Raw genomic sequence first — 230,081 nt, forward strand, 5'->3', positions numbered from 1 at the left:
ACGAGTGGCCGCTGCCGACCACTCTGATCCGTTCACCTGCGCCCGCCACGTCCAGGACCGCCTCGGCTATGTCCTCGACGGTGGTAGGGCGCAGGATGGCGGTGGCGACGCTGTGTTGGTTGCCCGCCCAGTTGGACCAGGCGGTGGCGGTACCGGCCATCGGCGCTCCTCGACATGAATGTGAACTGCCTTCATATCAGGAACGTTGTGCCTGGTAAATACCGCAATCGAGGTCCGCTCGTTGTACCGGTAGTCACGGTCTCGTGACATGTGGATATGTTCTTCCGTCGAAGGGGGGTGGCGTCGAGTGTCCACACCAGCCGCCACGACCGGGCCGCTGCGCCGCGTTCCGGTGCAGGGTCGAAGTGTCGCGCGCGTCCAACGGATGTTGGACGCCTGTGCCGAACTCGTCGACGAGGTGGGGTACGAGGGGTTGACCACCACGTTGCTCGCCGAGCGGGCCGAGGTGGCGATCGGGTCGGTCTACCAGTTCTTCCCGGACAAGCGGGCGATCGTGCAGGCGTTGACCCTGCGCACCATGGAGTCCTACCTCCAGCGCCTCGACGAACGGTTCGCCTCCGACGACCTGACCCACTGGTGGGACGGCGTCGACGCGGGCATCGACGAGTACATCTCGATGCACCGCACCGTCCCGGGGTTCCGCACCCTGCACTTCGGCGACGTCGTCGACCTGCACCTGCTCGACGAGCAGCGGGACAACAACGGCGTGATCGCCGACCAGTTGGCCCGGGTGCTCACCGAACGGTTCGGCATGGTCGACGAGCCGCGCCTGCGGTTCTGCCTGGAGATCGCCGTCGAGGCCGCGGACGCCCTGATCAAGCTGGCGTTCCGCCGTAAGCAGGAGGGCGACGAGCGGGTCCTGGCCGAGGCCAAGGCGCTCATCCGCGAATACCTGCACCGGCACGTCGAGGCCCCCACCCCGCCCGTCGCCCAGCCCTGACCGCCCCCGCCCGCCGCGAACCGGGGAACGGCCCGGCGTCGGGCGAGGGGCGCGCGACGGTCAGAGGAAGGCGTGGCCCTCCCCCCGGTAGGTGGGCACCGTGTCGACGACCGTGTCGCCGTCGACCAGGTGCAGCTCGTTGACCCGCTCGCAGAGTTCACCCGCCTTGGCGTGCCGGAACCACACCCGGTCGCCGATCCGCAGCGCGGCTGCGGCGGCACCGGTCAGCGGGGTCTGTACCTCGCCCGCGCCCTCGCTGCCGACCAGCGCCAGCCCGGCCGGCAGCCACGGCCGGGGCAGCCGGCTCGTGGCGGCGGGGCCGGAGGCGATCCAGCCCCCGCCCAGCACGGTGGCGATCTCCGGCGTCGGCCGGCGGACCACCGTGCAGGCGAAGAACGCCGCCGGGGTCGGCCGCCAGGCCCGGTAGGCGTCGAACAGCGTGGGCCCGTACAGCCCCGATCCGGCGGTGACCTCGGTGACCGCGGGGTCGGCGCTGGTGGCGGCCACGCTGCCGGTGCCGCCGCCGTTGACGAACTCCAGGTCGGCGTGTTCCCGGACGGCGGCGACCGCCGCACCCCGGCGGGCCAGCAGCTCCCGGTACGAGCCGCGCTGGGCGATCCGGATCGCGGCGCTGAGCGCGGCCTGTCCGGGCGGGGCGTCCCCGAGGCCGGCGATCTGTGCCTCGTACGACATCAGGCCGACCAGCCGGAAGCCGGGTCGGCGGGCGACGGCGGCGGCCAGCGCGCCGGCCGCCCGGGCGCTGTGCACCGGCGAGCGGCGTACTCCGACGTGCACCCGCCCGCGCAGCGGTCGCCAGGAGGCGTCCAGGTCGAGGCAGACCCGCAGCTCGGGGCGGCTGCCCGGTGGGCACACCCCGTCGATCAGGTCCAGTTGCTCGGTGCTGTCGATCATGAGGGTGACCGCCGCGACGAGCTGCGGGTCGGCGGCCAGTTCGGTGAGCGCCCCCCGGTCGGCGCTCGGGTACGCCACCAGCGCGTCGTCGGTGACACCGGAGCGGACCAGCCAGTTCGCCTCGGGAACGGTGAACGCCATCACACCGGACCAGCCGGGTTGCCGCAGCGCCCGGGTGAGCAGGTCGCGGGCCCGGATCGACTTGCTGGCGGCGCGGACCGGTTTGCCCGCGCTGCGGGCGGCCAGCGCGGCGGCGTTGGCGTCGTAGGCGGTGAGGTCCACCACGGCGTAGGGCGGGTCGAGGTGGGCGGTCGCCTTGTCGAGGCGTTCGCGCAGGGTGTCGCTGTCGATGGCCACGAATGCACGCTAACTGTCCGGACGGCAATGCGAAATACCCTCACGTCCTACCGGGCTGCGGTCGGTGGCGTTCGCGGCCTAGGCTCGGCGAGCAGGAGAATGTCGCCGGTGGGGAGGCCCCCACCGGGTCTAGAGTGTTCCACCGGGACTGCCCAGCGTTGGGCCGGCACGTGGAGGTACGGCCATCGAAAGCCAGCAGCACGGCGAGTCGTCCGGCGCGTCGTCATCCGGCCCACCGCCCGGTGGCACCGCCCCGACCGACCGGTCCGGGGCGGCGGCGATCCGTTCCGTGCTGCGCATCAGGCCGTTCCGGCGGCTCTGGATCGTCCTCGGCGCGGCCTCCTTCGGCGACTGGCTCGGCCTGCTCGCCACCTCGGTCTTCGCCGCCGCGCAGGTCTCCGGCAGCACCGCCCAGGGTGCCGTGTTCGGTGGCGTGATCGCGATCCGGCTGCTCCCGGCGCTGGTGCTCGGGCCGGTGGCCGGCGTGCTCGCCGACCGGTTCGACAGGCGCTGGACGATGGTCATCTGCGACCTGCTGCGGTTCGTGCTCTTCGCCTCGATCCCGCTGGTCGCGCTGCTCGGCGTCCGGGGCGGCGTGGTGGTCACCTGGGCGGCGATCGCCACCTTCCTCATCGAGTCGATCACCCTGCTCTGGATTCCGGCCAAGGAGGCCGCGGTCCCCAACCTCATCCCGCGCGCCCGGCTGGAGACGGCCAACCAGCTCACCCTGATCACCACGTACGGCCTGACCCCGGTCGCCGCCGCGATCGGCCTGGCGGTGCTGGACCGCAGCGTGCGGGGGATCACCGGCGGGGAGATGCCCGGCTGGGCCGAGCCGGCCCAGCTCGCCCTCTGGTTCAACGCCTTCTCCCGGCTGGCCACCGCGCTGGTGGTGGCCTTCGGCATCAAGGAGATCAGCCAGGCCCAGGCCCGGGAGCGGGGTGAGCGCGCCGAGCAGGGCATGTTCAGCCAGTTCACCGAGGGCTGGAAGTTCATCGGCCAGACCCCGCTGGTCCGGGGCCTGGTGCTGGGGATCTTCGGCGCGTTCGCCGGCGGCGGCATCGTGATCGGCACCGCCAAGTTCTTCGCCGCCTCGCTGGGTGCCGGCGACGCCGCCTTCTACATGCTGTTCGGCGCGATCTTCATCGGGCTGGCGGTCGGCATCGGGCTCGGCCCGATGATCGTGCGGGACATGTCCCGCCGCCGCTGGTTCGGCATGAGCATCGTGCTGGCCAGCGCGTCCGTGCTGGTGCTGGCCTTCGCCATCCACCTGTCGATGGCCATCCTCGGTGCGATCATGGTCGGCGCGGGCGCCGGCATGGCCTTCCTCGCCGGCACCACGCTGCTCGGCGGCGAGGTCGCCGACGAGGTACGCGGCCGGGTCTTCGCCGTGGTGCAGATCGGCACCCGGCTGGTGCTGATCCTGGCCATCGCGCTGAGCAGCCTGCTGGTCGGGGTCGGCGGCTCACGCCAGCTGACCATCGCCGACCTCGGCATCTCGGTCTCGTCCACCCGACTGCTGCTGCTCGCCGCCGGCCTGGCCGGCATCTTCGCCGGGATCAGCGCGTTCGGCCAGATGGACGACAAGAAGGGCGTGCCGGTCCTGGCCGACCTGTGGGGTTCGATGCGCGGCCGGCCACTGATGCCGGCCGAGCCGTTCGTCTCCAACGGGCTCTTCGTGGTCTTCGAGGGCGGCGAGGGGGCCGGCAAGTCCACCCAGCTGGAAACGCTCGCCACCCGCCTGCGTGAGCAGGGCCGCGACGTGGTGGTGACCCGCGAGCCGGGGGCCACGGCCGTGGGTGAGCGGATCCGGGCCCTGGTGCTGGAGGACTCCGGCGCGGACGCCCCGTCCCCGCGCGCCGAGGCGCTGCTGTACGCCGCCGACCGGGCCCACCACGTCGCCACCGTGGTCCGGCCCGCCCTGATCCGGGGCGCGGTGGTGATCAGCGACCGGTACGTCGACTCGTCCCTGGCCTACCAGGGCGCCGGTCGTACGCTGCCGGTCGACGAGGTCTCCTGGCTCTCCTCGTGGGCCACCGGCGGGCTCAAGCCCGACCTGGTGGTGCTGCTCGACGTCGATCCGCGCACCGGCCTGTCCCGGGCGGCGGCCCGCAACCGGGGGACCGACCGGCTGGAGGCGGAGTCGGTCGCCTTCCACGAGCGGGTCCGTTACGCCTTCCTCGACCTCGCGGCCAACGACCCGAAGCGTTACCTGGTGCTCGACGGGGCCCGCCCGGTCGACGAGATCGCCCGCCTGGTCGCCCGCCGGGTGCAGGAGCTGCTGGTGGACCCGGCCGGCATCGTGCACCCCCGCCCGGCGCACGGGCCGGACACCTCGGTGCAGCCCGAGTTATCCGACTCTGAGCTGGTGGGGATGGAGCACCGCACCTGATGTCGGACGTCTTCGCCGACCTGGTCGGTCAGGCCGACGCGGTCGACACCCTGCGCCGGGCCGCCGCGTCGGCCGCCGCCGTGCTGCGCACCGCCCACCTGCCCACCCCCACCGGTGACCCGGACGACGACCTGGCCGCCCTGGCCGAGGCCGACGAGGGGGCCACCGCCGGGGGGACCCCCCCGCCCGTCGACCCGGCGGCCGGGATGACCCACGCCTGGATCTTCACCGGCCCGCCCGGCTCGGGACGCTCGGTGGCCGCCCGCGCCTTCGCCGCCGCCCTCCAGTGCGTGCACGGCACCGGCTGCGGCAGCTGCCCCGGCTGCCACACCACGCTCACCGGCACCCACGCCGACGTCCGGCTGGTGGCCCCCGAAGGGCTCTCCATCGGCGTCGGCGAGATGCGCGCCCTGGTGCTGCGGGCGGCGAGCACCCCGTCCGGCGGACGCTGGCAGGTGGTGATCATCGAGGACGCCGACCGGCTCACCGAGGCGGCCGGCAACGCGTTGCTCAAGGCGGTCGAGGAGCCACCGCCCCGCACGGTCTTCCTGCTCTGCGCCCCGTCCACCCACCCGGAGGACGTCTCGGTGACGATCCGGTCGCGCTGTCGGGTCGTACCGCTGCGGCAGCCCTCGGCGGCGGCGGTCGCCGAGGTGCTGGTCCGGCGGGACGGCGTCACGCCCGACGTGGCGCAGTGGGCCGCCGCTGCCGCGCAGGGGCACGTGGGGCGGGCCCGACGGTTGGCCCGCGATCCCGAGGCACGCCAGCGCCGGGACGCGGTGCTGGCGGTGCCGCGCCGGCTGACCGGGGTGGGCACCGCGCTCGACGCGGCGTCGGCGCTGATCGAGGCGGCCGAGGCGGAGGCGGCGGCTTCGGTGGCGGAATCCGACGCGGCCGAGCGGGCCGCGTTGCAGACCGCGCTGGGCGCGGGCGGCACCGGCCGGGGCGCGGCGGGCGCGACCCGTGGCTCCGCCGGCCAGCTCAAGGACCTGGAGAAGCGGCAGAAGTCCCGGGCCACCCGGGCCCAGCGGGACGCCCTGGACCGGGCCCTGGTGGACCTGGCCGGTTTCTACCGGGACGCGCTCACCTCGGCGCTGCGCGCGCCGGTCGCCCCGGTGCACACCGACACCGCGACGTTGGCCGAGGCGGGCGGGCAGAAATGGGCCCCCGAGGGCTCGCTGCGCCGGTTGGAGGCGGTGCTGGAGTGCCGGGCGGCGATCGAGGCGAACGTGAAACCCCGCATCGCCGTGGAGGCGATGATGCTCTCCCTCTGGCGCGGCTGACCCCCGTTTCCGCCCATCGACACGTGTTGACGGGGTGCGGTACGGTCCCGGTGGGCCGCAGTGATCGTGGTGGCACGCAGGGTGAGGTCTACCTGGGGGGAGATCGGATGCCGCGCGGCGAGATCGACGAGGCGTGGATCGAGGAGGCGGTGCGGCGGTACCGCCGGATCGAGTCCCTCCAGGCCGAGTTCGACCGGGCGGTCGACACCGTCGAGGTGACCGTCCGCTCGCCCGACGGGCTGGTCGAGGTGGTGGTGACCGCCGGGGGCCGGATCACCGACGTGCGTTTCCTCGGGCCGCTGCACACCCGCCACCCCCGGGACGTGGCCGGTTCGGTGCAGGCCGCCGTGACGGCCGCCGCCGACGCCGCCCAGTGGGCCCGGGAGAAGCTGCACAACGAGACCTTCACCGCCTACCGCCCGCTCGCGGGGGCCTGAGGTGGACGCCCTGCGCGCCCTCGCCGCCCGCCTCGACGAGGCCAGCGCCACCCTCGCCGCGCTCTCCCGCACGGTCACGGTGAGTGACCCGCCGCATCCGGCGTTCGGTGCGCACGCCGCCGGTCGCCCCGGTGAGGTCGGACGGGCCCTGCACCGGCAGTGGACCGCCGCCACCGACGGCCGGGCCCGCGAGGCGGGTGCCGCCGCCGCCCGGTTGGCCGCCGCCGCGTCGGCCGTGCGCAGCGCCGCCGACCGCTACGCCACCGCCGACGACGCCGCCCGCCGCCGGCTGGGCGGGGAGGCGTGATGGACCCGCTGGACCGCCTCGCCGAGCCGGGCCTCGACCTGCTCGCCCGGGTCGACACGCTGCTCGCCGCCGGGGCCCCCGAGGGGCACCCCGTCTGGCCGTTGCTGCGCCGGATGCAGCTGCTGCCGGGTGAGGCCCTGCGCGCCTTCCTCGACCTGCACCCCGCGCCACTGGCGACCGCCGGCCACGCCGTGCGCCGGCTCATCCGGGGGTACGACGACGCGTGCGCCGCCCTCACCGACCCGGGGATCTGGTCCGGCCCGGCCGGGTCGTCCTACGACGAGGCCCGTACCGCCCTGCTGCGCCACCTGGACGAGGGGCCGGAGAGCCTGGTGGGCCGGTTGGAGTCCACCGCCGGTTACGCCGACGCGTTGGCCGACTGGGTGGAGGGCAGCCGGTTGGCGGTGGCCCGGGTGCTGGCCGAGGTGCTCGGCTCGACCGAGGCGGTCCGGGTCCGGGCGGCGACCGCCTCCGGTGCCGGGCCCGCCGTCGGGTCCGGGGCGGCGGCCGAGATCGCCACCCGGGTGCTCGCGGTGCTCGGGGTGGCCTACGACGGGGCGGAGACGCTGCTGCGCCAGTGGTCACCCAGCCTGGCCGAGTCGACCTGGCGGTCGACCGGCGGTCCGTCGTACCACGGCGGCCCGCTGCGGATCGGCTGACCGTGACCGGGTCGACTCCCTGGCGGGATGCCCGCCCGCCGCACCCGACCGGGTCCCGCCGATCCGTCGTAGGCTGATGTCATGGGCATGCTCTGCGCGGTCAGCTTCAACCGGTACGGGCGGCTCTACTACCTCGACCCGGGGGAGTTCCGTCCGCAGGTCGGTGACCGGGTGCTCGTCCCCACCGACGACGGCCCCGAGGTGGCGGAGTGCGTCTGGGCGGCGCAGTGGGTCACCGAGGAGACCGACGGTTTCCCGAAGCTGGCCGGGCTGGCCGGTGATGACGACCTGCGCCGTGACGAGTTGCTGCGGCGGCGTAAGGCCGAGGCGAAGGTGGCGGCGAAGCGGCTGATCCGGGAGCACGGCCTGCCGATGAAGGTGGTCGCGGTGGACCACGTCCTCGCCGCCACCGAGGGCACCGGGGACCGGACGACGGTCTACTTCACCGCCCCGCACCGGGTGGACTTCCGCTCCCTGGTCCGGGACCTGGGTGCGACCCTGCACTGCCGGGTGGAGCTGCGGCAGCTCTCGGCCCGTGACTCCGCCCGGGTGCAGGGTGGCATCGGCTCCTGCGGCCGGGACCTGTGCTGCGCCACCTTCCTCAACGACTTCGAGCCGGTGACCATCCGGATGGCCAAGGACCAGGACCTCCCGTTGAACCCGTTGCGGATCTCCGGGGCCTGTGGCCGGCTGATGTGCTGCCTCAAGTACGAGCACCCGCTCTATGCCAAGTTCACCGAGTCCGCCCCGGCGGTCGGCAGCCGGGTCACCACACCCGAGGGGGAGGGCCGGGTGGTCGGCCACAGCGTCCCCCGGGACGCGGTGACCGTCCGGCTGGACGCCGACGGCTCGCGCTCCATGTGTTCCCGTGCCGACGTCTGCGGGTCCCGCAGCGCCTACGAGAGCCGTGACCTGTCCGGCCCGGAGGCGGCGACGCGCTGATCGACGTGACCCGGTTGGCGGAGTCGGTCGTCTGCCGCCGGCACCTCAGGCGCGGTCGTGCAGGGTGACCTGGTAGCCGTCGGGGTCGGCGAAGGTGAATGTCCGGCCGAAGGGGCCGTCGACCGGTGCGGAGACGATGGTGTGCCCGTCGGTGACGAGCGCGTCGTGGATGGCCTGCACGTCCGTGGCGTGTAGCCAGATCGCGGCACCGATGCCGGGCTGGGCGACGGAGTCGAGATCGGTGCCGGTGACGACGTCACGCAGGGCGAACGCGATCGGCCTGGTCGCGAAGACGACGGCGTGCGGGGGCCCGGCCGGCGAGCGGACGAGGCCGAGGTAGCGCTCGTAGAACGCCTGGGAGGCGGCGAGGTCGCGGGCCTGGAGCGAGATGAAGTCGGGGCCGGTGACGGGCATGGTGGTTCTCCTTCTTTCATGTCAGGTTCCTGACACGACTCAACCTATGTCAGAATCCTGACATGAGTCAAGGTGATGCCGGCATCGACCTGAACACGTCCCTGGGCTACCTGCTGAAGGAGGCGTCGAGCGCCCTGCGGGTCGCCATGGAGGAGGTGCTGCGGCCCCTCGGGATGGGCGTGACGCACTACGCCTGCCTCGAACTGCTGGCGCAGCGACCGGGACTGTCGAACTCCGAACTCGCGCGGGGCGCATTCGTGACCCGGCAGACGATGAACGTCCTGCTCCAGAACCTGGAACGGGAGGGCTACGTGACCAGGCCCGCCGAGGCCCCCGTGGGCAAGGCGCTGCCCGCGCGGCTCACGCCGAGCGGTCGACGCAGCCTGGACCAGGCGACCGCCGCCGTCCGCTCGGTCGAGGTCAGAATGCTCTCCGGCATGACCGAGGCCGAACGCTCAGCCGCCTTCCACGCCCTGAAGAGCATGATCCTCTCCCTCGCCTCCCCACCCACCCCACCTCCACCCCCCGCTGATCGGGGTTGATCAAGAGGTTTACGTCAGTTTGATCGCGCCTGGTGACGCAAACCTCTTGATCAACATCGACGGGCGGGCGGGCGGAGGGCGGGGGTGGGTGGGGTCAGGTGAGGGTTATCGGGGGTTCGGCCAGGTGGGGGGTCAGTGGGGTGCGGGGGGTCAGCCAGGAGGCGGTGGGGGACTGGTCGGGGTTGAGCTGCCAGTCGTGGCAGACCCGGTCGACGGCGATCGGATAGACGGTCAGCGTGCCGTCCGGGTCGATGCGCATCCGCAGGAACGACTTCGAGTCCTCGATGCCCTGCCCGGCGAAGAGTTCGTTGACGTTGACCCCGAAGGTGCCCGCCACCAGCAGGTATGCGGCCACCACCTGGGTGGCGGCCAGCCCGATCACCGGGCCGTAGACCACGGCGGCGGCGACTGCCGGCAGCGGCCACGGCCAGTGGTAGAACGGCAGGTGCAGCCAGACCCAGGTGCCGGCGACCGCGAGCGCCACGTGCGCCAGCCCGTGACCGATGCCGAGCAGCCAGTGCCGGACGTGCCGTTTCCCGCTGGCGCTGGGCGGCTGGGCGAAGAACGCCGCACTGAGCAGCGTCACCCCCAACATGATCACCAACGGGACGCTGAACAGCCGCTGCTCGGTGCCGGTCCGGTTGGCCGCGACCCCGGCCATGGCGAGCATCAGCAGCGTGTGCAGGGTGCCGAGCAGGGTCCCGAAACCCGGGTTGCGCCGGGGCAGCCGGTGGAAGATCCCCCAGCCGTAGCGGCGGGAGCGGGCCGCGTCGGGGAACCGGGCCACCAGGTCGTACGCGCGGGTGCGGCTGGCCCGGCGGGACAGGGTGTCCTTCGGGGGCACCTCGATCCGCTCGGGCAGGGTGTGCGTCGGATACAGGTACGCGCCGCCCCCGCCGCAGGTGATCAACTGTCGTTCCGGGCCGGCGTACCGGGCGTAGTGGTGCAGGTCGCCGGAGACCAGCAGCCGCACGTGCGCGCCGGTGGGCGCGATGATCGTCCGGACGAAGTAGTCGATCGAGTCGTACGCGGTGGGATGGTCGACGGACTTCACCCAGGTCGGTGCCGGCACCGCCAGGATCACCCGGGAGTCGGGGCCGAGCCGGCGGGCCACCTCGTCGAAGTACGACAGCTGCGGGTCGTCCAGGTAGGACCCCGACTGGTCGTCCAGGCCGAGCAGCCACCACCCGGCCGGTAGTTCCACCGCGAAGTACGACCGGGACTGGCCGGTGCCCCAGCCGCCGAAGTTGCGGTCCCGGGAGCGGACGAACAGCCGCAGGAACGCGGTCAGCCCGTCGTACCAGTCATGATTGCCGGGCACCGCGAACAGCGTCGGCCGCTGCGGCGGGGCCACCGGCAGCGCCGCCTGGTACGGCCCCTTGCACCGGTCCTCGTACGCCTCGTAGGCCGCCGACGGGTAGACCTGGTCGCCCCCCATCACCAGGGTCTGCGCCCGGGGCAGCCGGTGCCCGTCGACCGTCAGCTCCGGCTGGGCCAGCAGGTACGCCACCGAGTAGGTGGCGTCGAAGCCGTCGCCCAGGTCGGCCACGTAGTCCAGCCACAGCCCACCGTCCGGGCCGACCTGCGCGCCGATCCGCGCGTCGAGCGCGTTCTGCAACTCCCGTTTGTCGAGGTACGCCCCGAAGAGCATCGCCAGCAGGGTACGGATGCCGGTGCTGATCAACAGGAACGGCGCGAGCCAGGGGACCGGCTTACGGGGAGTGAAACCCAGCTCCACCGGATCAATGCCCCGTGGCCTGCGGACGGCCCGCTCACCGGGAGCGTGCTCGGCGTCCGGAGCGACGGTCGGGTGCGGTGCGGCGCGGTCCGCCGGGGCGTCGACGGGGCCGGGACCGGCCGAAGCGCGGTCGTCGACGCTCTGTCCACCGCCGTCGGGGGTGGTGGGGCCGCCGGAAGTGGCGTGGCCGTCGGGGGTGGCGGGGCCGTCGGGGGTGGCGGGGCCGTCGGGGGTGACGTGGTCGTCGCTCACCGGAGCAGCCTAGTCGTCCCGCACGACACCGATGTCCCATGATGTCCGGGTCACCCGACGCCGGAACCCTCTCGGTTCCGTCGGGGACCGTACCGTATACTCGATGATCGTTGCCGCCTTAGCTCAGTCGGCTAGAGCGACGCACTCGTAATGCGTAGGTCGACGGTTCGATTCCGTCAGGCGGCTCAGAGTGATGCCCTGACCGGCGGGTTCGCTGGTCAGGGCTTCATTTTCATCGATGGGGTTTGAATCGCCCCCCGAAAACCCTGCCGACGATCAGGTTCCGCTCACCTGCCAGCGGAGGTGCAGGGTCTACTTAGCCCGGCGCCTCCCGCGATCTTGAGGCGTAGGGCCAGTTGTCTCCGGACCTGTCGCCGCCGCCCAAGCGAAAAGGGGGCGCCGAATCCGATGACAGCCTCATCCCTCTCACCCTCGGCGAGGTCCGCCGTCGGCTGGCACACCTGATCACCACCACCGGAGCCTTCGACCACATCCATCGATGGTCACGATGGCGACGACGACACCAGCACTGCGCCAAAACAGCCCACTACCAGCGAATACACCGACTCCACCAGGTGTGGCTGGAGTACTGAGGCGAACGACAGGCCACTCGTTAGGTACGGTGCCTCCTTGTCGATCAGGGTGGCGACGGTCTTGCGGAAGGTGTGCGGGGTGACCCGTTCGAGGCCGGCGTCGGCGCGGGCTTGACGCCACTGGCGGCGCACATTTTGCGGTGACAGCCAGGTGTCGTTCCGGGATGGGCCTTGTCCGGCAGGTCGAGCTGTACCTCGTGGGAGAGGGGTGGGTCGATGTCGAAGAAGCCGAACACGACGGCGGGCAGGGTGTACTCCAGGTCTGCTGTCCGCCTGGAGTAGGCCGTTGTCGGCGAGTGCGGCCAGGTAGTCACGAGAGGGCGGCAGCTTTGAGCTCTGCAGCTTCAGCGGCCCGAACTCGTCGACGCAGAGCACCCTGCCGTCGGCGGGTGGGTGGTCGTAGAGGTCCAGGATTCGGCGCATCTTCGACGTGATGTCGGGGCCTGTGGCCCTCCACGTCTTCATGGCCTGCCACGAGATTGCGCGTTCGTGCAGGCTGCCAATCTCAGAGCTTTATGCCGTTTACCTCCATCTTATCCGTTTTGCCTGGATACTCTGCGAGCGAGGTGTTTCGGGCGTTTGTCACCCGGCAGGACGCGAGCTGACAGCTTGTGCGCGCTGCCTCCTGCCGGGGACGGGATCTTGATTGGCGGGGAGATTTCAGTGTCGGTGATTCGCTTGGCTCGCGCGTGTCGCGTACGCCGTCGTCGTACGGCCTTGGTGATGGCGGGGGCGGTTGCAGCCACGACGATGATGGTCGGGCTCGTCGATTCGCCGGCCTGGGCCCAGACCACGGTCCCGCTCGGCACCGCCGAGACCTACGGGGTGTTGGCCGGTCAGGCGGTCACCGACGTCCCGCCCCCGGTCGGTCCTTCGACCATCAACGGGGACCTGGGGGTCTGGCCGGGCACGTCGGTCACCGGCGCTCCCGTGGTCAACGGCGCGATCCACGTCGGTGACACCCAGGCGATGCAGGCCCAGTCCGATCTGACCACCGCGTACAACTTCGCGGCGGCGGAGCCCACGACCAGTATCGTGAGCGCCGACCTCGGCGGCCAGACCCTGGTCCCCGGGGTGTACACGTCACCCGCCACCATGTCGCTGACCGGCACCGTCACCCTCGACGGGCAGAACGATCCCGACTCGGTGTTCATCTTCCAGGCGGGATCGTCTTTGATCACCGCCGTCGACAGTCGGGTCAGCCTGATCAACGGCGCCCAGCCGTGCAACGTGTTCTGGCAGGTCAGCAGTTCGGCGACGCTGAACACCCGGACCGTCTTCGTCGGGACCATCCTGGCGTTGCAGTCGGCGACGCTGGGTGAGGGAGCAACCGTCGCCGGGCGGGTCCTGGCCCGCAACGGGGCCGTCACCCTGATCCACAACACAATCACGCGGCCGTTCTGTGCCACTGCCGTCGCGCCGCCGACCATCGCGAAGGCGTTCGATGACGCGATCATCCCGGCGGGCGGGACGACGGCATTGAGCTTCACCCTGACCAACCCCAACACGAACACCACGCTGACCGGCGTCACCTTCACCGACGCGCTTCCCGCCGGCTTGGTGGTCGCCACCCCCAACGGCCTGACCGGCTCCTGCGGTGGTGGCACGATCGCGGCGACCGCCGGTGGCGGCAGCATCAGCCTGACCGGCGCGACCCTGCCAGCCGGTGGGAGCTGCACCTTCTCGGTGAATGTCACCGGCACCACCAGCGGCACGAAGGTCAACACCAGCGGCCCGGTGGACTCGACGGAAAGCGGCCCGGGTGCCCCCGCCTCGGCGACCGTCGTGGTCGGTGCCGCTGCCGTCGCGCCGCCGACCATCGCGAAGGCGTTCGATGACGCGATCATCCCGGCGGGCGGGACGACGGCATTGAGCTTCACCCTGACCAACCCCAACGTGGGTACGGCGTTGACCGGCGTCACCTTCACCGACGCGCTTCCCGCCGGCTTGGTGGTCGCCACCCCCAACGGCCTGACCGGCTCCTGCGGTGGTGGCACGATCGCGGCGACCGCCGGTGGCGGCAGCATCAGCCTGACCGGCGCGACCCTGCCAGCCGGTGGGAGCTGCACCTTCTCGGTGAACGTCACCGCCACCACCAGCGGCACGAAGGTCAACACCAGCGGCCCAGTGAACTCGAACGAGAGCGGCCCGGGAACCCCCGCCGCAGCGAGCATCACGGTCAGGGTGGCCGCCGCACCGACGTTCACCAAAGCCTTCGAGGATCCCACCATCCCGCTCGACGGGACGACGACGGTGAGCTTCACCCTGACCAACCCCAACACGAACACCACGCTGACCGGTGTCAGCTTCGTCGACAACCTCCCTGCGGGGCTGGTGGTGGCCACGCCCAACGGCGCGCAGACCACCTGCGCCTCCGGCACGATCGTGGCGACTGCCGGTAGCAGCAGCATCAGCCTGTTCGGCGCCACCATGCCAGCCGGCTCGACCTGCACCGTGTCGGTGAACGTCACAGGTACGACCACTGGGACCAAGGTCAACACGACGCTCCCCGTCACCTCGGTCCAGAGCGGCCCGGGTGCCCCTGCCTCGGCAAGCGTCGCGGTCGGCCCAGCCGTCATCGCGGCGCCGACGATCTCGAAGGCGTTCGGTGACGCGACCATCCCGGCGGGCGGGACGACGGCGCTGAGCTTCACCCTGACCAACCCCAACACGAACACCACGCTGACCGGCGTCACCTTCACCGATGCACTTCCCGCCGGCTTGGTGGTCGCCACCCCCAACGGCCTGACCGGCTCCTGCGGTGGTGGCACGATCGCGGCGACCGCCGGTGGCGGCAGCATCAGCCTGACCGGCGCGACCCTGCCAGCCGGTGGGAGCTGCACCTTCTCGGTGAACGTCACCGCCACCACCAGCGGCACGAAGGTCAACACCAGCGGCCCAGTGAACTCGAACGAGAGCGGCCCGGGTGCCCCCGCCTCGGCGAACCTCATCGTCGGGGCTTTCGCCGCACCGACGATCACCAAGGCCTTCCGGGATGCCACGATCGCCCTCCACGGGACGACGACGCTCAGTTTCACTCTCGGCAACCCCAACGGGAATGTGCCGCTGACCGGTGTCGGCTTCGTCGACAACCTCCCTGCGGGGCTGGTGGTCGCCACTCCCGCCGCAGCGCAGTCCACCTGCGCTTCCGGCACGGTCACCGCAGCTCCCGGCGGCAGCAGCATCAGCCTGGCCGGGGCGACCCTGTCGCCCGGCGGGACCTGCACGGTGTCGGTGAACGTCACCGGCAAGACCACCGGTAAGAAGGTCAACACCACGGCCGCCACCTCGGTCGAGAGCGGCCCGGGTGCTCCTGCATCGGCAAGCCTCACGGTCCGTAAGGGCATCCTGCCCGTCACCGGAAGCGACAGCGCGAGCTACGCTACCGTCGCACTGGCCATGATCGGCCTCGGTGCGGTGCTGATCGGGATGAGCTACCGGGCTGCCCGGCGTAGGCGCCACGCAGCCTAGGCGCGGGTCCGAGTCACGAGTGCATCATGTCCGTGATCAGAGGCGAGCCTCATCGACCCGACGTACCGGTGCCACGCCCTGTGCCTGGGCAAGGTCGTCCAGGCTCTCGGCTCGGCAGTGTCGATTCTTCGCAGGCGGGCGACTCTCGCCACCGGCGCCGTCCGACCCGACCCGACCCGGTCCGGGTGGGCGCGGGCGGGCTCCGGCCACGGGTCCGTGCCGGGGCGTACGGGTCGCCGAGAAAATTCTGAGAAAGAGCTGTGGGGGCGGCAACCTGCGGGCGGTGGATCGCATGTACCCGGATGTAAGCAACGATCGCCACGATCCATAGGGGCCCGAATATGTCCGCACGTCGTCTGCTGCTGCCCGCTGTCACCGTTCTGTTTGCCCTGACCGCCTGCGGCGCCACCGAGGAATCCGGTCCCGGCTCGACGGCGTCCGCTCCGGCGAGCGGCACCCCGAGTCCGACGTCCACGGTGAACATCACGACGGCCGGGGATGTCAAGAGTGCCGACTGTCCCTCCGCGAGCACCTTGCAGAAGTTGGTCGAGCTGCCGGCGGGGATGACCTTCGGCAAGGTCGAGTGTGTGAAGGACTGGGCGGGGGCCGCGCCGCAGGGTCCGAAGGCGGGTGACGGTGTCTACCTGTTCCACTACACCGCTGGTACGGGCTGGAAGTACTACGGCGAGGGCAGCGGTTACGACTGCAAGGACCTGGGTCTGACCGTGCCGGCCCCGTTCTGCATCTCGGATTCGGCGCCCGCGACGAAGAAGCCGACGACGAAGCCGGCGGCGACGAAGCCGGTGACCACGAGTCCCTCGTGTCCTTCGGTGAACATGCTGGAATCCCTGGTCGAGCTGCCGAAGGGGATGACCTTCGGCAAGGTCGAGTGTGTGAAGGACTGGGCGGGGGCCGCGCCGCAGGGTCCGAAGGCCGGTGACGGCGTCTACCTGTTCCACCACACGGCTGGTACGGGCTGGAAGTACTACGGCGAGGGCAGCGGTTACGACTGCAAGGACCTGGGTCTGACCGTGCCGGCCCCGTTCTGCATCTCCGACTGACCAGAGTGGTCGCGGTTGCGCGCTGTGGCGCACACTGGCTACGGTGTGCGCCACAGTCAGCCGGTCGCATCGCCGCCGCGCCCTGACAATCTGTGCGGCACCAGGGGGCACGAGCGGGGCATGGCGGAGTCGATCGACGACCAGTTCCGGGAGTTCGTGCAGACCCGCTCGCCGGCGTTGCTGCGGACGGCGTTCCTGCTGACCGGTGACCGTCACCTCGCCGAGGATCTGGTGCAGGACGCCCTGGCCCGTACGCATCGGGGCCGGCGGCGGCTGGGCGATCCGGGGCACTTCGAGGCGTACACCCGCACTGCGATGTACCACCAGCAGGTGAGCTGGTGGCGGCGACGCAGGGTGGCCGAGTCCCTGCCCGGGGAGTTGGCCGACGTGGCGCAGCCCGGCAGCGACCACACCCACCGGACCGATCTCAAGCTGGCCCTGCACCAGGCTCTCGCCCAGCTCACCCAGCGGCAGCGCGCGGTGCTGGTGATCCGGTTCTTCGAGGACCGCAGCGAGGCCGAGGCCGCGCATCTGTTGCAGTGCTCGGTCGGCACGATCAAGAGTCAGACCAGTAAGGCACTGGCCCGGATGCGGCAGATCGCGCCCGAACTGCTCTCGACCGTGTTGGAGGAGGCCTGATGACCGACGACCTCGGGCCGCTGCGTCAGGCCATGTCTGATCTGAGCGAGTACGGCGGCAGCGCCGACCTGTACGAGCGGACCCTGCGCCGGTCGCGGCAGACGCAGCGGCGGGCGACCATCGCCACCGGCGTCGCCGCCGCAACGGTGGTGTTCGCCATCGGCGGTACGGTCGCCTTCGTCGCCGGTCACCGGCCCGACGCGTCGACACCCGCCGCCGCCCCCAGTGGTGCCGGACCCGGGCAACCCGACTGTCCGTCGGTCGAAACCCTCGGCAGCCTGGTCGAGCTGCCACCGGACTGGTCCTTCGCATCCCCGCAGGTGCAGTGCGTGCAGACCTGGGCGACGGCCGACGTGAAGCGCCCGTCCGGCGGCAACATCCGCTACCTGTTCCACTACACGGCCGAGGTGGGCTGGCGGTACCAGGACCAGGGTGCCGGGTGGGACTGCAAGAAGCTCGGCCTCACCCAGCCGGCCCCGTTCTGCACCTCCTGACCGCAGACCCCCGGGGAACGCCCGGCCGGGCCAGGGCGGGCGAACGGCTGCCCGGTCAGCGGGCACCGTGGCGTCTGCGCAGGGCGTGGTAGGCGACCGCGAGGGCGGTGCCGAGGACGACGATGACGACCTCGTGCCCGGGGTGGAGGTTCTTCGACAGGCTGGGGGCGCGGTCCGGGCCGATCGCCCAGAGCGCCAGACCCGCGCCGTAGGCCGCGCCGAGTGCGACGGCCCACCACCGTAGCGGGCGGAGGGCGTCGCGGCGCAGCACGGTGACCAGCGCGATCGCCACCGGGACGACGGCCACCATGGCGAACTGGACGGCGACGAGGACGGCGACCGCCCAGGCGCTGATGACGAGGGGTCGTGAGCGGGGCAGGGCACCCGGGTTCGCGAGCGCAGGCGGGGCATGGGACATGGTGGTTCCTTCCGGTGCGAGGGGTCGGGTGACGGGACGGCGTCCGGTGGGCGGGCTCAGGGGCGGGTCCGCCCGGCTTCCGCCTTCTCGGCGGCGGTCCTGAGGTCGGCCAGCCACGCCTGCAGCCCGTACCCGAGGTAGGTGGTGGAGGTTGCCACGTCGGCCTCGACCTGGGCGCCGGTCCAGGTCTCCTCGGTGCGGACGAGGACGCCGCCGGGGACCTCGGTGAAGGTCCAGACGTGGACGCCGTTGTCGATGTGGAGTCCGTCGCCGGTCCCCGGGCCGGCCCAGCGAATGCACCGGTAGGGCGTCAGCTGCGTGACGGTCGAGGTGATGGTCAGCATCGTCGCCGGGGTCATCGGGGTTTCCGGGACCGGCGTGGTCCAGCGGAACGCCGACCCCGCGCGCAGGTCGCCGTCGTCGAGGCGGGCGACGGTGGTGACCGGGGCCTGCCAGGAGGGCCAGTTCTCGACGTCGGTCTGGAGGTGCCAGACGGTGTGCAGCGACGCGTCGATCAGCATCTCGGCGCGGTACCGGATGCGGGCCGTCGGGTCGACGCCCTGCCCGTCGCAGGCGATCACCGGCTGGTTCGTGGTCGATGCCATCTGACTCCACCTCTCTCATTTTCACGACGTCGTGTCGCATGAGTTAGACCCTATAACTTCAGGGAACTTCGGTCAATAGCGGAAGTGATAGCCTGTAACTGTCGTGATGGTAGGTGTGCGAACGGGGGGTCCATGGGTGCCGACGTGACCGGTCCGCGCGAGCGGTACCGCGCCCAGGTGCGGGCGGAGATCAAACAACGGGCCTGGGAGCAGCTCGCCACGACCGGGGTGTCGGCGCTGTCCCTCAAGGCGATCGCCGAGCAACTGGGGATGAGCGGCCCGGCCCTCTACCGGTACTTCGCCAGTCGGGACGAGCTGATCACCGCCCTGATCCGCGACGCGTACCGCAGCCTCGCCGACGCGCTCCGGACCGCCGCCGACGCCGGTGCCGACGTCGCCGGACTGGCGCACACCGTGCGGGCCTGGGCCCTGGACGATCCGCAGCGCTACCTGCTGATCTGGGGTACGCCCGTGCCCGGCTACCACGCTCCCGACGACACCACCGCCATCTCGGCCGAGATCATGGCGACGGTCGTCGACGCCTACCGCAGACGCGACGTCCAGCCCTCCGGACGGCGGATCGAGGCCCACCTCGACGACCATCGCGGCTGGGCCGGGGACCCGACCGTGCCGGCTGCCGCGCTGCGGCAGGCGCTGGCCTTCTGGACCCGGGTGCACGGCGTCCTGTCCCTGGAACTCGCCGGCCACTTCGCCGACATGGGATTCGACCCCGCGCTGCTGTTCGACGACGAGATCGACGACCTCCTCGGCCGCTGACCGCCGCCCCGACCGCTGACGCCGCCCGCCTGCCCCGACCGCCGACGCCGGCCGCCCCTGCCGGCCGCCGACGCGGACGCCCACGGGGGCGTCCGCGCCGGTGCAGGGCTGCGCTCCGGCCACCGCGCGTCGGCACGGGTCGGTGCCCGTGGCCCGGCACGACTAATGTGAGCAGTCAGCCACCGTACGCTTACGAGGACGGGACCCCTCGATGAGATGTGCCTTCTGTGGCCGGTGGTGGCCGCTACCCTGGGCGTGCGGCCGGTGCCGGCGTGACCGTCGCCGGATGCGCCGCGACTACCTGCGCCGCGCCGCCCCGCAGGACGCGCTGCGCGACCTGACCCGCACCGACCCGGACCACTGACCGGACCGCAGCCCCACCCACCACGCAGCCCGGTCGTCGCGTGTCGGTGGGGAAGGGCCGGGGGAGACGGCCGGTGGGAGAGGGGCAGGTCCCGGCGTGGCTATCCTGGGCCCGTGCTGCCCCTGCCGCCCGGCGACTTCCGGGCCTACCTGTTCGACTGCGACGGCACCATCGTCGACTCCATGCCGGTGCACCACCTGGCCTGGCGGGCCGCGCTCGACGAGTGGGGCTGCGACCTGCCCGAGGACCTCTTCTACGCCTGGGGCGGCCGGCCGGTGGCCGACATCGTCGTCGACCTCAACGCGCGGCACGGGCTGGCCATGCCGGTCGACGTGGTGGCGCGTCGCCGGGAGGACGCCTATCAGACCTTCCTGCCGCAGCTCACCGCCGTGCCCGGGGTGCTGGCGCACATCGAGCGGGCACACCGGCGGGTGCCGTTCGCGGTGGTCTCCGGCAGCACCCGGGAATCGGTGACCGCCTCGCTGTCCGCGCTCGACCTGCTCGACCGGTTCGACGTGCTGGTCTGCGCGGAGGACTACGCGCGGGCCAAGCCGGACCCGGAGTGCTATCTGCTGGCGGCCCGGCTGCTCGACGTACCGCCGGAGCAGTGTCTGGTGTTCGAGGACACCGACCTGGGGGTCGCGGCGGCGACGGCGGCGGGCATGGCCTCGGTCCGCGTCCCGCCGCCCTGGCAACGCTGAACCCGGTCGGGCCGGCGGCCCCGACCACCGCCGGCCCGGGACCCGGCGGTCAACCCCGGTAGAGCTTCTCCGCGTACGCCGGGCCGTAGTAGCGCTCCAGATCGGCCAGGCTCTCGGTCGGCGTCTCGACCTCCTTGACCAGCCGGGCGCGGGACGGCAGCGTGTCCGGCTGCCAGGTCTCCGGCTGCCACAGCTCGGAGCGGAGGAACGCCTTCGCGCAGTGGTAGAAGATCTGCTCGACGGCCACCTCGACGGCGAGCACCGGCCGGTGCCCCTGGACCAGCATGTCGTCGAAGTAGGGCGCGTCGCGCACCAGCTTCGCCCGGCCGTTGATCCGCAGGGTGTCCGTCCGACCCGGGATCAGGAAGATCAGCCCGACGTGCGGGTTGTCGAGGATGTTGCGGTAGCCGTCGGCCCGCCGGTTGCCCGGCCGCTCCGGGACGGCGATCGTCCGGTCGTCGAGCACCAGCGCGAAGCCGGGCGGGTCGCCCTTGGGGGAGACGTCGCAGCTGCCGTCCGCGCCGGCGGTGGCGACCAGGCAGAACGGCGAGGCGGCCAACCACTGCCGGTCCCGTTCGTGCAGCACGGTGCGTTCCTTGGCCGCCGCCCGGGGCATCGGTGCCCCCAGCAGCGCGCGTAGCTCCTCGTGTGAGGTGATCTCCACCGTCACGTCCGCCTCCCCCGTCCGTTGATCTCGGTGGCGGGCGGTGGCACACCGGCCGCCGTACGCAGCCTATGCGGGCGTGGCGAGCCGGTTTGTCCCCGACCGGCGCACCCTGCCCCCGGACGAAGCAGTGGAGGGCCCGCGATGGAGAGCCGACTGAAGGTGCTCGGGCACCCGGTGCATCCGATGCTGGTGATGTTCCCGGTCGCGTTGCTGGTCACCGGCACCCTCTTCGACGTCGTGGACACGGTCGGCGGCCCCGACTTCCTCGCCGAGGTGGCGTACTGGAACATCACCGTCGGCCTGGTCGGTGGTCTGCTGGCCGCGGTGGCCGGCGCGTTCGACCTGCTGGCCATCCCGGCCGGCACCCGGGCGAAGCGGGTGGCGCTCACCCACGCGGCGGCGAACGTCGCGGTGATCCTGCTCTTCGCCGCCGTCTGGGCGGTCCGGTTGAACGCCGACTCCCGGGCGGCCGGTGGCGCGTTGATCGCCATCGAGGTGGTCGGCCTGGCCATCCTCGGCGTCAGCGCCTGGCTCGGCGGGGAACTGGTCGACCGGTTGGGGGTGGGCGTCGACCCCGACGCCGGCCTGGACGCCCCCAGCTCGCTGCGGCCCGTCCCGGCCAGCCGACCGGTGGGAGAGGTGCGATGACGGAGCAGCCGGGCCGGGGCAGCCGCCAGCAGGGCGGGGAGCAGCCGGGCCGGGGCAGCCGTCAGCAGGGCGGGGACCTGACGGGCGAACTCCAGGCGCTGCGCGCCGAGCTGAGCCGGCTGGCCGGCGGCCGGGGTGTGTCGCCCGACGTCGAGCTGACCGAGGTCGCCGACGGCTGGCAGGTCACCGTGCGGCTGCCCGGGGTGGCCCCGGAGGAGGTCGCCGTCGAGCTGGACGACCGGGAACTCTGCGTCCGGGCCCGGTCGGAGGCCGAGGTCAACGCCGACCAGGGCATCCCCGGTGGGGTCGAGACCCGCAGCTTCGAACACCGGGTCGACCTGCCGTCGCGGGTCGACCCCGACGCCATCGACGCGGTGATGGACCACGGCCTGCTCCGGGTCCACCTGCCCCGGGCGGCGCGGCCCACGCCGCGCACCATCACCGTCGGCCGCGCCGGCTACCCGCCCGGCCCCACCCGCACCGGTACGCCCACCGGCGTGGACCCGGCGGCGGACCGGGAACTGCACCACCCGGACACCGCCGTCGACCCGCTCGACCGGCCGTAGGGGCCCCGGTGGACAGCCCGGCACTGGGTGGCCCGTTGGGCGAGCGGGTGCCCGACGTGGCCCGGATCGCCGTGCTGCGCGCCAACGCGCTCGGCGACCTCATCTTCCTGCTGCCCGCCCTGGAGTCGCTGCGGGCGGCGTACCCGACGGCGGAGATCGTGCTGTTCGGTGCGCCGTGGCACGCGACGCTGTGGCGCGACCGGCCCGGCCCGGTCGACCGGGTGCTGGTCGTCCCACCGGCTCCCGGCATCCGCGAGCCCGGCCCCGACGAGCCGCCCGGGTCGCTCGACGACTTCCTGGCCGACGCGGCCCGGGAGGGCTACGACCTGGCGTTGCAGGTGCACGGTGGCGGAGCCAACTCGAATCCGGTCATGAGCCGGTTGGGGGCCCGGGTCACCGCCGGGTTGCGCGCCGAGGACGCCCCACCGCTGGACCGCTGGCTGCGCTACGTCTACTACCAGCCCGAGGTGACCCGCTACCTGGAGGTGGTGGCCCTGGTCGGGGCGGGTGCGGTCACCGTCGTACCGACGCTGGCGGTGACCGACGCGGACCGGGCGCAGGCGCGGGCGGTGCTTGGCGAGCCGGACCGGCCCCGGGTGGCGCTGCACCCCGGGGCGAGCGACACCCGGCGGCGCTGGCCCGCGCGGCGGTTCGCCGAGGTGGCCCGGACCCTGCACGACGACGGGTACGAGGTGCTGGTCACCGGCACCCCTGCCGAGCGGGCGGTGGTGGACGAGGTGGTCGCGGCGGCCGGGGTGCCGGTCCGTCCCCAGGTTGGCACGCTCAGCCTCGGCGGGCTGGCCGCCGCGTACGCGGGCTGCGCGTTGGTGGTCTCCAACGACACCGGCCCGCTGCACCTGGCCGGTGCGGTGGGCACCCCGACGGTGGGTGTCTACTGGGTCGGCAACATGATCAACGGGGCGACCCCGCTGCGCGGCCGGCACCGCCCGATCGCCGCCTGGACGACGCGCTGCCCGGTCTGCGGGGTCGACTGCACCCCGGGCATCTATCCGCACCGGCCCGGCGACGGCAACTGCCCGCACCGGGACTCGTTCGTCGCCGACGTGCCGGTGGTCGAGGTGCTCGAAGCCGCCGCCGACCTGCTCCACCCCGGGCCGGGCGCGGTGACCGCCCCCTGACCGCCCGCACCCCTGACCGCCCGCACCCCGGACCGCCCGCGCCCCTGACCGCCCGCACCCCGGACCGCCCGCGCCCCTGACCGCCCGCGCCCCTGACCGCCCTCACCGCGACCGGCGGCCGGGGTCGAGTTGGCCGGTGCCCCCCGGGCTGGTTGTGCGGCGTCGGGCCGGGTCAGGCCGGTTGGGTGGTGTCGGCGCGGGCCGGACGCGTGGTGGTCTGCCGTGTGGTGTCGGCGGCGACCACCTCCCACGCCTCGACGGCACGTTCGGTGACGGTGGTCGGTGACTCCAGGTGGTAGGCGCCGCTGGGCAGCACACCTGCGCCGCCGTACCGGGCCAGCACCGCGAGCTGGGCGGCGACGTCCTCGCCCTGGTGGTTCGCCGGAACCCGCCGCCAGAACTCGAAGCCGCCCGAGTCGACAAGCGCCGCCCGGTCGTAGAGCACGCAACCGCCGATCCAGGAGATCTTGTACGCCCGCCACGCCCCCGGCGGCAGGCCCACCTCCTGCTGGACGTGCAGCAGGTTCGCGGCCGGGTGGATGGCGGCCCGCTGCCACTGCGGGGTGTCGGGGCGGACCAGTTCCGGCACCACCGGCCCGTCCCACTCCTCGTAGTGCCCGTGCGTCTCGGGGCGGACGTCGTCGGCGTACGACAGGCCGTGCACCGCGTTGCCGACGAACCCGCAGCCCAGTTCCCCGATCGCGGTGACCAGCCGACCGAGGGTGCCCGGTTCGAGCCAGACGTCGTCGTCGAGGCAGAGCACGTACCGGGCCACCGACCGGTCCAGCAGGTACGCCCGGTGTTCGGCCAGCCCGCGCCGGGGCAGTCGCCGGGTCAGCAGCACCGGGTGCTCCCGGTGGCGCAACGCCCGGACCATGGTGGCCGCCGCCGGATGCGCGTACGCCGGGTCGTCGTCGGACTGGTCGCTGACCACCACCCCGAAGTCGGGGACCTCGACCTGGGCGGCCAGCCCGGCCAGGGTGACCGCCAGTTCGGCCGGGCGGTTGCGGGTGGGGATCAGCACGTCGAGCCGACGGGGTCGGCGGAACTCCCCGGGCGTGCCGAGGTCGAGCGGTCGGTTCACGGGGTCCTGCCCAGGCTCTGCGCGGTCGGGGTCGGGGTCGGGTGGGTCGGGGTCGGGGTCGGGTGGGGCGTCGGCTCCGGGCCGGGTGCCGCCGACGGGTCGACGGCGGGTCGTACCGCCCCGGCACGACCGTCGGCGGCGGCCCGGCCGGCGGTGTGGGTGGCCCGGCCGGCGGTGGTCCGGGTGGCCTGGTCGGCGGCGCCCTCGGCGGCCTGGGCGCGGATCCGGTCGATGATCGCCGAGGTGGACCGGTCCGGCACGTAGCCGAGGGTGCGTACCTGACCGCCGAGCCGGCGGACCAGCGACGCCTCCGGGACCATCTCCGGTGGGTAGTCGCCGCCCTTGACGTACACGTCGGGGCGGACCGCCTCGATCAGGCCGACCGGCGAGTCCTCCTGGAAGACCACCACGTGGTCCACGCAGGACAACGCGGCGAGCAGGGTGATCCGGTCCTCGACCGGGTTGACCGGCCGGTCGGCACCCTTGAGCCGGCGGACGCTGGAGTCGGAGTTGACCGCGACCACCAGCAGGTCCCCCAGGGCCCGCGCCTGTTCCAGGTAGCGCACGTGACCGGGGTGCAGCACGTCGAAGCAGCCGTTGGTGAAGACCACCGACCGGCCGGCCCGCCGGTGGTCGGCGACGATCGCGTCCAGCTCGCCGGTGCCGACCAGCGTCGGATGGGCGGTGCCGTCGGGTGCGCCACCGAGCGCGTCGAGCAGGTCCTCCCAACGGCACACACAGGTGCCGGTGTCGGAGACGGTGATGGTGGCGGCGAGCTGGGCCAACTGGGCGGCGGTCGGCAGCGACGCCTCGGCGGCCAGCGCGAGGGTCATCGCCGCCAGGTAGGCGTCCCCCGCGCCGACGGCGTGACTGGCCGGGACGGGCGTGCTGTGGCTGCGCCGGTGTGCGCCGTCCGCGCCGCCGACGATGGCACCCTCGGTGTCCAGGGTCACCGCGACGACGTCCGCGCCGGTGTGCGCGCGCAGCTCGGCCAGCCGCGCCTGCGCCAGTTCGGCCCGGTCGACGCCCTCCCCGACGGTGGCGTTGACGGTCACCCCGGCCCCGGTCACGCTCAACCCGTCGCCGGTCATCGCGACCCGCCCCTCACCGGGGGTCGGTTCGCCGGTCGGGCCGGCCGGTGCCCGGCCGACCCCACCCGGGGCGGTGCCCACGACCAGCTCCGACGGCCCGTCCGTCGGATCGCTCGGCGGGTGGTCCAGGTGCAGGCCGGTGCCGCCGGTACGGGTCGGGGTGGGCGGTGCGCCGAAGCCGGCGGCGGCGCGGGCCAACAGCCGGGTCGCCTCGGCGAAGCTGGGGGTGACCACCGTCGGGTTCAGCCCCCGCCAGTCGGCCAGGTCGTGGGCGTCCAGGGCGACGGTGGCGTACCGGTGCCGGTGGGCGAACAGCCAGGCGCGCACCGGGGCGGGCAGCGCGCCGAGACCGTAGTCGCAGACCACCAGGGTGGGCGCGGCCCCGCCGGCCACCGCCCGCAGCTCCTCGGTGGCGCAGCTCAGGGCGGTGAGCAGCCGGGCGACACCGTCGTCGTCGAGCGGTTCGTCGGGCTCGCCGGAGTCCTCCCGGAGCAGGATCTGGTTGCCGGCCAGCATCCGGCGTTTCACCGGCGTCGGCCGGTGCGGTTCGCCGACCGTACGGTCCCAGACGCCGGCCCGGTCCAGGCAGTCGTGCAGTTCGTCGCCGGCCACGTCCGCCCCGACCGGGGCGACCAGCAGCGCCCTTCCGCCGAGCGTGGCGACGTTGACCGCGGTGTTCGCGGCCCCACCTGCGGCGGTGATGCGTCGACGCAGGGTGAGGATCGGCGCGGGCGCCTCCCGGCACAGCCGCTCCGACTCGGCGAAGCGCCACTCGTCGAGCATGGCGTCGCCGACGACGAGGACGGCCCGGTCCCGCCAGCTCTCCACCACGGTGGCGAGCCGGCGCTGTTCCGCTGCTGCTCCTGCCATGCCCACCGGGGTCCCCCGCGCCGACCAGGCCAAACCCTCTGCCATGCCCGGCGACCAGGGTCACGTTTCGGGCCCTACGCCCCGGGAACCGACCAGAGGTATCCGGAGAGGGGAAAACCGACATGGCAGCCACGACATTGCAGGGCAAGCGGATCGCGTTCCTCGCCACCGACGGCGTGGAGGAGGTCGAGTACGTCCAGCCGCGTGAGGCGGTGGAGAAGGCGGGCGCGACCGCCGAGCTGGTATCGCTCAAGCCCGGCACCATCCAGGCCTTCAACCATCTGGACCAGGGCAAGACGTACGACGTGGCGGTGACGGCGGCCGACGCGGACGCCGACGGCTACGACGCGCTGGTGCTGCCCGGCGGGGTGGCCAACCCGGACTTCCTGCGTACCGACCCGGACGCGGTCCGGTTCGTGCAGGCGTTCTTCGCGGCCGGCAAGCCGGTCGGGGTGATCTGCCACGGCCCGTGGACCCTGGTCGAGGCGGGTGTGGTGGCCGGTCGTCGGATCACCAGCTGGCCGAGCCTGCGTACCGACCTGACCAACGCCGGTGCGACCTGGGTGGACGAGCAGGTGGTGACCGACGGCAACCTGGTCAGCAGCCGAAACCCCGACGACCTCCCGGCGTTCTGCGCCGCGCTCGTCGACCGGTTCGCCGCCTGAGGCGTACCCCCGAGGGGCAGGTGGGTCCCCGGTGGCCCGCGTGCCCGCCTGGGGCGTACCCCCGACGGGCAGGCGGGTCCCCGGTGGCCCGCGTGCCCGTCGGTGCCGGGCGGGCCCGCGGGCAGGTTTCCTCCGGTGGGTAGGCATGTTCGCGGGGGAGCGGGAAAGAAGGCGGGATGACCGCCCAGACCCACGGCAGCCCGGTGCTCCAGGCCCGCCAGCTGCGCCTGTTGATGTTCGGCCTGATGACCGGCATGCTGCTGGCCGCGCTGGACCAGACCATCGTCGGTACGGCGTTGCCCACCATCGTCGGCGAGCTGGGCGGGATCGACCACTACTCGTGGGTGGTCACCGCTTACCTGCTCGCCTCGACCGCCTCCACCCCGCTCTACGGCAAGATGGCCGACCTGTACGGCCGCCGCCCGGTCTTCCTCTTCTCGATCGGCACGTTCCTGCTCGGCTCGCTGCTGGCCGGCCTGTCGCAGGACATGACCCAGCTGATCGTCACCCGGGGCGTGCAGGGCATCGGCGCGGGTGGCCTGATGACGTTGGCGTTCACCATCATCTCGGACGTGGTGTCGCCCCGGGAACGGGGCCGCTACCAGGGGTTGTTCGGCGCGGTCTTCGGCGTCTCCTCGGTGGCCGGGCCGCTGGTCGGCGGCTACTTCGCCGAGACCAACTGGCGGTGGATCTTCTATCTGAACGTGCCGTTGGCGCTGTTGGCGATCGTGGTCTGCTACCACGTGCTGCGGTTGATCCCGTTCGAGCGGCGGGAGCACACCGTCGACTGGTTGGGCGCGGCGCTGCTGGTCGCCGGGGTGAGCGCGTTGCTGCTGGCGCTGAGCTGGGGCGGCAACTCGTACGCCTGGGGTTCGCCGACGATCATCGGGCTGTTCGTGGCGGGTGCGGTGCTCGGGGTGGCGTTCGTGCTCCAGGAGGCCCGGGTCACCGAACCGATCCTGCCGCTGGGGCTGTTCCGCTCGGCGACGTTCGCGCTGGCCAACTCGGCGGGCTTCGTGCTCGGTCTGGTGATGTTCGGATCGATCATCTTCATCCCGCTCTACCTGCAGATCGTCAAGGGCGCCTCGCCCACCCGCAGCGGCCTGCTGATGCTGCCGATGATGGCCGGCATCATCGTCACCTCGATCGTCACCGGCCGGGCGATGAGCCGGATCGGCCGGTACAAGTGGTTCCCGGTGGCCGGTTCGGTGGTGCTGGTCGCCGGGATGCTGCTGTTCACCCGGCTCCAGGTGGACAGCTCGCTCTGGGCGGCGTTCGGCTACATGGTGGTGATCGGCGTCGGGCTGGGCCTGTGCATGCAGTCGCTGATCCTCGGCGTACAAAACGCCGTGGACGTGCGGAACCTCGGCGCGGCGACCTCCTCGGCGACGTTCTTCCGGTCGCTGGGCGGTTCGTTCGGGGTGGCCATCCTGGGCGCGGTGCTCTCCACCCGGCTCGCCAGCGGGCTCGCCGACCGGCTGCCCGGCGCGATCGCCCAACTCCCCGCCGACCAGCAGACGGCGGTCGCGGCCAGCGGCGGCACCAGCATCTCGATCAACGACCCGGCGACCATCCTGGCCCTGCCCGGCCCGGTCCGGGCGGCCATCCAGGCGTCCTTCGTCGAGTCGCTGCACCTGGTGTTCCTGACCACCGGCCTGATCGCCCTGGTGGCCGTGCTGGTCACCCTGGCCCTGCCGAACGACCAGCTCCGGGGTGCCGGCCCGCAGGGCGCCACCGGCGGCGTCGACCCCCTCGGCGGCAAGGCCCCCGCCCCCGGCGGCAAGCCCCTGACCAAGGAGTCCAAGGACGAAGCCGCCGCCGACCTCAACGCCAAATCCCAAACCATGCTCTAACCCCGCCCCACCCCATCCCGCGCCCCGCCCACCCCCCGCCCCGCCCACCCCCCGCCCACCCCGCCCCCGCCCCGGTGATCAAGAAGTTTGCGTCAGAAATCGCGCGGATGTTGACGTAAACCTCTTGATCACCGGGGCGGGAATGGGGGTGAAGTGGGCTAAGCGGGTGCAGGTGGAGAGGCTGCTCTCGGCGAGGGCGGGGCGGGGGCCGGGAGGGTGAGGGTGGGGGGCTATTTGAGGATGAGGCGGTTGGTTTGGTCGAAGACGGTCAGGTCGGCGAGGGTTTCCGGGACCGAGAGGGAGAGCGGGGCGGGGAACTCGTGCGGGTGCAGGAAGGCGGCGTCGGTGGTCTCGTCGGTGACGCGGGTGAGTTCGCCGTCCCAGTCGTCGACCCGGAACGCGGTGGTGAAGATCTGGTAGGTGTGGCCGTACATGTTGGTGTGGGTGCGGTCGGGGCCGGTGTAGAGGGCGAAGGCGCTGACCCGCAGGGCGCGCAGGCCGGTCTCCTCGCGGACTTCGCGGACCGCGCAGTCGGCGATCGACTCGCCGAGTTCCATCGCGCCCGCCGGCAGCGCCCACTGGCCGTTGTCCGAGCGGCGGATCAGCAGCACCCGGCCGGCGTTGTCGCGTACCACGGCCCGCGCGCCGACGAACATCAGCGTCCGATCGCCGGCCAGGGCGCGTAGCTGTCCCACGTACGAGTCGGCCCAGGAGATACTCACCCGGACAATCTACGCACCATCCGGGGAGGGGTTCGGCGTTCCGGGGGTTCCCAAGGTGTGACCGGCGACACTAGCTTGTCACCCATGCGTAGCACGATGATGGACGCCCCGCTCCAGGTCGCCCGGATCCTCGAACACGGTGCGACGGTGCACGGCACGGCCGAGGTGGTCACCTGGACGGGTGCCGAGCCGCGCCGGATGTCGTACGCCGAGGTGGGTCGCGCGGCGGCCCGGCTGGCCCACGCGCTGCGCGACGAGTGCGGGGTGACCGGCGACGAACGGGTCGCCACCTTCATGTGGAACAACAACGAGCACCTGGTGGCGTACTTCGCGGTGCCGAGCATGGGGGCGGTGCTGCACACGCTCAACCTGCGGCTCTTTCCCGACCAGGTCGCCTACATCGCCAACCACGCGCAGGACCGGGTGGTGCTCGTCGACTCGACGCTGATCCCGCTGCTGGCCCGGGTGCTCGGCGAGTTGACCACGGTGCGGCACGTGGTGGTGGTCGGCGGGGGCGATCCCGGGCCGTTGCGGGCGGTCGCCGGGGACCGGGTCACCTTCCACCGGTGGGACGACCTGCTGGCCGGCCGGCCCGAGCACTTCGACTGGCCGGAGGTGGACGAGCGGGACGCCGCCGCGCTCTGTTACACCTCCGGCACCACCGGCAATCCCAAGGGCGTCGCCTACTCGCACCGGTCGATCTATCTGCACTCGTTGCAGGTGTGCCTGCCGGAGGGGTTCGGGCTGGGTCCGGGGGACCGGGAGTTGGCCATCGTGCCGATGTTCCACGCGATGTCGTGGGGGTTGCCGTACGCGGCGTTCCTCTCCGGCGCGTCGCTGGTCATGCCGGACCGCTTCCTCCAGGCCGCGCCGATCGCCGAGATGATCGCCGCCGAGCGGCCCACCCTGGCCGGCGCGGTGCCGACCATCTGGAACGACCTGCTGGCCCACCTGGACGCCCACGACGTGGACACCTCGTCGCTCAAGGAGGTGATCGTCGGCGGTTCGGCGTGCCCGCCGGCGTTGATGCACGCGTTCGCCGAGCGGCACGGCATCGACGTGATCCACGCCTGGGGGATGACCGAGATGTCCCCGCTGGGGTCGGTGTCCCGGGCCCCGGCCGGGGCGACCGGGGACGACGCCTGGCAGTACCGCTACACGCAGGGCCGGATTCCGGCCGGGGTGGCGGCCCGGATCGTCGACCCGCTGGGTGAGCCGTTGCCCGCCGACGGGACGTCCGTGGGGGAGTTGGAGGTGCGCGGCCCGTGGGTGACCGCGCGGTACGTCGGCGAGGACGCCCCCGACCCGGAGAAGTTCCACGACGGCTGGCTGCGTACGGGGGATGTCGGGATGCTCTCGCCGGACGGGTTCCTCACCCTCACCGACCGGGCGAAGGACGTGATCAAGTCGGGTGGGGAGTGGATCTCCTCGGTGGAGTTGGAGAATGCCCTGATGGCCCACCCGGACGTGCAGGAGGCCTGTGTGGTGGGGGTGCCGGACCAGCGGTGGGGTGAGCGTCCACTGGCCACGGTGGTGGTGCGGGAGGGCGCGTCGACCGGTGTGGAGCAGCTCCGTGCGTTTCTCGCCGGCTCGGTGGCACACTGGCAGGTGCCGGAACGTTGGGCGGTCATCGACGCGGTGCCCAAGACTAGTGTCGGCAAGTTCGACAAGAAGGTGGTGCGTGCGCGGTACGCCGACGGCGACCTGGAGGTGCGGGAGCTGGCGGGGCCGTAACACTTTTCGGCGACTCGTCGCCGATGGGGTAGGGACGTCACTCCTGAAACATCCCTCCCCAGGGGCGGCCCCGGCGTTCGCACCGCGCCGGGGCCGCCCTTCCTCGCGGGCGACCCGCTATGTCATTGTTGCGAAACTTCCTCGCGTCTGTCCGGGTTATTGCGAACTGTCCTCGGAACTACTGCCCGGCGGTGTCGATCAGCACCTTCCCCACCACCGCGTCCTCCACCGCCTGGTGTGCGTCGGCGGCCTGCGCCAACGGAAAACGGTGCAGCGGCAGGCCGGCCGCCTCACCCACCCGCACCGCCCCCTGGGCGACGGCCGCCGCCACGTCGGTGACCGCGTGCGCCTTGGCCGCCTTCGGGGCCGTGTAGACCAGCACGAACTGCCAGCGGGCGTTGGGCGCCATCAGCGGCCGGATCGGCAGGGTCAGCTCACCCCCACCGTCGTCGGCGTAGACGCAGACCACCCCGCCGGTACGCAGCAGCTGCACGTCGACGGCGGCGTTGCGGGCGGCCGAGACCTCGACGATCGTGTGCACCCCGTCGGGGGCGATCTTGCGGACCTCCTCGACCACGTCCTGCTCCCGGTAGTTGACCACGAAGGAGGCTCCGGCCGCCGCCGCCAACTGCGCCTTCTCCGGGCTGCTCACCGTCGCGACGACGCAGGCGTCGGCCCAGCGGGCCAACTGGATCGCCGCGTTGCCGACCGCACCCGCCCCACCCTGCACCAGCACCACGTGGTCGCTGAGTGCCCCGGCGTGCAGGGTGTCCGGCACGTACTCCCCGACGGTCAGGCAGCGGTGCGCGGTGAGGAACGGGATGCCCAGGCAGGCGCCCAGGTCGAACGAGGCGTCCCCGAGCGGCACCACCTGCCGGACCGGCACCACCGTGTATTCGGCGGCGGTGCCCCAGGGTCGCTGCCAGGCGGCCTCCCAGAGCCACACCCGTTCACCGGTGAGGGCCCGGTCGACCCCCGCGCCGACCGCCTCCACCACCCCCGCGCCGTCCTGCCCCGGGGTCTGCCAGCCGACCGGCAACGGCTGCTGCCGCCGGCTCTTCCAGTCGGTCGGGTTCACCCCGGCCACCGCCACCCGGACCAGCACCTCTCCCGGGCCCGGTTCGGGCACCGGCCGGTCGACCAACCGGAGCACCGACGGGTCACCGGTGCGCTCGTACACGATCGTCTGCATCGCCGTCTCCTCAGGCCGCCGGTTTGAGCACCACCTTCGAGTAGCCCGCCTCGCGACGGTCGAAACGTTGGTACGCGTCCGGTGCCGCGTCCAGCGGCAACTCCTTGCTCACCACGAAGCTCGGGGTGGCCCGCCCCGCCATGATCAGGTTCCGCAGGTACTCGTTGTAGGTCTTGACGTTGGCCTGCCCGGTGCCCATCCGCAGGCCCTTCTCGAAGAGCTTGCCCATCTTGAACAGCAGCTCGCCCTTGCCGGAGTGCTCGTCCGGCGCACCCGGGTCGTTGGCCAGATAAAGCCCGACCACGCCGATCGCGCCGGTCGCCCGGACCACCTCGACCAGGCTGTTCAGCACCGATGCCGGCTGCTCCGTGCCACCCTCGCCGGTGGCCTGGTAGCCGACCGCGTCCACCCCGTGGTCGGTGCCCACCCCGTCGGTCCGGTCGAGGATCTGCGCCACCGGGTCCCCGGCCGAGAAGTCGATCGGGGTCGCCCCGATCGACTCGGCCAGCCGCAGCCGGTCCGGCACCCGGTCCACCAGGAACACCTCGGCGGCACCCATCAGGACCGCCGAGTACGCGGCCATCAGCCCGACCGGCCCGCCACCCATCACGGTGATCCGCTCGCCGGGCCGCAGCCCGGTCATCGCCACCCCGTGGTAGCCGGTGGGGAAGATGTCGGCGAGCATCGCGTAGTCGTTCTCGTGCTCGGTGCCGGGTGGCAGCTTCAGACAGTTGAAGTCGGCGAACGGCACCCGCAGGTACTCCGCCTGACCACCCCGGTACGGCCCCATCGCCACATAGCCGTACGCGCCACCGGCGAAGCCGGGGTTGACGGTGAGGCAGAAGCCGGTCTTCTGTTCCCGGCAGTTGCGGCAGAACCCGCACCCCACGTTGAACGGCATCGACACCCGGTCGCCGACCTTGATCCCGCGTACCCCGGTGCCGGCCTCGACCACCGTGCCCATGTTCTCGTGGCCGAAGACGATGCCCGGTTCGGCGAGCGTGCGCCCCTCGTACATGTGCAGGTCCGAACCGCAGATCGCGGTCGTGGTGATCTGCACGACCACGTCGTCGGGGTGCTCGATGCGCGGGTCCTCGACCTCGTTGACGGCCACCTCGTGCGGCCCCTGGTAAACCACAGCTCTCATGGTCCCGACGCTAAGCGGACCGGCCGGGTCGCGGGGGCGGTTCAGCCGAGCTGGTCAACCACCTCGGGGGTGAGATCGTGCACCGAGGAGAGCACCACGGCGGCCAGCTCCGCCGCGTCCGGGTCCAGCGGGTACGACCCGTGCGGCACCGCGATCACCCGCATCCCGGCGGCGGCGGCCGAGCGGACCCCGTTGGAGGAGTCCTCCACGGCGGCGCACCGGGCCGGGTCGACCCCGAGCTGTTCGGCGACGGCGAGATAGACGTCGGGTGCGGGCTTGCCCCGGGCGGTCCGCTCGGTCGACAGGGTCACCCGGAACTCGGCGGTGAGGTCCGCGGCGGTCAGCGCCGCGGCGATCAGCCGGGTCGGCGAGGAACTGGCCAACCCCAGCGGCCACCGCGCGGCCAGCCGGCGCACCACCAGGTCGGCGTCGTCGATCAGCGGTACGCGCACCGCGTACCGCCGGGCCATCTCCTCGACCACGTCCACGGCGACCTGCTCGGCGCTGCGGTCGACGCCCAGCTCACCGCTGAGGTATTCGGCCCACTCGCCGGTGCTCATCCCCATCAGCCGCCGCTGGGTGTCGGGCTGCCAGGTGCCGCCCCGCGCCGCCACGTACGCCCGGCGCACCTCCTCCCAGACCGGCTCCGAGTCCACGATCACGCCGTCCAGGTCGAACACCACCGCATCCACCGTCACCCCGCCATCCTCCCCGACCCCGCCCGCCGGTCTCGTGGTGGCCCCTGGTGGGGTCAGCCCTGCTCGTCCTCGTCCGCTGGCGGCTTGGGGCGGCGGTAGTCCCTGATGTACGCCTCGACTTCTGACCGCAGCCACACAGAGCCGCCTTGCAGCGTCTGGAACGGGCGCGGGAACTTCGGGTGAGCGGTGATCTGGCGCAGCCGGGAGCGGCCCACGCCGAGCATGGTCAACATCTCTGCTGGGCCGACGAGCGGCCCTGGCACCTCTGGCTCACCCATGCGTTTGCTCAACTTTGATCATCCTCGTCCGATGGCGGCCTGGGGCGGCGGTGTTCCCTGATCCATTCCTCGACATCCTCGGTCAGCCACACCTTCATGCCTCGCAGCTCCCGGTAGGGCCTCGGGAAGGTGGGCCGGTTCGCGATCTGCTGAACCGCGACCGGGAGACACCCAGGCGTTGGGCGATTTCGTAGGGCCCCATCAGGTCGCCCGGCCCTCGGTCCATGTCCCGAACGTATGCCCTGATGGGTTCAGTCCTCGTCGGCGGGGCTGGGGCGGTTCGTGGCGATCCAGGCCCGCACGGCCTTGCCATCCCAGACGCGGCCCATCTTCAAGGTGACGAAGGGGTCGGGGAATCCCTTGCGGCCCACGATGATCGTGGCGCGCTGCTTGCTGATCCCGCCGAGCAGGTCGCGGATCTCATCCAACCCGAGCAACTCCACAGCCTGACGCTATGGTCTGGCGGACTTGCATAAGGCGGTAGCGGGAAAGGCAATGCCCTTGGGGGTTGCCCTCGTACAACATCGTGTGATGTGGTGGACCGATGACAAGCCACGGACCTGTTCTGCCTGTCTGGACATGCGCCGGGTGTGAATCGCCCTGGCCATGTCCCACCCGCCGCCGGGAGTTGATCGCGGAGTACGACCGCGCTCCGGTGTTCCTCGCCGTCTACATGAGCGCGCATCTGGTGTCCGCCATGCAGGACATGGGCTGGGCTCCGGCCGGCGCTCTCCACCGCAGATTCCTCGGTTGGCTGCCCAGGCCCAACCGGTCGGCCGGCCGACTCGTGATCAACCAGAGGCCCTGGCCGGGCGGTGGGTCGTGACCGAGCAGGTGGGGGACCTGCGATGACCACACTCCGAGCGGGTGACCTGATCGAGGTGACCCAGGCCGCCAGCGTGCAGTTCGGCAAGCCCATCCGGTGCCGGGTCATCCGGGTGCTGGACTGGATCACCTACGACGGCTGGTGCTGGCTCGACGTCTACCAACTGGACGACAAGGGCGACGCGGTGGCCCGACGGTCGATCTTCGTACAGCCGGCGGGGCTGGTCGTCCACCGCCGGACCGCCCCCGTGCCGGTCGGGCGACAGCGGCGGTCCGGATCGAAGGTGAGGCCCTGAACGGGCGGGCGGGTCACCGGTAGGCGGTGGCCTGGGTGGCGTAGAGGGCGGCGTACAACCCGTCGAGGCGGATCAACTCGTCGTGGGTGCCCATCTCGCGTACCCCGCCGTCGCCGATCACGATGATCAGGTCGGCGCTGCGGACGGTGGAGAGCCGGTGCGACACGAACACCGTCACCCCGCCGCTGTCGGCGGCGACCCGGGCCGCGCCGTCGGTGAACCGGGCGAACAGCCGGTGCTCGGCCTCGGCGTCCAACGCCGACGCCGGCTCGTCCAGCACCATCAGCAGCGGGGCGTCGCGCATCATCGCCCGGCCCAGCGCGAGCTGCTGCCACTGCCCGCCGGAGGCGTCCACCCCACCGTCGGCGTGACTACGACCCAGCCGGGTGTCCAACCCGTAGGGCAGCCGGTCGACGACGCCGCTGTGCGCGCGGGCCAGGCCGGTGCGTACCGCGTCGTCGTCGGTGGCCCGGGGCAGGTCGCCGATGCCCACGGCCAGCCGGGCGGTCAGCTCCGGGCGGGCGTAGTCCTGGAACGCGGCCGTGGTCCGCTCCCGCCAGGCGGCGAGGTCGATGTGGCGCAGGTCGACGCCGTCGATCAGGATCGCCCCCCGGTCGGGCTCGTAGAACCGGTTGAGCAGCTTGACCAGCGTGGTCTTGCCCGCGCCGTTCTCGCCGACGATCGCCACCGTGCTGCCGGCGGGCAGCAGCAGGTCCACGTCGCGCAGCACCGGCCCGTCCGCGCCGGGATAGCCGAAGGTGACCCCGCGCAGGCGGATGCCCTCCAGCAGCCGCTCGGGCGGGCGCAGCGGGGTGACCGGCGCACCGGGCGGCGGGACCGGCTGCGGCACCAGCTCCCGCACCTCGTCGAGCCGGCGCAGCGACCGGCCGCTGCGCACCAGCTGCTGCGTGATCGTCACCGCACCGGCCACCTGCTGGTTGAGCTGCGAGGCGAGCAGGATGGCCAGCACCACGTCGCCGACGTCCGCGTGGCCCCGGATCGCGTCGCCGACGACCAGGACCAGCGCGGCGACGTAGCCGAGGCCGAACACGGCCTGCCCGGCCGCACGCCACCACCCGGCGGTCAGCTCGCCCCGCCAGATCCGGGCGGTGGCCCGCTGCCAGTGCTCGGCGTAACGCTGTTGCAGGTGCTCGACCAGGCCCAGCAGCCGCAGCTCCTTGGCCGAGGCCGCGTCGGTGGTCAGCTCGAACAGGTGCCGGGCCTGCCGGGTGTCGACGATGCTCTCCTCGCGGGCCCGGTCGGCGGCGGCCTGCGCCCACCGGCCCGCCAGCACCGGCAGGGCGGCCAGCAGCGGCAACGCCACCAGCGCCGGGTGGACCAGGGTGAGCAGCACGGTGGTCAGCAACAGGCTGACCGCCAGCGAACCGCCGGTCAGCAGCGCCTGCAACCCCTCGCCGATGCGCTGCAACTCGTCCTGGGCCAGGGCCATCCGGTCGGCGCTGTCGGGCCGCTCGTGGTGGTCGAGGTACGGCGTGCCGTTGCTGATCTCGACGAGCTGCTCGTCGGTGCTGAGCACGTTGAGTTCGGACACCTCGAAGTACGCGATGTGCGCGAAGTGGGCGCAGGTCAGCGCCGCGATCGCCGCCACCGCGACGGCCAGGCCCGACCAGGCGGCCGTCCCGGCGTCACCCGCCGCCGCCGCGTTGGTGAGGTGTTTCAGCGCCACCGCCGCCGCCGGGACCGCGACCGCGTTGCCCGCCATCAGCGCCAACGCCACGGTCATCTTGCGGCGGTCCTGCCGCCACGACAACCGCATCAACCCGCTGATCGACCTCATCATCGGCTCACCTCACCACCTCGGTCTGCGGGCCGCTGTCGGCGTCGTCGGCGTCGTCGGCGAAACGTTCCGCCTGGAGGGTGAACATGGCGGCGTACCGGCCACCCGCCGCCATCAGCTCGTCGTGGCTGCCCTGCTCGACGACCTTGCCCTGGTCGAGCAGGACGATCCGGTCGGCCAACCGGACGCTGGACAGCCGGTGCGAGATGAGGATCGTCGTCCGGCCCCGGGTCAGCTCGGCGAACCGGGCGAAGAACTCGGCTTCGGCGCGGACGTCCAACGCCGCCGTGGGCTCGTCGAGCACGAGCACGGTGCTGCCGTGGTAGAGCGCGAACAGGGCACGTGCGATGGCGATCCGCTGCCACTGCCCGCCGGACAGGTCCAGACCACCCTCGTAGGCCCGCGACAACACCGTGTCCAGGCCGTTCGGCAACGCGTCGAGGGTGTCGAGCAGCCCCGCCGCCTGCGCCGCGCGGCGTACCCCGGCCCGGTCGTCGAGGTGCTCGACGGCACCGAAGCCGATGTTGGCGGCGGCGGAGAGCTCGTAGCGCACGAAGTCCTGGAACACCACGGCGATCCGACGTTGCCAGTCCCGCGCCGGCAGGTCGGCGATGTCGGCGCCGTCGGCGCGCACCGTGCCGGCGTCGGGCGAATACAGCCGGGCCAGGAGCTTCACCAGGGTGGTCTTGCCCGCCCCGTTCGCCCCCACCAGGGCGGTGCACTGCCCGGCGGGGATGTGCAGATCCAGGTCGTCGAGCACCGGCCGGGCCGCACCGGGGTAGCCGAAACGTACCCCGGTGAAGTCGATCGCCGGGGCGGTGGTGGCGGGCGGCCCGGCCCGGCCGGTGTCGGGTGGCTCGGCATAGCGGGCCATGGCCCGCTCGAACGCCGTGACGGCGGTCTCGGCGTTCATGCCGTACTGGGTCTGGGTGTCGGAGTCGGGATAGAACTCGCCCAGCCGGATCAGCGCCATCACCGCCTGCAACACCAACGCCAGCCCGGCCAGGTCGACCGCCCCGTCGGCGGCGCGTACCCCGGCCAGCGCCAGCACGGCGGCCACGCCGACCAACCCGACGGCCGTGTAGAGCAGGTAGGGCCGCAGGTAGATGCGCCGCCGCTCGGCCCACACCGGGGCCAGGACCCGACGGTAGACCTGCCGGTAGCGCTCCGTCAGCCAACCGGTCAGGCCGAAGACACGCAGCTCCTTCGCGGCGGCCGGACCCATCGCCAGCCCACGCAGGTAACGGCTCTCCCGGCGCAGCGCCGCCACGTCACGGATGACCCGGGCGTAGCGGCGCAACCCACCCCGCTGGCCGTGCCGGAACAACAGCACCACCACCAGCATCGCCAGCGCCGCCCACGGGCCCAGCACCACCGCGACCACCACCGTGAACCCGACGACCTGGGTGTACGGCCCGACCAGCGCGATCAGCCCGGCGTACGCCGCGCCGGGGGTGCGGAACGCGAACCGCAGCTCGTGCCCGGCCTCACCCAACTCGTCCAGGACCGCCGGGTCCTCCAGCGGGGTGATCTCCCGGGTCGACAGCGACGCGGCGATGAGCCGCCGGTACATGTGCCCGTCGACCCGTCGACCGAGCTGCTCGGCGACGGCCTTCTGCGCCGCCTCGGCCAGTTGCAGCGCGATCAACGCCGCCCCGGCCGCGGCCAGCGGCCACCACACCTCGGCCTGCGCGGTGGTGCCGGCCAGCACCGGGCCGATCCGCCCCACGGTGACGCTGACGGCGATCGCGAACACGACCGGCAGCACCCCCCGGGACACGCTGAGCGCGAGCGCGACGGCACTCCAGCCGGGCCCGGCGGCGGGGAACTGCCGGGCGATGCGCAGCCGGGCCGCTGCGGCCTCGCGCCACTGCTGACCGGTGCCGGTGGTGGAGGTGGTCATCGGGTCAGCCGAAGACCTTGTCCCGCAGCACCGCGGGCAGCTCCAGCTCCTGGGCGCAGCCGCGCACCGAGAGCTGGTAGGAATCGACCACCTCGGGGCTGTCCGCCACGGCCAGCTCCGCCTCGGTGAGGGCCGTGACCTGACGCTCCCGGAAGCGGTACTCGTCGGCGTTGCCGTGCAGGCCGGGCACGACGTACGGCTCCGGCTCGACCGGATTGTGGATTTTGGACTGGTCGGAGTTGAGGTCACCGGCGGCACCCCAACCGGTGAGCATCTCCGGCCGGTACAGGTGACCGATGTCGAGGCGGGTGAACAACCGCGACACCGTCTCCTGCGGGAACCGGCTGCACTCGTACGGGAAGTGCGTCACCGCCAACCCCTCCGCCGCCGCGTACCGGCGCATCCGCGCGTAGTTGAGGGTGCTCAGCACGAAGTTCTGCACCACCCGCTCCCGGCCGATCTTGCCGACCCACTTGGCCATCCACGAGTCGAGCGACGCCCGGGGCTGACGGTCCAGCACCAGCAGGCGCAGCCGGTCGACCGGCCACCCCGCCTCGATCAGGCAACGCGCCGGGTTGAACAACGCCTCGAACGGCACGTACGGCCCGGCCATCTCCTTGGCGAACAGCACCGGCTCACCGTCGGGCAGCTTCCACGGCGAACCCTCACCACCGGTGAGCGCGAACCGGCCGATGGTCTTGACCGGCTGGTAGTAGGCCGCCGCCTGGGCCATGCCGAACAGGTTCGTCACCGCCGTCGAACCCACCCGGCAGCGCCCCCAGCCGAGCACCAGCAGCGGGAAGTCGGCCGGGCTGCGGCCGGCGAACCCGTCCCGGAGGGTACGCACGATCTGGGCGGTGACCTCGTCGATGGTGGTGGTGACGACCTGGTAGCGACCGTCGGGCGGCAGCGGGGTGCCGGTGAGCGCGTCGTCGTCGGCGGCGGCCAACCGGTGCAGCAGCGGGTACGGGTCGGTCATCGAGGCTCCTTGCGGTGGGGTGGGGCGGTTCAACCGAGGTCCAGCAGCGCGGCGACGTCCCGGACCGGCACCGGTCGCAGCACCGCCTCGCACAGCAACGTCTCGATGCCCCGCAGCGCCCGCAGGCAGGTGGCTGCGGGCACGCGCCGGGTGTCGGCGAGCAGGTGCAGCGCGCAGCCCCCGGCGAGGTGGGGCATGGCGAGGAAGAAGGTCATGTCGTGCCGGGCGACGGCGGTGAGCTGCCGCACCGTGGTGTGCGCGGCCAGTTCCTCAAGCGCCGCACGGTCGGGCGTACCCGTCGGCGGGTCGAAGTCCCGGCCCATCCGGGAGTCGTTGAAGTACACCGACAGGTCGGCCTGGGCGCACTCGGCCGCGATCAGGTCGTCCAACGCCTCCGGCGGGTAGGTGGCGTGGAAGTAGGACTCGGTCGAGTCGCGGTAGCAGCGCCGTACCGCGTCCTCGACGTCGCCGTCGCCGACGTCGAAGACCAGCAACGCGTTCTGGGCGATGCCGGTGGCGAGCTGCCGCTGACGGGGGGTGTTCCGGTTGCCCGCGATGAGCTTCACCACGGCCCGGTCCCGGCCGGTCAGCGCCGCCTGGACCAGCAGCGCGGCGGTCAGCACCACCGTGGACGACGACGCGCCGGTCCGCTCGGCCAGGGTGGCGGCGGCAGCGGCCACGGCGGTCGACTCCATCCGCCAGGTGACGACCGGCAGCGCACCCCCGTCGTGTTCCGGCCCGTCGAAGATCCGGTGCGGCACCGCAGGCAACCGGGCCCGCCAGTACGCCAGTGACTGGCGGGCCCGGCGCTGCCCGGCGGGCGAAGCCTCGTAGCCGGCCTGGTCCAACGGCTGCCAGCCCGGTGCGGGCAGGGCACGTTCCCCGTCGACCAGGGTGCGCAGCTCGGCCAGCAGCAACTCCAGCGACCAGCCGTCCAGCGACACGTGCGACGCGGCCACGGCGACGGCCTCGACCAGCCCGTCGACCCGCAGCAGCGCCCACCGCACCGGCCACTCCCGGTCCAGTTGGAACGCGGTGCCGGCCAGCTCGGCGGCGGCGTCGTCGGCGGCCTGCGGCAGCGCGTCGGCGGTGGTGTCCCGCACCAGGGGCGGGTACGTCCCGTCGGCGCGCAGGTGCTGGCGGGGGCCGTCACCGTCGTCGGTCATCAGGGTCCGCAGCACCTGGTGCCGCAGCACCAGCTCCGACCAGGCCGCGGTCACCCGCTCGGCCGGGGCCGGGGCGGTAAACCGCAGCACCCGCCTGATGTTGAAGTCCTTGCTGGCCTCCCCGAACCACTGCATGGGCCGGTACATCGCCACCTGACCCCAGGTCAGCGGTGCGGAGGCGGTGGGCGCTCCGGCGAACCGCGCCTGGATCGCCGCGTCCGGGGCGACCGGCTGCCCGACCCCGGTCGGGGCCGCCTGATCCGCCGGCTCCACGGCCACGACCGTCGGGGTCGTCCCGACCGTCGGGGTGCCGGGGCCGTCCAACGCGGCGGCCAGGGCGCGCACCGTACGGCGGTCGAACAGGTCGGCGATACCCACCGGCAGGCCCAGCTCCTCGTCGAGCCGGGTGACCACCTCGACGACCTGCATGGAGTCGCCGCCCAGCTCGAAGAAGTCGTCGTCGACCCCCAGCCGGTCCACCCGCAGCACCCCGGCGATCACCGCCGCCACCGCCGTCTGCAACTTTCCGGACGGCGCGACGTACGTGGTGCTCAGTGCGGGTCGTACCGTCGCGGTGGTGGGCAGCAGACGGGTGTCGACCTTGCCGTTCGGGGTGAGCGGGTACTGCGTGACGTAGCGGAACCGGCTCGGGACGGACGCCTCCGGCAGCAACCCGGCGGCGTGGGCGCGCAACTGCGCCTCGGTGGGTCGTGGCTCCGCCTCGGACCGCAGGTAGGCGACCAGGTGCAGGTCGTGGCCGTCGGGTTCGGCGATCACCACCGCCTCGGCGACACCGGGGCACCGGCGCAGCGCGTCCTCGACCGCCGGCGGCTCGACCCGCTGGCCACGGATCTTCACCTGCCGGTCGGCGCGGCCGAGCACGTCCAACACCCCGTCGGGACCCAACCGGCCGAGGTCACCGGTGCGCAGCAGCCGGGCACCGCCGCCCGCCGGGTGGGGGATCCACCGTTGGGCGGTCAGCACCGGCTGACCGTGGTAGCCACGGCCGATGACGGCCCCGCCGAGGCAGATCTCGCCGGTCCCGCCGGGTGGCACGGGCCGACCCTGTTCGTCGAGGATGTGCACCTCGGCGTTGGGGATGGGCGCACCGACCGGCAGTCGTCGGCCGACCGTACGGTCCGTGCCGATCCAGTACCAGGTGGCGCCGACGGTCTCGCTCATGCCGTAGTGGTTGCCGAAGCCCGACTTCGGGCTGTTGCTGATCCACCTGTCGAACTCGGGGGTCAGGTACAGCGGCTCACTGCCGATCATGACCTGACGGGCGACGTCGTCGACGCCACCGAGGGCGGTCATCGCCCGTACGTGCGACGGGGTGAGTTTCAGGAACCCGCACGGTGCGACACCGGTCAACGCGATCAGGTCGTCGAAGGCGACCGGCTCCGGGGCGACCTCCAGCTCCCAGCCCGCGACGAGGGCGGTGAACAGGGTCATCACCGACCCGACGAAGTACAGCGGGGCGTGCAGCACCGCCCGCTCCTGCGGCTGGAACGCGAACTCCTCGGCGCACCAGCGCACATAGTTGACCAGCTGGCGGTGGGTGCCGAGGACACCCTTGGGGGCGCCGCTGGTGCCGGAGGTGTACATGATGAACGCCAGGTTCTCCACCCGGCAGCCACCGTCACCGTCGTCGCCGCCGGGCGCGTCGGGCAACGCCGACACGTCGAGCACGGCCGCCGGGTAGCCGGCGGGCACCAGGCCCCGGTGCCCCGGCCCGGTCAGCAGCACCGGGTCACCCGCGTCCGCCAGGATCCGGGTCCGCCGGTCCGCCGGGTCGTGAACGGACAGCGGCAGGTACGCCGACCCGGCGGCCAGCACCCCGAGGATCGCCACCACCGCGTCCACCGAGCGGGGCAGCAGCACCGCGACCGGCGTCTCCGGACCCGCACCGTGGGCCCGCAGCACCCGGGCGGTGTGCCGGACCCGGGCCAGCAGGTCACCCGCGGTGACCTCGACCCCCGCGAAGCGCACCGCGACCCGCCCCGGGTCGGCCGCGAGCGCCTCGTCGACGAGCACGTGCAACGGGACCTGGTCGATCGGACGGCGCGGCCCGGTGGCGACCGACCGCGCGGTGTCCACCGTGGCCGGACCCCGCCGCCCGTCGGGGGAGGAGAACCCATCGGCGGTACGCAGCGACGCGGGCCGCAGGTCGGTCCAGTGCTCGGCGACGTACGCCAGGCACGCCTCGGTCGACGCGGTGAAGACCGTCGTCCAACCGTCGGGCACGGGCCGGTCCGTCGGCCACAGGGAATGCTGGTCCTCGTCGTTGACGACGACGTGGTGCGGGTGGACGCTCACGCGCGCCCGCCGACCGTCTGGGTGCTCGCGACCAGCCGCTCCACCGGCTCATGCCAGGTGTGCTTCGCGTACCAGTCGGCGTCGAACGAGGCGATCGTCGGGGTCCAACCGCCGTGGGCCTCGGCGTCGCCGGCGATCTCCCGCCAGAACACGTCGACCAGGGCGGAGTACCGGGAGGCGGTCCGCAGTTCGTCCAGGGTGAACGGTGGCCCGTCCATGCGTACCAGCCGGATGTCGAACGCGCCCCGGTACTGTCGACCGGCGACGGTGAGCGGCTGCTTCCACATCGCCGCGCCGGGGGCGCGCAGGGTGTAGCGGACGCGGGCGGTGCTGTGACCACCGTGGCGCAGGTCGCCCCACTCACCGATGTCGGGCACCAGCGGCGGGAAGAAGTAGTGCCGTTGCCGGGGCACCTCGACCCGGTCGAAGTTGCCGGGCACGAAGTGCCAACGGTTGTACATCATCCGCTGGGCGACCTGCCACAGGATGTCGGTGACGGCGTCGCCGGGCAGGTCGGCGGCCATCTGCGGGCTGGGCAGCACGCAGCAGAAGAAGTCCGGCTTCTTCAGGCCGGCCACCTCCTCGCCGTACTGCCCGGCCGGCCCGCTCAGCCGGGACAGGTCCCGGATGCCGCTGGACATGCCGTAGTCGGCGTGGGCGTCGACGACCGCGCCCAGCACGATGCCCTCCAGGATCCGGGTCAGCTCGTGCCGGTCACCACCGCGGTGGGCGGTACGCAGCGCGGCGGCGGTGGCGTCCCGTACCCAGGTGGGGGCGTCCCCGTCGTCGACCTGCTCGGTCAGGAGGCCGCTGAGGGTACGAAGCGTCTGCGGCAGCTCGTCCTGACGGCGCTGGTCCTGCGCCCACGGCAGCAGGTACTCGTCCTTGGCGTAGGTCAGCCCGTTGACCCGCCGGTAGCGCATGTGGTCGCCGCCGTCGACGAGTTCCACCAGGTCACCGGCGAGGACGGCCAGCTCGGTCAGGGTCGCCGTGCTCACCTGCCCGGTGACCGGCTCGCCGAGCGCCCGCAGGTACGTCGCACAGCGGGTGGTGAGCACCCGCCGCAGGCTGACCGCGCTGAGCTGGCGGCCGTTGAACTCCTCGAACCGCACCGCCCGGCCGGTACGGAACAGCAACTGGATCGCCGACACGAACAGCCGCTCCTCCGGGCTCCAGTCGGCCGGGGCGCGGTCCCGCAGCGCGGGCAGGACGCCGTCGCGGATCAGGGTGCTGGAACCGGAGTCGGAGCGGGAGAACACCCGACGCTGCACGTAGATCAGCACCGTCTCGACGCGTTCGACCCAGTCGATGACCTCTTCGAGCCGTTGCGGCAGGCTGCCGTCGGCGTGCCAGGTGTGCAGCAGCTGGTCCAGCTCGTGGCGCTGGTGCTCCTCCTCGGCCTCGGCCGCCAGGCACTCCTCGTCGAGCATCTCGGTCATCCAGTCGGGCAGCGCGATCTCGGCCACGACCTCCTCGGTCGGCAGGTCACCCCGGGCCGGTTCGTGCACGGTCAGCTTGCCGAGCGTCGAGTGGGACAGCACGAACCGGGCGGGCGACACGTCGTCGCCGGGTGGGGTCAGGCGCAGCTGCTGCCGGCCGAGCAGGTGCCGGACGAATGCCTGCTCACGCAGGGTCAGCCCGTCGAAGGCGGACCGGAAGGGAACCTTGCCCGCCATGGTGAGCAGGCGGAGAACCGCCGTCTGGGCGCTTCCACCGAACAGTTCGGCGGGGTCTCGCACGTCGCGCAGTTCCTGGGTCCACTGGTCGGTCTTCGTACGTCGCACGTTCCTACCTTTCGCGACCGGGCAGGCTGCGGCGCACAGGGGCCGGCCCGCACGACGGTCGTCGTTGCGGTGGTCGATGGGGCTGGCGGCGACCGGCAGCCGACCTGGAGAGTGGGGGCCCGTGGCGGTGCCACGGGGACTAGGGGACGGCTCTCCACCTCGACGTGGGAGCGCTCCCGACGTCGCGGTCATCCTGAGGTTAATAGGTGTGTCAATATCGTGCCGGGCGGAGCGGGAGGGGTCGCGACCAGCCCGGACCGGCGTGGTCGACCGCGACCGCCCGGGCAGCCGGGCCGGCGCGGTCAGGGGTGCAGAGCGGGGCGCGGTCAGGGGTGCCGGGCCGGCGCGGTCAGGGGTGCAGAGCGGGCAGCCCGATGGGGCTGTCCGTCGGGATGACCGTGTGACAGGCGCGGGCGACGGGGACGAGCAACTCCCGCAGCCGCCCGGTGCCGTCCGGCCCGAGGGCCTGCCAGGGTCGGGCGGCGGCGACGTCCGTGGCGTCCTCCACGGCCTGGAAGCCGGCCCGCCCCTCCTCGGTGGTCTCGCCGTCGCCGGTCAGCCAACCCCGGTCGACCAGCCGGCCCCGGGCCTGCACCCACTGCTGCGGCGTCCAACCCCGGCCGAGCAGGTGCTCCGCCGGCATGCCCCCGGCCACCCGGAAGGCCAACGTCTCGACCGGGTCGAGACCGGCGGCGACCAGGGCGGCCACGTGCCCGTCGCCCCGGTGCTCCCGCAGCGTGGTGGCGGCCTGCCAGAGCCGGGCCAGCGGATAGTCGCCCCGGGGCAGGGCGGCGTTGGCCGCACCGAGCACCCGGCCGGCGGTGTCCGCCCCGACGGCCGCCGCCTCCAGCAGCTCCGCCGCCTCGGCCAGGTGCGCCTCGGGCAGCTCGTAGGTGAGTTCGGCCAGCGCCTGCACGGCACCGGTGAGCCGGGCGCGCAACGCCTCCTCGGGGGAGGCCAGCTGCCACACCGCCGGCAGCGCACGGCTCACCATGGGCGGGGCGAAGGTGAAGAAAGCGGCGATGACCGGGGCGGCGTCGACCGGGCCCAGCGGGGCGGCCCGGCCGGCGAAGTAGCCCCGCCAGTAACCGCGCAGCCCGATCGCCTCGTGGGCGGCGCGGGCCCGGGGATGGAAGTAGGTGATCGCGTGCAGGGGTTCGACGTGCGTCCACATCACCCGGGCGGTCCGCCCGGGAACGTCCAGCGCCGGCACGCGCACCTCCGGGTCGGTGGGGGTCACCGTGGCGCGGGCCGGCCGCCCACGGTGACCCCGAACCTACTGCCGGTAGGTGTCGGGCCGGAAGACCCCTGTGGTCTACTGCACCGCCAGCACGTCGACGATGAACCGCAGCGGGCCGGAGGGCGCACCCGGGCGCTGCGGCTTGTCGCCGTACGCCAGGTCGGCGGGAATGTCGAGCTGCACCCGGCTGCCCACGGTCTGGCCCTGCATGCCCTGGTCCCAGCCCGGGATGACGTTGCCCTGGCCGAGGCCGAAGGTGAACGGCTCGGACCGCTTCCAGGAGGCGTCGAACTCCTCACCGGTCTTGTACGACACACCCACGTAGTTCACGGTGATCTGCTGGCCGGCCTGCGCGGCCGGGCCGGTGCCCCGGATCAACGGGGTCGCCTTCAGCCCGGTCAGCTCACCCTCGCCCTTGGTGGCCTGCGGCTTAGTGCAGAGCGCCTGGTCGGCACCCTCGGGCAGCTTGGGGAAGTCACCCGCGCAGCCGACGGGAGCGGCAGCCGGCTTCGGGTCCTCCTTCTCGCCGTTGCGCACCACCACGAACACCCCGACGATCACCGCGATGACGGCGACGCCGGCCACGGCACCCAACCACGCCTGCCGGCGCTTGCGCGCCTCGGCGGCCTTCTGCGCCGCCAACTGGGCGGCGAGCCGCCGCTGTGCCTTCGTCTCCGAGCCCTGGCCCTGGCCCGCCGAACGGTTCTCCGTACGCTCGCTCACGTCCTCGACTCCCTGCTGATGTGGGTGGCCGGCCCGGCGACCCGGTGCCGTGGCCAGCGCACACGGTACCCGGGTCGATGCCGTGGGTGGGCCGTCGCCTGCCCGCCGTGTCCCCGAACGGGCCAGGGCCTCCGGTTTCCTCCCTCTCTTCGCGGGTGCCGGACGCCGGGCGGCGGTAGGTTCTCGACCATGGCGATCCTCACCGACGACGACCGGGCTCTGCTCTCCGAGCCGCAACTCGCCCACGTGGCGACCATCGAGGCGGACGGCACGCCGCACGTCACCCCGGTCTGGGTGGACGTCGACGGCGAGCACATCCTGTTCAACACCGCCCTGGGGCGGCAGAAATACCACAACATCGCCCGGAACCCCGTGGTCGCGATCTCGGTGGTCGACCGGGCCGACGACTTCCGCACCCTCTGGGTGAGGGGCACCGCCGAGTTCGTCACCGAGGGCGCCGACGCGCACATCGACCGGCTGGCCAAGAAGTACCTCGGGCAGGACACCTACCCGTTCCGGCGGCCGGGCGAGGAGCGGGTGATCGTCCGGATCACCCCCACCCAGAAGCTCGGCATGGGCTGACCGCCGGGGGTGGACCCCGGCGGACGGTCCGCCGTCGCGCCGGGGCAACGCCGGACCTGCCCCGACGGCGTCGGAACCCGCCCGGTCAGGCGCTCCTGCGCGGGGCGGCCTTCTTCTCGGCGGCCTGCTTCGCGGGGGCCCTGGTGGTCTTCTTCTCGGCGGTCTTCTTCGCGGCGGCCTTGGTGGTCTTCTTCTCGGCGGTTCTCTTCGCCGGTTCCGCTTTCTGCGCCGGGGCCTTCCGGGCCGGGGTCTTCTTCGCCGGTTCCGCCTTCGCCCCCTGGGTCTTCGCCGCCTTCGCCGTCGGGGTCTTCGCCGGCTGGGCCTTCGACGCCCGCTTGGCCGACCGGGCCGACGAGATCGGCGTCGGCTCGCCCGCCCCGCCGGACGGCGTCTCGCCCCGGGCGACCCGGGCCCGCTCGACGGACGCCTTCAACGCCGCCATCAGGTCCACCGCGGCGGCCGGCGCGGCCTCCTCCTCCGCCGGCTGGACCACCTCACGGCCCTCCACCTTGGCGTCGATGACCTCCTGCAACGCCGCCCGGTAGTCGTCGGTGAAGGCGTCCGGCTGGAACTCCCCGGCCATCGAGTCGATCAGCGAGGCGGCCATCGCCAGCTCCGGCGGGCGGACCTTCAGGTCCTCGTCGAGGAAACCGAAGTCGGGGGTACGCACCTCGTCGGGCCAGAGCATCGTGTTGAGCAGCAGCACCCCGTCGCGGACCCGCAGGGTGGCCAACTGTTCCCGCTGGCGCAGCGCCACCTTGACGATCGCCACCCGCTCCGAGTCGGCCAGCGCGTCCCGCAGCAGCACGTACGGCTTGGTGGCGGTCCCCTCGGGCTCCAGGAAGTACGCCTTGTTGTAGAGGATCGGGTCGACCTGCTCGGCGGGGACGAACTCCAGCACGTCGATCGCCCGGGAACTGGTCAACGGCAGGTCGGCGAAGTCGGCGTCGGTCAGGATCACCAGCTCGCCGCCGCCCAGGTCGTACCCCTTGGCGATGTCGTCGTAGCTGACCTCCTCGCCGCAGACCGAGCAGGTGCGCTTGTAGCGGATCCGGCCGCCGTCGTCGCGGTGCACCTGGTGGAACCGGATGTCCTTCTCCTCGGTGGCCGAGTAGAGCTTCACCCCGATCGAGACCAGCCCGAACGACACCGCTCCTTTCCAGATCGCCCGCATCCCCTGCTCCTCTCCCCGATCTGACCAGGATCGCAAACGATCGAAGCCGCCGCACGCGCTTCCGTGCGCAACTACAGTCGGACAGGTGCCCGGCCCGCCGTTGAAGCCGATGCTCGCGACGACCGGGCCGCTCCCGGTGGGTGCCGGCTGGGCGTACGAGTTCAAGTGGGACGGGGTACGCGCGCTCGCCGACCTGGTCGGCGGCCACCCGCACCTGTACGCCCGCTCCGGTGTGGAGATCACCGCCGCGTACCCGGAGCTGGTGACCCTGGCCGAGCAGGTCGACGACGCGCTGCTCGACGGTGAGGTGGTCCTCTTCGACCCGGCCGGGCAGCCCTCGTTCACCGCCCTCGCCGAGCGGATGCACGTGCGGGACCGGGCGAAGGCGGCCCGGCTGGCGGCCACCATCCCGGTCACCTACATGATCTTCGACGTGTTGCGGTTGCGGGGCGAGGACCTCACCGGGTGGCCGTACCACGAACGGCGGGCGGCGCTCGACGGCCTGGGGCTGGGGGCGGCCCGGTGGGCGGTGCCACCCTGCTTCACCGACGGTGCCGCCACCTACCAGGCGGCCGGGGAACACGGCCTGGAGGGGGTGCTGGCCAAGCGGGCCGACTCGGTCTACCGGCCCGGGGTGCGCTCGCCGGACTGGGTCAAGGTCAAACTGGAGGTGACCGGCGACTTCGTGGTCGGCGGCTGGCGGCCCGGCGCGCGGAAGATCGGCGGGCTGCTGGTCGGGGTGCCCGGCCCGGACGGGCGGCTCACCTACCGGGGGCGGGTCGGCGGTGGGATCGGTGCGGCCCTGGAACGGGAACTGCTGCGCGAACTCGAACCGCTGCGCGCCGACGGGTCGCCGTTCGGCGGGGACGTGCCGCGCGAGGATGCCCGGGGGGCGATCTGGGTAACCCCCCTCATCGTGGTGGAGGTCAAGTACGGCCAGCGCACCCCGGACGGGCGGCTGCGGTTCCCCCGGGTGCTGCGGCTGCGCCCCGACAAGCCGCCCGGGGAGGTGGAGGATGCCTGAGCGGGTGAAGGTCGAGGTCGACGGCCGGGCGTTGGACCTGTCCAACCTGGACAAGGTGCTCTTTCCGGAGGCCGGCTTCACCAAGGGCGAGGTGATCGACTACTACACCCGGATCGCCCCGGTGCTGCTGCCGCACCTGGCCGACCGGGCGCTGACCAGGATCCGCTTCCCCAACGGCGTCACCGGTGGCTCGTTCTTCGAGAAGAACGCCCCCGCCGCCACCCCCACCTGGGTACGCACCGAGACGCTGCCCGTGCCCGGGTCGAGCAAAGGCCGGGAGACCATCGACTACGTGGTCGCCGACGACCTGCCCACCCTGGTCTGGCTGGCCAATCTCGCCGCCCTCGAACTGCACACCCCGCAGTGGCGGATCGGCACCCACCCGGACCTGATGGTCGTCGACCTCGACCCCGGCCCACCGGCGGGGCTGTCGCAGTGCTGCCGGGTGGCCGTCCTGCTGCGCGACCGGCTCGCCCTCGACGGGGTGACGGCCTACCCGAAGACCTCCGGCAAGAAGGGCATGCAGCTCTGCTGCCCGATCAGCGCCACCCAGGACGCCGATGTCGTCTCCGACTACGCGAAACGGATCGCCCAGGAGTTGGAGCAGGCACACCCGAAACTGGTCGTGTCGCGGATGGCGAAGAACCTGCGGCCCGGCAAGGTCTTCATCGACTGGAGTCAGAACAACGCGGCGAAGACGACGGTCGCGCCGTACTCGCTGCGGGCGCAGGCGGTGCCGGCGGTGTCCACCCCGCTGACCTGGGACGAGGTCGAGGCGGGGGCGGCGGGGAAGCGGCCTTCGGTGAAGCCGTACACCGCAGGGGAGGTGCTGCGGCGGGTGGAGAAGTCCGGCGACCTGCTCGCGCCCCTGCTGGACGGTGGCCCCGAACTGCCGGCGGTCCGGGCGAGGCGCTGAGCCGTCGCCGGCAGCCCACGGGCCGCCGGGTCGGTCGCGCCACGGCCCGGCAGACCCGGGGGAGCGGGCGGCCGGGCCGTGGCGTCGCTCAGCGGCTGCCGAAGACCTTCCGGTACGTGCCGAGTCGCAGCAGCACGGTCTCCCCGGTGGCGTCGAGCACGCCGTCGTTGTCGGTGATCGCGTAGACCTGGCCGTCGCCGCCGACGGTCAGCCCCTCCAGCTTCTCCTGGGTCCAGCCGTTGGTGGCCCGCAGCGCCGGCAGCACGTCCACGGCGAGGGTCTTGGGCAGCACGGTCAGCGGGCCGGTGGCGGCCGGGCCGGTCGGCAGCGGCACCGTGTAGATCCGCTTGACGGTGGCGGCCGGGCCGTTGAGCTTGTCCCGTTCGATCACGGCGAGCCGGTCGCCGACCACGGTGATCTCGGAGAGCCCGATCCAGTCCCCGGGGACGGTGGTGCTCTCCAGCCGGTAGCCGAACCAGCTCCAACTGTCGGCGGTCACGTCGTACCGGCCGATCCGGACGACGCCGGCCGGGTCGGTGGCGACCTCCCGCTGGAGCACCGCCCAGACGATCTCCCGGCCGTCGCGGCCGGTGCTGGCGGTGACCCCCTCGAAGCCCTGCTTGCCCAGCCCGGCGGCGACCTCCGCCGGCAGCGGCACGGTCTGCTCGGTACGCCCGTCGCCGGTCAACCGGACCAGCCGGTTCTCACTGCCCTTGGCACCCTCGACGGCCAGCCAGAAGCCGCCCTGCGGCCGGGCGAAGATGCCCTCCGCGTCGTACCCGATCGGCTTGCCGGCGGCGTCGGTCACGGTGGTCGCATCGGTGATCACCGCCAGCGAGCGTCGGGTGTCGACGGTCAGGATCCGGGTCGGGGTGTACGCGGCGTCGGTGACGCTGTAGAGCTGCTGCGGCCGGCCCGGTACGGCGGACAGCGCGCCCAGCGCCCCCCAGCCGATCGGCGCACCCGACGCGTCGTCGGCCGAGACGATGCTCGGGAAGCCCGGCCTGTCCGCACCCAACCGGTAGAGCGACACCGAGGCGCGGACACCCACCGAGGCGTCGTCGGTCTCGCTGGACACCGCGAGCAGGTCACGGCCGGGGATGGGGAGCAGCCCCTCCGGGCCGTTGGTGGTGGGCAGCACCTGGCGCAGCACCGGGGCGGTGGGCCGGGTGAGGTCGTAGACGGCGACGAAGTTGCTCCGTTCCGAGCCGACGAACGCGTACCGCACGCCGTGGTACTCGGCGATCGCCACGCCCTCCGGCTCGGTGCCCTTCTTGGCGGCCCGGTCGTTGTTGTGCAACCCGTAGCGGACCGCGAGGCGCTCGAAGGTGTTACCGGCGTCCCAGGCCACCTGACCGGTCCGGCTGTCGAAGATGGACCATCCCCGGGTGCCGCCCCGCCAGTCGCCCTCGTTGGCGGTGGCCAGGTAACGGTCGTTGACCCAGGCCACCGCGTCCGGCTCGCGGGGGACGTCGGTGATCGACCCGGTCAGGTCGACCCCGCCGTCCTTGACCGTGTCGATGCCGCTGACCGAGGCGGTGCCGGCGCTGAACGCCCGGGTGATCCGGCCGGTCGGCACGTCCACCAGCACGACGCCGTTGTTCTCCTGGAGGGTGACCGCGAGCTGGTTACGCCCGTTGATCGAGACGTACTCGGGTTCCGGGTCGGTGGGCTCGGTGATCCCGGCGGCGGCCAGCACCGGCAGCGCCAGGCCGTCCGGGGCGGTCAGTGCGACGGTACGCAGCTTCCACCGCTGCGGCGTCGCCTTCCCGTCCAGGTCGATGAGCTGGACGAAACCGGCGGGCGCCTGCGGCAGGTCACCCTTCCTGCCGCCGGGCGGGGTGGCGTCCTCGTCCCGCTCGTTCTCGATGGCGATCGCCGCGTACCGCTCGTCGTGGCTGATCGCGATGGAATCGGGCTGCCCACCGAGGTCGATGCTGCGTACCCGCTGCCGGGTGGCCAGTTCGATCACGTCGAGGCGGCCGGACGGGGCGGTGTAACCGGTGCTGGTGTTCACCACCACCAGCACCCACCGGCCGACGATCGCCACCGAGGTCGGCTCGTCCTCGACGTCGCCGAGCTGCGCCAGGGAGAGGGTGCCGAGACCGCGCGGCTGATCCGGCCGGCCGATGTCGAGGAAGCCGATCCGCCGGGCCGCCGCGTCGGTGTAGACCAGGGTACGGCCGTTCGGGCTGACCGCGGAGATCTCGGCCACCGTCGCGGTGGCCGGGTCCTCGCCGGCCGGCCGGTTCTGGAACACCGGGTAGGTGGCGGCGCGGTCGAAGTTGAACTTCCGGTCCGGGTAACCCTGGCCGGCCGCCGTACTGCCCGGGGCGGTGTGGTCCGGCGCGGCGACCGCACTGCCCGGGGCGGTCAGGGTGGCCAGTGCCAGGCCGGCCACCACCGTCGAGGCGAACACTCTTGTCGCTGTCACTGCTCCTCCGAACGTTTCGATTCGGACGGAGGCTGGCAGGCGCGACCGAGCGCAGGTCGACCAGCGGGTTAACGGCCGGCGACGGGCCGGCGGTGAGCTGGCTCGCGGGCCTCGTCGTTTCGGCCGGTCTTCCCCGGTCGAAGCGGTGGCCGGGCGGGGGCCGACCCGGCCCCCGATCGATGACGGTCCACCCGGCCACCGCGCGGTAGTGGGCCGACCGGGTCACCGCCCGATGACCGGCTGATCCGGCCACCGCTCGGTGACCGGCCGGCCCGGTCAGCGCTCGATGACCGGCTGATCCGGCCACCGCTCGGTGACCGGCCGGCCCGGTCAGCGCTCGATGATGGTGCCGTTCGCGTCGATGCCGTGGTCCCGCCAGTAGACGTCCCACTCGTCGTCGACGTGCTGCGGGACCTTGCCCTGCGGGTAGCGGACGTATGGTGCGGTCGGCTCCTGGTTGTCGGGGAAGCAGGCGCTGCCGCCCTGCCCGCCCACCGCGATCGCCGGGTACTCGCCACCGCTGCAGATGCTCTCCCGGTAGCCGCAGCCGCTGGTCAACAGCAGGCCGCCCAGGCCCACCCCGGCAAGAACGATCATGATCCGCGTACGCATGGGTCGAGTCTCGTGGCGGCGGGCGGCGCTGTCATGCGCACGCGTACTCAACTCTCCCCGGTGCGGTGCGGTGCGGTGCGGTGGGTGGTGGCCGGGCTGGCGCTCGGTGGCTCGTGGGCTCGGTAGGGTGGGACGTTCCGTCCGGACAGGAGGCCCGATGGTTGCCCACCTCGCCGTCACCACGTCGACCGATGCGCCTGAGCAGGTCGATCTGCCGCTGCTGACCTACTGCGACGACGCGACCGGGGAGCGGACGGAGCTGACCGCGAACCAGCTCGGTGACTGGGCGGCGCGCACCGCCGGACTGCTGCGCGACGGGTGCGGGCTCGGGCCGGGCAGCCGGGTGGCGGTGCTGCTGCCGCCGCACTGGCGTACCGCTGCGGTGTTGCTCGGGGCCTGGTCGGTGGGGATGGCGGTGTCGTTCCGGCCGCGCGCCACCGCCGGGTTGCCGGTCCTCGAACCGGGCGGCGAGCGGCCGTACGACGCGGTGTTCGTCACCCCGGAACGCCTCGATGACTGGCTGGAGGACGTGCCCGACGGGGTGCACCGCTACCTCGTCGGCACCGGCCCCGGATTGTTGGCGGACGTGCCGGTGGGCTGGCTCGACTGGTCCGCCGAGGTGCTCCGGCACCCCGCCGCCCCACCCGACTACGCGGCCGTCCACCCGGCTGCCCCGGCCACCCCCGACGGCACGAGCTACGCCGCCTGGGGACGCCTGGCGAAGGAGGTCGCCGCCCAACTCGACCTGCGCCCCGGCGACCGCCTGCTGGTCGATGCCGCCGAACACGAACAACCGGTGAAATGGCTGCTCGCCCCGCTGGCCGCCGGCGCCTCCGTGGTCATCTGCGCCAACCCCGACCCCACCAGGTCGGCTGCCCGAATCTCCACCGACCACATCACCCGCACCCTCTAACCCCCCCCGCCGCCCGCACCCCGCTGCGCCCCCACGCGCCGCCCTCGCCGCCCTCGCCGCCCCCGTTCTCCCCGGTGATCAAGAGGTTTGCGTCAACTTTGATCTTCAGATTGACGCAAACCTCTTGATCACCGGGGCTGGGTCGGCCGTGTTCGGCGGGTGCAGGGTGTGGTGTGGTCGATGGGGAGGGCGCAGCGGGTGCCGCCGGGTAGGGGGCGGTCGCAGAAGACCCAGTGGTGTACGTCCTGGTGGTCCTCGGCCGACACCGTCACCCCGCCGGGCTCGACGCGGGCGCTGAGCCGGGCCAGTACCCGGGCTGCGGTCCGGGCGAAGATCCGGGCGCGCAGCAGGTCGGGTGCGGTGACCGGCAGGTGGATCACCCAACGCTCGGTCATCGGTATCGATGGTTCGCCGACTGGGCGCTCTGCCATGCGCGCAGTGCCCTTCTGATGCGTACGTTCTCCTCCTGCGCCGCGACCAGGGCTGCCTGCGCGAGGGTGAGTTCGTCGGCGACCCGGTGCAGGAAGGCGCGGATCTCGGCGGGGTCGACGCCACGCCGACGAAGGTTGAAGCAGCGCTCGCGGATCTGCCAGGGGCGCAGCGGGGACGGGCGCACCGACTGCTCAGCGCCCCACCCGCCCGGGGGCGGAACTGTCAGGGGCGTCAAGATCAGATTGCGATAAGAAGCACTCTCCTCGGCGTGTCGTCTCCATTTCGGCAATCTGATCATGTGGTGGGTCGAGTCGGGCGGTGCCGGGGCGCTGGTGACCATGCCGGTCTGTGTGGTGCGGGCCTGGATCGTGCGAGCCTGCACTCCGGCGGCCGTCTTGGCGTCGTTCGGCAGCTGACGGGCCTGTGTTGGGTCGGTCCGGTTCGGGGCGGCCTGCGTCGGGTGGGTTGATGGTCTGTCGATCCGCTGCTGTGGTCGTGGGGCGTGGTGCCGGCGGGTGAGCCGGCGGAGCAGGTGGCGCACGAGATGACCGCCCTTCGGAGAGGCCGCAGGTCGTGGGGAGGGTGGTCCCCGCCGCTTGCATCGGCGGGGACCACCCCTGCTGCCGCCCGCCGGGCAGGCGGCAGTGCCGCGCCGGGGGAGCGCGGAGGGTGGGGTCTCGGTGGCGATGCGAGGCAGGTACGAGAGGTGCCAACCGACCGCAACAGCACCGCATCACCGACAGCGACGCTACGACCACCGAGTCACCTATGTCAAGCATGTCTCTGAGTCAGCTGCCCACCTATGTCACCGCTGCTACATACGTTGCCCCTGCCGCAACTGCTGATCGATACTGAGTGGGCCAACCGACTGCAAGGGGCCCAGCGTGCCTATCCCGCCCACCATGGACGAACTGCTCGACGACTTGCTGAGAAAGATCAAGGACGGGCACTATCCGCCTGGATCTCAGCTTCCCTCGGGGCGGGACCTGGCGGATGTCTACGACGTCTCGCAGTCCACGATCAGTCGTGCGGTGGCGCGGCTGCGGGAGCAGGGCGTGCTGGTGGGGCGGCCGGGGCGTGGCGTGTTCGTGGCGGAGTCCACCCAGCGCTGAACGGCGGCGTGAAGCGCGACGGGGCCGCCGAGGGGCGAGCACGTTCCGGCGACCGGGGAGGGTCGGACGACCTGGGCCGACCTCTGTCCCGGGGTCGGCTCAGTGCTGAACGGCGGCCTGAAGCGCGACGGGGCCGCCGAGGGGCGAGCACGTTCCGGCGACCGGGGAGGGTCGGACGACCTGGGCCGACCTCTGTCCCGGGGTCGACTCAGGGGAGGCGATGTGGCGGCATCGGATTCGCTTCGATACCGGCTACACCGCCTCCCCTGAGACGATCATGGAGGTTGCTCGGCGGTCTGGTCAGCAGGTGGTGTTGCCGGCCGGGACCCAGCCGTCCAGGGACGGGTCCTCGGCGCCGTGGCCGTAGATCCAGGTGTCGTTGTCCTCGGACGAGCCCTGGCCGTGCCAGCGGAAGCCGCGACCGGCGGTCAGGGTGCGCAGCACCTGGCCGTGCGGTGCCGTGCGCAGCCAGGTGTTCTGGGTGAGGTTGCAGAGGAAGCCGGGCGCGTCGCTGGCCGAGGCCGGCGAGGCGGCCACGGCGGTGCCCGGGACGGCGACGACCGCGATCGTCAGGACGTGCAGAATTCGGCGCTTCACTCGGATTCCCTTCGACGTGCCGGTGTCCACTGTCGACTGTGGACACCGTACCCGCCGGGGGAGACGACCGCCTGTCGGGCGGGACGACCCCGGCTGGGCGAGCCGAGGAAATGCCGGGCTGAATCGCTGACGTCATCAGCTCTAAAGGACGCGCGAGGGACAACCCACCCCCCGCCGCACGCAGGGCGAGGGGATCGACGCAACGGGCCAGGGCGCGCGAGGGGACCAGCGCATCCCGGCCCGGCCGCAGCCGCCCTGCGCGTGGGGCACGCCCGGCGCGACCGACCCCACCGCGCAGGTCAGTCGACCGTGGGCAGGGGCGGGCCGAGGACGTCGTCGGCGTCCACGATGGTGTACGCGTACCCCTGCTCGGCGAGGAAGCGCTGCCGGTGGGCGGCGTACTCGGTGTCGATGGTGTCCCGGGAGACCACCGTGTAGAAGTGCGCCTGCCGGCCGTCGGCCTTCGGCCGGAGCACCCGGCCCAACCGCTGCGCCTCCTCCTGCCGGGAGCCGAACGTGCCGGACACCTGGATCGCCACCGCCGCCTCCGGCAGGTCGATGGAGAAGTTGCCCACCTTGGAGATGACGAGCGTGCGCAGCTCACCCGAGCGGAACGCGTCGAACAGCCGTTCCCGCTCCTTGTTGGTGGTGGAACCCTGGATGATCGGTGCGTCCAGGTACTCCCCGAGCTGGTGCAACTGGTCGATGTACGCCCCGATCACCAACACCTGGTCGTCGGGGTGCCGCTGCACGAGGGCGCGGACCACCGGCAGCTTCGTGCGGGCGGTCGCCGCCATCCGGTAACGCTCCTCGGCCTCCGCCGTCGCGTACGACATCCGCTCCGCGTCGGTCAGGGTGACCCGGACCTCGGTGCACTCGGCCGGGGCGATCCAGCCCTGCGACTCGATGTCCTTCCACGGCGCGTCGTACCGCTTGGGGCCGATCAGGCTGAACACGTCACCCTCCCGGCCGTCCTCGCGGACCAGGGTCGCGGTCAGACCCAGCCGGCGGCGGGCCTGCAGGTCCGCGGTGAACCGGAAGATCGGCGCGGGCAGCAGGTGCACCTCGTCATAGACGACCAGACCCCAGTCGCGGGCCCCGAACAGCTCCAGGTGGGTGAACGCGCCGCCGCGCCGCGAGGTGAGCACCTGGTACGTGGCGATGGTGACCGGCCGGATCTCCTTGCGCTCGCCCGAGTACTCCCCGATCTCCTCCTCGGTGAGTGAGGTGCGGGCGATCAGCTCCCGCTTCCACTGCCGGCCCGCGACCGTGTTGGTGACCAGGATCAGCGTGGTCGCCTTCGCCTCGGCCATCGCCGCCGCACCGACCATGGTCTTGCCCGCCCCGCAGGGCAGCACCACCACCCCCGACCCGCCGGCCCAGAACGCCTCCACCGCCTCACGCTGGTACGACCGCAGCGTCCACGGCTTACCGCCGTCCTTGCCGGCCTCGGCCAGCTCGATCGGGTGCGCCTCACCGTCGACGTACCCGGCCAGGTCCTCCGCCGGCCAACCCAGCTTGAGCAGCGCCTGCTTGAGTCGACCCCGCTCGGACGGGTGCACCCGGATCGTGTCGTCGTCGATCTTGTCACCGAGCATCCCGGCGAGCTTCTTGCTCTTGGCGACCTCGATCAGCACCATCCGGTCCAGCCCCCGCAGCACCAGCCCGTACGCCGGGTCGTTGGCGAGCTGGAGCCGGCCGTACCGGTCCATGGTGTCGGCCACGTCCACCAGCAGGGCGTGCGGCACCGGATAGCGGGAGTATTTCAGCAGCGCGTCGACCACCGCCTCGGCGTCGTGGCCGGCGGCGCGGGCGTTCCACAGGCCCAGCGGGGTGAGCCGGTAGGTGTGCACGTGCTCCGGGGAACGCTCCAACTCGGCGAAGGGCGCGATCGCCATCCGGCAGGACTGCGCGTCCGGGTGGTCGATCTCCAGCAGCAGCGTCTTGTCGGACTGCACGATCAGTGGTCCACCGCTCACGCCAGGTCCCCTCCTCGGCCGGATTCCCCCGACCGGCGGCGAATCCCGCCGCAGGTCGACCATCCAGTGTTGCACGGGGGTGGGAGACTGCCAGAAAATCTTCGCAATGGGTGCAACGTTTCCCGGGGGACACACGTCTACCAGTGGGACGACTGAACCGGGGAGGCACACGATGCAGGTCCGCCACAGAGCCCGGGTCGTCGCCCTGGCCACGGTCATGCTGGTCGGCGCCGGTGGGTGTGCGTCCGTGCCGCAGGCCGACCCGGGTGGCACTGGAGGAGGGCTCGCCCCGGTCGGCAGTGCGGAACAGGTAACGGGGGCGGGCGCCGGCTCCCTGCCCGACCAGCTGACCGGGTCCGACACGAAGCCCCGGCACCGGGAGCAGCCGCAGCCGAAGGTCCGCGCCACCAAGACCCCGAAGGCGTCGACCGGGCGTCGCCCGCGTGTCCCGCAGAAGTCCAACCAGACCCGCTGCCAGGTGGGCGAGCACCAGCGTGAGGTGGAGACGTACCTGGCCCGGCTGGGCGGGTTCGGCACGCTCACCGTGGACGGTCGGCAGACCGACGCCGACTGCGCCGCGATCAAGAAGTTCCAGCAGCGGTACGACATCCGCCCCGCCGAGGGTCGCGCCGGCCCGTTGACGCTCGACGTGGCGAAGCGACTCGCCACCACCGACGTCAAGCGTTGCTCCGCCGGCTCCGGCACCACCTTCTGCGTGGACCTGACCCGGCAGACCACCTGGGTGATGCGCGACGGCAAGGTGGTCGCCAAGCCCACCGTCACCCGAACCGGGATGGCCGGGTACGCCACCCCCGCCGGCACCTACAAGGTGAACCTGCGCAACCTCAAGGAGTGGTCCAACCCGTACGAGGTGTGGCTGCCCTACTGGCAGCGCTTCAACGGCGGGATCGGCTTCCACGAGACCACCACCTACCTGCACAACGCGGGCATCGGCTCGCACGGCTGCGTCAACCTGCTGCACACCGACGCGGTGCGCTGGTGGGAGCTGGGCAAGGTGGGCTCCCGGGTGGTCCTGGTCGGCCGCCGCCCCGGCACCTGACCCGCACCGCCTGAGCCCCTGCCCGGTAACGCCGCCGCGCCGGCCCTGACCCGTGCCGCCGCAGCCCGTCTCGCCTCCGGCACCTCGGTAGTTGTCCATAGGGGCCGGATCGGGGGTATTTCCCCCTGTCCGTCCTGGCAACCGGGTGCCACCCTGGAAGTCAGGGGCCGGACGGGGTGGGAGGGCTGGGATGACCGTCGATCACGAGATGATCGCCGAGGACGCGTCGAACGGCGACCGGGTGACACCGACCGACGAGGTCTCCACGGCCACCATGGTCGGGTACGCCGTCGCCGGGATCGCCGTCGTCGGCTGGTTCCTCTTCGGCTGGCTGGTGCAACGGCAGGGCTTCATCGACTCGGTCGGTGAGGCCGCCGGCACCGGCTTCGCCCTGCTGCTCATCGTCTCCGTCGTCGGCACCGTACGCCGCAGCCGCCGCTGAGCGTCGGCAGTGACCGCCACGCCGGTCACGCCGCACCGCCCGCACGCCGCCGTCGACCACGGGTGACGGGGGCGCCGGGGTGCCGGTCAGTCCTCCCGCACCGCCGCGGTGATCCGGTGCAGGGCGAAGGTGTGCAGCATCTCGGTCCGCTCGTCCTCGGCACGCAGGTAACCCGCGCCGATCGACACCGGCCGCAGCAGCCGGGACAGCGTCGCCCCGTGCGCGTCGACGTAACCGACCCAGACCAGCGCCTTGTCCCGGACCGCCTGCTGGAGCACCGCCAGGGCCTCGGCGTGACCGTGCGCGGGTAGCGGACCGGCCGCAGCCCGGGCCGCCCCGCCACGGACCACCGCCGGGGCCCGCCGGGCCGCCCGCGCCGCCGCCTCACCCCGCCGGATCTGCTCCACCACACCGAGCAGCCGGGGCAACGCCAACCGGGGCGTGGCCAGCGGGTCCACCGCCCGGCCGGTCAGCACCCGGGCCGGGGCCCGCCGGACCCGGGGCCGGGCCAGCACCATCATGCCGCTGGCGTCCTCCGGCACCGGGGCGTACCCGGCGTCACGCAGTGCGGTCAGCATCCGCCCCACCTGGTAGGACGTGCACAGCACCGTCGGGGCCAGCCGGCGGAACGCCAACGGCGTCAACCGCCGGTCGGCCAGCACCTCCGCCAGCAGTGCCTCGTCGTCACTGCGCACGTACCCACCGGCGGAGCCGACCCGCAACCCGCCGTGCTGCCGGGCCACGTCGTCCACCAGGTAGGTCAACCCCTGCGGGATCGGGGTACGCGACCGGCGGCGGAACAGTTCGTGCAGGTCGTCGGCGGTGTAACCGGCGTCCAGGGCCCGCCGGACACTGGCCGTGGTGACCCGGTGCACGCTGGCCCCACCCGCCGACTCCGGCTCGGTCACCGCCTCCAGCTCACCGGCCAACGTCGGGTCCGGTGGGCCGGGCACCACCACGCTCAGGTCGGCCTGCACCAGGAAATGGTCGACCGGGGCGGGGAGCAGGGCGTCCAACGCCCGCACCGTGCCCGAGGGGTCACCGCTCTCGGTGTCGGTGCGCAACCCCAGCGGGTCGTCCCCGCCCCGCTCGTCGGGCTCCGTGACGCTCGCGAGCAGCAGCCGCCCGTATGAAGTGAGCGCACCGAGGCCGGTCACCCCGAGCCGCGCCGCCTCGGTCAGCACCTCCCGGTGTGCGGCCTCCCGGCCCCTGCTGCGCCGGGGTGCCCGCCAGTCGAGCAGCGCCAGCACCTCATCGACGGTGGGGGCGGTACCCGGTTCCAGGTCGGCCAGCACCCCGAGCACCGCCCGGCGGGCGGCCGGCGCACCGGCCCGTTCCGCCTCGGCGGAGAGCACACTGATCGGCCGGTCCCGGTCGTCGCGCTGCCCCACCAGGCCGGCCTGCCGGCTCATCGTCAACCAACCCCGGGCCAACTGCTCCCAGCGGTGGGCCAGCGACATCGCCCGCCACACCTCGTACGCCCCGGTGGGCAGCACCTGCTGCTCGCCCCCGTAGCGGCTGGCGGCGGCGGGCAGGTCCAGCTCACCGAGGAGACCGGCCGCGTACGCCACCTCGACCAGGAGCGCGGTCGTCGACTCGTCCAGGGCCACCGCACGGGCCAGCCGGCGCAGGTCGCGGACCCCGACCCCGCCGGAGCGCAGCACCGGGGCCGGCTCGCCGGTCAACTCCTCCAGCAGCGCCTCGGTGTGCCGTACCACCTCCATGGTCTGCCCGACCCCGGCGGAGTCGGCGGCCTTCGGTTCGCGGGGTGGTGCGTCGACCGGGGGCGGGCTGGTCCGCAGCGGCCCGAGCGGGCCGGTGTCGCGGCGCAGCAGCAACCCCACCTCGCGGGGCAGCTCGACCGTCCCGGCGGAGACCGCCACCAGCAGCCGCGCCTCGACCAGCCAACGCACCGGCGACCCGGTCGGGGCACCGCCGTTGGTGGGGTCGGGCGGCAGGTCGCCCTCCGCGCCGAGCGCCGGGGCCTGGAGTGAGCCCGGCGGCACGCTGCCGACGGGCGGGCCGGCGGCGAGCCGGTCCAGGATCGCCCGCGCCGACGGGGGCGCGGCGAGCAGCGTCCGGCGCAGCTTCGCGGCGTCCGCACACAGCGCCGCCGCCCGCGGGTCCAGCTCGTCGGCCGGTCGCCCCAGCCCCGCCGGGTACGGGGCGAGCTCGTCCACGCTGCCGGCGACCCGCAGCGTCTGCTCCGGGCCGTACAGCAGGAACCGGGCGCGGAGCCGGTCGAGCGCACTGCGGACGGTGGTCGGGGCGGGCGGGTGCGGCCCGGCGGTGGCCATGGCGAGCACCGCCTCGGTGGAGCTGGTGCCGTCCGAGGGGTGCCGGGTGAGCCGGGCGGCGTCGAGGATCTGGAGGGTGAACTGGTCCAGCCCGTCGAGCGCGCGGGCGACCGACACCCGCGACTCGGCCCGCAGGGCGAGCGCGGAGACGTCGGCCGGCACCGGTACGACGAGGTCGGGGCGCAGCTGGAGCAGCGCGGCGAGCGCCTCGTCGGGCAGCGCGCGCAACTGGTCGGCGAGTGAGGTGGTCATCGTCGTTCCACGCTAGCCCGCAGGCGGGCGATTGCGCCCCCCGGACGTCCGGCTCGGACTGACCTGTCCGGGTACCTTCGCAGAATGTCCGCGCTGATGGTCGGGTTCGACCTCGACATGACCCTGATCGACTCCCGCCCCGGCATCGCCGCCGCCTACCGGGCGCTCACCGCCCGCACCGGTGTGCCGGTCGACGCCGAACTGGCGGTCTCCCGGCTCGGTCCGCCGCTGCGCACCGAACTCGCCCACTGGTTCCCGGCCGAGCGGATCGAGGAGGCGGTGGTCCTCTACCGGGAGCTGTACCCGGCGTACGCGATCGCCCCGTCGGTGCCGATGCCCGGTGCCCGGGAGGCGGTCGACGCGGTGCACGCACACGGCGGCCGGGTGATGGTCGTCACCTCGAAGATCGGCCGGTTGGCCCGGCTGCACCTGGACCACCTAGGGCTGGCGGTCGACGAGTTGGCCGGGGACCTGTTCGCCGAGCAGAAGGCGACGTCGTTGCGGGAGCACGGTGCCGCGCTCTACGTCGGTGACCACGTTGCGGACATGGTGGCGGCCGGGGCGGCCGGTATCCCGGGAGTGGCGGTGGCGACCGGCCCGTGCCCGGCGGACGACCTGCGGGCCGCCGGGGCGCAGCTGGTCCTCGACGACCTCACCGGATTCCCGGCGGCGCTCGACCGGATCATCGGGCTAGCCTTGGAGCAGTAGTCGTATCGAGTGAAGCAGGGGTTTCCAAGGTGCCGACGGGTCGAGTGAAGTGGTATGACGCGGCCAAGGGATACGGGTTCGTCACCAGCGACGAGGGTGGCGACGTGTTCCTGCCGAAGGGCGCGCTGCCGGCGGGTGTCACCGACCTCAAGGGTGGTCAACGGGTCGACTTCAGCGTGGTGGACAGCCGGCGTGGCGCCCAGGCGATGGGGGTCAAGCTGCTGGACGCCCCGCCGTCGATGGCGGAGCTGCGCCGCCGGCCGGCCGAGGAGTTGCACGGTCTGGTCGAGGACATGATCAAGGTGCTGGAGGCGAAGGTGCAGCCGGACCTGCGCCGGGGCCGCTTCCCCGACCGCAAGACCGCGCAGAAGATCGCTCAGCTGGTCCACGCGGTGGCCAGCGAGTTGGAGGTCTGAGGCACCAGCCCGGCGTCGGCGGCCCGGCCCAGCAGCGCCTCCACGGCGGCGAACCCCGCGTCCCCCAGGTCGGCGGTGAACTCGTTGACGTAGAGGCCGATGTGCCGGTCCACCACGTCGGGCTCCATCTCCTGCGCGTGCGCGAGCACGTACCCCCGGCTGGCCGACGGGTCGGCCCACGCCTGGCGTACCGACTCCCGGATCCAGCCGGCGGCGGCCACCGGGTCGACCGTGCCCTTGCGGGCCAGGATCGCCCCGAGCGGGATGGGTAGGCCGGTGTCGGCCTCCCACCACTCACCCAGGTCCACCAGCGCGGTCAACCCGTGCCGGTGGTAGGTGAACCGGGCCTCGTGGATCACCAGGCCGGCGTCGTAGCGGCCCGCCGCCACGCCCGGCATGATCTCGTGGAACGGCACGATCTCGATCCGGGCCGGTGGCTGTCCCGCCGACCAGAGCCGGAACAGCAGGTACGCGGTGGTCCGGTCACCCGGCACCGCCACCGTGGCCCCGCTCAGGTCGACCCGGTCCGCCCGCCCCGCCCCGCCGGCTGCGCTGGCCGGCCCCGTTGCCGGTCCGGCCGCCCCCGTTGCCGGTCCGGCGGGCCCGGTTGCCGGTCCGGTGGGCCCGGTTGCCGTGCTGGCGTCGGTGGTGGCCCCGCCTGCGATGGTGGTGCTGTCGGTGGTGGCGTCCTGAGCTTCGGTGCCCCGGGTGAGTACGAGGGGGCCGCAGCCCCGGCCGAGCGCACCGCCGCAGGGCAGCAGGTGGTAGTCGTCGAGCAGCCACGGGAGCGCCGCGTAGCTGACCTTCACCAGGTCGAAGGCCCCCCGTTCGGCGGCGGTGTTGGTGACGTCGACGTCGGCGAAGGTCACCTCCACCGGCGGCGCACCCGGCACCCGGCCGTGCACCAGCGCGTCGAAGACGAAGGTGTCGTTGGGGCAGGGGGAGATCGCCAGGGAGAGCGCCACGCCCCCACGGTAGCGCCGCTGCGGCATTCGCCCCGCCATCCCCCGATGTGACGCCCACCCCGCCCGCCCCCGGCGGGGGCCGTTCTGACCGGCGGGCCGTTCTGACCGGCCGGTGGGCCGTTGTGGCCGGCGGGCCGTTCTGACCGGCCGGCGGGCCGTTGTGGCCGGTGGGCCGTTGTGGCCGGCGGGCCGTTCTGGCCGGGCGGCGGGCCCGTTCTGACCGGTGGGCCGTTCTGCCCGGGTTGTCCTGGCCGGCGGGCCCGTTCTGGCCCGGCGGGTCTCACCCGCTCGGGAGGACCTGCGTCCGGCTCGTGATCCCACCCGGCCCGGCCCAGCCCGGCCCGGCCCAGCCCGGCTCAGCCCGGGGCGGGGCGACGAGTACTACGTGTGTGCCCTTTCGAGCTGATGACGTCATCGAGTCAGCGCGGGCCGAGCGGCAGCGGGGTCAGCGTGGGGCGGGGCGGTGGCAGGGTCAGCGTGGGGTAGGGCGGTGGCGGGGTGAGGGTGGGGCGGAGTGGTAGCGGGATCAGCGTGGGGCGGAGCGCCGGGCGCGGAGGTGACGCGTACCCACCCTGGCCGAGGCGTGGTGGTTTGACCTTTTCTCGGTATGCCCGGGGCCGTGCCACCCGGCCGGACACCGTTGTCGAGACCATGGCGGGCTGACGACCCGGGCATGAGCCGGAAGCGGCCCGGGACTCCCTCACTGGTTTCAAGACCCATCCGTCTTTCAAGACTTATCTATCATTCAAGACTTATCTGTCTTTCAAGACCTATCCGTCACCGACTTCTTTGGTCGGTATGCCTGGATCGGACCAATCCGTGAATCGCTTACGTCATCAGCTCCAAAGGACGCGACCTCACTACCTTGTCCCCAGCTCCACCGGTTTTCCACAGGGTTGTCCACAGTCGGAGATGAGGTTGTTGAAGCCGAGGCGTAGCACCGGGAGCATGGTGGTGTGACGACGGAGGAGGCCCTGCCGGCCGATCTGGGCCGGACGGTGCGGGCGCTGCGCCGGGAGGCCGACCTGAGCCAGCGGGAGCTGGCCCGGCGTTCGGGGGTGCCCCAGGCGACCATCGCCCGGATCGAGTCCGGCAGTGCGGCCGATCCACGGTTCCACACGGTCGAGCGACTGGTGCGGGTCGTCGGTGGCACCCTGACGATCTCACTGCCCACCACCTCACCTCCCGCGCCGACCGCAGCCCCGCCCCCGACCGCAGCCCCGCCCCCGACCGCAGCCCCGCCCCCGACGGACGCCCCGCCCCCGACCGACGGCCCGCCCCCGATCACCGCCACGTCGACCGTCCAGGCGCCGACCGCCGGGGTGACCTGTTCGCTGCCGCCGGTGCCGCACGACGACCTACGGGACACCGCCGGGCGACGTTATCCGGCCCATCTCGACGTCTGGCCGGTGCACGAGCCGAAGGACTGGCCGGGTGCCTGGTGGGCGGAGTGGTACAACCTGCCGCCCGCACAGTGGCCGCTGCGGCTGCCGCCGGCGGCGTACGAACGGAACCGGGGGTACCGGGACCGGCGTCGGGCGGCGGAGCGGGTCCGGCGTGACGCCACCATCCGCTGGGTGGTCGGTGACGGACGGCCCACGACGGCCTGGCGGTTCGTGGCCGAACTGCCTGACGGCAGCCTGCTGGGGGAGTTGCGCGCCCACGAGTGTGATCCACAGTTGGTCTACGGCGACGACCTGGACTGGCCGCGCGAACTGGTGCTCGACGGGGTGTTGGTCGCGGCCGGGCACCGTCGGATCGGCATCGGTGGCCGGTTGGTGGCCGCCATGACACAGCGGATGGAGGAGGTGGGTATCGGTCTGGTCCGCACGGTGGTCGAGGAGCACTTCGGCACCCGTTTCCTGGCGTCCTGCGGTTTCCGGGTGGCCGCCGGACGCCCGCTCGCCATGTCCCTGCGACGCCCGGTCAGCCCAGCGCGCGGGCAGCCTGGGTCAGGGCGGTGAACGCCTCGCGCATCCGCCAGCCGTCGCGGTCCCGGGGACCGATCGGATTCGAGACGGTACGCAGCTCGACGAAGGGGAGGCCGGCCTGCGCGGCGGCGACCGCCACCGCGTACCCCTCCATGGCCTCGGCCACCGCGTCGGGGTGCCGGTCGGCCAGGGCGGTGGTGCTCGTGGCGGTGCCGGTGACCGTGCTGACCGTGAGCACCGCCCCGACGACGGCCGCCGGGAGGGCGGCGCGTAGCGCGCCCAGCAGCGCCGGGTCGGTGTCGATGGTGGGGCCGCCACCGAGCAGTTCCGGGGGCATCCCCAACTCGTCGACGGGGATGAAGCCGGTCGGGGATTCGGCCCCGAGGTCCGCGGCGACGCTGCGGGAGGCGAGCACCGTTGCGCCGACCGGGGCCCGGTCGGCGAAGCCCCCGGCGATCCCCGCGCTGACCACCGCCCGGTACGGACGACCGGCAGCCTCGGCCAGAGCCAGCAGGCGGGCCGTGGCGGCGCCGGCCACGGCCGGTCCCACGCCGATCGCCCGGACCGTCACCGTCGGGTCGGCCAGCCCCGCCCGGACGGCCTCCGCCTCGGCCGGTACGGCGGTCAACACCAGCAGACCCGTCACGACACCGACCCCGGCGACTGCCGTGGCTGGTCGTCGACACCGCTGCCCGGGACCGCCGAGGACGGCCGGTAGATGTGGTAGCCCGGCGGGGCCAACCCGTCGTCGTGCCGTCCGGCCGCCCCGCTCGGAGCCGGTGAGGTCGGTGCGGCCCGGGCCGCCGCCTCGGTCGCCTCGTCGTCGGCGCTGTCGGCCGGGCGGTCGGCGGCCAGATCTACCCGCGAGCCGGCGGAACGACCGGCAGCGGCATCGGTGGAGCCGGCGGCAGGACCGGGCGGGTCGGTCACCCCGGAAGCCGGGTCGGTCGCCCGCGCGGCAGTGGCGTCGGCCCGGTCCTGGGCGGCCAACTCCTCGTCGGTCAACGGTCGGCCCAGCAGCCGCTCGGCGCGCAGCCGGCCCGCGACGACGATTCCCCGCGCAGCGGCGAGGACGCCCACCCCGGCGGCGACCGCGATGCCGATGCGGCCCTCGAACGGTACGAGGCCGAGCCCACCACCGGCGACGAAGGCGAGCATCAGGGCGGTCTCGGAGTGGGCGAAGGAGCTGGCCCGTAGCCGTTCGGGAATGCGTTCCTGGATCGAGGCGTCGACGGCGAGCTTGGCGATCCCGCTGGACAGGGCTGCGACCAGGCAGAACAGTGCCACCATCGGCAGGGAGAACTTCAGCACGGTCAGGATGCCCACCCCGGCCACGATGATCATCGTGCTGGACTGGATCGCCGCCGGTCGGTGGATCCGCAGCCGGGTGCCGACCGCGGTGGCCAGGAAGCCGCCGATCGCCAGCGCCCCGCCGATGATGCCCAGCGCCGCCTGGTCGCTGAGCCGGCGGCCGAAGAGGTCGTTGGTCAGGTCCCCCTTCTTGAGCGCGAACGCCAGGAAGAGCAGCAGGAAACCGTAGAGCGCGCGGACCCCTGCGGCGCCGATCAGGGTGGCGATCACCAGTCGACCCGCCGGCCGCCCCCGGCCCAACGGACGGTCCCCCTTGCGGCGCAGCGCCCGCAGCGGTCGGGGCACCCGCTCCGGTGGCTCGGAGTCCGCCCGGGGCGGCAACCGCAACGCGATCACCATGCCGACCAGGAAGATCACCGAGGCGACCCGGAGCGGCCACTGCGGCCCGAACCAGAACGCCGCCAACCCCAGCGGGGCCACCAACGCCCCGGCCACCGTGCCGTAGACGCTGGCCCGCGCCCCCACCTGGGACAACCCGAGCCCCTCCGGCAGCAACCGGGGCACGGCGGCGGACCGGGCCACGCCGTACGCCCGAGACAGCGCCAGCACCCCGAACGCGGCGGGATAGAGCCCGAGGCTGCCGATGTAGTCCGAGATCAGCCAGGCCAGGAAGGCCCGGCCGAGCATGGTGGTGGCCAGCGCGTACCGCCGGCCGTGCCGGAAGTGGTCGAGCAGGGGGCCGACCACGGGTGCCAGCATCGCGAACGGCACCATCGTGACCAGCAGGTAGAGCGCCACCTTGCTGCGTGCCTCACCGAGCGGGACGTCGAAGAAGATGGTCCCGGCCAGGCCGATGGCGATCAACGTGTCCCCGGCGCAGGAGACGGCGTGCAGGTCGAACAGGCGGACCATGCCGGTCTCTCCGCCGGCACCCTTCGCGCGGGCCGAACCGGCCCGTCGGGTCATCCAGCGTCCGCCGTTGACCGAGCCGCGCAGCAGCAGGCGGGTGGCGCGGATGCCGGTGCCGACGGTCCGTCCCAGTACGGACCGCCCGGAGCGGGAGAACAGCGGCATGTGCACCATCCTCGCCCATCTGATCCAGCTGTGCCGCACCACGGGGGAAGACTCACTCGGGGAGTGCCTGTCGGCGCGTGTCGCGCATGGGGAACAATGGTCGGGTGACCAGGCCCGCTCCCGCTCGTGCCGCCCGCCTCGACCAGGTCTGCGCCGCCGCCGTCGAGGTGGCCCGCGACGCGATCACCGAGGTGGAGCCCGCCGACATCGGCGACCACCTGCGGGCCGTCGCCGAAGGTGACCGGGTGGTCACCCATTATTTCGAATGCCTGCTCGGTGGTTACCGGGGTTGGCGCTGGGCGGTGACCGTCACCAGGGTCCCCCGCAGCCGGCAGGTCACCGTCTGTGAGACGGTGCTGCTGCCCGGCTCGGACGCGTTGCTCGCGCCCGGTTGGCTGCCGTGGCAGGAACGCCTCCAGCCGGGTGACCTCGGCCCGGGTGACCTGCTCCTCACCCCGTCGGACGACGACCGGCTCGCCCCCGGCTACCTGCTCTCCGACGACCCGGCGGTCGAGGAGACCTCCTGGGAGTTGGGTCTCGGCCGGCCCCGGGTGCTGTCCCGCGAGGGCCGGGCCGAGGCGGCCCAGCGCTGGTACGACGGCGACCACGGCCCGTCCGCCCCGATCTCCACCGCCGCCCCCGCCTCGGCCCGCTGTGGCACCTGTGGCTTCTATCTGCCGCTGGCCGGTGCGCTGCGGCAGGCGTTCGGGGCCTGCGGCAACTTCTACGCCCCCGACGACGGCCGGGTGGTCAGCGCCGAGCACGGCTGCGGCGCGCACTCGGAGACCCTGGTGGAGACCGCCGAGCCGGCGGTCGACGAGCTGCCGACGGTGTACGACGACAGCGCGGTCGAGTCGATGACGGTGGACGGGGCATCCGACCCGGCGGAGGAGTCCGAGCCGGTGTAGCCGTCCGGCCGGTCCTGACTGCGGGGCCGGTCCGCCGGCCGGTGGGCTCGGCGTGGGCGTGACGCCCCGGACGCCCGGTGTGCGGGGCGGGTCAGTCCTGCCTGGCGGATGCCCGACGGCGGCGACGGTGGGCGTCGTGCCGCATCATCGTGGCCAGACCGGGAAAGCCCCACAGGAACCCGGCCAGGCAGGTCCAGAGCCAGTCCTGGTGGCCGTGTTCGGTGAGCCAGCCACGGAAGAAGACCAGCATCAGCAGGCCCACCACCGCCCAGGCGATCAACCCGGCCACCGCGAACGGGACCATCGGCGGGTCGAGTGGCTCGGGTCGTGGTGGTTGCTCCTGCGGCACGGGCGCAAGCGTACCGCGAAGCATCTTCCCGGCCCGCCGCTGATCTGGGACGATGCGCGCGACAACGGTAGATCACCTGCGAGGACCTGATGGCCATAGCGCCGCCGGACAACGGCATTCCCTCTGATCCCGCCCACCCCCGGAACGGTTTCGACCGTTTCTTCGAGATCTCCGCCCGCGGCTCGACGATGAGCCGTGAGGTACGGGGTGGTCTGGCGACCTTCTTCACGATGGCGTACATCGTGGTGCTGAACCCGCTGATCCTGGGCGGAGCCGCCGACGGTGACGGCAAGAAACTGTCGATTCCCGCCCTGGCCGCGGCGACCGCGCTGGTGGCCGGCCTGATGACGATCCTGATGGGGGTCGTCGGGCGGTTCCCGATGGCGCTGGCCGCCGGTCTGGGGGTGAACGCGCTCGTCGCGTTCGAGATCGCCCCGCAGATGACCTGGGCGGACGCGATGGGGCTGGTGGTGATCGAGGGTGTGCTCATCGCGATCCTCGTGCTCACCGGCCTGCGTACGGCGGTGTTCCGTTCGGTCCCGACGCAGCTCAAGACCGCGATCGGGGTGGGCATCGGGCTGTTCCTGACCATCATCGGGCTGGTCGACGCCGGTTTCGTCAGGCGGGTGCCGGACGCGGCGAACACCACCGTGCCGGTGGGGCTCGGCATCAACGGCAAGATCGTCAGCTGGCCGATGCTGGTCTTCGTGGTCGGCCTGCTGGTGACGCTGGTGCTGGTGGTGCGGCGGGTGCGCGGCGCGATCCTGATCGGCATCCTGGCCTCGACCGCGCTGGCGATCATCGTGGAGGCGGTCGCCAAGGTGGGGCCGTCCTTCGTCGACGGCAAGCCCAACCCGCACGGCTGGTCGTTGAACGTGCCGAAGCTGCCCGAGCGGATCGTGGACATCCCCGACCTGTCGCTGCTGGGCAACTTCAACGTGCTGGGCTCGTGGAGCCGGGCCGGCTGGTTGATCCCGTTGATGTTCGTCTTCACCCTGTTGATCACGGACTTCTTCGACACGATGGGCACGATGGTCGCGATCGGCCAGGAGGGGGACATGCTCGACGAGCAGGGCACCCCGCCCCGGGCGAAGGAGATCCTGCTGGTCGACTCGATCGCCGCGGCGGCGGGTGGCGCGGCGAGCGTCTCCAGCAACACGTCGTACATCGAGAGTGCCTCGGGGGTCGCGGAGGGTGCCCGGACCGGGGTGGCCAACCTGGTCGCCGGTGGTCTGTTCCTGCTGGCGATGTTCCTGTCGCCGCTGTCCACGGTGATCCCGTTCGAGGCGGCCTCGACGGCGCTGGTGGTGGTCGGCTTCCTGATGATGACCGCGGTGCGGACCATCGACTGGACCGACTACGAGATCGCCATCCCGGCGTTCCTCACCATCACCCTGATGCCCTTCACCTATTCGATCTCCAACGGCATCGGCGCGGGCATCATCAGCTACGTGCTGCTCAAGCTGGCGAAGGGGAAGGCGCGGGAGATCCATCCGCTGCTCTACGCGGTGGCGGTGCTGTTCGTGCTGTACTTCCTGCGCGGGCCGATCGAGTCCGCGCTGGCGTAGCGCCACCCGTCGGTCCCGGGGCCGGGCGACCCGTCAGGTTGCCCGGCCCGCAGCGGCGGTATTCCCCTCGTGAGCATGGTCATATCGGATGTCGTTAGCCAGGCTCATTAGTTAGGCTAACGACTGTGACGGAGCGGACGGTGACGGCAAACCGCGTGCCACCGGCGCAGCTGGCACCCCAGCTGCGTGATGCGATCACCCGACTCAACCGGCGGGTCCGGCAGGCCCGCCCGGTCGGCGACCTGACGGTCACCCAGCTCTCCGCGCTCACCAGCCTCCGGCTGGCGGGCGCGCTGACGCCCCGGGAGCTGGCCGACGTCGAACGGGTCCAGCCACCGACGATGAGCAAGATCGTCGCGAAGCTGGAGGAGCGTGGCCTGGTGCAGCGCACCCCCCACCCGACCGACGGCCGGCAGGTCATCCTGGCGGCCACCGAGTCGGGCCGGGCCGTGCTCGACCAGTTCGAGCGGGCCCGCGACGAGTGGCTGGCCAGCCGGCTGGCCGCGCTCGCGGAGGACGAACGCGACACGCTACGGCGGGCCGCCGAGATCCTCCAGCAGCTCGCCCGCGCCTGACGCCCCACCGGGTCCGCGCCGTCCGCCGTCGATGACGCGTACGCGACCCGAGGAGGCGCACCAAGAGTGCAGGCGAAGCTGAGCACGATGTTCCAGTCCCTACGAGTCCGCAACTACCGACTCTTCGCCACCGGACAGCTGGTCAAACTGATCGGCGTCTGGATGATGTTCATCGCCCAGGACTGGCTCGTCCTTGAGCTTTCGGACAACTCCGCCACCGCGCTCGGCGTGGTGACCGCCCTGCAGTTCACCCCGGTGCTGCTGCTCACCCTGCTCTCCGGCCGGCTCGCCGACCGCTACGACAAGCGGATGCTGCTCTTCGTCGCCAACGCCTTCTGGACGGTGCTGGCGCTGGGGATGAGCCTGCTGGTGCTCACCGGCCTGGTCGAGCTGTGGCACGTCTTCGCGTTCGCCGCCCTGCTCGGCACCGCCAACGCGGTGGAGACCCCGGTCCGGCAGGCGTTCGTCAGCGAACTCGTCGGCACCACCCTGCTGCCCAACGCGCTCTCCCTCAACGCGGCGGTGTTCAACTCGGCCCGGATCATTGGCCCCGCCGTCGCCGGCCTGGCCATCGCCGCGTTCGACGTCGGCCCGGTCTTCCTGTTCACCGCCGTCAGCTCCGTCGCGCCGCTGGCCAACGTGGTCCGGATGCGCCCGGCCGAGCTGTACCGCAAGGACCTGCTCCCGATCGGCGAACGCGACTCCGCCAAGATCATCGACGGGTTGCGCTACGTCCGGCAACGCCCCGACCTGCTGCTGCCCATGGTGGTCATGTCGGTGATCGGGATGTCGCTGTTCAACTTCCAGCTCACCCTCGCCGCACTGGCCAAGACGGTCTTCCACACCGGGGCCGCCTCGTTCGGCCTGTTCAGCACCGCGCTGGCGGTCGGCGCGCTGGTCGGGGCGCTCGCCGGCACCGGACGGCGCAGCCGCCCGTCGGTATGGCTGGTGCTCGGTGCGGCCGTCGGCTGCGCGGTCTTCGGCACCCTGGTCGGCCTCGCCCCGGCGTACTGGCTGGTGGTGACCCTGCTCATGCCGACCGGCTTCTTCATGGTCTTCTTCGCCCAGGCGGCCAACCAGCGGGTGCAGCTCGGCACCGATGCGGCCTTCCGGGGCCGGGTGATGGCGCTGTGGGTGCTGGTGTTCCTCGGCACCAACCCGGTCGGCGCACCGATCATCGGCTGGGTCGCCGAGACCTTCGGCGCCGGCGCGAGCATCTGGATGGGTGGACTCATCTCGCTGGCCACCGCCCTGCTCGCGCTCACCTGGCAACTGCGGCGCTCCGGGGCCCGGCTGCGCTTCCGGGTCCTGCCGCTGCCCCGCTTCTACGTGGTGTCCCGCCCCCACCTGCTCACCCCCAGCGGGCGGTGAGCGGTGGGGCGGACACGCAGAGCGTGCAGATAGCAACAAAGCGGTGGCGCGCGGCCCCGCCGGGCCCTAGCGTCGAGGTGTGGCAGGCGGGAGCGCGCTGACGCTGATACTGGCTATCCTCGCCGTGGCCTGCCTGCCGGTGGCCTTCGCCCTGCTCTTCTGCCTCGACGAGATCGCCGACCGGGTGGCCTGCGGCTGGGCCGAGTGGCGGGAACGCCGCCGGGAACGCCGCACCATCGCCCGCCTCGACCGGGCCCTCGCCGCCGACCCGGCCACCCGCGACATCGACCTGACCGAGCTGGACCGGGCCGACCGCCGCCCCCTCGAACTCCTCGCCGCCGACCTGCGCCGCCTGGGCCGGCACCGGCTCGCCGCCGGCGGTCGCTCGGTGGTCTGGCACAGCTCGGTCATCGAGGCGTACGACGACCGGCTCCGCGCCGCCTGCCGGGCGTTGGAGATCCCCGAGCACCTGGCCGAGCTGACCGGGGTCGACCGGGAGATCGAACGGGTCCGGGTCGAGGGCGTGCTGGCCGCGGCGGGGCTCACGCTGCCGACCACCCCCGCCGACCGCCGCCCCCGTGACCGGCGGGCGTGAGACTCTTCGTCGCGGTCCACCCGCCACCATCCGCCGTCGCCGACCTCACCGCCCGGGTGTCCCGGCTGCGGGTCGGCACAGCCGGTGCCGCCGGCCTCGACGTACGCCTGGCGCAGCCGGCACACCTGCACGTCACGCTGGCCTTCCTCGGTGAGGTCGAGCCCGGCCGGCTGCCCGAGGTGGCAGGTGCCCTCGGCACGGCCGCCGAAGCCGCCCGCGCCGGCTGGACGCACCCACCCCGGTTACGGCTGGGCGGCGGGGGCCTGTTCGGGCAGGGCCGGACCACCGTGCTGTGGGTGGACGTGCGGGGCGAGGTGACCGCGCTGCGGACGCTGGCCGGGCTGATCCGGGCCGAGCTGGACCGGGCCGGCCTGCCGTACGACGGGAAGCCGTTCCGTCCACACCTGACGGTGGCGCGGCCCGGTGACCGGCTCGACCCGTCCGAGGTGGATGCCGACCGGCTCGCCCTCGACGCCCACCTCGGTCCGTGGTGGCCGGCCGATGAGCTGGTGCTGGTGCACAGCCGCCCCGGCCCCCACCACACCCCCCTCGCCACCTGGCCGCTCCGCCCCGCACCCTGCTGATCATGACGATCGGGGCCGGGCCCGGCGGGCGACGGTTCCGTGACGGCGGCGCGAAGGGGGGTGCAGTGGCGGTGTCCGAGGCGCTCGGGTGCCGCTACTCGGCCCCCGTCGGGGGACCGGTCACCAGGCCCAGGCCTCCGGGCCGGGGCCGCCGTTGCCGACCGGCGGGAACAACTCGTCGAGCCGCTGTTCCGTCGCCTCGTCGATCTCCACCGTCAGCGCGCCCAGGGTGTTGTCGAGCTGGGCGACGGTGCGCGGGCCGATGATCGGGGCGGTCACCCCGGGCCGGGAAAGCAACCAGGCCAACGCCACGTCGGCCGGGTCGTCACCCCGTTCGGCGCAGAACTTCTCGTACGCCTCGATGGCCGGCCGGTGCGCGGCGAGCCCGTCGGCGGCCCGGCCGGCGGTGCCCCGCGCGGCCCCGCCCTCGGCCATCTTGCGCAGCACCCCGGAGAGCAGCCCCCCGTGCAGCGGCGACCACGGGATGACCCCCAGCCCGTAGTGCTGCGCGGCCGGGATCACCTCCAGCTCGACGTGCCGGGTGAGCAGGTTGTAGATGGACTGCTCGGCGACCAGGCCGAGGAAGTTGCGCTTCCCGGCGGCGGCCTGCGCCTGGGCGATGTGCCAACCGGCGAAGTTGGACGACCCGACGTAGATCACCTTGCCCTGGGCGACCAGGGTCTCCATCGCCTGCCAGATCTCCTCCCACGGGGTGCTCCGCGAGACGTGGTGCATCTGGTAGAGGTCGATCACGTCGGTCTGGAGCCGGCGCAGCGAGTCCTCACAGGCCCGGACGATGTGCCGGGCGCTCAGGCCCTGGTCGTTGGGCCACTCGCCCATCTTGCCGAAGACCTTGGTGGCCAGGACGACCTTGTCCCGCCGGCCCCCGCCCTGGGCGAACCAACGACCGATGATCTGCTCGGTGATCCCCTCACCGGTCTGCCAGCCGTAGACGTTGGCGGTGTCGAAGAAGTTGATGCCGTGTTCGAGCGCCCGGTCCATGATGGCGAAGCTGTCCGGCTCGGAGGTCTGCGGCCCGAAGTTCATCGTGCCGAGGCAGAGCCGGCTCACCGACAGACCGGTACGTCCCAGATTCGTGTACTCCATGGGACCACCCTGACACGCGCGGACCTCGAGTGCCTCGCGATGCCAGAGTGGCCCACTGCGATCAGGAGGACTCGCGGGCCGCCGGGCCGGTGCCGAACAGGACGTCGTCCCAGCTGGGCAGGCGCTTACGCGGCTTGCCCGAGGCGTCCGTCGACTCGCCGCCCGCAGCGGCCGCCGCAGCCGTGCCCGTGCGGCGCGGCCGGAGCACGGCAAGCGACGGCACGGCCGGGACCTCCTTGGGCGCGTCCGAGTCGTCGTCGAAGGCGGAACCCTGCCCACCGCCGAGCAGTGCGGCGGCACCACCGCCGACGGCCCGCTGACGGGGCGCATCGGAACCGGCCAGCGCGGCCGGGGAACGCGGGTCGAGACCCCGCCCCGAGGTGCCACCGAGCGGACGGTCCAGCGACGCGAGCAGGGCGTCCCGCCCGGCCCGGATCGGGTCCCGGCCCGGACGGGCCTGCTCGCTGGCGGCCGGCAGGCCGTGTCCGCCCCGACTCGGCTCGCCCCGCGACGGGCCGGGCAGCGCGTGGCCGCCCCGTTCCGGTGCCGGCTCCTGGCCGAGGATCGGCGTGGGACGCTCGGCGCACAGGTACTGCGCCATGTCGTCGTGCGGGGTGACGTTCTGCCGGAGCTTGTCGAGATCCCAGACGGCCTGCGCGGTGGCCTTGCCGGACGGCCAGGTGGCGATGATCCGCCAGGTGCCGTCGTCCCGCCGGAAGGCGTCCCAGGAGATCTTCTCGGTGTCGATGCCGTGCTGGGCCAGCCGACCGTTGACCACCTCGGCCAGCGGGGTCGCCTTCTCGGCACCCTTGAGCCGGGTACGCCGGGCGTGCTGGGCGAGCATGGCCCGCTCCTGGAGCACCGGGCCGGCGTAGCGCAGCACCCGGTCGACGGGCACACCGGCGATCCGGGCGACGTCCTCGGCGGACTCGCCCGAACGGATGCGGGCCTGGATGTCCCGGGGGGACAGTGACGGGGTCGGGTCGACCCCGGTGGGGACCACGGTGAGCGGCGGCGCACCGGGCTCGGCGTGCAGCACGGTCGCGATGCGTTCGTCGATGGGGAGGGCGAGCAGACGCCCGACCTCGTCGGCGAGCACCAGCGCCTGGCCGTCCTCGGAGAGGGCGACGAAGCGTACTGGGCGCATGGCGTAGCCTCCGTCCCGCTTCGCTGGCCGTCACGCCACGAGCCGGCCACCCGGGCGTCCTCGCACCACCGTACGCTCATCTGCCCACAGGTGGGGGATGCGACTTGCGCATGTCGCGACTGAGCTGCGGCAATGATCACCGTGGGTGGCCGCAGCAGCCGCTGCGACCACCCACCGTGACGGGTGTGACTAGAGCCGCTCGACCACGTAGTCGATGGCGGCGGTGAGCGCCTCCACGTCGGCCGGCTCCACCGCCGGGAACAGCGCGACCCGCAGCTGGTTGCGACCGAGCTTGCGGTAGGGCTCGGTGTCGACGATCCCGTTGGCCCGCAGCACCTTCGCGATCGCGGCGGCGTCCACCCCGTCGGCGAAGTCGATGGTGGCGACCACGTTGGAGCGCAGCGCCGGGTCGGTGACGAAGGGGGTGGCGAACGCGGCCCGCTCGGCCCAGCCGTAGACGATCCCGGCGCTCTCGGCGGTGCGCTTGGCCGCCCAGCTCAGGCCGCCCTGCGAGTTCATCCAGTCGGTCTGCTCGGCGGCCAGGAAGACGGTCGCCAACGCCGGGGTGTTGTAGGTCTGCTCCAGCCGCGAGTTGTCGATCGCGGTGACCAGGTCGAGGAAGGCCGGGATGTAACGGCCGGAGCCCTTGATCTCGGTGGCCCGCTCCAACGCGGCCGGCGACATCAGGGCCAACCAGAGGCCGCCGTCGGAGCCGAAGCACTTCTGCGGGGCGAAGTAGTAGACGTCGGTCTCGCCGACGTTGACGTCCAGGCCGCCCGCGCCGGAGGTGGCGTCGACCAGCAGCAACGAGCCCGGGTCGGCGTCGGCGACCCGGTTGATCGGCACCGCGACCCCGGTGGAGGTCTCGTTGTGCGGGGTGGCGTAGACGTCCACCCCGGCCTCGGCCAGCAGGCCCGGGGCGCTGCCCGGCTCGGCCTTGCGGACCGTCGGCTCACCGAGGAACGGCGCGTCCTTGACCGACTTGGCGAACTTCGCACCGAACTCGCCGAAGCTGGCGAACTGGGCCCGGTCGCGGACCAGACCGAAGGTGGCGACCTCCCAGAAGGCGGTGGCGCCACCGTTGCCGATGATCACCTCGTAACCCTCGGGCAGGGAGAAGAACTCGGCGATGCCCTTGCGCAGCCGGGCGACCTCGGCGCGGACGGTCTGCTGCCGGTGCGAGGTGCCCAGGTAGCTGGTCGCCACGTCGGCGAGTGCGGACACCGCCTCCGGACGGACCTTGGACGGCCCGCAGCCGAACCGCCCGTCGGCGGGCTTGATGTCGTCGGGAATCCGGATGGTCGGTGCGTCAGCCACGGTTTTCTCGATCCTTCCGCATGGGGCTAGGGCGGGCCCTTCACCAGGCGCGGGACTGCCGGCGGACGGGTGCGCGGGGCGCACCACGTGGCCGGGTCCGTGCCCGGTCCGGCGACACTGCCGGCCTTCATCCTCGCACCCGCGGTGGCCCGGATGCCGGCTGGTCCCAGGCCCGGACCTGAGGCGTCGGCCACACCGCTGCGTGATCAACGGCCGGTCGCCGGCCGGGCCGCTCCTGATCGTCCACCCGTCGCCGGGCAGCCGGCCGGTGGTCGCGGTCGGCCGGGTCGCGCGTCGCCGGGTCGTCCGTCCGGCCGGAGCCGGGTGACACGCGCGAGGGGCGTCGACCGGTCGGTCGACGCCCCTCGGTGCGGAACGGGATCAGACGCCGTGCGGGATGGCGTCCCAGCCCTCGACCTGCTGCGGCTTGCGGGTGCCCGGGCCGACGTACCGGGCCGACGGGCGGACCAGCCGCTGGAGCTTCTTCTGCTCCAGGATGTGCGCCGACCAGCCGCCCATCCGGGCGCAGGTGAACATCGAGGTGAACATGTGCGCCGGCACCTCGGCGAAGTCGAGCACCACGGCCGACCAGAACTCGACGTTGGTGGCGAGGACGCGGTCCGGGCGGCGGGCCTGGAGCTCGGCCAGGGCGGCCTTCTCCAGCGCCTCGGCCACCTCGAAACGCGGTGCGCCCAGCTCCCGGGCGGTGCGCCGGAGCACCCGGGCGCGCGGGTCCTCGGCCCGGTAGACGCGGTGGCCGAAGCCCATCAGCCGCTCGCCCCGGTCGAGGACACCCTTGACGTACCCCTCGGCGTCACCGCTGCGCTCGACGGCCTCCAGCATGGTGAGCACCCGCGACGGGGCGCCGCCGTGCAGCGGGCCGGAGAGCGCGCCGATGCCCGACGAGATGCAGGCCGCCGCGTCGGCCCCGGTGGAGGCGACGATCCGGGCGGTGAAGGTCGAGGCGTTCAGGCCGTGCTCGGCGGCCGAGATGAAGTACGCGTCGACGGCCTTGACGTGCCGGGGATCCGGCTCGCCCCGCCAGCGCTTCATGAACCGCTCGACGATCGTCTCCGCCTTGTCGATCTCCTTCTGCGGCACCGCCGGCAGGCCCAGGCCACGCGCGGACTGGGCGACGAAGGAGAGCGCGGTGACCGAGACCCGGGCCAGGTCGGCGCGGGCCTGCGAGTCGGAGATGTCGAGCAGCTGACTGAGCCCCCAGTACGGGGCGAGCATCGCGACCGCGGACTGCACGTCGACGCGGATGTCACCGGAGTGCACCGGCACCGGGAACGGCTCGGCGGGCGGCAGGCCGGGGCCGAAACGCCCGTCGACCAGCAGCGCCCAGACGTTGCCGAAGGAGACCTGGCCGATCAGATCCTCGATGTCCACGCCCCGGTAGCGCAGCGCGCCACCCTCGCGGTCCGGCTCGGCGATCTCTGTCTCGAAGGCCACGACGCCTTCGAGGCCCGGTTTGAAGTCGGCCATGTCGTCTCCTGGCTTCTGGCTCGGTGCGCCCGCCACGGGCTCGGTCCGGCCCGGTACCTAAGGCGACCCTCAGTGATGTGTTCTCGCCATCTTGCCTGGTGAGTAACCAAGCGCGCGACCCGCTGCGACTGTGCTGCACGCGACATCCCCGCCGCTGGACGCCGGGGCGCTCTCCGTGAGACTGATCAGTGGGCTGGCCAGCGTCTCCAGACGCCGGATGCCCGGCGAGAGGGAGAACGACGTGACGGGCGACACACCCGCCCTGGCGGCGATGCGCAACGAGTACGCCGCCGACCGGGGCCTTTCCGAGCCGGACCTGGCCGCCGACTGGCCCACCCAGTTCGGCCGCTGGCTCGCCGACGCGGTCGCGGCCGGGCTGCCCGAGCCCAACGCGATGGTCCTCGGCACCGCCGACGCCACCGGCCGGCCCAGCGGCCGGACCGTGCTGCTCAAGGAGTACGACCCGCAGGGGTTCGTCTTCTTCACCAACCACTCCTCGCGCAAGGGCGTCGAGCTGGCCGCCAACCCGTGGGCCAGCCTGGTCTTCCCCTGGTTCGCGATGCAGCGGCAGGTGGTGGTGACCGGTCGGGTGGAGCACGTCGACCGGGCCGGAACCGAGGCGTACTTCGCCACCCGGCCGCGCGGCTCCCAGCTCGGGGCCTGGGCCAGCACCCAGTCCGAGGTGGTGCCGGACCGGGCCGCGCTGGAGGAGGCGTACCGGGCGGCGGAGCAGCGTTTCCCGGCCGGCACGCCGGTCCCGGCGCCCCCGCACTGGGGTGGGTTCCTGGTCCGGCCGCAGACGGTGGAGTTCTGGCAGGGCCGGGCCGGTCGGCTGCACGACCGGCTGCGGTTCCGTGGGGTCGAGGGGGGCGGCTGGGCCGTCGAGCGGCTGGCCCCGTGACCGCCGTCAAACCGGCCCGGACGGGTCGGGCCCGGCGGCTGGCCATCGACCTGCGACCGCTGCGGGTCCCCGCGTACCGCCGGATGTGGCTCGGCAACACGGTGGCGATGTTCGGGTTTCAATTCACCGCGGTCGCCGTTCCGGTGGAGATGTACGCGCTGACCCGGGACTCGTTCTGGGTCGGGCTGCTCGGGGTGGCCGGGTTCCTGCCGCTGCTGGTCTTCGGCCTCTGGGGCGGGGCGGTGGCCGACGCCCGGGACCGGCGGCGGGTGCTGCTGGTCGGCTCGGCGCTGCTCTGGGTGTCGATGCTCGGCCTGCTCGGGCACGCGCTGTCCGGCCTCGGCAGCCCGGTGCTGCTGCTGGCGTTGGTGACCGTGCACTCGGTCGCGTTCGCGATCAGCTCGCCGGCCCGTTCGGCGATCCTGCCCCGGCTGCTCCCGCCCGAGCTGGTCCCGGCGGGCACCACCCTGAACTACACCACCTTCACCGCCGCGTCGGTGGCCGGCCCGCTCGCCGCCGGCCTGGTCTTCGCCACCTTCGGCACCGACACCGGGCTGCCCGTCGCCTACGCGGCCGACGCGCTGCTGTTCACCGCGCTGGTGGTGGCGACGGTCCGGCTGCCCGCGATGCCCCCGGCCCCACCGGCCGAGGGGGAGGCGCGTCGGGGTGGCCTGGCCGGCATCCTCGACGGGTTCCGCTACCTGGCGACCACACCGGTGCTGCTCTCCTCGTTCGCCATCGACCTGATCGCGATGATCCTGGCCATGCCCCGGGCGCTCTTCCCCGAGGTGGCGCAGGAACGGTTCGGCGGCGGGGCGGCGGTGGGGTGGCTCTACAGCGCCATCGCGATCGGCGCGATGCTGGGCGGCCTGACCTCCGGTTGGATCGGCCGGCTTCGGCGGCAGGGGCTCGCCCTGGTGGTGGCGGTGGTCGGCTGGGGGCTGGCCATCGCGGCGGCCGGGCTGGCCCGCCAGCTCTGGCTGGTGGTGCTGCTGCTCGCGGTGGCCGGGGCGGCGGACCTGGTCAGCGCGGTGCTGCGGCAGTCGATGCTGCTGGTCTACGCGCCGGACCGGATGCGGGGCCGGCTCCAGGGGGTGAACACGGTGGTGGTGGCCGGCGGGCCACGGCTGGGCGACCTGCGGGCCGGGGCGATGGCCGCCGGGTTCGGTGGTGGCGTCGCCTGGGTGGCCGGCGGGCTGTTCTCGGCCGGGCTGGCGGTGCTGCTGGTGGCGTGCTTCCCGGCCCTGCTGCGCTACCGGGCCGGCTCGGTGACCGAGGACCGCCGCTGACCGCGCGCCAGGTGGGACGGGCCAGCCGGGTCCGGCGGGCGGGCCAGGGCACCGACTAGGGTCACGACATGGACAACGCCATGCACCGGCCGCCCTCGGGGACACAGTGGACCATCGCCGCCGACGGCCACGAGGCCGTCATCGTCGAGGTCGGCGGTGGGGTTCGGACGTACCGGCGCGACGGGGTGGACTACCTCGACGGGTACGCCGAGGACGAGATCAGCCCCGGCAGCGCCGGACACGTGCTGGCCCCCTGGCCGAACCGGATCAGGGACGGGAAGTACACCTTCGGGGACCGGTCTTTGCAGCTCGACCTGACCGAGCCGACCCGGGGGGTCGCCCTGCACGGCCTGGTCAACTGGGTGCGCTGGCAGCTGATCGAGGAGTCCGCCGACACGGTCACCCTCGGTTACGACCTGCCGCCGACCCCGGGTTACCCGTGGTCGTTGCGGCTGCGTACCCGGTGGAGTGTCGGGGCGGACGGGTTGCGCGGCGAGCACGAGGTGACCAACACCGGGGGCGAGGCCGCGCCGTTCGGGTTCTCCGTGCACCCCTACCTGCGGCTGGCCGGGGTCGCGGTGGACGACCTCACGATGCGGTTGCCGGCCCGCAGCCGGTTGCAGGTCGACGCCCGGCTGCTGCCGATCGGGGCGACCCCGGTGGCCGGCACCGAGTACGACTGGACCAGCCCCCGCCCGATCGGTGCCGCGCAGCTCGACCTCTGCTTCGGTGACGTGATCCGGGACTCCGACGGCGGCTCGTCGGTGACCCTGACCGCCCCCGACGACGCGGACGGGGTGCACCTCTGGGCGGACCGCGAGTTCGGCTGGTGGCAGGTCTTCACCGGTGACGCGCTCACCGGTGAGCGGCACCGCCGGTCGGTGGCGGTGGAGCCGATGACCTGCCCGCCCGACGCGTTCCGGTCCGGCCGGGACGTGATCGCGCTGGCCCCGGGGGAGACCTGGCGGGGCAACTGGGGCATCCGGCCCGGGGTCTGAGCATGGAGTTCGGCGAGGTGGTCCGGCGTCGCCGGATGGTACGCAACTACGACCCGGACCGGCCGGTCCCGCCGGAGGTGGTGGACCGGCTGCTCGACCACGCGGTCCGGGCGCCGTCGGCGGGCTTCGCCCAGGGCTGGGGTTTCCTGGTGCTGGAGGAGCCGGCGGACCGGGAGCGGTTCTGGGCGGCGGCCACCCCCTCGGGCGGTGGCCGCGACCGGTGGCTGGCGGGGATGCGCCGCGCCCCGCTGATCGTGGTGCCGCACGCCAACCGGTCGGTCTACCTGGAGCGGTACGCGGAGCCGGACAAAGGGTGGGCGGACCGTTCGGAGGACCGCTGGCCGGTGCCCTACTGGTACGTCGACACCGGCTTCGCCGCGCTGCTGATGCTGCTCACCGCCGTGGACGAGGGGTTGGGGGCGTGTTTCTTCGGCATTCCGCCCGACCGGTCGGCGGCGTACCGGGAGGCGTTCGGGGTGCCGCCGGATTACCATCCGATCGGCGCAGTAACGGTGGGTTACCGAGCGACTGACCATCGGTCACCGTCGCTGCGGCGGGGGCGTCGGCCGGTGGACGAGGTGGTCCGGCGCGGTCGGTGGAGTTGATGCCGGTTCGTACCCTGCGCAGTGGGTGACGGAGCGAGAGAAACCGACAACGGGGAGCAAAACGCGGTGTGGCAGGGGCGGATAGGCTGGCACCGTCATCGGTGCCGCATGGCGCGGCACCTCGGCGTGACCCGGCATCACGCCGAGGGTCGGCCTGACCACGGGGAGGGGAGCGTGCCGTGATTTTCCGAGCGGTCCGGGACGGGCGTCCCTACCCGGAACACAACCTGACTCTCAAACAGTGGGCGGAGATCCCACCGCGCCCGCTGCGGCTCGACCAGCTCATCACCACCAAGCGTGAGCTGGCACTCGACAAGCTCCTCGCCGAGGACTCCACCTTCTATGGCGACCTGTTCCCGCACGTGGTCGAGTGGGGCGGCGGCCTCTACCTGGAAGACGGCCTGCACCGGGCGCTGCGGGCGGCGTTGCAGCAACGCAACCAGATCCACGCCCGGGTGCTGGTCTACACCGGCCAGCCCGAGTGACGCCCGCCTGAGCACTCGTTAAGGTGGCGGCCATGGGCACCGTACTGGACCTGCTGGACGTCGACGCCTCGCTGAGCGAGGAGGAACGGCAGATCCGGGCCGTCGTCCGCCGGCTCGTCGACGACCGGGTCCGCCCGCACGTCGCCGGCTGGTACGAGGACGGCCGCGTCCCGGCGCGCGAGCTGGCCCGGGAATTCGGCCGGCTCGGCCTACTCGGCATGCACCTGACCGGGTACGGCTGCGCCGGCGCCCCGGCCGTCGCGTACGGGCTGGCCTGCCTGGAGCTGGAGGCCGGCGACTCCGGTGTCCGCTCCCTGGTGTCGGTGCAGGGTTCGCTGGCCATGTACGCCATCTGGCGCTTCGGCAGCGAGGACCACAAGCAACGCTGGCTGCCCGCGATGGCCACCGGTGAGGCGATCGGCTGCTTCGGCCTGACCGAGCCCGACCACGGCTCCGACCCGGCCTCGATGACCACCCGGGCCCGCCGCGACGGCGACGACTGGATTCTCGACGGCGCGAAAATGTGGATCACCAATGCGCCGATCGCCGACGTCGGGGTGATCTGGGCCCGCACCGACGAGGGGGTGCGGGGTTTCCTCGTACCGATGGACAGCCCCGGGGTGACGGCGCGGGAGATCCGCCGCAAGATGTCGCTGCGCGCCTCGGTGACCGGCGAGATCGCCCTCGACGGGGTCCGGCTGCCGGCGGACGCCCTGCTGCCGGCGGCGGTCGGGCTGCGGGCACCGCTGAGCTGCCTGACCGAGGCCCGGCAGGGCATCGTCTGGGGCGCGCTCGGCGCGGCCCGCGACTGCCTGGAAACCACCCTGTCGTACGCCGCCACCCGCACCCAGTTCGGCCGGCCGCTCGCCGGGTTCCAACTCACCCAGGCCAAACTCGCCGACATGGCCGTGGAGTGGAACAAAGGGCTGCTGCTCGCCCTGCACCTGGGCCGGCTGGCCGACGCGGGAACACTGCGACCCGACCAGGTCAGCGTGGGCAAGCTGAACAACGTGCGGGAGGCGCTGACGATCGCCCGGCAGTGCCGGACGATCCTCGGCGCGAACGGGGTGTCCGGCGAGTACCCGGTGATGCGGCACGCCAACAACCTGGAGAGCGTGCTCACCTACGAGGGCACCTCCGAGATCCACCAGCTGGTCATCGGGCAGCGGCTCACTGGGCTGTCCGCCTTCGGCTGACGACCGCCCGTCACCCGTTCGGGGCGCTCGCCGCGCGCGCGTCGCACGGTGGCCGTACCGTCATCGACAGAGGCACGTGTCTGACGAGGACGGTGAGGGCGATGGCCCGCGACGGTGAGACCCCCCAGAGTGAGTTCCCCGGCTACCCGACCGCCGACACACTGCGCACCCGGTCGGGCGACCCGGTCGACCCCGACACCCCACCGGCCGACCCGCCCCGCACCGGTGGCGGCCCGGCCCGGGGGCTGCTCTGGGTGCTCGGCGCGGCGGCGCTGGTCGTGGTGGTGCTGCTCGGTACGCAGGTGACCGGGCTCTTCCCGGACTTCCGCAACCCGTTCGCCAAGGAACAGACCGACCGCAGCCAGCCGCCGCTGCTCAAATCGATCCAGGACCTCAGCCGCTACGTCGCGGCCGAGGGCAACTTCCAGGTCGTGGTCGACCTTCAGAACGACCGTAAGAACGTGCCGGAGTTCCTGCTCAACCAGCGGACCCTCTTCGTCGGGGCGGGCAGCGTCGAGGCGTACGTGGACTTCGGCAAGATCGGCGAGGGGGCGGTGGTGCCGTCCGCCGACGGCAAGTCCGTCGAGATCAAGCTGCCCGCGCCGCAGCTCGGCCAGACCAACCTCGACATGGACAAGAGCTACGTCTTCGCCGAGGAACGCGGCCTGTTCAACCGGATCGGTGACCTGGTCCAGGGCGACCCCAACCGGCAGCAGCAGGTCTACCGGATGGCCGAGGAGCGGATCACCACGGCGGCCCGGGACAGCGGGCTGGCCAAGCGCGCCGAGGAGAACACCCGCAAGATGTTGGAGGGCCTGCTCCGCTCGCTCGGCTACGAAAAGATCACCATCACCTACACGGCCCCCTGACCCGCAGCGCCCCACCGTCCGCGCCCCGGCCAACCCCGCAGCCCCTCACCGCGAACACCAGCCCACAGCACCACGCCCAACGGCGCCCCGGTGCCCCCGGTGGTCCCGGTGGTCCCGGTGCCCCCGGTGGTCCCGGTGCCCCCGGTGGTCCCGGTGATCAAGAGGTTTACGTCATTCTTGATCTTCAATTTGACGTAAACCTCTTGATCACCGCGTGTAACCCCACCTGCACGCTGTCGACGGGTGATTGATCGGGTGGGGGCTTGTGGATGTCGATGGGGTTGGTGTCAGGGGGGTGGGAACGCCAGGATGCCGCCACCCTGGGACGGGAGGCGGCATCCACGGTGACCGGGCGACGCCCGGCGCGGCGGCAGCGATGCGATCTTCGTCGGGCGGCGCGGCGGCAGCGATGCGCCTCGTCGGGCGGCGGCGCTGCGGTCTTCGTCGGGCGGCCCGGCGCGGTCAGTAGGTGGTGGTGGCGTAGCGGTCCTCGTTGGGCATCAGGATCCACAGCACCAGGTAGACGATCACCTGCGTGCCGGGCAGCAGCAGGGACAGCAGGAACAGCAGCCGGACCAGGGTGGCCGAGGTGTTGAACCGGCGGGCCAGGCCGGCACAGACACCGGCGAGCATGCGCCCCTCGCGGGGTCGGACCAGTTTGCGACTCATCGTCTAACTCCACTCTGCGGCGATCCGCCGCGCTGCATTCCACGGTAGGAAGGGGTGGCCACCTTGCCCTCCGTCCCGAGAGTGATCCGGTGACCCCGTACCCGTAGGTGGTTACCCGAGTCGGCCCCGGCTGATGCTCCGGGCGCTGCCCGCGCTGTCTGGCCGTTGCCCGCGTTGCCCGCGCTGTCTGGCCGTTGCCCGCGTTGCCCGCGCTGTCTGGCCGTTGCCCGCGTTGCCCGCGCTGTCTGGCCGTTGCCCGCGTTGCCCGCCGCTGCCCGCGCTGCCTGCCACGGCTCGCGCCGCCTACCCCGGTGGTTCAGGCACCAAGATCACGCTCGACCCTGGTTGTAGTGGCCTCGCCGCGCAGGGATGCCACTACAACCAGGATCGAGCACGATCTTGGTGCGGGGTGCGGGGTGCGGGGTGCGGGGTGCGGGGTGCGGGGTGCGGGGTGCGGGGTGCGGGGTGCGGGGTGCGGGGTGCGGGGTGCGGGGTGCGGGAAGGGGAACGGGGTGCGGGGTGCGGGGACAGGAAGGGGTGGGGTGGGGTGGGCGGGTAGGCTCGCCGGTCGACACCGCCCCCACCCCGGGCGGGATCAGCAGGTCACCGGCGGACCCCGGGTGGCCACGGACCCGGCCCGGCCCCGGCACCACCGGGCGACGGCGAGGAAGCGCAGCGATGATCAGTGTCTTCGACCTTTTCAGTGTCGGTATCGGGCCGTCCAGTTCCCACACGGTGGGCCCGATGCGGGCCGCGCGTACCTTCGTCGCCGGGCTGAAGGCCGACGGGTTGCTGCACACCGTCACCCGGGTCCGGGCGGAGCTGTTCGGTTCGCTGGGTGCGACCGGTCACGGTCACGGCAGCGACCGGGCGGTGCTGCTCGGGCTGGCCGGTGAGAGCCCGGAGACGGTGGACACCGACAGTGTCGGCCCCCGGGTCGCCGAGGTCCGCGCCCGGCGTCGGCTCGCCCTGCCCGGCGGCCAGGAGATCGACTTCGAGCCGGACCGGGACCTGGTGCTGCACCGCCGCCGGTCGCTGCCGTACCACCCGAACGGGATGACCTTCGTGGCCTGGGACGCGGCCGGGGTGGAGGTGCGGACCCGGACGTACTACTCGGTCGGTGGCGGGTTCGTGGTGGACGAGGCGGCGGCCGGGGCGGACCGGATCACGTCGGACACCACGGCCGTACGGCACCCGTTCTCGACCGGTGCCGAGCTGCTGGACGTCACCGCCGGCACCGGCCTGTCGATCAGTGCGGTGATGCTCGCCAACGAGTTGTCCTGGCGCAGCGAGGCGGACGTCCGGGCCGGGTTGCTGGACATCTGGCGGGTGATGCGGGAGTGCGTGGCCCGGGGTGGCGAGCGGGACGGCGTACTGCCGGGTGGGTTGCGGGTCCGTCGTCGGGCCGCCGAGCTGCGCCGCAGCCTGGAGGCCGACGCCGGCTCGACGGACCCGTTGCGCGCGATGGACTGGGTGACCCTGTTCGCGCTCGCGGTCAACGAGGAGAACGCCGCCGGTGGCCGGGTGGTGACCGCTCCGACGAACGGTGCGGCCGGGATCATCCCGGCGGTGTTGCACTACTACACCCGGTTCGTGCCGGGGGCCTCCGACGAGGGGGTGGTGCGGTTCCTGCTGGCCGCCGGGGCGATCGGGGTGCTGTTCAAGGAGAACGCCTCGATCTCCGGGGCGGAGGTGGGCTGTCAGGGTGAGGTCGGGTCGGCGTGCTCGATGGCCGCCGCCGGGCTGGCCGAGGCGCTCGGCGGCACCCCCGAGCAGGTGGAGAACGCCGCCGAGATCGGCATGGAGCACAACCTCGGGCTGACCTGCGACCCGGTCGGGGGGCTGGTGCAGATCCCCTGCATCGAGCGCAACGCGGTGGCTAGCATCAAGGCGATCACGGCGGCCCGGTTGGCGTTGCGCGGCGACGGGGTGCACCACGTCTCGCTCGACAAGGTCATCAAGACCATGCGCGAGACCGGGGCGGACATGAAGGTCAAATACAAGGAGACGGCACGCGGCGGCCTGGCCGTCAACGTGATCGAGTGCTGAGGGGGCGTTCGTTCACCGGCTGCTAACCTGTCGTCCGTTGTTGTCAGGCGGGAGGCGACGGTGACCGCAGGCGTCACGGCGTTGTGGTCGCACCGCAACTCGCTGCGCATCCTGGTCAGACGCGATCTCGCGGTGAAATACCAGCAGTCCGTGCTCGGTTACTTCTGGTCGCTGATCGAGCCGCTGGGGATGGGCGCGATCTACTTCTTCGTCTTCGGGGTGCTCTACTCCGGGCCGACCAACCGGCACCTCGGCGAGGCCGCCGGGTCGTACCCGCTGTTCCTGATCACCGGCATTTTCGCCTGGATGTGGACCAGTTCGGCGTTGAGTGAGGCGACCAACGCGCTGACCGGGCAGTCCCGCCTGATCACCACGATGAACCTGCCCCGGCAGGTCTTCCCGATCGGCCGGGTCACCGGCCGGTTCGCCGAGTACGTCGCGGGCCTGCCGATCCTGCTGGCCGTCGCCGCCGTCTACGCCGTACACGGCCGGATCGAGCTGGGCTGGTCGCTGCTGAGCCTGCCGCTGGCCGTCGCCGTGCAGGGCACCCTGCTGGTCGGGCTGGCCCTGCTGCTGTCGGCGGTCAACGTGTTGATGCGCGACGTGGAGCGGTTCATGCGGCTGGTCATCCGGGTGTTGTTCTACGCCACCCCGATCATCTATCCGTTGAGCCTGGTCCGGGAGTCCGGCATGCCGGCCTGGGTGAAGGTGGCGTACGAGCTGAACCCGCTGGTCGGCATCTTCCAGCTCCAGCACGCCATCTGGTACCCGGACGAGTTCCCGGACGCCCGGCTGCTGACCACCACGATCGCCGGCAGTCTGCTGGTGCTGGTGGCCGGCTGGTGGGCGTTCCGCAAGCTCGAACCGGCCGTGCTGAAGGAACTGTAGGTGCCGCCGATCATCGAGGCGCAGGGTCTCGGCATCCGTTTCGTCCGCAACCGGCGTCGGCAGTTGCGGCTGCGGGAGTTGTTCATCCACCGGGGCGGCCGGGCCGCCACCGCCGGTCAGTTCTGGCCGCTGCGGGACGTCTCGTTCACCGTCGCGCCGGGCGACACGCTCGGTGTGATCGGGCGTAACGGCACCGGCAAGAGCACCCTGCTGCGGCTGATCGCGGGGGTGCTGATCCCCGACGAGGGGCGGATCACCGTCTCCGGTGACGTCGCGCCGCTGCTGGAACTCTCCGCCGGGTTCTCCAACGACCTGACCGGTCGGGAGAACCTCTACCTGGTCGGCGGGCTGCACGGACTGTCTACGGGCTACCTGCGGCGACACTTCGACGACATCGTGTCGTTCGCCGGTGAGCAGGTGGAACGGGCCATCGACACGTCGGTGCGGCACTACTCGTCGGGGATGAAGGTGCGGCTCGGGTTCGCGATCATCTCGCACCTGCCGCACCCGATCCTGCTGATGGACGAGGTGACCGCGGTGGGCGACGCGGAGTTCCGCCGGAAGTGTTATTCGACGATCGACCGACTGCTCGCGGAGGGGCGCACCTTGGTGCTGGTGTCACACAACGAGAAGGACCTGACCCGGTTCTGCCGTCGGGGGCTCTACCTCGACGGCGGGCGGTTGACCGTGGACGGGACGGTCGCGGAGGCGCTCGACGCGTACCACGCCGCGGTGCCGAGGTGACCCTGGCGATCGTGCTCGCCGCCGGTGCGCCGGCCGCGGGCCCACCCACCGGCACGGGCGTAGCCCTGGCCGACCGGCTCGTCGACCAGTTGCGCCGGGCCGGGGCGGACCGGGTGCACACCGTCGCCGGTCTCGCCGAGCTGGCCGCCCTGGTCGACACCGTCACCGGTCCGGTGCTGGTCACCGGGGGTGACCTGGTCGCGCACACGGCCGTACTGCGGCATCTGGTGACCAGCCCGGTCGGCCCGACGGTGGCCCTGGTGCTCACCGATGCGCCGGCCGCCGGTCAGACGGTGGTCCGCGAGGAACGCGGCCAGGTGGTCGACGCGGGCCCGGAGCTGGCCGACGCCACCGGCGTCTTCGGCGGCGCGGTGCGGGTCGGCGCGGACGACCTGCCGACCCTGGCCGCCGCGGCCCGCGCCGCCGCCGGCCCGGCGTCGGCCCAGGCCGCCCACGGCCCGCAGGCCGCCCACGGCCCGCAGGCCGCCCATGGCCCGCAGGCCGCCGGTGGCCGGGCGGCGGGGCAGGCCGCCCACGGCCCGGTAGCGGGGGGCGTGGCCGGTGCCGCCGTGGACCGGCTGTTCGCGGCGCTCACCGACCTCGGCACCCTGACCTTCGCCCACCGGGTACGCCTGCTCGTGGCGCACCGGGTCACCGATCCGGCCGGGTTCGCGGCCGCCGAGGCGGCCCTGGCCGGGGTGGACGAGGACCGGGCGGAGCTGCGGCTGTCGGTGAAGGAACGCGACGACTTCTTCACCACCTACTTCGTCAGCACCTGGTCGCCGTACGTGACGAAGGCGTGTGCCCGGCTGGGTCTGACGCCGACCGGGGTCACCATGATCTCGGTGTTGTTCGCGGTGGTCGCGGCGGTGCTCTTCGGCGCGGGTGGCCGGGTCGCCCTGGTGGCCGGCGCGGTGCTGCTCTACCTGGGTTTCGTGCTCGACTGCGTGGACGGGCAGTTGGCCCGGTACACCAGGCACTTCAGCGCCTGGGGCGGCTGGCTGGACACGATGGCCGACCGGGCGAAGGAGTACCTGGTCTACGCGGGGTTGGGCTACGGCGCGACGCACGCCGGGTTCCGTTACGGCTGGGCGTTGGCGATCGCCGCGATGACGTTGCAGACCGTCCGGCACATGACCGACGCCTGGTACGGGGTGCTGCACGACGAGGCGGCCCGGCGTCCCCGCCCGGTCACCCCGGCCGCCGGGGGGATCGGCGGGAAGCTGAACGCCGCGTCGACCCGGGTGCAGGCGGACACCGGCTCGGTGTCGTACTGGTTGAAGCGGACGGTGGTCTTCCCGATCGGCGAGCGGTGGGCGTTGATCGCGGTCACCGCCGCGCTGTTCGGGCCGCTGGTCAGCCTGGTCTCGGTGCTGGTGTGGGGGGTGCTGGCGTTCGGTTACACGGGCGCGTTGCGGACTTTGCGGGCGCGCTGGATGTGGGTGCCGGTGCTGGACACGGTCGACGCGACGTTGCACCGTGACGACGGGCCGGTGGCGGCCCGGTTGCCGGTGGTCCGCCCGATGGGCCCGTTGACCCTGGCGGTGCTCGGGGTGCTCGGGCCGGCGGTGCTGCTGGTGGTGGGGTTGTTCCGGGCGGCCGGTGACGGTGATCCGGGCGGTCTGCGCTGGTGGCTGCCGGTGGCGCTGCTGGTGCTGCTGGTGGCCGGGCTGGGTGCGGGTGCGGCGCACAACGGGCCGCTGGACTGGCTGGTGCCGGCGGCATTGCGGGCCGGCGAGTATCTGTTCGCCGCCGTGGTCGGGGTGGTCGGCGGGGTGCCGGCGTGGCTGCTCTTCGGGTACGTCTTCGTGCTGACCGTGCACCACTACGACCTGACCGCCCGGTTGGAGAAGCGGCAGGTGGCCCCGCCCCTACACCGGTGGACGCTGGGCTGGGAGGGGCGTTCGGTGCTGTTGGCGGTGGCGGCGATCGCCGGATTTGCCAGCCCTGTAATGGCTACACTCGGTGCGTACCTTCTGCTGGTGTTCGTGGCAAGTGTCGTGCTGGCCTGGGTCGTCCTGCCGGCCCGCGCGAGCCGGGCGGCGGCCGTACCCGTGCGGGGTGGTTCGCCGGGCTGACGACAGGGGCGGCCGGATGACGCTGATCAGCTTCGTCGTACCGGCCTTCCGGGTGCAGGGTTACCTGCGCGAATGCCTGGACTCGCTGCTCGGCCAGCCGGTGCGGGACATCGAGGTGATCGGGGTCGACGACGGCTCCCCGGACGCCTGCGGCGACATCCTCGACGAGTACGCCGCCCGTGACCCCCGGGTCCGGGCGCTCCGCCTGCCACGCAACGTGGGGCTCGGTCCGGCCCGTAACGCCGGGCTGGACCGGGCCACCGGCGAGTACGTCTGGTTCCTCGACGGCGACGACTGGCTCGCCCCCGACTGCCTGCCCGAGGTCGCCGACCGGCTCACCGCCACCCGTCCGGACGTGCTGCTGGTCGACCACGTGCGGGTGCACTGGGACGAGCGGGTCACCCGCAGCGCACTGTCGGAGGTGTTTCCCGAACCACCAGGCGCGGCGACGTTCCGCCTGGCGGAGCGGCCGGAGGCGCTGCGCCTGCTGCACACCGCCTGGAACCGGCTGGTCCGCCGGGAGTTCCTCACCGGCCTCGGGCTGCGTTTCGCTCTCGGCTGGTACGAGGACGTCGCGTTCAGCTACCCGGTGCTGCTGGCCGCCGGGCGGATCGGGGTGCTCGACCGGGTCTGCGTCAACTACCGGCAGCGCCGGGCCGGTGCGATCACCCGGACCCTCGACGACCGGCACTTCGAGGTCTTCGACCAGTGGCACCGGGTGTTCGGGTTCCTCGACGAGCGGCCCGACCTGGCCGAGCTGCGACCGGTGGTCTTCGAACGGATGATCTGGCACTACCTGACCGTGCTCGGCAACGGCGACCGGATCGCCCCGCAGCTGCGGCCGGCGTTCTTCCAGCGGATCACCGCCGACCACCGGCGGTTCCGACCCACCGGAGGCTATCCGGTGCCGGACGGGTGGGACGGGCTCAAGCACCGGCTGGTCGCCGCCGGCAGGTGGCGGACGTTCAGCGCACTGCGTACCGCCAACCAGGCCCGGGAGGTCGCCCGCAGCGCCGGTCGGCGGGCCCGGCCGGTGGCCCGGCGCACCGCCCGGCTGGCCCGGGACGCGCTGCTGCACGAGTGCTACCGGGCCGAGCTGCGCCGGCCGATCGACCCGACACTGGCCGTCTACGCCGCCTACTGGTACCGGGGTTACGCCTGCAACCCGGCGGCGGTGCACGCCGCCGCCCGCCGGCTCGCCCCGCAGGTACGCGGGGTGTGGATCGTCCGCCGGGACCGGATCGACACCCTCCCGCCCGGCACCGAGTACGTGGTGGCCGGCACCCTCGACTGTCAGCGGGTGCTGGCGCGGGCCCGCTGGCTGGTCAACAACGTCAACTTCCCGGACTTCGTGCGTAAGCGCCCCGGCCAGGTCCATGTTCAGACCCACCACGGCACCCCGGTCAAGGTGATGGGGCTGGACCAGCAGCGGTACCCGCTCGGTGCGGTCGGGATGGACTTCGCGGGGCTGCTGCGCCGGGTGGAGCGCTGGGACTACAGCGTCAGCTCCAACGCGTTCTCCACCCAGATGTGGGACCGCGCCTATCCGGCGGACTACGTCCGGCTGGAGGTGGGCTACCCGCGCAACGACCGGCTGGTCACCGCCACCACCGAGGAGGTGGCTGCGGTGCGGGCCCGGCTCGGCGTCACCCCGGACGAGCGGGTGGTGCTGTACGCGCCGACCCACCGGGAGCACCTGCCCGGGTACCGGCCGCCGTTCGACCCGTACCGGCTGCTGGAGGTGCTCGGGCCGGCCGGGCGGTTGCTGGTGCGCAGCCACTACTTCCACGACCGGCAGGGCCGGGCCCGGCGGCGGGCCGGGGGGCGGGTGGTCGACGTCAGTGACGTCGCCAGCGTGGAGGACCTCTATCTGGCGGCCGACGTGCTGGTCACCGACTACTCGTCGGCGATGTTCGACTACGCGGTGCTGGACCGGCCGATCGTGATCTACGCTCCGGACCACGACGCCTACCGGCTGGCCCGGGGGGTCTACTTCGACGTCACCGCCGAACCGCCGGGGGCGGTCGCGCTGACCTTCGACGAGCTGTGTGCGGTCTTCCGTCGCGGCGCGGTGACCGGGGAGCCGGCCGAGCGGGCGCGGCAGGCGTTCCGGGAGCGGTTCTGCGGCTGGGACGACGGGCACGCGGCGGAGCGGGTGGTCCGCCGGGTCTTCCTGGGGGAACGTGGGTGATCCGGGCGGATCGCCGTACTGGCCCGTAATAGGGCTGTCATCAGTCGAACATGGCACGTTTACCCGATGTGCTAACCCGATGATGCTCGTCACAGTCAACCCGGGGTTCGGCCAAGCTGGGGGAGGAGACGGTGACCACCGTCGCGCTGAAGGACGTCACAAAGGTATTCCCGGATGGGACAGTTGCCGTCGACAACGTCAGTCTCGACGTTGTCGACGGTGAGTTCATGGTGTTGCTCGGCCCATCCGGTTGCGGAAAGTCGACCGTGCTGCGGATGATCGCGGGACTGGCGGAGCCGACCACCGGCGCGGTGATGCTCGACGGTGAGGTCGCCAACGACCTGCCGCCGCGCGACCGGAAGATCGCCATGGTCTTCCAGGACTTCGCGCTCTACCCGCACATGACCGTCGGTGACAACATCGGCTTCCCGCTCAAGCTGTCCGGGGTGGAGCCGGTGCCCCGGGGCGAGCGGGTACAGGACGTGGCCAGCGCGCTCGGCATCGGCGACGTGCTCGGCCGCAAACCGAGCCAGCTCTCCGGCGGCCAACGGCAGCGGGTCGCGATGGGTCGGGCGATCGTCCGCCGGCCGGGGCTGTTCCTGATGGACGAGCCGCTGTCGAACCTCGACAGCGGGCTGCGGGCCGAGCTGCGCGCCGAGATCTCCGCGCTGACCCGCGAGCTGGGCGTCACCACCATCTACGTCACCCACGACCAGGCCGAGGCGCTGACCATGGCCGACCGGGTGGCCATCATGCGCAAGGGCGTGCTCCAGGACGTCGGCACCCCCACCCAGGTGTACGGCCGGCCGGCGACCCTCTACGTCGCCGCGTTCCTCGGCAGCCCCCGGATGAACCTGCTGGAGGCGTCGGTCTACGTCCACCTCGACCGGTACGTCACGCTCACCCTCGGTGACCAGGCGCTCTACCTGCCGTGGGACGACATCCGCAGCCGGGCCGTGGCGCACTACCACGGCGAGCGGATCGTGGTCGGGATGCGGGCCGAGGCGCTCACCCCGGTCGCCCCGGACACCCCCGGTGACGTGCTCCAGGGCCGGGTGCGTTACCTGGAGCACCACGGGCACGAGTCGCTGGCCTTCCTCGACATCGGTGCCACCGCCATCATGGTCGACGAGATGAGCGCCCCCGCCGAGGACGCCGCCCCGGGCCAGCGGGGACTGCGCCGGTTCGGTCAGGTCATGTCCCGGCTCACCGGGCGGGCCGGCGACCCGGAGGAGGTCGAACGGACGGCCGGCGACAACCGCACCAGCGTGCTGAACGACCCCGGCCGCCACCACCGCCGCCCGGCCGAGCTGGCGGTCCGGCTGGCCCCGTACCCGGCGATCTCGGCGGGGCACCCGATGGCGGTGGCGGTCCGGATGGACGCCCTGCACTTCTTCGACGAACGCGGCGACCGCATCGACGTCGGCTGGCGCTGACCCCACCCTGCCCCTGACTCCGCCCTGCCCCGGGCGCTGCCCTGCCCGGGCGCCGCGCGCAACTTCGTGGATGTAGTGGTCTCCGCCCGCCCGGATGCCGCTGTTTCCAGGGAACTGTGTGGATCATGAGGTCGTGGCGGTCGACCGGGGCGGGGTGCGCGTGCGTCGACCGGTTCCGGCGGGGTGGTGGTCGGGGGTCGGCAGGTGCTGGTGGGGGTTTTTACCGGCGGGTAACCTCGGGGGCATGACCATCGACTCCCGCGAGGTGGCGGCCGGGGTGCTCCGGGCCGTCCCGTTCGCCCGCACGCTCGGCTTCGAGATCGTCGAGGTCGCGCCCGAGGCCGAGGGTGGGGTCCGGGCGGTCGTCCGGCTGCCCGACACGCCGGCCACCCACAACCACGTCGGCGGCCCGCACGCCGGGGCCATGTTCACCCTCGGCGAGACCGCCTCCGGCGCGGTGGTGATGGCCGCGTTCGGGCAGGTGCTCGACCGGGCCGTGCCGCTGGCCGTGCGGGCCGACATCGCGTACCGGCGGGTGGCGATGGGGGAGGTGCAAGCCACCGCGCGGCTCGGTCGCACCCCGGCCGAGGTGCTCGCCGAACTGGACGCCGGGCAACGCCCCGAGTTCCCGGTCGCGGTGGAGATCGGCACCGCCGACGGCACCGTCACCGCCACCATGACCGTCCTGTGGACCCTGCGCCCGCACCGCTGACCCGCGTGGCGGGGGTTTGCCCGGTGGGGGCGGTGGATAGATTCGTAGCGTGCTGGGCCTACCTGCTCATGTGACCGCCTGCCTCTTCGACCTCGACGGCGTGCTGACCCAGACCGCCAAGGTGCACAACGCCGCCTGGAAACAGACCTTCGACGACCTGCTGCGCCGGCACGCCGAGGCCGGCGGCGAACCGTTCCGGCCGTTCGACCCCGGCCCGGACTACAACCGCTACGTCGACGGGAAACCGCGCGCCGACGGGGTGCGCTCGTTCCTCGCCTCCCGGGGCATCACCCTGCCCGAGGGGAGCCCCGACGACCCGCCCGACGCGGACACCGTCAACGGCGTCGGCAACCGCAAGAACGTCGTCCTGCTGGACCGGATCCACCACGACGGCGTCGAGGCGTACCCGGGCTCGGTGGCCTACCTGAAGGCGGCCGAGCAGGCCGGGTTGCGCCGCGCGGTGGTCTCGGCCAGCGCCAACTGCCGCGACGTGGTCGCCGCCGCCGGCCTGGAACCCCTGCTTGAGGTACGCGTCGACGGGCTGGTCGCCCGCGCCGAGGGGCTGCGCGGCAAACCGCACCCGGACACCTTCCTCGCCGCCGCCAAGCTGCTCGGGGTGGCCCCCGCCGACGCGGCCGTGTTCGAGGACGCGCTGGCCGGGGTGGCCGCCGGGCGGGCCGGTGGCTTCGGGCACGTGATCGGGGTGGACCGGGCCGGCCAGGCCGACGAGCTGCGCGCCCACGGCGCCGACGTGGTCGTCACCGACCTCGCCGACCTGCTGACCGGGCCGGCCGCATGATCCGGGAACGCGCCTACCCGGTCGAGCCGTGGCACATCCGGGAGACCCGCCTCGACATGGACGTGCTGGCCCAGTCCGAGTCGGTGTTCGCGCTCTCCAACGGTCACATCGGGCTGCGTGGCAACCTCGACGAGGGCGAGCCGCACGGCCTGCCCGGCACCTACCTCAACTCGTTCTACGAGCTGCGTCCGCTGCCGTACGCGGAGGCCGGGTTCGGGTTCCCCGAGTCGGGGCAGACCATCGTCAACGTCACCAACGGCAAGCTGATCCGGCTGCTCGTCGACGACGAACCCCTCGACCTGCGCTACGGCGAGCTGCTCAGCCACGAACGGGTCCTCGACCTGCGGGCCGGCACCCTGCACCGGGAGATGCACTGGCGCTCGCCCGCCGGCCGGGAGGTGAAGGTCCGCAGCACCCGGCTGGTCTCCTTCACCCAACGGTCGGTCGCCGCGATCCACTACGAGGTGGAGGCGGTCAGCGGCCCGCTGCGGCTCATCCTCCAATCCGAGCTGGTCGCCAACGAGAACCTGCCGGCGCAGAGCCGCGACCCCCGGGTCGCCGCCGTGCTGGAGTCGCCGTTGCAGGCCGAGGAGGAGCTGACCACCGACGACGGCGGGCTGCTCATCCACCGCACCAAGGTCAGCGGGCTGCGGGTGGCCGCCGGGATGGGCCACGACGTGGACGCCCCGGGCAAGACCACCATCGAGTCCGAGGGGTACGAGGACTGGGTCCGGACCACCATCGGCTGCGTGCTCCAGCCCGGCGAGACGATGCGGGTGGTCAAGTTCTTCGCGTACGGCTGGTCCAGTCGACGCTCGCTGCCGGCGCTGCGCGACCAGGTCGGCGCGGCGTTGGCCGCCGCCCGGCTGACCGGCTGGGACGGGCTGCACCGGGAACAACGCGAATACCTCGACGGGTTCTGGGACGCCGCCGACGTCCGGGTCGAGGGGGACCCGGAGGTGCAGCAGGCCGTCCGGTTCGGACTGTTCCACGTGCTCCAGGCCGGTGCGCGGGCCGAACGCCGGCCGATCTCCGCCAAGGGGCTCACCGGCCCCGGCTACGACGGGCACGCGTTCTGGGACACCGAGATGTTCGTCCTACCGGTGTTGACGTACACCCAGCCGGGCGCGGTCCGCGACGCCCTGTACTGGCGGCACGCCACCCTGGAGCAGGCCCGGGAACGGGCCCGCACATTGAACCTGGCCGGCGCGGCGTTCCCGTGGCGGACCATCGAGGGCCCGGAGTCCTCGGCGTACTGGCCGGCCGGCACCGCCGCCTTCCACATCGCCGCCGACATCGCCGACGCGTTGCGCCGCTACGTCCTGGTCACCGGTGACGACCAGCTGGAACGCGACATCGGCCTGGAACTGCTGGTGGAGACCGCCCGGCTGTGGCGCTCGCTGGGCCACCACGACCGCAACGGCCGGTTCCACCTCGACGGGGTGACCGGCCCCGACGAGTACACCGCCGTCAAGAACGACAACATCTACACCAACCTGATGGCGCAGCGGAACCTCCTCACCGCCGCCGACTGCGCGATGCGCCTGCGCGACGAGGCGCTCGACCTGGGGGTGACCGAGGAGGAGGCGGCCGAGTGGCGGGACGCCGCCCAGGCCATGCACATCCCGTACGACGAGGACCTCGACGTGCACGAGCAGGTGGAGGGCTTCACCCGGCTCCAGGAGTGGGACTTCGCGCACACCCCGACCGAGAAGTACCCGCTGCTGCTGCACTACCCGTACTTCGACCTGTACCGCAAGCAGGTGGTCAAGCAGGCCGACCTGGTGCTGGCGATGCACTGGCGGGGGGACGCCTTCACCGACGCGCAGAAGCTGCGCAACTTCCTCTACTACGAGCGGCGTACCGTACGCGACTCGTCCCTGTCGGCCTGCACCCAGGCGGTGCTCGCCGCCGAGGTCGGGCACCCCGAGCTGGCGCACAGCTACCTGCGGGAAGCCGCGCTGATGGACCTGCACGACCTCAACGAGAACACCCGCGACGGCGTACACATGGCGTCGTTGGCGGGGGCCTGGATCGCGTTGGTGGCCGGGTTCGGTGGGCTGCGCGACCACGACGGCGAGCTGTCGTTCACCCCCCGGCTGTCCAGCGGGTTGAGCCGGTTGGAGTTCTCGTTGCAGTGGCGGTCGATGCGGCTGCGGGTGGACGTCCGGCCCCACCAGACGACCTACTCGCTGCGCAACGGTGGCCCCGACACGGCCCTGGAGCTGCGACACCACGGGGAGACCGTCCGGGTCACCTCCGCCGCGCCGGTCACCGTACCCGTGCCGCAGACCCACGAGCAGACCCCCGCGCCGGAACAACCACCCGGCCGGGCCCCGCTGCTGCGCCTTCCGGAGTCCCGCGCCTGATCCCGTCCGTTCGGGCCCGTCGACCGTTCGGGCCCGTCGACCGTTCGGGCCCGTCGACCGTTCGGGCCCGTCGACCGGTCGGGCCCGGTCGTGCCGGTCCGGCCCTGGTCCGGTCCGGTCGTGTCGGTCCGGTCGTGTCGGTCCGGTTCGATTGTGGAGAGTTCTTGTCGCGGGAGCGACAAGAACTCTCCACGATCACGTGCCTGGTGCCCTCCCTCGACCCCGACGGCCGCCGGGGGTCAGAACTGGGGGCCGTCGGAGGGGCGGCCACCGGCATCGCGCGGTGCGACCGCCCGCGGGTCGTCCGGGGTACGCGCCTGTGCCGCCTCGTCCGCCCAGTCGAGGTTGCGCTCGGCGTCCTGTTCGGGGCGTTCCTGCTCGATGGTCCGGGTCTGCTGACGTGTCTTCCGCTTGGCCATGGCGAACCTCGTGATCCGTGCGGGGCGCTGCTGCGCCGGTGCCGACGTCACGCGCGTCTTCCCGCCCGCCGCCCCCGCAAACGCCGTCCCCGCTCGCCACCGCCGTCCCCGCTCGCCACCGCCGCCCGCCACCCGCCGCCCTGCTACCGTCCGCCGCCTGGACACCGTCACCGCCAGCGCCCGCTGACGTGCCGGACACCGCCGGCGCCGCCGACGTTGCTGTGCCCCTACCACCGCCGCCCGCCGACGTCGCCGGACAGCGCCGTGGACGCCGCCGGTCCGGTGTTCAGGCGTCGAGGTGGCGGGTGAAGGCGAGCCGCAGGTGGTTCTTCGGACGGGCGCCGACGATCGAGCCGACCACCTCACCGCCGACGAACACCAGCATGGTGGGCAGCGACATCACCCCGTAAGCCCGGGCGGTGGCGGGGTTGGCGTCGGTGTCCACGGTGACCACCCGCAGCCGGTCGCCGAACTCGTCGGCCAGCTCGGCCAGGTGTCGTGAGGTCCCCACGCAGGGCGGGCACCAGTCCGCCCAGAAGTCGACCACCACCGGCCGGTCGGCGGCGAGCACCGTGTCGGCGAAGGTCGCGTCGGTGACGGCGGTCAACTGTCCCGCTGCCGTGTCCTGAGGCATGTTTCCTCCCGTTGGATGATCGCCTGGGCGAGTTGGTCGTGCAGCTGCCGCCGTACCGTGCCCAGCCGGTCGAGGTAGGCGTCCACCTCGGCCAGCTTGCGACGCAGCACGGCGACCGAGTCCGGGCAGACGTCCCCCGAGGCGTGGCCGGCCCGCAGGCAGGCCACGAACGGCCGGATGTCGTCGAGGCCGAAGCCGACCGCCAGCAGCGCCCGGATCTCGTGCACCACCCGCAGCTCCGCCTCGTCGTACACCCGGTAGCCGTTGGCCGAGCGGCGTGGCCGGACCAGCCCGTGCGTCTCGTAGTACCGCAGCGTGCGGGTGCTCGTTCCGGCCCGTTCCGCCAGCTCACCGATCAGCATCCGACCTCCTCGGCGGAGTTCCTGGCGTCACGCTAGACCTTGTCGCCGGTGTCAAGGCAACGGGCGGGCGCGGCGCGGGTGGGAGTGGCACGGGTGGGAGTGGCACGGGTGAGAGCGGTCGCCGGGCGGGTAACCGCCACCGACCGCACGGCGGAAAGGAGCAACACCATGGGGGTACGCGCCGAGGCGACGGTGCCGCTGCGGGACGCCCGGTTGCCGGCCGACGTCGACGGGCCGGACGACGCGGTGGGGGTGGTGCTCTTCGCCCACGGCAGCGGCAGCTCCCGGCACAGCCCGCGCAACGTGGCGGTGGCCCGGGTGCTGCAACGCCGGAGGCTGGTGACGGTGCTGGTGGACCTGCTCACCGCCGAGGAGGATGCGGTCGACGCCCGTACCGCCGAGCTGCGCTTCGACATCGAACTGCTGGCCGGTCGGCTCGCCGGGACCGTCGACTGGCTCGCTGCCGAACCGGCGCTGGGCCGGCTGCCGGTCGGCCTGTTCGGCGCGAGTACCGGTGCGGCCGCCGCCCTGGTGGCCGCCGCCGCACGTCCGCAGCGGGTCGCCGCAGTGGTGTCCCGGGGTGGTCGACCCGACCTGGCCGGGCCGGCCCTGGCCGGGGTACGTGCGCCGACGTTGCTGCTGGTGGGCGGCCTCGACGAGCAGGTGATCACGCTGAACGAACAGGCCGCCGGGCTGCTGACCGGCCCGCACGAGTTCCGGGTGGTGCCCGGTGCCACCCACCTGTTCGAGGAACCGGGCACCCTGGACGAGGTCGCCGACGCGGCAGCCGACTGGTTCAGCCGCCACCTCCCCGTCCCGGCCTGACCGCTCCCACCGTGACGATCCTGGGTGGCTGCACCGCTGACGATCGTGCTCGATCCATGGTGCGGCGGGCTCGGATCAGGCGGAAGCCGCTACGACACGGATCGAGCACGATCGTGACCCGACGGTGTGGGGTGCCGGATCGGTGGGTCAGGCGGGGGTGGCGGGTGACTCGTCGTCGTGGCGGTGCGGCCGGTCTTCCGGCGGGGCCGACGCGACCTGCTCCCGGTGCCGTTGGACGGTGTCGACCACCCGGTAGGCGACCGCCGCGATCGGCACCGAGACGAACGCCCCCGCGATGCCGGCGATCAGGGTGCCCGCCGTTACCACCACCAGGATCACCGCCGGGTGCAGCTGCACCTGCCGCTTCATGACCAACGGCTCCAGCAGGTTGCCCTCGATCTGCTGGACGGCGATCACCGCAGCCAGCACCAGCAGCGCCGTGGTCGGACCGTTGGCGGCCAGCGCCACCAGCACGGCGACCGCGCCGGCGACCGTCGCCCCGATGATCGGTACGAAGCCGCCGAGGAACGTGATCAGCGCCAGCGGCAGCGCCAACGGCACCCCGAGCAGCACCAGCGCCAGCCCGATGCCGAGGGCGTCGATGGCCGCGATGAGCATCGTGCCCCGGCTGTACGACCCGAGGGTGCGCCAACCGGCCCGACCGGCCTCGGCGGTCACCGCCCGGTTCGGGCCGGTCATCCGACGCAGCACCCAGTGCCACATCGACCGGCCGTCCTTCAACAGGAAGAACAGCAGTACCAGGGCGAGTAGGGCGGAGCCGACCGCCTCGGTCGCCGTACGGGCCCCGCCGACCGGGTCCGGGGCGCTGCCACCCAGGCCGTCGCGGACCTGCTGGACCAGCTTGTCGAGTTGGGCGTCACTGACCGGCAGGGTTCCGGTGACGAAGTCGCGGGAGCGTTGCAGACCCTCGTCGAGCTGCTGGCTCAGCTCCCCGAACTGGGCGGCGGTCAGGTTCCACACCAGCACCCCCACCCCGACCAGCACCCCGAGCAGCAGCAGGACGCTCAGCAGCGCGGCGAGCGCGGCCGGTACCCGCAGCCGGCGCAGGGCCAACAGCACCGGGTCGAGCAGCGCGGTGAGGAAGAAGGTGACCGCCACCGCGATCGCCAGCGGCGCGAGCAGCACCGCCACCTTCCCCAGCAGGTAGCACCCGAACACCACGACCACCAGGCAGGCGCTCCAGACCACCGCCGTGCGGACCAGCCAGGGCAGTGCCGCCCAGGCCTGCCGTGGGGTGGGGCGGGCACCCGCAGCCGTCACTTCGGGCGTACGCCCGGTACCGTCCTCGACCACGTCGGATCCTCCTCGGTCTCGGCGGGGTCGATACCCGACCCGGTCGGCCGCGACACCCGGTGGCTCAACGTCGTGCCGACCGGTCGGTTCCGCTCAGGACGGTCGTACCCGGACGGCCACGCCCAGCAAGGGTGACGCCGGCACGCTGTCGCAGCACGGTGCCGGCCGGACTGTCCTGTCGCGCCGTTCAGCGGTGGTGTCGTGCCGGGTCCCTCGTGGTGCGGTCGACCCGCCGGGCGCTGTGGTGCGCCCGCTGCCGCCGCGCTGCGGTGTTTGTGCCCGGGCGGACGGGGAACGCAACAGGCCGACGACGAGGAGGACACCGTGAGCGACTTCATGAACAAGGTCAAGGATTTCGCCGACAAGCACGACAAGCAGGCCGACCAGGGCCTGGACAAGGCCGGCGACTTCGCCGACGAGCGGACCGGCGGCAAGTACGACGAGCAGATCGACAAGGGTGTCGACGCGATCCAGGCGCGCACCGGTGAGGGCGACCAGGGTCGCTGAGCCGTTCCCGATGCCGGGTCACCCGTTCGGGTGGTCCGGCATTGTCGTGTCAATAGCTGCTCACCTCTGGTAACCATCGACGAGTCTCGCTACTATCCGCAGTCGGGGCATGACTCACCGTTGAGTCGTGTGGAGTGGGCCGGCACGCGGCACTGCGCGCCGTCGACGAGAGGGAGCATCCCCGGTGACCGACACAACGCACGCCACGATCGCCCGGCCCTACCCGTTCAGCGATCCGCACCGGCTCGACGTCGACCCCCGTTACGCCGGGCTGCGCCGCGACGAACCGCTGATCCGGGTCCAACTCCCGTTCGGTGAGCCGGCCTGGCTGGCCACCCGGCACGCGGACGTACGAGCCGTGCTGGGTGACCTCCGGTTCAGCCGGGCCGCCGCCGTCGGGCGGGACGAGCCGCGCAGCACCCCCTACCAGCGGGAGGCCGGCATCCTCGGGATGGACCCGCCCGAGCACAGCCGGCTGCGCCGGTTGGCGGCGAAGGCGTTCACCGCCCGACGGGTCGAGGAACTCCGCCCGCGGACCCGGGAACTGGCCGAGGACCTGGTGGCCGGGATGATCGCCGCAGGGTCGCCGGCCGATCTGGTCAGCCATGTCGCGACCCCGCTGCCGATCCGGGTCATCTGTGATCTGCTGGGCGTGCCGGTCAGTGACCAGGACCGTTTCCACACCTGGTCGGAGGCGATCGTGTCGACCACGTCCCTGCGACCGGAGGTGGCGCAGAGCTACATCGACAACCTGCTGTCGTACATGGCGGGGCTGATCGCCCAGCGGCGGGTGACCCCCACCGACGACCTGATCGGGGCGATGGTCCGGGCCCGCGACGACAACGCCGACCGACTCACCGAGGACGAGATGGTACGCCTGGCGGCGGGCCTGCTGGCCGCCGGTCACGAGACCACCGTGACCCAGATCCCCAACCTGGTCTACGTCCTGCTCACCGAGCCGGACGTCTGGCAGCGGCTGTGCGCCGAACCGGCCCTGGTGCCGTCCGCCGTGGAGGAACTGCTGCGCTTCATCCCACTCGGTGCCACCGCCGCGTTCGCCCGGTACGCCCTGGAGGACGTCGAACTCGGTGGGGTGCTGGTCCGGGCCGGTGAACCGGTGCTGGTCTCCATCCCCTCGGCCAACCGGGACGAGAGCGTCTTCCCCGACGCCGACCGGCTGGACCTCGACCGGAAGGTGAACCCGCACCTCGCCTTCGGGCACGGCCCGCACCACTGCATCGGGGCCCAACTGGCCCGGATGGAACTCCAGGTGGTCCTTGAGACCCTGCTGGCCCGTACCCCGGGCCTGCGGTTGGCGGTGCCCGAGTCGGCACTGACCTGGAAGAGCGGCCTGCTGGTCCGGGGCCTGACGGCGTTGCCCGTCACCTGGTGACGGAAGGACGGAGGACAGATGGGGGAGCACGGCTGGCGGGTGCACGTGGACCCGACCCGGTGCATCGGGGCAGGAATCTGCGCGGGCTACGCCCCGGCCCACTTCGTGCTGGTGGACGGATTGTCCCGGCCGCTGGCCGAACGGATCGATCCGGCGGACGCGGTGCTGGACGCCGCCGAGTCCTGCCCGATGGAGGCGATCGTGGTGTCCGACGCGGCCGACGACAGCCGGATCGCCCCGGGCGCCTGAGCGGGTGGTGGCCGCCCCCGGCGGGGTACCCGGAGACGGCCACCACCCCCGCTCAACCCTGCTGGTCGTGCAGCTCCGCCCTGGTGGTGGGCCGCCCGCTCAGCGCGTCCCTGATCCGGTCGACCAGGCCCGCACCGGGATTGAGCAGCCGGTTCGCCGGCGGATGGTCCGGAGCGCCGGGGTGCGGGCGGGTCGGCAGGTGTCCCTTCGCCGCCTGGACCCGGTCGGCCAGTTCGACCAGCTCCTCGTGGGCGACGGCGGCCCGCAGCCGGGGAAAGAGCTCAGCCTCCTCCTCTTTCACGTGGTGCCGGATGCTCTTCGTCAGGTGGCTGATCAGCGGCTCGAAGCGGGCGTCGGACGGGTCCAGCGGCTCCAGCTCCTTCAGCGTCCGCTCGGCCACGGCGTGCTCGGCGATCTCGTGTTCGGCGAGCTGGTCGCCGTCGGGCAACGCCCGGCGGGCGGTCGGGTAGACGTACATCTCCTCGGCGACCGCGTGCCGGACCAACTCGGCGATCATCACGTCGGCCAGCCGGCGACGGTGCTCGGCGCTGCCCTGTCGGCTCTCCAGCTCCACGAAGATCGTCTCGATCTCGTGGTGGTCGGCGGTCAGGACGTCCACGACGTCCTGACCCGTGGTGGCCTGTGCGTTGCTCATCTCGGTGCCCCTTACCGGTTGCGGGCGGATCGGTTCCTGGCGGGCCTGTACCCACCACCGGGCACCCGAACCATCACCGTCGATGAGCTGCCGGTCCCGGCTTCCCGGGCCGACCCGTCCGGGGACGCACCCCGGGGCCGACCTCCGGCCGGGCTACGGACGCCCGCTGCCGGTGTGCCGCGCGGGCCGTCCCGACAGTCGGTGGATCGGTCCTAGTCGGACGGGAGGGGCGGGAGGGACCCCAGCAGCCGGGTCACGGTGATCTCGATGACGACCCGCTCCGGGTTCGGGCGCGGCTGGCGGTAGCGCTCCGCGTACCGGCGCTCCGCCTCGGCCACCGCGTCGGGGTCCGTGCGCAGCACCGCCCGACCCTCGACGGTCAGCCACCAACGGCCGTCGAGGTGGCAGGCGGCCACCGGGACGCCGGCCGATCCGGCGGCGGCGACGTACCGGGCCTTGGCCGAACCACCGGAGGTGATCACCCGGGCCAGCCCGGCCGTCGCGTCGTAGGTCAACCCGACCGGTACGACGTGCGGCGTGCCGTCGGGACGTGGGGTGGTCAGCGTGGCCAGGTGCCGCTCCCGGCAGAAGGTGAGGACCCGCTCGTCGTACGGGTCCAACTGGTGTCTGCCGGCCATGTCCGTTTCCCGTCCCGTGCGGGGCGTCGCCCCGGTTCAGCCCCGATCATGACATCATCCGCCCGGTCCGGCCCTGGCCGGGCGGGGAGGATGAGGCGTCGGACAGGGCACCAGGTCGGCCGGGCAGCGGCGGCCCGGCGGCCCAACGGCGTTGGGCCAGGCGACCCAGGTAGATCAGCGCACCGGCCAGCACACCCATGTCGTCCAGGTAGATCGGGTCGGGCAACACGTCGACCGGCAGGATCGTGTAGATGAGCGCGCCGTAGAAGGCCACCTTGCCGCCCACGCCCAGCGTGCCGAGCAGCCGTCGGGTGCGGATGACCCGTACCGCCAGCAGGACCGCGCCGACCAGCGTCGCCAGCGCCAGGATGCCGCCGACGACCACGAGCGCCCACATCTCCCGGGACATGCCCGCAACGCTAGCCCAGCCCGGCCCGTCGCGCCGGATTCCGTCGCCGACCCGACGGGCCGGCCGGTGGCGGTCGGGTCAGTAGGCGGCGACAGCGGCCCGGCCGCGTGCCACGGTGGGGTTCTCCCGGGTGGCTTCGGCCGACGGGCGCGGGCTGTCCGTCATCGGCAGCACCGACTCGGCCCGCTCCGGCCGGCGCTCCCGCGCGGCGAACGCCTCGTCCCGCAGGCTGCGCGCCGCCGCCCCGGCCAGGTCGGCAGCCCGCCAGGCCGCCTGTTCCCGGGCGACCGCCGCCCGGTGCCGGGCGGCCAGGTGGTCCCGCGTGGCGCGGCGCAGCACCAGTTCCTGCTCCACGGGGTGCCGGCGCGGGTCCCAGCCGGCGCGGTGGGCGAGGGCGTCGTCGAGTTGCGCGTCCGACAGCTCGCCCCGGCGGTGTGCCTCCTCGGCGGCCCGGTGCAGCCAGCGCTCCCGGTCGGCGTACTCGGCCGGGGTCTGCCCGGTGTGCGGCAGCGGCATGGCCGCGGCGGCGGCGAGCCGACGCAGGTGCGCCTCGGCCGACTCCAGGGCCGTCCAGGCGGACTCGACCTCGTCCTGGGTGGCCAGCCACTCGGCCCGCAGCCGGCTCGCGGTGGTGCCCGCCCGGTCGGCCGCCACGGCGACCTCCTCGGCGTACCGGGTGTGCTCCCGGTCCTGTTCGGTGCGCTCCCGGTCGTCGGGCAGGGCGGCGTCGCGGAACCGGCGGGCCACCGCCAGCCGGAACCGGTCGGGACGGACGACCAGGGCCGCGACGGCGACGGCCGCGACGGCGAGCAGGATCAGCCAGATTCCGGCGGCGGCGGGGACGTCGGGCAGGACGGCGGAGAAGACGGTCTGCATCACCAGCACCTCACGGTGGAACAACGATGTGGACGGACGGGGGCCCGGTCGGGGCGGGAGCTACGGGCGGCGTGTCCTCAACGGGCCGGATCCGGCCGGCCCACCTCGGACCGGGGCGCGGTCGGGGACGGGCACCGGGAGTGCCGCGCCGCTCAGTGCCGGGGCGGGCCGCGCCGGCCGGTGGCGTCCCGGGCCGGGTCCGGCGTCGCCACGTCCACCCGGGCGGCGGGCCGGACCGTGGGCTCGTCGGCGGATCCGGCCGGCAGCGGCCGGGTGGGCCCGTGGGCGGGTCGCCCGGCACCGGGACGGGTCTCGGTGGACGCGTCGTCCCCGGCGTAGGTGTCGGCGGGTAGCTCGGCCACCCGCGAGGTCACCACGAGCGGCTGGGCGGCAGCGGCGGCCGGGCCACCGGTGGTGGCGAACAGCCCGCCGAGGCCGACGGTGAGCACCAGGGCGGTGACCGCCAACCGGGTCAGGTCGCGCAGCCTCGACACCCAGACGGGCCGGGTGGAAGCTGGGCGGATCACCCGTCCAACCTATCCCCACCCGGCCGTGCGCGCAGCGTCGGTGACCCGATCGGGCCAGTGACCCGGGCCACGGTGTGCCCTGTGGACGGACCGTCCCCAGCAGGGATACGCGCGCTGACCTGCCCCTGGATGCATCGACGGCGATGAGAATGCCGACAGTTTCCGCCCGGTCGGTCCGGGCAATTGGCCGGCGGCGCGACACCCTGCCGCGCCGGGACCGAACAGACCGGAGGAGACACCATGGGAGTACGTCGTCAGGTCGCCGCGGCCGTCGCCGTCGCCACCGCGACGGTGCTGGCCACCGCCGTACCCGCGCAGGCCGCGCCGACCGCCGTCGACACCGGGCCACTCACCCCGGTCGCCGACGTCGACGTCGAGCGGTACGCGGGCGACTGGTACCAGGTCGCCGCCATCCCGGCGATCTTCGAGATCCAGTGCTTCAAGAACGTCAAGGCCCGGTACGACGTCCAGCCCGACGGCACCGTCGGGGTCCGCAACACCTGCCAGACCATCGTCGGCACCACCAGTGCGGTCACCGGTCGGGCCCGCAGCGAGAACCCGCCGGCCGACTCGGCGTTGACCGTGTCGTTCCTCAAGCTCGGCAACCGGTGGCTCTACCTGGGCGGGCCGAACTACGTGGTGATCGGGCTCGACCCCGACTACCGCTGGGCGGTCGTCGGTGATCCGGACCGCAGCACCGGCTTCGTCCTGTCCCGGGAGCCGGCGCTGACCGGGGCACAGACGACGGCGGCGAAGGCGGCGCTCACCGCCAACGGCTACGACCTCTGCGACCTCCGTACCACCCGGCAGGACGGCGGCGCGTGGGCCGGCAGCTTCTGCTGAGCCGTCCCCCGGCCGGTTCTGTCGAGGCGTCCCCGGGCCGGTCCTGCTGAGCCGTCCCGGCCTGGGGCGCGGTCCGGGCTGATGCCTCAGGCGTCGGTCGGGTGGGCCGTGGGCCCCGACGTCGAGGTCGGCGTGGTGGGGGTGAAGAGGGCGAGCAGGGCACCGACCTGGCGGTCGGCCTCGGCGGGGTGCCGGAAGTGACCGCTCGGGTCGATCGTGTACTCGTTGCGTCGGCCGACCCGGGTACGCCGCAGGTAGCCACCGGTCTCCAGGTCCGCCACGATGGCCTGGGCGGCCCGCTCGGTCACCCCGACCTCGTCGGCGACGTCCCGCAGCCGGGCGGTGGGGTTGCGGGCGATGGCGAGCAGCACGTGACCGTGGTTGGTGAGGAACGTCCAGTTCCGGGTGCTCCCGGTGCCGCCCGTCGTCGTCGCCATGACGTCATCGTATGGCCCGTACCTGGGAGGCCCGCCGTCGGCCGCCGGGTCGGACCGTGGGCCTCGACCCCTGGTCGACATCGTGGCGACCAAAGCCTGAAACGTGGATCACGAAATCTTGACGTACCTTTCGCTGCGTGTGACCGTGGGAACACGGCCGTCGTCGTCGCCGCCGGCCGGCGTGACCAGGTGCGATTCCGGACCGAGGTGAGGCAATGGCCCCGATCACTCCGACCCAGGCGCTGGCCGAACTACAGGCGGGCAACCGGCGTTTCGTCGCCGGGGAGCCCCACCACCCCAACCAGGGTGCCAGCCACCGGGCCGCCGTCGCCGACGGCCAGCATCCCTTCGCCGTCATCGTCGGCTGCTCCGACTCCCGGCTGGCCGCCGAGATCATTTTTGACCGGGGTCTGGGTGACCTCTTCGTGGTCCGGACCGCCGGGCACACCGCCGGGCCGGAGGTGCTCGGCAGCGTCGAGTACGCGGTGACGATCCTCGGCACCCCGCTGGTGGTGGTCCTCGGGCACGACTCCTGCGGGGCGGTGCAGGCGGCCCGGGAGGCGGCCCGTACCGGCACCCAGCCCCCGGGGCACCTCTACTCGGTGGTCGCCGCCGTCGGGCCGAGCCTGCGTCGCGCCGACCAGCAGGGGGTGCACGACATCGACGGGATCGTCGACATCCACATCGCGCAGACCGTCGAGGTGCTGCTCGGCAACTCCCCGGTGATCGCCGCCGAGGTGGCCGCCGGGCGGTGCGCGGTGGTCGGCATGTCCTACCGCCTCGCCGCCGGTGAGGTCCGCCAGGTCGCCCCGGCCCACGAGGCCGCCGCCCCCGCCACCCGGGCGGCTGCGCCCACCACCGCGGCGGCCGCTGCCGTCGTACCCGGGCCGGCCGTGCCGACGGGTGTCGACGCCGTGCCGACCGGCGAGCCCGCGGCCGTCCCCGGCTGAGGCGTACCACGCACGACGAAGGCCGCCCGGCTCAGCCGGGCGGCCTTCGTGCTGGCCGACTCGATCACCTCACCGGGGCGGTGCGGTGCCCGGGCCCCGGACACCGCACCGCCCCGGTGAGGGCCGGCTACATCAATGACACGTGGACGTGGTCGGTGTGGTTGGAGGGCCCGGAGTACGAACTCCAGCCGTTGGCCGGGAACCAGATCTGCCGGTTCCAGATCACGTAGTAGATGCCCAACCGGTCCGAGTTGCGGATCAGGAACGCGGCGAGGTTGTTGCCGTACATCCGGGTGTCGTTGTTGTGCCACGGGCTGAAGCCGCTCTTCTGCAACGACCAGTCGCACGCCTTGCCCTTGGGGTGCTCCCACGGCCCGCCGGGGCGGTAGCAGCCGACGAACCGGTTGAACCCGGCCCGCTTGACCTCCTTGTACATGTGCAGCGTGCGCGGGGTGATGCAGCCGGACGTGGTGGGGTCGTTCTCGCTGCACGACTCGCCGCGCCAGTCGCCGTCGGCCGTCTGGCCCGGGGCGATCCGGGCGACCGGCGACGTGGCGTCGACCAGGCCACCGGTGAAGCCCCGCCCGCCGACGAGGGCGAGCGCCTTGTCGGCCTCGGTCTTCTTCTTGGCCATCAGGTTGGTCTGCTTCTGCTGCTCACGGACCTCGGTGTCGACGGCGAGCTTGGCCTGCTCGGCACGCTTCTTGACCTTGTTGACCTCGGCCAGCTTGCCGGCGTTGACCATGTTCAGCTCGTCCAGGGCGGCGGCCCGCCGGACGAAGGTGTCCGGGGCGTTGCTCTCCAGCAGCGCCGCGACCGCGCCGACCCGACCCGTCCGGTACGACTGGGCGGCGATCTCGTTGACCTGCGGAGCCAACGCCGCCAGCTCCTGCTCCGCCTTCTCCACCTCGATGGCGTACTCGAGTTGGCGCTTCTTGGACTTCTCCAGCCGGTTCCTCGCCGCCGAATACTCCCGGTTCGTCGCCTCGATGACGTCGGTGAGCAGCTTCGGCTCCTCGTCCTCCTCGTGCCCCGAGGGGGTGGGCGCGTTGGGTGCTGCCGCCGCGGGGGCGGCGGCGGGCCCGGCGACCAGCGCCAGGGCGGCGAGCACGGCCACCACCGGAGTCCACCAGTGGCGTAGGGGTGCCGTCACAGTTGTCCCTTCCGTCGACCGCCGACCGGGTTAGCTGACGGGTTCGGGACGGAAGTGGCCCCTACCGCTGGCGCGGATTCACCCCAGGTGCTCGGTTCCCCGGCTCGCCGTACGGCGATTGGGCGGTGGCACCGCTGGCTCCGGTGGGCGCCTTCGGCGGTGACCGGCAGCGAGGTTACCCGAGAGTCGTACCGGGGATCTACGGTCACAACCCGGCAAAATGCGTATTTTCCCGATAGCGAGGGGTAATCAGTGACGCGACCGACAGCCGCGACCTCACCTCCGGTCACACAGCGCAGTGTCACCATGCGGTGTCCGTGCTCCTTTCCGGGTCTGGCCACCGTGCGGGGGCCGGGGTGGACGGTTCGCCGTGCCGGGGGCCGCTCAGCGCCGCCAGCGCCTCGGCACGGTCGGGGGCGGGGCGTGGGGTGGGCGTCGGTCCGGTCGCGTCGGCGTCGGCGGGACCACGCCCGGCGGTGACGACGAGCGCGGCCAATCCGGTGGTCAGCGGCACCGCCGCCACCAGCCCCAGGGTCGCCACCGCGCTGCGGACGATCTCCTGGGCCAGGAACTCGCTGGTCAGGATCTGACTCACCGGCCGGCTGTCGGCGGTGAGCAGGAGCAGCAACGGCAACGAGGCCCCCGCGTACGCCAGCACGATCGTGTTGACCGTGGACGCGATGTGCGCCCGCCCGACCCGGGTCGCCGCCCGGTAGAGCTGCAACCGGGACAGCCCCGGATTGGCGTGCGCCAGCTCGGTGACGGTGGCCGACTGGGTGACCGTGACGTCGTCCAGGACGCCCAGCGAACCGATGATGATCCCGGCCAGCAGCAGTCCGTGCAGGTCCACGTCACGCTGGTACATCGACAGCGTGGTGGCCTCCTCGCTGCCGTACCCGGTCAGGTGGGTGGCGGCGGTGGCCAGCGTGCCCAGGACGCCGGTCAGCACCAGGCTGCCCAGCGTGCCGAGCACCGCCACCGAGGTCTGTGCGGTGACCCCGTGGGTGAGGTACAGCACCACGAACATGATCAGCGCGGCGCCGGTGACCGCGATCGGCAGCGGTGCGCCCCCGGCGGAGATGCCCGGCACCACGAAGGTCAACAGGATGGCGAAGCTCGCCCCGAGGCCGGCCAGGGCGGCCAGCCCGCGCAGCCGGCCGAACGCGACGATCGCCGCCGCGAACAGGGCGACCAGCCAGAGCAGCGGCATGCCCCGCTGGTGCTCGGCGATGTGGTAGCTGCTCACCGACGGGTCGGTGGGGTCGGCCAACGCGACCAGCACCACCTCGTCGCCGACCGTCACCGTCGGTGCCCCCGGCCCGGACGGGACCGGCGTCTCGACCTGCTCACCACTGTCCGGGCCCTGCCCGACGGTGACCGTCACCGTCCCGCACGGCCCGTCGGCCGCCCCCGACGGGCCGTCGGGGGTCTGCGGGACGGGCGGGCACGGCTCGGTCACCACCCGGGTCACCGTGCCGTGGTAGCGGGGCACCTGCTCGCCCTGGTCGATCTTCGGGGTCTCCCCCGGCCAGAGCAGCAGCGTGGCGATCACCGTGACGACGATGAGCGGCACCACCGTCATGACGAGGATCCGCCGCACCCGGGGTGGGGTGGACGGAGCGGGACGGGTGTGGTCGGCGCCCATGTGTGCGAGTACTCCCAACGATCCGGGACGGGATACGTGTCAGCCGGCCAGCCGGTTCATCCACGGGCGGCGGGTCGTCGGACGATGGTAGCCAGCACCAGGTCGGGCCGCGCGGTTCACGTGCTGGTGGCAGGCCCCGCCACCGCTGCGGCCGGTACGCCCGTGTCGGGTGGCCGACCCGTCCGGGCCCGCCGGCCGTCCGGGACGGCTAGCGTGGAACCGTGCGGCGGGCGGGAACGACGACGGCCGGGCGGTGGCTGCGGCTGCTGCTGCTCGTCGGCACCCTGCTGGGGCTGTCCGCGATGCACACCCTCGGCCACGACGCGCACCCGGCCGCCGGTCATCCCGCCGACGGTCGGCCGGTCGGCCACTCCACGGTCGGCCACTCCACCTCGGCGGACCGGACCTCCGTCGGGCACGACACCCCGGTCGAGCGCCCCCACCGGACGTCCGTCGTGTCGCCGGTCATGGACCGGGGGGACCTGACCGGTCCGGTACGGCTCACGATGGTGACGGCCCGTCCCCTCGGGTGCGGGGCCGGATGTGTGGTGGTGCTGCCCGACGAGCCGACCGGCTCACCGGCCACCGGGTGGAGCGTCTGCCTGGCGGTGCTCGGGGCGCTCACCGTGATGCTGCTGGTGCTGCTCTTCGCGGTGCGTACCAGGCCGGCCGGGGTGGCCCGTCCGCCGTCGCGGCCCCGGGAGCCGCGCGCCCCGCCACCGCGCCCGCTCGGGCTCCGGTTCGCCACGGTGTCGGTACTGCGCAGATAGGACACCCGGGCGCGGCTCCGCCGTGTCCGCCGTCCGTCTCCGTCGTATCGAAAGGTCTGCCCGTGTCCACTCGTACCCTTGCCCGTCGCGCCGCCCTGGCCGGCGTCGCTCTCACCACCGCGTCCGCCCTGACCGCCTGCGGCGGGGGCCACTCCACCGAGGGCGGCCACGGCCGTCCGGCCGCGGGCACCGCCCCGGCCGCCTCCGTGTCCGCCGGGGTCGCCCCGGCGGACGTGATGTTCGCCCAGATGATGATTCCGCACCACCAGCAGGCGGTACGCATGTCGGAGCTGGCCGGGAACCGGGCCGCCGATCCGGAGGTCACCCGGCTGGCCGAACAGATCCGTGCCGCCCAGGCCCCGGAGATCGCCACCATGACCGGGTGGCTGACCGCCTGGGGCCGGCCCGTCCCGTCCGGCGGCCCGGCCGACGGTCACCTGCCGGGGATGGACCACGGCATGCCGGGGATGATGTCCGACGCCGACCTGGCCCGGTTGGAGGGGGCGACCGGTCGGGACTTCGACCGCCGGTTCCTCACCCTGATGATCGCCCACCACGAGGGTGCGATCACCATGGCCCGGCAGGAGTTGGCGGACGGCCGGCACGCCGGGGCCAGGGCCATGGCGCAGCAGATCGTCACCACCCAGCAGGGCGAGATCGACACCATGCGCAAGATCCTCGCCCGGCGCTGACCGTCACCCGTGACGCGTCGCGGGGCCGGATCCCACCGGCCCCGCGACGCCGGGCGGTCCGCCCGTCCGGTGCCCCGCCGACCGCAGGTCGCCGGACGGGCGGGCCGGTCAGCCGCGTTTCATCAGGCGGCCGACGGCGGCCATCATCTCGGCGGCCATCTCGTCGGCGCGGCCCTCGGCGGCCCCCTCGTGCATGCAGTGCCGGGCGTGGCCGTCGAGCAGCCCGAGGGCGACCTTGTCCAGGGCGGCCTGCACGGCGGAGATCTGGGTGAGCACGTCGATGCAGTACCGGTCGTCGTCGACCATCTTCTCGATGCCCCGGACCTGCCCCTCCACGCGGCGCAGCCGCGCGAGCAGTTGGTCCTTGCTGGCGGTGTAGCCCCGGACCGGGGTGCTCGGTGTGGTCATGGCGACCAGGATAGCTTACCCCCGGGGGGTATGCTACGGTCGCAGGGCAACGTACCCCTGGGGGGTATGTTGGACGAGTGGAGGGAAGAGCCGCATGATCACGAACTACCAGGTGAAGGGCATGACCTGCGGGCACTGCGTCAGCGCGGTCAGCGCCGAGGTGGGTGCCCTCGACGGCGTCACCGACGTCCAGGTCGACCTGGCCTCCGGCCGGGTCGCCGTCACCAGCGACCGCCCGCTGGACGCCGCGTCCGTGCGGGCCGCCGTCGACGAGGCCGGCTACGACCTCGTCGAGGCGTGACGGTCCGGGGGGACCGGTGAACACACCGACCAGGCTGGGCGGCTTCGCCCTCGCCCTCGCGGTGGTGTTCGGCGCGGCGTACGGGGTCGGCCAGCTGACCGGCCCCGTCACCCCGCCCGCCGGGACCCGCCACGACCCCACGCACACCCCGCGACCCGTCCCCAGCCCCGTTAGCCCGCAGCCCACCACCGACCCGACGCCGAGCGTGCCCGTCACCGGCACCGGCGGGGCCGGTCACACCCACGGTTGACCGGAGGTGCCGCGATGACCCCGAACACGTCGAACCTGCCCACCGCACCCCACCTGATCGAACTGGCCATCGGCGGGATGACCTGCGCGTCCTGCGCCGCCCGGATCGAGAAGAAGCTCAACCGGCTCGACGGCGTCGAGGCGAGCGTCAACTACGCCACCGAGAAGGCCACCGTCCGGTACGCCGACGGCGTCACCCCCGACGACCTGATCGCCACCGTGGAGAAGACCGGCTACACCGCCGTCGTCCCCCCGCCGCCCACCCCCGCCGGCACGGAACCGGCCGCAGGGCCGGTCGACGAGCTGGGCGCCCTGCGGACCCGGCTGCGGGTGTCGGCCGTGCTCACCGTGCCGGTGATCGTGCTGGCGATGGTGCCGGCCTGGCAGTTCACCTACTGGCAGTGGCTGTCCCTGACCCTGGCCGCCCCGGTGGTCGCGTACGGCGGGCTGCCGTTCCACCGGGCCGCCTGGACCAACCTGCGGCACGGCGCGGCGACCATGGACACCCTCGTGTCGCTCGGCACCCTGGCCGCGTTCGGCTGGTCGCTCTGGGCGCTCTTCCTCGGCGACGCCGGGATGCCCGGGATGACCCACCCGTTCCGGCTGGACATCGTCCGCACCGACGGGGCCGGCAACATCTACCTGGAGGCCGCCGCCGGGGTGACCGTGTTCCTGCTGGCCGGCCGCTACTTCGAGGCCCGCTCCAAGCGGACCGCCGGGGCGGCCCTGCGGGCCCTGCTCGAACTCGGCGCGCGGGACGTCGCCGTGCTGCGCGGCGGCACGGAGACCCGCGTTCCGGTCGACCAGCTCGTGGTGGGCGACCGGTTCGTGGTCCGGCCCGGCGAGAAGATCGCCACCGACGGGCGGGTCGACGAGGGCACCTCGGCGGTCGACGCCAGCATGCTCACCGGCGAGTCGGTGCCGGTCGAGGTGGGGCCCGGCGACACGGTGGCCGGTGCCACCGTCAACGCGGGCGGCCGGCTGGTCGTCACCGCCACCCGGGTCGGCGCGGACACCCAGCTCGCCCAGATGGCCCGGCTGGTGGAGGCGGCACAGACCGGCAAGGCCGCCGTGCAGCGGCTCGCCGACCGGATCTCCGGGGTCTTCGTGCCGGTCGTCATCGTGCTCGCCGTCGGCACGCTGGGCTGGTGGCTGGGGTCCGGGGCCGGCCCCACCGCCGCCTTCACCGCCGCGGTGGCCGTGCTGATCATCGCCTGCCCGTGCGCGCTCGGCCTGGCCACCCCGACCGCGCTGCTGGTCGGCACCGGGCGGGGTGCCCAGCTCGGCATCCTGATCAAGGGACCGGAGGTGCTGGAATCCACCCGGCAGGTCGACACGGTGGTGCTGGACAAGACCGGCACCGTCACCACCGGCCGGATGACCCTGGTCGACGTCCGCCCCGCCGAGGGGCAGGACCGGGCCGAACTGCTCCGGCTCGCCGGGGCGGTGGAGGCCGGCTCCGAGCACCCGATCGCCCGCGCCGTGGCGGCCGGCGCCGCCGAAGCCGGGGAACTGCCCCCGGTCACCGGGTTCTCCGCCGCCGAGGGGCTCGGCGTCACCGGCACCGTCGACGGCCGCGACCTGGTCGTCGGGCGGCCGAGGCTGCTCCGCGAGCGGGGTCTGGACGTACCGGAGGAGGTGGTCCGGGCGGTGGCCGAGGCGGAGGCCGCCGGTCGTACGGCAGTGGTGGCGGGCTGGTCCGGGCGGGCCCGTGGGGTCCTCGCGGTCGCCGACGTGGTCCGGCCCACCAGCCGGGAGGCGGTCGCCGGGCTGCGCGCCCTGGGCCTGACCCCGGTGCTGCTCACCGGGGACAACGCGACCGTCGCCAAGGCGGTGGCCGCCGAGGTGGGCATCGACCAGGTGACCGCCGAGGTGCTGCCGGCCGACAAGGTCGACGTGATCCGCCGGCTCCAGGCGCAGGGTCGTACGGTCGCCATGGTCGGTGACGGGATCAACGACGCGCCGGCCCTGGCCCAGGCCGACCTGGGGCTGGCCATGGGCACCGGCACCGACGTGGCGATCGAGGCGTCCGACCTGACCCTGGTCCGGGGCGACCTGAGCGCCGCGGTGGACGCGATCCGGCTCTCCCGGCGCACCCTCGCCGTGATCAAGGGCAACCTGTTCTGGGCGTTCGCCTACAACGTGGCCGCCCTCCCGCTGGCCGCCGCCGGCCTGCTGAACCCGATGATCGCGGGCGCGGCGATGGCCTTCTCGTCGGTCTTCGTGGTGGCCAACAGCCTCCGCCTCCGCCGCTTCTCCACCACCACCCTCCACCCCGGACGACCGCGTTGATCAAGAGGTTTGCGTCACCAGTCGGCTTGCTGGTGACGCAAACCTCTTGGTCAACGGGCCGGAGCGGGGGTGGGGGTGTTTTGGGGACGGGGGGTGGGGGTAGTTGAGGGGCGTTGGAAGAAATGCTTATTCGGGAGGCTCTCATGGGGTTCGACGACAAGATCGAAAACACGAGCGAGAACGCCGCCGGCAAGGTCAAGGAAGGCGTGGGTCGGGCGACCGACAACGAGCGTCTGGAGGCCGAGGGTCGTAGCGACCAGGCCAAGTCCAGCCTCAAGCAGGCCGCCGAGAAGGTCAAGGACGCTTTCAAGAGCTGAACCGCGCCACCCGTCACGCCGGACCGACCTCGTCGGTCCGGCGTGAGGCGCGTCGGGGGGTGCGGCGCGTCGGGGGTGAGACGTCGGCCGAGCGGGCCGTGCGGCATCGTGTCCGTGGTACCGCCCGACACATCGAAACGGGGAAGTCGATGCACCGCAGCTCCGCCACCGCGCTCACGTTCGCCGTCCTCGCCGTCCTCGCCAGCGGCTGCTCGGACAGCGGGGACGACACCGACGCCGCACCCGCCACGCCGACCAGTGCCGCCGATGCCCCCACCGGGCAGGCCACTCCCGACACGGTGACGACCACCACCCCGACCGCCGGCACCCCGACCGCCGGCACCGCCGCGAACACCGCGCAGGTCTGTCGCGCCGTCGACCAGCTGATCATCGACGGCAGCCGGCAGATCACCGCCGACTCGGCTGCCGCCACCCGGGAGGAACTCACCCCGGAGCAGCTCAACGGCAAGCTCAAGGGGCGACTGAGCGGGCTCGCCGACGACCTCCGTGCGCAGGCCCGCAAGGCCCGGGACGCCCGGATCAAGAAGTTGGTCGACGAGACCGCCACGAAGATCGAGGCCGGCGCGGCGGCCAAGAGCCCGGCAGGCTGGATGGGCACCGACTTCGTCGAGATCCCGGCCCGGCTCACCCGCGACTGCCACGTCTGACCCGGACCCCACCCGGTCCTGCCCGGCGGACCCAGCGGTCCTGTCCGGCCTGGAGTCCTGCCCGGCCCAGCGGTCCTGCCCGGCCCAGCGGTCCTGCCCGGCCCGGGAGACTTACCTGGGCCGAGGGTCTGCCCGGGCCGGGGATGCCCGGTCGGGCGCGGGCACAGGGACGTGGTGGGCGGATCCCGGGTCGTCGGGTCAGCGTCGACCGGGCAGCGGCCGGCCCGGCGGGGCGGTACCGGCCAGCGAGGCACGGTCGGCGGCCGAGGTGCCGGACTGCCAGCCCTCGGCGTCCCGCACGGTCAGCCGGGCCCGGGTGACACCGGGGAAGAGGGTGTCCATCCGCTCCCGTACCGCACCGGAGCGGGCGGCGAGCACCGGCAGCAGCCGGTCCGCCCCGGCGTCCTGCGCCGCCTGCCGGTTCGCCTCGTCGGTCGCGGTCCGCAGCCGCTCGCCGATACGCCGGGCGAAGGCGTGCAGGAAAGCCTCGTCGTAGGCCTTGGTGCGTCGACCGCCACCCTGACGTTCCCGGCGTCCGCGCAGCATCGCGGCGGTGGCCTGCACCAACAGTGAGGTGTGCAGCAGTTCGACGGCCTCCAGGTCGGCGGAGAAGCCGAGCACGGTGGCGAAACCGAGATCGTCGGACCAGACCGACTCGCACCGGTTCGCCGCCGCCACCTCCTGCACCAGCAGCGCTTTCGCACCCGCGTACGGGGCGTCGGTGCTGATCCGGACCCCACCGGGCCGATCCGGGTGGGCGGTGTCCGCCTCGACCAGCGCCCGTTCCAGGCTGTGCCGGGCGATCAGCTCCTGCGCCTTGCCGGTGAACGCCTCAGCCTCGGCCGGGAACGTGGTGGACTCCGCCTTGGCGAGCAACGCCCGTACCCGGTCGAGCACCCGGGATCCGCTCGGACCGCTCGACGCGGTCGTGGCCGGTCCGCCGACGCCGCCGGGCGGGGGGCGCAGCACCGCGACCGGCGGCAGGCCGGTCAGCAGGGCCAGCACCTCGATGGCGTCGCGCAGGGCGGTGATCCGGTCCGTACCCTCCCGGGTGGTCCAACCGGTCAGCCATCCGGCGTCGTCCCCGTGGACCCGGGCGTCCAGGCCGGCCAACTGGTCGTCCCACCACTGCGGCACCGGGCCGCGCTGGGCCGCCCGGTCGGCGGCGAGGGCCTCGGTGACCAGCCGGCCGGGGCGCGCGCCCAGCCGTCGGGTCACGATCCGGGCCACGTCGGCCGGCTGCCAGCCCCGTGGCCAGAGCCGGCCCAGGGCGGCCACCAACCGGCCGAGCAGGGCGGCGTCCACCGCCGCCGGGCCGTCGGGTCCGCCGGGTGTCGGCCGGCCACCGTCACCGCCGACCACGAGCTGGTCCAGCTTCCGCTCCGCATCGCGTACGTCGGTGCCGCGCACCGCCGCGACCGCGGCGGCGATGAGGGCGTCGGCGTCCGGCACGGGTGGTCCTTCCTCGGCGTGACGGCCGGGTGGTGTCCGGATCGTCGGGAGTGTCTGCCCGGCAACGGTACCCGGGCCCGGATTGCTCCTCCCGGGCACTCATCCGTTCGGGCCTCGCGCCCGTACTCCTGCCCGGAGTGGACCACAGGTGGACGGGGAGGACGACGGTGAGCACCCTGACGGTGAGCGAGGCCGCTGACCGGGGCCGGCACCGGGGGCGACGCCGGGGCGTGACCCCGGCCGGTGTCCTGTCGGTGGTGCTGGTGGTGGCCGGGCTGGCTGCCGGCGGTGCGGTGGTGGCCCAGCGGCAGGGCGTCGACCTGGGCGCGCTCATCGGCGACGTCCGCCGGGAGCCGGTCCGGCCGCCCGCCGCCGCGGTGCCACCCGTGCCGACCCGGGCGGAGGCACCCGTCCCGCTCGGATCCGCCGCCGCGCCCGCCCCGGCGGCGCTGCGCTACCCGCAACGGGGGACCGGCACCTGGCGGACGGCGACCGCTGAGGGTGCGGTCGCCGGGCGGGACGGCCAACTGCTGCGCTACCGGGTGGCGGTGGAGGGTGGCATCGACGCCGTCGACCCGGAGCGGTTCGGCCGGGAGGTGGCGGTGGTGCTCGCCGACCGCCGGGGCTGGACCGCCGACGGCCGGTGGCGGCTGCAACGGGTCGGTGCCGACGGCCCGGCGGACTTCACCGTGCTGCTGACCACCCCGGTCACCCGGGGCGAGCTGTGCGGGGACACCTCGGACCACTACACCTCCTGCCGCAACGGTGACCGGGTGGTGATCAACGTGGCGCGATGGGCACGGGGCGTACCGGACTTCAGGGGTGATCTCGCTACTTACCGGTCGTACGTGCTCAATCACGAGGTGGGGCACCGGCTGGGCCGGGGTCACGAGCGGTGCCCGGCGGCAGGCGGGCCGGCACCGGTGATGCAGCAGCAGACGCTCGGCCTGCACGGCTGCCGGCCGAACGCCTGGCCGATGGTGGGCGGCACCCTGTTCACCGGTCCCGCCGGTGAGTACGACGACCCGATCCCGGCCGGCGACTGACCCCTTCCGTCGGGCCGGCCGACTCGCTGCGGCCGTGCGACGGCCCTTCTCGGCTGCGGCCGTTTCGGCTGCGACCGGCCGTCGGGCTTCTCGGCTGCGGCCGTGCGGCGGGCCAACTCGGCTGTGACCATGTGGCGGGCCTTGCCCGGTCGGGTCAGCGGCGGGGGAAGGACGCCCAGATGTTCTTGGTGCGGTCGGTGGCGTACCAGCCGACCTCCAGGGAGACCGCCATGGCGATCTGGAGTCCCCGGCCGCCGGCCCCCATCGGCCGGGTGTCGGACAGCTCGGGGATGGTGCTGAGGTCGTGGTCGGCGACGTCGAGGATGAGCGACTCGTCGATGGCGAGTAGCCGGACAATTGTGGGCGGAATGCCGTGTTTGAGGGCATTGGTTGCCAACTCGGTGGCGACCAGGACGATCAGCTCGGGGATCTCGTCCAGGTTCTGACCGTCGAGCAGCCGCTCGCCGGTGAGCGCCTCGTGCAGCGAGGCGCGCAGGGCACGCAGGCCGGCGGGATCGGCCAGTTCCCACCGGCGCAACTCGGTGGCCTGAGGCGGGGGCGGCGAGGTGCGAAGCGGTGCCATGATCTCGGTTTACCCTGCGTAGCGGTTTCCCATGCTTGGGTCCGCTGTCGAGGATTCGTCCTTCCGGCACCCGGATCACCGCCCCGCCGGCCGAGCTCGGAGCCGCCCGACCAGCTCAGGTCGGGGCCGCCCGACCAGCTCACGTCGGGGCCGGCCGTGCGGTGAATCCGGGGTTCGGTGGGTGCCCGGTGGAGTGTGGTCCCGGCCACTGTCGAGGGTGGCGTTCCAGGCGGGAACGGGTCGTCCTGCACCGCCGGGCCGAGGATCGAGAAATCATCCGATTCGGGGCCTGCGTCAGCCCCGGCGGTCGCGTAAAGTCCGCAAACTGAACGGGCCATGTCGGCGACGGAACGCCCCCCAAAACGGGTGCCCGTCCGCACGGTTGGGCGCATCCCCGCGCCGGCTCACGGACCGCCTCAGGAAGAGCCATGACCGCCAGTACGAACGACCCCAAGGTGACCGTCGTGGTCCCGGCGTACAACTCCGGACCGCACATCGAGAAGCTCGTCACCTCGTTGTTGAGCCAGTCGCTGCCGGCCGGCGAGTTCGAGGTCATGTTCGTCGACGACGGCTCGACCGACTCGACCGGCGCACGGCTCGACGAACTGGCTGCCGCCCATCCGCACATCCGGGTGCTGCACATCGACAACTCCGGCTGGCCGTCGCGGCCCCGTAACCTCGGCGTCCAACACGCCCGGGGCGAGTACGTCTTCTTCGCCGACGACGACGACTGGTTCGGCGAGGAGGCGCTGGAACGGCTGTACGCCTGCGCCCGCGAGCACGACGCGGACCTGGTGGTCGGCAAGATGGCCGGGCACCGCCGTTCGGTGCCGCGCGAACTGTTCCGGCGCAACCGGTTCGACGCCACCCTGGCTAACGCGCCCCTGATCGACAGCCTCACCGCGCACAAGCTGTTCCGGCGCTCCTTCCTCATCGAGCACGACCTGCATTTCCCGGAGGGCAAGCGCCGGCTGGAGGACCACGTCTTCGTCACCCGGGCGTACTTCCTGTCCCGCCGCACCTGCGTGCTGGCCGACTACGTCTGCTACCACCACCAGCGGCGGGTCGACGCCGGTAACGTCACCGCCACCGCGCTGGAGCCGGCCGGCTACTTCGTCAACCTGCGTGAGGCGCTCGACATCGTCGACGCGCACACCGAGCCGGGTGCGCTGCGGGACCGGCTGCACCGGCGGTGGCTGCGCAACGAGATGGTCTCCCGACTTCGCGGCCGGCGGTTGCTCGACGCGCCCGCCGACTGGGTGGACCAGTTGGTCGGCGAGGCGCAGCGCACGATCCGGGACCGGTTCGCCCCGGGCGTCGCCGCCGGTCTGCCGCCGCTGCAACGGATCATCACCCGGCTCATCGAGCAGGGCCGCACCGCCGACCTGCGCCGGTTGGCCCAGTGGGAGGCGGCCGTCCGGGCCCAGCCCACCGTGCAGCGGGTCGAGCAGGACGGCGGCGTCCTGACCGTCACCCTCACCGGCGAGTTGTTCTTCGGCGACCAGCCGCTCACCCTCACCGCCGACGGCGAGCAGCGGCTGCTGGTGGTGCCGGTGGACGACGTACCGGCCGACCTGCGGGACGCGACCCCCGGGATCAAGCAGTCCAAGCTCGACGTCATCGCCCGGCGGCGGGACACCCGGGAGGAGTTCTTCGTGCCGGTCACCGGCACCGTCGAGCTGGTCCCGGTGGGCGACGGCACGCTGCGGCTGGTCCGGCGCGGCACCGCCCGACTCGACGTCGGCGCGCTCAACGGTGGCCGCAGCAGCGGCACCTGGGACCTGAAGGCCCGGGTCACCTGCTGTGGCTGGACCGAGGACGCCTCGCTGCCGGTGGCCTTCCGCTGCGCGGCCGACGGTGCCCGTCCGGTCACCGTGGCGCACCTGGACAGCCTGCGTTTCCGGCTGCGGCGGGCGGTGGCCCGGCGGGTGCCCGAGTCGATCCGGCGGGCCATCCGCCGCTGACCCGGCCGGTACGACCGGTCGGGCCGTCCCGCCCGTCCACGCACCGACCTCCCCACCGCACCGTGACCGCCGTCACCGGCTGCGGTGGCCGGCGTGAAGAACACGTCAAGAAACCGCGGCTGCCCGTCTAGGTCGCGTTATGGACCCTGCCCGATCGGATCAGAGCGCGTTGTGATTGCCCGGCGTGGCCGGAAGGCGGTCACGGCGTTCGGGTCCGGTTGAGGGAGTCCGCGTGTCTGACGTGGTGTTCGTACTGGTGACGGTGGTGCTGTTCGTGGCGCTCGCCCTCGTGGTGAGGGGCGTGGAGAAGCGGTGAACGCCGTCAACGCCGTCGGCCTGGTGCTGGCGATCGGCCTGGGTGTGTTCATGGTCGTCGCGCTGCTGTTCCCGGAGCGCTTCTGATGACCACGACCACAGCGGGCGTCATCTTCATCCTGTCCCTGGTGGTGGCGCTGGTCGTCGCGTACCGCCCGGTCGGCGACCACCTGTACCGGGTGGTCGCCGGCACCCGGCAGTCCCGGGTCGAGCGCGGGGTGTTCCGGCTGGTCGGGGTGAACCCGGCCGCCGAGCAGTCGTGGGGCGTCTACGCCCGCAGCGTGCTGGCCTTCTCCGCCGTCTCGGTGCTGTTCCTCTACGCCTTCCAGCGGTGGCAGGACCACCTGTGGCTGTCGCTGGGCTTGGACCCGGTCGTCCCGCACGGTGCCTGGAACACCGCCGTGTCGTTCGTGACCAACACGAACTGGCAGTGGTACGCGGGTGAGTCGACCATGGGTCACCTGGTGCAGATGGCCGGGCTGGCGGTGCAGAACTTCCTGTCCGCCGCGGTGGGCATCGCGGTGGCGGTGGCCCTGGTCCGGGGGTTCGCCCGCAGCCGTACCGGCGAACTGGGCAACTTCTGGGTCGACCTGGTCCGGATCACGCTGCGGGTGCTGCTGCCGGTGGCGGTGCTCGGCGCGGTCGTGCTGATGCTCGGCGGGGTGGTGCAGAACCTCTCCGCCGGCACCGACGTGACCACCCTGACCGGCGGCGGGCAGACCATCCCCGGTGGGCCGGTGGCCGGCCAGGAGGTGATCAAGGAGTTGGGCACCAACGGGGGTGGCTTCTACAACGCCAACAGCGCCCACCCGTTCGAGAACCCGACGGCCTGGACGAACTGGATCGAGCTGTTCCTGATCCTGCTGATCCCGTTCAGCCTGCCCCGGGTCTTCGGCCGGATGGTCGGCCAGCACCGGCAGGGCTACGCGATCGTCGCGGTGATGGCCGTCCTGGCGCTCGGCAGCGTCACCCTCACCAACGTGTTCGAGCTGGCCGGGCACGGCACCGTGCCGCAGGCCGTCGGTGCGGCGCTGGAGGGCAAGGAGGTCCGTTTCGACGTGTCGAACTCGGCGACCTTCGGCGCGGTCACCACGCTGACCTCGACCGGCGCGGTGAACTCCGCCCATGACTCGTACACCGCGCTGGGCGGGATGATGACGCTGGGCAACATGATGCTCGGCGAGGTCGCCCCCGGCGGCGTCGGCGCGGGCCTGTACGGGCTGCTGGTCCTCGCGGTGATCACGGTGTTCGTCGCCGGTCTGATGGTCGGCCGGACCCCGGAGTACCTGGGTAAGAAGATCGGTTCCCGCGAGATCACCTTCGCCTCGCTGTACTTCCTGGTCACCCCGGCCCTGGTGCTGATCGGCACGGCTGCCGCCTTCGCCACCGGCAACGCCTCGACCGCGTTGAACGTCGGCCCGCACGGACTGTCCGAGGTGCTCTACGCGTTCACCTCGGCGAGCAACAACAACGGTTCGGCGTTCGCCGGGATCACCGTGAACACCCCGTGGTGGAACACCGCCCTCGGGTTGTGCATGCTGCTCGGCCGGTTCCTGCCGATCATCCTGGTGCTCGCGCTGGCCGGCTCGCTCGCCCGCCAGGCGCCCACCCCCGCCTCCGAGGGCACCCTGCCGACCCACCGCCCGCTCTTCGTGGGGATGGTCGTCGGCGTCACGGTGATCCTGGTGGCGTTGACCTTCCTGCCCGCGCTCGCCCTCGGCCCGCTGGCCGAAGGGCGGTGACCACCATGGGGAAGAACGACATGACCGTCCCGTCCGTGGCATCCGGTGGCGAGCAGCCGCCGACCGCCGGCCCAGCCGAGGCCCGGGCGGCGGTGGACCCACCCGCCGGCCGGGTACCGGGTGGTGGCCGGGCCGGTGGCGGCCTGCTGGACCCCCGGCAGCTGCTCCGCTCCCTGCCCGACGCGCTGCGCAAGCTCGACCCGCGCACCCTGTGGCGCAACCCGGTGCTGCTGATCGTGGAGATCGGCGCGGCCTTCACCACCGTCCTGGCGGTGACCGACCCGTCGGTGTTCGGTTGGGCGATCACCGGCTGGCTCTGGCTCACCGTGCTCTTCGCCAACCTCGCCGAGGCGGTCGCCGAGGGCCGGGGCAAGGCGCAGGCCGCCTCGCTGCGGCAGGCCAAGCGGGACACCATCGCCACCCGCCTGGTCGGCTGGTCGCCGGGTGCCCGCGCCGACACCTACACCGACGAGGCGGTGCCCGCGCCGGAGCTGCGGCAGGGCGACGTCGTCCTGGTCAGCGCCGGTGGGACCATCCCCGGCGACGGTGACGTCGTCGAGGGCATCGCCAGCGTCGACGAGTCCGCGATCACCGGTGAGTCCGCGCCGGTGATCCGGGAGTCCGGCGGTGACCGCAGCGCCGTGACCGGCGGCACCCGGGTGCTCTCGGACCGGATCGTCGTGCGGATCACCCAGCGGCCCGGGGAGAGCTTCATCGACCGGATGATCGCCCTGGTCGAGGGGGCCGACCGGCAGAAGACCCCGAACGAGATCGCGCTGAACGTCCTGCTCGCCGCGCTCACCCTGATCTTCCTGCTGGCCGTGGTCACCCTCCAACCGTTGGCGATCTTCGCCAAGGGTTGGCAGGCCGCCGCGCCCGACACGGGGGCGGTCACCGACGACGGGGTGACCGGGGTGGTGCTGGTGTCCCTGCTGGTCTGCCTGATCCCGACCACCATCGGGGCGCTGCTGTCGGCGATCGGCATCGCCGGCATGGACCGGCTCGTGCAGCGCAACGTGCTGGCCATGAGCGGCCGGGCGGTGGAGGCGGCGGGGGACGTCGACACCCTGCTGTTGGACAAGACCGGCACGATCACCCTGGGCAACCGGCAGGCCGTCGCGTTCCTGCCGGCCGACGGGGTCACCACCGCCGACGTGGCCGCCGCCGCGCAGCTGGCCAGCCTCGCCGACGAGACCCCGGAGGGCCGGTCGGTGGTCGCGCTGGCGACGCAGGAGTTCGACCTGCGCGCGGAGGAGCCGGGGCTGCTGCCGTACGCCGACTTCGTGCCGTTCACCGCGCAGACCCGGATGAGCGGCGTCGACCTGACGCCGGCGGACGCGCCGGCCCGCCGGGTCCGTAAGGGGGCGGCGACGGCGGTGCTGACCTGGGTACGGGAGCACGGCGGTCACCCCGGCGAACAGGTCGGTCAGCTGGTCGACGAGATCAGCGGGCTCGGCGGCACCCCGTTGGTGGTGGCCGAACACGTCGCCGGGGAGCCGGCCCGCGCGCTCGGCGTCATCCACCTCAAGGACGTGGTGAAGACCGGGATGCGGGAGCGGTTCGCCGAGCTGCGCCGGATGGGCATCCGGACCGTGATGGTCACCGGCGACAACCCGCGTACCGCGCAGGCGATCGCCGACGAGGCCGGCGTGGACGACTTCCTCGCCGAGGCCACCCCGGAGGACAAGCTCGCCCTGATCCGCAAGGAACAGGAGGGCGGTCGGCTGGTCGCGATGACCGGGGACGGCACCAACGACGCCCCGGCGCTGGCCCAGGCCGACGTCGGGGTCGCGATGAACACCGGCACGTCGGCGGCGAAGGAGGCCGGCAACATGGTCGACCTGGACTCCGACCCGACCAAGCTGATCGAGATCGTGGAGATCGGCAAGCAGCTGCTGATCACCCGGGGCGCGTTGACCACCTTCAGCATCGCCAACGACGTGGCGAAGTACTTCGCGATCATCCCGGCCATGTTCGCCGGCATCTACCCGGGCCTGGACCGGCTCAACGTGATGCGGCTGGGCAGCCCCGAGTCGGCGATCCTCGCGGCGGTGATCTTCAACGCCCTGGTGATCATCGCGCTCGTACCGTTGGCGCTGCGCGGGGTGCGTTACCGGCCGGCCGCCGCGTCCCGGCTGCTCGGCCGCAACCTGCTGGTCTACGGCCTCGGCGGCATCGTCGCGCCGTTCGTCGGCATCAAACTCATCGACCTGCTCATCCAGTTCGTTCCGGGAGTCTCGTGATGCGCCCACCCGCCTGGCTCGCCGCCCACCTCGCCGCGTTGCGCGCCCTGCTCGTGTTCACCGTGCTGCTCGGGGTGGCCTACCCGCTGACCCTGGTCGCCGTCGGCCGGCTCCCCGGCCTCGACGCGAAGACCGACGGTTCGCTGCTGACCGTGGACGGCCGGACCGTCGGCAGCACCCTGATCGGGCAGTCCTTCACCGACGCCGACGGCGACCCCGTCCCGCGCTACTTCCAGTCCCGCCCGTCGGGGGCCGGCGACGGCTACGACCCGACCGCCTCCGGCGCCTCGAACCTCGGCCCGGAGAGCGTGCTGGACACCCTCGCCGTCGACCCGCAGGACTCGACCCGGAGCCTGCTCAGCCAGGTCTGCGCCCGCAGCCGGGCGGTCGGCCTGCTCGACGGCGTCGACGGGCGGCGGCCGTACTGCACGCCCGACGGGGTGGGGGCGGTGCTGGCGGTGTTCCACGCCGACGGGCTGACCGGCCGGATCACCCGGGTGGTCAGCGTCAACCAGACCGCCCCGGCCACCCCGTTCGTCACCTCCTGGCAGGGGGTGCCGGTGGAGCTGGCGCAACCCGGGGAGGACTACCGGGCCGCCGGTGGGCTGATCACCCCGGTCCGGGGGGACGCGCCGGCACACCCCGCCGTCCCCGCCGACGCGGTCACCGCCGGCGGCAGCGGCCTCGACCCGCACATCAGCCCCGCGTACGCCGGGATCCAGGTGGCCCGGGTGGCGCGGGAGCGCGGCGCGGACCCGGCGGTGGTCCGGCGGCTGGTCGCCGAGCACACCACCGGCCGGACGCTCGGCTTCATGGGTGCCCCCGCGGTGAACGTGCTGACCCTCAACCTGGCCCTCGACCGGAGCCTGCCCGCCCGCTGAGCCCCGACGCCGGCACCCCCGCCCGGGGTGCCGGCCCGGCGGTCGCACCCCGGGGCGGTACGCACAGCGAGAGGATGGTCCCGTGCCACGAGGTGAACTGCGCATCTACCTGGGTGCCGCCCCCGGCGTCGGCAAGACGTACGCCATGTTGGAGGAGGCCCGGCGGCGGGCCGAACGGGGCACCGACGTGCTGGTCGGCCTGGTGGAGACGCACGGCCGGCCGCACACCGCCGCGATGATCGGCGACCTGCCGGTGCTGCCCCGGCGCACGCTGCGCTACCGGGACGCCGAGTTCACCGAGCTGGACCTCGACGCCGTGCTGGCCCGCCGCCCGGAGCTGGTCGTGGTCGACGAGTTGGCGCACACCAACGTGCCCGGCTCCCGGCACGGCAAGCGCTGGCAGGACGTCCAGGAACTGCTCGACGCGGGCATCTCGGTGCTGTCGACGGTCAACGTCCAGCACCTGGAGTCACTCAACGACGTGGTCGCCCGGATCACCGGCACCACCCAGCGGGAGACCGTCCCGGACGCCGTGGTCCGCGCCGCCGAACAGGTCGAACTGGTCGACATGACCCCGGAGGCGCTGCGCCGGCGGATGGCACACGGCAACATCTACCGGCCCGACCGGATCGACGCGGCGCTGGGCAACTACTTCCGGGTCGGCAACCTCACCGCGCTGCGCGAGCTGGCCCTGCTCTGGCTGGCCGACAAGGTCGACGACCAGCTCGACCGGTACCGGGCCCAGGAGGGCATCTCCGCCACCTGGGAGGCCCGGGAACGGGTCGTCGTCGCCCTCACCGGCGGCCCGGAGGGGGAGACCCTGATCCGCCGGGCGGCCCGGATCGCCGCCCGCAGCAAGGGGGCCGACCTGCTCGCCGTGCACGTGGCCCGCGACGACGGGCTGGCCGGGGCGGACCCGGCCCAGCTCGCCCGGCAGCGGGTCCTGGTGGAGAGCCTCGGCGGCAGCTACCACCAGGTGCTCGGCGGGGACGTGCCGGCAGCCCTGCTCGACTTCGCCCGGGGGGTCAACGCCACCCAACTGGTGCTCGGGGCGAGCCGGCGCGGCCGGTTCGCCCAGCTGATCGCCCGGGGCGTCGGCGTCACCACCACGGCCCGCTCCGGGGCGATCGACGTGCACCTGGTCACCCACCCGCAGGCCGGGCGGGGCCGGCGCGGGGCCGGGATGCCGGCCGCGCTGTCCCGACGGCGTCGGCTGCTCGGGTTCGCCCTCGCCGTGCTGGGCCTGCCGCTGCTCACCCTGCTGCTGTCGGTGTTGCCGGACCTCACCCTGACCAACGACATCCTGATCTTCCTGGCCGGGGTGGTCGGGGTGGCGCTGGTCGGTGGGCTCTGGCCGGCGCTGGTCGCCGCGCTCGGCGGATCGCTGCTGCTGAACTGGTTCTTCACCCCGCCGTACCGCACGCTGACCATCGCCGAGGCGGACAATCTCCTCGCGCTGGGCGTCTTCGTCGGGGTGGCGGTCGCGGTGAGCTGGGTGGTGGACGTGGCGGCCCGGCGTACCCGGGAAGCGGCCCGGGCCGCCGCCGACGCGCAGACCCTGGCCACCGTCGCCGGTGGCGTGCTGAGCGGTGAACGGCCGCTGCCGGCGCTGCTCGACCGGCTGCGGGAGACCTTCGGGTTGCGCGCGGTCAGCGCCCTGGAACTCGTCCCCGACGCGCGGGGGCGGCCCGGCCGGACCCACGAGGAAGGGGCCTGGCGGCGGGTGGCCAGCGTCGGGGTGGACCCGGCGGGCAGCCCCGGCGCGGGGGAGACCACGGTGCCGGTCGACGACCGGCTGACCGTGGTGCTCAGCGGCCGTCGGCTGGAGGCCGCCGACCGGCGCATCGTCGAGGCGTTCGCCGCGCAGGCCGCCGTCGCGCTGCGCCAGGAACGACTCGCCGAGGAAGCCGCCACCGCCCGGCCGCTCGCCGAGGCCGACCGGTTACGCACCGCGCTGCTCGCCGCCGTCAGCCACGACCTGCGTACGCCGCTGGCGTCGGCGAAGGCCGCGGTGAGCAGCCTGCGCAGCCCCGACGTCGACTTCGACCCCGAGGACCGGGCCGAGCTGCTCGCCACCGCCGACGAGTCCCTGGACCGGCTCGGCCGGCTGGTGGCGAACCTGCTCGACATGAGCCGGTTGCAGGCCGGCGCGCTGGGCGTCACCCGCACCGCGATCGGGCTGGAGGACGCCGTACCGCTGGCCCTGGACGAGCTGGGGCCGGCCGCCGCCGACGTACGCACCGACATCCCCGCCGACCTGCCGGCGGTCGACGCCGACCCGGGCCTGCTGGAACGGGTGCTGGTCAACATCGTCGCGAACGCCCTGCGGCACAGCCCGGCCGGGCAGCCGCCCACGCTCACCGCCAGCAGCCACGCCGGGCAGGTGGAGCTGCGGGTCATCGACACCGGCCCCGGCATCCCCGAGGACCGCTGGGAGCACGTCTTCCTGCCGTTCCAGCGGCTCGGTGACCGGGACAACCAGACCGGGGTGGGGTTGGGGCTGGCCCTGTCGCGGGGGCTGGCCGAGGCGATGGGTGGCAGCATCACCCCGGAGACCACCCCCGGTGGGGGACTGACCATGGTGTTGCGGCTGCCCGCCGCCGACGAGAGGCCGGACCGGTGACCCGCATCCTGGTCGTCGACGACGAACCGCAGATCCTCCGCGCGCTGCGGATCAACCTGCGCGCCCGGGGGTACGACGTCGAGGTCGCCGGGACCGGCACGGCCGCGTTGAAGGCCGCCGCCGCCCACCCGCCGGACCTGGTGGTGCTCGACCTGGGCCTGCCCGACCTCGACGGCGTGGAGGTCATCCGGGGCCTGCGCGGCTGGACCACCATCCCGATCATCGTGCTGTCCGGGCGGGCCGGCAGCGCGGACAAGGTAGCCGCCCTCGACGCCGGTGCCGACGACTACGTCACCAAGCCGTTCGGGGTCGACGAACTCCTCGCCCGTATCCGCGCCGTCACCCGCCGCCTCGCCTCCTCACCCGTCGACGCGACGGCCACCGCCCGGGTGGGTCGGCACACCGTCGACCTCGCCACCCGCACCGTCACCCGCGACGACGGCGTCGAAACCCGGCTCACCCCCACCCAGTGGGCGGTGCTGGAACGGCTGCTGCGCCACCCCGGCAAGCTGATCAGCCAACGTCAGCTCCTGCACGAGGTGTGGGGGCCGGAGTACCAGCAGGAGACCAACTACCTGCGGCAGTACCTGGCGCAGCTGCGGCGCAAGCTGGAGGACGACCCGGCGCGGCCCCGGCACCTGATCACCGAGCCGGGTATGGGCTACCGCTACCGCCCCTGACCGGCCCCGGGCCGCGCCCCGGCGGTCACCGGGCTGTCGCCCCGCATCCGTCACCGGGCCCCGCTGCCCCGCCTGCGCTGCGTCAGATGACCAGCCCGATCGCCAGGGCGACGACGGCGAGGAGCGGGGGGACGAGCTGCTTGAGCGCGGCACCGGCCTTGTCGGGTGCCGAGATCAGCAGCACCAGCCCGGCGGCGACCATCGACCCGGCGCCGACGAAGACCAGGGTCGCGCCGACGGTGTGCGCGCCGACGGCGTAGGCGACGATGCCGACGACGATCGCGACGGCCAGGAAGAGGTTGTAGAAACCCTGGTTGAAGGCGAGTTGCCGGGTCGCCTCCGCCTCCTCGCGGCTGGTGCCGAAGACCGCGCGGGCGCGGGCGGTGGTCCAGACGACCGACTCCAGGTAGAAGATGTAGACATGGATGAGGCCGGCGATGCCGGCCAGGACGAGTCCCGCGACGACCACGACCCTGCCTCCTTCGTTGGCGCGGACCAGAGATGTCCGCCACGGTCATTCTCCCTGCCCGCCGTGCTGCCCGAATCAGGTGTTGGCGGTTTGCCGTGTGCCTCCTACGGTGTGGAGGACAAGATGGGGGAGGTTCAGGTTGGCCGACGCGGGTGACGCGGTGCGGTGGCTCCAGCTTGCCGCACCCCGCGGCGGGCCGGACGATCTGTCCCTGCTGGTGAACCGGGTCGCGCCGGCCATGGACGCCACCGAGATCGTGATCTACCTGGCGGACTACCAGCAGGCCAGCCTCGTACCGTTGCTCGGTGCCGGTCTCGACCGGGGTGAGCTGGCGATCGAGACGACCCTCGCCGGCCGGGCGTTCACCGCTCTCGACGTGCAGCACGCGGCCGACAGCCCGGACCGGGTCTGGGTGCCGCTGCTGGTCGGGTGCGAACGGATGGGCGTGCTGGAGATCGTCTCGCCGGCCGCCGGGGACCCGGCGATGAGCGAGCCGGCCTGGGAGTTGGCGACCTGCGTCGCGCAACTCGTGGTGAACCGCCGACCTTACGGCGACGTCGTCGAGCGGCTGCGGCGTCGGCTGCCGATGCAGGTCGCCGCCGAGATCGTCTGGGGTCTCCTGCCCCCGCTGACCTTCGCCACCGACGAGATGGTGCTCACCACCATCCTCGAACCGTGCTACGACGTCGGCGGCGACATCTTCGACTACGCGCTCAACGGTGACGTGCTCAGCGTCGGGCTGTTCGACACCTGCGGGCACGGCATCCGGGCGAGCACCCTGGCCTCCCTGGTGGTCAGCGCCTACCGCAACGCCCGCCGGTGCGGCCTCGACCTGGTCGACACGGCCCTGAGCATCGACAAATGGGTACGTTCCGAGCATCCGCACCTGTTCGCCACGGCGCTCCTCATCGAGCTGGAGCCGAGCACCGGCCGGCTCCGGGTGATCAACGCCGGCCACCCGGGCGCCCTGCTGCTGCGCGACGGCAAGGCGATCCGGGAACTGCCGGGCCCGACCGCGCTCCCGCTCGGCCTGGGCCACCTGGCGACCCAGCGCCCCGAGGTGTACGAGGAGGAGCTGCACCCCGGGGACCGCATCCTCGCCTACACCGACGGCATCACCGACGCGCGGGGCGGCGACGGGGAACGGTTCGGGTTGAAGCGGCTCGTCGACTTCGTCAACCGGGCCCTCAACGACCAGTTGGCCACCCCGGAGACGATGCGCCGGCTGGTGCGCGCGGTGGTCGCCTACCAGGAGGGGCAGCTCGACGACGACGCGACGGCGCTGCTGCTGGAGTGGCGTCCACCGCACGCACCGCTGTCCCACCTGCACGGCCGCACGACCAGCGGACCGTGAGGGTGACGACCCCGGGGTGAGCGTCGCCAGGTGCCCGGCAGCCCTGGTCACGAGGATGCACGCGGCTCAGCCGGCGAGACCACGTTCCGTCGCCCAGTGGTGGGGGCGGGGCACGGGGACGGGGTCGGTCTGCTGCCGCTGGTCGGGCTCGGCGAGCCGGAGCAGGCGGTACATGGTGCGCCGCAGCAGCACGCCGGCGTTGCCCGGGCGGGCGGTCAACGCAGCCATCACCGTCCCGGGGTCGACCTCGCCGGTCAGGGCGAGTTGGGAGATCAGCGGCTGTCGGGGGTCCAGGCGGGGTGCGTGGGTGGCGAGCAGGTGCTGGGCCGTACCGGTGGCCGGTACCGGTCCCTGGGCGGGGAGCAGCAGGGTCCGGCGTCCGATGGCGGCGGCGTAGGCCGTGACGGAGCCGTGGTCGCCGACGACGTGGTCGGCGGCAACCACCGGGCCACGCCAGTCCTCGGTCGGATCGGGCAGCAGCAACCCGGCGTCGAGGCAGCCCCGGAGCCAGGCGCGGATCTGGCGGTGCCCGTGTCCGTCCCAGATCGCGGGGTGCAGCAGCGCGGCCACCCGGTACCGGTCCGCCGGGAGCTGTTTCATCAACTGTGGAAGCAGGTCCGGCCAGCGGCCGAAGGCGCCGTCCCTGCCCCAGGTGGAGGAGACCACGACGAGTTGCTGATGCTCGCCCAACCCCATGGCACGCCGGTAGTCCGGGCGGCGGGGAAGGCTGGCGACGAGCCGGTCGACGCAGGGGTCGCCGACGACCACAGCCGCCTCGACCGCCTCCGGGCACTGCCGACGCAGCACCTCCAACTCACGGTCGTGGGAGAGGGCGAGGGCTGTCGGGAGCACGCGCCCGTCATGGGTCAGCCGTTGGGCGTCGAGACCGTACACCGGTGGGTCCGCGAGCACCGGCGCGTCGGACGAACCGGGTCGGACCCGCTTGCTCCGTCCGGCGCCGTGGGCCAGCAGCAGGAGCGGCGCGTGCAGTTGGTGCAGCCCGCCGTGGGCGGCGGCGATGCCGAGGTCGAAGTGCTCCCGGACGGCCTGGTGCCAGGGCAGGACGAGCGCGCCGAGCTGGTCGAGGAACCGTGCCACCTGATGGTTGAAGACGTCGGGCGCCACGGTGAAGACCACCTGCACGCGGGGGTCGCCCTCGACGTACCCGATGACGTCCAGCAAGCGTTGGCAGCTCGCGATGGTGTGGGCCACGACGAGCGTCGGCCGGCAACCCGACCGGCTCACCCAGCGGCTGGCGTCGATGCCGACGGGGGCGGGTGACCACTCCAGCGACGTCATTGACGTAACTCTATCCAGGCTCGCGCGGCCGTCGGACCCGCCGGCCGGCTGCCGCCGGTCGGGCGGAGGATCTCCACGTCGTCGTGCACGGTGACGCCGTTCCACACCACGGTGACCCGGGGGTTCGCCACCGTGACGCCGGCCGCGTCGTAGCGGGCCTGAAGACATTCGATCTCGTACGTCTGCCAGGTCTGCGTGGGCGGGCCGCGTTCACGGTGCCGTTCCGATTCCACCGACTCGTGGGCTGGTGGGGGTGCCGGGATTGAGGCACTATTCCCAGGGACTCTGCGCAGCTCAAGCCCAGACTGGTAGGTGAATCGTGCCGCTGCCCCGTCGCGTGGTCGTTTCCGGTGTGGTCGCCACGGTCGTCCTCGGCGCGGTGGTGGGAGTGGCCCTCTGGGTGGGCCGGGACGACCCGGCCTACCAGCCGCCGACGTCACGCGTGGTGCAGCCGGGCGCACCCGGCCAGCCGGGTCGGCAACTGTCCGGCACCGACCTGGCGCAGGTCTCGCCGCCCGGGTTCACCGCGGCCGACAGCCGGTTCGTGCAGGGCATGATCCCGCACCACACGCAGGCGCTGGCGATGACCGCGTTGCTGGCCGGGCGGACCACCAGCCCGGACGTGACGCTGCTGGCCAAGCGGATCGAGGTGTCGCAGGGCGACGAGATCGCCCGGATGCGTACCTGGCTGGCCGAGCGCAACGTGCCGGCCGCCGGCCCGCACGACGGGGCGGCGCACGACGCGCTCATGCCGGGAATGCTGACCGCCGCCCAGTTCGATGAGCTCAAGCAGGCTCGCGGTACGGAGTTCGACCGGCTCTTCCTCACCGCGATGATCCGCCACCACCAGGGCGCGTTGATCATGGTGGAGCAGCTGTACGCGGGCGGCGGCGGCCTGGAGCCGGCGAGCGACCAGTTCGCCCGCGAGGTCAACGCCGACCAGGGCATCGAGATCCAACGGATGCAGCAGATGTTGGCCAAACTCGGCTGAGCCGCCGTCGGGCGGCACCGGTTCGGGTGCTGGCCAAACTCGGCCGAGCCGCCGCAGGGTGACACCGGTTCGGGTGCTGGCCGGACTCGGCCGAGCCGCCGTCGGGCGGCACCGGACCGGGCCGCAGGAGTCGGGGAACGGTCGGGGCCTGCCCAGCGTCGCTGGGCAGGCCCCGGTTCTGCGCAACCCGTCGGTCCGGCCGGACCGGGCGGGTTACCTGTCGAGCTGGTCGATCAGCGCCTGGGCGTCGCGGACCAGCAGGTTGCGCGCGCCGACGGCGTTGAGCGCACGGGCCTGGTCGACGAAGGTGGTCAGGTGGGTGACCGCCTCCGCCGGCTGCCCGCCGCTGGCCGCCGCGGCGGCCAGGCCGAGGCTGGTGGTCAGCTTGTCGGCGTTGCCCGCGCTGACGGTGCCGGCGGACCGGTAACCGTCCACGAGGGACCGCAGGTCGGCGAAGGACGTCGTCGTGGTGAACGTGACGGACCGGTTGGTGGTGTTGCCGGCCTTGTCCTTCGCGGTCACCGTCAGGGTGTGGCTGCCCAGCGGGAGGCTGGACAGGGCGACCGTCGTCCCCCGGGCGACCCGCTTGCCGTCCAGCAGCGCGCTGTCCGGGTTGATGCCGGGCCCGGAACCGGTGTCGGTGACCGTCCAGTCCACCGCCACCGCACCGGAGTCACCGTACGACGTGCCGTCGGTGAGCCCGGAAACCTGCACGGCGGGTGCCGTCCGGTCGATCTTGAGCCACTGGCTGCCCTGCCGGGAGGTGTTGCCGGCCCCGTCGACGGCCCGGTAGCGCACCGGACCCTTGACGTCGGCGCTGATCGTCGCGACACCACTGGCCGGGACGTCCACCCAGGTCACGCCGTCGTCGATCGAGTACTGACCGGTCCAGAGGCCGGCGATCAGGCCGGTGAGGGTGAGCGTGACGTCACCGGTGTACCAGCCGTTGCTGCCGGTCGGCTCGGCCGGGCCCACCGTGGCGGCGACCCTCGGGTTGAAGGTGTCCGCCAGGTCCACCACGGACTGCCGGAGCGTACGGTGCGCTGCGGTGTCGAGCTTGTCGGCCAGCGCACGCAGTTGCTGCTCGGCGGCGAACTTTCGGCCCTCGGCGGCGAACCCGCTGGCCAGGGAGAGGGCCGTCTCGACCTCCGTGCTCAGCGCCGGGTCGATCGCGCCGGCCCGTACCACCTGGTCGTGGTAGGCGCGGACGAGCGCGAAGCTCGGCGTCCAGCTGATCTTCGGCTGGCCCTGGGCGTTGAACCCGGCCAGCTTCACCTGGCCGGCGGCCTCGATCTCGGCGGCCGACAGGTGCGCGCTGGGGGTCAGCTTGAACACGTCGAAACCGCGGGCGATCTCGTTGCCGTAGAGGTTGCCGTTGTACCAGTACGCCGACCAGAAGCCGCCGAGCACGAGCGAGGTCGGGCTGACCGGCCCCCGGTCGAAGTACGCGATCTCCCGTGGGTGCGCCGAGTCGGTGAAGTCGAACACCGAGATGCCGCCCTGGTACCAGGCCTGCATCATGATGTCGCGGCCCGGCACCGGGATCAGCGAGCCGTTGTGCGCGACGCAGTTCTCCTGCAGCGACTGGGGCACCGGCAGCTTGTAGTAGCTGGCGAAGGTCATCTTCCGGTCGACGATGTCGAAGATGGCGTTGGCGCCCCACTGCGGCTGGTCGGTGTCGCGGCAGCGTGCGCCGCTGCCCCCGCCCCACTCGTCGGTGAAGATCACCTTGGTGCCGTCGTTGTTGAACGTCGCCGAGTGCCAGTAGGCGAAGTTCGGGTCGGCCACCTCGTCGATCCGTTTCGGGTTAGCCGGGTCCGAGATGTCGATCAGGATGCCGTTGCCCTGGCACGCGCCGGCCGCCAGGCCGATCGCCGGGTAGGCGGTGATGTCGTGGCAGGCGTTGGTGTTCGGCGTGGGCGACCAGGTCGACCCGGACGGGTGCCGGGGCGTCACCGGACCGTTCTGGAGGCCGTCGACCCGACCCGTGGCCGGGTCCTGGAACAGTCGCGGCTGGTTGACCACGGCGGCGTTCTGGGGTGCGGCCACCGGCACCTTGATCACGTCGATCCGCCACCGCGACGGGTTCTCCCCGTCGGCGGCGTTGTTGTTGCACCCCTCCATCGTGGTCGCCGGGCGCACGGATGCCGTACCGGAGACGTAGATGTAGATGTTGTCGGCGTCGCGGGGGTCGGTCACCACCGTGTGGGTGTGCGAGCCACGGCAGAGCTGCACCCCCGCGACCTGCACCGGGTTGCGCACGTCGCTGATGTCGAAGATCCGCACGCCCTGGAACCGGGTGCCGACGTTGGGGTTCGTGCCGCAGTCGACCCGCCCCCGGGTCTCCTCGACCGACATGAAGAGCAGGTTGCCCTGGACGGAAAGGTCACCCTGCCCACCGGGGCACACCACGCTGGTGACCAGGGTCGGCTCGGCGGGGTCAGCCACGTCGGTGATGGTGAAGCCGTTGTAGTTGCCCTGGAAGGCGTACCGGCCGCCGAAGGCGAGGTCCGAGTTGTAGTATCCGCCGTTGCCCGGGTTGGTCGGGTCGACGAATCCGGCCGGCTTGTCGCGGTGCGCCACCTGTTCGAGGTTGCTGATCGCGGACTGTGCGTCGAGCCAGCCCGCGCCGAGGCCGACGCGGGGGTCGGGCTCGGCCGCCGACGCCGTACCGGGGATCGCGCCGACCAGGAGCAGCCCGGCGGCCATCAGGCCGAGTGCCCGTCGGCCCCGGCGTGCCCTGGGGGTTGAGGGAGTGGTCATGTATCGCCTTCCGATCGAAGGACCAGCCGCGACGTCCACATAGGGAGAAACGCGCCGCGTGAGTAAGGACCGTACCGACGATCAGTCGCTGGTCAAGATACTCATGTGAGCTATGTACGCGTTTGCGCGGCAAGCCGTGCGCAATTGCCTCCGGACGACCGCGCAGGTCACGACAGTCGTAGGAAGCGCCGGCCCGGTCCGTGCGCCAGTCGTCGAGTCGCCGCCGACCCGCCCACCAGGCAGGCGTCCCCGAGCGCTCGCGGATGGATTCTGGCACCGTGGGGTACGACGTACTGCGTCATTGGATGTCCGGTACGTCGTGACGAAGGGGGTTCACGTGGAATTCACGATGTCGACCCGCCGGGAGGGTGCCGGCACAGTGGTGGAGATCGCCGGTGACCTGGACATGAGCACTACCCCGCAGTTGCGGGAACGGTTACGTGACGTGGTCGAGGGCGGGGCCCGGGTCGTGGTGGTCGACCTGACCGGCGTCGGGTTCATGGACTCCAGCGGCCTCGGCGCGCTCGTGGTCGCCTATCGGGAGCTGCGGGACCGCAACGGCTGGCTCGGGCTGGCCGGGGTCCGCCGTTCGGTTCGTACGGTGTTGTCGATCACCTCGGTCGACCAGGTCATCAGCGTCTTCGACACGGTGGCCGACGCCGAGGCGGCGGCCCGGGTGTCGTGAGCGTCTTCAGCCCGGCGGGACGCTGGTCCGGGTGGTGTCCGCGCCGGCGGTGCTGCGACGCGGCCCGTGACCGCCGTACCAGTCGATGATCAGCAGGGTCGCGTCGTCGGCAAGGGCCGGACGGGCGATGGACAGCACCGCGTCCGACAGCGCCCGGACCGCCTCCCGGGGGTGCAACGGCGCGATGTCGAGCAGGGCGGCCGGTAGGTCGAGATCGGCGGCGTTGCGTTCGCGCATCCCGTCGGTGACCACGACCAGCCGGTCACCGGGGCGCAGGGTGACCTCCCCGCTGCGGAAGCCCGCCTCGGGGAACATCCCCAACGGAAAGTTCCCGGGCAGTTCCAGGGTCGTGGTCCGGCCGTCGCGGACCAACATCGGCGGGACGTGCCCGGCGTTGAGCAGCTCACAGCGCCCGGTTGGCAGATCGATCCGACCCAGCACCGCCGTCATGTACGCGCCGCGCACGTTGGCGTGCTCGGCGATGGCGCTGTTGGCCTGGTCGGCCTGCGCGGTCAGGCTCTGGCCGCGGCGGCGGGTGTTGCGCAGACTGCCCACCCCGAGAGTGGCGGTCAGCGCGCTGGCGACCCCGTGGCCCATCGCGTCGGTGACACTCAGGTGCAGCACGTCGCGGGCCACGCTGTAGTCGAAGGTGTCGCCGCCGACGCTCGCGGCCGGCTCCAGCCAGCCGGAGAGGGTGAACGCGCCGCCCTCGCAGGTGAACGAGGCGGGCAGCAGCCGACGTTGGATCTCGGCGGAGAGGGTGAACGGGGTGCTGCGCTGCCCCCACTCGAACAGGTCGGTGTGCCTCCGGTTGGCGATTATCACGAACGCCAACGCGTGCGCGGTCTGGGCGACCCGGGCGATCACCTCGTCGTCCGGCTCGTCAGGCAGGTCGATCTCCAGTAGGCCGATGGCCTCGCCGCGTTCGGTGACGGGGGCGAGCAGCCGCCACCGGCCGTCGAGCGGGAGCACCTGGGGGACCTGGTGGCGCACCGTGCGCTCGTAGGGCCCGCCGTCGAACGGCAGCACCTCGGCCGCCTCCTGACCCTGGAGGCGGCCCGGCCCGTCCGCGTCCGGCTGGTGGGTCAGCCGGACCAGGGCCCGACCACTGAGGTCGGCGATCAGCAGCGAGACGCCGAGCGCGTTCAACGCCGAGGCGATCGCCCCGGTGACCGCCTCCACGGCCTCGACCGGCGCGGCGTCCTCGGCCGACTGCAGCATCTCGGCCAGCACGATCTGCTCGCTGTCCTCCACCCGTCGAGCATAGGCACTCCCGGTGCCGTCCGCCTCACGGGCGGCCGGGCGTCGGACGCCACGCCGGCCGTCGCCCGCGTCCCCGTCCTGGGGGCGGGCAGGTCGACGGGCCGGCCAGGTGTGCGTCGGTGGTGCGGCCGCTCGGGTGCCGGTACCGCCCGGGTCGGCGCGGTCAGCGGCGGTCGAGTGCGGATTCGAGCCGTCGGATCAGCGTCTTGCGGCCCTTGCCCCGGCGCTCGGCGCGGAGCGCGGCCCGCAGTTGTGCGGTGTCGAGGTCGCGGACGTGCCGGGTCGCCTCGGCGACGGTCAGCTCGGTGAGGGACCCGGGCGACGTGACGCTCCGGCGGGCCCGCCGGGCCGGCCCGGTGTTGGCGACGTACTGCCGGCCGGCCGTCGACGCCTTGCGTTTGCGGGCGTCGGTGGCGCGCTGCTGCTGCGGGGAGAGCTGCTTCCAGGCCCGGTCGGGCAGGTAACGGTCGGTCTCGCCGTCGTGCCGGGCCCGGGTGGTGCCCTGCCGGGTCCGCCACTTCTGGTCACCCCAGCGCCGCAGGGACTGCTGCCGCTCGTCCCGCGGGCCCTGGTAGCCACCGCCGCGCTTCTGGTACTCCCGGGTCAGCAACTGCGACTTGCGCGCCGACCACTGTCCCGGCCGACCACCCCGGTCACCGGCCCTGATCTCGTCCTTGAGTCGCTCCCGCAGCTCGGGTTCCGTGTACCGCGCCATGGGCGCGGAGTACCCGTGGTCGCCCGCCGTACTCACCCCCGGTCGTCGGTGAGCCGGCCGCGCAGGACGGCCAGTGCCCGGGTGATGAGCCGGGAGACGTGCATCTGGGAGATGCCGACCCGGTCGGCGATCTCAGCCTGGGTCAGGTTGCCGTGGAAGCGCAGGGCCAGGATCCGGCGTTCGCGGTCCGGCAGCGTGGCGAGGGCGGGGCCGAGGGCGACGTGGATCTCGACCAGTTCGAGTTCGTGGTCCTCGACGCCGAGGGTGTCGGCGAGTTCCATCCCGCCGTCGGTGCCGATGGGGGTGGACAGCGAGGTGGCCTGGTAGGCGCGGGCCCCCTCCAGCCCCTCCAGGACGGCCTCCTCGGACACGTCGAGGTAGGTGGCGATGTCGGCGACGGTCGGCGAACGGCCCAGGGTGTGGGTGAGCGTGCCGTTCGCCTCGCTGATCGCCAGGCGCAGCTCCTGGAGCCGGCGGGGGACCCGCACCGACCAGGTGCGGTCCCGGAAGTACCGCTTGATCTCGCCGACGACGGTGGGGATGGCGTACCCGGTGAAGGCGACACCCCGCTCCGGGTCGAAGTGGTCGACCGCCTTGATCAGCCCGAGCGCCGCGGTCTGGGCCAGGTCGTCGTCCTGGACGCCGCGCCCCGAGTAGCGGCGGGCCAGGTGCCGGGCGAGCGGCAACCACGCCTCGATGGCGCGGGCCCGCAGCACCGGGCGGCGCGGGTCGTCGGCGGCCAGCGCCGCCATCGCGGCCACGAGATCGTCGGCGCTGGCCGCGCGGTGCTGGTCAGGGCTGGTGCCGGTGGTCGGCTCGGACGTGGTGAGCATGCTGGGCCTTCCGTAGGTGCCCGCTGATCGGAGCGACCGGAGGAACCTCCGCAGCGGCTGACGCCGGAGCACGCGGACGGGCTGCGCGCTGTCACAGGGTCACGATCACGGGACTGGCCACCGCGTCATGTCGTCCATCTGGTGGACTGAACGCTACCCGAAAGACGGAAGGATGGCTACCCGAAAGGATGATGCCGGTCATCGGCTGAACGCCTCCCGCCGGCACGCCGTCATCCGGGGCGACTGGAAGTCACCGTTCGGGCCGACCTCGGTGATGCCGAACTCGCCGTCCTCGTCCGGCTCGGTGAGCCGGTAACCGGCCTTCTTGGCGCACTGGTACCACTGCCGTTGGTTGTCCCGGAACGCGGCGTTGTCCGTGCGCTTCAGACGTTCATCGAAGAACTCCGGCTCCTTCGACCGGCACGCCGCCCGCACCTCCTTCGCCCTCGGGTCCTTCTGGCTCTCCTTCCAGATGACACTCCGGCCGTCCTCGTACCCGGGGCCGCCCACCTTCGCCACGCACTGACCCCAGACCGCCCGCAGGGCCTCGATCTCGTCGTTGGTCGCGTCCAGGGGGATCAGGGGACGCTGGTCCTCGACGGAGCCGGCCGGGCTGCTCGACGCCGGGTCCGGGCTCTGCAACGAGGCGACCCGGGAACTGTCGGCCCGTGGGCCGTCGGCCCGGTCGTCGGTGCGGGCGGTGGAACAACCACTGAGCAGGCAACCGACCACCAGCACCGGTACGGCGAAGCGACGGGCCTGCACGGAGAGCATCTTCGGCATGGTGCCCACGGTCGTCGCCTGATGTCAGAAACCCGTGAGGCGGGGCGATCCTGACAGGTTTCTGAAGAACCGTCGCCATGCTCGGCGGTGTGCCAACAGAACAGTCACCAGCGCAGAGCCCACCGCGCCGCACCGGTCGACGCCTCGTCGTCCCGGCGGTACTGATCCTGGCGGTGGCGGTCGTCGGCGGCGGCGTCGCCTGGTCCGTCCACCGTGGTCCGGGTACGCCCTCCGGGGATCCGCCGGTCCCGGTGCAGACCACCACCGTCGTCCGGACCGACCTCGCCACCACCGTGTCGCTGACCGGCACCCTCGGGTACGGGCGGGCGGAACCGGTGAAGGGCGGTCGGAGCGGGACGGTCACCTGGCTGCCGGCGGCCGGTGCGACGGTCACCCGGGGCAAGCAGCTCTACCGGATCGACGACCGGCCGGTGCCGTTGTTCTACGGTGGCCTGCCGCTCTACCGCGATCTCGCCGAACCCGGCACGGTGGGCCGGGACGTGCGGATCATCGCCACCAACCTCAAGGCGCTGGGTTACGAGATCGGCTACCAGCCCGTACCGGGGGAGAAGGTCGTCCGGCCGGCGAAGGCGGGCCCCACCACACCGGCGTCCGGCCAGAACTCGACGTCGGGGCAGCAGAAGTCGACGTCCGGGCCCGGGGCGACCGCCACGGGGCAGGAGCGCGCGGGGTCGGAGCCGGGGCAGCCCGCGTCGGCGCAGGCGGCCTCTGGTCAGGGTGCGTCCGGGCAGGAGGCTGCTGGGCAGGGTGCGGCGGCACCCACACCGGCGGCGGGCGGTACCGCCGCCACCCCCGCCCGGGTCGTCGTCCGCAAGGGCGAAGGGGTGCTGACCGGCTCGCTGATGCGGGCGATCAAGCGCTGGCAGCAGGACGTCGAACTGCCGGTGACCGGCCGGATCGCCGTCGGCGACGTCGTCGTGCTGCCCGGCGCGGTCCGGGTCGACGCCGTCACCGCCCTACGCGGGGACGACGCCGAGACCCCGCTGTTGACCGTCACGCCCACCGCAAAGGTGATCACCGTCCAGGCCACGGTGACCGAGGCCGGAACGGTCCACCGGGGCGACCGGGTGACGGTCACCCTGCCGGGCGACAAGACGGTCGACGGCACCGTGTCGGCGGTCGGCACCACCGTCGCGCAGGACGACGCCGCGGGCCCGACCAGTGAGCCCAGGCGGGCCGTCACGGTGACCGTGGACGAGGACCTGACCGGGACCGACGCCGCCGACGTGCGGGTCGACCTGGTCGGGGAGACCCGACCGGACGTGCTCGCCGTGCCGGTCGGCGCGTTGGTGGCGCTCAGCGAGGGTGGCTACGCGCTGCAACGGGCCGACGACGACCGGTTCGTGGCCGTCGCCACCGGCATGTTCGCCAAGGGGATGGTCGAGGTTTCCGGCGACGGGATCACCGAGGACCTCAAGGTGGTGACGACCTCGTGACCGTGCTGGCCGTACGCGATGCCGCCATGCGTTATCCCGGCGGGGTCACCGCCCTCGCCGGTGTCTCGCTCGACATCACCGGGGGCGAGATGCTGGCCATCGTCGGCCCGTCCGGTTCCGGCAAGTCGACCCTGCTGCACATCATGGGCACCCTGGACCGGCCGACGTCCGGCACGGTGCACCTGGGTGGGCTCGACGTCGGTGGGCTCTCCGACCGGCAACTGTCCGCGTTGCGGGGGCGCTGGCTGGGCTTCGTCTTCCAGCAGTTCCACCTCACCGCCGGGCTGAGCGCGGCCGAGAACGTCGCCACCGGGCTGCTCTACGCCGGGGTGCCGCGCCGGCACCGCCGGTCGTTGGCCCTGGCGGCGCTCGACCGGGTCGGCCTGGCGCACCGCGTCACGCACCTGCCGCACCAGCTCTCCGGTGGGGAGCGGCAGCGGGTGGCGATCGCCCGGGCGCTGGTCCACCAGCCCGCTCTGCTGCTCGCCGACGAACCCACCGGCGCGCTGGACACCCGCACCGGCCAGGCCGTCCTGGAGCTGCTGTACCGGCTGCACGCCGAGGGCACCACCATCGCCGTGATCACCCACGACCGGGACATCGCCGCCCGACTGCCCCGGCGGGTGGAGCTGCGTGACGGTCACCTGGTCGCCGACTCCGGCCGGGTGGTGACGCCCCGATGAGCACGGACACCCCGCAGGCGTCGCATCCGGGTACCGCACGTGACGCCGCCCGGCCGGTCCGGCTGGCCCTGACCGACCTGCTCGGACTGGGTCTGCTCGGCATCCGTACCCGGCGGACCCGGGCCGCGCTGTCCGCGCTCGGCATCGCCATCGGGATCGCCACGATGATCGTGGTGACCGGCATCCCCGCCTCCAGCCAGGCCCAGCTGATGCGGGAACTGGCCGCGCTCGGCACCAACATGCTGGAGGTACGGGCCCTGCCCGACCAGGACCCACCGGCGCTGCTGCCGCAGGAATCGACCGGCATGGTACGCCGGGTCGGCCCGGTGACCAGCGTCAGCGCGGTGGCCAACACCCACACCCTGGTACGCCGGTCCGACCGCGCCGACCCCGATGACGGCTCCGGCCTGACGGTGCTGGCCAGTCAGCTCGACCTGCTCCCGATCATCAACGCCCGCGTCCAGCACGGCAGTTGGCTCACCCCGGCGACCGCACGGTTCCCGACCGTGGTGCTCGGGTCGGTCGCGGCGGCCCGGCTGGGGGTGGTTGACGTGGGCACCGGGGGTGGCCCCGGTCAGCAGGTGATGATCGGCGACCGGTGGTTCACCGTCGTCGGCATCCTGGCCGCCGTCCCGCTGCTGCCGGAGATCGACCGGTCCGTGCTGGTCGGCTGGCCGGCCGCGCAGTCCGAACTCGGCTTCGACGGGCACCCCACCGTGCTCTACGTCCGGTCGCTGGAGCCGGCGGTGGAGCAGGTCCGGGCGGTGCTGCCCGAGACGGTCAGCCCGCAGAGCCCGGCCGACGTGCTGGTCAGCCGACCGTCGGACGCCCTGGCCGCGAAGCGCGCCACGGAGAGCGCCTTCTCGTCGCTGTTTCTCGCCCTGGCCGCGGTGGCGTTGCTGGTCGGTGGGATCGGGGTGGCCAACACCATGGTCATCTCGGTGCTGGAACGGCGGGCCGAGATCGGCCTGCGGCGGGCGCTGGGGGCCAACCGGGGCCAGATCCGGGGCCAGTTCCTCACCGAGTCGGTGGCCCTGGCGGCGTTGGGCGGGGTGGCCGGGACGGTGCTCGGCGTGGCCGTCACCGTCGGTTACGCCACCTACCACCACTGGCCGGTGGTGATCCCGCTGTCGTCGACGCTGGCCGGGCTGGGGGGTGCGGTGGTGGTGGGCGTGGTGGCCGGCGTCTACCCGTCGATGCGCGCCGCCGCCCTGTCGCCGACCGAGGCGCTGGCCAGCGTCTGACCACGGGCGGCCCGTTGCGTTACGTCAGGTATCCACGCGCTCACGGAGAAAAACTAGGTGCGAAACGCTAGATATTCTTGCCAGCAGTGGTTAGTGTTTCTGTCGTTGACAGCAGAAATCGTCGAAAACGCCGACGAAGTGACCGAGGGGGGCCCCGGACATGTCTCGTGGCCCGACCGGCACAGCGGTGAGTTCTGATCACCGCAGCAAGCAGAGCAAGAACGTGATGGTGAACGACAAGACCCTGACGTAATTCCAGGTCAGGGCAGACAGGCGGGCCAGTGCTGGTTCGGGGCTCGCCTGGTGTGACAGTCCGTTGCACGTGGACGGGGCCATGAAGTCGCGTGGGGCTCCGACACCGACGGACGGCACGACGAACGTCAGGAAGTGAAAGCAGAGGAAAGGGAGGGCCCCGAACACCGTTGGATCGCCCGCCTCCAGGACGCACGTGTCGATTCTGGAGCCGGACACCGCAGTTTCCATCGAACGAGAGGTGGTCTCCGGTCACGCTTATGCGATCCTCGCGCCCTGGTCCGCCGATGGCGGCGGGTGCGGATACGACAAACCGACGAACCCGTCGGTAGATGGTGTTTCAGACCCGTAAACCCCGGGCCCCGGCGCGAAAGCGCCGGGGCCCTCGTCACGGAGAGGTGTGTGTATGGCCCAACCCGACGACATGTTCGATGACGAGGACTACCCCGCCTACACGATGGGGCGCGCTGCGGAGATGACCGGTGCCTCGCAGGACTTTCTGCGTCGTCTCGACGAGGCGAAGCTGATCATCCCGGTCCGGTCCGCCGGTGGCCACCGCCGCTACTCCCGTTACCAGCTACGCCTCGCCAGGCGTGCCCGGGAGATGGTCGACCAGGGCACCGCCCTGGAGGCCGCCTGCCGGATCATCATGCTCGAAGACCAGCTCGAAGAGGCCCTGCGGCGCAACCAGCAGCACCCGCGTCAGAGTTGACGCCGCGCGCCGCCGCTTCGCCACCTGCCAGCTCCGACCGCCGGGCCCGCCGCGCCAGCTGTGCGTGACGGGCGCGGCCGTGTCGAGTCCGCCACGGGCCGTCCGCCCGGTCCCGGCCCGTGAGTCGCGGCCGACGGCACGTGCCGGTCGGTCGCCTTCGACGCCCCGGGTTAACGCTCACATACACCGGCGGGCCCGGATTTGCGGATAAGTTGCGGAATTCGCGACCGATAGTTTCGAAGATCCGGTCGGCCCCTGGCGCGGTCGGGCGGGTGCGCGCCCGGCATCCGGCTGCCGGAGCCCATGGCCGCGCCCGACGTCCACGGCCCGTGCCGCAGGGGTCGTTCGACCTGCGCCGGGCGCTTCCGGGCAGGGAAAACAGCATGCCGGTGCGGGCGGGGGCGGGCCGCCTGCCCACGCCGGACGCCGGGTGCACCCGGTCGGGTCCGCGTCGGGGCGCGGCCCGGGTCCGGGGCGACAGGGTGGTCCGCTCCGATCGTTTCCGGGGTATGACCGGTTGAGCATGTTATCGATAACCTGCTATCTTTCGGCCGGGAGCGAAGGGCACGTTCCCAGTCATCCCCGTCACTCGGCGGCGGTGCGCGAGGGCACCCCTCCCGCCCCTGCCGGTCGGTGACGAGTCCGGGCCGCCCCACCGAGCCGTCGTGCCGCCCGCGCCGAACGGGCGCGTCCGCCCACCCGAGTCGACTCGCCGACGGCGAACCGACGGGTCCGAGTCGTCCTCCGTGCGCATCGTGCCGTCCCCGTCGGGCCGGCCGACGCCCGCCCGTTCGACGTCGCGTACCACCACCGGGACAAAAGACCCATGGCAAGGAGCCAAGCAATGGTGAGACACAGACATCTACTCCCGACCATCGCCGCCGCGGCCGTTCTCCTCGCGGCGACCGTCGGCGGCGCGCTCAACGGCGGGCTGCCCGCCACGGCGGAGGCCGCGACGAACGGCACCCTCGCGGCGACCGCGGGCTGCGGCAAGGCGCCCACGCTGAGCAACGGCACGCGCACCATCACCAGCAGCGGCCAGAACCGCAGCTACATCCTGCGGATCCCGGACGGGTACGACCGCAACCGCCAGTACCGGCTGGTCGTCGGCTTCCACTGGTTGAACGGTTCGGCGCAGAACGTGTCCTCCGCCGGCTACTACGGCCTGCTGCCGCTGTCGAACAACAGCACCATCTTCGTCGCCCCGCAGGGCATCGACGCAGGGTGGGCCAACACCAACGGTCGGGACCTGACCCTCTTCGACGACATCACCCGGCAGGTCGAGAACGACCTGTGCGTCGACACCACCCAGCGGTTCGTGCTGGGCTGGAGCTACGGCGGGGCGATGAGCTACGCGGTGGCCTGCGCCCGGCCCACCGTCGTCCGCGCGGTCGCCGTGCTCTCCGGCGCCCAGCTGAGCGGCTGCAACGGTGGTACCCAGCCGGTGCCGTACTTCGGCATCCACGGCACCCACGACAGCGTGCTGAACATCTCGATGGGCCGGTCGCTGCGGGACACGTTCGTCCGGAACAACGGCTGCACCGCGCAGAGCCCCCGCGAGCCGGGCCTCAACACCTTCACCCACATCACCACCGTCTACTCGGGTTGCCGCTCCGGCTTCCCGGTGCAGTGGGCCGCGTTCGACGGGGACCACACCCCCAGCCCGGTCGACGGGTCGGGCAGCCCCAACGACTCGCGGACCTGGACCTCGGGCGAGATCTGGCGCTTCTTCAGCCAGTTCCAGTCCACCACGCCGCCGACCACGCCCCCGCCGACCACCGCTCCGCCGACGACCCCGCCGCCCACCACCGCCCCGCCGACCACGCCGCCGCCCACCACCCCGCCGCCCACCAGCGGGCCCGGCGGCTGCACCGCCACCTACAAGGCGATCAACAGCTGGCCCGGCGGTTTTCAGGGTGAGGTCACCGTGGCCAACACCAGCTCCAGCGCGATCACCGGCTGGGCCGTGGGCCTGAGCCTGGGCAGTGGCCAGGCGATCAGCAGCGTCTGGAACGGCGTCAACACCGGCACCACCGGCAACGTCACCGTCCGCAATGCCGCCTACAACGGTGCGCTCGCGCCCAACGGCTCGACCACCTTCGGCTTCACCGCCACCGGCAACGGCACCCCGCCGCCCGGCAACATCACCTGCGCCATCTCCTGATCACGGACGCCCTCAGGGCCCGGAGCCACCCGGCTCCGGGCCCGCCGTCCGTTCCGGGCCGGTCGGTGTGGTGGGCGTGCCGCGTGGCGGGCTTTATTGCCAAAGACTGGCAATTACGCGATAGTGGCAGCAGTGGCGGGTACCCGGGCCTGCGATGATCCCACCTGGCCCGAGTGCCCGCCCCTGCGTCGATCCACGACCCGAGGGAGCTGCCGGTGGGGCCCAAGCGCACGGACGGAATCTCCCCGGATCACGTCACGTCCCGGTCCGTACGCCTGCCGGCGTTGCTCGGAATCGTCCTGCTCGTCGCCGCCGGCTGCGCGTCCCCGACGCCGTCGACCGGCTCCGCGGGCGGCCCGGTCGTGGTGGCCACCGCGGGCGAGCCGGACACCCTCAACCCGGTGCTCAACTACGGCCCCGACGGCGCGTCGCTGATCTTCGACGGCCTGGTCGCCCGGGACGCCCGCAACCAGCTCGTGCCGGCCCTGGCGCGGGAGTTGCCGCAGGTGTCGGCGGACGGCCGGACCGTCACGGCGACCCTGCGCGAGGGGGTGCTCTTCCACAACGGCAGCCCGCTCACCGCCCAGGACGTGGTCTTCACCTACCAGGCGGTGCTGGACCCCAAGGTCGACTCGACGCTGCGTTCGGACCTGGACATGCTCGCCTCCGTCGCCGCCCCCGACCCGTCCACCGTGGTCTTCACCCTGAAACACGCGTACGCGCCGTTCCTGCAACGGTTGGCGCTGGGGGTCGTCCCGGCGAAGGCGTTCGCGGGGCAGGACGTCAACAAGGCGGAGTTCAACCGCAGGCCGATCGGCACCGGCCCGTACCGGATGACGTCGTGGACGCCGGGGGACCGGCTGGTGCTGGCGGCCAACGACCGGTACTGGGGCGGCAAGCCGGCGAACCCGGGCGTGGTGGTGGCGTTCGTCGCCGACGACAACGTGCGCGCACAACGGATGCGGGCCGGGGAGTTCGACGCGGCCGAGCTGCCGCCGAAGCTCGCCGTCGGGTTCGACGGCCAGGGCGGCCACCGGGTGCATCGGGTCCCCACCGCCGACTACCGGGGGGTGATGCTTCCGACGGGCAACCCGGTCCTGGGTGACCTGGCGGTCCGTCGGGCGCTGAACGCGGCGGTCGACCGGCAGGCCATGGTGACCGGGGTGCTCGGCGGGGCGGGGGAACCGGCGTTCGGGCCGGTGCCGCCCTCCTCGGAGTTCGCCGAGGCGTCGGTCGCCGGCCGGCCCGCCGCCGACCCGGCCGCCGCCACCGCGATCCTGGACGCCGCCGGCTGGACGCCCGGCGCGGACGGCATCCGGGCCAGGGCCGGCCGCAAGGCCGCGTTCACCCTGATGTACCCGGCCACCGACAGCCTGCGCAAGGAACTCGCCCTCGCGGTCACCGCGGACGCCAGGAAGATCGGCATCGCCGTCAGCCCGCAGGGCCTGACCTGGGACGCGATCACCCCCCGGATGAAGACCGACGCGCTGATCATGGGGTACGGCACGCCGTACGACCCGGATTTCGTCTCGTTCAAGCTGTTCGGGTCGGCCTTCGCCGGGCAGGGTTTCTTCAACCCCGGCTCCTACCGGTCCGCCACCGTCGACGCCGCGTTGCAGGCCGGCCGGGACAGCGCCGACCCGGCCGCCCGTCGGGCCGCGTACGCCACCTTCCAGCGGCAGCTCGCCGCCGACGTGCCGTGGGTGTTCCTCACCTACCTGCAACACACCTACGTGGTGCGGGACACCGTGGCGGGGGTGACGCCCCGGGTCGAGCCGCACGAGCACGACGTCGCCAACAGCATCTGGTGGAACGTGCACACCTGGACGAAGACACCGTGACGACGAAGGCCCCACCCACCGGCCCGCCACGGGTGCGACGTCGGCGGCTGGCCGGGGCCGGGGTGGTGATCCGCCGCCGGCTGCTGGTGGCCGTACCGGTGCTCGCCGCGACCAGCATGGGCATGTTCGCCCTCGGCGCGGCCTCCCCGATCGACCCCGCCCAGCAGTACGCGGGCGCGGCGGCCTTCACCACCACCGAGGAGAACCTCGCGCAGTTGCGCGCCAACTGGGGCGTCGACGATCCGCTGCCGGTGCAGTACGCCCGCTGGGTGGGCAACCTGCTGCGCGGTGACCTCGGCTGGTCCACCAGCCGGCACGAACCCGTCACCTCCGTGCTGGCCGCCCGCGCCGGCTGGACCCTGCTGCTCGTCGGTGTCGCCCTCGCCCTCGTCCTGGTGGCCAGCGTGCTGCTCGGCACCCTCGCCGCGTACCGGCGCGGTGGCTGGTTCGACCGGGCCCTGCGGTCCGTCGCGTACGCCGTGCAGTCGATGCCGGTGTTCTGGATCGGGTTGGCCGTGATCGCCCTGTTCGCCCTCACCCTCGGCTGGCTGCCCGCCGGTGGGCTCACCGACCTCACCGCCACCGGCACCGACCCGGCCGACGTGGCCCGGCACCTGGTGCTGCCGGTGACGGTGCTGGCGATCTCCCAGGCCCCGTGGTTCGTGCTGTTCGTCCGGGACGCCGTCGCCGAGAGCCTGCGCGACGATCACGTGCTGGCCGCCCGCGCCCGAGGGCTGCCCGGGCGTACCGTCCTGTTCGGCCACGCGCTGCGGACCGCGCTGCTGCCCTTCCTCACCCTGGTCGGCACCCACCTGCCCGAACTCGTCGGCGGCGCGGTGCTGGTGGAGACCGTGTTCTCGCTGCCCGGCCTCGGCGCGGTCACCGTGCAGGCCGCGCTGGGCGCGGACTTCCCGCTGCTGGCCGCCACCACCCTGGCCACCACCGTCGTGGTGCTGACCGCGAACCTGGCCACCGACCTCGGCTACGCCGCCGCCGACCCCCGGGTACGCCTCGATGACTGACCCCGCCCCCGCCCCGGCCACCACGCCCGCCCCGCCCTCGGCCGCCACGCCCACGACCACCATGCCCGCCCCGGCACCGGCCACCAGGCCCGCCCGGCGACGGCCGTCGCGTCGGCTGTCGACCCTGCTGCGGGGCGGTCGTCCCGGCGTGGTGCTGGCCGCCGGTGTGCTCACCGCCGCGGTTGTCGCCTGCCTGCTCGCGCCTCTGCTCTGGCCGCTCGACCAGAGCGCGGTCGACCTCGCCCGGACCCGGCTCGCACCCTCGCCCGACCACCTGGCCGGCACCGACGACCTCGGCCGTGACGTGGCGTTGCGCAGCCTCTACGGGCTACGCGTCTCGCTGCTCGTCGGCGCGGTCGCCGCCCTGGTCGCCACCGTCATCGGTGGCCTCGTCGGCGCGGTCGCCGGCACCGTCGGCGGGCGGGTCGACCGGGCCCTGATGCGCGTCGTGGACACCATCGCCGCGCTGCCGCACCTGCTGCTGGGCATCTTCATCGTGGCGATGCTGCGCCCCAGCCTCGGCGCGGTCGTCGCCTCCATCGCGTTGACGCACTGGCTGTCCACCGCCCGCATCGTCCGCTCCGAACTGCTCAGCCTGCGCAGCCGACCGTTCATCGACGCGGCGGTCTCCGGCGGGGCGGGCCGGGCCCGGGTGCTCACCCGGCACCTGCTGCCGCACGTGCTCCCGCGTCTCGCGCTGGCCACCACGCTGATGGTCCCGCATGCCGTCTGGCACGAGACAGCGCTGTCCTTCCTCGGCCTGGGCCTGCCCCCGCACCTCGCCTCCATCGGCAACATGATCAACGACGGTCAGCGGTCCCTGCTCACCGGTGCCTGGTGGGCCAGCATCGTCCCCGGTCTCGCCCTGGTCACCGTCACCCTCGCCCTCGCCGCGCTCACCGGCCGCTGGCGGGATCGCCTCGACCCCCGGGTACGAGCGGAGTTGCAGCTGTGACCACGACCGTCCCCGCCGGCACCGGCCACCGACGCGCCCTGCTGGCGGTCGACGGGCTCACCGTCCGCTTCCGGCTCCGCGACACCGTCGTGCACGCCGTCAGCGACCTGAGCCTCGACCTGCACCCCGGCGAACTGCTGGCCGTGGTCGGCGAGTCGGGCTGCGGCAAGTCCGTCCTCGCGCACGCCCTGCTCGGCCTGCTGCCCCGCAACGCCACCGTCACCGGGCGGGCCCGCCTGCACCCGACGGCGGGTGACCCGGTCGACCTGATCGCGGTGGGGGAGCGCCACCTCGCCCGGCAGGTCCGGGGTCGGGCCGTCGGTCTCGTCCCGCAGAGCCCGGCCACCGCCCTCACCCCCGTGCGCACCGGCCGGCGACTGCTGGCGGAGACCCTGCGCGCCCACGGCCATCCCCGCCGGGCGGCCGCCGGGGCCGCCGAACGGATCGCCGCCGACGTCGGCCTGCACCCGACCGACCTCGACCGCTTTCCCCACGAACTGTCCGGCGGGATGGCCCAGCGGCTGGCCACCGCCCTGGCGCTGGCCCCCGACCCGCCGCTGCTGCTCGCCGACGAACCCACCACCGGCCTCGACCGCCCGCTGGTAGACCACACCCTGGACCTGCTGCGCCGCCGCTGCGACACCGGGGCCGCCGTGCTGCTGATCACCCACGACCTCGCCGCCGCCCGCCGCGTCGCCGACACCGTCGCCGTGATGTACGCCAGCCGCATCGTCGAACACCGCCCCACCCCGGACCTGTTCGACCGGCCCGCCCACCCCTACACCGCCGGACTGCTCGACGCCCTGCCCGACCGGGCGTTCACCCCGGTGCCCGGCCACCCGCCGATGCTCACCGACCTGCCCGCCGGGTGCGCCTTCGCCCCGCGCTGCCCCCGGGCCACGGACGCCTGCCACACCCCACCCCGCCTCGTCGCCGACGGCGGGGGGCGGCTCGCCTGCCACCACCCGCTCACCTCGAAGGCACCGGCATGACGACCACCGTCGACGACCCGACGGGCCCACCCGACACCACGGCCGTGGCCCCCACCGGACTCGCCGCGCACCAGATCACCGTCCACTTCGGTGGGCAGCGCATCCTCGACCGCGTCGACCTGCACATCGCCCCCGGCGAGACGGTCGGGTTGCGCGGGCCCTCCGGCAGCGGCAAGTCCACCCTGGCCCGCGTGCTGGCCCTCCTGCACGCCCCGGACAGCGGTCGGGTGACCCTGGACGGGCGGCCCGTCGGGGGCGTCCGTCACCGGGTGCCGGCCGCCGTGCGGACCCGCGTGGCGATCCTGTTCCAGAGCCCCCGCGCCGCCAGCGACCCCCGGCTGAGCCTGGCCGACCTGATCGCCGAACCGCTGCGGGCGACCGGCACCCCGACCGCGGCGACGACCGCCCGTACCGCCGAACTGGCCGACCTGGTCGGGCTCACCCCCGACCTGCTCACCCGGCGTCCGCACGCGGTCAGCGACGGGCAGCTGCAACGCGCCTGCCTGGCCCGTGCCCTCGCGCACCGGCCCGACCACCTGCTCTGCGACGAGGCGACCGCGATGCTCGACGCCTCCACCCAGGCCCACGTCGCCGCCGTCGTCACCGACTACCAGCGCCGGCACTCCGCCGGCGTGCTGCTGATCACCCACGACCCGGCCCTGCTGGCCCGCTGGGCGACCCGGGTGGTGGACCTGCCAGGGGCCGTCGGTGACCCGCTGGCGGCGACGCCCGACCCCGCAGTGGTCACCGGGCCGGGCCGGTACGCAGGTAGGTGAGGACGGCGAGTACCCGACGGTTGGTGTCGTCGCTGGGCGGCAGGTCCAGCTTGGCCAGGATGTTGCCGACGTGCTTGCCGATCGCGGCCTCGGTGACGTGCAGCCGGGCCGCGATCGCCGTGTTGGAGTGCCCCTCGGCCAGCAGCACCAGCACCTCCCGCTCCCGGGCCGACAGGGCGGCGAGCGGGTCGCGGGGGCGGTGCAGCAGGTGCCGTACCACGTCGGGGTCGATGGCCGTGCCGCCGTCGGTGACCCGACGCAGGGTCGCGGCGAACTCGGCGACGTCGGCGACCCGGTCCTTGAGCAGGTAGCCGACCCGGCGGCGGTCACCGCTGTCGAGCAGCGCCGAGGCGTACTCGGCCTGCACGTGCTGGCTGAGCACCACCACCGCGAGGTGCGGGTGCCGGGTGCGGGCGGTGACGGCGGCCCGTAGCCCGTCGTCGCGGTGCTGCGGCGGCATCCGGATGTCGGTCACCACCAGATCCGGCTCGTGCGCGTCCACCGCGTCCAGCAGTTCCGGGGCGGAGCCGACGGCGGCGACCACCGTGAAGTCGAACCGGCTCAGCAGGCCGACCAGACCCTCCCGCAGGAGCACCTCGTCCTCGGCGAGTACGACCCGGGTCACCGGGGGCACGGCAGCTCCACCCGCACCAGGGTAGGACCACCGGTCGGGCTGGACAGCAGCAGCCGGCCGTCGACGGCGGCGACCCGGTCGGCGAGCCCGGTCAGTCCGCTGCCCCGGGCGGGGTCGGCGTCGCCGCACCCGTCGTCCCCGATCTCCACCACGAGACTGCCGGCGGACCGGGTCAGCCGCACCTCGGCCCGGCTGGCCCGGGCGTGCCGGGCGACGTTGCCCAGGGACTCGGACACCACGAAGTAGGCGGTGGTCTCGACCACCTCCGGCAGCGGCTGCCCGAGGTCGGCGTGGACGTCGACCGGGATGGTGGCCGCCCCGGCCAGTTCCCGGACTGCGCCGGCCAGGCCGAGTTCGGTGAGATGCTGCGGGCGGATGCCCTGCACGATCTGCCGGAGGGTGACCATCAGCCCCTTGGCCTGCTCGTGCGCGACGGCCAACGGCCGGGCCGCGGGGGAGTCGTCGGGCACGTCCAGCCGGGCCAGGCCGAGCTGGAGGGTGAGGCTGGTCAGCCGGGGCTGCGCGCCGTCGTGCACGTCCCGTTCGATGCGGCGACGTTCGGCCTCGTATGCGTCGACCAGGCGGGCCCGGGACCGGGTGACCTCCCGCAGCGCCGTGGTCTCGGCGGACCCGTCGAGCAGCCGTCGGGCCACCGTCGCCTGGCCGGCAGCGAGCAGGCCGGCCAGGTACACCAGCGCCGGGACGCACACGACGCCTGCGGCCGCGTACGGGATCGCCTGGTGGGCGGTGTCGATCGTGGTCCAGACCACGATGACCGAGTCGGCGTCGCCGACCAGCCAGGGGCTGGCGACCAGCGTCCCGTCGAGCAGCACGACCAGGAACAGCAGCCAGTACGCCAGCGGCACCAGGCCGCCGAGCAGGAAGGTGTAGCCGACCTCCCGCCAGGCGCCGACGCTGGTGTAGCGCGCGACCAGACCTGTGAAGCGTGGCCGGTGCAGCGGACGCGGGTCCACCAGGCGCAGCCGCCACCGCTCGACCGGGGCCACCGCGACGCTGACGATCGGGGCCAACGCCAGCACCGTCAGGGCGACGACGGTGAGGAACACGATGATGGGCAGCTCCACCGTCCGGTCCTGGCGTGCCGCGTTGAGCACCGCCAGCAGGGGCGCCCCGACGACGAGCAGGCCGATGGAGAGGGGGCCGGCAACCGGCAGGGTGGTGGCGAGGTACGCCAGCGCGCGCCACGGCCACGGGGAGACCAGGTAGTCGCGTCGGCGCAGCGCCGTCGCCAGGTGCAGAGGTACGGGCGAGGTCATGCCCGAACCCTGTCAGGGCGACACCGGCCGACCCAGCCCACTGGCCCTAGCGTTTCCGGTATGCCTGGCCCTACCCCCGCCGGGATCCGCCCTGCGGGGTAGCGGGCGATCGCCTTTCGCTACGCGCAGTGGTTCGGCAACTACTTTCGCGGGACGTGCAACTCCCCGGGCCGGTGGCTCCGTTCTACCTCCGTCACGAGGAGGCAGTCGACTTGAAAGCCGAAGACGAACAAGCGTTCCGCGAGTTCGTGACGTCGCAGATGGCGTCGCTGCGCAAGCTGGCGTACATGACCTGCGGCGACTGGCACGCGGCCGAGGACGCCGTGGCCAACGCCCTGGTCAAGCTCTACCCCCGGTGGCGGAAGCTGGACCGACCGGACCTGTACGTCAAGACGATGGTCTACCGCGCCGCGATCGACGAGACCCGGCGGCCCTGGCGGCGGGAGCGGTCGGCCGGCGACGCCATGCCGGACCTCGCGCTGCGGGACCCGGCCGACGCGACCGACGAGCGGATGCGCCTGCGGGCGGCGCTCGACGCGGTGCCGGCCCGGCAGCGGGCCGCCGTGGTGCTGCGGCACTACCTGGGTCTGAGCCTGGAGGACACGGCGGGCGTCCTCGACTGCACGGTGGGGACGGCCAAGAGTCAGGTCTCCCGTGGTCTGGCGAAGCTGCGCGAGTCACTCGCCGCCGAACGCATCAATCTCACCGGGAAGCCGACAGAGGAGTGGACCAATGCAGTTGCATGAGCTGGTGGACGCCGTGACGGGGGATGAGCCGCCGATGACGCGTACCGCCGACGACATCGTCGCGGCCGGGCGGCGGGCGCAGCGGCGTCGCCGGGCCGGGTTCGCGTCGGCCGGGGTGGCCGGTCTCGTCGTGGTCGCGGTCGCCGGTGCGTTCACCCTGCCGACCCTGGGCGCCGGGCAGCGCACCACGGCCGCGCCGCCCCCGGCGGGTGTGGCGGCCGCCGGCCCCGCCGAGGCCCGCTGGGCCGACGCCCCGCCGTTCACCTTCACCTTCAAGGGGTACGACGCGGGCCCGCTGCACGTGCAGGACCCGATCGTCGCGTCGGTCGGTTACCAGATCGCCTCGGTCTACTCCGACGGCCACATCTCGAACGACAAGCCGGTCACGGCCGACGAGACCGAGGCGCGCGGCGACGAGATCGAGCAGAAGAAGCGGGCCACCGGGGGCAAGCCCAGCCTGTGGGCGTACCTGACCGTCTACCGGCCGGGCGTCTTCGACCCGGCCGGGATCAGGAACGGCCGGAAGGTCACCGTGGCCGGGCACAAGGCCGTGCAGGCGACCCTGCCGGTCGGCCTCGACCCGAGCAAGCCGGTCGACGAGGGCAACAAGTTGCTCGCCTGGGAGTACGCGCCGGACGCCTGGGCGGCGGTGACGTCGATCTCCGGTTCCGTCACCTCGCCCAGCTTCCAGGACCTCGGCGGCCTGGTCGGCGGTCTGAAGCCCAGCCGGCCGAAGCCGGCCACGGTGCCGTTCACCGTCGGCTACGTGCCGGCCGGCTACCGCCCGTTGCAGTCCGGCACGCACGCCATGCCCGGCCTCAGCGGCATCGCCGCGGCCCGCGCCGGTGACTTCGGCGGCGCGACGTACACCCGGCCGGCCGCGCCCACCTCGGGCCTGAGCGCGCCGTACGACGCGACCGAGAACGGCATCAAGGACGGCTTCCACATCTTCGTCACGCCGGGCAGCAGCTCGAACCAGTCGCCGGAGCCGGGCGTGACGAAGTGCTACCCCGGCTCGGACCGGCCGGTCCCGGGCGGCGACGCCGCAGGCGGCGGCTTCTGCAACATCTGGAACGCCGACGGCTCGGTCGTCCTCCAGGTCAGCGGGATGGGCCTGGGCAACAAGCTGCCGGTGGCCGAGCTGAAGAAGATCGCCCAGGGGATCAGGGTCGCCGACGTCAGGAACGAGTCGACCTGGACCCCGGCCGCGCAGGCCCTGCGGCCGTAACGGAACCGTCCACTCCGGCGGGTCGGCACGCGGCAGGGTCGGGGCCGACCGCCCCCGGCGACAGCGGCACTGCGCACGACGGCGGTGCCGCTGTTGCCGGTCCGCCGCCACCCGTACGGTCAGCGGCCCCGCTGTGACCGGAAGGTCGTCCGGATCTCCTCGGTGAGGACGGCCGGCTGTTCCAGCGCGGCGAAGTGACCGCCGTGTCCGAGCTGCGCGTAGTGCACCACCGACGCGTAGCGCCGTTCGATCCAGCGCCGGGACGCCTGCACGGCCTCGCCGGGGAAGATGCTGAATCCGGCGGGCACCGGGTTGGGCTCCCCGGGCCCGGCGGGACCGGCGTCGTCGCGCCGCTGCTCCCAGTAGAGCCGGGCGGCGGACGTGGCGGCGTTGGGCAGCCAGTAGAGCATGATGTCGTCGAGGATCGACGAATTGTCCGCAAGTACCTGGGTCGCCCTTATCCCGGCTTCGGTGGTGCCGGGCAGCAGCGGGTAATGCTCACCGTGAAGGTCGACCGGGTGCACACGCCGTGACCCGCTGACCGCCACCGCCTCCCGTTCCCGCCGCCGGACCACCGCACCGGCGGTACGCTGCCGCCCGACCCGACCGGCCGGTGAAGTCGGTCGATGCCTTAATGGGCGGGCCGTACGTCTTGGCAGCAGCGCACACCTCGGCTACCGTCGTGGGAACGCTCCCATGTAGAAACATCTATGTGATCAGGAGGCAACACGTCGTGGCTACCCTCTCCTCGCTCCGCCGTAGATCGGTGGCGGCCTTCAGTGTGGCGGCCGTCGCGGGCGTCACCGCCGCCGGCGTCTGCCTCGCCGGTGGCACCGCCTCCGCCGGGACGATATCCGGACCGCTCTACCGCGACCCGACCACCGCCGTCGTCCGCTGGGTCGCCGCCAACCCCGGCGACTCCCGGGTCGGCGTCATCCGCGACAAGATCGCCAGCCAGCCACAGGCCCGGTGGTTCGCCAACTTCAACCCGTCGACCGCGCAGTCCGAGGCCGCGTCGTTCGTCGGCGCCGCCAACTCCGCGCGGCAGATCCCGGTGCTCTCCATCTACGAGATCACCAACCGGGACTGCGGTGGGGCCAGCGCCGGTGGGGCACCCGACCTCAACCAGTACCAGACCTGGGTGTCGAACTTCGCCCGTGGGCTGGGCAACCAGACGGTCATCATCATCCTGGAGACCGACTCGCTCGCCCTGCTGACCTGCCTGAACAGCAACGAGATCAACGCCCGTAACCAGGCGATCTCGACGGCCACCCGGACCCTCAAGGCGGCCAACCCCAACGCCAAGGTCTACCTCGACGGCGGCCACTCCACCTGGAACAGCCCCAGCGAGACGGCCAACCGCCTGCGGGCGGCCGGCGTCCAGTACGCCGACGGCTTCTTCACCAACGTGTCGAACTACAACCCCACCTCCAGCGAGGCGAACTTCGGCCGGAACGTCATCAACGCCCTCAACGGCATGGGCCTGTCGGGCAAGCGTCAGGTCATCGACACCAGCCGCAACGGCGGTGCCAGCGGTGACTGGTGCGGCGACGACAACACCGACCGGCGCATCGGGCAGTACCCGACGACCAACACCGGCGACAACAACATCGACGCGTACCTCTGGGTGAAGCCGCCGGGTGAGGCCGACGGCTGCCGCTACACCGCCGGCTCGTTCCAGCCGGATCTGGCCTTCAGCCTGGCCAACGGCGCACCCAACCCGCCCACCACGGCCCCGCCGACCACCCCGCCGCCCACCACGGCCCCGCCGACGACCCCGCCGCCCACCACGGCACCGCCCACCACGCCGCCGCCGGCCGGCAACGGCTGCACCGCGTCGGTGGTGGTCAACCAGTGGAACGGTGGCTTCACGGCGAGCGTGACGGTCACCGCCGGCGCCACCGCCCTCAACGGCTGGAACGTCAGCATCAACCTGCCCGGCGGTGCCAGCGTCACCAGCACCTGGAGCGCACAGTCCAGCGGCACCAGCGGGACCGTCCGGTTCACCAACGTGAGCTATAACGGGCAGGTCGGTGCCGGGCAGTCGACCAACTTCGGCTTCCAGGGCAACGGCACCGGCCCCGGTGCGACCGCCACCTGCGCGGCCAGCTGATCCCACCCGAACGCCGACGGCCCGACGCGGAGAACCCTTCCGCGTCGGGCCGTCGGCGTTCAGCGTCCCCTGCTCCGGCCCGTCCGCGGGCTAAACTGGAGGGTGGACCTCACACACCAGGAAATCTTCCAACGGTACGTCTACGCCGGTGCGGTCACCCGGGACCCGGATGCGATCGCCGCCCTGTTCACCGAGGACGGCGTGTACGAAGCACCGCTGGTTCCCGCCGGCCACCCGCTGCACGGCCGACTGGTCGGCCGGGCGGCGATCCGGGCCGGGACCAGCGCCTACCACCAGCTCCCGACCCACCAGGGCACGGTGAACCTGGGGCGCTCCGCCCACCTCCTGCACGACACCCCGGACCCCGGCGTGTTCATCGCCGAGATCGACGTCGCCTTCGACGGGACGGACGGGCGACAGACGACGATGTCGCTCGTGCAGATCTTCCGACTCCGCGCCGGGCAGATCGCCGTGCTCCGCGACTACTTCACCGAACCACCTTCCGACGCCTCCACCGGTCGGTAGCTCACCCGGGCACCCCGGCCGCCGCTACAGTGCACCGTTGACCAGGACGAGGCGATCAGCCACGCGGCGATGGTGCCACGTCGGCCGAGGTTCGGGGGCGGGGTCGGCCGAGGGTCCCGGTCCCCGCGCTGATCGCCCAGGTCGGCACCCCACCTGCCCCACTGGGCACCGCGACCCGCAACAGGGCCGGTGTGAGCGGCCATAGTGTGGTGTGAGGCATCAGGTTGGGCTGTCGGACGGGGACCTGTGGTCCTCGATCGCCGCCGGTGACGGTTCTGCGTTCGGTCGGCTCTTCGACCGGTACTCCCGCACGGTCTACAACCATGCGTTCCGGCTGACCGGATCGTGGTCGACGGCCGAGGATGTCACCCAGGCGACCTTCCTCGTCGCGTGGCGCCGCCGCCACGACGCCCGGCTCGTGGACGGCTCAGCGCTGCCGTGGCTGCTGGTCGTCGCCACCAACACGGTCCGCTCCGAGTGGCGGTCGGCGCGTAGGTGGCTGGCGCTGATCCGGCGACTACCGGTGGAGCGGTACGTCGATGGTGACCTCGCCGACGAGGTTTCCGCGCGGCTCGACGACGAGCGGCGGATGACCGAGGTCCTCGCGGTGCTCCGCAGGTTGCCGCCGGCAGAGCGGGAGGCGGTGGCGTTGTGCCTCTGGTCCGGCGTGTCGTACCCGGACGCGGCAGCCGTGTTGGGCATCAGCGAGGTGGCGGTGCGGTCGAGGGTGAGCCGCGCGCGCAGCCGCCTGGCCCGTCTGATGCCGGAGGAGATCCAGGAGGGGAAACGGTGAACGACATTCTCGACCTGCCCGCCGAGCGGGGCCTGCCGCCGGAGGCGGCGCTCGCGATGCGGGCCCGGATCCTCGGCTTCGTGAGCCCGCCGCCGGTGCGTACCCCACGACTGCGGGTTGCCGTGGCCGCGGCGCTGCTGCTGGCCGTGGCCTGCGGTGTCGCGGCGGTGGGGTGGGACCGACCGGCCCGATCGCCCGGGCAGGTGTTGGCCATGGGACAGGGTGAGTTGTCGCCCACGCTGCGGGATGCGGCCGAGTGGTGCCTGCAGTGGAACTCCCCACGACGGCAGGCCCCGGGAGAGCAACCGGTACCGGTGTCCCTGGCCGACCTGGCGGTGGCCGTGGAGCGGGGCGACCGCGCACTGGTGTTGTTCATGAACGACGTCGGCTACGCCACCTGTGACGTGGAGTGGGCGGGCACGGCCCGGGTGTCCGGCGGGGGCGCGACCGAACCCTGGCCGCACGGTGAGTGGCTTCCCGGGCCGGTGCAGCGACTGCTGCTGATCTCCACCGAGCCCGACGGCGGGGACGTCAGCGTCGGCGGCCGGGTCAGCCCACGCGTCCACCGGCTCGTGATCGACCACGGCGACGGCCACACCACGGCAGCCCGGCTCTCCGCAGGTGTGTTCGGTCTGCTGACCAGCGACGCTCGCCTCAGGGCCGGCAACGATCCTGAACTGGTCAGTTACGACGCCGGGGGAGCGGAGATCGACAGGCGACCGCTGTTCCAGCCGGAGGACCAGCTGGAACACTGCTACGCGGGTCCGGACGGAAAGCGGATCTACGGCAGACCGACCAGCGGCTGCCGGGCCGCCGAGAAGTGGCGACGGTAGCTCCCGCCGGACGCCCCGTGGACGTCCCGGAGCGTCACCGGCAGCGCAACGGTGGGGTGCCGTCGTCGACGGCACCCCACCGGCCGGTCACTCCTGGCGCAGCGTGGCCAGGGCGCCGCTCCAGGCCACCACCTGGTCCAGCATCCGGTGCAGGACGGGCTCCTGGTGCTCGGCCGGCAGGACCTCGCCGTTCGGGCCGAACTCGGTGAAGTAGTTCAGGGTGATCTGGTCACGGACGCCGGCGACGTGCAGCTCCGCCATCACCAGTCGCAGGTGCTCGACGGCCCGGATCCCGCCGTGGATGCCGTACCCGACGAAACCGGCCGACTTGTCGCGCCACTCCGCGTAGAGGTAGTCGATGGCGTTCTTCAGTACGCCCGGGTAGGAGTGGTTGTACTCCGGGGTGACGAAGACGTACCCGTCGTAGCGCGAGATGGTCTCCGCCCAGCGCCTGGTGTGGTCGCCCACGTAGTTCTCCGGTCCCATCGCCGCCGGGACCGCCTCGTCGAGGTGCGGCAGGTCGTGGTCGGCCAGGTCGACGATCTCGTAGCTGGCGTCTCCGCGCTGCGTGGCCAGCTTGTGGACCCACTGCGCCACCGCCTCGCCCCGCCGTCCCGGTCGGGTGCTGCCGATGATGATGCCGATACGCATTGGTTGACCTCCTGATCGGTTGGACGTGCTCAGCGGTGCCCCGGTCACGTCGCCGCTGTCCGGCGGGCGCCTCGTTGCGCCCGGGTGAGCCAGGTGGCGAGGGCGAGGGCGACGGCGGCCATCCCGGTCAGCCACCAGAAGGTGCCCCGGAACGCCGCGGCGACCTCGACCTCGGACCGGGCGTCGGCCAGTGCGTCGGCGAGTACCACGACGCAGATTGCGCTGCCGACGGCGCCGCCGACCCGGGACAGGATGTTCACCTGCGCACTGGCGTCCGGCATCTGGTGGGACCGGACCCGGGCCAGCGCGGCGGAGACCACCGGGGATCCGGCGAGGGCCAGGCCGACGCCCCGGACCACCTGGAGGGCCTCGACGAGGACGACGTTCGGATCGGACGGCAGGACCGCCATCGGGACGGTGCTGGCGACGGTGACCACGAGACCGACCACGGTGACGATGCCGCCGCCGTACCTGTCGGTCAGTCGTCCGGCGACCGGGAAGGTGACCGTGGCACCGAGGCTGAACGCCATCAGCAGCAGACCGGTGTCGATGATGTCCTTGTCCATTCCGAGTTGGAAGTACAGCGGCATCACGATCAGCCCCCCGAAGAGCGCCGCGCTGGAGAAGAAGACGGTGCTGACGGCGGCGGCGTAGACCGGGTCCCTGGCCAGGCGCAGGTCCATCAGCGGCTCGGCGGCGCGCAGCGACCGGTGGACGAAGAGCACGAGCGCGACCAGCGCGACCACCAGTGGAGCCAGCACGGCTGCCACGAACAGCCCGCGCCCGTCCATCGCTGCGGTGATGGCGTAGGTGAGCAGCGGCAGCCCCAGGGCGACCAGGAACAGGGCCGGCAGGTCCGGCCGGGCGGCCCGACCGCTCGCACCACGCGGAACGACCCGCAGGGCCACCAGCAGCCCGACGATCCCGATCGGCACGTTGACCAGGAACATCCAGCGCCAGGAGAGGTTGTCGATGAGCAGGGCGCCGATGATCGGGCCGAAGGCCGGGGCCAGGATGGCCGGCACGCTGGACACGGCGATCACCCGACCCATCCGTCCGCTCCCCGCGACCTGGCCGAGGATGGCCATTCCGGTGGGGATGAGCAGTCCGCCGGTCAGCCCCTGGAGTACCCGGGCGGCGATGAGCGTGTCCGCGTCGCGGGCGAGGGCGCAGAGCGCGGAGGTGAGGGTGAATCCGGCCAGCGCCCAGAGCCAGAGCCGACCGGTGCCGATCCGCCGGCTGAGCCAGCCGCAGGTGGGCAGGGTCGCGGCGAGGGCGAGCAGGTAGCCGCTGTTGATCCACTGCATCGCGGTCAGTGAGGCGTCCAGTTCCCGGCCGATGATCTCGATGCCCACGTTGACGAGCGAGGTGTCCAGGCCGGTCATCACCGAACCGGACGCCAGGACGACGGCGACCCGCCAGACCGGGGCGGGAACCGCCGTGGTGGGGGTCCGTCCCGTGCTGGTGTCCGTGCCGGCGTTCGCGCTGCCCGCTGTCATCGCCGCCCCATCAGAGATCGTTGGACAACCAACGATAATCGCCAGGTCGTTGGAAGTCCAACGTTTAGTTACACTGGTCGGGTGAGTGAGCACGAACCCGCCCCGCAGCCGGGGGCCCCACCGGCTCGGCTCCGGCGGCTGACCTCCTGGCTGCTCCACCACGGGGCGGCCCGCGCGAACCGGGTCGTCGGGACGCACCTGGACCGCCCCGGCGACCGGATGCGGTACGGCATCCTCGCCGCGCTCGACGAGTTCGGCGGGATCAGCCAGGCGGAGCTGTGTCGGCGGCTGGGCATCGACCGGGGCGACGCGGTCACCACGCTGAGCGGGATGGAGACCGACGGTCTGCTCCGCCGGGAACCCGACCCGGTGGACCGGCGCCGCAACGTCGTGCACATCACCGACGCCGGCATTGCCCGGATGCGGGAGATGGACACGCTGGTCGACGCCGCCCAGAACGACCTGCTCGACCGGTTCACAGTGGCCGAACGCGCCCAGTTCAGCGCCCTGCTGCGCCGCCTGGTCGACATCCCGCCACCCTGAGCTGCCAGGTCGCCGGCACACCGGTCACGCCATCGGTGGGCAGGTTGCCGGCATGGTCGATCCAGCCCGGGGCGTGTCATGCTGCACGGACCCCCGACGGGAGGACGACGATGGCTTCTGGCGATGCCGTACAGGTGCGGCCGGCGCGAGGGCTGCTGCGACCTCTGGTGTCCGGGGTGACGCTGACCGCGGTCCTGGCGTTGCTGTTCGGGCTGCCGTGGTGGACGTTGACGGTGGCGGCGCGCTGGCCGGCGCCGGTGATGGGCGCCGGCACGGCCGTGTTCGTGGTCGCGGTGGTCGCATTCCCCGTTCTGATGTATCTCGGGCACGGCCGCCGGCGGCTGGACTCGGCGGCGCGCATCGCGGACTCACTGCTTGGCCTGGTCTGGATCCTGTTCGTCTGGACGCTGATCGCGAACGTGCTCCGGCTCCCGCTCGCCGTGGCGGGGGTCGCCGATCCGGTCCGGTCCCGGGCCGTGGCGGTCGGTGCGGCGTTCGTCTCGGTCGTCCTGGCCGTCTGGGGGTACGCCGAGGCGATGCGGGTGCCCCGGGTCCGGCGGGTGGACGTCACCATCGACCGGCTGGGTGCCGGGCTCGACGGGGCCCGGGTGGCGCTGCTGACCGACACCCACTATGGCCCGATCGACCGGGCCCGCTGGTCCGCCCGCACGATCGAAGTGGTCAACGGACTGGCCCCCGACATCGTCTGCCACACCGGCGACATCGCCGACGGCACGGTCGACCAGCGTCGCGCGCAGGCAGCGCCGTTGGGCACCGTGCAGGCCCGGCTGGCCCGGGTGTACGTGACGGGCAACCACGAGTACTACGGCCAGGCGCAGGGCTGGGTCGACCACATGCGGACCCTCGGCTGGGAGCCCCTGCACAACAGGCACCTCGTGGTGGAGCGGGGCGGCGCACGGCTCGTGGTGGCCGGGGTCGACGACGTGACCGCCGCCTCGTCCGGCCTCGCCGGTCACCGGGCCGATCACGCCGCGGCGTTGGCCGGCGTCGACCCGCAGCTTCCTGTGCTGCTGCTGGCGCACCAGCCGAAGCAGATCGACGACGCGGTCGCGGCCGGTGTGGATCTGCAGCTGTCCGGGCACACCCACGGCGGTCAGATGTGGCCGTTCCACTACCTGGTCCGGCTCGACCAGCCGGTCGTGCAGGGCCTCAGCCGGCACGGCCGGACCCAGCTCTACACGAGCCGGGGGACCGGTTTCTGGGGCCCGCCGTTCCGGATCTTCGCGCCGAGCGAGATCACCCTGCTCACCCTCAGGGCGGGTTAGGCGAACCGCCGGCGTCCACGTCCCATCGGTGGTCCCACGATCAGGCCAGGGACGTCGATGCGCAGGTCGAGCATGCGCCGCAGCTCCGCCTACGGGACCGCAGGGGCCTGGTGTGACGGCGGCACCGCCGGGCCGGCGGGTGCCGGGGCGGCATGGGTCATCCCTGATGACAAAGTCATCTCAAAGCGTTGACGGTGTCACAGTGGCAGGATCGTCCCGTGGGGAGTATCGATGACGAGCTCGGCCGCTTCGACTGGTCTCGGATCCAGACGTACCAGGGCTACGCCGAGATGGTGCCGCATGCCGTACGCGGGCTCGTAGCGGCTCCAGATACGAAGGAAGCGGTCCGGCTCGGTAGGTGGATCGAGCGCATTCTCCTGTCCGTGGCCGGCCCCTGCGAAGGCTGTACGCCAGTTGCCACCGTCCTGGTCGCGACGCTGCCCGAGATGACGCCGGCCGGGCGCAGCGTAGCCCTTGACCTCCTGTCACTCATCGGAGCTGCCGAAATCACCGGACCAGCACACGAACAGATCGGCGCGGTCGACGTCGCCGAGATCCGGCAGGCGGTAGCGGCCGGCTTCCGGCACTACGTCGCGGTGCTCCAGACGGAATCCGCCTCGGAAACCGACCTCTACTCCTGCATCGATCTCATGGGCATCCTGGCGTTCGACGACCCCAGCCTGACGGCAACCGCCTCCACAGCGCTCAAGGGAATCCGGACCGGTGGCCGCGACCCGAGCTTGGCTGTGGCGATCGAGAACACGCTCGACGATCTGACCAGACCTTCGAGCAATTCCTGAAGCCTGACCGGTTGAGGAGTGACCTGCGGGCGAGGTCAGCCTGCTGTCGGGGCGGGAGCCTGCCACAGGGTACTGACCGGCATGGCGCGGAGTTTGTCGCCGAACGGCAGTGTGGCGGTTCCGGTGTGGAGGACGATGCCGGCGACGAAGTCATTGCCGAGGCGGTCGGCGAGTCGGCGTAGCCCGCGGAAGTCGTCGGGTCCGACGGTGGTGGCTGCTTTGACCTCGATCCCGACCACCTGCCCAGCTCGGTTCTCGAGCACCGCGTCGACTTCGTACCTGCTCTGGTCGCGGTAGTGGGACAGATCGACGGGCTGCTCGGACCAGGTGAGCTGCCGGGACAGCTCGGACAGGACAAATGACTCGAGTAACGGGCCGAACGGTGCGCCCGGCCGGAGCAGTGCCCGGGCGTCGGTCGCGATCTCGTTGGCGGCGATGCCCGAGTCGACGAAGATCAGTTTCGATGCGGCGGTGGCCCGGGTGCCCAGGTTGCGGGACCAGCCCGGGATCCGTTTGATCAGGAAGATCTCTTCCAGGGCCTGGAGGTAGCGGGCGATCGTCGGTCGACTGAGTCCGAGGGCGGATTCGAGGGAGTTGGCGGCGATGACGGTCGCGGACCTGGCCGCAAGCAGGCGTACCAGTTTGCGTAGCTCGCCCTTGTGCTGGATGTCGGACAGCTGCCGGACATCGCGGTCGATGAGCGCCTGGACGTAGGCGTCGAGGAACCGTTGGCGGCGGCGCGGGTCGGTACGGGCGGTGGCCTCGGGTAGGCCGCCACGCACTATCCTGGCCGCGTAGTCGGCACGGGTGACGTCCGACTCGTGTCGCAGGTCCGGACCGAGCGTGAAGACGGCGTCGATGAATCCGTCCGGCTCAGCGTCGAGTTCTCCTTGGGAGAACGGCCAGAGTTCCACGGTCTCCATCCGGCCGGGCAACGCGTCCGGGGCGGCAACCATGCCGAACAACCGTGACGAGCCGGTAAGCAGATACCGGCCCGGACGAGGGTCCTCGTCGACTGCTGCCTTGATGGCCAACAGGAGTTCCGGAGCGCGCTGAATCTCGTCGATGACCAGGAGTTCGGCGGAGTCCACGAAGCCGACCGGGTCGGCTATCGCTGCCGCCCGATCCTGGGCCCGGTCAAGATCGCGGCGCTCGGCTGGACGATCGCTGGCAGCAAGGCGGACCAGGGTGCTCTTGCCTGCTTGTCGTGCTCCGTTGATCAAGACGACGCGGGTGTCCGCCAGAGCGGCATTGACCTGCGCGGCGGCGCGGCGGGGGATCAGCTGCGGTGTGGGCACGGCGTCATCCTAGCGGCCAAACTTTCGATCTGCGGGGGTGTTGGGTTTCGATTTGCGGGACGGTGTGCTTTCGTTATGCGGTCATCTGTTGTTCGATCTGCGGGCCCCGTCAGCGGGGCGGCCGTGGGAAGAGATCCGCGGCTACGTCCCATTACTGCCGGTTGCGACGAGTTCGGGGAAGGCGCCCGCCCGGGGCGAGCTGTCCCGCCGGTCGGCCCACGGCGCCGGGCAGAAAAGGGCCGGTGCCCTGGTCATGGTGCTTCAATGGTGGGCATGCCGCTCGACGAGTTGCGCGTTCTGCTGGGCCGGCATGCCCGGCCCGACCTGGGCACGAGCATCGCCGACGTGCGCATCTTCCGTGCCGACCGGCCCGACCCGCCGACGCCGACCACCTACGGCAGGGTGCTGGCCCTCGTAGCTCAGGGCACGAAGCGGTTCGCGCTCGGCGACCGCGTGTACGAGTACCAGGCCGGCGACTATCTCGTCGCCTCGGTCGACCTGCCGGTGACCGCGCACTTCGCCCGCGCCAGCCCGGAGGAGCCGGCGCTCGGCTTCGGCCTGACCCTCCACCCGGCCGCCGTCGCCGAGGTGCTGCTCCAGGCCGACCCGGCGGACCTGCCGCCGGCACCCGCCGCCGACGTGCCGGCCGGCCTGGCCGTCAGCAGGGCCCCCGTCGAGCTGCTCGACGCCGCAGTCCGCCTGCTGCGCCTGCTCGACCGGCCCCGCGACATCCCCATGATCGCGCCCCTGATCAAGCGGGAGATCATCTGGCGGCTGCTCACCGGCGAGCAGGGCGGCGTCCTGCGCCAGTTCGGCCTGCCCGACAGCAGCCTCAGCCACATCGCCCGGGCCGTCCAGTGGATCCGCGACAACTACGCGCGGCCCTTCCGCGTCGAGGACGTGGCGCAGCAGGCGGGAATGAGCGTCTCCGCGTTCCACCGCAACTTCCAGGCCGTCACCTCGATGAGCCCGATCCAGTACCAGAAGCAGATCCGCCTGCAACGCGCCCGGCTGCTGCTCGCCGCGAGCCCCGGCGACGTCGCCGGGGTCAGCCGCCGCGTCGGCTACGAGAGCCCCGCCCAGTTCAGCCGCGAGTACCGCCGGCAGTTCGGGGACCCGCCCCGCCAGGACGCGGCCCGCCTGCACGCCCGCACCGCCGCACGGGTCACGCCCCGCGACAGTTGACCGGAACTCGCGTTCTCTTGCCCGATCCTGCCCGCCTGCGCCGACGGACGGCCGGGTGGCTGATCACCGCCGGTAGCCTGCCCGAGCAGAGGGCCGAGGTCGGCCGGGGGCCGACGGACAACGACGGGCGCGTGAGGTACGGGTGGCCGGTAGCGAACTGTTCGGACGCCACGACGACCTGGCGCAGCTCGCCGAGTTCCTCGACGGGGTGCGCCAGGGCGGCGGCGCGCGGCTGATCTGCGGCGAGCCGGGGGTCGGCAAGTCCGCCCTGATGACCGCCGCCATGGAGTTCGCCCTCGCGGACGGGATGCGCGTGCTGCGGGCGTCCGGGTCGGAGTTCGAAGCCGACGTCAGCTACTCCGGCCTGCACCAGCTGCTGCTGCCCGCGCACGCGGCTCTCGACCGTCTCCCGCCCGGTTCGCGCGAGGCGCTGTCGGTGGCGCTCGGCTTCGGCGCCGGCACGCCCCCGGAAGTCCTCCTGGTCTGCAACGCCGCCCTGCTGCTCGTCACGGAGCTCACGGTCGACGAGCCGGTCCTGCTGGTGGTCGACGACGTGCACTGGCTCGACCGCGCGAGCGCCGTCGTCCTCGGCTTCATCGCCCGGCGGCTGGCGGGTGTCCGGGCCGGGCTGCTGGCGTCGACCAGGGCGGGATCGGTGAGCTTCCTCGACCTGCGGGGGCTGTCCGAGCACGCCGTCGGGCCGCTCGACGACGAGGCCGCGGGGCGGCTGGTCGACGCCCGCCACCCGCAACTGCCGGCGCGGGTACGCCGACGCCTGCTCGACCTCGCCCAGGGCAACCCCCTCGCGCTGATGGAGCTGCCCGCCACGCTGCTGGGCTCCGTGCGGCGTACGGAGACGCAGTCCGAGGTGGTCCCCCTCAGCGACCGGTTGCAGGCGATCTTCGCGGCCCGGTTGACCGGGCTGCCCGAGGCGACCCGGCGGGTGCTGCTGCTGGCCACCTTCGAGGGCACCGGCGACGTCCGGGTGCTCCGCGCCGCGCTGCCCGACCAGTCCAGCCTGGCCGACCTGGCCCCCGCCGAGCGGGCGCAGCTCGTCCGGGTGGACGACGCCACGGCCCGGATCGCGTTCCGGCATCCACTGATCCGCTCGGCGATCGTGGCCATGTCCACCCACGAGGAGCGCCGCACCGCGCACGTTGCCCTCGCCGGAGCCCTGGTCGACGACGAGGAACGCCGCGCGTGGCACCTCGCGGCGGCCGCTGTCGGCCCCGACGAGGCGGTGGCGGAACTTCTGGAAGAGGCGGCGCACCGGGTGATGCGGCGCGGGGACGGGTTCGCGGCGGTGGCGGCCCTGGTCCGCGCCGCCGAGTTGAGCGCCACGAGCGCCGGCCGGGGGCGGCGGCTCGCCGAGGCCGCGTACATCGGGGCGGAGGCGAGCGGCACCATCGACGACGCGAAGATCCTGCTGACCGACGCGCGTCGGGCGGCTCCCGACTCGGCCGGTTCGCTGCACGCGGCCAACGCGACCGCCTTCCTCATGATCAACGGCGACGGCGACGTGAACACCGCCCACCGGCTGCTGGCGGGTGCCATCGAGACCGGCGACCACGGCTACCGGGCCGACGACCCCGCGCTCGTCGAGGCCATGCACACCCTGCTGCTGCTGTGCTGGTACGGCAGCACGCCGGAGTACTGGGAACCGTTCTTCGCGCTGCTGCGCCGGATCCGGCCCCGGCCGCCGGACGTGCTCGCGCTGGCGAGCGACAGCTTCGCCGACCCGGTGCGCACCGGGAAGGCCGCGCTGGGCCGGATCGACGCGGTGCTCGGCACGCTGACCGAGAACGAGGACCCCACCCGCATCATGCGGATCGGCACGGCCTCGGTGTACCTCGATCGTCTCGGCGACTCGCGGGAGGCGTCCTGGCGGCTGGTCGAGCACGGGCGCAACGGCGGGGCGCCCCGCCGGCACCTCGGAGCCCTGATGCACCTGTGCCTCGACGACTTCCTGACCGGCCGGTGGGACGAGGCCGAGGAACTCGCCGTGGAGGGCCAGCGGACCTGCGACACCAGCGGCTTCTCGTTCTTCGCGTGGTACTTCCGGTACAACTGGGCGATCCTCGCCGCCGGCCGGGGACGGTTCGACGAGGCGTACGCGCTCGCCGACGAGATCACCCACTGGGCGCTGCCCCGTGGCGTCGCCGCCGCCGCGCTGTTCGCGCAGCATCCCCGGGTGCTCGCCGCCATGGGGCAGGGCGACTACGACGCCGCCTTCGGCCACGCCGCCGCGATGAGCCCGCCCGGCGTGCTCGCCTCCCACGTGCCGCACTGCACCTGGGTCATGTTCGACCTGGTCGAGGCGGCCGTACGCACCGGGCGGACAGCCGAGGCCCGGGTCCACGTGCAGGCGATGCGGGACGCGGACGTGGCTGGCTTGTCGCCCCGGATGGCCCTGCTCCAGGCCGGCGCGGAGGCTCTCGTCCTCGACGACGACGAGTCGGTGACCCGCGTGGAGGCCCTGCTGGCCGACGCCGCGACGCGGCGGTGGCTGTACGACGGGTCCCGGGTGCGGTTGGCCCTCGGTGAGCGGCTGCGACGGACCCGGTCGCCGGCGGAGGCCCGGCCGCACCTGCTCGCCGCACGGGACGGATTCGCCGCCCTGGCCGCAGAGCCCTGGCTCGACCGGGTGGAGAGGGAGCTGCGCGCCTGCGGCCACCGTCCGGCCCCCCGGCAGCGGGGTGACCTGACCGCGCTGACGGCGCAGGAACTCCAGATCGCGGAGCTGGCGGCGAGCGGCCTGACCAACAGGCAGATCGCCGAGCGCCTGTACCTGTCCCACCGGACCGTCGGCGCCCACCTGTACCGGATCTTCCCCAAGCTGGGCGTCACGTCCCGGGCGGCGCTCCGGGACGCGCTGTCGCCGCCTGCTGCTGGGCAGACTGCGCGCTGAGCTCGTCGGCCTGCGTCTCCTTCGCTTCGAGCAACCGCTCCAGGAGACGCCGGGTGGTGGGGTCGTCGTCGCCGATCCAACGCACCGCCTCCTGCAACGTCTGGACGAGGACCCGCGCCCCGACGAGGTTCTGCGTCACGATGCCGACGACGTCACCGTCGGGGAACGCCCGGAAGGCGACCCGGGACCGGGCGCCCAGGTGTTGCGGGTCGTAGTCGCCGGCGCACCCGAGCTGCCGGATCCGGGTCGCGACCAGCCGCGCGTCACCACGGTCGCGGTCGGCCCCGGCGAACAGGAGCTCCGCGAGCGGCCGGGCCGACGGAGCGCGGACGGCCAGCGCGTGCTGCTCGTACTGCAACGAGGACACGACCAGGCTCGCCAGCAGCACGTTGAGCAGGCGCGTGGTCGCCGCAAGGTCGGCCCGGTTCGACGGCGTGACCGGCCCGTCGTCGAGGTCGAACAGGGCCCGGTCCCGGACCTCGCGCATCCGCAGCACGGTGGGCGGCGATGCGGGGTGTTCCCGTCCTGATGGCGTCACGCCGTCGATGGTGCGGCGCGGCTCTCGACCCGCGCATCTGTCGAATGACCTAACCCGGGACGAGGTGCCGGCGGCGGAGGGTCCTCACGGCCCCGGGCCGGTGCACCAGGACGCGGCGCGGGCCGGCGGCTCCGCTCACGTCAGCGGCCCCGCCCGGCCGCCGGCCTGCCCGGTTCCGGCACGACCGGCTAGGTCATCGGTCGTCGGCGGCCCGGATCCCGGAAGTCGGATGACTGATGAAGGCCGGCCCGGCGGCCCCGAAGGTAGAGCCCAGCCAGGCAATACCGTCGCCGCCGACATTCGGCGGCAGCCGCCGAGGAGAGTGCCCGATGACCATCAGCTACGGCTTCCACGCCACCATGACCGCCCGCCCCGGCAAGGGCGACGAACTCGCCGACTTCCTGCTCGCGTCGCCGTCGCTGACGAACGAGGACTGCGTCGTCTTCCTGATCGGCCGTTCCGCCGCCGACTCCGACACCGTCCACGTCACCGAGGGCTGGACGACCGAGGAGGCGCACCACCGGTTCTTCGCCACCGACGAGGCGCAGGCCCTGTTGGCGCAACTCCAGCCGCTGATCGTCGGCGAGCCGGCATACCTCGACGAGGTGCCGGTCGGTGGCAAGGCCGCCATCTGAGACCCCGCACGGCAATCCGTCCTTCCGCACCGAACACGACAGGAAACCCCTCATGGCACTGACACGTCCCCCCGTCGATCCCGAGCTGCGCGCGCTCCTGGCCGACATGCCGTTCGTACCCGAACTCAACCGCGACGTGCTCCCGCAGATCCGGCAGTTCTCGTCGACGCCCGTGGAGCCGCTGCTCGAAGGCCGGGCGATCGACCGGCGCGAGATCAGCATCGCCGGCCCGGACGGCACGGACATCCCGCTGTCCGTCTTCAGCCCCGCCGGCCCGGAACACACCGCTGTGGCCCCCTGCGTCTACTGGATGCACGGCGGCGGCATGGTGATGGGCGACCGCTTCTCCCAGCTCGACATCCCCCTGGAATGGCTCGACCGGTTCGGTGCCGTCGTCGTCTCCGTGGACTACCGGCTGGCACCCGAGGCCACCGGCACCAGCCTGCTCGACGACTGCTACCACGGTCTGCTGTGGGTGGCCGAGCACGCCGACGAGCTGGGCGTCGACCCGAACCGGATCATCGCCGCCGGGGTCAGCGCCGGCGGCGGCCTCACCGCCGGGGTCGCCCTGCTGTCCCGCGACCGCGGCGGCCCGGATCTCGCCGCCCAGGTGCTGATCTGCCCCATGCTCGACCACCACAACGACACCACCTCCAGCCGCCAGTACGCCGGCGAGCCCGGCGTGTGGACACGCGAGATGAACGAGTTCGCCTGGCGGTCGGTGCTCGGCGACCTGACCGACGACGCCGTACCCGATCATGTCTCCCCCGCGACGGCCGACGACCTGTCCGGCCTTCCGGACACCTACGTCGACGCCGGCACCGCCGAGGTGTTCCGCGACGAGGCCGTCGCCTACACCACCCGCATCTGGGCCGCCGGCGGCCAGGCCGAGCTGCACATCTGGGCCGGTGGCTTCCACGGATTCGACGCCCTGTACCCGCAGGCGCGGATCTCGGCCCAGGCCCGCCGCGCCCGCACCGACTGGCTCGCCCGCATCCTGACCCCGGCCGCCGGGCCGACCCGGCCGCAGCTCTCCGGGCAGCGGGCCGGCTGATGAGCGACAACCACCGGGCGGAGTTCCTGCGCGAGTTCCTCCGCGACCCGTTCACCGTCGCCGCGGTCGCCCCCAGCGGCCGGCCGCTGGCCGACCTCGTCACCGCGCCCGTCCCCGGCGTCGGCGAGCCGCTGGTCGTCGAACTCGGCCCCGGCACCGGAGCGTTCACGGCCGCCATCCAGCGCCGGCTCGCCGGCCGGGGCCGTCACCTCGCGGTCGAGGTCAACGAACGGTTCGCCGGCCTGCTGGCCGCCCGGTACCCCCGGCTCGACGTCGCCGTGGCCGACGCCCGCGACCTCGGCGACGTGCTGGCACAGCGGGGCCACGGCCGGGCGGACGTGATCGTGAGCGGGCTGCCGTGGGCGGCGTTCGCCGGGGGCCAGCAGGACGAGCTGCTGCACGCCGTCACCGACGCGTTGGCCCCGGACGGCGCCTTCACCACGTTCGGCTATACGTTCGCCCGCTGGACGCCGCCTGCCCAACGGCTGCGGCGGGCACTGGGCGACCGGTTCGAGGAGGTCGTGACCGGCCGCACCGTGTGGGCCAACGTGCCGCCGGCGTTCGTGTACTCCTGCCGGCGCCCCCGGGTCACCGCGCGACCGCGCGCGCTGGTGTCCCTGTCCCGCTGAGAACGGCACCCCGAGAGGAGGGTTGGCCATGGGAAAGCCCCAGGGTCCCGGTCCAGCCGTACGCCCGGTCGGCCAGGACCATCGCGCGACGCCGTTCGAGCTGCTCTTCGACCTCGTGTACGTCTTCGCAGCGACCCAGATCACCGCCTACCTGGCCCACGAGCACAGCCCGTACGGTGTCCTGCAGGGTCTGCTGATCCTCGCCCTGCTGTGGGGAACGTGGTCCGGCTACACCTGGCTGGGTAACCACTCCCGGGCCGACGAGGGTCTGATCCGGGCGGGAATGGCCGGCGCGATGGCGGCGATGTTCGTGGTCGCCCTGGCCATTCCCGAGGCCTGGCGGGACGCCCCCGGCGGCCTGCCCGGCCCCGTCGTCCTGGTCTGCGCCTACTTCCTCGTCCGGTGGGTGCACCTCGCGGTCTACGCGGTGGCCGCAACCGGCGACGCCGGCCTGCGGCAGCAGATCGTGATCACCTGGTTTCCCCTGCTGGCGGGCGCGGCGCTGCTCCTGTTCGGGGCGCTGCTGGGCGGCTGGGCCCAGGCGCTGCTGTTCGCCGTCGCGTTGCTGGTGGACTGGGCCGGCATCTACCTCACCGCCAAGCGCGGCGCGTGGCGACTGCACAGCCCGACGCATCTCACCGAACGGCATGGTCTGTTCATCATCCTGGCCCTCGGTGAGTCGACCGTCGCGATCGGCGTGGGTGCCGCCGGCCAGCCCATCGGTGTGCCGCTGGTGAGCGTCGCCGTCCTCGGCATCGGCACCGCCGTCTGCCTCTGGTGGCTGTACTTCGACGCGGTGGCGCCCGCGGCCCGGCGTCGCCTCGTCGAGGCACACGGCGCCGCCCGGGTCAGCCTGGCCGTCGACGCGTACACCTACGGTCACTTCCCCCTGGTCGCCGGCATCGTGCTCACCGCGCTCGGCGTGGAGGGCGTGGTGGCACACGTCGGCGTGGGCGGGCCGTTGGGAGCCTTCTACGCTCTGTCCCTCTTCGGCGGTGCGGCGCTCTACCTCGCCGGGCACCTGCTGTTCGAACGGCTCGTGCACCGTACGACGAGCCTGCCGCGCCTGGTGGCGGCCGGCGTGCTCGTCGCCGTCGGCCCCGCCGCCGCCGCCCTCGCGCCGCTGGTCGGTCTGGCCGGTCTGGTCGCCGTCCTGATCGTCCTCATCGTCGTCGAGACCCGCCAGCCCCGACGGAACTCACATCCGACGACGCCACCGGTCGAGGCGACGGCGAGAACCTTCGGAACCGGAACCGTGGAGGATCTGGCAGGGAATCGCGAGGATCGCGATAGAAAAGCTGATTAATTGTTCGACACTGTTGAATAGGTGTGAGCTGCGGAATGACGGTGCCCACGATCCCCGCGGCCAGCTCTATTCCATCGACGGGAGAGGGTGGCGATGGCCGATCAGGAGCACAGTGAAATATCGCTGCTGGTAAACGACGTGACTCGCCGGCTGTCAGTGGACAACCGTCGGACGCTGCTCGCCGTGTTGCGGGACGACCCGGGCGTCACCGGGCCGAAGAAGGGGTGCGACCACGGGCAGTGCGGCGCCTGCACACCGGTATCTGGGCGTAGCCACCAACCTCGTCGACCTCATGAAGTGCGGGGTCGAGGAGCCGACCCGGCTGGTGGACGTACGGCGGCTTCCCCTCGACGGCGTTCACGACGCCCCGGACGGCGGGCAGGTCATCGGTGCGACGACCACGAACAGCCACATGGCCGCGCACCCCGAGGTGCGCCGCCGGTTCCCGGCGCTGGCCCAGGTCGTGCTGGCGTCGTTGATCTTCGATGATGTGCGCGACGTGTGCTCGCCAGCGGATGCCAGCCCGGGTCACCCGGCACCGACGCGGGTCACCGCAGCCGCCCGTGGTCGCAAACGGGGGTTCGTGTGCTCGGGCTGTGGTCCTGGGCTGGGCGAACGTGGGTCCGGGCGCTGCGGGTGGACGTGGGCCACTCCCTGCCACCCCAGGTGAACCCGCAGGTCGCTAGACTAGGCGCTCGCGCCCTCGTAGCTCAGGGGATAGAGCATCGGTTTCCTAAGACGACGCTCTATTTGTGTCCACAGGCGAATCGCCTGCGGGTTCCTATTCTGTGGCGGTATTAGTCTGTCGCAGACGCGCGTTGCTGTGCTCGCTTGCTGAAGATCAGAAGAGTGGACGAAAGTCCTGTTCAGACCGTATTTGGGGCATCCGTCATGTGCTTGCTGGGATCTAGCGAATTCACGCAACAGTTAGGTCAGCGAGATCTGCCTCATCGTGGTTCGGGTAGCTGCGTAGATGAAGGGCGACGGCTCGGCGAGGCAGCGCTCGATATCGCGCCAGCGACTCATCACGACCTCCAACTGGCCGAAGACGCTGCCCGCGTCGGCGGCTGTGAGGGCGACCATCTTGGCTCGGTGCTCTCGTACGGCGGCGATTTCCAGTCGGTGCTCCTGGATGTGGCGGTCCCGGGTGATGATCAGCCAGCCGCGGCCCGCGACCTGCGGGATCCACTCTGAGTCCTTCACCGCAGGCGAGGCGATCGGGCACGGCGGGCGTTGGCGTTTGTGTATGACCGTGCCGGGGTCGCCGGGATAGGTGACGTCGGAGCGGAGTCCGGCGAGGACGCGCGCGAGGCCGAGGAGGTCGGCATCGATGTAAAACCGGACCTCGGCAGGCTTGATCCTGCTCACGCCGCGCGCTGGGAGTTCTCGTACGCCAGCGCCCACCGCACGTCGGGCACGTCGAGCTGGTACGTCTCGGCGATCTCCTCGACGTCCAGCCCTGCCTCGTCCTGCTCCCAGAGCACCTCGGTGCTGATCCCCTTGATCGACGGCCGACCGAACCGGACATCCGGCAGGATACGCACCGGTGACTGGGGGTTGGGGTCGGGTCGCCAGCCGGCGGCGACGTCGCCGTCCCAGGTGACCCGCTCGACGAACGCCGCCGACGGAGGAGTGAGCAGCAACTGATTACCGACTGCGGCCACCAGGCAGTATTCCGGGTCGAGACCGGCCTCCGCCTGGGCTTGCAGCACGAGTTTCTTGCCGGCGACGTACGGTCGGCGGTCGGCGAGTGGGTAGGGCACCCCGAACTGCTCCCGGAGCAGGTCGATGAACGCCCGCAACTCGACCATCGGCACCCGGTGGGTACGGCGGTATTCCCGCAAAAGCCCGGCCTCGACGAACTCGGCCCACGTGACCGAACGGGCGCCGCGCGGCTCCGTGCGTAGCACGGGTTTGTGTCGGCGTCCCTTACGCTCGTCGCCCTCCAGCCAGTAGTGCAGCGTCGACTGCGCCACCCGCAGAAGCCGGGCAGCCTCCGCCTCCGAGAAGACCTCACGCTCCAGGACGCTCACCACAGCGCCAGTCTCCCATGCGTTGACTCCTTCGCGGGTCACGGCAGACCCCCACGCGGTGCCTTCATGTCCGGGGTGAAGCCGAGTGTCCGGTATCCGGGCATGCGGCGTGGGAGTGAGGCGGCGAGGATGGGGGTGGCCGGGTCGTGGTAGTCGTGGACCTCGGCGAGGTCCTTGCCGGGCGCGGCGCGGATGACGCGGCCGGCGCATTGGACGAGTAGGCCGTCGTAGGAGATCGGGCCGGCGAGGAAGAGGGTGTCGAGGGCGGGGGCGTCGAAGCCTTCACCGATGAAGGGTGTGGTGCCGATGACGAGCAGGCCGTCGCCGGTCTTGGCGCCGTCGAGCCGGTCAACGATGATCCGCCGTTCGGTGGTGCTCATCGCGCCTTGGAGCACGAGCGCCTGGTGTCCGCGTCCGGCGAGCAAAGCGGTGAGAGCTTCGACCTGGGCGACCCGTCGGGTCAGGACCAGACAGTTGCGACCGCGTGTCAGGGCTACGGCGACATCGTCGGCGATCTGGGTGTTGCGGGGCTCGTCGAGGGCCAGTCGCCGGTGTACCTCGGCGAGCGCGCCGGGGGCGTCAAGGTCGATGTCGCCGGGCTGGAAGGTGGTCTCGTGGATGAACAGCGCTCGACGGGGTCCGGCGTCGGCGTGTATCGCTGCGGCGAGGGTGCCTTGTTCTTCGTCGGTCAGGGTGTGGCGGACGGGCCCGAGTTGCCAGGTGACGAGTTGGCCGAGGCCGTCGCGTCGGGTGGGGGTGGCGGTGAGGCCGAGCCAGAACTGCGCGGCGATCCGTTTGACCGAGTGCTCGTACGCGGCGGCGCCGAGGTGGTGGCATTCGTCGACGATGACGTGCCCGTACCCCTGGGTCAGGGTGGCGACGTCGTCGCGCCGGGCCAGGGAGGGCAGCAGGGCGATGTCTACCGTGCCGGTGAGTTTGCGTCGGCCGCCGCCGAGTTGACCGGGCTTGATGCCGAGGAACTGCTCGACGCGAGTGCGCCATTGGTCGGCGAGGGCTTTGCGGTCGACGAGGACGAGGGTGGAGGTGTTGCGTTCGGCGATCACGGCGCAGGCTATGACGGTCTTGCCGGAGCCCGGTGGGGCAACCAGGATCCCGTCGTCGTGGGCGAGAAGCGCGCCGACCGCGTTGGCCTGCCTGCTGGTGAGTTCGGCGGTGAACGCGGTGTCGATCTCGCTCCCGGAGTTCCGTGCGTCCGTGACGGCCAGCCGGGATCCGGCGCGCTCGACGAGCGTGGCGATGGTGTGCCGCACGCCCCGCGGGAGGACCAGGTGATCATCGAGGGTGAGGGCGTAGCCCTGGATGAAGCGTGGGGTGTCCCAGGTGGACTTGCGCAGTCGCTGCAACTCGTAGAACTTCGGGTTGACCATGGCAGCGGCGTGCTTGAACGTCGCCAGTGCGGCGGGGGTGAGCTGCCTGGCGTCGATGCTCAGCCCGGCACCGACTTCCGCGTGGACCACCGAAGGGAGCGGTGGGTGGACCTGGGTCGCGGCGGACCGGCTCATCGTGGCGACGTCGGCACCGGTGGTGGCTTGCTTGGCCTGCCGGGAGACGTGTTCGGCGTCGCCGGGGCTGAGCCGGTCTAGCGTTGACAGGAACGCCCACTGGTCGGCGTACGGCTCGAGCGTGCCGAGGTCGAGGAAGGTGGTCAGTCCATCCTTGCGGCGGAGGCCCTGCAGCGGTGCGGCGATGAGGTTGCCGAAGCCGCCCTCGGGCAGGACGTCCTGGTTGGGGAACAGCCGGTCGTACGACCGCAGGTCCATCGACCCGCGCAGCACCATCGCCTCACGCAGCAGGACCGTGCCGACGGCCCGCGCGGTGGCCGCAGGAACAGCACCGGTGAAGAAGATCCACACGTGGGCGCCGCGGCCGGACTGGGAGATCTCCATCGCGGCGGGCACCGTGCTGGCTCGTGCCGCTTTCACGTAGGCGAGGGCGTCGAGCATCGCCGTTGGCCCGTCGAAGTCGGCCACGACGAAGTGGCAGGTGTTGCCGGGCATCAGTGGGTACAGGCCCATGAACACGTCGCCGACCAAATGCGCCGCGACGACCTCCGTCGTCCGGGGCAGGTAGGAAGCACCGCGCCGGTCCATACCCTTACGCCAACCGCCGGCGACCGCGGGCATCCAACCGGCCCCGCCGGTACGGGCGTTGTTCCACCGCACGGCGTACACGTCGGCCCGGGCCCGGAACCGGTCGGCGAACAACGCCAGCTTGTCCCGAGTCGGTGAGGTCATGGTGACCAGCCCTGGCGGCTCGACCGGCGCGGACAACTGCTCCGGCGCCGCAGTCGTGTCCTGGCCGCGCAACTCCAGCAGACGTCCCAGCCGGGCGTTCTCCGCCCGTAGCCGCTCCACCTCCCGCCGGAGATCGACGAACTCGGCCACCGAACCCATGCCGACCATCCTCGCGTATCGGGCTTCGAGCACCCCGACACCGGTCCGGTATCCTCCGCCGATGGCATCGAAGGGAAGCGCCGCGCTGGAGGCGATGATCGAGGAAGCCACGGTCGACGCGTACGGCGACGACGAGCAGCTCACCGGCCTGTTCACCATGCTCGAGGAGCACCTGGCGGTGCCATTCACCACCACCGTCCTCGGCGTCGAGGTCACCGTGCGCAAGATCGACCTGACCGCGGACACCATCGCTGCGGTCTGCGCGCGAGGCCGCCACCGGCAGCGGATCGATCTCCTCGACCTGCCGCTACCCACCCCCGCGCCCGACGGCGCCGCGTGGATCGACGCCTACCGGCACTGGGCCGGAAGGTAGGCCACGGTGAGCGAGTACCAGTACTACGAGTTCACCACCGTCGACCGGCCCCTCACTGCCCGGGAGCGGGCTGAGCTGCGGTCGCTGTCGACCCGCGCCGACATCACCGCCACCAGCTTCGTCAACATCTACGAGTGGGGCAACTTCAAGGGCGACCCGCGCATGCTGATGGAACGGTACTTCGACGCGCACCTGTACCTGGCGAACTGGGGCACCCGCCAGCTCATGCTGCGGCTACCGAAACACGTACTCGACCCCGCCGTGGTGGCCCGGTACTGCCAGAGTGACAGCGCAACCGCTTGGACCGCCGGCAGGCACGTCATCGTCGACCTCCATGACGAGGACGGCACCGACGAGTGGGACCTCGACGGCCACGGCCTGCTCACCTCGATCATCCCGGTTCGGGCCGGCCTCGCCGCCGGTGACCTGCGCCTGCTCTACCTGGCCTGGCTGCGCTGCGTACAGTCGCAGGAGATTGCCGACGACGAACCCGAACCGCCCGTCCCGGCAGGCCTGGGCACCCTCGACGCGGCCCTCACCGCCGTCACCGAGTTCCTGCGCATCGACCCCGACCTGATCGCGGCCGCGGCCGCCGGGTCGACGCCGGACGCCTCCGGTGAACCGACCGCTGCGCAACTACGCACCTGGGTCGTCGGGCTGCCCGCCCGGGACAAGGACGCCATTCTGACCGACCTGATCACCGGCGGCGACAGCCACCTACGCGGCCGACTGCTGCGCCGCTACCGCGACGCACACCGCTCCGAGACGCCCACCCCGGCAGCCGCCCGCACCGCCGGGGAACTACTCGCCACCGCCGCGGACCTGCGCGCCGTGCGGGAACGGCGGGACGCCGAGCAGCGCGAACGCGACCGGGTCCGCCGGGAACGGTCCGCCGCAGCCGCCCGGCAACGGCACCTCGACACCCTCGCGGTTGACCAAACCGCCGCATGGCAGCGGGTCGACGAACTCATCGCCACGAAGAAACCCCGCGAGTACGACACCGCCGTACAACTCCTCGTCGACCTGCACGACCTCGCCGAGCGCGACGGGGGCAGCTCATCGTTCCGGAAGCGGCTGGCCGAGCTACGGGTGGTACACGCCCGCAAGCCCAGCCTGCTCGAACGCCTCAACCTCGCAGCCCTCGACACCTGACGCTTGGTTCGCCGCCCGGTGACCGCCACCGAGGCGCGCAAGATCGTGGACAGCTCGGCGTTCCGCCGCGACGCCCCTGACCGCGGCGGCTTGGACTCCGAGTGTCCGTCGGGACCCGCAACCGGACATCGAGCTGTGTCGTTTGCTGGGGTGGACCCGGAGGGTCGGGTGACTGCCTGGGTGTGTACTGCCGATGTCATGGCCAGCTTGGAGTAGGACGCCCCGGCCCTCGCTGATGACCGCTGTATCAGCACTGGATGGAGACTTGCGACCGATCGCCCTTTCCGAAGTTGTGGCTACTGAACCGCGGCGGGTCCACGCCCCCTGACCCGACAACCGAAGAGGGTGATGCCCGATGGGCAGCCTGTGGGCCGGCGTCGATGTCGGCAAGACCCACCACCACGTGTGCGTCATCGACGACGGCACCGTGGTGATGTCCGAGAAGATCCCCAACGACCAGCAGTCCATCTCCGGCATCGCCGGGCGGCTCGGTAAGCGCCGCAGGCGGTCCGCTGGGCCGTCGACCTACGCGGTGGACCCGCGTCACTGCTGTTGGCGGTCCTGTTCGACCGTGGCGCGGATGTGCGCTACGTCAGCGGCACGGTCACCTCGCGGATGGCCGAGGCGTTCCACGGGGAACGCAAGACCGACGCGCACGACGCCTACGTCATCGCCCAGACCCTGCGCATGCGCGGCGACCTACCGACCCTCACCGTGGCCGACGGGGTGCAGCAGCAGCTGAAGCTGCTCGTCTCCCGCCGCCTCGACCTGGTCGCCGACCGGATCCGCATCACTGCCCGCCTCCAGGACCTCCTGACCGTGATCAGCCCCGCCCTGGAGAAGTCGCTGAACCTGCGCAGCCGGGGTGCGCTCCGGCTCCTCGTTCAGTGGCAGACCCCGGCAGGGCTGCGGCGCGCCGGCGAGGCCCGCATCCTGGCCTACCTACGCCAGCACGGCGTGCGGGCCGCCAAGGCACTCACCGCCAAGGCCCTCGCCGCCGCACGGACACAGACCGTCGCCGTCACGGGAGAGGCCACCGCAGCCGGGATCGTGGGCCAGATGGCCACCGACTTGGAAGTGGTCAACGACCGCATCACCGCCATCGAGGAAACCACCGCCGCGGTTGTCGCCGAGCACGAGCTGGGCGAGATCGTCACCAGCCTGCCCGGCATCGGCACCACCCTCGCCGCCGAGTTCCTCGCCCACGCCGGCACCCTCAGCACCTACCCCAGCGCTGCGGCGCTCGCCGCGCACGCCGGCCTCGCCCCGATCTCCCGCGACTCCGGACGACGGCAGGGCCACCAGGTCCGGCCCCACCGCTACCACCGCGGCCTACGCCGGGTATTCAGCATGTCCAGCTTCACCGCGCTGACCCACTGCCCACGCTCCCGCGCCTACTACGACAAGAAGAGAGCCGAAGGAAAGACCCACCGCCAAGCCACCGCAGCCCTGTCCAGACAACGCCTCAACGTCCTCTGGGCCTGCATCCGCGACAAGGCCCCCTACCAGCCCAAACTGCCAAGATCAGCAGAGGTGGTGCCATGCGAACTCGCGTAGAGACTCCGCTTGCCGGAGAACTGCAGAGCAAGCGTAAGTCCTGCTCAGGCCATATATCGGTTGGTCAGACGACGCATGCCTCCGTCGATTTGTGACCCTCGTCGCCGGTCGCGATGGGCCGTTGTTGTGATGGTGGGTAAGTTACTCCGGTGCACGGCCGCGAAGTGGGTTGCGTCGGTCATTGGCTAGAAGTCGAGCGGAGGGGGCGCGCGGCCGTCTAGCAAAGTGCGAACTTGCCCGGTAGGTCGGACTTTGCGGCCTGGAGGTCGCGGAACACCACTCGTAAGGCTGGGGGGGGTCGCTCCCGGTCCCACGTGAGAGTCCGTTGGTGTGGCGCAGTGCAGCATCGGGAGCACGTAGGACCGTGGGAGGTAGAAGTGCTCTGCAACCGTGCAGGGCCGCCCCTACCTCCCGCTCGTGTGGTCCCGGTGGGTGGTCAGTCGAAGGTCTGAGTCACCTTGACGGTGATTCGTCGGGGGTAGCTGTCGACGACGAGGTACCAGTGGTCGTCGTAGGGCACCTCCAGGTCGACGGGGCTGGTGTCGTAGAAGCCGCCGAAGTACTCATACTCGTCGCCGTCGAGATACGCCTGGTAGGAGTCGGTGTCCATGAGGCAGACCCGAGCGGTCGAGCCGCGTATCTCTACCTCGAACGTGCCTCCGCCCGCACAAGCGCCGAGGTGCCAGTACAGGTGCTCCACACGCTATGTGTAGCGGATGGTGTCACTGAGTGGAAGCCGCCGCGACTCGGCTCGTCGGGAGTCGGCGTGGTCAGTTATCGGGTGGCAGGACCAGGTCGAGGAAGTCGGCGTAGGCGTTCTCCCCGGGCAGCTTGCCGTCGAGGGCGAGTGCTTGGCGTAGGGAGAAGCCGGTGACCGCCGGTGGTATGTTCAGGGCGCGCTCGGCCTCGCCGACGATCTCCGCGACGACGGCTCGGGCCTGCTCGGGCTTGTGTTGGATGAGCCAGTCGAGCATTCGGGTGATCGCGTGATTGATCGGGTAGCTGACCTCCTCGTCGCGTGCGGTGCGTTGCCAGTCGGCGAACTCGAACAGCACGGCGGCGCGGATCGTCGCGCCAAGGTCGTCCAGGGGGACGATCCGGTCGAGGCTGGCGGCTGCGGTCCAGGCGACGTCGTGGGCGACCTCGCGCACCGCGGCCTTGGTGCGCCAGCGCAGCGCGAACCGTTTGCGGTTGCTGTCGCGGTCCCACAGGTCAATGGTGAAGGCGGTGGTGAAGTAGTCCCACAACCGGGCGACGCCGACCGACAGGTTGTCGTGGTCACGGTCGGCCATGGTGCGGGCGACGCCGTCACGGGAGCGGCGGCGGGTTTCGGCCCAGTCCTCGGCGACCGGACGCGACCACATGCTGCGCCCGCCGACGATGGCCTGGGGTAGCGGTACCTCGCTTTCGCCGCGGGCCTGGTAGGCGCGCAGGGTGCTGGCGCCGATCCCAGCGACCTCGGCCAGCTCAGCCACGCCGAGCAGTTGATCCGCGGCGAGTTCCGGGGCGGTCAGGTGCACCACGCACCCGGCCAGGTGCCGGCCGCCGCCGTGCCGGGCCGCCCAGAGGGCGAAGTCATCACGCCAGTGACGCGACCCCACCGGCCGCACCGTGTCCAGATCGAGATCGGCGATCGCCCACAGGACACCCTTGCCGGGGTCGCCCTGCGGCTGATCGGCGGCACTGATAGTCAACGCCGCCGGTACCGGCCGGTTGACGTAGACCTCCCGAGCCCGGTCGAACACCTGCGACGGCCGGTACCACGTCACACCGTCCCACCAGTAGCCGCCGGCACGGAACAGCAACGCCTCATCCTCGTACGACATGTACGCGCTGGCGACGTCCTCGTTGCGGTACAACACCACCGACCGGCCATGCTCAGGATGCCACCGCACCACCCAGCCCAGGTCCGGTCGCAACGCGTCAGTGGTGAACGCGACCCAACCACCGTCCTTACACGAATCCGTTCGACCCCACGTCCCAGCATCGCGCTTGCGACCGACCGCCTCGATCGCATCCGGGTCATCCACTGGCAGGTGGGAGTCATCGACGAGCGGCAGGTCGGGAATCGGGTGATCCGTTCGCAACCCGTTCCCCACCGCCACGTACTTATACGACAGCGCCAAACCTATACCCTCCGAGCGCTAGTGCTGTAGATATCTACAGTGTAGCTGATGAAGAGTGACAACACTCTAAGCCTGAAGAACCGACAAATCGGCTGCATCTACTTGCAGTACACGGAATCCTGCATGCACTGAAACCGATCCCTCGTTGTGCCCGCCCCCTGGAGGGCTGCTTGCTGCGCCACGTGAGGGTCTCCGCATGATGGTCCTAGAAGATCAACACCTGCGCTCATCCGCCCACGGGGCAAGGGGCTCTGACGACATGCGGAAAAGGTCAGCCTCTGGCGATCTTGTTCACTTGATGCTCGTAGTCCCTATGGCGGGTCGCCGCAACCGACTCGATGGTTGGCGTGTGGCTCTCGCGGAGGCAGCCCGGCCATGCTGCCCCGCTGACCGGCTGCTGTCTGGGTTGCGCCATGCTCGTGAACAGCAGTCCGCCGCCAACGTCTATCCGCTTGCCAAGCCGTTGTACGCGGTGTCGCGACATCGTCAAGGACCAGTCAAGCGGTGACTTTCAGCGATCGCTTCCGTATCGTACGGACGTTCGACAGGGTAGGTGTGAGGGAGGTGATTCGGTGGCGGACCACAGTCCCATCGAGTGGACAGAGGCGACGTGGAACCCCACCACCGGGTGCGATCGCGTTTCTCGGGGCTGCGACAACTGCTATGCCCTCACTCTGTCGAAGCGGCTGAAGGCTATGGGGTCAGCCAAGTACCAGACCGACGGTGATCCGCGCACCTCCGGGCCGGGCTTCGGAGTCGCGGTGCACGAGGACGCCCTGGATGTCCCCCGGCGCTGGCGCGATCCCCGGATCGTATTCGTGAACTCGATGTCGGATCTCTTCCACGCTCGCGTACCGCTGCCCTTCGTGCAGCGAGTGTTCGAGGTGATGCGCGAAACGCCGCAGCATACCTACCAGCTGCTCACCAAACGAGCAGGCAGGCTGGCGAAGGTAGCCCCGCAGCTGGACTGGGCACCGAACATCTGGATGGGCGTCAGCGTGGAGGGCCCCACAGAACTATCCCGCGTGGACGACTTGCGGCGGGTGCCGGCCGCTGTCCGCTTCATCTCCGCAGAGCCCCTGCTCGGCCCGTTAACTGACTTGAACTTGAACGGTATCGACTGGCTCATCGCTGGAGGCGAGTCCGGACCCGTTCACCGACCAGTGGACCCGCTGTGGGTCCGGCAGCTGCGGGATCGGTGCGGCGAGGCGGGGACCGCCTTCTTCTTCAAACAGTGGGGGGGCCGCACACCGAAGGCTGGCGGCCGTGAGCTAGACGGGCGCGAACACTCGGCCATGCCTGAGCGCATATCCGCTGGGACCCCACTGAAGGCGTGACCGCCGTAGTCGCTTCGCGCAGTCGGCCATCGGTCGATGGGTTCCGTCAACGACGTTGCGATGAGACACTGACGCCTGACTGTCGGTAGCCAGGGGGTGCGGATGCCGGTCAATGGTGAGGTGCCGTGGGAATGCGCCCCACACACGGGCGCCAAGCACGACATCTACCAGCGCTACCTTGAGCGTTGGTTTCCCATCCTCCTCGCCGGCTCCAACGCCTATCCCTCGGTCACCTACGCCGAGGGCTTCGCCGGCCCAGGGATCTACAAGGGCGACGAGCCGGGGTCGCCAGTCATAGCAATGCGTGCGCTGGTCAACAAGGTGCCAAAGACAAAGGGCGTCGCCCGCTTCGCCTTTGTCGACGACGACCAACGCTGCGTCGACATGCTCCGGGCGAACCTGACGAAGGCATTCCCCGAACGGCCGCGCACCGACGCTGCCATGCCCGTAAAGATCGTTAAGGGTACCTGCGCCTCCCATCTGGAGGTCACCCTCGACGAGATGCGCGCCTGGGGGCAACCGATCTTCGCCAACCTCGACTCCTGGGGTAACGCGCCAGTGCCATATCGCCTCCTTCGGCGCCTGGCCACGAACGTCTCCAGCGAGGTCATCGTCACCCTGTTCCCGCAGCACTTCGTTCGCTTCGTCAGCGACCTGGGGGAAGCTGGCGATGCGGTGTTCGGCGGCAACCCCGCCTGGCGATCCGTGGCAGACCTGGCGCCAGGAGCGAAGAGCCGGCACATTCTCACCTGCTACCGGCAAGCACTGCACGCAGCAGGCTTTCCCTACCTATTGGACTTCGAGCTGATCCCCAGGAAGGGGCAGCCGCTCTATTTGATCTTCGGTACCGGCCATCGTCTCGGCGTGCAGAAGATGAAGGACAGCCTCTGGGAGGTCGACCGCACCCAAGGCGTCGGCTTCCGCGACCCCCGCGACGAACAGGCCGAGACGCTGTTCGACGTCAACGAACCACAACTCGGACCGCTGACCCGACTACTCAGCCAACAGCTTCGACGCAGCGGACCCGTCCGCGTCGAAGACCTGCGACACTTCGCCCTGCTGGAAACGGTGTACCGACCGGAGCACGTGATCACGGCGCTGAAACCCCTGATGGACCACGGCGCACTCAACATCGAAGGCGGCGGCACGCTGCGGCGTACCTCCATCGTCTCCCTAGCCCCAGCCTCAGCCGTCTAGTGTGCCGTCCCACCCAGCGAAGGCGGAGACTTTGGCTGAGGATTCGCCAGGGCGAGCGCGGCCGAGAGCTGTGGGGGGTGATGGCGGCATCACTGGTCAACCTGTGGTGTTCCGACGTCCTCCGATCGTGAGTCACATCATCGATGATCCCAGCTTGACCGTTCGACGCTTGAACGGAATCGGTCCGCCTTCCAGGTGATATAGCGCCAGGGTATTGAGGTCGTGGCGCTCGAGGGATCCGGTTGCCTCGACGACACCGTTCGTCGCGTCCGACGTAAGGGTGATGATCATCTCGGCGTCGGCGGATACGACGAGGCCGGGGCTGCGGGTGGCGAAGATGTACTGCCGGCTGCCTCGCAGGTCACGAAGCTTCGCCACGAGGTATTCCTCGATCCATGGGGCGTGGAGTGCGTCCTCGGGCTGGTCGATGATCAGGGGGTCGTTGCCATCGGCGAGGGCGATGATGAGGATGGCAGTGCACTTCTGGCCGTGCGCGAGCCGCTCGATTGCCACATACCCGTCGTTGGCGTGTTTGCGGAACTCGACGGAGAGGCCGTCGTGCAGGTCGAGGGTCTGCATCCGCAGGAATTCCTCGATGGCGCCCTTCTCCCGCACGTGCTCGAACAGCGTCTCGACGTGCCTTCGCTCGGCACCCGTGGCGGCACACACGCCGTCGACGTCGTCGGCGAGGAAGGAGCGGACCAGCTTAACCGGGGTCGACTCTTTGCAGATCAGCTGGAGGACCGGCCCGCGCAGCCGCGAGCCCTTGGCGATGGCCGTCAGGTCGGTCAGGTAGGCGGAGTCGTCGTTTTCGGGGAGCATCTTGATCCGGACGATGCCGCCCATCAGCTTGTTGAGCGCCTTGATTCGGTCCTCACGCCGTCGCCGCCGTGCTTTGCGGGCCTCGATGAGTTCGGCGATTAGCTCTTCCCGGTACGACGTGGCTGCGGCTAGGCTCGGCAGGAACTCGTCGTTGAGTTGAGTCTGCTGCGCGTCGAGTTTTGCCTTCTCCGTCTGAAGTTCGATGAGCCGCGTACGCAGCGCGGCGAGGCCTCTGTTGTCTATATCGATACGGCTGACCGCCTCTGCGAGTTCAGCGTCGAACTGCCGGTACCGCTCGATCCACACCTGCCGGATATCGGCCAGTTCCTTGTTCACCACGAGCAGAACCTGCGCCAACTGCGCGTTCGTCTCCTCGATCGCGTCGCGCAACTGTGCGTATGCCGCCTGTGCTCGCTGGTAGAGGTCCTGGTTGTCGACGATGGCGGCCGGGACCCGAAACCTCTCCCCGCTGTCCGTCCGGGCGATGACCTTCAGTTCGGGAATGCCGACCAGGGGCTCGAAGAGTGCCTTCTCCGCGCTCCACTTCGACTGCATCTTGATGGTCTCGCCGTCGAACAAGCCGGACAGCTCATCTAGCCGCTTTTCAACTTCCGGAAGGGTTTCCAGCCTCGTGCGAGTCTGGGTGATCTTGTTTTCGAGTGAGCTGATGAGCCCTCCGTTTTCGTTGAGCCGGGTTACCGCTTCAGGTTCGCGCATCTCGAACTCGGTGAGATCAAGCGCGGCGTCAATGAGCGCCATCCGGCCGACCGGCGTCCGGGCGTACTCGATTACCTCACTCTGAGAGAAACCGGTGATTGCGATCCGGCCGGACAGTCCGGTCAGCTGCTCGGTGTCCCCGATGAACTCGGGTTGGGTGGAGCCGTCCTCGAAGTACGCGCGGCGTACGAGGCACCGCGCACGGCCGCGAGTGAGCACGACCTCGACTGTGGAGCCCGAGGTGAGCGCGTACTTCAGGCGGGACTCGACCTCCTTGCGGACCTGCGGGAAGTCTCCGGCGTCGGTCTGCTGGTCGAGAGCGAACCGCACCAGCTCGATGAGCAGCGACTTACCCGCTCCGGTCCCGCCGAGGAGGCAGTTCAGGTCGTACGAGAAACGGAACTGCTGACCGTCGAGGAACCCGCCAGTCACGGTCACTGACTCGATTGCCGTGTGCTCCGGCGCCGTTGGTTCTTCCAGGCTGACACGCAGGGCCGGATCAGCCAGTGCGTGCCGAAGCCCGCAAAGGTCTGGGCGTGACGCCTTGATCCAGGTACGGCGGTGGCCGATGCCGTGCAAGACGTGGGTGCTGGCACCGGGTGCGGTGGTGTCGGAACTACGGATGACCGCAAGCTCGCGCCGGCCGACGAGCCGGGCCTTGATTCTCTCTGCCTCAGTGATGTCGACCATCTCGACCGCGCCGATGGCGTCGTCGAGCAGCGTCTGGCTGATGCGGTCGGCCACGGCGAGACGAAGAAGGCCCTTCTCCCGATCGGCGTGTGCCGGGATCGCCAGTCCACCACGGGTGGTGATGACCTTCGCCGCCTCGGTGAAGCCCTTTTCCAGGGCCTTGTGCAGTTCACCGTGGTCGGGGCGGAGCACACCGAGCTCGACGAGCACGTCCTCCAGGTGCTGCGCCGGGGTGCCCTCCTCCCAGATGGCGAGGAGATGGCCTTCGGCTGTACTGAGCTCCAGGCCAGGCAGCACCACGAGCGTAGTGCCGCAAGCGGCCTCGGTCATCCGGTCGCACCAGTCAGCGGTGTTGTGGTCGGTGACGGCGATCGCGTGCAGTCCGGCAGCGATCGCCGCGTCGACGATCTGACGAGGCTCGCTAGCGCCGTAGGTACGGACGTCGACATCGCGTGAGGCTGGAGTGTGCACGTGAAGATCGACAGCCCAGAACCGTGCGGGACCGTGTCTTGTGGTCGCCAGCGATGCCGGCCGGCTACCCACCGTTGCTGACGTCAAGGCACTCGCTCCAAGTGATCATTCGCTGTGGTCTCAGCATCCGGGTCGACACTGTAACGGCCAGTGAACCAAGAAGAGGTGCGACACCCGCTCATACGTACGAATAGGCGCCAGGGGATGGAGCCCCGCCAAGCCGTCTGGCTTGATCAGCCGTCTGACCCGCTGGCGAATCCCGGCATAACGAGATGGTGGCCTCGTACGAGGAGGAGGGCAACCACCCGCACGTTCCGTTAACGCGGGGCGCTAACGCCCGCCGATCTTGGCCTCTACGGAAGGTCGCAGCCGTATCACGTTCACGGCTGCAGCACCGCGCCGACGCATTCATGATCCGGCGCACGAGACCCGCATCGGTGTCTGGGATCAGGGGCACCACCATCAGCCGAGTCCAGCGCGCGGCTCAGCTACTCCCTACACGTTCCTGCACGTGGCCGTTGACGCCGGCCAGCCCCGACGGCACCGAGCTCCCGACGTACTGGACGGCGTTGCTCGACTCGGCCGCGATGTAGACAGCGCCTGCGGCTTCCCCCCGACGTTCTGCATCAGCGTTGCAGTCGCCGAAGTCCGTCGCAGAAGAGTCGCGTCGGAGTGGTCACATGCGGTGACATGCGCCTCCGAGCTCAGTGTCCGTCCTGGGCGGGGCGCTCCTTGTCCCTACCAGCCGCATCGTGACCTTGATCCGTCATTCTGAGTTTTCCTCTACGCCAAGGAGTCACTCCAGATGCCCACGTCGGCGTCCGCCCCTATGGACCGTTCCACCTCTCTTACCCGCGAACAGATGCGGCGGAGGATCGGCTACACGCAGGGAGAATGGTCGGCTGGACTCGTTGCGGGACTGATACCGTTCGCCGACGACGGCGACCGGTGGAGCGCCTCGGCAGCTGCGGCCGTCGCTGCCCGTGCTCAACTCGATCGGCTACTGAGAGCCCCTCAAGCCGCCAAGCACCTGGGCATTCGACGGCTCGACTTCGGGCGTCTCGTCCAGTCCGGTCACATCACCGCGTACGGCCGTACCACCTGCTACCGGGTCCGGGAGCTCGATGCCCTCCGTCAGGAGTCGACAATCGACTGGGACACCCTCTCGTCCCTCGGAGCCCGTGATCCTTCACCACTACCGCCAATGGTCCGAGGTAGTGCGACACGATCCGCTAGTCGTCGCCGCCTCGCGTCAGAGGATCGAAACCAAACCCAAGCCATCCCTGATCCGCGATCCCACGGCCACGACAGCATGACGATGCCTGGCCTGGCCGCACGACCAGCAAAGACAACCCGCGATCACCCAGCCAAGCCTCCTCGTCGAGCCCGACGCTCGATCGAGACTCAGGATCCAGCCCGAGCCCGCCTTAAGCCGCGATGGCACCGCTCAGATGAGCACCTGCGGCACACCGAGGCAACCGCTTGGGCGCGGTCGATGCGGGGCCCCGGCGCTGCCGTCATCCTCGATACGGAAACAACCGGACTTCAAGGATACATCGTCGAGATTGCCATCCTCGACACCTATAATGGCCGGCTCCTACTCAACGCCCTCATCAACCCCGGCTGCTCGGTGGAGCCCGAAGCCCTCGAAGTGCATGGGATTACGGATGCAAGCCTGGCGGACGCGCCGCCATTGGCCGTAATGCTGCCCCGCCTCCTAGAGCTGACCACGAACCGGACCTTGATCGCCTACAACGCACTGTTCGACTACGACACCCTTATGCGACACACTCGCCGTGACCGGCTCGACCCAGCTCATCTCGCCGACCTGGACCGGTGGGACTGCCTGATGAAACGTCGACAGGACTGGGAACAGTCCCCGACCACGACTCCGCTCGGCGGCCAGCACCGGGCAGCCGGCGATTGCAAGACCGCATTTAGAGTTCTGAAGTCCTTGACTTGATCGGCAGGGCCGACAATGAGCCAAGAGACGGCCAACTACGCTGTATGGGGGTGTCGATGTGGATTCCGGGACTGGCCACCGCTCGCGGCGACCAGTCGGCGCGTTCGCGCACCGGGCCGACGACAGGATCCGCGCGGACACCTTCCGCAGTGCCTACCAGGCATGGACCATCGCAGCTGACACCGCGCGTTCTGCACCGCCCATGAAAGGCCGTCGAGGGACGGACCGGTGTCGGAGAGCACCTCACCAGCTGGGCCGCTTAGGGCTAGGACACCGCCGACCGGATCGGCCCCATCCGCAGTCCCTAGATGTGCTGGCTGACATCTACTACAAGGCGGACCCGACGACCTGCGCCTGGTAATGAACTCCTACGCGACTTGGACGTGGTGTCATTCCCGCGCTGAGTGGGCAGGGACGATGGCCGGGGCCGGTAGTGGCACAGCGCCCGTGTCACGGCTTTGGCTCGGGTAACGTCAGAGACACGACGCTCTTGTCACTGGCAGGAGGTATTGCGACACCGATTGCGTCCCGAACAGGTGCCACACCCTTACCAGTGCGGCTCCGTGCTGGCTTCCTGCCTCGCTGCGCCTGGATGCTTTCGACAAGAGGAACCGACAGGTCAGCGGTACGACGATCATCGGACTGATCGCTGACAGAGCGGTTCTGAACTGCGGATTGACAGGCGGAGCCGCAGTGCCATCCGCGAGTAGGGATGCGTCGGTGGGGAGACGGTTGACTCTTCGAAACATCGCGGGTGGTCAGGCGCCATCTCTGTCAGCAGCTCTGACAGCGCCCACTGTCAGAGGCCCGTCAGGCTGTGAGTGTTCTTGTCAGAGTACCGAGAGTAGCTGTCGGGCCGGCAGCCTCTGTCAGAACCACCGTCGCGGCGCGGTGACATCTGTCAGCGTGGGCTCCGCCATGACGGCGGACCTCTGACAGAAGTCGACCCCGGAAGACAGTGACAGCGCCACGACGACTGTCACGGGCTACGTCGACGAGTCGGAGGGCTGACAGCGCTGACCAACCGGCGATCCCGCCGGTCCTGTTCTCTGAGCGGCCGGAAGCGGTGAGGCTTGGCTCCCTGCAAGAGGTAGCTCGGTCTATCCGACCGGTCGGGCAGGCCGGAATACCGCGAGCCCAGCGGGCAAGTTGTGAGCATCAGTGGCCAGCGTCTTTTGCATGTTCTGTGAGATCGCCATGGCCTTGTGAGGCGCTGTCAGAGAGCTGTGAGGCCGGGAAGTGTTCGCCAGAGCTGACAGAGCCCGGTTTGGGGGTGTGAGCGCATCGCCTCGCGCCGGGTTCCCATAGCTCTGTCAGGGTGGAGGGCGGCCTGGTCGCCGCCGTCCGTCGGCATCACCTGCGACACGTGGCGCTGCGCGGATTCGTGGTGGCCGGCGACGAAGGTTGTCGGCTGTGGCTACCGCCGTCGGGGTCCCCACCACGGCAGGATGGGCGGCAGGTCGGCCAGGGGATTGCTGGGTCGTCTCAGCGCGGCGGACCCGTCGTCGCCGTCCCAGCGGCGGCCGTACTGGTCAGGCATGTCGCCCCAGCCCCGGTACGGGGTGGGCTGGGCGGCCATCAGGCCGAGTTCGTCGAGTGGGTCGACGCGGTGGTCGGCGACGGTGCACAGGTGGGCCCAGTCGTCGCCCATGTCGAACACGTAGACGAACTGATCACCTGGCGCGAGTCGGCCCAGTGTGGTCCTTTCGCTGTCCACCGCGCCGTCCGGTGTGTCTTCCCACGTTCGGAAGGAGCAGACCGGGGTCTGGTCGGCCAGGGTGAACAGCCGTAGGTGCGCCAGGTCCCAGCGGGCGAAGGCCAGGTCGATGGCCGTGCCCAGTTGCTCGAACGTGTGCGACCTGGCGGCGGCGAGGATCCGGCCCGGCCGCGGCCAGTAGTCCTCGCCCCGCCCGGAGACGAGTTCGACCCGGATCGACAACCACGTCCTGGCCACCGTTCACCTCCCGCTGCCGCCGGCCGACCACGCTACCGCCGCGCCACGGCCCGTACCGCAGGACACGCCTCGCACCGCTCGGGCCCGGCGTCCTTCGTCGTCGGGTCTTTCACCATGCCACCGCGAGTTTCTTGATCAGGGAGACCGACCATGCGACCGCCACGACGAACCCGAACCGCCACGCCCGCCACCGGTGAGGCGTCCCGCTGTGAGGAGCGGCAGGCGTGGACCGCCGAGCGGATCCGCGCACTGGGTCCGAGCACGGACCTCGCGACGGCCGCCGCTGTCCTGGGCATGTCCCGGTCGGCCGCCTACAAGCTGGCCCGCCGCGACGCGTTCCCCACGCCGCTGTACCGGGTCGGTGCCCACTACCGGGTACCGACCGCGCCGATCCTGGCCATGCTGCACCTGCCGCATCCGACCGGTCCCGGGCCGGACGTAGGGGACGCCGACAGCGTCGGGGAGCCGCCCTGACCGCCTCCGCGCTGCCCTCCGGTCTCGCCCGCCGGGCCGGAGGGCGGATCCCGCCGGCAGCAGCGCCGACCCCGGCGACGGACGGTGTCCGTCGATGACTTGATCGTCGCGGCGTGTCAGGCGTGGATGTCGATCGACAAACCGATGCCGCACCACGAACCCGAGGAGCACCACGAGCTATGCCAGACGGGAGCATCTTCAAACGCTGCGGCTGCCGCCATCCCGATACCGGCAGGCCGTTGGGCAACGAGTGCCCGAAGCTGCGTCGTCCCAACCGGTCCTGGAGTTTCGAGCACGGTCACTGGGCCTACCAGTTGGAACTGCCGCCGACCAGTGACGGTCGGCGTCGGCAGTTGCGCCGGTCCGGGCTGTCGACTCGTCGTGACGCCGCCGCCGAGTTGGACCACGCGCGGGCCCTGCTCGCCCTCGCGGTCCGGGACCGGGGCCGTCGTACCGAGATCGCCGACCTGTTGCAGACCTGTGTGCGGTCGGGCCGGCCGCTGCCCGAGGTGGATCGGATCCGGCAGCGGCTGCGCGGTGACGGGTCGCTGGCTGACATGGTGACCGTCGGCGAGTACCTCACCGAGTGGCTCACCCACCTGACCGTTGATGACAACACCGCGTGTGGTTACGAGTCGCTCGTCCGGGTGCACCTGATCCCGCATCTCGGGGAGATCCCGTTGGACAGGCTGCGTACCGGCCACATCAGGGCCATGTTCGCGGCGATCGAACGCCGCAACCAGGAGATCCGTGCGGCGAGGGCCAGCGGCGATCCTGAGGTGCGCGCGTCGGTCGTCGGTGTCCGGACCACCGGCGCGTCGACCCGGCAGCGTATCCGCGCCTGTTTGCGTAAGGCCATCAATGACGCTCTCGCCGAGGAGGTGATCGTCGGTTCCAACCCGGCCGCGCTGGTCAAGGTTCCCGGCGACCGGCCGGTGCCGATCGTGTGGGAGGCCGAACGCGTAGAGCGGTGGAGGGCCACCGGTCAGGTTCCCGGACCGGTCATGGTGTGGACCGACGAGCAGATCGTCGCGTTCCTCGACCGTGCCCGGGTGCACGCGCCCGACCTGTACCCGATGTGGCACCTCATGGCCTACCGGGGTCCCCGGCGTGGCGAGGTCTGTGGGCTGCTCGACGCCGAGGTCCGCCTCGACAGGCGTGAGCTGACGATCAACCAGCAGATCGCCACCCACGGCTACACCGCGGTACGCAAGAAGCCCAAGAGCAGGGCGGGTAACCGTGACCTCGCCCTCGACGCCGAGACGGTCAGGGTTCTCGCCGCCTACCGGGCCCGCCGCGCCCAGTGGCGCTTGGCCGCCGGTGAGTCGTGGCCCGACACCGGCCTGTTCTTCGTCCGCCCGGACGGCCGGCCGTGGCATCCCAGCGGGGTCACCCAGCGGTTCCGCAGGCTCGTACGCCAGGCCGGGCTACCGCCGACCCGCCTGCATGACCTGCGGCACAGCGCGGCCACCATCGCCCTGGCCGCCGGGGTGGACATCAAGGTCGTCTCCGAACAGCTCGGTCACTCCACCACCACCCTCACCCGCGACACGTACCAGAGCGTCACCAGGGCGATGCACCACGACGCCGCCGACGCTGTCGCGGAGAAGATCCGGCAGCGGCGGCCCAGAACCGCGTAGCCGCCCGCGTGCCGCCGTCGGCGGATCGCTGCCGGCTCGGCTAGCGTGCGCGGCATGGTCGCCCGTTCGTCCGCTCGTGGTGCCGCCCGGTGGCGGGCTCCGGCGGCACCGAAACTGCCGGCGTCGCCGGACCTGACCTCCGCAAGGGACCTGACCATCGGCGACGAGGCGACGTTCGAGCGGCTGGGCCTGGGCGACCTCGACCTGTCCGGCAGGTCGGCGGACGGGACCGAGTTCACCCGGTGCCGCCTCACCCGCACCGACCTCAGCGGTACCCGGCTGGAGGCGGCGCGGTTCACCGACTGCGTGTTCGAGGGTACGAACCTGGCGAACCTGCGGACGGACAGGTCGTCGATGCTCCGGGTGCGGCTGTCCACGGCGCGGATGACGGGCCTGCAGTGGGTCAACGGGGCGCTGCGGGACGTCGTGATCTCGGACTGTCGACTGGATCTGTCGTCGTGGCGGTTCAGCACCTTCTCGAACGTGGCGTTCGAGGGCTGCAATCTGACCCGGGCCGACTTCCAGCACGCGGACCTGCGCGGCGCCCGTTTCACCGACTGCGACCTGACCGGCGCGCAGTTCTCCCAGGCGGGCATGGACGGCACCCGTTTCGCCCGCTGCGACCTCACCGGGATCGGCGGCGTGACCAGCATGACCGGCGCGATACTCGCCCACCAGGACCTCATCGCCCTGTCGTACGCCCTCGCCGGGGCACTGGGCGTCCGCATCGAGGACCCCGACGACGAGTAGGCCTGTCGCACCCGAAGCCACCTCGGGAGGGGGCTGCCTGGGCGTATCTCTGGCCCCATTCCGTTAGGCCGCGCCAGCAGTGCCGAGTCCGACGCCGGGCGTGTCGGCTGCTTGATTTCCGCAACATCAACTGCGGCATGGACTAGATTCTGCGGCATGGGGTTGCTGGATGACGCGGTGGCGGTGCTGGACGGGCGGGGCGTGCTGGAGCCGCTGGGCGGGTTGATCCGGCAGGTGTACCGGCGCGCGGCGGACCGGCACGAGCCGGAACTCGGTGACGACGCGATGAGTTTCGGCACCACGGTGTGGCGGAACCTGACGAACCTCGGCAAGGCGTCCTTCGACGGGGTCGACGGGGTACGGGTGCGGGTGGAGGACAACTCCCTGGAGATCCTCTGCGCCGGGTACGTGGTGCGGTTGTACTCGCTGCAGGGTGGGATCGAGTCGATCAGGTGGGAGGGCAGCGAGGCACGCCTCGGCGGGGCGGTGGAGAACAGCCGCGACGGGCAGTTGGCCTTCGACGACGCCGAGCAGTTCCCGGAGGTCTTCGCCGGGGTGGTGCCCCCGAAGCGGCACCTGCGGGTCGCGCACACCGGTGACATCACCACGGGCGAGGCGACGGCCTATCTCGGGTTGCCCCGCGACAACCGTGAGGGCGGGTCGCCGTGGTTCGAGGTGACGCTCTGGTTCGGTGACGCCGTCACGGTGGGGACGCCGCTGCCGATCGTCGGTGATCCGGTCGGGGTGCCGGTGCAGCGGCACGACGAGCTGCCCGTGCCGGAGCTGCCGCTCGGGACGATGCGGCCCGCTGGCGGTGCCGGCCGTACCCTCGGTATTGCCGGCCGACGGGCGTGACGGGCGGGGTTCGCCCGCCGGTGCCGGTCACCGCGGCCGTGGCGGGGTTCGAGCCGCACGCGCTCGGGTTGGCGCGCAGGTGGCGGCGGATGCGGAAGAACGAGTTGGCCCGGCAGGTCGGGGTGACGGCGGCGGCGGTCAGCCAGTACGAGTTGGGGCAGGCCCGCCCGTCGGCGGCGGTGCTGGCCCGGTTGGCGTTGGCGTTGGCGATGCCTGTGGAGTTCTTCGCCGCCGGTGTCCCGGCTCCGGCGTCGCCGGGGCGGGCGCACTTCCGTAGCCTGCGGGCCACCAGCCAGGCGGAGCGGGACCAGGCGGAGGCGTTCGGTGAGGTCGCCTGGCGGGTCGTCGAGGTCGTGGGCCGGCAGTTGCGGCTGCCGGAGTTGCGGCTGCCGCAGCTCGACTGGCCGGAACCGGCGCGGGCCGAGGACGTCCGTACGGTCGCCGCGGCGGCACGTGCGGAGTTCGGGCTCGACGACGGGCCGGTGCCGCACATGGTGCGGCTGCTGGAGGCGCACGGGGTGATCGTGTTGTCCCTGCCGGACGCCTCCGAACGGGTCGACGCGTTCTCCCACTGGTACGGCCAGCGGCCGTTCGTCTTCCTCAACCCGGCCAAGAACGACAAGGCCCGCTCCCGGATGGACGCCGCCCACGAACTCGGCCACCTGCTGCTGCACCACGACGCCGAGCCGGGCAGCCAACTCCTGGAACGGGAGGCCACCGCCTTCGCCTCCGAATTCCTCGCCCCCAGCACCACCCTGGCCGCCGAGCTTCCCGCCCGGCTCGACTTCGACCGGCTGCACGAGCTGAAACGCCGCTGGGGCATCAGCCTGAAAGCCCTCGTCTACCGGGGACACGACCTCGGCGTCTACCGGGACCACACCTACCGACGCGGGATGAGCCTGCTCGCCCAGTGGGGCCACCCCGAACCCGGCGACCTCGGCCCCCGCGAACAACCCTCCCTCCTCGGCAAGGCAGTCGACCTCCTCAACCAGCAGCACACGACCATCGAGGACCTCGCCGCGCAGGCCGGCCTCCCGGCAGCCCTCGCCCGCACCGTGATCGACGCCGCCACCGAACACCTCCCCGAACTACGACTCACCCCAACCAGCCCCTGACCGGAGCCGGGGCCCTCCCGGCCAGGGCGATCCCCGATCGGGGTGCATCGCTTACTCAGGCGGCGCTGCGGTGGGCGGTCGGTTCGACGTGGTGGCTGTCCCACACCCACTGGTCGTCGCCGTGGTCGACCAGGGTGCTGCACCGGTGACGCAGCAGGTCCACGTCTGTGCTCGGGTCCGGGCCGCCGGGATGCGGAGGCGTCGGGTCCAGCGCCGCGTCCGCGTTGTAGACGAGCCGGTCGGCCAGCCGGTAGTCACGGCGGAAGCCCGTACGCCACTGCGAGTTGCCGCCCCAGCCGTGCGACAGGTCGGCTACCTGCCGGTATCGTCGCCGCCACGCCCAGTACAACGTCGAGGTCGAGGCGAGTACGGGATCCAGGTGGTCGGCACCGGCGCGGACACTCGCGCCGCCACGCATGAGCAGCAGCGATCCGACGAGACAACCCGGCCACCACTGCCCGGCCAGCACCGGCGGCGCCTGCAGATCGTCCGCCGGCTCGACCTCGACGATCTCGTGCAGGAACGGATGGAACCCCTCCCCCGCCGGGAACGTGCCGCCGATCGCCGCGACGAACCGCCGGTACGCCGAAGCCGGAAGCCAGTCCGTAGGGTCGCCGGGATCGGTGGCGGGCGGCTGGCTCGGCAGGATCAGCAACTCCATCACCCTGCTCACCGCGTACAACGTCCACAGGTCCTCGTGCGCCAACGCGACGGCGGCCATCTGCGGCTCGCCGACCTGCCGCAACGCTGCCAGGATCGACGAGTGGGCGGCAATCCACGGGTCGAGGACGTCCCGGTCCCATGTGCTGCCGCCGTAGTCGAGCGTCGGCTCGAACAGACCGAACCTGACCTCCTGCCACGCGCCGTCCGGGAACACCATCTCGGCTCTCACGACCGCCAGTCTCCCGACCGCTTGGAAGCGCGTCGAGCGAGATCCGACCGCCCCACCTCCGCAGGCGGCCGAACCCGCCGACCGGGCTCGATGAAAACACCGGGTAGGGGGTGGACCGGATTCCCGGCTCGACGCATGGGTCCCCCACATCAGCGGTCTTGGCGTCTTGGGCTCGATGGGCAAGCCGAGTGGCGGGAACAGGGAGTTACGCGACGTTCCTCCTGGGCAGGAAGAGGTTCCCTCCCGATCGGGAGGGTGTCTGGACCGGATAGGGACGGCACGGAGGGCCTGTCAGGGGGTGTGTGCAGCACTGACAGCCCTGGTCAGCACTGTGCCGGGCATGTCCGGCGGTCACGGGTGACGATCCCGGGGACGACCCGGTGCGCGACCCGGTCGACGCCACCGCCTGACAGTGAGTCCTCAATGCCGCTCGATTCTCGGACGGGACCGGCATTCGTCGGGCAGCGGTGGAGCTTCACGACGAGGTCGCCGACGCCGCAGGGGCTCTGGCCCAACACTTCGCGTACGCCGTCATCAGGCGCATTGAACCGATGACCTTGCTGCTCACGACATCGAGTCCCCGCCGCCACGTTCATCGTCGCCGGTGGGCCAGGCTGGCTGGCGGCATACTGCCAGTCCGAACTGCGGCACGACCACACCAAGGGCAGTCAAGAGGTGCGCTGTCGGAGTTTGTCGGAGTCGAACTCCGACAAACTCCTACGTCGTCGGTCCGCGCATGGCGAGGCGTGGTGCCAACGTCCGGACCTGGTGTTTCGGGTGCGACTTGTGGTCGGTGGCCTGTGTCCGGATCTGCGGCTGGTCCATATCCTCGGGCGGTAGGTTCGTCGGTGTGCTTGCGATGACTCTGGGAGAGATCACCGCCGCCGTGGGCGGGACGGTGCGGGACGGGTCTGACGAGGTGACGGTCACGGCTCCGGTGGTGTTCGACAGCCGGCGGATCGAGCCGGGTGGGATGTTCGTCGCGCTGCCCGGTGAGCGGGTCGACGGCCATGACTACGCCGCGCAGGCGGTGGCGGCGGGCGCGGTGGCGGTCCTGGCGTCCCGGCCGGTCGGTATCCCCGCTGTCGTCGTCGACGACGTGCCCACCGCGTACGGCCGGCTGGCCCGCATGGTCGTCGACCGCCTGCCGGACACGACGGTGATCGGCGTGACCGGGTCGGTGGGGAAGACCTCGACCAAGGACATCCTGGCGCAGGTGTTGTCGGCGTTCGGGGAGACGGTCGCGAACCGGGCTTCCAACAACAACGAGCTCGGCCTGCCGTACACGGTCACCCGCGCCACCGCCGACACCCGCTACCTGGTGCTGGAGATGGGCGCCCGGGGTGTCGGGCACGTGGCCTACCTGACCCGGCTCGCCCCGCCGTCGGTCAGTGTCGTGACGCGGGTCGGACACGCGCACCTGGGTGAGTTCGGGTCGGTGGAGAACATCGCGCTGGCCAAGGGCGAGATCGTGGAGGCGCTGCCGGGCGAGGGCGGGTTGGCAGTGCTCAACGGCGACGATCCGCTCGTGGCAGCCATGGCCACCCGCACCCGGGCGAGGGTCCTCACCTACGGCATCGACGGGCCGGCTGACGTACGGGCCGAGGACGTGACGGTCGACGAGCTGGGCCGCGCGGCGTTCCGACTCGTCCACGAGGGGCAGGCCGCGCGGGTACGGCTGCGCCTGTACGGGCTGCACCAGGCGTCCAACGCGCTGGCCGCCGCCACCGTCGCCCTGGGCCTCGGGCACCCGGTCGGGGCGGTGGCCGAGGCGCTGTCGCGGGCCGAGGCGGTGTCACCGGGACGGATGCAGGTCACCACCCGCCCGGACGGGGTGACGATCATCAACGACGCCTACAACGCGGCACCGGATGCCATGCGGGCGGCACTGCGGGCCCTGCGGACGATGACCGGTGGGGACCGGCGGGCGGTCGCGGTGCTGGGTGAGATGGCCGAACTGGGCGAACACGCCGCCCAGGTGCACCGGGAGATCGGCCGACAGGTCGTCGAGGCCGGCGCGGGTTGGCTGGTCGCGATCGGTGGTGCGGACGCCGCCCATTACGCCGCCGCCGCCGACGGCGGCGCGACGGTGGTCGACCGGGCGGCCGACGTGGCGGCGGCGTGGGAGTTGCTGCGTGACGGGCTGCGCCCGGGCGACGTCGTCCTGGTCAAGGCCGCCAACAGCGCCGGGCTCCTGACGCTTGCCGACAAGCTGGTCGAGGAGCCCGGCGCTGTCACGGCCTGAGGGTCAGGCGGACAGCAGCACCTCGGACCGGCTGCCGCAGCTGTCCATGATCACTACGCTGCGAAAAGCTGGGCGCATCCTGCCAGCCAAGAGTCGTTAAGCCGAGCTGCGCCATGATGTCTCGTCGATCTTCCTAGCAAGAAATTCTATGGAGCCCGTCGAGGCGCTGCTTGAACTCCGTTCCAAGGTCACCAGCGGTCGAGGCCTGCTCCGACCAAGCATGCACCTGACAACACCGTGCGGTAGGTACCGCAGGTGCCGTCCCGCGGCAGCTCCCAATGTCGGCTGCGAGAATCGGACGGATGCTCGTACGTATAGCCGCAGTGCGGCTCGGTGTTCCCACCATGGTCGATGCCACGTTGGCCGACATTCGGCTGAGTGCCGAGTGGCTTGGAACGCCCCCTCAGCCGGGCGACCTGGTTGACGTCGAGATGGACATCGATGACATGCTCGGCTGGGGCAAGACGATCGCGATGGCCGGCAACGAGTCGACGTTGCGCGACGGTCCCCGACTCCACGGAGTCGTCGAACACCACGAGCAACAGGTCCTGACCATACGGATCGGCGTCGGACTGCTGCAGGTGGAGCTTCATGACGGCTCAACCGCCATCCCGCCTGGCACGGCCGTTTTCGTAGTTGTTGAGAATCCCAAGCTGTACCCCACCGGCGCATGAACCCTGATGGGCTCATCTCTCATGGCGGATGCCACGTAGGTCTTAGCAGATCCAGACGCTCTTGCCGGTACCGGGTTGCTACCGCTTGAGCACTTTGGTGGGCTGGCTGCCGTTGGACGCGGGAGCGACCAGGGCAGGCCTCTGGCCGGCGGAGGTCACGGTGCGGCACCCGGGCGAGGAGCCGGTGCTGAGCAGGCCGACCGCCGGCTGAGCGGGGACAGCCGGGGTGGCCATCACGGTGGCGGGGGTTCCCTTCTGGTGGTTAGCGGTAGGTGGCGGTGGCGAGGTCGCCGACTGCGGCGTCGACGGCGGCGGTGATGTCGCGGACAGGGCGCAGGTGTTGGTGGGCGATGGCACGCAGGTGGGTGGTGACAACGGTGGTGTTGTCCGGGAGGAAGAGGTGAGGGGTGAGGTGCAGGGCGACCACGAGTCCGGCGAGGGCGGCGGTGTGGTTGTCGGGTTGTTCGCGGCCGTCGGCGAGGTAGCGGAGTCGGGCGCGTGCGATGACGGGCCATCGGGTGTGGGTGGGCAGGTAGGTGTCGGCGCGGATGAGTCCGGCGAGTCGGCGGCGGCTGGTGTGTCGCAGGATCCCTGCGGCGTGCAGGCCGGCGCGGGTGCGTTCATAAAGGTCGTCGGCGAACCCGCGTAACCAGTGGCGCAGGGGTGGGGCGGGTCGGGCGTGGCGGAGGCTGGTGAGGGCGGTGTCGGCGATGAGGTCGCCGACGGGCCGGTCGATGTGCATCTTGACCCTCTGCTCGCCAGCGGGGTGGTCGTCGTTGTCGAGGATGGTTCGGCCGACGAGGACGAGGTCGATGAGGACAGCGCCGGCGAGGCCGAGGGCCAGGGCTTGGCGGTGGATGTGGGGTTGGCCGGTGTCGTCGTTGTGGGCGAGCAGGTACAGCTCGTCGCGGAGCGGCAGCCCGGGGACCGGAGTGGTCATGGCCGCTCCTGGGTGAGGTGGCGGAGCCGGGCATGGACGCCGTGGTAGGCGGGCTGGGGGCAGGGTAGGTGGGTTTTGTCGATGGCGGCCAAAATCGTGTAGTTGGGATCGCAGACGTTGCCGATCGGTGCCCGGCCGGCCTGGGAGATGAGTTGGTAGGCGTCGAGCGTGTCCAGACGGCACAGGTCGACGGTCCAGGTGGTGAGGTCCTGGTGGGCGATACGGTAGGCGTCTTCGAGCGGTCGGGCGCAGCCGACGGACATGAGGGCGGTGTCGGTTTCCAGCCGCGGCCAGGTGGTGGGCAGGTCACCCTTGATTACGTCGACGGCGAGGGTGGTGACGGTGGCGATCTCCACGGCGACGCCGCAGGCTTCGCCGTGTCCTTGGCGGGCGTGTCCGTCGCCCAGGGCGAGGAGAGCGCCGTGGACGTTGACGCCGAGGTAGAGGGTGGTGCCGGCGCGGAGTTCGGGGGTGTCGAGGTTCCCACCGTGCTGGTCCGGGACGATCGTGGCCCGGGATTCCATCGCGGCGGGGGCGACGCCGATCGTGCCGATCATCGGATCCAGCGGAAGGTCAACGCTGTGGCCGCTGCTGGTTGCCCGGTACCGCACGATCCCGGCCGACGGGTCGATGTCGTAGACCCATACGCGTTCGTCGAGAGGTGGTTGGAGGGTGGTGGTGTGCGGGGTCGAGGTCAGCGCCCCGAAGTAGGGGAACGTCGCGGACACGCCCCAGCCGCGGGCGGGTTCGATCGCGGCGATGTGGACGGCCAGGGTGTCACCGGGCTCGGCGTCCTCGATGAAGAACGGTCCCGACACCGGATTCAGGTACGGCATCGCGCACACCTGCGACGGCAGATCCGCCGGCCCGCGTACCCGACCGCCGAAGCAGTCCTCGGTGTGCACGGTGAACACGTCACCGGAGCGCACGTGCGCCACCGGGATCCGGCCGCCGAAGGTGTAGGCCAGCTCGTCACGCGCCGGCCGATAGGTGAAGTGGCTGCGGTCAGACATCGTGCTCACACCCGCTCCAGGCTGCGGCCGGACGGCTGCGCCTCGGTCAGGCCCGACAAAGCGGGTCGGCGGCCGGTGGCGTAGAGGCCAGCGAGGACGAGGACGCCGAGGGCCAGCCACGCCAGGCCGAGACGCTGCGCGGCGATGTTGGCGTTCACCACCACCCACGCCAGGACCGCGAAGCCGACCGCAGGCATGAGCAGATGCGCCCACCAGTTCCCGCTGCGTCGGCGGATCAGATGGTGCACGACGACGGAGACGTGCAGGACCAGGAACGCGACCATCGCCCCGAAGTTGATCAGCGACGACAGCAGGGCGATCCCGTCCGCCCGCGTCGCCATGTACAGGCCGAGGGCGAGGGACACCGCGCCGGTGAGCAAGGTGGCGTTGATCGGCACGCTGCGGCGCACCGACACCTTCGCCAGGAACGTCGGCAGTTGCCGGTCGCGGGCCATCGCGTACAGCAGCCGGGACGTGGCGACCTGCGCGACCATCGAGTTCGGCAGGCCCCACGCGATCGCCGTCGCCACCGCGCACACCGTCGCCAGCCCACTCCCGCCGGCGACCGCGGCGGCGTCGTAGAACGCCGTGCCGTTCACGTCGCCATCCGCGAGCAGCGTGTCGGGACGGGGTACCAGCATCGCGGCCAGCCACGTCTGCGCGATGAACAACACCCCGGCCAGGACGAGGACGGCGGCCATGGCCCGGCCGATCTGCCGGGTGCCGTCACGCGTCTCCTCCGCCAGCATGCTGATGCCGTCGAAGCCCAAGAAGGACAACACCGCGATCGACACCGCACCCGCCACCAGGGACCAGGTGAACGTGTCGGGGTTGTAGAACGCATCCCAACTGAACCGGCCCCTGCCCGAGGCGAGGGCCCAGCCGGCGACGGCCAGGAAGACCGCCAGGACGATCAGCTCGCCGAGCAGCATCACCCTGGTCACCATCGCGGTCATCCGGATACCGACCGAGTTGACGACCGTGTTGGCCCCGACGAACCCCAGCAGCCACAACCACACCGGCACCGCCGGCACCGTCGCGTGCATCGCCACCGACGCCACCAGATACAGCAACCCCGGCACGAGCACGTAGTCCAGCAGGATCACCCAGCCAGCCAGGAAACCGACCGGCGCGCTGATCCCCCGACCCGCGTAGTTGTAGACGCTGCCGCTCATGGGGAACGCTTTCACCATCTGCGCGTACGAGAACGCGGTGAACACCAGAGCCACCACACCCACCGCGTACGCCAGAGCCACCATCCCGCCCGAGCCGGCGTAAACGCTGCCGAAGATCGCCATCGGCGCGATCGGCACCATGTACACCAAGCCGTACGCGACCAGGTCCCGGAACCGCAGCCTCCGGGCCAACTCCTGGCGGTAGCCGTAGCGCGCCAATTCCTCCTGTAGCTGCATCGGGCCCTTCCAATGAGGTCGTAATGGGGGAACGGAACACTCATCACCGCACCACCCGTGAAGGCTTATCGCTCCGAATGGTGGCTCGCCTCGAATGGCCTGGTCGATACCGGATATGCGGACAAGGATTGTTGTCCGCATCGACTCTGCCTCGAGAGCGCGAAATAGGAGGGCGGGCAGTTCCCGAGGGGGAACATCGAGCGGCAGGGACAGGCCGTTCGGGCGTAGAGTCGGTCATCTGAGCACTCGCGGTGCCTGCAGGTCCGAGACCAGCCGCCGGCCTTGGCGATGCCCGGACCGGTTGGCGAGCCGGCCGTAGTCCGGCCTGCTGGGAGTTGTTCGAGGAGGACACGTGAGGGTGGCGGACAGGACCGCTGAAGTGTCGGTCGATGACGCCGTCCGCGCCTCGGTGAGCTACGACCAGCTACGTGCCGGTGACGACGGCGTGTATTGGTTGGAGACCCGCCCCGACGCGGAGCAGGGGACGACGGTGACGGGCTGGCGGGCAAGCGATGGCAAGCGTGATGTCAGTCCGAAGAATTTCGATGTCGGCAGCGGAGTGCACGCGTACGGAGGCGGATCGTTCGTTGTCGCCGAGGGAACGTTGTGGTGCGTCGGCGGAGATCGCCTTTACCGGAGGCGCCCGCATGGCGACGAACTCGAATTGGTCGGTCACGGGTGCTTCGGTGATCTGACGATCGGTGACGGCGAGTTGCTGGCCGTGCGGGAGTCGGAGCAGGGTGACCAGCTCGTGGCGGTGCCCCTCACCGGCGCTCCGCGGATGCGGACTCTGGTCTCGTCCCCGGCGTTTCTCGGCGCGCCTCGGCCGGGCCCGGGTCGGTTGGCTTGGACCGCTTGGAGCGAGCACGACATGCCGTGGGATGCCTGCGAGGTGTGGACCGCCGCCTATTCGCCGCACGGTGAGGTCGAGAATCCCGTGAAGCTGGCCGGGGGTCCGGGGGAATCGGCGGTGGAGCCGCGATGGGGACCCGACGGAGCGTTGTACTTCGTGTCGGACCGCAGTGGTTGGTGGAACCTCTACCGGTGGGACGGCCTCACGGTGGAGGCGGTGGCACCGATCGCGGGCGAATGCGCTGCGGAGCCCTGGGAGTTGGGCTACGCGTCGTACGGCTTCCTCGACGACGGTCGGATCGTCGCGGTTGTGCAGGAGGGGCCGCGACACCGCCTTGTCGTCATCGAGCCCGACGGCACTGTCCGTCCGGTCGACCTGCCGTACACGTCGATCAAGCCGTACCTCGCCCTCCGAGGGACGACGGTGGCGTTGATCGGTTCGTCGCCGACCGCAGCCCCGCAGGTCGCGCTCGTAGACGTGGCTAATATCGATCCCCCTCAGGTGGAGGTGCTCGCCAGCCCGGAGCATGCCGCGCTCGACGGCGTGCGGGTATCCACGCCGACGGAGCTCCGCGTACGGGTGGCCGGTGGCCGGGAGGTCATTGCCCTGGTGTACGCGCCGACGAACTCGACTGCGGACTGGCTCGCACCAGTGATCGTTCGCGCGCATCCCGGGCCTACCGCCTCGTGTCTGCTGCGCCTGGACTGGCAGGCGCAGTTCTTCACCAGTCGTGGGTTCGCCGTCGTTGACGTCGACTATCTGGGTAGCACCGGGTACGGCCGGACGTTCCGGGAGTCGCTCTACGGACGGTGGGGCCTGGACGACGTCGACGACTGCGCTGCTGTGGCGGTGCACCTGCTATCGGCGGGGCGGGCGTTGCCGGGGCAGGTGTTCATCCGCGGTGCCAGCGCCGGCGGATACACCGCTCTGCACGCGGTGGCACAGGACGGCCCGTTCGCCGCTGCCACCGCCGTGTCGGCGATCGTGGATCCTGACCGGTGGGCGCGGACGGTGCCCCGGTTCCAGCGGGCGCACGCGATGCGGCTAAGCGGGGGTGCCGGTGCGGTCCGTGCCGCCGAGATCCAACGGCCGGTGCTGCTCATTCACGGCACTGCCGACGAGGTGGCCGAAGCCGATGATGTGCGGGAACTCGCCGAGGAGTTGACGTCTCTCAGCATCGCGCCCAAGGTGTTGCTCCTTCCTGATGTCGGCCACTACGTGGCGTCGTCCCGTCGAGCGGGCGCGGCGTTGGAGGCGGAGTTGGCCCACTACCGCTCCGTGCTGGTGGATGCCGCCAACCATCAACAGGGGTTACACAGCGGCCAGCGGTAGCCGATGATGCACGTACTCGCCGAACTCGCGAACCTCCGGCTTGCACCGGTAGGGCTCGAGGTCGACCTGTACCTCGACGATGCGCTGCAGGCAGCGGTGTGAAGAGGTTCGTGCGGCGTAGTCGACTGCCTCGCGTGCGGTGGCGCAGGCCTCGTCGAGGCGTCCGGCGGCGACCAGCGAAGAGGCCAGGAGAGCCGTGTCAATGGCGAGTCGTCGGACATGAGTGGGGCTCAGAGCGGTGAGAGCGTCGCCCAGGTGCCGTTGGGTCTGCTGCGGCTGACCCAGGTCATGGAAGCAGTGGGCGATCTCGTCGGCGAGATACGCCGCATCGAAGTACCGGATCCAGGCCGGCTCGTCCTCGGGCTTGCTGCGGGCCAGCTGCTTCTCCGCGATGTCGAGGTGAAGCAGACAGTCGCCCTCGCGCCCGAGGCGGGCGTGCGTCCGCGCCACCACCGCGTGCAGCGTGGCTGCCACTGCGGGCGTCAACAGCGCTTCGCTTCCTCTTACCGCCGTCAACGCCATCCTTCGTGCCGGTTCGGGGTGGCCGCAGTGCAGGGCGAGATGGCCGATGTTCACGGCGAGCAGGTAGCTGCCGTACAAGCGGTCGCCAGCGGCTTCCGTCAGACGAAGAGCACGAAGGTAGCGGCGCTGGGCGAGGCCATGGGCACCGGTGTCGACCGCCTGGTACCCGCAGAGCTCGAAGAACCCCGCCGCCAGGGTGTAGAGGTGCCGACCGGCCGCCTCCGAGGCCGGCGGGCCGGCCAGTAGCCGGTTCAGCTCGCGTTCGACGTACCGCTGCACTTGGGCGTGGACTCGTCCGGCACCGTGGGTGTGATCCAACTGGCGGAACATCGCCAGGGCGGCCTCGGCGGAGTCTAGATCCTCTTCGCAGACCTGATCAGGTGAGCCGGCTCGGCCGGCCACGGACAGACGGGGTCCCGCTGAGGCGTTCAGCCAGCCCAGCGCGGCGCGGTCAAGAACGCCGGGTTGGAAGGGGACACGGACGACCATCTCCGCCACCCCGGCCATCTCCTCCCCTTGGGCGGCCAGCAGGGCGCCGGCGCGGGTAGGACCGCTCGGAAGAGTCGCCCGCCCACGTTCTTCCTCAAGAAGCGGTAGCAGGCGGACCAACGCCCCACCGGCCGCCAATGCCCTGTCGCATGCTTCAACGAACTCCCGGGACGGGAAACGGTCCGCTGTCTCGACCCGACGCACGAGATCAGAGCTGAACCGGATCATCGCGCCGAGACGCGCCTGTGAGAGCTTGGCCTGCTCCCGTAGCCGACGCAGCTCGGCACCGAAGAAGTGGCGCTCAGACAGGGACGGCTGGAGCGTCCGCGGGGTCTGGCCCATAGCACCGCCTCCTCTGGCTGCTTGCACCACCATGGCGGTGAGCAACATGGATATCGCGCACATAGGGTCACTCAGTGTTCAGCGCGGCGCAACCAAGAACACCGAGACGGGATAGATGCAGGAGTGGCGTACATGCGGACAACCACGTCGTCCGCATGGTGGGCATTCACTCCACGGGCTCGACGCGCGAGTGTGGAGACGGGCCGGGCTACTCGTCAGATCCGTCCCGGACTCGAACGAGCACGGGATGTCGCAGTGGAGCAGGAGACCGTTCCGCCCGTGATCCTGATGCACCGCGCCAGCAGGACGGAACCCTCGAGCGGCACTACATCGACTTCGGACTCCCCGGCGACTTGGCGAGTCCAGCGGCTTGACGCCCTGTTGAGCCCGACGAGAGCGGAACGGCGGGCCATCCGATCGGGAGGCCCTGATGGCAATGCGAAGGAGAACGGCCGAATGAGTGTCGACACGGCGAACGGCGAGGACCTGCACACCGCGATGGTCGATCAGCTCGTCGCTGATCATGCCGAGAAGGGACTGGTCATGCGGCCCGAGGTGGAGGCGGCGCTACGGTCCGTGCCCCGCCATCTCTTCACTCCGGATGCCGCGTTGGCAGAGGCGTACCGGGCCGACCAAGCCGTGGTGACCAAGCGGATCGGCGACGAGGCGGTCAGTTCGGTGTCGGCGCCGTGGCTCATCGCCGAGATGCTCGGCCAGGCCGCAGACGCCGTCGACGGCGGGCTGGCCGGCCGGCACGTCCTGGAGATCGGCTCCGGCGGATACAACGCGGCGCTGCTGCGCGAACTGGTAGGCCCGTCGGGATCGGTCACGACCGTTGACATCGATCGCGAGGTGACCGACCGGGCCACCGCCTGCCTCACCGCTGCGGGTTACGACGACGTGGTCGTGGTGTGCGCCGACGCCGAGCAACCGGTCAATCCGGGCCGCCGATACGACCTGATCATCGTCACGGTCGGCGCCTGGGACATCCCGCCGGCTTGGACCGCGCAGCTCGCCGAGAACGGAACGCTGGTCGTACCGCTACGGACGTTCGGGATGACCCGCTCGTGGGCGATGCGTCGGACCGGGGACCGGCTGGTCAGTCACAGCCAGCGGTTGTGCGGGTTCGTGTCGATGCAGGGCGCCGGGGCACATGAGGTGCGGTACGTCGACGTCGCTGACGGGGTTCACCTGCGGCTGGACGAGGACCAGCAGGTCGACCGCCATGCCGTCGGTGAGCTGTTGGCGCAGCCGCAAACGCAGGCATGGGCCGGGGTGAGCCTGCCCCCTCGTACCGTCCTGGCCGACCTCGACCTGTGGCTGGCGTCCCGCATCACCGATGCGGGACAGCAGTTCGTCGTTCTCACGGCTCAGCAGGAGGCCGTCGATGCAGGTGTCGTCGCCCCGGCATGGCGCTTCGGCACGCCGGCCGCCCTCGACAACGCCGCGTTCTGCTACCGCTCGACGCTGCGCTGGGACGACGACGACATGTTCGACCTCGGCGCCTGTGCACATGGGCCCGACGCCGCGTCGGCGACCGGTCGGATGGTCGGACAGATGCGCGCGTGGCTGGATTCGGGCAGCCCGTCACCGGTGCTGCACGTCCTGCCCGCTGATACTCCCGACGGCGACCTGCCGGCCGGGACGGTGCTGGACAAGCGGCACAGCCGCTTCGTCCTCACCCTCACCCCCGCATAGAAGGGAACGCACATGAACGACACCGACACCTCGGAGTTCGCCCTGGACGTCAGCCTGGTCGACGCCGGCCCCACCGCGGGCGGCTACGCCACCGCCACCGACGACGGGTGCGGCTCCGGCAACACCGGCTCCAACGCCTGCACCACGAAGTGCGACGGCGGCAACTGACCCTTCCGTTCTCTCACGATCGGGCCCGGCGTCGCGTGCGCCGGGCCCGTCGATTCGGTGGTGCATCATGGTTCCCGCAGCTGGTGCGGCGCTGATCAGAGTCGCCGCCTACCCCGGGGGCCTCGTTCTGCCTCCCTGGCCCGACATCGCCCATGGTCATCCGGATCAGTGGCGCGGGTGGCTGGACAAGACGTGGGCGCTGCCCGGGTTCGCGACAGCCGTCACCGGCGCGGCACCGCAGTTGGCCGACCAGATCCAACGCACGCTGAGCGGGGAGCCGATGTCCCAGCAGCGACTACGACGCCTGGTGCAGTCAGCGGTCCGGTACCTGCTGCGCTGGACCACCCGGGCGACCCCGTTCGGCACGTTCGCTGGTATCGCCCCGGTCCAGTTCGGCGCTCGCGCAGCGGTCCACCTGGGCGAGGCCCACCGTGCGGTTTCCCGCCCCGATGGCCAGGTCATCGCCGAGCACACCGCGCGGGCCGAACAGGATCTGGCGACCCTGCGCACCGTCGCGGTGGTGACGAACTCGCTGGGATACCGGCGTGGCGACAGGTGGGTGCTGCCCTGCGCCCACGCCAGCGGCGATCGGCGGTGGGACGTCGAGGTCCGCCTGACCAGCCCGATCCGGGCCGCGATCCAGGCGGCGCGGTCCCCGGTCAGGTTCGCCGACCTCGCCGAGACGATCGCTGTACCCGCCAGCATCGCCGACGCCGAGCGGCTGCTGGCCGACCTGCTTCACACCGGGGTGCTGCTCTCGGCCCTACGCCCACCCATGACCGACACCGATCCGACCGCACACCTCACCCACCATTACGCCATCCCGGAACCGGGCAACCGAGTCGCCGTCGATCTCCGCGCCGACATCGCCGTGACCCTGCCCCCGCCGGTCCTGCACGAGGCGGAGCGGGCCGCGTCGACGCTCGTGACGCTAGCGCCACCGCCTACCCCTGGATGGGCCGAGTACCACAGCGCGTTCATCGAGCGATGGGGTCCAGGAGCGGCTGTTCCCATCCGTGAGGTGCTGAACGTGCTGGGCTTTCCGGCCGGCTACCGGGGATCCACTCGCCGCGCCCCAGCGCTGTTCACCGCCCGCGACCGGCTGCTCGGACAGCTCGCGCAGCAGGCCGCACTCGACGGCTGCGCCGAAGTAGTAGTCGACGACGCGCTGATCGACCGGCTACACGGGGATGACGACCGGGCGCCGATCCCGCACACCGAACTGCGGTTCAGCCTCGCCGCCGATACCCTGCACGGTCTGGACCGAGGCGCGTTCACCCTGACGGTGCTCAGCGGGTCCCGCCACGCCGGGGTCGCTGCGGCCCGGTTCCTGCACCTGCTCACCCCTGCCGAACTCGCCCGATTCCAACAGGTCTACCGGCATCTGCCGACCGCCCTGCCCGGCGCGGCCCCGCTGCAACTGTCCGGACCGCCCCTTGACGCCCGTCTCACCGCAGTCGCCCGGACGCCCGAGCTGCTGCCCGTTCTTCCTGTCGGTGACTACCACCCGGCACCGCCGTACACGATCGAGGACCTGGCGGTTACTGGCGACGGACGTCGGTTGTGGCTGGTGGCGGTGGCCACCGGTCAGCCTGTCGAACCGCTGCTGTTCAACAGCGTGCTGCTGCCCGCGCTGCAACAGCCGATAATGAGGTTCCTAACCGAGATCTGGACCGCGTGGACGGCACCGTGCAGCCGGTTCGACTGGGGACACGCCAGCGGCCTGCCGTTCCTACCTCGCCTGCGGCGCGGGCGGACCATCGTGCACCCAGCCCGCTGGATCATCGACTCCACTGCGCTTCACGCTTCGAGCACGCCTTGGCCGCAGTGGCGCGACGCCTGGCAGCGACACCGCCACCAGCGACACATCCCGCAGCAGGTCCTGGTCGGCGACGATGACATTCGCCTCCGCCTTGACCTGGACAACCACACGCACCTGGCGGTGCTACGCGACCAGCTCGCCCGACATCCCCGCACCGTGATCACGGAGGCTCCAGGGACAGCGGGCTGGATCAACGATCGCCCCGCCGAACTCCTGCTCACCCTCGCCCACCCAGCGCCCGCCACCCGACCGGCCCGACCAGCCCGAACCGCAACCACTGTTCAGCACTGGCCAGGGCGGTCACGGTGGCTGGAGGCACACCTCCACGGTCGGCTGGACGACATCCTGACGGACCTCGCCAGCCGCTCCGCCGATCACCTCCCAGCCGGCTGGTGGTTCCTGAGGTATCCGCACCCCGAACCGCACCTACGGCTGCGCATCCCGCTTCCCGACACCGACGGGATCGCCGACATCGCCCGCCACCTCGCCGGCTGGGTGCGGCACATGCACGATGACGCCCTCGTACATGACTACAGCCTGCACCCCTACCGCCCGGAAACCCGCCACGGCGCCGCAGCGACCCTCACCACCGCCGAACGGGTGTTCGCCGCCGACTCCCGCGCCACCCTGCACAGGCTCACCGGCGACCGACAGGCCGTCACCGCCGCCGGAATGATCGCCATCGCCGACAGCTTCACCGGCGACGGCCCCCGCTGGCTCACCACCCACGTCCCTCACCGGACCGGACCCCGCCTCGACCCCGCCCAGCTCGAACATGCCCGACGCCCAGTACATGACGAGCGGCTCGTGGCAGCGCTGGCCACCTATCGATCGATGGTCGTCAGTGAAGGACTCAATGCCGACGAGGTGCTGGGTGACCTGCTGCACCTGCATCACGCCCGCATGATCGGCGTCGACCTCGCCTCCGAACGGCACTGTCTGCGGCTGGCCCGAACCATCGCCCTCACCGGCATCATCGGCGGGCGTAAACCGTGACCGCAGGGCAGTCCCTCGCCGACGGCGCGGCCGGCATCGCCCTGCTGCACCTGGAAACCAGCAACTGGCCCGCGGCGTACGGGGCACTGCGCGACGCCACCGCCGGTGGCCTGAGCATCGCCGACGGGGCCAGCCTCTTCTACGGCGCTCCCGCGCTCGCGTTCGTCCTCGCCACCACAGACCACCCAGGGCTCACTCAGGCACGAGCGGCCACCGCCGACGGCACCGCCACGGTGACCCGCCGACGGCTCGACGCCGCCCACCGCCGCATCGACCGGCACGAGCAGCCGCACTACACCGAGTACGACCTCATCCGCGGGCTGACCGGGCTCGGGGTCGTTCTACGCCGGCTCGGCGATCACGACCTGCTCCGCCACGTCTTGGACTACCTCGTCCGGCTCACCGAACCGCTCGGCGAGCTGCCCGGCTGGTGGTGCCGGAACGACCCCGAACGCCGCCAGCCACCGTCCGTCGGCGGTCACGCGAACTTCGGCATGGCCCACGGCATCACGGGTCCGCTGGCACTGCTCGCCCTCACCCTCCGCGATGGCATCACCGTCGCCGGACACGCCACGGCGATCAGCCGCATCAGCCGATGGCTGGATGCCTGGCAGCAGCACACCGACGGTGCGATCTGGTGGCCGCAGACCATCACCCTCACCGACCAACGCCGCGCAACACCGGCCCAGCGAACCCCGCTGCGGCCGTCGTGGTGCTACGGCACCCCCGGCATCGCCCGCGCCCAGCAACTCGCCGCACAAGCCCTGCACGACACCGCACGCCAGCGCCTCGCCGAGACCGCCTTCACCACCTGCGTCACCGACCCCGAACAGCTTCGACGGCTCACCGACCGAAGCCTGTGCCACGGCACCGCCGGACTGGTAGCTACCGCCCGCCGGGTCGCTTCCGATGCCCTCACCTTGATACCCCTGGCTGCCGTAGAAGATCTCCACCGACAGACCGCCCCCACCACCAACGAGCCCGAAGGGCTGCTCGACGGCAGGGCAGGCGCCGACCTCGTCACCGCCGTCGCCACCGCCTGGGACGCCTGTCTCCTCCTCACCTGAAAGAGCCACCCGTGGACCACACCCCCTGGCACCAGGCCAACATCACCTACCCCGGCCAGACCGCACAGGAGCGCGAGAAACAGGCCGTCGCCCACCTCAGCCGAGTGCTTCCCGCCGCCGAGACCGCCGGCCTGATCACCTCCTGGTGGTTCATCCGCAAAGGCGCCTGGCGCATCCGCTACCTCCCCAGAAACAGCCGAGACAGCGGCGACCAGGCCCGCCGGCTACTCACCGAAGGGGCCACCTGGACCGGCGACATCTACGAACCCGAAACCCACGCCTTCGGCGGACACGGCGCCATGACCACCGCCCACACGCTGTTCCACCACGACAGCCGCCACCTCCTCACCTACCTCCACCAGCACCCCACCACCCGGCGCGAACACTCCCTGATCTTGTGTACAGCCCTGATGCGCGCAGCAGGGCTGGACCTCAACGAGCAGGGCGACGTATGGGCACAGGTCGTCGAGCATCGCGCAGCACACCTCAACCATCCGCCCACAACTGATGCCCGTAGATGGCAGAGCTTCACCGGAGACGTTCGGAATCTGCTGCTCGGCGCACCCCGCACCACCGGCGACTGGCAAACCGCATTTCAGAACGCCGGAGCAGCCCTACACCGCCAACGGGAAACGGGCATCCTCACTCGTGGTCTGCGGGCAGTAATCGCCTTGCACGTGATCTTCCACTGGAACAGGCTCGGCCTACCCGCCGCCGCCCAGGCCACCCTCGCCCGAGCGGCCCAGCAAGCCATCTTCGGCCTGCCAGATCCGCACCTGCCAGACCCCGGGTAGACGCACCAGGAACGAGTGGAGGAAGGCACCATGCCCGAGAAGGTGATCACCAACAAGGTTCTCTGCTACGTCGTAAGGGAAGGACGGTTGCTCGTCTTCCGGCACACCGACTTCAGCTATGAGGAGGTGGGGATCCAGGTGCCGGGCGGCAGCCTCCGCCCGGGTGAGGACCCAGCGGACGCGGCGCTACGGGAGGCCCGCGAAGAGACCGGGCTAACGGGCTTCAGCGTCGTGCGGAAGCTGGGGGAGGTCGAGTACGACATCAGCCCGCTCCGCTTCGAGATCCAGCGTCGCCACATCTTCGAGCTGGCGCTGCACGGGACGACGCCCGAGCGATGGGCGAGCCAGGAGGACCACGACGGCGAGCAGGAGCCCACCCGTTTCGAGTGCTTCTGGATACCGTTACGGGCCGTGCACGTCCTGCAGTCCGGCCAAGGCGTGCTTGTGGGTCGGTTGTTCGATTGATCAGGATTCCATCAGCGGCAACCGGGGGAAACGGCGCGGGAGACGAACTGCGGGACCTGATCCGGCGCAGCCCTTGGCTGATCCGCGTGCCGGACGTGGTTCTGGACTCCGGTCTGCCGGGCGCCTGGATCGGTGCGGATACGACACCGCCGTGGTCATCCGTCTCGACGCGGACGACCAGATCACAGCGTGCGCCCCGCACGGCCTCGACGACCTGCTCGACGGAGTGTGGCGGCGCAACCCGACCGGGGCCAGCCCTGAGATCTCCCCGTCAACGACTCGCCCGCCATCGCCCAACCCAACGCTGGCCCGGCGTCCGTGTCGTGACCTGAGCGGGAGTTCGAAGCTCTTGGGGAGTTGCCGCCGAAACCTGCGACCATGGACCCGAAGCCGCCCTGCCGAACCCGGTCTTCGTTCGTAACTCCGGCAGCGCCAAGACCACTGGCCCGAGCGGACTGAGGCTCGCCCGGCCTCATCGCGGCATGGCAGCACGCCGATCAGAAATTTGAATCGAACGGAGCGTATTGTTTATCGGTCGGCGATGTTGGTAATCCCGTCGTCGCTGAAAGCGTTTCGGAGCAGCGATTCGGTGTTCAGAGTATCTGGGTGGTCGTCGCCGAGGACCCGCCGCCGGTCGGTCAGGACCTGCTCGTACAGGGTGATCGCTTCGGCCACACGACCCGCCGACTCGTAGGCGCCGGCGAGGTTGTGGCGACTGGTAAGGGTGGCCGGGTGGTCGTCGCCGAGGACCCGCCGCCGGTCGGTCAGGACCTGCTCGTACAGGGTGATCGCTTCGGCCACACGACCCGCCGTCCGGTAGGCACCGGCGAGGTTGTGGCGACTGGTAAGGGCGTCGGGATGGCTTCGACCGAGCACCCGGAGAGAGACGGTTAGGACCTGCTCGTACAGGGCGACGGCCTCGGCCACCCGGCCCGCCGATTCGTACGCGCGGGCAAGGTTATTGCGGCTGGCTAGGGTATCCGGGGTGTCCTCGCCGAGCACCCGTCGGTAGGCGACGAGGACATGCTCGTGCAGCTCGATCGCCTCGGTAAGCCGGCCGACCGTTTGGAAGGCCGATGCCAGATTGTGCTGCGAGGTCAGGGTGTCCGGGTGATCTGGGCCTAGTAACCGGCGCCGGGCATCGAGCACCGCCGTAAATTGGTCGATGGCGGCCGTTGCCTGCCCCTGGAATAGGCGGTAGGTGGCGGCCTGGTCGGTGATTGCGAGCAGGTCGGGAGTGACCTGCTCCGGCACAGTGTTGGTGAACAGCGCGTCGATATGTGGCAGAAGCAGGTTCCACCGTGGCCAGCCCGGGACATTGTTCATCGGGTCGGCGGGCAGCGCCATCCGGACAATCGCCGCGGCGACCGAGGCCCCGCCGCTGTCGGCCGCCCACTGCTCCGACCGGGCGACTGCCTGCACGAGTCGATGCGAGCTGAGCAGGTTGCCGGCACGGTTCACCAGGCTGTAGGAGGCGAGCAGAGCCAGCGCGTCTCCGAGATCCTCCGCCGGCTCGGTCAACGGCGCCAGTACGTTCTCAGGCAGCGCGTCCGAGCCCAGCCAGGAGAGCACCCGCAGCACCCGGCTTGCGAGCGGCGAGCGGGCGGTGACCGCGTCCATGCTGAGCCGCCATATGTGGACCACCGTCCGCGTTGGCGAACCGCCCTCTCCCGCGTTGGCGAGAATTTCGGCGAACCGGTGGGACAGCAGGTGCCGGTAGTCGTCGAAGCCCATGCCGGCGTGCTGGGCGATGTAGGCCGCCGCCTGGTCCAGGGCCAGCGGGAAACCGCCGAGTTCGTCGGCGAGGCGGCCTGCGCCAGCGCTGTCGTGTACTCCGGTCAGGCGGGTCAGCACCCGGATACTCGCCTCGCGGTCCAGCACGTCGAGTCGTAGGGGGTTGAGGCCCAGCCTTGCCCAACGTGCGGCGCCGATCTCTCGACGCGTGGTGATCAGTACGCGGCCACGGCCGGTCAGCTGGCCGAGCAGTTGCTCCACATCTGCGACATCTTCGACGTTGTCGAGGATTAGCAACCAGCCTGGGTTTTTCTGCAGCCAATTCACCGCCCAGGATTGGGCGTCAGCGAGCGTCTCTATCGGATGCAGTCGGGCGGCTAGCGCCGCGAGTCCCAGAGCGATGCTCTGCGTCGTATCAGCGGTGATCCACCAGACCAGCGAGTAGCGGTCGTGGAAGGTCCGGGCGTACTGCAGCGCGAGTTCGGTTTTGCCGATGCCGCCGAGGCCGATGACGGCCGCCTGTCCGACCACCGCCCCGCCCGATGCTTCCTCTAGGGCCGCCGCGAGCTCCGAGACGTCGCGCCCCTCGAACACCGTCGAGCTGAGCGGCAGGTTGTGCACCGCCGCTGCCCGCTGGTGCGGGAATTGCGGCCGGTTCGGAAAGATCTTGACGGTAATCGCGGTCCCCGAGCGGACGACGACCGGTTCGGGTGCGTCGTGCTGCCGACTGTCACCGACCGCCCTCGGGATGCCGGCACCTTCGCTCTCGACCAGCTTGTTCCAACTCAGTACGTGGGCCAGCCAGAAGTTGCGGTGGCGAGACTCGCCGCGCAATTCGCTTAGCGCGCGCTGCTCGCCCTCGGCGAGATCGGCACCGAGCCACACACCCGGGCTGGTTACCTCGATTCGGTCCGAGTAGATCCGGACGTAAACGCACATTTCGGCACGCTCGTAGTCGCGGTGCACGAGGGCATTGGCGATCACCTCCCGCACCGCGATCATCGGGTAGCGGAACACGGGAATGGTCACGGCGGCGTCGGCAGTTGCCATCTCACCAATCCGAGCGATGGACGCGACGAAGTCGCGAGCATGGGTGATCTGTTCGGGAATCGTCCCGCCCAGCGTTCGCCGGTCCATCGGCGCGTCCCGGTCAGGTCCGTGGTAGCGGGTGCATTGCACGGTGGCGGTCGGCACGACGGCCGTCGGGTCCTCGCCGAACAGCAGTGCGCCAGCCCGGGTGAGCCGGCCGTCGCGCAGCAGGAGGGCAGCCCGCAAGAACTCCGCCACCGAGCCCCGTCGCGGAACCCGGCGGCCGACCTCCTTGCGCATTGACGCCCGGAACCGGCTTACCCGCGGCGGGCTGTGCACCGTCGCGTCGGTCGTGCCGTCGAGGAAGGACTCGCGGGCGTCGGCGGCCGGCGGCACCGGCGCGCCTGCCGGGGGTGGCGACACGGCGACGGCAGCGTCGGCGGCCAACACCGGGCGCCGGGCGATCGGCACGTTCGCGTATCCGTCGAAGCGGTGTCGTGGCTCGGACCGGCCGCGCAGGGCGCGCCGCAAATGTTCATACAGGTCGGCGAGATCGACTAGGCCGTCACCGTCCCGGTCCTCGGCGCCCTCCAGCAGCCCGTCGACCAGCGCCTGGGTGAACGGGCTCGGCTCGTCTTCGCCATCGGCGTCGGCGGCCAGCTCGGACGCCGCCGTGGCGGTGAGCACAAACCGGCCCTTGCCAGCCAGCAGTCCCTCGATCGCAACCGGCCCTTTGAACGCGCCGCTGTGACAGCAGTCCAGCACGAGCACCTTCGCCCGGGCTATTGAATCACCGACGATGTCGCTGAGCGTTTCGTTAGAGATCGCTGTCCCGGGAAGAAGGTCGGTCAGGGTGTCGCTGGCGCACAGGTAGAGTTTTTGGCCACGACTGCGGCCGTGCCCGCTGAAATAGAACAGGAGCGTGTCGTCCGGCTGGGCCTCGCTGAAGAATCGGTTGGTCGTCTCGGCGATCTCGCCACGCGACCCGTCGAATAGGACCGTGACCTGTTCATCGGCGAACATGCCGTAGTTGTTGTCCGTTAGGGCGGCACCGAGGCGTCGGCCGTCGGTTCGCGGACCGTGCAGGGCGGCCAGCTTCGGGTCGGCCTCGTACAGGGAGTTGCAGACGAGAAGAGCCCGGTACATCGTCGACTCCTGGCGTGGCTGGTGCGGCGGGGTCTTACCCTACGGCCAACAGCGGTCGGCTCGCGTCAACTGGAGGACCCTTGCCACCTTCCCGCATCACCATGCATCCAGGGCTGTCCACCCTCACCGCCACCGACGAGCCTCTGCAGAGAGCTACCAGCGAACTGATCGTCGACCTACGCGAGGTGGTAGGCCTGCGCGTCACGGAAGAGGACACACCAGGCACTGGCCACAAGGGTGGGATGAACGATCTGGTGATCGCACTTGGTGGACCGAGTGTGGTGGCTGGTGTGGTCACCGTGGTGCGGCTATGGCTGAGCCGCGATCGGCGGCGGTCGCTCATCGTTCGATCGGCACGACCGGGCGAGGAGCCGGTGTGGATCGAAATTACAGGCGACAACATCGCTGAGCGGACCGTACATGAGACTGTCCAGCGGCTGCTCGGCGCACCTGATCCGCTCGACCGAGCCTCTGAGCTTGATCCGGGCCCCGGTTCAGACTCAGACCTGGACCCCGCGAACGGGTGAGGACCGAACAAAGAACCGGCCCAGGGGTGATCTGCGTCTACGACACAAAATCGCGCGGACCGACGTTCCTATAAAGCGCGCTTTCGTATGACGGGCAGCCTGAACCTTGGCTGGGACGGCTGCCCTCACCGACCCCATCGTCGGCGCAGTCCTCCGCGCGAGGTACGACCGACTCGGTACGGCAGAGGAGAGGGTTCGCTGGGATGGGCCCTGGGGAATCGGCGGTCTTGCCGTCGGCGTCATGGTGCAAATATGAGGGAACGACGAAAGGTGCCCCAAGCTACCTGCCTTTAGGCGACAGTTTGAGGTCTGAGCGGGCGCTCTCGGCAGAGCCTCGAGCGCCATGCGCCCGGCCAGGATGTGGTTGGGGTGCCGGTCGAGGTTCTTGCGGACATATCGACATGATTTGGATGCTCGACGGATGCCGTCGTAGTCGTATGTCGGCGGGGTGAGCGCTCCGCGTGCTCCTCTGGTGGCGACTGCCGGAGTGGGTATGCAGGCGAGGTCTAGTTGATCTTCGATGATGTGCGCGACGTGTGCTCGCCAGCAGATGCCAACCCGGGTCAACCGGTACCAACGCGGGTCACCGCAGCCGATCGTGGTCGCAAACGGGGGTTCGTGTGCTCGGGCTATGCTCCTGGGCTGGGCGAACACGGGTCCGGGTGCTGCGGGTGGACGTGGGCCACTCCCTGCCACCCCAGGTGAACCCGCAGGTCGCTAGACTAGGCGCTCGCGCCCTCGTAGCTCAGGGGATAGAGCATCGGTTTCCTAAACCGTGTGTCGCAGGTTCGAATCCTGCCGGGGGCACCAGCTGAGGTCCAGCGGGCAAAGTACCGATCGTCGATGAACCTCGACCGGCTGCGGGACCACCGCTGTCGGATCGCCGCCCACGGTGAACCTGCTGCCCGAACTCCGACGACGCCGTCATGGCCGCGATGCGGGTCATGACGGCGTCGACGACGGCGGTGTTGCGGGCCGTTGAGCGGTCTGTGTTGTCGCGGGCGGATCAGAGGTACGGGTCGCTCGCGGCGTAGATGCCCAGAACGATCATGAGGGTGCCGGACACTGCCGTGAGGACCTGCCCGGCCCTCGGCGTCATGAGCTTGCGGGAGACCGCTCCGACTCCCACCAGCAGCCCCTGCCAGCCCGCCGAGGCGGCGAAGATGCCGGCTACGAAGAGTACGCCGGCACCCCAGGACATCGTGCCGCCGATGCCCACCGCCGCCGAGGCGAAGTAGCCGATGGTCAGTGGGTTCGCTGCGGTGAGGCCCAGGAGGAGCAGGTAGGCGCGCAGCCCGGTGGTCGGCATGCCACGATCCGTCGGCCCACCAGGGGTCGTCGATCCTTTTAGCCGACGCAGGGCGAGCAGTTCCCGCGCCCCCAGGAGCACCAGGACGGCACCGGCGATGATCCGCATCGGTGTCAGGAGCGACCCGACGGCGGCGGCGACGCCGCCGCCGACCGAGACCGCCAGTGCGGCGAAGACCAGGTCGGTCGTGGCGACGCCCAGCGCCGCCGCCAGGCCCACCCGTAGGCCCCGGGCCTGACCGGTGCGGATGACCAGCAGCCCGATGGCGCCCAGTGGCACCGCTACTGCCAGCCCGGCCAACAGCCCGGCCAGCAGGTATCCCATCATGACAGACATCGCAGCGTCCCCCGTCAGTGCGCGCGTTACGACACTGCGGGACACTACCAGGTATGGGCTATTCCATAAGCTCAGATATCCCGAATCTGACCTCGTCGCCGTCCGCCGGGCTCAGGTCCTCCCGGGTGTAGAACATCTCATAGACGTTGGTCGAATACAGTTGACCTGCCCTGGTCAGCTCGTATCGGTCGCCCTCCAGGCGTAGCCAGTCCTTGTCCACCAGCTCCTGGAGCTCGCTGCCGAAAACCGACTCCATCGGTACGCCGAAGCGCTGCAGGAACTCCGTCTGGGATACCTCACACATCTTCAGGCCACGGATCATGACCCGCCGCATCTCCTGCTCCTTGGTCAGCACCGTGGCGAAGTCAATGGGAATCCTGCCCTCGTCCACCATCTCGTAGTACCGCTTCAGGGGCTGGACGTTGACGTAGAGGCGGTCATGGATCACGCTCTTTGACGACACCCCGAAACCGATCATCGGCCAGGTGCGCCAGTAATATTCCAGGAAGCGGGACAGGTCGGGGCACCGGTCCGGGTGGAAGTACCCGGTGGAGCTGCGCCGACGGAACCCGGCGGCCTCCAACGCGTCGATGGCGTACTCGTACATCATGGCTTCCTCGGCCGGCGACGGCAGCTGCATCTTGCCCGAGCCGATCAGGGTGTGGAAGGCCGTCTTGGGCCAGATCTCCAGGCCGTACGCCGTGATGCAGGCCGGTTCCAGCTCGATGGCCCGGTCCACGCTGCGCTTCCAGTCGTCGAGGGACTGGTCCGGCAGCGGGAAGATCAGGTCGATGTTGGTGTGCCGGAACCCACCGTCGACCACCATGCGGTACGCGTTCTCGGCGGTCGCCACGTCGTGCGAGCGGTTGCAGATCTCCAGGAGCCGGTCGTCGAACGCCTGCACCCCCACGTTCACCCGGTTGAATCCGCCGGCCACCAGTGTCTCGACCTTGTGCGGGTCGACGGTCGACGGGTCGAATTCCAGGGCGATCTCACAGCCGTCGTTGAATTCGAACGTTTCCCGGCACGCGTCGAGCAGACGGACCAGTTGCTCACCGGTCAGGATTCCGGGCGTCCCACCGCCGAAGTAAACGGCGTCGATCGAGAATCCGGGAAAGGTGCGGTTGGTGGCGAAGTTGCGGATTTCCTTCTCCAGCGCGTCGACGTACCGCGCGAAGTGTGACTCGTTCTTGTTGACATAGACGGTGTAGTCGCAGAACCCGCACTTCTTGATGCAGAACGGCACGTGCAGATAGAGCACCGCGCTCTGCCGCCGGAAGTAGTCGTCGTAGTCCACGTAGCGGTACTTGAAGGGGTAGGTGTGGATGTTGCGGCGGATGATCTGGCCCTCGGGCTGATACATCTGCGATTCCTCCGCTTCGCTCAGTGAATCGGCGTGAACGGTTGCGTGGCTACGTCGGGCAGCGCATTGTTGACCCGACCGTTCGGGACCACCGGCCTGCCGCACGACACGAAGAGGTCGTCGAAGACCTCGCGCCGCCGGTCCCGGTAGTCCGAGCCGGACCGGCCCACCAGCCGGACCATCTCCTCGGCGAGCATCAGCTGGTACCGGCAGGACTCCTCGTTGAGCACGTTGAGGTCCCCGCTCGCGACGAAGTTCTCCTGGCGGCAGCCGCCACCACACAGGTAGCGCGCCCAGCACTGGCCGCAGACGGGATGCTCGTCGACGGTGCGACGCCATTCCGGGTGCGGCACGGTGAGCCCGTCCTCGCCGGTCCCCACGTCGAACGCCTCGTCGCCGACGAGACGGTGGCAGGGACTGATGGTGCCGTCCGGCGAATGGGTGTAGTAGGTCCGCCCGCCGGAACAGAACGACAACGCGGTGAGACCCTCGATCATCATCTGGGCGGTGCGTTCGTACTCGAGCACCCCGGCGAAGCGGTTGTCGGGCGTGAAGAACGACGGGTAGGCGTGCAGGAAGTCGCGGAACTGCTCGATCATGCCGGGCCGCAGGAAGTGGTTGACGTAGGTGACCTGGCGTGGACTGCTGAGCACCTTGTCGCCCAGGGTCAGGGTGAGGGCGACGCTGCGCCCCTGCTGGTCGACCGGATAGACGCCGGGGTAGATCTGGAAGAAGTCGAACAGGTTGAGTTCCCACAGCTCGCGCACGCTGTCGAGCAGGGTCGGCGTCTCCGTCGCGATGGTCATCCGGGCCACGAGGATGACGTTGTCGCCCGCTTCCCTGCGTAGCGTCCACAGGTTGCGCATGATCCGGTCGTACGAGCCGCTGCCGTTCTTGGATGGACGGTTGCGGTCCTGCACCTCCCGGGGCCCGTCGAGGGAGACGGAGACGATGAACCGGTGCCGGCGGAACAGGTCGATGACGCCGGTGGGCATCAGCGTGAGGTTGGTGGAGATGCGGTGGACGAACGTCACCCCCCGCTCGTCGGCCACCCGCTCGGCCCGCTCGCAGATCTTGCTGATCAGGGCGAAGTTGGCCAGCGGCTCGCCGCCGAAGAACTCGAAGCGCACCCGCTGGCCGGGTGCCACGTTCTCGTCGATGAAGCGGAAGATCCACGCCACGGAGTGTTCGCCCATGGCTTCCTTCATCCGGCCGTAGTCGCCGCCCTCGGCGAAGCAGTACGTGCAGGCCAGGTT

At 71.8% G+C, this 230,081-nt stretch carries 208 protein-coding genes, 2 tRNA genes, 4 pseudogenes and 1 riboswitch (2 of these 215 cut by a window edge); of the genes and pseudogenes, 128 read left to right on the forward strand and 86 right to left on the reverse strand.

Translation table 11 applies throughout. The features are described from left to right. Positions 1-160: the start of a D-arabinono-1,4-lactone oxidase gene (locus JQN83_RS03720; protein ID WP_208565564.1), read on the reverse strand. It extends 1,148 nt beyond the left edge of the window; 160 of the gene's 1,308 nt are visible here — the first part of the coding sequence; it begins with the start codon at positions 158-160; its stop codon lies beyond the left edge, outside the window. A 225-nt stretch (positions 161-385) separates the two neighbouring features. Here JQN83_RS03720 and JQN83_RS03725 point away from each other — a divergent pair, with 225 nt between their 5' ends. Continuing rightward, entirely contained in the window at positions 386-961 is a 576-nt protein-coding gene (locus JQN83_RS03725) for a TetR/AcrR family transcriptional regulator (protein ID WP_208565565.1), read from the forward strand. A gap of 60 nt (positions 962-1,021) precedes the next feature. Here JQN83_RS03725 and JQN83_RS03730 read toward each other — a convergent pair whose 3' ends face one another. Further along, entirely contained in the window at positions 1,022-2,230 is a 1,209-nt protein-coding gene (locus JQN83_RS03730) for an amino acid deaminase/aldolase (RefSeq protein WP_208565566.1), read from the reverse strand. A gap of 289 nt (positions 2,231-2,519) precedes the next feature. Here JQN83_RS03730 and tmk point away from each other — a divergent pair, with 289 nt between their 5' ends. The 6 genes from tmk to JQN83_RS03760 all read left to right on the forward strand — a co-directional run bounded on the left by tmk (position 2,520) and on the right by JQN83_RS03760 (position 8,250). After that, complete coding sequence (gene tmk, locus JQN83_RS03735) at positions 2,520-4,622, forward strand: dTMP kinase (RefSeq protein ID WP_208565567.1); 2,103 nt, start codon at positions 2,520-2,522, stop codon at positions 4,620-4,622. Further along, the gene (locus JQN83_RS03740) at positions 4,622-5,905 is read left to right on the forward strand and encodes a DNA polymerase III subunit delta' (RefSeq protein ID WP_208565568.1); all 1,284 of its coding nucleotides are present in this window, start codon (positions 4,622-4,624) and stop codon (positions 5,903-5,905) included. The genes tmk and JQN83_RS03740 overlap by 1 nt, the downstream gene beginning before the upstream one ends. Positions 5,906-6,012: 107 nt before the next feature. Beyond that, the gene (locus JQN83_RS03745) at positions 6,013-6,342 is read left to right on the forward strand and encodes a YbaB/EbfC family nucleoid-associated protein (protein WP_208565569.1); all 330 of its coding nucleotides are present in this window, start codon (positions 6,013-6,015) and stop codon (positions 6,340-6,342) included. A gap of 1 nt (position 6,343) precedes the next feature. Next, positions 6,344-6,649, forward strand: a complete 306-nt coding sequence (locus tag JQN83_RS03750) for a hypothetical protein (protein WP_208565570.1) — start codon at positions 6,344-6,346, stop codon at positions 6,647-6,649. Next, positions 6,649-7,308, forward strand: coding sequence for a hypothetical protein (locus JQN83_RS03755; protein WP_208565571.1), 660 nt, complete (start codon positions 6,649-6,651; stop codon positions 7,306-7,308). Before JQN83_RS03750 ends, JQN83_RS03755 begins: the two co-directional genes overlap by 1 nt. Positions 7,309-7,389: 81 nt before the next feature. Next, entirely contained in the window at positions 7,390-8,250 is an 861-nt protein-coding gene (locus tag JQN83_RS03760) for a PSP1 domain-containing protein (RefSeq protein ID WP_208565572.1), read from the forward strand. A gap of 45 nt (positions 8,251-8,295) precedes the next feature. Here JQN83_RS03760 and JQN83_RS03765 read toward each other — a convergent pair whose 3' ends face one another. Beyond that, complete coding sequence (locus JQN83_RS03765) at positions 8,296-8,664, reverse strand: VOC family protein (protein WP_208565573.1); 369 nt, start codon at positions 8,662-8,664, stop codon at positions 8,296-8,298. Between the two features lie 62 nt (positions 8,665-8,726). On the opposite strand from JQN83_RS03765, the gene JQN83_RS03770 reads away from it, so the two are divergent. Beyond that, positions 8,727-9,206: a MarR family winged helix-turn-helix transcriptional regulator gene (locus tag JQN83_RS03770; RefSeq protein WP_208565574.1), complete on the forward strand. Its 480-nt coding sequence runs from the start codon at positions 8,727-8,729 to the stop codon at positions 9,204-9,206. Positions 9,207-9,300: 94 nt separating this feature from the next. Here the strand turns inward: JQN83_RS03770 and JQN83_RS03775 are convergent, their stop codons facing one another. Further along, positions 9,301-11,196, reverse strand: coding sequence for a metallophosphoesterase family protein (locus JQN83_RS03775; protein ID WP_307798978.1), 1,896 nt, complete (start codon positions 11,194-11,196; stop codon positions 9,301-9,303). A 112-nt stretch (positions 11,197-11,308) separates the two neighbouring features. On the opposite strand from JQN83_RS03775, the gene JQN83_RS03780 reads away from it, so the two are divergent. Beyond that, a tRNA-Thr gene (locus JQN83_RS03780) sits at positions 11,309-11,382 on the forward strand. Between the two features lie 437 nt (positions 11,383-11,819). Here JQN83_RS03780 and JQN83_RS32755 read toward each other — a convergent pair. Continuing rightward, a pseudogene (locus tag JQN83_RS32755) lies at positions 11,820-11,954 on the reverse strand (site-specific integrase); the annotation flags it as partial. Between the two features lie 477 nt (positions 11,955-12,431). Between JQN83_RS32755 and JQN83_RS03785 the strand changes: the two are divergent. From JQN83_RS03785 to JQN83_RS03800, 4 genes are all read left to right on the forward strand, one after another. Beyond that, positions 12,432-15,260, forward strand: coding sequence for a DUF7933 domain-containing protein (locus tag JQN83_RS03785; protein ID WP_208565575.1), 2,829 nt, complete (start codon positions 12,432-12,434; stop codon positions 15,258-15,260). Positions 15,261-15,601: 341 nt separating this feature from the next. After that, positions 15,602-16,321 carry a hypothetical protein gene (locus JQN83_RS03790; protein ID WP_208565576.1) on the forward strand — a complete coding sequence of 240 codons (720 nt, stop codon included), beginning with the start codon at positions 15,602-15,604 and terminating at the stop codon, positions 16,319-16,321. Between the two features lie 120 nt (positions 16,322-16,441). Beyond that, a complete protein-coding gene (locus tag JQN83_RS03795) occupies positions 16,442-16,960 on the forward strand; it encodes a SigE family RNA polymerase sigma factor (RefSeq protein ID WP_208565577.1) in 519 nt (172 codons plus the stop codon). Continuing rightward, positions 16,960-17,454 (forward strand): hypothetical protein, encoded by a 495-nt coding sequence (locus tag JQN83_RS03800; protein WP_208565578.1) that lies wholly within the window; start codon positions 16,960-16,962, stop codon positions 17,452-17,454. Before JQN83_RS03795 ends, JQN83_RS03800 begins: the two co-directional genes overlap by 1 nt. Before the next feature lie 55 nt (positions 17,455-17,509). Here JQN83_RS03800 and JQN83_RS03805 read toward each other — a convergent pair whose 3' ends face one another. Further along, positions 17,510-17,872, reverse strand: coding sequence for a hypothetical protein (locus tag JQN83_RS03805; protein WP_208565579.1), 363 nt, complete (start codon positions 17,870-17,872; stop codon positions 17,510-17,512). A 56-nt stretch (positions 17,873-17,928) separates the two neighbouring features. Next, positions 17,929-18,477, reverse strand: coding sequence for an SRPBCC family protein (locus tag JQN83_RS03810; protein WP_208565580.1), 549 nt, complete (start codon positions 18,475-18,477; stop codon positions 17,929-17,931). A 144-nt stretch (positions 18,478-18,621) separates the two neighbouring features. Between JQN83_RS03810 and JQN83_RS03815 the strand changes: the two genes are divergently transcribed. The 3 genes from JQN83_RS03815 (at position 18,622) to JQN83_RS03825 (ending at position 20,319) form a co-directional block, all read left to right on the forward strand. Further along, positions 18,622-19,254, forward strand: a complete 633-nt coding sequence (locus tag JQN83_RS03815; protein ID WP_307798980.1) for a TetR/AcrR family transcriptional regulator — start codon at positions 18,622-18,624, stop codon at positions 19,252-19,254. 211 nt (positions 19,255-19,465) lie between these two features. Further along, positions 19,466-19,618, forward strand: a complete 153-nt coding sequence (locus tag JQN83_RS03820; protein WP_208565582.1) for a hypothetical protein — start codon at positions 19,466-19,468, stop codon at positions 19,616-19,618. A 113-nt stretch (positions 19,619-19,731) separates the two neighbouring features. After that, entirely contained in the window at positions 19,732-20,319 is a 588-nt protein-coding gene (locus tag JQN83_RS03825) for an HAD family hydrolase (RefSeq protein WP_307798981.1), read from the forward strand. A gap of 49 nt (positions 20,320-20,368) precedes the next feature. Here the strand turns inward: JQN83_RS03825 and JQN83_RS03830 are convergent, their stop codons facing one another. After that, positions 20,369-20,989 carry a pyridoxamine 5'-phosphate oxidase family protein gene (locus JQN83_RS03830; protein ID WP_208565583.1) on the reverse strand — a complete coding sequence of 207 codons (621 nt, stop codon included), beginning with the start codon at positions 20,987-20,989 and terminating at the stop codon, positions 20,369-20,371. Positions 20,990-21,127: 138 nt separating this feature from the next. Between JQN83_RS03830 and JQN83_RS03835 the strand changes: the two genes are divergently transcribed. The 3 genes from JQN83_RS03835 to JQN83_RS03845 are packed head-to-tail and all read left to right on the forward strand — an operon-like array spanning position 21,128 to position 23,339. Then, complete coding sequence (locus JQN83_RS03835; RefSeq protein ID WP_208565584.1) at positions 21,128-21,634, forward strand: DUF2231 domain-containing protein; 507 nt, start codon at positions 21,128-21,130, stop codon at positions 21,632-21,634. Continuing rightward, positions 21,631-22,200 (forward strand): Hsp20/alpha crystallin family protein, encoded by a 570-nt coding sequence (locus JQN83_RS03840; protein WP_208565585.1) that lies wholly within the window; start codon positions 21,631-21,633, stop codon positions 22,198-22,200. Before JQN83_RS03835 ends, JQN83_RS03840 begins: the two co-directional genes overlap by 4 nt. Positions 22,201-22,208: 8 nt before the next feature. Then, positions 22,209-23,339, forward strand: coding sequence for a glycosyltransferase family 9 protein (locus JQN83_RS03845; protein WP_208565586.1), 1,131 nt, complete (start codon positions 22,209-22,211; stop codon positions 23,337-23,339). A gap of 172 nt (positions 23,340-23,511) precedes the next feature. On the opposite strand, the gene JQN83_RS03850 is transcribed toward JQN83_RS03845, so the two are convergent. Beyond that, a complete protein-coding gene (locus JQN83_RS03850) occupies positions 23,512-24,423 on the reverse strand; it encodes a glycosyltransferase family 2 protein (protein ID WP_208565587.1) in 912 nt (303 codons plus the stop codon). A 206-nt stretch (positions 24,424-24,629) separates the two neighbouring features. After that, positions 24,630-26,384: pseudogene (gene rfaE2 / locus JQN83_RS03855) on the reverse strand (D-glycero-beta-D-manno-heptose 1-phosphate adenylyltransferase); the annotation flags it as partial. 122 nt (positions 26,385-26,506) lie between these two features. On the opposite strand from rfaE2, the gene JQN83_RS03860 reads away from it, so the two are divergent. Both JQN83_RS03860 and JQN83_RS03865 read left to right on the forward strand, forming a co-directional pair. Continuing rightward, positions 26,507-27,049 (forward strand): type 1 glutamine amidotransferase domain-containing protein, encoded by a 543-nt coding sequence (locus JQN83_RS03860; protein ID WP_208565588.1) that lies wholly within the window; start codon positions 26,507-26,509, stop codon positions 27,047-27,049. Positions 27,050-27,225: 176 nt separating this feature from the next. Further along, entirely contained in the window at positions 27,226-28,902 is a 1,677-nt protein-coding gene (locus JQN83_RS03865) for an MDR family MFS transporter (protein WP_208565589.1), read from the forward strand. Between the two features lie 230 nt (positions 28,903-29,132). Here the strand turns inward: JQN83_RS03865 and JQN83_RS03870 are convergent, their stop codons facing one another. Continuing rightward, positions 29,133-29,624, reverse strand: a complete 492-nt coding sequence (locus JQN83_RS03870; protein ID WP_208565590.1) for an NUDIX domain-containing protein — start codon at positions 29,622-29,624, stop codon at positions 29,133-29,135. Between the two features lie 99 nt (positions 29,625-29,723). Here JQN83_RS03870 and JQN83_RS03875 point away from each other — a divergent pair, with 99 nt between their 5' ends. Further along, positions 29,724-31,358, forward strand: a complete 1,635-nt coding sequence (locus JQN83_RS03875) for a fatty acid--CoA ligase (RefSeq protein ID WP_208565841.1) — start codon at positions 29,724-29,726, stop codon at positions 31,356-31,358. Positions 31,359-31,536: 178 nt separating this feature from the next. Here JQN83_RS03875 and JQN83_RS03880 read toward each other — a convergent pair whose 3' ends face one another. The 5 genes from JQN83_RS03880 to JQN83_RS03900 form a co-directional block, all read right to left on the reverse strand. Beyond that, positions 31,537-32,550 (reverse strand): NADPH:quinone reductase, encoded by a 1,014-nt coding sequence (locus JQN83_RS03880; RefSeq protein ID WP_208565591.1) that lies wholly within the window; start codon positions 32,548-32,550, stop codon positions 31,537-31,539. Positions 32,551-32,560: 10 nt separating this feature from the next. Then, complete coding sequence (locus tag JQN83_RS03885; RefSeq protein WP_208565592.1) at positions 32,561-33,697, reverse strand: glutathione-independent formaldehyde dehydrogenase; 1,137 nt, start codon at positions 33,695-33,697, stop codon at positions 32,561-32,563. 41 nt (positions 33,698-33,738) lie between these two features. Next, positions 33,739-34,395: an HAD family hydrolase gene (locus tag JQN83_RS03890; RefSeq protein WP_208565593.1), complete on the reverse strand. Its 657-nt coding sequence runs from the start codon at positions 34,393-34,395 to the stop codon at positions 33,739-33,741. Positions 34,396-34,448: 53 nt separating this feature from the next. Then, a complete protein-coding gene (locus JQN83_RS03895; protein WP_244251579.1) occupies positions 34,449-34,685 on the reverse strand; it encodes a helix-turn-helix transcriptional regulator in 237 nt (78 codons plus the stop codon). 239 nt (positions 34,686-34,924) lie between these two features. After that, positions 34,925-35,116 (reverse strand): hypothetical protein, encoded by a 192-nt coding sequence (locus JQN83_RS03900; RefSeq protein WP_091244640.1) that lies wholly within the window; start codon positions 35,114-35,116, stop codon positions 34,925-34,927. A gap of 405 nt (positions 35,117-35,521) precedes the next feature. On the opposite strand from JQN83_RS03900, the gene JQN83_RS03905 reads away from it, so the two are divergent. After that, positions 35,522-35,794: a hypothetical protein gene (locus JQN83_RS03905; protein WP_208565594.1), complete on the forward strand. Its 273-nt coding sequence runs from the start codon at positions 35,522-35,524 to the stop codon at positions 35,792-35,794. 13 nt (positions 35,795-35,807) lie between these two features. On the opposite strand, the gene JQN83_RS03910 is transcribed toward JQN83_RS03905, so the two are convergent. The 7 genes from JQN83_RS03910 to JQN83_RS03940 all read right to left on the reverse strand — a co-directional run bounded on the left by JQN83_RS03910 (position 35,808) and on the right by JQN83_RS03940 (position 47,703). Then, on the reverse strand, positions 35,808-37,595 hold the full coding sequence (locus JQN83_RS03910; protein WP_208565595.1) for an ABC transporter ATP-binding protein: 1,788 nt from the start codon (positions 37,593-37,595) through the stop codon (positions 35,808-35,810). Between the two features lie 4 nt (positions 37,596-37,599). Next, positions 37,600-39,495: an ABC transporter ATP-binding protein gene (locus JQN83_RS03915; protein WP_208565596.1), complete on the reverse strand. Its 1,896-nt coding sequence runs from the start codon at positions 39,493-39,495 to the stop codon at positions 37,600-37,602. Positions 39,496-39,499: 4 nt separating this feature from the next. Further along, a complete protein-coding gene (locus JQN83_RS03920) occupies positions 39,500-40,474 on the reverse strand; it encodes a hypothetical protein (RefSeq protein WP_208565597.1) in 975 nt (324 codons plus the stop codon). A gap of 29 nt (positions 40,475-40,503) precedes the next feature. After that, positions 40,504-43,956, reverse strand: a complete 3,453-nt coding sequence (locus tag JQN83_RS34040; RefSeq protein ID WP_208565598.1) for an AMP-binding protein — start codon at positions 43,954-43,956, stop codon at positions 40,504-40,506. Then, positions 43,953-45,740, reverse strand: coding sequence for a hypothetical protein (locus tag JQN83_RS03930; protein ID WP_208565599.1), 1,788 nt, complete (start codon positions 45,738-45,740; stop codon positions 43,953-43,955). The genes JQN83_RS34040 and JQN83_RS03930 overlap by 4 nt, the downstream gene beginning before the upstream one ends. A gap of 349 nt (positions 45,741-46,089) precedes the next feature. After that, positions 46,090-46,914 carry an SCO6745 family protein gene (locus JQN83_RS03935; protein ID WP_208565843.1) on the reverse strand — a complete coding sequence of 275 codons (825 nt, stop codon included), beginning with the start codon at positions 46,912-46,914 and terminating at the stop codon, positions 46,090-46,092. Between the two features lie 141 nt (positions 46,915-47,055). Further along, positions 47,056-47,703, reverse strand: coding sequence for an FKBP-type peptidyl-prolyl cis-trans isomerase (locus JQN83_RS03940; RefSeq protein ID WP_208565600.1), 648 nt, complete (start codon positions 47,701-47,703; stop codon positions 47,056-47,058). Positions 47,704-47,892: 189 nt separating this feature from the next. Between JQN83_RS03940 and JQN83_RS03945 the strand changes: the two genes are divergently transcribed. Continuing rightward, on the forward strand, positions 47,893-48,285 hold the full coding sequence (locus tag JQN83_RS03945) for a PPOX class F420-dependent oxidoreductase (RefSeq protein ID WP_208565601.1): 393 nt from the start codon (positions 47,893-47,895) through the stop codon (positions 48,283-48,285). An 85-nt stretch (positions 48,286-48,370) separates the two neighbouring features. Here JQN83_RS03945 and ku read toward each other — a convergent pair whose 3' ends face one another. Next, positions 48,371-49,459, reverse strand: a complete 1,089-nt coding sequence (ku, locus tag JQN83_RS03950; protein WP_208565602.1) for a non-homologous end joining protein Ku — start codon at positions 49,457-49,459, stop codon at positions 48,371-48,373. Positions 49,460-49,544: 85 nt separating this feature from the next. Between ku and ligD (JQN83_RS03955) the strand changes: the two genes are divergently transcribed. Further along, complete coding sequence (gene ligD / locus JQN83_RS03955) at positions 49,545-50,483, forward strand: non-homologous end-joining DNA ligase (RefSeq protein ID WP_208565603.1); 939 nt, start codon at positions 49,545-49,547, stop codon at positions 50,481-50,483. Continuing rightward, entirely contained in the window at positions 50,476-51,399 is a 924-nt protein-coding gene (gene ligD / locus JQN83_RS03960) for a non-homologous end-joining DNA ligase (RefSeq protein ID WP_208565604.1), read from the forward strand. The genes ligD (JQN83_RS03955) and ligD (JQN83_RS03960) overlap by 8 nt, the downstream gene beginning before the upstream one ends. Before the next feature lie 88 nt (positions 51,400-51,487). Here ligD (JQN83_RS03960) and JQN83_RS03965 read toward each other — a convergent pair whose 3' ends face one another. Then, positions 51,488-53,833 carry an esterase-like activity of phytase family protein gene (locus JQN83_RS03965; RefSeq protein WP_307798984.1) on the reverse strand — a complete coding sequence of 782 codons (2,346 nt, stop codon included), beginning with the start codon at positions 53,831-53,833 and terminating at the stop codon, positions 51,488-51,490. 330 nt (positions 53,834-54,163) lie between these two features. Continuing rightward, entirely contained in the window at positions 54,164-54,445 is a 282-nt protein-coding gene (locus tag JQN83_RS03970) for an SCO0607 family lipoprotein (protein ID WP_208565605.1), read from the reverse strand. Between the two features lie 157 nt (positions 54,446-54,602). On the opposite strand from JQN83_RS03970, the gene JQN83_RS03975 reads away from it, so the two are divergent. Beyond that, entirely contained in the window at positions 54,603-55,358 is a 756-nt protein-coding gene (locus JQN83_RS03975) for a TIGR03089 family protein (RefSeq protein ID WP_208565606.1), read from the forward strand. Between the two features lie 128 nt (positions 55,359-55,486). Here the strand turns inward: JQN83_RS03975 and JQN83_RS03980 are convergent, their stop codons facing one another. Together JQN83_RS03980 and JQN83_RS34300 are read right to left on the reverse strand one after the other, a co-directional pair. Beyond that, positions 55,487-55,753 (reverse strand): hypothetical protein, encoded by a 267-nt coding sequence (locus tag JQN83_RS03980; RefSeq protein ID WP_208565607.1) that lies wholly within the window; start codon positions 55,751-55,753, stop codon positions 55,487-55,489. Then, positions 55,750-56,088 (reverse strand): DivIVA domain-containing protein, encoded by a 339-nt coding sequence (locus JQN83_RS34300; protein WP_372443970.1) that lies wholly within the window; start codon positions 56,086-56,088, stop codon positions 55,750-55,752. The genes JQN83_RS03980 and JQN83_RS34300 overlap by 4 nt, the downstream gene beginning before the upstream one ends. Before the next feature lie 604 nt (positions 56,089-56,692). Between JQN83_RS34300 and JQN83_RS03990 the strand changes: the two genes are divergently transcribed. Next, positions 56,693-56,902: a winged helix-turn-helix domain-containing protein gene (locus JQN83_RS03990; protein WP_208565608.1), complete on the forward strand. Its 210-nt coding sequence runs from the start codon at positions 56,693-56,695 to the stop codon at positions 56,900-56,902. Positions 56,903-57,202: 300 nt separating this feature from the next. Here the strand turns inward: JQN83_RS03990 and JQN83_RS03995 are convergent, their stop codons facing one another. Together JQN83_RS03995 and JQN83_RS04000 are read right to left on the reverse strand one after the other, a co-directional pair. Continuing rightward, positions 57,203-57,499, reverse strand: a complete 297-nt coding sequence (locus tag JQN83_RS03995) for a hypothetical protein (RefSeq protein WP_208565609.1) — start codon at positions 57,497-57,499, stop codon at positions 57,203-57,205. A gap of 299 nt (positions 57,500-57,798) precedes the next feature. Then, on the reverse strand, positions 57,799-59,478 hold the full coding sequence (locus tag JQN83_RS04000; protein ID WP_208565610.1) for a DNA repair helicase XPB: 1,680 nt from the start codon (positions 59,476-59,478) through the stop codon (positions 57,799-57,801). Positions 59,479-59,650: 172 nt separating this feature from the next. Between JQN83_RS04000 and JQN83_RS04005 the strand changes: the two genes are divergently transcribed. Then, positions 59,651-60,538: a L,D-transpeptidase family protein gene (locus tag JQN83_RS04005; RefSeq protein ID WP_208565611.1), complete on the forward strand. Its 888-nt coding sequence runs from the start codon at positions 59,651-59,653 to the stop codon at positions 60,536-60,538. Positions 60,539-60,728: 190 nt separating this feature from the next. After that, positions 60,729-60,980, forward strand: coding sequence for a fatty acid desaturase family protein (locus tag JQN83_RS04010; protein ID WP_208565612.1), 252 nt, complete (start codon positions 60,729-60,731; stop codon positions 60,978-60,980). A gap of 86 nt (positions 60,981-61,066) precedes the next feature. Here JQN83_RS04010 and JQN83_RS04015 read toward each other — a convergent pair whose 3' ends face one another. Continuing rightward, positions 61,067-63,529, reverse strand: coding sequence for a helicase-associated domain-containing protein (locus tag JQN83_RS04015; RefSeq protein ID WP_208565613.1), 2,463 nt, complete (start codon positions 63,527-63,529; stop codon positions 61,067-61,069). Between the two features lie 84 nt (positions 63,530-63,613). Between JQN83_RS04015 and JQN83_RS04020 the strand changes: the two genes are divergently transcribed. Continuing rightward, entirely contained in the window at positions 63,614-64,237 is a 624-nt protein-coding gene (locus tag JQN83_RS04020; RefSeq protein WP_208565614.1) for an HAD family hydrolase, read from the forward strand. A gap of 29 nt (positions 64,238-64,266) precedes the next feature. Further along, positions 64,267-64,653, forward strand: a complete 387-nt coding sequence (locus JQN83_RS04025; RefSeq protein ID WP_204925856.1) for a cold-shock protein — start codon at positions 64,267-64,269, stop codon at positions 64,651-64,653. Here JQN83_RS04025 and JQN83_RS04030 read toward each other — a convergent pair. Next, the gene (locus JQN83_RS04030) at positions 64,614-65,618 is read right to left on the reverse strand and encodes a 1,4-dihydroxy-6-naphtoate synthase (protein WP_208565615.1); all 1,005 of its coding nucleotides are present in this window, start codon (positions 65,616-65,618) and stop codon (positions 64,614-64,616) included. The genes JQN83_RS04025 and JQN83_RS04030 overlap by 40 nt on opposite strands. 956 nt (positions 65,619-66,574) lie before the next feature. Here JQN83_RS04030 and JQN83_RS04035 point away from each other — a divergent pair. Continuing rightward, positions 66,575-67,582 carry a GNAT family N-acetyltransferase gene (locus JQN83_RS04035; protein WP_208565616.1) on the forward strand — a complete coding sequence of 336 codons (1,008 nt, stop codon included), beginning with the start codon at positions 66,575-66,577 and terminating at the stop codon, positions 67,580-67,582. On the opposite strand, the gene JQN83_RS04040 is transcribed toward JQN83_RS04035, so the two are convergent. Both JQN83_RS04040 and JQN83_RS04045 read right to left on the reverse strand, forming a co-directional pair. Then, positions 67,545-68,195, reverse strand: a complete 651-nt coding sequence (locus JQN83_RS04040; RefSeq protein ID WP_208565617.1) for a futalosine hydrolase — start codon at positions 68,193-68,195, stop codon at positions 67,545-67,547. The two genes, JQN83_RS04035 and JQN83_RS04040, sit on opposite strands and share 38 nt — an antisense overlap. Beyond that, entirely contained in the window at positions 68,192-69,934 is a 1,743-nt protein-coding gene (locus tag JQN83_RS04045) for an MFS transporter (protein ID WP_208565618.1), read from the reverse strand. The genes JQN83_RS04040 and JQN83_RS04045 overlap by 4 nt, the downstream gene beginning before the upstream one ends. A gap of 86 nt (positions 69,935-70,020) precedes the next feature. On the opposite strand from JQN83_RS04045, the gene JQN83_RS04050 reads away from it, so the two are divergent. After that, positions 70,021-70,842: a DUF3027 domain-containing protein gene (locus JQN83_RS04050; protein WP_208565619.1), complete on the forward strand. Its 822-nt coding sequence runs from the start codon at positions 70,021-70,023 to the stop codon at positions 70,840-70,842. 91 nt (positions 70,843-70,933) lie between these two features. Here JQN83_RS04050 and JQN83_RS04055 read toward each other — a convergent pair whose 3' ends face one another. After that, entirely contained in the window at positions 70,934-71,191 is a 258-nt protein-coding gene (locus JQN83_RS04055; RefSeq protein WP_208565620.1) for a DUF2530 domain-containing protein, read from the reverse strand. A gap of 89 nt (positions 71,192-71,280) precedes the next feature. Here JQN83_RS04055 and JQN83_RS04060 point away from each other — a divergent pair, with 89 nt between their 5' ends. From JQN83_RS04060 to thpR, 5 genes are all read left to right on the forward strand, one after another. After that, complete coding sequence (locus JQN83_RS04060) at positions 71,281-72,759, forward strand: NCS2 family permease (protein ID WP_208565621.1); 1,479 nt, start codon at positions 71,281-71,283, stop codon at positions 72,757-72,759. Between the two features lie 125 nt (positions 72,760-72,884). Then, on the forward strand, positions 72,885-73,334 hold the full coding sequence (locus JQN83_RS04065; RefSeq protein ID WP_208565622.1) for a MarR family winged helix-turn-helix transcriptional regulator: 450 nt from the start codon (positions 72,885-72,887) through the stop codon (positions 73,332-73,334). A 66-nt stretch (positions 73,335-73,400) separates the two neighbouring features. Beyond that, positions 73,401-74,705, forward strand: coding sequence for an MFS transporter (locus tag JQN83_RS04070; protein ID WP_208565623.1), 1,305 nt, complete (start codon positions 73,401-73,403; stop codon positions 74,703-74,705). Between the two features lie 79 nt (positions 74,706-74,784). Then, complete coding sequence (locus JQN83_RS04075; RefSeq protein ID WP_208565624.1) at positions 74,785-75,300, forward strand: hypothetical protein; 516 nt, start codon at positions 74,785-74,787, stop codon at positions 75,298-75,300. Beyond that, on the forward strand, positions 75,297-75,884 hold the full coding sequence (gene thpR, locus JQN83_RS04080) for an RNA 2',3'-cyclic phosphodiesterase (RefSeq protein ID WP_208565625.1): 588 nt from the start codon (positions 75,297-75,299) through the stop codon (positions 75,882-75,884). Before JQN83_RS04075 ends, thpR begins: the two co-directional genes overlap by 4 nt. A 120-nt stretch (positions 75,885-76,004) precedes the next feature. On the opposite strand, the gene JQN83_RS04085 is transcribed toward thpR, so the two are convergent. The 4 genes from JQN83_RS04085 to JQN83_RS04100 form a co-directional block, all read right to left on the reverse strand. Further along, entirely contained in the window at positions 76,005-76,991 is a 987-nt protein-coding gene (locus JQN83_RS04085; RefSeq protein WP_208565626.1) for an aldo/keto reductase, read from the reverse strand. A 61-nt stretch (positions 76,992-77,052) separates the two neighbouring features. Beyond that, entirely contained in the window at positions 77,053-78,138 is a 1,086-nt protein-coding gene (sepH, locus tag JQN83_RS04090) for a septation protein SepH (RefSeq protein ID WP_208565627.1), read from the reverse strand. A 189-nt stretch (positions 78,139-78,327) separates the two neighbouring features. Next, entirely contained in the window at positions 78,328-79,455 is a 1,128-nt protein-coding gene (gene serC / locus JQN83_RS04095; protein WP_208565628.1) for a phosphoserine transaminase, read from the reverse strand. A 381-nt stretch (positions 79,456-79,836) separates the two neighbouring features. Further along, the gene (locus tag JQN83_RS04100) at positions 79,837-80,943 is read right to left on the reverse strand and encodes a citrate synthase 2 (RefSeq protein ID WP_088643529.1); all 1,107 of its coding nucleotides are present in this window, start codon (positions 80,941-80,943) and stop codon (positions 79,837-79,839) included. A gap of 217 nt (positions 80,944-81,160) precedes the next feature. Here JQN83_RS04100 and pdxH point away from each other — a divergent pair, with 217 nt between their 5' ends. From pdxH to JQN83_RS04135, 7 genes are all read left to right on the forward strand, one after another. Continuing rightward, complete coding sequence (gene pdxH, locus JQN83_RS04105; protein ID WP_244251788.1) at positions 81,161-81,844, forward strand: pyridoxamine 5'-phosphate oxidase; 684 nt, start codon at positions 81,161-81,163, stop codon at positions 81,842-81,844. Beyond that, entirely contained in the window at positions 81,841-83,133 is a 1,293-nt protein-coding gene (locus JQN83_RS04110; RefSeq protein ID WP_208565629.1) for an MFS transporter, read from the forward strand. Before pdxH ends, JQN83_RS04110 begins: the two co-directional genes overlap by 4 nt. Positions 83,134-83,201: 68 nt before the next feature. Beyond that, a complete protein-coding gene (locus JQN83_RS04115; RefSeq protein ID WP_208565630.1) occupies positions 83,202-84,131 on the forward strand; it encodes an aldose 1-epimerase family protein in 930 nt (309 codons plus the stop codon). A gap of 2 nt (positions 84,132-84,133) precedes the next feature. Continuing rightward, positions 84,134-84,736: a nitroreductase family protein gene (locus JQN83_RS04120; protein ID WP_208565631.1), complete on the forward strand. Its 603-nt coding sequence runs from the start codon at positions 84,134-84,136 to the stop codon at positions 84,734-84,736. Positions 84,737-84,915: 179 nt separating this feature from the next. Beyond that, the gene (locus JQN83_RS04125; protein ID WP_208565632.1) at positions 84,916-85,221 is read left to right on the forward strand and encodes a type II toxin-antitoxin system VapB family antitoxin; all 306 of its coding nucleotides are present in this window, start codon (positions 84,916-84,918) and stop codon (positions 85,219-85,221) included. Positions 85,222-85,253: 32 nt separating this feature from the next. After that, positions 85,254-86,417 carry an acyl-CoA dehydrogenase family protein gene (locus tag JQN83_RS04130; RefSeq protein WP_208565633.1) on the forward strand — a complete coding sequence of 388 codons (1,164 nt, stop codon included), beginning with the start codon at positions 85,254-85,256 and terminating at the stop codon, positions 86,415-86,417. Positions 86,418-86,518: 101 nt separating this feature from the next. Further along, entirely contained in the window at positions 86,519-87,286 is a 768-nt protein-coding gene (locus JQN83_RS04135) for a DUF4230 domain-containing protein (protein ID WP_208565634.1), read from the forward strand. Positions 87,287-87,748: 462 nt separating this feature from the next. Here the strand turns inward: JQN83_RS04135 and JQN83_RS04140 are convergent, their stop codons facing one another. Beyond that, on the reverse strand, positions 87,749-87,955 hold the full coding sequence (locus JQN83_RS04140) for a PspC domain-containing protein (protein WP_208565635.1): 207 nt from the start codon (positions 87,953-87,955) through the stop codon (positions 87,749-87,751). Between the two features lie 678 nt (positions 87,956-88,633). Between JQN83_RS04140 and JQN83_RS04145 the strand changes: the two genes are divergently transcribed. The 9 genes from JQN83_RS04145 to JQN83_RS04185 all read left to right on the forward strand — a co-directional run bounded on the left by JQN83_RS04145 (position 88,634) and on the right by JQN83_RS04185 (position 101,221). Beyond that, positions 88,634-90,004 (forward strand): L-serine ammonia-lyase, encoded by a 1,371-nt coding sequence (locus tag JQN83_RS04145; protein ID WP_208565636.1) that lies wholly within the window; start codon positions 88,634-88,636, stop codon positions 90,002-90,004. Positions 90,005-90,064: 60 nt separating this feature from the next. After that, on the forward strand, positions 90,065-90,892 hold the full coding sequence (locus JQN83_RS04150) for an ABC transporter permease (protein WP_208565637.1): 828 nt from the start codon (positions 90,065-90,067) through the stop codon (positions 90,890-90,892). Next, the gene (locus tag JQN83_RS04155) at positions 90,893-91,636 is read left to right on the forward strand and encodes an ABC transporter ATP-binding protein (RefSeq protein ID WP_208565638.1); all 744 of its coding nucleotides are present in this window, start codon (positions 90,893-90,895) and stop codon (positions 91,634-91,636) included. After that, on the forward strand, positions 91,633-93,714 hold the full coding sequence (locus JQN83_RS04160; protein ID WP_372443966.1) for a DUF5941 domain-containing protein: 2,082 nt from the start codon (positions 91,633-91,635) through the stop codon (positions 93,712-93,714). The genes JQN83_RS04155 and JQN83_RS04160 overlap by 4 nt, the downstream gene beginning before the upstream one ends. 16 nt (positions 93,715-93,730) lie before the next feature. After that, positions 93,731-95,905 carry a bifunctional glycosyltransferase/CDP-glycerol:glycerophosphate glycerophosphotransferase gene (locus JQN83_RS04165; protein ID WP_208565639.1) on the forward strand — a complete coding sequence of 725 codons (2,175 nt, stop codon included), beginning with the start codon at positions 93,731-93,733 and terminating at the stop codon, positions 95,903-95,905. Between the two features lie 131 nt (positions 95,906-96,036). Next, positions 96,037-97,341: an ABC transporter ATP-binding protein gene (locus tag JQN83_RS04170; RefSeq protein WP_208565640.1), complete on the forward strand. Its 1,305-nt coding sequence runs from the start codon at positions 96,037-96,039 to the stop codon at positions 97,339-97,341. Positions 97,342-97,585: 244 nt separating this feature from the next. Continuing rightward, positions 97,586-98,053 carry a DUF4442 domain-containing protein gene (locus JQN83_RS04175; protein WP_208565641.1) on the forward strand — a complete coding sequence of 156 codons (468 nt, stop codon included), beginning with the start codon at positions 97,586-97,588 and terminating at the stop codon, positions 98,051-98,053. A gap of 49 nt (positions 98,054-98,102) precedes the next feature. Next, positions 98,103-98,852, forward strand: coding sequence for a beta-phosphoglucomutase family hydrolase (locus JQN83_RS04180; RefSeq protein ID WP_208565642.1), 750 nt, complete (start codon positions 98,103-98,105; stop codon positions 98,850-98,852). Then, positions 98,849-101,221, forward strand: a complete 2,373-nt coding sequence (locus JQN83_RS04185; protein WP_208565643.1) for a glycoside hydrolase family 65 protein — start codon at positions 98,849-98,851, stop codon at positions 101,219-101,221. The genes JQN83_RS04180 and JQN83_RS04185 overlap by 4 nt, the downstream gene beginning before the upstream one ends. A 239-nt stretch (positions 101,222-101,460) precedes the next feature. Here the strand turns inward: JQN83_RS04185 and JQN83_RS04190 are convergent, their stop codons facing one another. The 3 genes from JQN83_RS04190 to JQN83_RS04200 all read right to left on the reverse strand — a co-directional run bounded on the left by JQN83_RS04190 (position 101,461) and on the right by JQN83_RS04200 (position 102,636). Further along, a complete protein-coding gene (locus JQN83_RS04190) occupies positions 101,461-101,640 on the reverse strand; it encodes a hypothetical protein (protein ID WP_208565644.1) in 180 nt (59 codons plus the stop codon). A 286-nt stretch (positions 101,641-101,926) separates the two neighbouring features. Then, the gene (locus JQN83_RS04195) at positions 101,927-102,274 is read right to left on the reverse strand and encodes a thioredoxin family protein (RefSeq protein ID WP_279632642.1); all 348 of its coding nucleotides are present in this window, start codon (positions 102,272-102,274) and stop codon (positions 101,927-101,929) included. After that, the gene (locus JQN83_RS04200; protein ID WP_208565645.1) at positions 102,244-102,636 is read right to left on the reverse strand and encodes a MerR family transcriptional regulator; all 393 of its coding nucleotides are present in this window, start codon (positions 102,634-102,636) and stop codon (positions 102,244-102,246) included. The genes JQN83_RS04195 and JQN83_RS04200 overlap by 31 nt, the downstream gene beginning before the upstream one ends. Before the next feature lie 168 nt (positions 102,637-102,804). Here JQN83_RS04200 and JQN83_RS04205 point away from each other — a divergent pair, with 168 nt between their 5' ends. Further along, positions 102,805-103,461 (forward strand): dienelactone hydrolase family protein, encoded by a 657-nt coding sequence (locus tag JQN83_RS04205; RefSeq protein ID WP_208565848.1) that lies wholly within the window; start codon positions 102,805-102,807, stop codon positions 103,459-103,461. A gap of 147 nt (positions 103,462-103,608) precedes the next feature. On the opposite strand, the gene JQN83_RS04210 is transcribed toward JQN83_RS04205, so the two are convergent. After that, positions 103,609-104,775: an AI-2E family transporter gene (locus tag JQN83_RS04210; protein WP_307798988.1), complete on the reverse strand. Its 1,167-nt coding sequence runs from the start codon at positions 104,773-104,775 to the stop codon at positions 103,609-103,611. A gap of 336 nt (positions 104,776-105,111) precedes the next feature. Here JQN83_RS04210 and JQN83_RS04215 point away from each other — a divergent pair, with 336 nt between their 5' ends. The 3 genes from JQN83_RS04215 to JQN83_RS04225 all read left to right on the forward strand — a co-directional run bounded on the left by JQN83_RS04215 (position 105,112) and on the right by JQN83_RS04225 (position 106,924). After that, complete coding sequence (locus JQN83_RS04215) at positions 105,112-105,282, forward strand: antitoxin (protein WP_244251796.1); 171 nt, start codon at positions 105,112-105,114, stop codon at positions 105,280-105,282. 184 nt (positions 105,283-105,466) lie between these two features. Beyond that, positions 105,467-106,675, forward strand: a complete 1,209-nt coding sequence (locus JQN83_RS04220) for a cytochrome P450 (RefSeq protein WP_208565647.1) — start codon at positions 105,467-105,469, stop codon at positions 106,673-106,675. 18 nt (positions 106,676-106,693) lie between these two features. After that, positions 106,694-106,924 carry a ferredoxin gene (locus JQN83_RS04225; RefSeq protein ID WP_208565648.1) on the forward strand — a complete coding sequence of 77 codons (231 nt, stop codon included), beginning with the start codon at positions 106,694-106,696 and terminating at the stop codon, positions 106,922-106,924. A gap of 52 nt (positions 106,925-106,976) precedes the next feature. Here the strand turns inward: JQN83_RS04225 and JQN83_RS04230 are convergent, their stop codons facing one another. The 5 genes from JQN83_RS04230 to JQN83_RS04250 form a co-directional block, all read right to left on the reverse strand. After that, a complete protein-coding gene (locus JQN83_RS04230) occupies positions 106,977-107,579 on the reverse strand; it encodes a hemerythrin domain-containing protein (RefSeq protein ID WP_208565649.1) in 603 nt (200 codons plus the stop codon). Between the two features lie 212 nt (positions 107,580-107,791). Continuing rightward, complete coding sequence (locus JQN83_RS04235) at positions 107,792-108,217, reverse strand: TIGR03618 family F420-dependent PPOX class oxidoreductase (RefSeq protein WP_208565650.1); 426 nt, start codon at positions 108,215-108,217, stop codon at positions 107,792-107,794. A gap of 46 nt (positions 108,218-108,263) precedes the next feature. Next, positions 108,264-108,626 (reverse strand): YkvA family protein, encoded by a 363-nt coding sequence (locus tag JQN83_RS04240; RefSeq protein ID WP_208565651.1) that lies wholly within the window; start codon positions 108,624-108,626, stop codon positions 108,264-108,266. A gap of 78 nt (positions 108,627-108,704) precedes the next feature. Then, positions 108,705-109,502 carry a hypothetical protein gene (locus JQN83_RS04245; protein WP_208565652.1) on the reverse strand — a complete coding sequence of 266 codons (798 nt, stop codon included), beginning with the start codon at positions 109,500-109,502 and terminating at the stop codon, positions 108,705-108,707. 152 nt (positions 109,503-109,654) lie between these two features. Then, on the reverse strand, positions 109,655-110,029 hold the full coding sequence (locus tag JQN83_RS04250) for a hypothetical protein (RefSeq protein ID WP_208565653.1): 375 nt from the start codon (positions 110,027-110,029) through the stop codon (positions 109,655-109,657). Between the two features lie 240 nt (positions 110,030-110,269). On the opposite strand from JQN83_RS04250, the gene JQN83_RS04255 reads away from it, so the two are divergent. After that, on the forward strand, positions 110,270-110,872 hold the full coding sequence (locus JQN83_RS04255) for a lipocalin family protein (RefSeq protein ID WP_208565654.1): 603 nt from the start codon (positions 110,270-110,272) through the stop codon (positions 110,870-110,872). 86 nt (positions 110,873-110,958) lie between these two features. Here the strand turns inward: JQN83_RS04255 and JQN83_RS04260 are convergent, their stop codons facing one another. After that, on the reverse strand, positions 110,959-111,309 hold the full coding sequence (locus tag JQN83_RS04260; protein ID WP_208565655.1) for a helix-turn-helix transcriptional regulator: 351 nt from the start codon (positions 111,307-111,309) through the stop codon (positions 110,959-110,961). A 215-nt stretch (positions 111,310-111,524) separates the two neighbouring features. Here JQN83_RS04260 and JQN83_RS04265 point away from each other — a divergent pair, with 215 nt between their 5' ends. Further along, the gene (locus JQN83_RS04265) at positions 111,525-112,259 is read left to right on the forward strand and encodes a carbonic anhydrase (protein ID WP_208565656.1); all 735 of its coding nucleotides are present in this window, start codon (positions 111,525-111,527) and stop codon (positions 112,257-112,259) included. A 127-nt stretch (positions 112,260-112,386) separates the two neighbouring features. On the opposite strand, the gene JQN83_RS04270 is transcribed toward JQN83_RS04265, so the two are convergent. Next, positions 112,387-113,412, reverse strand: coding sequence for a coiled-coil domain-containing protein (locus JQN83_RS04270; RefSeq protein ID WP_208565657.1), 1,026 nt, complete (start codon positions 113,410-113,412; stop codon positions 112,387-112,389). Between the two features lie 3 nt (positions 113,413-113,415). After that, positions 113,416-113,547: riboswitch (cyclic di-AMP (ydaO/yuaA leader) on the reverse strand. Between the two features lie 166 nt (positions 113,548-113,713). After that, entirely contained in the window at positions 113,714-115,057 is a 1,344-nt protein-coding gene (locus JQN83_RS04275) for a YibE/F family protein (protein ID WP_208565658.1), read from the reverse strand. A 221-nt stretch (positions 115,058-115,278) separates the two neighbouring features. On the opposite strand from JQN83_RS04275, the gene JQN83_RS32765 reads away from it, so the two are divergent. Together JQN83_RS32765 and JQN83_RS32770 are read left to right on the forward strand one after the other, a co-directional pair. Continuing rightward, positions 115,279-115,827 (forward strand): hypothetical protein, encoded by a 549-nt coding sequence (locus JQN83_RS32765; RefSeq protein WP_244251580.1) that lies wholly within the window; start codon positions 115,279-115,281, stop codon positions 115,825-115,827. A gap of 62 nt (positions 115,828-115,889) precedes the next feature. Next, the gene (locus tag JQN83_RS32770) at positions 115,890-116,519 is read left to right on the forward strand and encodes a DUF305 domain-containing protein (RefSeq protein WP_307798990.1); all 630 of its coding nucleotides are present in this window, start codon (positions 115,890-115,892) and stop codon (positions 116,517-116,519) included. Positions 116,520-116,627: 108 nt separating this feature from the next. On the opposite strand, the gene JQN83_RS04285 is transcribed toward JQN83_RS32770, so the two are convergent. Then, a complete protein-coding gene (locus JQN83_RS04285; protein ID WP_091244878.1) occupies positions 116,628-116,927 on the reverse strand; it encodes a metal-sensitive transcriptional regulator in 300 nt (99 codons plus the stop codon). A 94-nt stretch (positions 116,928-117,021) separates the two neighbouring features. Between JQN83_RS04285 and JQN83_RS04290 the strand changes: the two genes are divergently transcribed. The 5 genes from JQN83_RS04290 to JQN83_RS04310 all read left to right on the forward strand — a co-directional run bounded on the left by JQN83_RS04290 (position 117,022) and on the right by JQN83_RS04310 (position 120,754). Continuing rightward, complete coding sequence (locus JQN83_RS04290) at positions 117,022-117,228, forward strand: heavy-metal-associated domain-containing protein (protein ID WP_208565660.1); 207 nt, start codon at positions 117,022-117,024, stop codon at positions 117,226-117,228. A 16-nt stretch (positions 117,229-117,244) separates the two neighbouring features. Further along, positions 117,245-117,478, forward strand: coding sequence for a hypothetical protein (locus JQN83_RS04295; RefSeq protein WP_208565864.1), 234 nt, complete (start codon positions 117,245-117,247; stop codon positions 117,476-117,478). Positions 117,479-117,492: 14 nt separating this feature from the next. Beyond that, a complete protein-coding gene (locus JQN83_RS04300; RefSeq protein WP_208565661.1) occupies positions 117,493-119,769 on the forward strand; it encodes a heavy metal translocating P-type ATPase in 2,277 nt (758 codons plus the stop codon). Positions 119,770-119,912: 143 nt separating this feature from the next. Continuing rightward, positions 119,913-120,086, forward strand: a complete 174-nt coding sequence (locus JQN83_RS04305; RefSeq protein ID WP_208565662.1) for a CsbD family protein — start codon at positions 119,913-119,915, stop codon at positions 120,084-120,086. Positions 120,087-120,235: 149 nt separating this feature from the next. Beyond that, positions 120,236-120,754 (forward strand): hypothetical protein, encoded by a 519-nt coding sequence (locus JQN83_RS04310; protein WP_208565663.1) that lies wholly within the window; start codon positions 120,236-120,238, stop codon positions 120,752-120,754. Between the two features lie 198 nt (positions 120,755-120,952). Here JQN83_RS04310 and JQN83_RS04315 read toward each other — a convergent pair whose 3' ends face one another. Then, positions 120,953-122,206: a DUF2786 domain-containing protein gene (locus JQN83_RS04315; protein WP_208565664.1), complete on the reverse strand. Its 1,254-nt coding sequence runs from the start codon at positions 122,204-122,206 to the stop codon at positions 120,953-120,955. 167 nt (positions 122,207-122,373) lie between these two features. On the opposite strand from JQN83_RS04315, the gene JQN83_RS04320 reads away from it, so the two are divergent. Beyond that, entirely contained in the window at positions 122,374-123,252 is an 879-nt protein-coding gene (locus JQN83_RS04320; protein ID WP_307798992.1) for a DUF3152 domain-containing protein, read from the forward strand. A gap of 154 nt (positions 123,253-123,406) precedes the next feature. Here JQN83_RS04320 and JQN83_RS04325 read toward each other — a convergent pair whose 3' ends face one another. Continuing rightward, positions 123,407-123,835, reverse strand: a complete 429-nt coding sequence (locus JQN83_RS04325) for an ATP-binding protein (protein ID WP_208565665.1) — start codon at positions 123,833-123,835, stop codon at positions 123,407-123,409. Positions 123,836-124,263: 428 nt separating this feature from the next. Between JQN83_RS04325 and JQN83_RS04330 the strand changes: the two genes are divergently transcribed. The 7 genes from JQN83_RS04330 to JQN83_RS04360 all read left to right on the forward strand — a co-directional run bounded on the left by JQN83_RS04330 (position 124,264) and on the right by JQN83_RS04360 (position 134,283). Then, the gene (locus tag JQN83_RS04330) at positions 124,264-125,799 is read left to right on the forward strand and encodes a glycosyltransferase family A protein (RefSeq protein WP_208565666.1); all 1,536 of its coding nucleotides are present in this window, start codon (positions 124,264-124,266) and stop codon (positions 125,797-125,799) included. A 312-nt stretch (positions 125,800-126,111) separates the two neighbouring features. Next, on the forward strand, positions 126,112-126,201 hold the full coding sequence (gene kdpF, locus JQN83_RS04335) for a K(+)-transporting ATPase subunit F (RefSeq protein ID WP_067312053.1): 90 nt from the start codon (positions 126,112-126,114) through the stop codon (positions 126,199-126,201). Next, the gene (gene kdpA / locus JQN83_RS04340) at positions 126,201-127,856 is read left to right on the forward strand and encodes a potassium-transporting ATPase subunit KdpA (RefSeq protein WP_208565667.1); all 1,656 of its coding nucleotides are present in this window, start codon (positions 126,201-126,203) and stop codon (positions 127,854-127,856) included. The genes kdpF and kdpA overlap by 1 nt, the downstream gene beginning before the upstream one ends. Positions 127,857-127,876: 20 nt before the next feature. Then, positions 127,877-130,099, forward strand: a complete 2,223-nt coding sequence (kdpB, locus tag JQN83_RS04345) for a potassium-transporting ATPase subunit KdpB (RefSeq protein ID WP_208565668.1) — start codon at positions 127,877-127,879, stop codon at positions 130,097-130,099. Beyond that, the gene (locus JQN83_RS04350; protein WP_208565669.1) at positions 130,099-130,980 is read left to right on the forward strand and encodes a potassium-transporting ATPase subunit C; all 882 of its coding nucleotides are present in this window, start codon (positions 130,099-130,101) and stop codon (positions 130,978-130,980) included. The genes kdpB and JQN83_RS04350 overlap by 1 nt, the downstream gene beginning before the upstream one ends. Positions 130,981-131,062: 82 nt before the next feature. Next, entirely contained in the window at positions 131,063-133,603 is a 2,541-nt protein-coding gene (locus JQN83_RS04355; RefSeq protein ID WP_208565670.1) for a DUF4118 domain-containing protein, read from the forward strand. After that, entirely contained in the window at positions 133,600-134,283 is a 684-nt protein-coding gene (locus tag JQN83_RS04360; protein ID WP_208565671.1) for a response regulator, read from the forward strand. The genes JQN83_RS04355 and JQN83_RS04360 overlap by 4 nt, the downstream gene beginning before the upstream one ends. An 82-nt stretch (positions 134,284-134,365) precedes the next feature. Here JQN83_RS04360 and JQN83_RS04365 read toward each other — a convergent pair whose 3' ends face one another. Beyond that, positions 134,366-134,752 carry a DUF1304 domain-containing protein gene (locus JQN83_RS04365; protein WP_208565672.1) on the reverse strand — a complete coding sequence of 129 codons (387 nt, stop codon included), beginning with the start codon at positions 134,750-134,752 and terminating at the stop codon, positions 134,366-134,368. A 139-nt stretch (positions 134,753-134,891) separates the two neighbouring features. Between JQN83_RS04365 and JQN83_RS04370 the strand changes: the two genes are divergently transcribed. Further along, positions 134,892-136,106 (forward strand): PP2C family protein-serine/threonine phosphatase, encoded by a 1,215-nt coding sequence (locus tag JQN83_RS04370; RefSeq protein ID WP_244251581.1) that lies wholly within the window; start codon positions 134,892-134,894, stop codon positions 136,104-136,106. Positions 136,107-136,172: 66 nt separating this feature from the next. Here the strand turns inward: JQN83_RS04370 and JQN83_RS04375 are convergent, their stop codons facing one another. Beyond that, positions 136,173-137,405: a hypothetical protein gene (locus JQN83_RS04375; protein WP_208565673.1), complete on the reverse strand. Its 1,233-nt coding sequence runs from the start codon at positions 137,403-137,405 to the stop codon at positions 136,173-136,175. Next, the gene (locus JQN83_RS04380) at positions 137,402-137,638 is read right to left on the reverse strand and encodes a LamG domain-containing protein (protein WP_208565674.1); all 237 of its coding nucleotides are present in this window, start codon (positions 137,636-137,638) and stop codon (positions 137,402-137,404) included. Before JQN83_RS04380 ends, JQN83_RS04375 begins: the two co-directional genes overlap by 4 nt. Positions 137,639-137,724: 86 nt before the next feature. On the opposite strand from JQN83_RS04380, the gene JQN83_RS04385 reads away from it, so the two are divergent. Then, positions 137,725-138,396, forward strand: coding sequence for a DUF305 domain-containing protein (locus tag JQN83_RS04385; protein ID WP_208565675.1), 672 nt, complete (start codon positions 137,725-137,727; stop codon positions 138,394-138,396). 213 nt (positions 138,397-138,609) lie between these two features. Here the strand turns inward: JQN83_RS04385 and JQN83_RS04390 are convergent, their stop codons facing one another. Beyond that, positions 138,610-141,159, reverse strand: coding sequence for an FIMAH domain-containing protein (locus tag JQN83_RS04390; RefSeq protein ID WP_244251582.1), 2,550 nt, complete (start codon positions 141,157-141,159; stop codon positions 138,610-138,612). A 337-nt stretch (positions 141,160-141,496) separates the two neighbouring features. Between JQN83_RS04390 and JQN83_RS04395 the strand changes: the two genes are divergently transcribed. Next, positions 141,497-141,844: an STAS domain-containing protein gene (locus JQN83_RS04395; RefSeq protein ID WP_307798994.1), complete on the forward strand. Its 348-nt coding sequence runs from the start codon at positions 141,497-141,499 to the stop codon at positions 141,842-141,844. A gap of 6 nt (positions 141,845-141,850) precedes the next feature. On the opposite strand, the gene JQN83_RS04400 is transcribed toward JQN83_RS04395, so the two are convergent. From JQN83_RS04400 to JQN83_RS04415, 4 genes are all read right to left on the reverse strand, one after another. Next, positions 141,851-143,098 (reverse strand): PP2C family protein-serine/threonine phosphatase, encoded by a 1,248-nt coding sequence (locus JQN83_RS04400; RefSeq protein WP_208565676.1) that lies wholly within the window; start codon positions 143,096-143,098, stop codon positions 141,851-141,853. A 172-nt stretch (positions 143,099-143,270) separates the two neighbouring features. Continuing rightward, entirely contained in the window at positions 143,271-143,822 is a 552-nt protein-coding gene (locus JQN83_RS04405; protein ID WP_208565677.1) for a hypothetical protein, read from the reverse strand. Positions 143,823-143,854: 32 nt separating this feature from the next. Next, the gene (locus JQN83_RS04410) at positions 143,855-144,655 is read right to left on the reverse strand and encodes a SigB/SigF/SigG family RNA polymerase sigma factor (RefSeq protein WP_208565678.1); all 801 of its coding nucleotides are present in this window, start codon (positions 144,653-144,655) and stop codon (positions 143,855-143,857) included. A 198-nt stretch (positions 144,656-144,853) separates the two neighbouring features. After that, positions 144,854-145,438 carry a hypothetical protein gene (locus JQN83_RS04415; protein ID WP_208565679.1) on the reverse strand — a complete coding sequence of 195 codons (585 nt, stop codon included), beginning with the start codon at positions 145,436-145,438 and terminating at the stop codon, positions 144,854-144,856. Positions 145,439-145,527: 89 nt separating this feature from the next. Between JQN83_RS04415 and JQN83_RS04420 the strand changes: the two genes are divergently transcribed. The 10 genes from JQN83_RS04420 to JQN83_RS04465 all read left to right on the forward strand — a co-directional run bounded on the left by JQN83_RS04420 (position 145,528) and on the right by JQN83_RS04465 (position 157,536). After that, positions 145,528-146,895 (forward strand): efflux RND transporter periplasmic adaptor subunit, encoded by a 1,368-nt coding sequence (locus JQN83_RS04420; RefSeq protein ID WP_208565680.1) that lies wholly within the window; start codon positions 145,528-145,530, stop codon positions 146,893-146,895. Between the two features lie 26 nt (positions 146,896-146,921). Further along, on the forward strand, positions 146,922-147,578 hold the full coding sequence (locus tag JQN83_RS04425; RefSeq protein WP_208565854.1) for an ABC transporter ATP-binding protein: 657 nt from the start codon (positions 146,922-146,924) through the stop codon (positions 147,576-147,578). After that, the gene (locus JQN83_RS04430; protein WP_208565681.1) at positions 147,575-148,822 is read left to right on the forward strand and encodes an ABC transporter permease; all 1,248 of its coding nucleotides are present in this window, start codon (positions 147,575-147,577) and stop codon (positions 148,820-148,822) included. The genes JQN83_RS04425 and JQN83_RS04430 overlap by 4 nt, the downstream gene beginning before the upstream one ends. Before the next feature lie 658 nt (positions 148,823-149,480). Beyond that, the gene (locus JQN83_RS04435) at positions 149,481-149,786 is read left to right on the forward strand and encodes a helix-turn-helix domain-containing protein (protein WP_208565682.1); all 306 of its coding nucleotides are present in this window, start codon (positions 149,481-149,483) and stop codon (positions 149,784-149,786) included. A gap of 844 nt (positions 149,787-150,630) precedes the next feature. Further along, positions 150,631-151,950 carry a cellulose binding domain-containing protein gene (locus JQN83_RS04440; protein ID WP_244251583.1) on the forward strand — a complete coding sequence of 440 codons (1,320 nt, stop codon included), beginning with the start codon at positions 150,631-150,633 and terminating at the stop codon, positions 151,948-151,950. 215 nt (positions 151,951-152,165) lie between these two features. Beyond that, positions 152,166-153,791 carry an ABC transporter substrate-binding protein gene (locus JQN83_RS04445; RefSeq protein WP_307798996.1) on the forward strand — a complete coding sequence of 542 codons (1,626 nt, stop codon included), beginning with the start codon at positions 152,166-152,168 and terminating at the stop codon, positions 153,789-153,791. Next, a complete protein-coding gene (locus tag JQN83_RS04450) occupies positions 153,788-154,813 on the forward strand; it encodes an ABC transporter permease (RefSeq protein ID WP_307798998.1) in 1,026 nt (341 codons plus the stop codon). The genes JQN83_RS04445 and JQN83_RS04450 overlap by 4 nt, the downstream gene beginning before the upstream one ends. Next, positions 154,806-155,768: an ABC transporter permease gene (locus tag JQN83_RS04455; protein ID WP_244251584.1), complete on the forward strand. Its 963-nt coding sequence runs from the start codon at positions 154,806-154,808 to the stop codon at positions 155,766-155,768. The genes JQN83_RS04450 and JQN83_RS04455 overlap by 8 nt, the downstream gene beginning before the upstream one ends. Continuing rightward, positions 155,765-156,760 carry an ABC transporter ATP-binding protein gene (locus tag JQN83_RS04460; RefSeq protein WP_208565684.1) on the forward strand — a complete coding sequence of 332 codons (996 nt, stop codon included), beginning with the start codon at positions 155,765-155,767 and terminating at the stop codon, positions 156,758-156,760. The genes JQN83_RS04455 and JQN83_RS04460 overlap by 4 nt, the downstream gene beginning before the upstream one ends. Beyond that, entirely contained in the window at positions 156,757-157,536 is a 780-nt protein-coding gene (locus JQN83_RS04465) for an ABC transporter ATP-binding protein (RefSeq protein WP_208565685.1), read from the forward strand. Before JQN83_RS04460 ends, JQN83_RS04465 begins: the two co-directional genes overlap by 4 nt. On the opposite strand, the gene JQN83_RS04470 is transcribed toward JQN83_RS04465, so the two are convergent. Together JQN83_RS04470 and JQN83_RS04475 are read right to left on the reverse strand one after the other, a co-directional pair. Further along, positions 157,505-158,170 (reverse strand): response regulator transcription factor, encoded by a 666-nt coding sequence (locus JQN83_RS04470; RefSeq protein WP_208565686.1) that lies wholly within the window; start codon positions 158,168-158,170, stop codon positions 157,505-157,507. The two genes, JQN83_RS04465 and JQN83_RS04470, sit on opposite strands and share 32 nt — an antisense overlap. Then, positions 158,158-159,447 carry a sensor histidine kinase gene (locus JQN83_RS04475; RefSeq protein ID WP_208565687.1) on the reverse strand — a complete coding sequence of 430 codons (1,290 nt, stop codon included), beginning with the start codon at positions 159,445-159,447 and terminating at the stop codon, positions 158,158-158,160. The genes JQN83_RS04470 and JQN83_RS04475 overlap by 13 nt, the downstream gene beginning before the upstream one ends. A gap of 212 nt (positions 159,448-159,659) precedes the next feature. Between JQN83_RS04475 and JQN83_RS04480 the strand changes: the two genes are divergently transcribed. Beyond that, positions 159,660-160,193: a SigE family RNA polymerase sigma factor gene (locus tag JQN83_RS04480; RefSeq protein WP_208565688.1), complete on the forward strand. Its 534-nt coding sequence runs from the start codon at positions 159,660-159,662 to the stop codon at positions 160,191-160,193. Next, the gene (locus JQN83_RS04485; protein ID WP_208565689.1) at positions 160,180-161,421 is read left to right on the forward strand and encodes a hypothetical protein; all 1,242 of its coding nucleotides are present in this window, start codon (positions 160,180-160,182) and stop codon (positions 161,419-161,421) included. Before JQN83_RS04480 ends, JQN83_RS04485 begins: the two co-directional genes overlap by 14 nt. A 119-nt stretch (positions 161,422-161,540) precedes the next feature. Here the strand turns inward: JQN83_RS04485 and JQN83_RS04490 are convergent, their stop codons facing one another. After that, positions 161,541-161,996, reverse strand: coding sequence for a hypothetical protein (locus JQN83_RS04490; protein WP_208565690.1), 456 nt, complete (start codon positions 161,994-161,996; stop codon positions 161,541-161,543). A 191-nt stretch (positions 161,997-162,187) separates the two neighbouring features. Here JQN83_RS04490 and JQN83_RS04495 point away from each other — a divergent pair, with 191 nt between their 5' ends. The 4 genes from JQN83_RS04495 (at position 162,188) to JQN83_RS04510 (ending at position 165,685) form a co-directional block, all read left to right on the forward strand. Beyond that, the gene (locus tag JQN83_RS04495; protein WP_307798999.1) at positions 162,188-163,534 is read left to right on the forward strand and encodes a glycoside hydrolase family 6 protein; all 1,347 of its coding nucleotides are present in this window, start codon (positions 162,188-162,190) and stop codon (positions 163,532-163,534) included. Between the two features lie 102 nt (positions 163,535-163,636). Beyond that, positions 163,637-164,059 (forward strand): nuclear transport factor 2 family protein, encoded by a 423-nt coding sequence (locus JQN83_RS04500; RefSeq protein WP_208565691.1) that lies wholly within the window; start codon positions 163,637-163,639, stop codon positions 164,057-164,059. A 211-nt stretch (positions 164,060-164,270) separates the two neighbouring features. Then, positions 164,271-164,852 carry an RNA polymerase sigma factor gene (locus JQN83_RS04505; protein ID WP_208565692.1) on the forward strand — a complete coding sequence of 194 codons (582 nt, stop codon included), beginning with the start codon at positions 164,271-164,273 and terminating at the stop codon, positions 164,850-164,852. After that, complete coding sequence (locus JQN83_RS04510; RefSeq protein ID WP_208565693.1) at positions 164,849-165,685, forward strand: hypothetical protein; 837 nt, start codon at positions 164,849-164,851, stop codon at positions 165,683-165,685. Before JQN83_RS04505 ends, JQN83_RS04510 begins: the two co-directional genes overlap by 4 nt. Before the next feature lie 87 nt (positions 165,686-165,772). Here JQN83_RS04510 and JQN83_RS04515 read toward each other — a convergent pair whose 3' ends face one another. Beyond that, complete coding sequence (locus JQN83_RS04515; RefSeq protein WP_208565694.1) at positions 165,773-166,336, reverse strand: NADPH-dependent FMN reductase; 564 nt, start codon at positions 166,334-166,336, stop codon at positions 165,773-165,775. A gap of 44 nt (positions 166,337-166,380) precedes the next feature. Next, on the reverse strand, positions 166,381-167,835 hold the full coding sequence (locus JQN83_RS04520) for a DHA2 family efflux MFS transporter permease subunit (RefSeq protein ID WP_208565695.1): 1,455 nt from the start codon (positions 167,833-167,835) through the stop codon (positions 166,381-166,383). An 81-nt stretch (positions 167,836-167,916) separates the two neighbouring features. Here JQN83_RS04520 and JQN83_RS04525 point away from each other — a divergent pair, with 81 nt between their 5' ends. The 3 genes from JQN83_RS04525 (at position 167,917) to JQN83_RS04535 (ending at position 170,464) form a co-directional block, all read left to right on the forward strand. After that, positions 167,917-168,378 (forward strand): MarR family winged helix-turn-helix transcriptional regulator, encoded by a 462-nt coding sequence (locus JQN83_RS04525; protein ID WP_208565696.1) that lies wholly within the window; start codon positions 167,917-167,919, stop codon positions 168,376-168,378. Between the two features lie 110 nt (positions 168,379-168,488). Further along, a complete protein-coding gene (locus JQN83_RS04530) occupies positions 168,489-169,664 on the forward strand; it encodes a metallophosphoesterase (RefSeq protein ID WP_208565697.1) in 1,176 nt (391 codons plus the stop codon). A gap of 218 nt (positions 169,665-169,882) precedes the next feature. Further along, positions 169,883-170,464 (forward strand): hypothetical protein, encoded by a 582-nt coding sequence (locus JQN83_RS04535; protein WP_208565698.1) that lies wholly within the window; start codon positions 169,883-169,885, stop codon positions 170,462-170,464. A gap of 35 nt (positions 170,465-170,499) precedes the next feature. Here the strand turns inward: JQN83_RS04535 and JQN83_RS04540 are convergent, their stop codons facing one another. Beyond that, positions 170,500-171,762 carry an ATP-binding protein gene (locus tag JQN83_RS04540; protein WP_208565699.1) on the reverse strand — a complete coding sequence of 421 codons (1,263 nt, stop codon included), beginning with the start codon at positions 171,760-171,762 and terminating at the stop codon, positions 170,500-170,502. Between the two features lie 264 nt (positions 171,763-172,026). Here JQN83_RS04540 and JQN83_RS04545 point away from each other — a divergent pair, with 264 nt between their 5' ends. Together JQN83_RS04545 and JQN83_RS04550 are read left to right on the forward strand one after the other, a co-directional pair. Further along, a complete protein-coding gene (locus JQN83_RS04545) occupies positions 172,027-172,947 on the forward strand; it encodes an AraC family transcriptional regulator (RefSeq protein WP_244251585.1) in 921 nt (306 codons plus the stop codon). Positions 172,948-173,089: 142 nt separating this feature from the next. Then, a complete protein-coding gene (locus tag JQN83_RS04550; RefSeq protein ID WP_208565700.1) occupies positions 173,090-175,855 on the forward strand; it encodes an ATP-binding protein in 2,766 nt (921 codons plus the stop codon). Here JQN83_RS04550 and JQN83_RS04555 read toward each other — a convergent pair. Further along, positions 175,791-176,393, reverse strand: coding sequence for a ferritin-like domain-containing protein (locus tag JQN83_RS04555; protein WP_208565701.1), 603 nt, complete (start codon positions 176,391-176,393; stop codon positions 175,791-175,793). The genes JQN83_RS04550 and JQN83_RS04555 overlap by 65 nt on opposite strands. A gap of 329 nt (positions 176,394-176,722) precedes the next feature. Here JQN83_RS04555 and JQN83_RS04560 point away from each other — a divergent pair, with 329 nt between their 5' ends. From JQN83_RS04560 to JQN83_RS32780, 6 genes and pseudogenes are all read left to right on the forward strand, one after another. Beyond that, positions 176,723-177,028: a putative quinol monooxygenase gene (locus JQN83_RS04560; RefSeq protein ID WP_208565702.1), complete on the forward strand. Its 306-nt coding sequence runs from the start codon at positions 176,723-176,725 to the stop codon at positions 177,026-177,028. 52 nt (positions 177,029-177,080) lie between these two features. Continuing rightward, positions 177,081-178,082, forward strand: a complete 1,002-nt coding sequence (locus JQN83_RS04565) for an alpha/beta hydrolase (RefSeq protein ID WP_244251586.1) — start codon at positions 177,081-177,083, stop codon at positions 178,080-178,082. After that, positions 178,082-178,711: a class I SAM-dependent methyltransferase gene (locus tag JQN83_RS04570; RefSeq protein ID WP_208565703.1), complete on the forward strand. Its 630-nt coding sequence runs from the start codon at positions 178,082-178,084 to the stop codon at positions 178,709-178,711. Before JQN83_RS04565 ends, JQN83_RS04570 begins: the two co-directional genes overlap by 1 nt. 28 nt (positions 178,712-178,739) lie before the next feature. Beyond that, the gene (locus JQN83_RS04575) at positions 178,740-180,017 is read left to right on the forward strand and encodes a low temperature requirement protein A (RefSeq protein ID WP_208565704.1); all 1,278 of its coding nucleotides are present in this window, start codon (positions 178,740-178,742) and stop codon (positions 180,015-180,017) included. A gap of 93 nt (positions 180,018-180,110) precedes the next feature. After that, positions 180,111-180,227, forward strand: a pseudogene (locus tag JQN83_RS32775) (hypothetical protein); the annotation flags it as partial. A gap of 82 nt (positions 180,228-180,309) precedes the next feature. Beyond that, positions 180,310-180,687: an FAD binding domain-containing protein gene (locus JQN83_RS32780; protein WP_244251587.1), complete on the forward strand. Its 378-nt coding sequence runs from the start codon at positions 180,310-180,312 to the stop codon at positions 180,685-180,687. 257 nt (positions 180,688-180,944) lie between these two features. On the opposite strand, the gene JQN83_RS04585 is transcribed toward JQN83_RS32780, so the two are convergent. From JQN83_RS04585 to JQN83_RS04595, 3 genes are read right to left on the reverse strand one after another with little or no spacing between them, the layout of a single operon-like run. Next, the gene (locus JQN83_RS04585; RefSeq protein ID WP_208565706.1) at positions 180,945-181,385 is read right to left on the reverse strand and encodes a PIN-like domain-containing protein; all 441 of its coding nucleotides are present in this window, start codon (positions 181,383-181,385) and stop codon (positions 180,945-180,947) included. Continuing rightward, positions 181,382-182,053, reverse strand: a complete 672-nt coding sequence (locus tag JQN83_RS04590; RefSeq protein WP_204010765.1) for a DUF433 domain-containing protein — start codon at positions 182,051-182,053, stop codon at positions 181,382-181,384. Before JQN83_RS04590 ends, JQN83_RS04585 begins: the two co-directional genes overlap by 4 nt. 35 nt (positions 182,054-182,088) lie before the next feature. Continuing rightward, positions 182,089-184,464, reverse strand: a complete 2,376-nt coding sequence (locus tag JQN83_RS04595) for a DEAD/DEAH box helicase (RefSeq protein ID WP_208565707.1) — start codon at positions 184,462-184,464, stop codon at positions 182,089-182,091. 61 nt (positions 184,465-184,525) lie between these two features. On the opposite strand from JQN83_RS04595, the gene JQN83_RS04600 reads away from it, so the two are divergent. The 3 genes and pseudogenes from JQN83_RS04600 (at position 184,526) to JQN83_RS04610 (ending at position 187,546) form a co-directional block, all read left to right on the forward strand. Then, a complete protein-coding gene (locus JQN83_RS04600; protein WP_208565708.1) occupies positions 184,526-184,837 on the forward strand; it encodes a hypothetical protein in 312 nt (103 codons plus the stop codon). A 6-nt stretch (positions 184,838-184,843) separates the two neighbouring features. Then, positions 184,844-185,989 (forward strand): hypothetical protein, encoded by a 1,146-nt coding sequence (locus tag JQN83_RS04605; RefSeq protein ID WP_208565709.1) that lies wholly within the window; start codon positions 184,844-184,846, stop codon positions 185,987-185,989. Between the two features lie 355 nt (positions 185,990-186,344). Continuing rightward, a pseudogene (locus JQN83_RS04610) lies at positions 186,345-187,546 on the forward strand (IS110 family RNA-guided transposase). Positions 187,547-187,982: 436 nt separating this feature from the next. Here JQN83_RS04610 and JQN83_RS04615 read toward each other — a convergent pair. Beyond that, entirely contained in the window at positions 187,983-188,246 is a 264-nt protein-coding gene (locus JQN83_RS04615) for a DUF1883 domain-containing protein (RefSeq protein WP_208565710.1), read from the reverse strand. Between the two features lie 70 nt (positions 188,247-188,316). Then, complete coding sequence (locus JQN83_RS04620; protein ID WP_208565711.1) at positions 188,317-189,465, reverse strand: helix-turn-helix transcriptional regulator; 1,149 nt, start codon at positions 189,463-189,465, stop codon at positions 188,317-188,319. 779 nt (positions 189,466-190,244) lie between these two features. On the opposite strand from JQN83_RS04620, the gene JQN83_RS04625 reads away from it, so the two are divergent. Together JQN83_RS04625 and JQN83_RS04630 are read left to right on the forward strand one after the other, a co-directional pair. Next, the gene (locus JQN83_RS04625) at positions 190,245-191,009 is read left to right on the forward strand and encodes a DUF5131 family protein (RefSeq protein ID WP_208565712.1); all 765 of its coding nucleotides are present in this window, start codon (positions 190,245-190,247) and stop codon (positions 191,007-191,009) included. Between the two features lie 102 nt (positions 191,010-191,111). After that, positions 191,112-192,206, forward strand: coding sequence for a three-Cys-motif partner protein TcmP (locus JQN83_RS04630; RefSeq protein ID WP_208565713.1), 1,095 nt, complete (start codon positions 191,112-191,114; stop codon positions 192,204-192,206). 132 nt (positions 192,207-192,338) lie between these two features. On the opposite strand, the gene JQN83_RS04635 is transcribed toward JQN83_RS04630, so the two are convergent. Continuing rightward, entirely contained in the window at positions 192,339-194,906 is a 2,568-nt protein-coding gene (locus JQN83_RS04635) for a Nuclease sbcCD subunit C (RefSeq protein WP_307799000.1), read from the reverse strand. Between the two features lie 1,495 nt (positions 194,907-196,401). On the opposite strand from JQN83_RS04635, the gene JQN83_RS04640 reads away from it, so the two are divergent. Next, positions 196,402-196,869, forward strand: a complete 468-nt coding sequence (locus JQN83_RS04640) for a 3'-5' exonuclease (RefSeq protein WP_208565715.1) — start codon at positions 196,402-196,404, stop codon at positions 196,867-196,869. A 1,417-nt stretch (positions 196,870-198,286) separates the two neighbouring features. Here JQN83_RS04640 and JQN83_RS04645 read toward each other — a convergent pair. Continuing rightward, positions 198,287-198,823 (reverse strand): IS1096 element passenger TnpR family protein, encoded by a 537-nt coding sequence (locus JQN83_RS04645; protein ID WP_208565716.1) that lies wholly within the window; start codon positions 198,821-198,823, stop codon positions 198,287-198,289. 150 nt (positions 198,824-198,973) lie between these two features. Here JQN83_RS04645 and JQN83_RS04650 point away from each other — a divergent pair, with 150 nt between their 5' ends. The 5 genes from JQN83_RS04650 (at position 198,974) to JQN83_RS04670 (ending at position 203,657) form a co-directional block, all read left to right on the forward strand. Then, positions 198,974-199,297 (forward strand): helix-turn-helix domain-containing protein, encoded by a 324-nt coding sequence (locus tag JQN83_RS04650; protein ID WP_208565717.1) that lies wholly within the window; start codon positions 198,974-198,976, stop codon positions 199,295-199,297. Positions 199,298-199,476: 179 nt separating this feature from the next. Then, on the forward strand, positions 199,477-200,937 hold the full coding sequence (locus tag JQN83_RS04655; RefSeq protein WP_208565718.1) for a tyrosine-type recombinase/integrase: 1,461 nt from the start codon (positions 199,477-199,479) through the stop codon (positions 200,935-200,937). Positions 200,938-200,991: 54 nt separating this feature from the next. Next, positions 200,992-201,687 (forward strand): pentapeptide repeat-containing protein, encoded by a 696-nt coding sequence (locus JQN83_RS04660; protein WP_208565719.1) that lies wholly within the window; start codon positions 200,992-200,994, stop codon positions 201,685-201,687. A gap of 156 nt (positions 201,688-201,843) precedes the next feature. Beyond that, complete coding sequence (locus tag JQN83_RS04665; protein ID WP_208565720.1) at positions 201,844-202,542, forward strand: hypothetical protein; 699 nt, start codon at positions 201,844-201,846, stop codon at positions 202,540-202,542. A gap of 38 nt (positions 202,543-202,580) precedes the next feature. Continuing rightward, positions 202,581-203,657 (forward strand): XRE family transcriptional regulator, encoded by a 1,077-nt coding sequence (locus JQN83_RS04670; RefSeq protein WP_307799014.1) that lies wholly within the window; start codon positions 202,581-202,583, stop codon positions 203,655-203,657. Positions 203,658-203,712: 55 nt separating this feature from the next. Here JQN83_RS04670 and JQN83_RS04675 read toward each other — a convergent pair whose 3' ends face one another. Then, positions 203,713-204,549, reverse strand: a complete 837-nt coding sequence (locus JQN83_RS04675; RefSeq protein ID WP_208565722.1) for a hypothetical protein — start codon at positions 204,547-204,549, stop codon at positions 203,713-203,715. Positions 204,550-205,408: 859 nt separating this feature from the next. On the opposite strand from JQN83_RS04675, the gene JQN83_RS04680 reads away from it, so the two are divergent. Together JQN83_RS04680 and JQN83_RS04685 are read left to right on the forward strand one after the other, a co-directional pair. Further along, the gene (locus tag JQN83_RS04680; RefSeq protein WP_208565723.1) at positions 205,409-206,794 is read left to right on the forward strand and encodes a UDP-N-acetylmuramoyl-tripeptide--D-alanyl-D-alanine ligase; all 1,386 of its coding nucleotides are present in this window, start codon (positions 205,409-205,411) and stop codon (positions 206,792-206,794) included. A 302-nt stretch (positions 206,795-207,096) separates the two neighbouring features. Further along, positions 207,097-207,468, forward strand: a complete 372-nt coding sequence (locus JQN83_RS04685; protein ID WP_208565724.1) for a hypothetical protein — start codon at positions 207,097-207,099, stop codon at positions 207,466-207,468. A gap of 262 nt (positions 207,469-207,730) precedes the next feature. On the opposite strand, the gene JQN83_RS04690 is transcribed toward JQN83_RS04685, so the two are convergent. From JQN83_RS04690 to JQN83_RS04700, 3 genes are read right to left on the reverse strand one after another with little or no spacing between them, the layout of a single operon-like run. Next, positions 207,731-208,408 carry a GOLPH3/VPS74 family protein gene (locus JQN83_RS04690; protein ID WP_208565725.1) on the reverse strand — a complete coding sequence of 226 codons (678 nt, stop codon included), beginning with the start codon at positions 208,406-208,408 and terminating at the stop codon, positions 207,731-207,733. Beyond that, a complete protein-coding gene (locus JQN83_RS04695) occupies positions 208,405-209,421 on the reverse strand; it encodes an acetamidase/formamidase family protein (RefSeq protein ID WP_208565861.1) in 1,017 nt (338 codons plus the stop codon). The genes JQN83_RS04690 and JQN83_RS04695 overlap by 4 nt, the downstream gene beginning before the upstream one ends. A gap of 5 nt (positions 209,422-209,426) precedes the next feature. Beyond that, positions 209,427-210,833, reverse strand: a complete 1,407-nt coding sequence (locus tag JQN83_RS04700) for an APC family permease (protein WP_208565726.1) — start codon at positions 210,831-210,833, stop codon at positions 209,427-209,429. A 358-nt stretch (positions 210,834-211,191) separates the two neighbouring features. On the opposite strand from JQN83_RS04700, the gene JQN83_RS04705 reads away from it, so the two are divergent. Further along, positions 211,192-213,018, forward strand: coding sequence for a S9 family peptidase (locus JQN83_RS04705; RefSeq protein WP_307799001.1), 1,827 nt, complete (start codon positions 211,192-211,194; stop codon positions 213,016-213,018). On the opposite strand, the gene JQN83_RS04710 is transcribed toward JQN83_RS04705, so the two are convergent. Further along, a complete protein-coding gene (locus JQN83_RS04710) occupies positions 212,998-214,371 on the reverse strand; it encodes a helix-turn-helix domain-containing protein (protein WP_208565727.1) in 1,374 nt (457 codons plus the stop codon). The two genes, JQN83_RS04705 and JQN83_RS04710, sit on opposite strands and share 21 nt — an antisense overlap. A gap of 456 nt (positions 214,372-214,827) precedes the next feature. Here JQN83_RS04710 and fxlM point away from each other — a divergent pair, with 456 nt between their 5' ends. The 6 genes from fxlM (at position 214,828) to JQN83_RS04740 (ending at position 221,381) form a co-directional block, all read left to right on the forward strand. Continuing rightward, complete coding sequence (gene fxlM, locus JQN83_RS04715) at positions 214,828-216,069, forward strand: methyltransferase, FxLD system (protein ID WP_208565862.1); 1,242 nt, start codon at positions 214,828-214,830, stop codon at positions 216,067-216,069. A gap of 12 nt (positions 216,070-216,081) precedes the next feature. Beyond that, positions 216,082-216,237 (forward strand): FxLD family lanthipeptide, encoded by a 156-nt coding sequence (gene fxlA, locus JQN83_RS04720; RefSeq protein ID WP_088643751.1) that lies wholly within the window; start codon positions 216,082-216,084, stop codon positions 216,235-216,237. Between the two features lie 67 nt (positions 216,238-216,304). Then, positions 216,305-219,055 (forward strand): lantibiotic dehydratase, encoded by a 2,751-nt coding sequence (locus JQN83_RS04725; protein WP_208565728.1) that lies wholly within the window; start codon positions 216,305-216,307, stop codon positions 219,053-219,055. After that, a complete protein-coding gene (locus JQN83_RS04730) occupies positions 219,052-220,122 on the forward strand; it encodes a lanthionine synthetase C family protein (protein ID WP_208565729.1) in 1,071 nt (356 codons plus the stop codon). The genes JQN83_RS04725 and JQN83_RS04730 overlap by 4 nt, the downstream gene beginning before the upstream one ends. Positions 220,123-220,133: 11 nt before the next feature. After that, positions 220,134-220,916, forward strand: a complete 783-nt coding sequence (locus JQN83_RS04735) for a thiopeptide-type bacteriocin biosynthesis protein (protein WP_208565730.1) — start codon at positions 220,134-220,136, stop codon at positions 220,914-220,916. 30 nt (positions 220,917-220,946) lie between these two features. Then, entirely contained in the window at positions 220,947-221,381 is a 435-nt protein-coding gene (locus JQN83_RS04740) for an NUDIX hydrolase (protein ID WP_208565731.1), read from the forward strand. A 528-nt stretch (positions 221,382-221,909) separates the two neighbouring features. Here the strand turns inward: JQN83_RS04740 and JQN83_RS04745 are convergent. Beyond that, entirely contained in the window at positions 221,910-225,290 is a 3,381-nt protein-coding gene (locus tag JQN83_RS04745) for a caspase, EACC1-associated type (protein WP_208565732.1), read from the reverse strand. Between the two features lie 101 nt (positions 225,291-225,391). Here JQN83_RS04745 and JQN83_RS04750 point away from each other — a divergent pair, with 101 nt between their 5' ends. Beyond that, complete coding sequence (locus JQN83_RS04750; RefSeq protein WP_208565733.1) at positions 225,392-225,817, forward strand: effector-associated constant component EACC1; 426 nt, start codon at positions 225,392-225,394, stop codon at positions 225,815-225,817. A 734-nt stretch (positions 225,818-226,551) separates the two neighbouring features. Next, positions 226,552-226,627, forward strand: a tRNA-Arg gene (locus JQN83_RS04755). Positions 226,628-226,823: 196 nt separating this feature from the next. Here the strand turns inward: JQN83_RS04755 and JQN83_RS04760 are convergent. The 3 genes in view from JQN83_RS04760 to JQN83_RS04770 are tightly spaced (at most 58 nt apart) and all read right to left on the reverse strand, a layout consistent with a single transcriptional unit that may run on beyond the window. Beyond that, positions 226,824-227,462, reverse strand: coding sequence for a LysE family transporter (locus JQN83_RS04760; RefSeq protein ID WP_208565734.1), 639 nt, complete (start codon positions 227,460-227,462; stop codon positions 226,824-226,826). Between the two features lie 58 nt (positions 227,463-227,520). Further along, positions 227,521-228,825 carry a coproporphyrinogen-III oxidase family protein gene (locus JQN83_RS04765; protein ID WP_208565735.1) on the reverse strand — a complete coding sequence of 435 codons (1,305 nt, stop codon included), beginning with the start codon at positions 228,823-228,825 and terminating at the stop codon, positions 227,521-227,523. A gap of 20 nt (positions 228,826-228,845) precedes the next feature. Beyond that, a protein-coding gene (locus JQN83_RS04770) for a radical SAM/SPASM domain-containing protein (protein WP_208565736.1) crosses the window boundary here: on the reverse strand, positions 228,846-230,081 show its 3' portion. Its footprint extends 270 nt past the window's final position; the window shows 1,236 of its 1,506 coding nt (coding positions 271-1,506); its start codon lies off the right edge, out of view; its stop codon occupies positions 228,846-228,848.

The sequence above is a fragment of the Micromonospora antibiotica genome, from assembly GCF_017599305.1.
In the GTDB taxonomy this organism is placed as follows: Bacteria; Actinomycetota; Actinomycetes; order Mycobacteriales; family Micromonosporaceae; genus Micromonospora; species Micromonospora antibiotica.

Coding starts and splice junctions, on each gene's coding strand:
- JQN83_RS03920 (WP_208565597.1), bottom strand. CDS start 40,474: ATGACCGACCCGTACCCGCTGCTGCACCGGTTGGCCGCCGCCGACGAC.
- JQN83_RS04695 (WP_208565861.1), bottom strand. CDS start 209,421: ATGTCTGACCGCAGCCACTTCACCTATCGGCCGGCGCGTGACGAGCTG.
- JQN83_RS04195 (WP_279632642.1), bottom strand. CDS start 102,274: ATGCCTCAGGACACGGCAGCGGGACAGTTGACCGCCGTCACCGACGCG.
- JQN83_RS04010 (WP_208565612.1), top strand. CDS start 60,729: ATGACCGTCGATCACGAGATGATCGCCGAGGACGCGTCGAACGGCGAC.
- JQN83_RS04640 (WP_208565715.1), top strand. CDS start 196,402: ATGCGGGGCCCCGGCGCTGCCGTCATCCTCGATACGGAAACAACCGGA.
- kdpA (WP_208565667.1), top strand. CDS start 126,201: ATGACCACGACCACAGCGGGCGTCATCTTCATCCTGTCCCTGGTGGTG.
- JQN83_RS04475 (WP_208565687.1), bottom strand. CDS start 159,447: ATGACCTCGCCCGTACCTCTGCACCTGGCGACGGCGCTGCGCCGACGC.
- JQN83_RS04560 (WP_208565702.1), top strand. CDS start 176,723: ATGACCATCAGCTACGGCTTCCACGCCACCATGACCGCCCGCCCCGGC.
- JQN83_RS03805 (WP_208565579.1), bottom strand. CDS start 17,872: ATGTCCCATGCCCCGCCTGCGCTCGCGAACCCGGGTGCCCTGCCCCGC.
- JQN83_RS04175 (WP_208565641.1), top strand. CDS start 97,586: ATGACCATCGACTCCCGCGAGGTGGCGGCCGGGGTGCTCCGGGCCGTC.
- JQN83_RS03770 (WP_208565574.1), top strand. CDS start 8,727: ATGAGTCAAGGTGATGCCGGCATCGACCTGAACACGTCCCTGGGCTAC.
- JQN83_RS04425 (WP_208565854.1), top strand. CDS start 146,922: ATGCGTTATCCCGGCGGGGTCACCGCCCTCGCCGGTGTCTCGCTCGAC.
- JQN83_RS04435 (WP_208565682.1), top strand. CDS start 149,481: ATGGCCCAACCCGACGACATGTTCGATGACGAGGACTACCCCGCCTAC.
- JQN83_RS32780 (WP_244251587.1), top strand. CDS start 180,310: ATGAAGTGCGGGGTCGAGGAGCCGACCCGGCTGGTGGACGTACGGCGG.
- JQN83_RS04045 (WP_208565618.1), bottom strand. CDS start 69,934: ATGCCGCTGTTCTCCCGCTCCGGGCGGTCCGTACTGGGACGGACCGTC.
- JQN83_RS04285 (WP_091244878.1), bottom strand. CDS start 116,927: ATGACCACACCGAGCACCCCGGTCCGGGGCTACACCGCCAGCAAGGAC.
- JQN83_RS04655 (WP_208565718.1), top strand. CDS start 199,477: ATGCCAGACGGGAGCATCTTCAAACGCTGCGGCTGCCGCCATCCCGAT.
- JQN83_RS04750 (WP_208565733.1), top strand. CDS start 225,392: ATGCATCCAGGGCTGTCCACCCTCACCGCCACCGACGAGCCTCTGCAG.
- JQN83_RS04300 (WP_208565661.1), top strand. CDS start 117,493: ATGACCCCGAACACGTCGAACCTGCCCACCGCACCCCACCTGATCGAA.
- JQN83_RS04200 (WP_208565645.1), bottom strand. CDS start 102,636: ATGCTGATCGGTGAGCTGGCGGAACGGGCCGGAACGAGCACCCGCACG.
- JQN83_RS03755 (WP_208565571.1), top strand. CDS start 6,649: ATGGACCCGCTGGACCGCCTCGCCGAGCCGGGCCTCGACCTGCTCGCC.
- JQN83_RS03865 (WP_208565589.1), top strand. CDS start 27,226: ATGACCGCCCAGACCCACGGCAGCCCGGTGCTCCAGGCCCGCCAGCTG.
- JQN83_RS04260 (WP_208565655.1), bottom strand. CDS start 111,309: ATGGCGACGACGACGGGCGGCACCGGGAGCACCCGGAACTGGACGTTC.
- JQN83_RS03915 (WP_208565596.1), bottom strand. CDS start 39,495: ATGACCACCTCCACCACCGGCACCGGTCAGCAGTGGCGCGAGGCCGCA.
- JQN83_RS03740 (WP_208565568.1), top strand. CDS start 4,622: ATGTCGGACGTCTTCGCCGACCTGGTCGGTCAGGCCGACGCGGTCGAC.
- kdpB (WP_208565668.1), top strand. CDS start 127,877: ATGACCGTCCCGTCCGTGGCATCCGGTGGCGAGCAGCCGCCGACCGCC.
- JQN83_RS03970 (WP_208565605.1), bottom strand. CDS start 54,445: ATGCGTACGCGGATCATGATCGTTCTTGCCGGGGTGGGCCTGGGCGGC.
- JQN83_RS04745 (WP_208565732.1), bottom strand. CDS start 225,290: ATGTACCGGGCTCTTCTCGTCTGCAACTCCCTGTACGAGGCCGACCCG.
- JQN83_RS04700 (WP_208565726.1), bottom strand. CDS start 210,833: ATGCAGCTACAGGAGGAATTGGCGCGCTACGGCTACCGCCAGGAGTTG.
- JQN83_RS04050 (WP_208565619.1), top strand. CDS start 70,021: ATGGGGAACAATGGTCGGGTGACCAGGCCCGCTCCCGCTCGTGCCGCC.
- sepH (WP_208565627.1), bottom strand. CDS start 78,138: ATGCGCCCAGTACGCTTCGTCGCCCTCTCCGAGGACGGCCAGGCGCTG.
- JQN83_RS04225 (WP_208565648.1), top strand. CDS start 106,694: ATGGGGGAGCACGGCTGGCGGGTGCACGTGGACCCGACCCGGTGCATC.
- JQN83_RS04305 (WP_208565662.1), top strand. CDS start 119,913: ATGGGGTTCGACGACAAGATCGAAAACACGAGCGAGAACGCCGCCGGC.
- JQN83_RS03760 (WP_208565572.1), top strand. CDS start 7,390: ATGGGCATGCTCTGCGCGGTCAGCTTCAACCGGTACGGGCGGCTCTAC.
- JQN83_RS04530 (WP_208565697.1), top strand. CDS start 168,489: ATGGCTTCTGGCGATGCCGTACAGGTGCGGCCGGCGCGAGGGCTGCTG.
- JQN83_RS03840 (WP_208565585.1), top strand. CDS start 21,631: ATGACGGAGCAGCCGGGCCGGGGCAGCCGCCAGCAGGGCGGGGAGCAG.
- JQN83_RS04630 (WP_208565713.1), top strand. CDS start 191,112: ATGCCGGTCAATGGTGAGGTGCCGTGGGAATGCGCCCCACACACGGGC.
- JQN83_RS03765 (WP_208565573.1), bottom strand. CDS start 8,664: ATGCCCGTCACCGGCCCCGACTTCATCTCGCTCCAGGCCCGCGACCTC.
- JQN83_RS04725 (WP_208565728.1), top strand. CDS start 216,305: ATGGTTCCCGCAGCTGGTGCGGCGCTGATCAGAGTCGCCGCCTACCCC.
- JQN83_RS04465 (WP_208565685.1), top strand. CDS start 156,757: ATGACGACCACCGTCGACGACCCGACGGGCCCACCCGACACCACGGCC.
- fxlA (WP_088643751.1), top strand. CDS start 216,082: ATGAACGACACCGACACCTCGGAGTTCGCCCTGGACGTCAGCCTGGTC.
- JQN83_RS04265 (WP_208565656.1), top strand. CDS start 111,525: ATGGCCCCGATCACTCCGACCCAGGCGCTGGCCGAACTACAGGCGGGC.
- JQN83_RS03910 (WP_208565595.1), bottom strand. CDS start 37,595: ATGATGAGGTCGATCAGCGGGTTGATGCGGTTGTCGTGGCGGCAGGAC.
- JQN83_RS04600 (WP_208565708.1), top strand. CDS start 184,526: ATGGCATCGAAGGGAAGCGCCGCGCTGGAGGCGATGATCGAGGAAGCC.
- JQN83_RS03945 (WP_208565601.1), top strand. CDS start 47,893: ATGGCGATCCTCACCGACGACGACCGGGCTCTGCTCTCCGAGCCGCAA.
- JQN83_RS03905 (WP_208565594.1), top strand. CDS start 35,522: ATGACCACACTCCGAGCGGGTGACCTGATCGAGGTGACCCAGGCCGCC.
- JQN83_RS04660 (WP_208565719.1), top strand. CDS start 200,992: ATGGTCGCCCGTTCGTCCGCTCGTGGTGCCGCCCGGTGGCGGGCTCCG.
- JQN83_RS04205 (WP_208565848.1), top strand. CDS start 102,805: ATGGGGGTACGCGCCGAGGCGACGGTGCCGCTGCGGGACGCCCGGTTG.
- ku (WP_208565602.1), bottom strand. CDS start 49,459: ATGCGGGCGATCTGGAAAGGAGCGGTGTCGTTCGGGCTGGTCTCGATC.
- JQN83_RS04545 (WP_244251585.1), top strand. CDS start 172,027: ATGGTGGGCATGCCGCTCGACGAGTTGCGCGTTCTGCTGGGCCGGCAT.
- JQN83_RS04390 (WP_244251582.1), bottom strand. CDS start 141,159: ATGACCACTCCCTCAACCCCCAGGGCACGCCGGGGCCGACGGGCACTC.
- JQN83_RS03875 (WP_208565841.1), top strand. CDS start 29,724: ATGGACGCCCCGCTCCAGGTCGCCCGGATCCTCGAACACGGTGCGACG.
- JQN83_RS03835 (WP_208565584.1), top strand. CDS start 21,128: ATGGAGAGCCGACTGAAGGTGCTCGGGCACCCGGTGCATCCGATGCTG.
- JQN83_RS04190 (WP_208565644.1), bottom strand. CDS start 101,640: ATGGCCAAGCGGAAGACACGTCAGCAGACCCGGACCATCGAGCAGGAA.
- JQN83_RS04740 (WP_208565731.1), top strand. CDS start 220,947: ATGCCCGAGAAGGTGATCACCAACAAGGTTCTCTGCTACGTCGTAAGG.
- JQN83_RS04005 (WP_208565611.1), top strand. CDS start 59,651: ATGCAGGTCCGCCACAGAGCCCGGGTCGTCGCCCTGGCCACGGTCATG.
- JQN83_RS04185 (WP_208565643.1), top strand. CDS start 98,849: ATGATCCGGGAACGCGCCTACCCGGTCGAGCCGTGGCACATCCGGGAG.
- JQN83_RS04680 (WP_208565723.1), top strand. CDS start 205,409: ATGACTCTGGGAGAGATCACCGCCGCCGTGGGCGGGACGGTGCGGGAC.
- JQN83_RS04230 (WP_208565649.1), bottom strand. CDS start 107,579: ATGAGCAACGCACAGGCCACCACGGGTCAGGACGTCGTGGACGTCCTG.
- JQN83_RS03810 (WP_208565580.1), bottom strand. CDS start 18,477: ATGGCATCGACCACGAACCAGCCGGTGATCGCCTGCGACGGGCAGGGC.
- JQN83_RS04595 (WP_208565707.1), bottom strand. CDS start 184,464: ATGGGTTCGGTGGCCGAGTTCGTCGATCTCCGGCGGGAGGTGGAGCGG.
- JQN83_RS04255 (WP_208565654.1), top strand. CDS start 110,270: ATGGGAGTACGTCGTCAGGTCGCCGCGGCCGTCGCCGTCGCCACCGCG.
- JQN83_RS04215 (WP_244251796.1), top strand. CDS start 105,112: ATGAACAAGGTCAAGGATTTCGCCGACAAGCACGACAAGCAGGCCGAC.
- JQN83_RS04405 (WP_208565677.1), bottom strand. CDS start 143,822: ATGGCGCGGTACACGGAACCCGAGCTGCGGGAGCGACTCAAGGACGAG.
- JQN83_RS04145 (WP_208565636.1), top strand. CDS start 88,634: ATGATCAGTGTCTTCGACCTTTTCAGTGTCGGTATCGGGCCGTCCAGT.
- JQN83_RS03790 (WP_208565576.1), top strand. CDS start 15,602: ATGTCCGCACGTCGTCTGCTGCTGCCCGCTGTCACCGTTCTGTTTGCC.
- JQN83_RS04015 (WP_208565613.1), bottom strand. CDS start 63,529: ATGACCACCTCACTCGCCGACCAGTTGCGCGCGCTGCCCGACGAGGCG.
- JQN83_RS04165 (WP_208565639.1), top strand. CDS start 93,731: ATGACGCTGATCAGCTTCGTCGTACCGGCCTTCCGGGTGCAGGGTTAC.
- fxlM (WP_208565862.1), top strand. CDS start 214,828: ATGAGTGTCGACACGGCGAACGGCGAGGACCTGCACACCGCGATGGTC.
- JQN83_RS04325 (WP_208565665.1), bottom strand. CDS start 123,835: ATGGCACCGCTTCGCACCTCGCCGCCCCCGCCTCAGGCCACCGAGTTG.
- JQN83_RS04430 (WP_208565681.1), top strand. CDS start 147,575: ATGAGCACGGACACCCCGCAGGCGTCGCATCCGGGTACCGCACGTGAC.
- JQN83_RS03745 (WP_208565569.1), top strand. CDS start 6,013: ATGCCGCGCGGCGAGATCGACGAGGCGTGGATCGAGGAGGCGGTGCGG.
- JQN83_RS04060 (WP_208565621.1), top strand. CDS start 71,281: ATGGCCATAGCGCCGCCGGACAACGGCATTCCCTCTGATCCCGCCCAC.
- JQN83_RS04275 (WP_208565658.1), bottom strand. CDS start 115,057: ATGGGCGCCGACCACACCCGTCCCGCTCCGTCCACCCCACCCCGGGTG.
- JQN83_RS04710 (WP_208565727.1), bottom strand. CDS start 214,371: ATGGGCCAGACCCCGCGGACGCTCCAGCCGTCCCTGTCTGAGCGCCAC.
- JQN83_RS04375 (WP_208565673.1), bottom strand. CDS start 137,405: ATGACGTCGCTGGAGTGGTCACCCGCCCCCGTCGGCATCGACGCCAGC.
- JQN83_RS03880 (WP_208565591.1), bottom strand. CDS start 32,550: ATGCAGACGATCGTGTACGAGCGCACCGGTGACCCGTCGGTGCTCCGG.
- JQN83_RS03885 (WP_208565592.1), bottom strand. CDS start 33,697: ATGAGAGCTGTGGTTTACCAGGGGCCGCACGAGGTGGCCGTCAACGAG.
- JQN83_RS04415 (WP_208565679.1), bottom strand. CDS start 145,438: ATGCCGAAGATGCTCTCCGTGCAGGCCCGTCGCTTCGCCGTACCGGTG.
- JQN83_RS04135 (WP_208565634.1), top strand. CDS start 86,519: ATGGCCCGCGACGGTGAGACCCCCCAGAGTGAGTTCCCCGGCTACCCG.
- JQN83_RS04565 (WP_244251586.1), top strand. CDS start 177,081: ATGGCACTGACACGTCCCCCCGTCGATCCCGAGCTGCGCGCGCTCCTG.
- JQN83_RS03980 (WP_208565607.1), bottom strand. CDS start 55,753: ATGACCGAGCGTTGGGTGATCCACCTGCCGGTCACCGCACCCGACCTG.
- JQN83_RS04100 (WP_088643529.1), bottom strand. CDS start 80,943: ATGGCCGACTTCAAACCGGGCCTCGAAGGCGTCGTGGCCTTCGAGACA.
- ligD (WP_208565604.1), top strand. CDS start 50,476: ATGCCTGAGCGGGTGAAGGTCGAGGTCGACGGCCGGGCGTTGGACCTG.
- pdxH (WP_244251788.1), top strand. CDS start 81,161: ATGCCCGGCGAGAGGGAGAACGACGTGACGGGCGACACACCCGCCCTG.
- JQN83_RS04690 (WP_208565725.1), bottom strand. CDS start 208,408: ATGACCACTCCGGTCCCCGGGCTGCCGCTCCGCGACGAGCTGTACCTG.
- JQN83_RS04140 (WP_208565635.1), bottom strand. CDS start 87,955: ATGAGTCGCAAACTGGTCCGACCCCGCGAGGGGCGCATGCTCGCCGGT.
- JQN83_RS04440 (WP_244251583.1), top strand. CDS start 150,631: ATGGTGAGACACAGACATCTACTCCCGACCATCGCCGCCGCGGCCGTT.
- JQN83_RS04455 (WP_244251584.1), top strand. CDS start 154,806: ATGACTGACCCCGCCCCCGCCCCGGCCACCACGCCCGCCCCGCCCTCG.
- JQN83_RS04760 (WP_208565734.1), bottom strand. CDS start 227,462: ATGTCTGTCATGATGGGATACCTGCTGGCCGGGCTGTTGGCCGGGCTG.
- JQN83_RS04515 (WP_208565694.1), bottom strand. CDS start 166,336: ATGCGTATCGGCATCATCATCGGCAGCACCCGACCGGGACGGCGGGGC.
- JQN83_RS04290 (WP_208565660.1), top strand. CDS start 117,022: ATGATCACGAACTACCAGGTGAAGGGCATGACCTGCGGGCACTGCGTC.
- JQN83_RS04330 (WP_208565666.1), top strand. CDS start 124,264: ATGACCGCCAGTACGAACGACCCCAAGGTGACCGTCGTGGTCCCGGCG.
- JQN83_RS04310 (WP_208565663.1), top strand. CDS start 120,236: ATGCACCGCAGCTCCGCCACCGCGCTCACGTTCGCCGTCCTCGCCGTC.
- JQN83_RS04665 (WP_208565720.1), top strand. CDS start 201,844: ATGGGGTTGCTGGATGACGCGGTGGCGGTGCTGGACGGGCGGGGCGTG.
- JQN83_RS04570 (WP_208565703.1), top strand. CDS start 178,082: ATGAGCGACAACCACCGGGCGGAGTTCCTGCGCGAGTTCCTCCGCGAC.
- JQN83_RS04485 (WP_208565689.1), top strand. CDS start 160,180: ATGCAGTTGCATGAGCTGGTGGACGCCGTGACGGGGGATGAGCCGCCG.
- JQN83_RS03725 (WP_208565565.1), top strand. CDS start 386: ATGTTGGACGCCTGTGCCGAACTCGTCGACGAGGTGGGGTACGAGGGG.
- JQN83_RS04020 (WP_208565614.1), top strand. CDS start 63,614: ATGTCCGCGCTGATGGTCGGGTTCGACCTCGACATGACCCTGATCGAC.
- JQN83_RS03795 (WP_208565577.1), top strand. CDS start 16,442: ATGGCGGAGTCGATCGACGACCAGTTCCGGGAGTTCGTGCAGACCCGC.
- JQN83_RS04350 (WP_208565669.1), top strand. CDS start 130,099: ATGCGCCCACCCGCCTGGCTCGCCGCCCACCTCGCCGCGTTGCGCGCC.
- JQN83_RS04685 (WP_208565724.1), top strand. CDS start 207,097: ATGCTCGTACGTATAGCCGCAGTGCGGCTCGGTGTTCCCACCATGGTC.
- JQN83_RS04130 (WP_208565633.1), top strand. CDS start 85,254: ATGGGCACCGTACTGGACCTGCTGGACGTCGACGCCTCGCTGAGCGAG.
- JQN83_RS04235 (WP_208565650.1), bottom strand. CDS start 108,217: ATGGCCGGCAGACACCAGTTGGACCCGTACGACGAGCGGGTCCTCACC.
- JQN83_RS04765 (WP_208565735.1), bottom strand. CDS start 228,825: ATGTATCAGCCCGAGGGCCAGATCATCCGCCGCAACATCCACACCTAC.
- JQN83_RS03975 (WP_208565606.1), top strand. CDS start 54,603: ATGGTTGCCCACCTCGCCGTCACCACGTCGACCGATGCGCCTGAGCAG.
- JQN83_RS04085 (WP_208565626.1), bottom strand. CDS start 76,991: ATGGAGTACACGAATCTGGGACGTACCGGTCTGTCGGTGAGCCGGCTC.
- JQN83_RS03800 (WP_208565578.1), top strand. CDS start 16,960: ATGACCGACGACCTCGGGCCGCTGCGTCAGGCCATGTCTGATCTGAGC.
- JQN83_RS34300 (WP_372443970.1), bottom strand. CDS start 56,088: ATGATCAGATTGCCGAAATGGAGACGACACGCCGAGGAGAGTGCTTCT.
- JQN83_RS04115 (WP_208565630.1), top strand. CDS start 83,202: ATGGACAACGCCATGCACCGGCCGCCCTCGGGGACACAGTGGACCATC.
- JQN83_RS03820 (WP_208565582.1), top strand. CDS start 19,466: ATGAGATGTGCCTTCTGTGGCCGGTGGTGGCCGCTACCCTGGGCGTGC.
- JQN83_RS04410 (WP_208565678.1), bottom strand. CDS start 144,655: ATGCTCACCACGTCCGAGCCGACCACCGGCACCAGCCCTGACCAGCAC.
- JQN83_RS03935 (WP_208565843.1), bottom strand. CDS start 46,914: ATGTGGACGCACGTCGAACCCCTGCACGCGATCACCTACTTCCATCCC.
- JQN83_RS03860 (WP_208565588.1), top strand. CDS start 26,507: ATGGCAGCCACGACATTGCAGGGCAAGCGGATCGCGTTCCTCGCCACC.
- JQN83_RS04245 (WP_208565652.1), bottom strand. CDS start 109,502: ATGCAGACCGTCTTCTCCGCCGTCCTGCCCGACGTCCCCGCCGCCGCC.
- JQN83_RS04650 (WP_208565717.1), top strand. CDS start 198,974: ATGCGACCGCCACGACGAACCCGAACCGCCACGCCCGCCACCGGTGAG.
- JQN83_RS04240 (WP_208565651.1), bottom strand. CDS start 108,626: ATGTCCCGGGAGATGTGGGCGCTCGTGGTCGTCGGCGGCATCCTGGCG.
- JQN83_RS04575 (WP_208565704.1), top strand. CDS start 178,740: ATGGGAAAGCCCCAGGGTCCCGGTCCAGCCGTACGCCCGGTCGGCCAG.
- JQN83_RS04520 (WP_208565695.1), bottom strand. CDS start 167,835: ATGACAGCGGGCAGCGCGAACGCCGGCACGGACACCAGCACGGGACGG.
- JQN83_RS04120 (WP_208565631.1), top strand. CDS start 84,134: ATGGAGTTCGGCGAGGTGGTCCGGCGTCGCCGGATGGTACGCAACTAC.
- JQN83_RS03990 (WP_208565608.1), top strand. CDS start 56,693: ATGGACGAACTGCTCGACGACTTGCTGAGAAAGATCAAGGACGGGCAC.